The organism is Candidatus Poseidonia alphae, assembly GCF_943787815.1.
Taxonomy (GTDB): domain Archaea; phylum Thermoplasmatota; class Poseidoniia; order Poseidoniales; family Poseidoniaceae; genus Poseidonia; species Poseidonia alphae.
On record NZ_CALSNW010000001.1, the window covers coordinates 115,344 to 346,029 of the forward strand.

Genomic DNA, 230,686 nt, shown 5'->3' on the forward strand with positions numbered 1-230,686 from the left:
ACCCGTGTGAGCGAATTGGAAAACATTGACCGTTCCCGTACCTACACCAACAACATCATTGAAATCTACGAATACCTAGGCATTGAAGCTGCTCGACAAGCCATTGTTGACGAACTTCAACTGACCCTAGACGGTGCTCGATTGGAAGTTGACGTCCGTCACTTGTTGATGGTCGCTGACGTAATGACCTCTGAAGGTGAAGTCCGTGCAATCGGTCGTCACGGTGTATCGGGAACAAAGCACAGTATCCTTGCTCGTGCTGCTTTCGAAGTCACTGTGAACCACCTGTTGAAGGCTGGTATCATCGGAGAGAAAGATTACCTCACCGGTGTTGCAGAAAACATCATCGTCGGGCAACCGATTTCACTGGGTACTGGAAGTGTAGCATTGTACTACATCCCTGAGGAGTAACTTTCCCAACCATGAGAAACACATGTGGAGAATGGAGGAATAAAAATGGATCTAAGCCGACAATTGAAAAATGCAATCGCAACAGGAAACCTGTTGTTTGGACAACGCCAAGCAAACGACGCTTGCGCTAAAGGAGAGGCGAAATTGGTGCTTGTTGCTGCCAACTGCCCAGAAGAATATACTGACGCTTTGCGTGCAAATCACCCTGAAGTGACCATGTACCGTGCAGCAATGGTGAACCGAGAACTCGGAATCGCCTGTGGTAAGCCATTCTCAGTGTCCACCATCACCGTCCTCGACGCTGGTGACAGTGATTTGCTTGCTCTTGACTCCAACATGGAGTGAAGTTGTACCGTCAAGGAATCAAAGGCTTGATGGCCTTTGAGCCCTGCCCGTAAAGTATGCAGCGTGCTCGTAGCCATCACCTACCCTTGTTCTTGGTCACATTGTTTGTTCTGAGTTTACTCAGCCCACTTACCACCCATCAAGAAACAGTACCGACCGAATTGACTTCGCTTCAAAGCATTGACGAAGCCTCTGGTCGTGCTTCATCCCCTGAGGTCTTTCTCTCGTCTGGAGGCTCGGCTAATGGTGACGAATTTGACACCATGATTACCACTGGCCTTGATGGGTACTTCGTTGGTGGTGACTTTAATCGCTCATTGACCTTTGGTATCCATCAACTTCAACCAACATCTCCCTTTTCAAATGGAAACGAATTTTACATCGCAGGCATCGATTCTACCGGGTCTTGGACCTTCCTGACTGGGGCCGACCACAGCATGGGGGGCGTTTCATTCCTCACTGACATTTCAACGGTCAATGGCATGGCGGTAATATCCGGTTACATGTTTGGGCAAGTGAATTTCGGCCAGACCATCTTGACCACTCAGGTATTGGACGGTTTCGTTGCAGTTGCGGACCAAACGGGAAATTGGATGTGGGCTACCGCGTTCCAAACGCTCCCAAATACCACCACTGATGCCAGCATTCCTCAAGCAATATCCGTAGATAATGCGGGTGATATCGTCGTGGCTGGATATTTCTCTGGTGAAACCGATTTCGGTGGAACGGCCATTAACGTCTCAAACGATGAGGTGTTTATCGCCAAACTTGACGGTGCGAACGGGGCGCTAAAATGGGTCACAAATGGAGGGGGCATCGGACAACAGATCGTTACGGACGTCACAACTGACCTCAACGGTGACCATCATATTTCTTGTCTGACCCAAAACGATGTGCTTTTCGGTATGACGAGTTATTCAGTAGCGGGCACACAAGACTCCTTCATCGTCCAAATGACCAGTACAGGTTCTATCGCCGGAATTACAGGCTATGGCATTCCATCCCAGGTCGTATCCGTTCAACATCTGGATGTTGACTCGACAGGCGCTTTGTACCTTGGCGGAACCTTTGAAGGAACTCTTGCCCAAAGCGGTTGGTCCATTACAGCAAACAAAGGTGGAACGGATGTCTTTTTCATTAAGAAAGGGAGCGGAATTTCCAACAGCAATTGGGCAGTGATTGGTGGAACAAGCGACAATGACGTTCTCGAAGGAATGGAGATGACATCGAAAGACGAACTTATTTTCACAGGCTACCTCCAAGGCACCTTTACGGCTGGAAATAAGGCTGTTACGCCGGATGCCAATTACGATGGGGTCGTCGGTGGTGTCTCGAAAACGGGGTCATGGTCGTGGCTGGATGTTACCGATAGTCCTGATTTCGAAACAGGAAGGGGTATTGCAATCAACGGGACGGATATCGTCGCTGTTGTTGGCGCCTTTGCTGGTCAAGGCACATCGCCAAGCATCACAAAAGGGACATCGACCGTTACGAGCACCGGTGGCTGGGACGTCTATGTTTGGGCCTTTGATTCATCGATGAAACAAGATTCTGACAGCGATGGAGTTCCTGATTTCGAAGACAATTGCCCGACGGTCTCGAATCCTGGCCAAGGCAACACTGACTTCGACGAGAAGGGGGATGAATGTGACCCCGATGATGATAACGACGGACTCACCGACAATTCACCTGACATCTGTGCTCGTGGAGGCCAATACAACTGGACATCAACGCAAGATTTCAATGACCCTGCCAACTCAACGGATTGGGATCGTGATGGATGTAGAGACAATGTTGAGGATGACGATATTGACAACGACGGTGTCAACGATGATGTTGATGCATGCCCCCGAACATCATACAGCCCACCTCGTCCGACTTGGATTTCTGATTCCACGACGGACATTGATGGCGACGGATGCAGAGATGTCGACGAGGACAACGACGATGATGGGGATGGATTCAGCGATGGAAGCGATGATTGTTCCAGTATTCCAGGAACCTCTACACTTGGGGAAGTTGGATGTCTTGACACTGATGGCGATGAGTGGGCTGATTCCCGAGACGATTGTCCCACCGAATACGGAAACTCAACTGAGAATGGAAAGATAGCCTGCCCAGATACCGATGGAGATGGTTGGGCGAACAGTGACGATGCATTTGTCAATGAACCAACACAGTGGGCTGACAGCGACATGGACAGCTATGGGGATTCACCCGATGGACTAAACCCTGATGCATGCCCTAATTCAGCAGGAACTTCAACATTGGACCGTATGGGTTGTATTGATTCCGATGGGGATGGATATTCCAACCCCGATGCATTGTGGAATGTAGAGGATGGAGCAGACGCGTTTATCGATGACAGTACACAATGGTCGGATTTCGATGCTGACGGTTTTGGAGACAATTATGCCAACCAAAGTTGGGATGACCGAAATCCAAATTGGCCCGGAACCTACGTCGCCAATGCCTACAATCAAGATGCATGCCCTACACGAGAAGGTACTTCTTGGAAGGATGACACTGCAGGATGCCCAGATGCAGATGGTGACGGATGGTACAACCTCCAAGATGCATTCCCTGTTGACAATACACAATGGAGCGATGAAGATGGAGATGGATACGGTGACAACCAATCAGGAACAACACCGGACGCTTGCATTCAACGACCAGGTGGTTCTTACACCGACCGGTTTGGATGCGGAGATTACGATGAAGATGGAGTCTCCGACCCCGACCCAGCGTCCAATTACTTCGTATCCGATGGTGCAGATGCATTCTTTGACGAACCCACTCAATGGGCAGACAGTGACATCGACGGATACGGTGACAACCCTCTTGGCTTCCAACCCGACGCTTGTCCTCAACTTCGTGACTCTTCAACGGTTGACCGTTTTGGCTGTACGGACAGTGACGGTGATGGACTTTCTGACCCTGATGCCTCATGGACCATCACCAATGGAGCAGATGCTTGTCCAATGGTGTACGGAAACTCAAGTGCTGACCGCATCGGGTGTCTTGACCAAGACGGCGATAATTACTCCGATCCAACTGACGATTGGGGTCTCGCTGAAGGAGCCGATGCATATCCAAAAGACCCTACACGATGGATCAAGGAAGCAGATGATGAGGCTCAAAGCGCAAGCTCATTGACGACATACCTTGCCGGAGGAGTAGGTATACTCATTCTCGCAGGAATTGCCGTACTGGTCGTTGTTCGTAGAAAAGGCGAAGATGAAACAAAGGCTTGGGCGGATGCTACTGCTGGCCAAATTGCTATGCCAAACTTCCAAGCACAGCCCGCTGCACAAGTTGCTATGCCAAACTTCCAAGCACAACCTGTTGCACAAGTTGCGCCTCAACCGATGGCAATGCCCGACCCTGCTCGTGATTACTACAACGGTCTGCTCGCCCAAGGCTACCCCCATGCTGAAGCGCTTTCCTACACACAGCAATACTTCCAAGAGTTCCGAGGATGAGTCGGAAAGGTCAACTGGTGCATGACATGAGTGAAGCATCTGATTCAACTTCTTGGATGGCTCAAGCAACGGACCATCCCCTCGTGAGAGGCTTCCTTATTTTTGCGGCTTTCCGAGCAGTCTATGGAATGGGAATCTTGGTTGTCACCTACTTTCTGGTGACCAGTGAAGAAGCACCGTGGTGGACTTCCATCGTCTTCCTCGGTTTCTCAATGGTGTTTTCTCGGCTTCTCTTTCGAGCACTCAAGCAACGCTGGCCGCATGTGTTCAACAAAGAACCCAGGTCCAGTCACGAATGAAGTAAAGAATCAAACAATTCCTTGAGCCATCATTGCTTCGGCAACCTTGAGGAAACCAGCAACGTTCGCACCGAATACATAATCGCCTTCCCGTCCGTATTCCTTGGCCGTTTCGAAGGCGTTCTTGTGGATGTTGATCATGATGTTCTCAAGACGCTCATCAACTTCTTCACGACTCCAACCAAGGCGGAGTGAGTTCTGTGACATTTCGAGTCCAGAGGTAGCAACACCACCGGCATTGCTTGCTTTTCCAGGTGCGAAAAGAATTCCAGATTCATGGAACACTTCTACTGCTTCTGGTGTGCAGGGCATGTTTGCACCCTCACCAACAGCGATAACGCTGTTTGCGACAAGCATCTTTGCTTCTTCACCATTGATTTCATTTTGAGTAGCACAGGGTAGAGCCACATCCACATTTACGCCCCAAAGTCCGTTAAGGGAGGGTTCAGGCTCGCTCGCTGTGAAGGTTGCTGAAGGGAACTGCTTGGGGTATTCAGAGATACGCCCACGCCGGTTGTTCTTCAAGTCCATGATCCAAGCCAACTTTTCTCGGTCGATTCCATCAGCATCATGAATGAATCCAGAGGAGTCGGACATGGTGACCGGCTTTCCACCAAGGTCGAGGACTTTTTCGCATGCAAATTGAGCGACGTTGCCCGACCCCGAAATGGATACAGATGCACCCTCAAAGGACTTGCCTTTGGTAGCGAGCATCTCACGAGCAAAGTATACCAGGCCGTATCCGGTGGCTTCGGGACGGACCAGTGAACCACCGTAGGAAAGCCCTTTTCCAGTCAAGACGCCACCTTGGAATTCGTTCTGCAAGCGCTTGTACATACCGAACATGTAACCGATTTCTCGCCCACCAACACCAATGTCTCCAGCGGGGACATCGCAATCTTGGCCGATGTGGCGCCAAAGTTCCATCATGAAGGACTGACAGAACCGCATGACTTCACCATCGGACTTCCCCTTTGGGTTGAAATCTGCGCCACCTTTTCCGCCACCCATTGGGAGTCCGGTAAGGGAGTTCTTGAAAATTTGCTCAAATGCAAGGAACTTCAAGATTGATGCATTAACACTTGGATGGAAACGCAGCCCGCCCTTGTAGGGTCCAATTGCACCGTTGAATTGGATTCGAAACCCACGGTTCACTTGGGTTTCTCCAGCATCGTCGACCCAAGGAACTCGGAAGTGAATCAAACGTTCAGGCTCTACAACTCGCTCAACAACGGACACATATTCCGGATGGGCTTCCAGTACAGGCTCAAGGGATTCAAGAACTTCTTTCACCGCTTGGTGAAACTCTGGTTGGTCTGGGTCACGGGCTACAACTTTTGCATAAATGGCGTCACTAGGGCTCATCTTTCTTCCTTCTAACACATTAGTGTTGAGGCGCCCTAGCATAGGCCCTTTCTAATGGTTGTCCCTAGTTTACCTCAACAAAGCCTGAACACAGGACCAATTGGATTCAACGATAGGGGCAAACGGTGATGAACCGTTCAAGCCGTTCGATACGCCTTCGCCCTTTAGCGTCAATCTCACCCATTGCACGGATTGCTTCTTCAATGAGTGCATGCTGATCTTCCTGAACGCCAATCGTCTGGCGCAAATGATCAAGCATCGCCCATTCGTCTTCTGAAATAACATCATCATCCAGAGCGGCGATGAGAGCTGATTGGTAGGTGGTGACGTCACCAATATGGTGTCCGCCGAAAGCGTCATCCTCCTCAAACGGCGAGGGAACTTCCCCTAGGATGACCGATCGGCATTCCGCAGTATCTGCAGGCGCAACCCCCAGGCATCGCGAGAGGACATGAAGGATTTGGGCTTCATCTTCTGTAACGATGGCGTCCTCAAAAGCGATTTTAAGAATTTCAAGGTATAGGTAGAGGCCACGGCTTGGGACGAGAGGCATGAACCGTGGTTTCGCTCCCTTCTCTTTCAAACTTCGGTCGTGTTTTAATGAACTCGTCGATGAGGTGCTGAATACAAGTGTATTACAAATTATGACAAATCGTAATTATATGGTTACATTTATATGATGACCGCATCTGTCTACAGATAACGGAGGAACCAAGATGAGCCAACCAACCAGTGCAGTATCACTCAGAATCACTGAGGAGGATCTTGCATTGCTTGATGCTCAAGTCGGGCTCAAGGGCTCCAGGAATCGTTCGGATGTCGTAAGAATGGCCATCCAAGAATACCTCCACAACCGCCCACTCCTACAGGATATGGAAACCATTCGAATCCCGTTGGGCCGCCACGACCAACAACAACTTGGGAAACTCTACGAGTTGCTTGGAGTCACTCCCGAACTCGCCGCCCAAGAAGGAATCAAACTCTACATCGCCAAGGCTACAGCTTCCTTGGCGCCGATCAATAACACACTCGATGCAGTTCTGGAGGCGTCCAGAGCAGCAACGATACGACGCAGTGAATACCAAGAATAATGGTGAGAGAGCGGAGGGGATGGGATGATTTGGCAAAACTCTGGATACAACCTAAGTGGAGCCACCCCAACGGCCAAGCAAGTTCGGTCAAACTTGCATGGCTTTGCCTCATTGTGTCAGCGTGCCCGTCATGCACGCCTTGGCCCTGGTTACCCCAACCAAAACCCCACAACCCCCCCCTTGGATGACGGCCAGGGGGACTCCGATTCCACTCCAGCTTGCTGAGTTGGTGGTTCCCGTGCCCAGCCCCCACATATCTGGGCACATCGATTTGGAACCAGCGTAAGCCATCCCGCTCAATCCCAATCCTTTAGGAGGGTCGTCTTCGCATGAGCGATATGAACGACGGGAATGAGGTGATTCAACCACCGCATTTCCCGTTCCTTGCCCACACACAACCTCGGCCTGGTCAACTTGAGATGATTCAAGATTCCATCAAGGCGCTCGAACAAGGGGGTTACCACCTCGCTGCAGCCCCGACGGGAATCGGGAAGACTGCTGCATCTCTAGCCGCAGCCCTTCAAGTCGCAAGCCAGCAGCCCCAAAGGAAAACGATCTTCTTCCTCACCTCCCGTCAAACACAGCATCGCATCGTTGTCGATACGGTTCGTAAAATCAACCAACAACGAGTGGGCATGGCCCCAATAAGACTTGTAGACATGGTCGGACAAGCAGGAATGTGCGTCCAAGAATTCGCCAAGGAATCGTCCGTTGTGTTTTCCCTCATGTGCAGTCAAGCCCGAAAATCAAGGTCATGCAGGCCTTGGATTACCAGCGCACCTGGACTCAAGGAACGAATTCTAGAATCACCTCTTCACGTTGATGAACTCGTATCCCTTACCCGAACCCATACCGTTAACGGTGAAGTGACCCAAGCATGTCCTTGGAAAGTGGCCCGTGAAGCCGTGAATGGAGCAGATGTTTTCGTTGGAGATTACAACCACCTCTTTGACGAAGGCGTTCGTGATTCAAGTTTGAAAGCCATGGACCTGTCCCTTGAGGACATCATTGTTGTTGTTGATGAAGCACACAATCTACCCGACCGAATCCGGCTTACGCTTGAGAAACGACTCACGCAGACCATGATCCGGAACACGTTTGCTGAATTGGAAGAGTATGTCGGCACGCTTCAACAATCCATGAACATGCCTGGGGGAGAAATGCTGGCAGCAACCCATGATTTAGCCTACTGGGCTTTCGAGGTTATTCGAACCTCAAGGAAGAGTTTTGCAGACTTTTTCAGTCGTCTTCGCTCATCCTTAACCGGTGACAAGGAAGAGTGTGAAGTTCAAGTTGAAACCCTCCTCCAAGTGTTCCACCGTGCCTGTGATGAAGTTGACGGGATTGTCGGTCAAAAGAATTTGAATTCCCCACCTGTCCAACAACGTAAGCATGGCATTGACCCAGCCGTCAGAATTCATCAATTGCGAGACATTCTTTCAACCGTGGATGTTGATATGGACGCTGGAGACGATGGAAATCCAATGGAGCCAAACGCTCATCGTGTCGCCCAAATTTTAGATTGTCTCATTCGCTTCGGCTCCACAACTGCAATGACGATGGTGTACGATACAAAAGGAAAGGATGGTCGAATCACAACCCACCTGCTCGACCCAGGATTGGTCTCGAAACCTGTCCTCACCGGCTCAGCCGGTGCCGTACTGATGTCTGGAACGCTGTATCCACCCACCATGTACGCCAATATCTTGGCGCTACCGACAGCCAAGACCACCGCTGTAGCCTATGCATCTCCTTTTGCCGCTATGCGACGGCCGGTGCTGGTGGCCTCGGATGTAACGACGAAATATACCGAACGAACCCCTCAAAACACCGATTTAATGCGCCAGCACATTCAATCCCTCATTGACACGACGCCAGGAAACGTTGCTGTCTTTGCCCCATCCTATGCACTCCTCAATTCCACTGTCGCAGAAGCTCATTTCTCTGGTGTTCGGATGATGGTTGAGGACCGTAATTGGACCAAACAAGATTTAGATCAAGTGGTAGAAACGCTCCTCGAAGAAAAGAAAGCTGGCCGGCGTATTTTACTCGCCGGCGTATTCAATGCTCGTCTTTCCGAGGGAGTTGACTATCACAGCGGTGCACTGGATGCGGTTGCGTGTATTGGCATTCCAAATTCACCGCCTTCCGTATTATCATCTGCGCTCAAAACACACGCTGAAGAACGCTTTGGAAGGAATCTTGCATGGAGGTATACCGTTTCTCAACCAGCGATCAATTCCATTTTGCAAGCGATGGGGCGTCCTATTCGCTCGATTGGAGATAGGGCTCTCATCGTGTTGTTGGACCGGAGGGTTACAGAACGAACCTACGCCTCTTGTTTCCCTGACGACCTGAGAATGAACGAATCGAGCGGGCCCGAATCAACTGGACATTTTGCTCGGAGGTTTTTCTCCAAAATCCAACCCGACTCCACGCTGGAGTGAAGGAAGAGTCGTCCGAAGGTTCATGTGGGCTCGTCGTATCCAAACCTCATGGACGAATGGTCACCTCTCGCAATTGAGCAATCACTAAGCACGAAGAACGAACATTCTGACGCACCCAGTTTGGACGGTTTTTCACCCGATGCATCGATGCTCCAAGCCAATTTTGAAACCGAGTCAACACACCTCTCAGAAGTTCGCCAACTGCACACAGAAGTTCTGGTCACTGCCGGTATGCTGCCAGAAACATCACTTGCAGAAGTAGAACCTGAACGGGCTCTTTCTTGGATTGTTGAATCCATCAATGGAAGAATGAACCCCGACGGCTTGACCATCCCGTTGTTGGGAACAACATACGACAACCTCCACCTGCGGTTCAAAACCATCAACGACCAAACCGTTGTTCAACTTCAAGTCAATGATGGAGACCTGCCCCCTTTGGTCAAGGAAATCCCACTTCCAAAGGAAGCTTCATCAAACCTAACTGCCGAATTCAGCAACGGTCGTCTTCATCTTCGCTGGTGAGCAACTTCAGCGCTGAGGGAATTTCTGAATCTGTTCGATTTCAGTACCCATTCGCGTCAGTGATTGCACGGCCACTTCTTGATGCTGACTTCCCATTTCTTCTCGGCTGTAACGAGCCATTTCAAAGGTATTGTCCAAGGCTGTGAGGGCGTCATCTGAGACTCCATGCAACGCCTGACGGATGGCAAATTCAAACTCACGGACCGTTTCGAAATCTCTTCTCAAGAATCCTCGTTGTTGGAGGAGACCACAGAGGTCCTGGTAACACGTGAAGATTGATTCACGGACGGCATCACCAGCGGCGAGCAATTCAGCGGTGTAGGCAAACACTTCAGCAGCGTCTTTCAAGAGGTCATCAGAAGCAACCTTGCGGCGGTAGAGGACGACTCCTCCAGCGATCAAAGCTCCCAGCAACAGAACCATCACATAGGCCCATGGGGACACCGTTGATTCTTCAGCAGCGTAGGAATATTTCAATTCAAATCCTTCGCTGCGCAGGGCTTCGAAGTCTTGTGTACTTTGGCTGGAGATACGTGGGTCGTTGATGACAATATCCATGGTGACTTCGCCCCAGAAGGAATAGTCGCCATACGGTGGGTCAGCAGGGAAGTCAAACTGCACCACACCAGAATTGTCAGTTTGGCGTTGCTGAGAGGCAATTTGACTGTTGTTTTCATCATAAAGATAAACCACAACGTCAATGCCTGGAATTCCATTCTTGGTATCTTTAGCGGTGATGAGGACTTCAATATCAATCTCTTCTTGAACCCCTTCAACTATGGCTCCAATCGTGGGTACGATGTTTGCATCGACCTGTACAAAGACTGCCTTGCTCACGGTTCCTGCATTCAGATGGTTTGAATCGTTACGAGCAGAGTCGACTGCAAAGTACTGTGAACCTACATCAAGCCAATAAGGTGCGGTTGCTGTCATTGAAAAGTTTCCATTGGCCCATGTAATGAGGACGGTTGGGAAACATTGAGCACCTTCACGGCCATTTGCACATTCTGAACCGTTGCCGATGGTCAAAACGAGGTCTTCAAAGACTTCTCCTTCGCCACCTACTTCCTGTACTGAACCGGTATAAACGATTGGTGCAAACACGTCATCAGAACGCGTTACAATCGACGTCGAGGTTGGGTCAAGCGTAATGATCACGTCCGACCAAACCATTAGGTTGCTGTTGGTTGAAGCAGCGAGATGAGCCGTTGTACCTTCGAAACTAACGGACAGTGTGTGCTCTCCACGAGCAAGGTCCATTGTCGCAGGGATGCTTGCGGACCATAATCCGTCGGCACCGGTCACGGTCGAGAACAATGGAACTCCATCCATCGAGATGTCAACCATCATTCCAACCAAACCCTCTCGTTCGACCGTATCATAATCATACAGGCGGCCGTTAACCTCCCATGAATCACCACGGGTGGCCTCGATGCCGTCTTCAAACAGAAGCGTAACCCAAGAGCGATGCGAGAGGAAGAAGGTCACATTTCCTGTACCTGAGCGGTAGTATCCTTGTGAAGCCACATCCGCTTCAAGCGTGTGGTTACCGAATGCGAAGATGTCGGGAACAAACCAATCATAAGAAAATGCCCCGTTTTCATCGGTAGTGATTGAAGTGATGACAATTCCTTCTACAACCAACTGAACTTCATGCCCAGCGATTCCAAGCAGTTGATTATCAACTACAGTCCCGCTTACAGTAACCGTTTCATTGACGGCAACTGGAGAGGTCATATCAACGGTCACGAGGATCGGGCTAAAGATCTCCCAAACACCTGTTGCATTGCTCGGCAGGTAGGCCACTGTCCCAGTGAAACGAATCTCAACAGAGAGCGGACCAAGTTGTGCGTCAGCAGGAACCGGGTGGACGGCGATGAAGTATCCGTTTTCATCGGTCGTGGTATTGGTCAACCATTCTCCATCAAGCCAGATTCCAATCGTCAAATTCGGCAGGCTGTTGTCAACAAGGTCAACCAGTTGACCTTCAAGGGTCATGGTTGATTCACGGTCTGCCTGGCCAGTTGGGGTCAAGAAGATAATTTCAGTAGGGACACTGACGTTGAAACCAACGGTTTCTGAACTCGGCAAGTAGTATTCCGGATTGACGATATCTCCGTAGCCGACTGGGTCAACCCAGTCGCGACCACCGCGGAATTCGACCCCAATCACGTGAGGCCCAGCTGCTGTGTCTTCAGGTAACGTGTATCCAAGGGTGTAGGAACCGTCGGTTGCATTGGTCTCAATGCTGGCCACTGGAACACCATCAATCGTGAGATGAACAACTGCAGTCGCAGGTGCGCCTGCTTCCACAAGCGGCATTCCAAGGTCGTCAAGCAACGTCCCACTGACCGTTAATGAATCTCCAGCAGTGAGGACGGTTGGAGCATCTGCAATGGTAAGGTTGGTTGCGGCCAACACAACAAAGAGCGTTGTACCGTTTGAACCAATGATTCCAGTTGTACCAGAGATTCCAACGAAGGATGCCCGAATGTCTGCGGGGCCGACTGATGAGTCATACGGTACGAGAAGCGTACCAAAGGCGCTACCGTTAGGTGCAGTTACAAAGACGCCGCTTACGTTGGTTCCTGGAAGGGATACGGTCAGCGATTGATTGCCCATTGCCTCACCTTGGTTGTCACGCAATAGAACTTGGAAGGACACGTTGGTTCCGCGGTCTGTACGATCGTTCAACGAAGGTTGCCCAAGTCCGTCGAGGCTTGGTAGGATAAAGTCAAGTGTGGAGAAGCCTCTGGAATCAAAGGTTGTGTTGTTTTCAGACCCCACGTAATAGTTGACATTGGGGAGGTACGTTGCTTCCAGAACATGAGTTCCGGCGCCGAAGGTTTCAGTGAGGCGCAGGCTTGCGTTCCAGAATCCACCGGTACCAATTGCTCCACCTGTTACCGTAAACCCGGTTGGAACTCCATCGATGGAGAAGAGCACATTGGCGTTGGGCAACGTAATGTTATCGCGTTGAGTTAATCCTGAACCGTTGTCAGAAGTGACGCGCCCTGAAATGTTGAATTCATCACCGGCGACTGGATTGTCCGTAATGCTATCCACCACCATGAACGTCAATGACCTCACGGTGATTGAAGTCAAGTTTGCAGAGGTTGAAAGGAGGTCGGATGATCCGTTGTAGACCATTTGGACCACGATAAGACCCAGCGGGTGGTCGTAAGGAACCGTGTATGAGAAATTCGCAAAGCCTTCGCCGTCGGTAGTGGCGGATGTCAACCAAGTTTCGTGGAATTCAAGACCAACATCGTAGCCTGCAAGAGGTGCAAAGAGGTCCGATGCCTCGACAAGTTTAGCCGACATGTTGACTGTGTTTCCTCGGTTGATGACCACGGCATTGAGTGGAACCAGATTTTCTAGCCGAGAGACGCCCATGACCTGAATGGGCGTTTGAGCCGTTGCAGTAAGATAGAACGGTGATGATTCGTTGACAACCGAGATGACAAGCGTATGTGGGCCTCTTTGAGTCCCATTATTTGCGGTGTCTGTTGGAACGCTCATGTTGAAACTGCCGTTGTTGGTAGTGGAGAATCCGTTGAGAAGGAGTTCGTCAGGGTATTCAAGCCAAAAGACATTGAGTCGCACAGCTGAAATTAACGGCCGTGAACTGTTTTCTGCGTCTAGAACTTGCCCAACTACATTGAACGGAGTTCCTGCTGTAATGGTGGTTGGGACATTGTTGAATTGGATGTCACTCGTCACTTGAATGGTGATGTTCAGCAAGGTTGAGTTGCCGAGGTACCTCGTATTTCCTGCAGTTAATGATGAACTGATATCGTCCTGAATGATGACCATGAGGTCGTAGTATCCAGGGGCGATACTGGATGGCGTGAAGCTGAAGGTTGCGTTACCGTCTGCATCGGAGGAGACGGTGCCCAAGGAGGTATTGCTAACTCCGTAGTCCCAGATGTACTCAACCGATGCTCCACTGACGTTCGAACCGTCGGCAAGATCAGTGATCTTAGCGATCAAATCAACGGTATTGTTCATTTCAATGATGTAGTTCGGTCGTTCAGCCGTCACGACGACTTCAGATTCAATACCTCCGAGAACAGAGACCAACGTTGGAGGGCTTGGAGGTAAACTCGTGTCGAGGTAGGAGTAGTAAGCCCCACCGAGAGGCGCCTGGGATTCAAAGTCAAATTCGACCACGAAATCGTAGACTCCTGAACCGATTGTAGTCGGCATGGTGATTGGTATGTTGAAGGCCCCTGTGGAGTTGTTCAGCGAAGACTGAGCAATGTCAACCGGCCCGTCCTCGAGGTTAATGGTAACACGAATCTGAGTGTTGTTGTTCAGAACAGGTGTGTTGTAAAATGCATCAAAAATGTCACCGGACAAGAAAGTGGAGTTACCGATGTGGGTCCAATCCTGCCCAATGGAGAGGTTGTACCCAATCTCTGCCTGGACTCGGATGCTTCCATTACCGATTGAGGGTTGGTAATAATCTGAGCCGTTGAAAGAGATATCGATTGGATAGTCGTTTGCGACGAGATCTGCCGCAAGTGGCCAAGAAAACTCAACCACGTCGCCGGTTGGGTCCGTAGTCGTGTTGTACCATGTTCCGTCGAAGGAGAAGTCGTAATCTCCCAAAAGAACGAGGTCTTGAACAAATCCACGGTGGTCTGTGATCGACACTTCAACGGTTCCGTCAAAACCTCGCATTTGAGCAGACTCACCCACCTGGAACCCGAGGAAACCTCGCAAGAAGTACGGCACGCTCGTGCTCATGTTAGCGTCATCTGTCGCAGGGAGTGAGGCTGGGAAGAAACGCAGACGCACTTCAAGTTCGCCTGAACCGACCATCGTGGAGGATGGAAGGAAATGTTGGATTGAAAACGTCCCTGTGACGCTTGTGTTGAACACTTCAAACCAAACATCTCCGCTGTTGTTGCCTCGAATGGAAAATTGCAGCGTTCCGGTCAAAGGAACTGGAGCAGCTCCAACAGATACAGCCGAGCCGTTCACCCATATGTTGTCATCAAGAAGGAGGATGCTCTTGTTGGTCAGTGGTCCTTCAATGATCGCTGTCAGATTTGGCGCATCGGTTACGTTAAGGACGATTGATGTGGTTGTTGGGTTGAGATGGAAGGCTTCGATGGGGATGCCTGTAACCGATGTGTCCTGCCATCCGGAATACCCAAGCGTTGCAGAAAGATTTCCTTTGGTTTCAAATTCACTGAGATTCAAGGTGAATGTGAACGCTCCAGCGCTGTCAACAAGACCGGTGAGGTTCTGAGCACCGTCAACAGAAGAGGTATAGGTCAACCAAACGGTCTGATCCGGAAGTTGGAAGAACACGTCGAGAGGTTGATTTTCAAATTCGAGCAATCCTTCAATGACGGTAGTTGCACCTGCACCCGCAACGGGGGCATTGATCACGGCAGGTGCCGTGTGGAACAAGGTTGAATTCTCAGTCATGTTAACGTAGCTATCGTAAATTGCCCCTCCGTTTGGAACGTATCCAAACTGACGGTATTCAACGACGATGTTATGCATTCCTGGCGCAGTTGGTGCATCGGGAACGCCTGTGAAATTGAACGTTCCATTTGCGTCGGTTCGTCCCTCACTGATCAAGCGCTCCATAGGACCGCCCGGGCCCGGTACGAGATTAGCCTCAGAGACCGGGACGAGATAAGCAAAGACTGGGACTTCGGACGCAGGTGTTCCGTTTTCTGCATATCGGAGTTGACCTGTGACGTTGATATCTTGGGTACTGTCACGAGACCAGGTCAAGGTGGAAATGGTCTGGTTAACGACTTCCATTTCTTCCGCTGGCGGGCAGGGGTCGAAGGCAATCCATCCGAGGTCAGTATTTCCGTTAGCATTGTTTTGTTGCAGGCGGACTTCTGACCAAGTCGTTGCATCCGCTGCATATACGGCGTAGCCTTCACCGGTCCAAGAACCTCCCGAGTAGCCGGTCACTTGGCGTGCAGGTAGACCTGCAAGGCGAGCCATGGTCACGAACAGAGTGTTGAATTCTCGGCAAGAACCTTCTTTTCTTGTTTCAAGAATGTTAAGGGTTGTATCAAGAATGGACGGGGTGCCTGAGCCGTTGTAATTACGCTTGAATTCCGTAGAACTGTTTCCGTTGGTGAGGAACTCCTCAAGGGCTAGGGCAACGCTGTAAGCATCCGTTGCACCGGAATCGGTCACGACACCGTTGGTGACGTTGAATACATAGGAATGAACGTCGCTCGTGTTGATAAAGATCTCATCCGTGAGGAGCTCATACGGGAAGCCTTGCCCGGGAACAGTAGTGGATGCAAGCGTTGCCCAATCGAAGTAATATTCGGGTTCTTGGAACCAAAGTTCGTTGATGGGGCCTTGGTCAACCGTCACGGTATGCGTATCATTGTTTCTGGAGAACGTGGCTATCGCTTCAAACACATACGAGATGTTCGAATAAAACGATGGAACAGGAACCTGCCCTACATTGATTGGATTGTTGTAGTTAATGGTCCATTCAATGGTATCGTTGGCGAACGAGAGTGGAGCAAGATGCGTGAGGTTGCTGTAAGGAATGGACACTGCTTCTTTAGGATGGACGCTGTCAAGTTGTGCATAGGTAGAACCTGTGTAAAAATCATTGGTATTCACTCGCCAACGATGAACACTGTTGACGTCAACAACGCCTGAGGAGTTGTTGGCCCAGAAAAGTACATCGTTGTTGAGGATGTCATCAGTAGGGTCAAACGGGTCAAACGGTGAACCTGCGCAGTTAGCAACCCAATAAAGGTCAGGGCACTCAATTCCATCGAGTAATCCACCGCCGTCCGTATCTGGATTGGTCCAATCCGTTCCGGTCTGATTTTCAATCGCATCAGGGACTCCGTCGCCGTCAAAGTCGTCCGGTTGGACGTCATCACTCGGGTCGTTTTGAGGGTTGGTTCCGTCGTAGTATTCCGTTCGGTCGTTAACGCCACCCTGGTCCGTATCAAATGATGCATAATCCGTGACCCATATGTCTTGTGAGCCGTTGGTGATTCCAATGAAGTTCAGATCGCAACCTGTATTGTTTTCGAAATAATTGTTGAGGCCGTCGCCATCCGTGTCCAACAGATTCGCACAAGGTTCGTTTGGATCGGTATTGTCCGAAACCTCACCAAAGTCGTCTACGCCATCAGCGTCTGAATCAGCAATGTTTGGATTGGAGAACCATCCAAATGTGCCCAACAACTCCTGCCAGTCAGCAAGACCATCTTGGTCACTGTCTGTGTAATCGTCGTCACAATATTGTTGGGTGGAGCCGATGGTTCCTGCAGCGACCGCATCGGTGTGGCAGAACGAGCCATTTCGATTAGCAACTTGGCTGGGCGTAGCGCTTGGCCCGTTTGATACGCCTTGAAGCACGGTGTTCACTATCGTTGCATAAGCGAAGGACTCCCAAGACCCCGAAACGTTGTACCATCCTACGCCCCCGCCGGGATTAAATCCGCTACCGCTTCCGAGGGTGACTTGGTTTGAAGAGGAATCGTAACTTACGAATGTCGTTTCAAAGTTCACGAGTGAATCACAAGGATCGGTTCCGTGACTGATGTTTCGTTCGTCCCCATCACTCACGCCACCAAAGTCCGTATCCGCTACGTTCCAAAGCGTACAAGAGAGGTTTTCTTCCCAGTTCTGAATCCCGTCATTGTCTTCATCGCCGGCATCTTCTCTGCGAGTTGGGTCGGTTTCGCCTTCGTCCACCAGTCCGTTGAAATTTGTGTCTTCTTCACCATCGTCGAAGGCGTCGTCATCGGTATTGTTGTCACGAGGGTCGCTTGCTTGAGCAGGATTACCGTAGGCTCCGTTAACTTCGACACCGTCACGGATACCGTCACCATCGGTATCTGCAGCAGTAGGGTCGGTAAGAAGCGTAAGAGCTTCATATGAATCGTTGAGGCCGTCACCATCGGTGTCGGCAATCTGAGGATTGGTCGAAGTGATTCCGTCCACCTCGGCCGTGTAGGTTGCACAAGCACCGGGGCCAACGCCTTGAACAGGGTCGCAAGGAGATGTGGTTTCAGTGACTGCACCATCTGGGCCGTTTCTGAAACACGGGGATGACCCACACATTGTGGTCCAAGTCGGGTTAACGTATTCCATGAGGTTGGTCAACCCGTCGCCGTCAGGGTCACCATTTGGACCGTCTGCATTGGACGGAGAAGTTGCGTTGAGGTTGTTGGCTGCCTCCCATCCATCGTTCATTCCGTCTCCATCGGTATCCCATCCCGCTGGGTCTTCGTCAATGAGTCCGTCCCCGTCGTCATCGTCGCTCAAACAATCTGCATCTCCGTCGTTGTCTGGGTCTGCAGCATCAACAAAGCCGTCTTTGTCGTCGTCAAACCCGTTTGTACAGATGTTCCCCACAGGGTCTTCGTCGCACAAAATGATGCTGCCAGTTCCGTCTGAACCAGCTGCGCCGCAAGCAGGTTGATTGTACTGCATCGAGTTTTCTTCATTCCAATCGTTGACAGGAATGGTGCCGTTCCACCAAACGCCGTTGTCGAGAACAGAGCCCGTACTGGGGTTGTCCCAGCCATTGGGCATGAGGTAAGTGTATTCTTGCAGATTTGACATTCCGTCGCCATCAGGGTCGGCAACTGCACCGTCTGCTCCACTTGATGAAAGCGGGTCAAGTCCATACTTCCACTCCCAACCGTCAGGAAGACCGTCATTGTCGGAATCAGGGTCGTTAGGTTGTGTGTTCATCAGGTATTCCAAACCGTAAGTAAGCCCGTCCCCGTCTTGATCGGAGGCTGCTTGCACATCAATGGCTAAATATTCGATGGATGCAAGCGATGAGAGCACCATCAAAAGGGTCAAAAACACTGATTTTACAGCATTTTTACGCTCTGACAGGCGCAATTGAGGAGTCGCGGCAGTAAGGTTCGAGCCTGTCAGCATGGTTCTCACAATGGACGGTGGGTTTTATGCCTCATAAGGGAAATGGTACGATGTTCATACAACCCTAAGAAAAAGAGGTTGTTTTTGACTCAAATATCGTCAAGTTCTTCGAGCAATTCAAGGTCGTCGTCGTCGGCTTGGGCAACCACCGGTTCAGGAATTGACTCATCCAGTTCAGCCAACTCCTCTTGGAACAAACTCTCAGTTTCTTTATCCGGCACAATTGCTTCAAAGTGTTGTGCTGGCTGTTGCTTGCCACGCCGAGCAGCATAGAGCAAGAGAACGCCCAGAATCACATAGAACACCATGGTCTGAGGTTCAGGGTTGGTCAATTCACCAAACAAGCAAGAGGCTCCGCTGCATTCTGTGACGTACTGGAAGGCAAAGGTTTGTTCAAACTCTTCCGCATAGGGAGTTTCGTTATTCATCGGAGTCACTTTGAATTCAAAAGCCACTGATGCACTGTCCTTGAGTGATTCTGGGGCAGTCATCTTGAGACTGAAGTCCTTGCTTTCGTAAGCTGAGAGTTTCAGGATGAGGAAATCACTTCCAAGTTGATTGGACGTTGCACGGATTGCACCATCCCACCCGAGAGGTTCATCCAACAAAATAACCACGTCAAGCTCAACGTTGTTTTGATTGGTGATCTTGAATTCCAAGTTCTTCTCTTCCCCTGAGGAGAAACGAGAGGCTTCGGTCTTTGCGGTGATTTCTATCCTACCGGCTACGACGTCTTCCTTGATGATGACCTTAACCGGGAGGTCAAAATACCTCGGTTCATTCTCCTCCTCAACACCTTCTTCAATGATTCGAGTGTAAACGATGTGTTCTCCCGCTTCCACCTGTCCGTTCAGTTGCACACCGAGACGAATGTCAATGTATTCATCAGCAGGGAGGGACACTACCACGATGTTATCGTTGGTGTCGTTGGAAATGGAGTATTCCCACGCCGTATATTTAGGATTGTTATCTGCATTCCTCGACAAGTCCCTTGGGTTGATGATCCGCCAGGTTGTTTCGTTTCTACTTGTGCTCGAGGAGTCCGAGATACGTACGTTGTACCATACATCTTGATTTGGACTAACTGGGCCCACTTGGCCGAGCAAATTTTCATCACCCACTCCGTCACTATCGGCGATGACCTCTGCGAGAATGCCAAAGGTTCGGTGGACAGTAAACGCCACATCTGTTCTTAGTTCTGAATCTTCTGTACTTGAGAAGGCAAGTGAGAAGAGACCAATATCAAGGCTTTCTCGGTCCTCTGGCGGAAACACTTGCATGCGCACCGTCAACAATTGAGTGGACCCAATATCGCTGGTCAGGTGATAGATGCCATCCTCAGTAAGTTCTGCTCCAGTTTGATTGGAATAAAAGCGGTACTGCCAGTCATCGGGTTGCTCAAGGATTTTGATTTTGAACGAGTCCGTATCGAATCCGGAATTGAACACATCGATGTAGAAGTTTTCACTGCCGTTGAACGCATCGACATAATGCGATAGGCCTTCGTCGTAAGCCTCGGGTCGAGTGGAATCTGCTATTTGCTTTTGATGCTCTTGATCTTCGTAGACGGAGATACGAGGTGGAGCAAACACGTCGATCTTTTCAAAGTCTATTCTTAGGCTCTTGATAGCAACCTCTTCACTTTGGCCTTGATCGTTTGTTGCGTAAACCCTTGCCTCGATTTGAAGATAGTCAGGAGCATCGGACAAATCTCCTTCAGGGACGTCAATTAGCAACTCAGGGATAGCGGAATCGCCACCACCGGTAAGGGTGTAAGAGCCGCTGGCCTGACTCCACAAAGGTTCAGCCCATTCCATGGGGAGATTATCAGCGATGTCAAAGACGACGTCCAAACTTGATGATGCCGACCCCGTATGCTCAATGAGGAAATTGACTTTGCTGGTTTGACCTGGAGCATAGAGAACAACGTCCGGTTGGTTTTGGGGAACGGTAAGGTAAACATCATGTTCCAAAAATTCCAATCCGGGGTGTTCGAAAAGAAGCGAATGCCCTTGTACATCATTGATTTCCAAACGTACGGGGTACTCGCCAGAGGCCAAACCCGAAGCGGTGTAATTGTAAATCCCCACCAACCCATTGTTGTCAAGTTTTAAATCGTCGTCATCAAATTCCACCTCAAAAACTGAGGTGGCTTCGTTGGGTGTGCTCATGATAAGCGTAACGTCTTCAATATCTTCGCGGCCAAAAGCATCTTGGATTTCAACCGAAAAACGCATTTCACGGAATTCCAAACGGTGGTTGGGAGCCCATTCAAGTTTTTCTTCGTCGTTCCAATTGCAACCAAAGTCACCGTAGCAACTGTGGACACGTACCGATGAACCGGAAAGCGCATTGGTCATGATTTGCAATCGGGAATAGCTGTCTGCACTCCCGACCTTTCCAAATGCAAACTCAACATCGCAGCCGTTGGCTGATGGGAGGCCACCTTGACCGTCCGCACACTGGGCATCAGCATCAATTCGAATCTTGAGTTGTTTCCCCTGAGGGACTGTGAAGCCGTTACTGCCGAGCACGAATTCAACTTCGATGATGGCCCAAGTACAAGCATTTTGAGAGAGCGGGTTGGTTGAGCACGGGTCTGACAATTCCTTGCTCTCTGAAACAATTTGTGAATCTCCAGATTTGAGAGCAAATGTCGCGGTGGCAGTAGACCCGGTCGGTCCACTGAATTGATAGTAAATGGACAAGCGAGCAATGTTAGAGGCGCCCGTGCCGTTAACGTACAAGTCGCTGATCAATTCTGCACTCCTGAATTCAAGTCCATCCACTGCGCTTTTTTCTTCTTGACCATCGTTTGGGGGGAGCGTCGTAATCGTTCCTTGACCACCCACGGTTTCGTTTTGTTTGTCGAGATAGAGGTCGTAGGTTTGTTGGGTGTTTGTGTTTCTAAAGACGACCGGAGCGTCCTCCAATATCGCCTCTTGATTGTTGTCATTGGAAGCGAGAAGAACGGCGCTTGTTGAAAGAACCATCAATGCAGCCAAGAACACAGCGACTGAGTGCGAATGAGTTGCAGATTTGCTGTACAGCATCTTGTTCACCATGCCTCCGTGGTGCAGGGGGTGTTAAACGGTTTTGCATGGGATGCATCAACTTAACCGATTATGAACGATATAGCAGCGAAGCCGAACAGTGTGATGCAGGGGGTGGGATACGAACCCACGAACCCATACGGGACCGGATCTTAAGCCCGGCGCCTTTGACCACCTCAGCCACCCCTGCATTCTGAGCGGTGGCGCCTTCCTTCTTCAATGAAACTCAGGCGTCTTCAATAGACCAGCCACCGTCAACATGGAGCACCTGGCCTGAAAGATGGGATGCTTCGAGCAGATGAAGAACTGCCGAGGCAATATCTGAGGCTTGGCCCGAACGACCCATCGGGACTTTCTCGAGAACTTTGGTGAAATGTTCGGTTTCCCAATCCGCAGCCATAATCGCACCTGGCGCAACGCAATTAACATTCACATCCGGGCTTAATTCACCCGCCAGATTCAACATGAGTTGGCGCAACCCTGCTTTGCTAGAAGTATAATGAGACAGGCCTTCCCAAGCCTTGCCCCACGACGTGTCAACAATCCCAACTACAGAGCCTCGAGAACTTCGCAGTTCTGGAAGCAATTGCTGGGTCAAATAATAGGGCGCCTCCATGTGCAAACGGTTCAGGTTTCTGAAGGTTTCAAACGATGTCTCCTCAAATGTAGATTGGCTATAGAACGAAGCGTTGTGAACCAGTCCAGAAAGCCCATTCTCCTTGACGAGGGCGTGGTTCTTGACTTCATCAACCAGGTGTTTTAGTTGATCATCAACGGTCAAATCTGCCTGAAGAATCGCCCCGCATTTGCGGTTGTTTTGAGCCTCCGCTTGTTCGAGCAGTTCTTGTGCTGCTTGGCGGGAGGAACGGACATGGATCAACACAAACCATCCCGCATTCATGAGCCTGTTCGCAGTGGCTGCACCCAGCCGGTGGCCAGCCCCTGTAATCAGCGCAACTTTGGTGCTCATGGTACGAATGGCGAGGACTCAATTCATGAAACCTCGTATGAATTCACGATTCACACAACACCTTGACCAGCATGGCCTTGAATCACACACCTTTTTGATGGCCTCCTGCTGCCCCTTACTGAGGAGGGAGTAGCGTAGAAGGAAAACCCCTCCCAATGGCCACCCCCAAAGGTGACTCCGAAGCATCCTCAAAACGGCAAGGACGGCTCCCCAAGTGGTTCAAAACCCGACTGCCAAGCGGAGAACAACAAGCCATCTTCAACGCCACGAAAACTGCTGTTAAGGACAACAAACTCAACACAGTATGCGAAGAGGCGCGCTGCCCGAACATTCACGATTGCTGGGCTTCAGGCGATGCAACATTCATGATCGCTGGCCAGGAATGCACCAGAGGATGCCGTTTTTGTGCCGTTGGTACCATCAAGAGACCCCCTGCGCTTGACCCGGAGGAGCCTGCGCACCTCGCTCAGGCCGTATCTTCGATGAATTTGCGTCATGCCGTCATCACGGTGGTCAACAGAGACGACCTGCCCGATAGCGGAGCTGACCATTACAAACAATGCATTGATGCCGTTCACGCACATGCACCAGAGGTCACACTCGAACTCCTTTGTTCCGACCTTGCGGGAGATCACGTGGCGCTCAAACACTTATTGAACAACAGCCCGCTCGCAGTATTTGCACATAACGTAGAGTGCGTCCCCCGGCTTGATGCAACGGTCAGAGACGCACGTGCATCGTTCAACCAGTCTCTGGAAATCCTCAGGCAGGCCAAAGTGTTGCGTCCGGATATCCTCACCAAGTCATCCCTGATGGTCGGCGTTGGTGAAACCGATGAAGAAATTCTTGAAGCGTTGGAGTTGCTTAGAGAAGCGGGTGTTGACCTCATCACCATAGGTCAATATCTCGCTCCTTCTGCAAACCACCTTAGCGTTGACCGATTCCCTGAACCTGAAATGTACGATCTTTGGGCCATTCATGCCATCGACATCGGATTCTCTGGCATTGCAAGCGGCCCACTGGTCCGTTCATCCTTCAAAGCAGGCCTCTTGTACAGGAAAACAAAGGATGCAGCCAACACAGAAACAATGCCGGGTGCATACGTCCGTGTTGCTAACCACCAAACCAACTCACCGACACCCCTTAAGGTGGACCGGTCCTGAGGTGAAACGATGACGGAGAGAAGTACGGCTACAACCTCGCCCTACACGATTGGGGTTGCGCCATTCCGTCCCGGAGACACACCGTCGTTTGGCGACAGATTTGTTGAACAACCGGGTGATTTGAACCGTCCCGACCCGGCGACATGCTCTGCAGAAGACACCGCGCCTCATGCATCAGGTTTGGTCCGTGTACTCACCGATGATGGAGTCGCTGTTGGCGAATGGGACCCTGGCCTCGACGCTGCATCCCTTATTCAGGGTCTTGAATACATGATGCGACTTCGAATCTTTGACGATCGGATGATCAAAATGCAACGCACTGGAAAACTCTCCTTTTACATGCGATCGCTTGGTGAAGAAGCCGTGGCTATTGCTCAAACAATGGCGCTTGAAGACAACGATTGGATATTTCCATCGTACCGGCAACCCGGTGCGCAATTCGTACGAGGAAGGGACATGGTCAGTATGATCTGTCACTGCATCGGAAATACAGAAGATAACGTTCGTGGGCGACAAATGCCGGTTCACTACACGTGGAAAGAAGGACGGTTCATCTCCATCTCTTCCCCAGTAGGCACTCAGTTTTCACAAGCGGTTGGCGTAGCGATGGCCAGTGCTTACAAAGGCCTCGATGAAGCTTGTATCACGTGGCTTGGAGACGGTACCTCAGCCCAGGGAGATTACCATTATGCACTCAACTTTGCATCAACATTCAAACCCCCAGTCATCCTCAATGTGGTCAACAACCAATGGGCCATCTCCACACATGTTTCACTGGCCACCGGTGGACGAACATTTGCCGAGCGTGGACTCGCCTACGACATTCCCTCATTCCGTGTAGATGGAAACGACTTCCTCGCACTCTACAGCGTCACAAAGTGGGCTCGTGAACGGGTCTCTGCAGGACTCGGACCAACCCACATAGAAGTCTACACCTACAGGTCTGGCGCCCATTCCTCTTCGGATGACCCGTCAGCCTACCGGCCTCATAATGAAGCAGAATCTTGGCCAGGTGGCGACCCTGTAGAACGACTGCGAGCCCACCTCGTTAAAATTGGCGAATGGGATGATGAAAAGAACGCTGCACTGGCGGACAAAATTGATGCTGAAGTCATGACGGCTTACAAAGAAGCATGCGAATTCGGGGACCTTGCTACCGGACCTTACCCTCCTGCATCAACCATTTTTACAGAAGTTTACGAGACGGTCCCCTGGCACATTCAAGAACAACGAGAGGAACTGGGAAAGTGAGGTGTTAGCATGGCAAAAATGAACATGATTGCAGCCCTAAATTCTGCCCTGAAGCACCAGCTGCAGAGCAACCCCAACGTCGTCATCTTTGGTGAAGATGTTGGCTACTTTGGAGGCGTGTTCAGAGTTACTGCCGGACTCCAAGAAGAATTTGGCCATCACCGAGTCTTTGATTCACCTCTTGCAGAAGGTGGTATTGCCGCCATCGCAATGGGAATGGGTTTGAACGGACTACGACCGGTTGCTGAAATCCAATTCGCAGACTACATTTTCCCTGCCTATGACCAAATTGTCAACGAAATCGCCAAACTGAGGCACCGTTCTGGCGGAGAATTCACCAGCCCTGTGACGTTTCGAACACCAGCTGGTGGAGGAATCAAAGGAGGACACCATCATTCACAGTCCCCCGAAGCACAATTCACGCATACACCTGGCCTCAAAGTCGTGTACTGCTCTAATCCAAGAAATGCAAAAGGGCTGTTAACAAGTGCTATCGAATGCAACGACCCGGTTATTTTCTTCGAACCAAAGCGATGCTACCGTGGCCCGTTCTACGGAGACCCGCACAATGTCCCAACTTGGAACGACCATCCTGAGGGCGAAGTTCCCGAAGAGTACTACTCCATTCCACTTGAACAAGCTAATATCGTCCGAGAGGGCACCGCTTGCACCGTGATCGCATGGGGCGCAATGGTCCATGTGAGCGAACAGGCCATCAAGAATTCCGGTATTGATTGTGAACTCATTGACTTGCAAACCTTGGTCCCTTGGGACCGTGATACCGTGGTCAATTCAGTGAAGAAGACCGGGCGCTGTGTCATCGTCCATGAAGCGCCGAAGACCAGCGGTTTCGGGGCGGAAATGAGCGCTTCAATTCAAGAACGATGCTTCTACCACCTTGAAGCACCAATTCAACGAGTGACTGGCTGGGACACACCGTTCCCGCACACCACCGAGTGGGATTATCTTCCAAGTCCGTCAAGGATTGCAGAAGCCATACAGAAAACACAGGAGGAATAAACATGGGAACATTTGAATTTAAGCTACCGGATATTGGAGAAGGCGTTGTTGAAGGAGAAGTCGTAGAATGGCTGGTCGCCGTTGGTGACAGCATCAAAGAAGACGACCCTATTCTCTCCGTGATGACCGATAAAGCAACCGTTGAGATTCCCGCCCCTTGCGAAGGAACCGTCAAGAGCATCGTTGGCGAAGCAGGAGATATTCTCCCAGTAGGTGCTGTATGCATCGTTTTCGAAGTGGATGGAGACGGTAATGCCGGCGAAGAAAAAACCGAGATACCTGCCCCAGCCAAAGAAGAAAAGCCAGCAAAGAAAGCTGAAGCCGCTACCCCAGCAGCACCAACGCTTCCTCCCGTCGAAGCCGCTCCTGCCGCAGCACCCGTTTCTCGTGCAGCAGGTACGAAAGCACTCGCTTCACCTGCAGTCCGCCAACGAGCTCGCTCTGCAAACGTAGACTTGCAACATGTTGCGGGCTCTGGCCCTGCAGGACGCATCAGTCATGCCGACCTGGACCGACACATTGCAGGCGGCGCATCTGGAGCCTCATCTGCACGCCCAATGGGTGGCTCGGCGAAAGTAGAACGAAACGGCACTGAGGAAATCAAGGTCATCGGACTTCGTCGAAAGATCGCTGACGGCATGATGTCATCCTACAGCACCATTCCTCACTTCTCTTACTTTGAAGAAGTGGACGTCACGGCCCTGGAAGAACTGCGCCAACATCTCAACGCAACACGTCCAGAGGGTGCTCCAAAACTCACCTACCTGCCCTTTATCATGCAAGCATTGGTAAAGGCACTGGAACAGCGGCCAGAATGCAATGCATTGTACGATGACGATGCTAACATCGTCACTCGCCATGAAGCCATCAACCTTGGAATTGCAACTCAAACCGACCGAGGACTCTACGTTCCCGTGGTCAAGCATGTTGAAGCCATGGATATTTGGAGCGCTGCAACAGAAATGGTGCGTGTTACCTCCGCAACTCGAGATGGAAAAGCAGGTGTTGAGGACCTCAGCGGTTCAACCTTTACCATCACCAGCCTAGGACGCCTTGGTGGGCTTGGAGCAACGCCGATCATCAACAAACCCGAAGTTGGAATTCTTGGAGTCCATAATGCAAAGGATCGTGCTGTTGTTCGTAACGGCCACGTTGTTGTTCGCCGGATGATGAACCTCTCTTCTTCATGGGACCACCGTGTTGTCGATGGACATGATGGGGCCACACTCGTACAGTTGGTTAAAACTTACTTAGAGAATCCCGCTACAATTTTCATGTGAGGTGATGGTGTGAAAACAAAACAATGTCAAGTGCTCGTCATCGGAGCTGGCCCCGGAGGCTACGTTTCTGCCATCCGTTCGGCTCAACTCGGAATGAAAACCATCATCGTTGAGGGAGAACGTGCTGGAGGCACCTGCCTCATTCGCGGATGCATACCATCAAAGGCACTCATTCATGCCGCACACACCTTCCACAACCTTGCAAAGCACGCAAAAAAGGACGGCCACATGGGAATTTCAATTCCAAGCCCAGCTGAACTCAACATGGCCAACCTGGTCGGTTGGAAAGAAGGCATCGTAGACCGCCTCAACAAAGGGGTCGAGGCTCTTTTGAAGAATGCAGGAGCAGAACTGATCACTGGATGGGCTACCTTTGAAGACGCAAAGACTGTGAAAATCGGAGAAGGAAAAGATGCGACTTTGATTCAAGCCGAACACGTCATCATGGCGCAAGGCTCAGTACCAATTGAACTCCCATTCATGCCCTACGACGATCACGTGCTGTCCTCAAGAGAAGCACTCTCTCTCGAGAAGCTCCCAGACCACGTTGTCGTGGTCGGTGGCGGCTACATCGGTCTCGAACTCGGCATCACCTTCCGTATGCTCGGATCAGAAGTGACCGTGGTTGAAGCCATGGACTCGGTCTTGCCCTTGTTCGACAAAGAATTGCGCCGACCTCTCGAACTCTTTCTCAAGAAAAATAAGATCAAGGTTCACACAGGTGTCTTTGCCAAAGGTGCTGAAAAGCAAAAAGGCGGTAAAGTCAAACTCAACTTCATCGATAAAAACGAGAAGGTTGAGAAGAAGATGCAGCACGTCGTAGCCGACAAAGTATTGGTGACCGTGGGTCGGAAACCCGCTTCATCAGGACTTGAAAGCACTGGCGTTGCACTCGACGACCGTGGCTTCGTCAAAGTCAACGAGCGTTGTGAAACCAATATGAAAGGCGTTTACGCCATTGGAGACCTTTGTGACTTGGGCGAGATGCTGGCACACGTTGCTTCCTTCCAAGGTGAAATGGTAGCGGAACTCATCGCTGGCCACCGCAGAGCCTACGACCCAGTCGCAGTCCCTGCCATCGTATTCACAGAACCAGAAATCGTCTCCGTTGGTCTCTCTCCCGAACAAGCCAAGGAACAAGGCCATCCCGTGATTATTGGAAAATTCCCAATGGCCGCAAACGGACGCTCACTCACACAAGAAGCTGAAAAGACCGGTGGATTCGTCCGCGTCGTCGCTCGAGAAGACGATCATCGCATCCTGGGCATCCAAGGTGTTGGAACCCATATCAGCGAACTGGTTGGAGAATGGACACTTGCACTTGAGATGGGAGCTGTCCTCGAAGACATTGCACATACCATCCACGCTCACCCGACCATGACGGAAATGACCCATGAAGGAGTACTGGACACTCTAGGTCATGCGATTCACAAGATGTGATTTGGGTCGGCGGCGAAACAAAGCAACATGATGAGGACGTTGACTTCAAAGAGAAGCGAAAGAACGAGAGGGATGCAAATTTGGACACCCATAAGGCAGTGGATGTAAGCTTCTTTCAATCCCGAGGTCTTCTCAATCTCTGTATTTCGATGACACCACCAGTCAAGCATTCCGGCAATTCCCCAGAGCGGTAGAAGGACGTACAAAATAACATTGAGTACCAAAGTTGCTTCATCCAGTGTTATGCCTCAACCGTCCTATGAAGATTCCACAGTTAAAGGAATCTCCGGCGCGAGGCACCTCAACCAAGGATTTAATCAAACATCAAGAGCCACACATCAAGCAGTCATCTGGAGTGTCGAGACTGCATGCAATTGCTTCAAGGCTGTCAACATCTTCTGCACGCTCAGCAAGTCCACCGACGGTTTGGTCGTCTTTGGACTTGGATTCAAGGGTGAACTGAATGGCGTCGGCAGCTGCCTTTGTTCGCAGATAGTACATTCCGGTCTTCAGACCTTGCTTCCATCCGTAGAAGTGCATTGAGGTGACCTTTGCAGGATTAGCATCAACCATGTGGATGTTCAACGATTGGCTTTGGTCAATGTATGCGCCGCGGTCGGCAGCCATGTCCAAGACGTGGCGTTGACTGATTTCCCACGTGGTTTTGTAGAGGTTACGGATCTTTTCAGGGATGTTTGCAATCGCTTGTATGGATCCCTTATGTCGCAAAATTTCATTCTTCATCTCAATACTCCAAAGGTCTTCCTTGATGAGGTCTCGAACCAAATGTCGGTTGAGGACAACGAACTCTCCGGAAAGAGTGCGACGGACGTAAAGGTTGGAGGTGAATGCCTCAAAGCATTCGTTGTTCCCGAGGATTTGTGAGGTTGACGCTGTGGGCATAGGAGCAACCAGCAGAGAATTACGCATTCCATGTTCCACGATTTCTTCCTTGAGTGAACTCCAATCCCAGCGGCCGCTGTGTTCGTTCATGCCCCACAAGTCAAATTGCAGGACACCTTTGCTGGCGGGTGAGCCTTTGAAGGTTGAATAAGGGCCTTCTGCGATTGCTGCATCTTTCGAAGCGGTGCAAGCAGCGTAGTAAATTGTTTCAAAAATTTCTTTGTTCAAGGAGCGAGCTTCCGCCCCATCAAAGTTCATTTCTAGCATAGCGAAGGTGTCTGCAAGTCCTTGGACGCCCAGTCCAATCGGACGGTGACGCATGTTAGAATTACGTGCTTCTTCCACCGGATAGTAGTTGACATCAATGACACGGTTCAGATTGCCCGTAGCGTGATACGTAACATCGAAGAGTTTCTGGTGGTCAAACTCTCCAGTGCTCATGTTCACGAACTTGGGCAGTGCAATCGATGCGAGGTTGCAGACAGCAACTTCGTCCTTTGCGGTGTATTCCATGATTTCAGTGCACAGGTTTGAGGAGCGGATGGTTCCCAAGTTCTTTTGATTCGACTTGTTGTTTGCCGCATCCTTGTAAAGCATGTAAGGCGTACCGGTTTCAATTTGGGATTCAACGATTTTGTCCCAAATGGTTCGTGCAGGAACCGTTTCACGGGCGAGACCTCTTCGCTCAAAGTCTTCAAACATTGTCTTGAATTCATCACCATAGACATCTTGCAAACCGGGGCATTCATTCGGGCAGAAGAATGACCAGTCGGCGTTCTGCTCAACACGTTCCATGAACAAGTCTGGAGTCCACATTGCGTAGAACAGGTCACGTGCTCGGAGTTCTTCCTTTCCGTGGTTCTTCTTGAGGTCCAAGAATTGAAGAATATCTGGGTGCCATGGTTCAAGGTAAACTGCGATTGAACCCTTACGCTTACCGCCGCCTTGGTCGACGTAGCGGGCCGTATCGTTGAAGACTCGCAGCATTGGTACGATTCCGTTGGAGGTTCCGTTTGTGCCCTTGATGTACGAACCTTTTGAACGCACATGATGGATGGACAACCCAATTCCTCCAGCAGACTTGGAGATCAAAGCGCACTGCTTGAGAGTGTCATAGATTCCGTCCAATGAATCGTCTTGCATGGTGAGCAAAAAGCAAGAGGACATTTGAGGCATCGGTGTTCCGGAATTGAACAACGTTGGTGTTGCGTGAGTGAAGTAGCCTTGACTCATGAGGTCGTATGTTTCGAGGGCCCTTGGGATGTTGTTGTAGTGGATTCCAACAGAAACCCGCATCAACATGTGTTGAGGGCGTTCTGCAATTTCACCGTTTAAGCGAAGGAGGTAGGAGCGTTCCAGGGTCTTGAAACCAAAGTAGTCGTAATTGTTGTCTCGAGAATAGTCTATGTGGTTGTTCAATACGTCTGCATGTTCCATAATTACATCAAACACTTCTTCTGAGATCAACGGTGCGTGCTTTCCGGATTCTGGGTCGATGTACTCGCGCAGGTCAGTAATTACATCGGTGAAACTGTCCTTTGTTGCACGGTGCAAATCATCCACACAAATACGGGCTGCTAGGCGACTGTATTCAGGGTGTTGAGAAGCCAATGATGCGGCTGTTTCAGCTGCAAGTTGGTCGAGTTCACGGGTGGTCACGCCATCGTACAGGCCTTCGATGGTGAGCTTGGTAACATGTCCTGGGTCAACCCATTTTGAGTTCAATCCTTCAGAGAGTGTTGTTAATTTCTCAAGGATAGCATCAAAGCGCACATCCTCTCTTTCGCCTTTCCTATTTACTACTTGCATGGCCATGTATATTTCCTCCAGATTCGGTGAGTGTGATTGCGTGGTAAGTTCCTTTGTTCGCGTACGGTTCAAAAGTCTTCGTCAACAGAGAACCGCTGTTGAACGCTTCCAAGAGACGAGCCATCCATAACACCAGCCTTCTGGTATTCTGCAACTCTCTTCTCGAAGAAATTGGTTTTTCCTTGCATGGAAATCATTTCCATCCACGGGAACGGGTTTGATGTTTCGTAGATCTTGGAACAGTTCAGCGAAACAAGCAGACGGTCTGCGACAAATTTGACGTATTGTTCCATCAAGTCAGCATTCATGCCGATGAGGTTTACCGGCAATGCCTTGGTGATGAATTCGATTTCGATTTCAACCGCTTCAGCAATGATGCGACGAATGACGTTTTCACCAGCACCGCGCAACAACTTGTTGTGAAGCAGGCAAGCGAAGTCACAGTGAAGGCCTTCATCGCGAGAAATCAATTCGTTAGAAAAGGTAAGCCCGGGCATAAGTCCTCGCTTCTTGAGCCAGAAAATTGCACAGAATGAACCTGAAAAGAAAATACCCTCAACTGCAGCAAACGCAACCAAACGCTCAGCAAAGGAGCCTCGCTTTCGAGAAAGCCAGCGCATGGCCCATTCCCCTTTCTTTTGAACGGAGGGGACGGTCTCCAGTGCCTTGAACAAGTGGTTCTTTTCTTGGTCATCGTTGATGTAGGTGTCAATGAGAAGCGAATAGGTTTCAGCATGGATGTTTTCCATCATGATCTGGAAACCGTAGAAGGCTCGAGCTTCGGGCCAGCATACTTCATTGGAGAAGTTCATCACCAAGTTTTCGTTAACGATGCCATCACTTGCAGCAAAGAACGCAAGAATATGCTTGAGGAAGTGTTGTTCGCCTTCGTTGAGATTCTTCCAATCTTTGAGGTCTTCAGCAAGGTCGATTTCCTCCGCAGTCCAAAACGATGCTTGTTCCATTTTGTACATTTCCCAAATATCGTCATGTTGAATGGGGAACAGCACGAAGCGGTCCAGGTTTTCTTGGAGCATGGGCTCAATATGTTCTTTCGTGAAATCGACGTCAACTCCGTCGTCTTTGTTGTGTTCTATGACCATGACATATTCCCCCCGCCTATTTGCGTCGCGCTGGATTTTGTTTGCCCTCCTATAACGCCTATAATGATACCCCCCGCGAAGGCATAGAGCACATGCGTTTCGCGACCCTTTACCCCCCCCTCGTACAATTGAGCAGTGTACCGTTTGGCGTATTTAGCCGCGAATGATATAAAACGCATAAAAGAATGTAAAATTATCATGGAATCACCTCTATTTCCACTGCAGGCGCATGTGGGTAGAATCTTACATCATCCCAACAGTCAAAAAGCGATGTATTCTCACCGTGTCTATGGAGCAGATTTCCCTGACCGTACAATTCGCCCGACTCGATGAAGGCGCCATCTTGCCGACCCAAGGCTCAGCCTTGGCCGCAGGATGGGACATGTATGCGCTGGAAGACACTGTCGTCCCCAAAGGTTCGTCAGTCCTCATCCGTACTGGCTGGGCTGCGGCAATCCCCGAGGGATGGGAAGGGCAATTGCGCTGCCGCTCGTCATTGGGTAAGAAAGGAATGATTATGCCCAATGGAATCGGTACCATAGACGCTGACTACCGTGGTGAATTGATGGTCCTCGCCACATGGATTGGCCAAGGCGAATCATTCTCAATTGCAGCGGGAGAACGTGTTGCTCAGATGCTTTTTGCTCAAGTCCCAAAGGTCACGTTGGTTGAAACAACCATGGACCATTTAACGGATACCGAACGAGGAGAGGGCGGTTTTGGCTCTTCGGGTCAGTTCTAAGACAGTCGATCAGAGGCGGCGTGCATGGTAGTCATTCAGGAACTCGGTGTTGTCCCGTACGAGGACGGACTGAAACTGATGAAATCGTTACAAGCACAACGTATCAACGACGAAATCCCAGATACATTGCTCATCCTTGAGCATCAAGAAGTTGTCACTGTAGGTCCACGCGCCCGCAACGACGGCATTCGACCACCTGAGGACTACCCCACCCAAGCCGTAGACCGTGGCGGTGGCCTAACATGGCACGGGCCAGGACAGATCGTCTGCTATCCCGTATTCAAATGGGGCCTTCGCAAGGAAGAAGCATCGGTCGCTGAAATCATCACCAAGATTGAGCAGTGGGTTATCGACGCCCTTAGGTTGCTGAACATCAACGGCGTGCGTGACCAGCGGATGCAGGGAGTATGGGTGGATGGACACAAGATTTGCAGCATTGGACTGTCATTCCTACGCTGGGTCAGCCGACATGGATTTACCGTCAATGTCAACACACCTCCGGGAAGGGTGGAATCTGTGGCTGGATGTGGCCTTACCAAAGACACAACAACTTCCCTAGCGAATCTCGGATACGAAGTCGATGGTCAAGCCGTGAAACAAGCCTTGCTCGATGCAATGCAATTTGGGCCCGTCATTGGTTCTTGAGGTAATCCTCACCGTACCACGCCCATTGGTCAAGCGTCCAACCGGCTGGCAATCCTTCAGCAGGCACGGGTGGGCCGGCAGGAGCCACCGTTGGGACAACTGGGGCTGCAAGTGGAACAACTGGTTCCATCATCATGGATTGAGGGGTGTGAGGTTGTAAGTTGATGGACGGTTGGTCTTGGTTGCGTCGCTGAACCGCATAGCCAAGAACAACTACAGCCATGACACAAAGGATTCCTACGACGAGGAACAACTGATTGTTTGAAGAGGAATCTTCAGCAGATGCAAACCGAGATGCATCTTTAGGATAAGAATCTCCAGAATCGGACCAGCCGTCTCCATCACCATCGACGCAGCCAACACGGTCTTCTGTAGATGTCCCTGGAACCTCCGGACAATCGTCGGAAAGGTTCGTACCTTCTTGGTCGGGGAATCCATCGCCATCGGCGTCCGACCAGAAGCGTTGGTCATCGGGGAAAGCGTCAAGGAATCCAGCCCATCCGTCACCGTCTGGGTCAGGGCAGCCGAAACGTTCCATGTCAGAAGTACCGTAAATTTCAGGACAGCTGTCCGGAGTTGTACCTGTTGCCGAGTCGCCAAAACCATCTCCATCTGCATCGGAATGTTGTGTTGCATCTTCAGGGAGGGCATCGTTGGCATCCGACCATCCGTCGCCATCCGAATCAAGACAACCCAATCGGTCTTCTGTAGATGTTCCAGCGTTCAAGGGACAAGCGTCGCTTTGGAATCCATCCGAAGCATCACCGTAGCCGTCTCCGTCTTGGTCAGAATGTTGCGTTGAGTCACCAAGGAAGGCATCTGCCCCATCTGCTACCGTCCACCCTTCATCTGGATCTGACCACCCATCTCCGTCTGAATCAATGCATCCGTTGCGGTCTTGATTGGAGGTACCCTGAACCAAAACGCATTGATCGCCTTGCTCGGCGTTGGAGTTGTCTCCGAAACCATCGGCGTCGCTGTCAAGCCACTGGGCTCCATCGACCGGGAAGACGTCCACAGTATCACCGTAGCCGTCACCATCGTAATCGGAACAGCCAATGCTTGCTCCAAGTGAACTCGAACCTGCTTCGTTAGGACAGTCATCAACGTCGTCTGAAAAACCATCGTTATCGTCGTCGGTATCTTCACCTGCATCTTCACATCCATCACGGTCAACGTCATTTCCTACAAAGGAAATGAACGATGGTGAACTTTGAGGGCAGAGGTCGGTTCCAGCGGATGAAAGAGAACAAACCCAATCGCTGCTTGAATTATCTGCATCACAGATTCGGTCATTATCATCGTCCAAATCTTCCCCTGCATCTCTGCAGCCATCTCCGTCGTAATCTGTCGCGGTCAATGAATTCCAGTCGAGGTCACCTGTCGGACAAAAGTCCGAAGAGTCGTAAATCCCGTCGTTATCATCATCGGAATCTTCTGTCAAATCTGCACAACCATCAGAATCGTGATCCGTCAAGGCTGAGGAAACCCATGACACATTGCCAAGGGCGCATTGGTCATCAACGTCCAGAAGTCCATCACCATCATCATCGTCATCGCATGCATCCCCGAGCAGATCCCCATCGTGGTTGGCTTGGTTGGCATTCGGAATCATTGGACAATTGTCAACCTGGTCGCCCACGCCGTCTCCATCTTCGTCCATGTAAGGGTCGATGCGAACAACTTCATTTTGTCCGAAGTCAACGTAATACAAGTGGCCGTTTGGACCGATCTCGAGACCCATAATGGATGTGGCTGAAGTTTGGATGGAGTCGGTCTCTGTGGCCGACTTACCATTTGAACTCAAATCGTATGCGACAATTTGACCGTTGCCGTATTCAGAGACAAAGAGTTGGTCGTCGTCAAGAACAATCCCCGACGGCATGTTGAGACCCGTTGCGAGAACGCCCCATTCCATGCCGGTAATGGACGAGTACTCCTGCAGAGGCTCCATACGAGAGGAATCGCTCATGATGTTTTGAGTATTGGTTGAAGAATCATCGGTGTTCACCCACAAAACCCTGTTTGCCCCAGGGTCTGCAATGTAAAGGAGTCCTGAATCGTCATCAAGAATCATGTGGCCGGGAACGCCCATGATGTGCGTGAGTTGTATCTCGGAGTACCGACGTACAATAGCATCGGAGTGGTCGTCACGACCGGTGTCGTGGTCGTCTTGGAAATCATAGTACACCAATTCACCGTAGTAGCCGTCGTTGTACCAATAGGCATTATCAGAATCGTGAGCAATTCCAACGCCATAGGGTGATTCATGATTCATGTCAATGTGACTGCCGAGAAGGCCGTTTCCGTTGTTTTGGTTTTCAACTGCAAAGTGGCTCAGTGAGGACGGCCACAGGGTCGGGCCCATGAAATTGTTTGGAGAGGCCTGGCCGCAGAATGTATTGGCGGTTTCTTGGGCGGAGCCCCACTGCCAGTCAAATTCTGGGTGATAAGCGCCAAATGCAATGGCGCTGACTTCTTCCAAGAAGTGATTTCGATTGGAATCTTGGCGATTCTGAGAGGTTTGGTTGTCAAGCCCTGTATTTTCCACGATGGTGATGCTGTCTGTGTACTGATTTGCAATCCACAATTCATTGGCTCGACCAGGATGAAATTCAAGATCTCTTGGATTAGAAAGCGCATCCGAGGAATCGGCAATCACGGTTTCGTCAAAGCCCATTCCGAATTGTTCCACCATCACAGCGTCTTTAGCCGCCGTAGCGAATGAAGGAATTGAAAACAAGAGAATACCGAGCATGAAAAGCGCTACTTGCTTCTTGGCCATACAACACCCAAATGGAATGAGCATTTCATACCTTGTTACTACCGCGTGTTATTTGCGCAGACTGCAACATAACAAAAGAGCACATCCATGATGGAATACCGAACAGGTTCAAGGGATGATAATGACAGAAAAATCAGAGAAAACGGCCCGAGACCCAGTGTTCAGGGACGTAATGTTTCGTTTTTTTCCAATGCATGACTGACCCATTCAAAGGCCAATTGATCTTTCTCCTTCTCTTCTTCGCTCCGACGTTTGAGGTTGTTCATTGCCATCTTCATTCGGTAATTTCCTTCAAAAGCAGGGGCATGACGAGCGAGGTATGCCCAATAGAGCCGTGTCATTGGGCAGGTTTTCTTAGGATGGAAATCACAGGATTTGCAATGGTCGCTCATCCTGTTGATGTAAGCGGAACCGGCCACATAGGGTTTCGTCATCATGGCGTCCCCAAGTGCAAACGTACCCATTCCGAGCACATTCGGTTCAACGACCCAATCATAGGCGTCAACGAAGGCAGCGTGAAACCAATCGGTTAACTCACGGGGATTGACGTCCAATAAGTTCCCGATATTGCTCAGCACCATCAACCGAGGTATATGGTGGGTCCATCCCTCTTCCATCACGGACTGAACCGAAGAGTCCAGACATTGCATCCCACTGTCGCCGTTCCAATAGACTTCTGGAAGTGCCCGCATTTGATTGAGATGGTTCGGATGTTCCTCCTCATCGGGTATGGCTTCAGCCATCCATGAAAAGGTTCGATTTGATGACGTTCGTTGAACGTTGAGCGTACGGAAACCATCGGTGACTTCGTGAATATGATGAACGTATTCCCTCCATATCAACTGCCGCAAGAATCCTTCTTTACTGTTCAATGGAGCCTCGGTTTCTAACACTGCTTGGACCAATTCACTCGGCATCATCCTGTGAAGGTTCAGGAGGCCTGCAAGGCGTGAGTGGAAGAGTCCACGGCTTTTATCCGTCATAGCATCTTCATAGCGTCCGAACCAAGGCATGCATTTCATTGCAAAAGCGAGTGCAGTGGCGACATCAGCCTCGGATGTCGGCAACTGTGTCATGTCTAAAACACCAGGGTGTGAGGAAAACTCAGCATTGACAAGTTGTTCTACTTCAAGGTCGATTTCATCGGGTTCATACCGTGGAGGCTCTGGAGGAAGGGGGTCTCCCTTCCATGGAAACCGATTTTCAGAATCAAAGCTGTATTTCCCCCCTACTGGTTTTCCCATTTCCATTAACCAACCTGTTTCATGACGTACTTTGCGATAGAAACGATCCATGCGAAACGGGGGCTTGGAACCCACACTTTGTTCAAACCATGATGGCTCGGTCAACCACCCACCGTGCTGATGAATCACAACGCTCTTACTTTGAACCATTAACTGTAGTTCCTTCCGCATTTCCAACTCTGCATGCGCGACGGCATGTACGGGGCCGTAACGGTCAATGTGTTCGTTCAACGCGTCCTCATAGGTGCCGTTTGTTGTGAGGTATCGAACGGGCCTTCCAGTCGCTTGAACCTCGATGGCGAAGTGGCGTTGCGATGAAAGCAGCAGAGCCAGTTTTTGCTTGTGATAGGGGCGCTTGTTTCCTTTTGCAGCAGACTCGATCAAGAGGATACCGTAGCGCGACGCATCGGGTTCAACATCGTTCACGAAACTGAGGTTGAGTTGGTCATAGGAAAGCCACAGCCAACCGTCAACTGGAGACTCCTCGTAAGCAACGAGAGAGGACGCAAAGGTACCGGTTCCAAAGCCGAGGGCAGAAACATCGGCTTCGCCCATGACCAAAACGACTCTTTTGGGGTGATAAAGCAGTGCTTTTGACCAGTCAATAATGGACGGTGAGTTTTCTTGGTTCTAACGTTTCTTCAATTCGAGCCCGCATAGCAGCAGCCTCCATTGTTGCTCCTCGCATGGTCGTCACAAACGGGATGTTCAATTCGACCGCAAGACGGCGCATCATGTTGCCATCACGAACTGCCCCCCCAGAGATGGTAGGGACGTTAACAATAAAGGAAACTTTGCCTTGACGCATCAAATCAAGGGCATCAGGGTGCTTTCCTTCTGCGATTCTATAGACTGTTTCGACAGGGATGTCGTGGCGGCGCAGGGCGTCAGAAGTACCCCCTGTAGCATACAATGTGAACCCTAAATCCACCAACTCACGAGCAACCGGAACAAGGCTCTCTTTGTCTTCGTCTCGAACGGTGAGGTACGCACCTCCTGATGTTGCGACTGGAATTTCGGTGGCTAAGCGCGCTTTGAGGTAAGCCAAATCAGCACGCTCATCCGAACCGTAGACTTCTCCGGTGGATTTCATCTCTGGCCCTGGCGCAGGGTCCAATCCACGAAGCTTGATGAACGGGAACACCGGTGCTTTTACACAAACTTGACCCGTTGTTCTGCGAGGGATGGTTTGGGACGAAAGCGGTTGTCCAATGGTGACGCGTGCTGCGATACGGGCAAGAGGTAAACCGGACGATTTTGCAACAAATGGAACCGTTCGTGATGACCGTGGATTGACTTCCAAAACATAGAGGTCATCTCCTTGAATTGCAAATTGAATGTTAAAGCAGCCCTTGATGTTCAAGCCCAAACCGATGATCTTAGTTTGTTCAGCGACTCGCTTGAGCATGTCATCTGAGATGTTTTGAGTCGGAATAAAGCAGGTCGAGTCGCCCGAATGGATACCGGCCTCCTCCAAATGCTCCATAATGGCTCCAACCAAAACCTCCTCACCATCTGCTGCTGCGTCAACATCCAATTCAGTGGCGTGACCTAAGTATTCATCAACAAGCAGTGGCTTGTCAGGAGCAAGGTATGCGTCCCTGAGGTATCCGTCCAATTGCTGTTGGTTGGATAAAATCTCCATACCGCGCCCTCCGAGAACATAGGAGGGGCGAATCAAGACGGGATACCCGATTTCTTTAACCGCCGCCCGTAGATCATCAGCCGATGTACCCGTTGCCCCGCGAGGCATTTTTAGGCCGCTACGTGAAGCAAATGCTTCGAAACGTTCTCGGTCGCTTGCTTCGTCAATAGCGTCACAAGAAGTTCCCATGATTCGGAGGTCCAGCCCCTTGAGGCGGAGGTCGGGCAAACGTTGCTCCAACGGCAAAGCGAGATTGATGGCAGTCTGCCCACCAAACTGAAGAAGAATACCGTGGGCTCGTTCACGCAGAAGGATTTCACTCACATATTCCAAGGTCAACGGGTCAAAATAAAGTCGGTCGGAGGTATCAAAGTCAGTAGAAACCGTTTCGGGATTGTTGTTGATGATGATGGCATCTTTACCTGCTTCACGGATACCCTTTACGGCGTGGACACACCCGTAGTCAAATTCGATGCCTTGTCCAATGCGAATTGGACCGCTTCCGATGGTCACCAATCGGTCTTTTGTTCGTTCTTCTAGATTCGGCAAGAGGTCGATCCCAGGGGAGCCAAACGGCTCGTAAGTGGAATAATAGTACGGCGTTTTCGCAGCAAATTCGGCAGCGCACGAATCCACCATACGGTAAATTGGGTGAAGGCTCAGTTCATGCCGACGTTGCATTACTGCACGCTCGCCTTGACCTGATGCCAGCGACTTCAGTCCTTCAGCGGGGAATCCTGCAAGAGCATCTGCAATGTGGGCATCACTGAATCCGTGGCTCTTCCAGCGACGCAGTTCCTTCTCTGTCAATTCGGTTGGAGATACGCCCCGGGCGGTAATCTCGGCTTCCATCTGAGCCAATCGCTCAAACCCGTAAAGGAACCAACGTGTGATGCGTGTAATCTCGTGAACGCGTTCAACGCCCCACCCTCTACGAAGCGCTTCAATAACAGCACCCATTCGCCGGTCCGTTGCAATTTTGCACCAATCCACAAGGGTGCTATCAGGGAGGGCTTCATGGGCACGCTCTGACATTCCTTCCCCTTCGGATTCGTCTGCTCTTGTTAGCGGACGGGGATGCGCACATCCTTGTTCAAGGGAAGCCCAAGCCTTGAGGAAAGCCTCTTCGAAGTTCCGACCGATGGCCATGACTTCACCAGTTGATTTCATGGAGGTACCGAGCGTACGGTCTGCGGTTCTGAATTTGTCAAAGGGCCACCTTGGGATTTTCACAACACAATAATCCAATGTCGGTTCAAAGGCCGCAGTGGTGCCGTCACCTGTAATCGGATTTGGAAGTTCATCCAAAGTGTATCCTACAGCGATCTTGGCCGCCATTCGAGCAATTGGATATCCAGTGGCTTTTGAGGCCAATGCCGAGGAACGTGAAACGCGAGGGTTGACTTCAATGACTCGGATTTCTCCAGTAAATTGATTGAAGGCGAATTGAACGTTACACCCTCCTTTGATGTTCAAGGCCCGAATCAAGGCCAACGCTTGGTTTCGCAAACGTTGATGGTCAGCATCGCTGAAGGATTGCAGCGGAGCCACGACGGTTGATTCCCCGGTATGCACGCCCATTGGGTCAATGTTTTCCATGGTGCAAACAATGGTTGCATTGTCTGCTTCATCTCGCATAACTTCGTATTCAAGTTCCTGCCATCCCAAAATTGATTCTTCGATGAGAACCTGGGATATGCGTGAATTCCTCAATCCGAGTTGTGAGATTTCTACCAACTCGCCCAAGTCTCGTGCAGTGCCTCCACCAAGACCTCCTAAGGTAAATGCCGGGCGGACTAAAATGGGCCAACTTCCGATCAAATCTGCTGCAGCAATGACTTCATCAATGGTATTGCAAGCCACTGCTTGACTGATTGGCAGTTGAATGGACTCGCAGACTTGGTTGAACAATTCCCGGTCTTCTGCTTTATCGATGGCTTCCAAATCAGAACCGATGAGTTCGATATTCAGGCGCTCAAGGGTTCCGTTGTGGGACAGTTCACTCGCGATGTTGAGGGCTGTTTGACCGCCCATTCCCGCCAGTAGAGCACAAGGTCGTTCAAGTTCCATAATTCGTGCAATCGTGTCAGGGAGAAGCGGTTCAATGTAAACCACATCGGCCATTTCAGGGTCGTTTTGAATCGTAGCGGGATTGGAATTTACCAAAATAACACGGTATCCGTCTTCCCTAAGAGCTTGAACCGCTTGGGAACCCGAAAAGTCAAACTCGGCAGCTTGGCCGATTTTAATCGGTCCGCTACCCAAGACTAATATCGTCTCCAAATCATCACGGCGAGGCATCACTGTTCACCCCCAAGGTGAGCGTCGACAACGGCTCTGAAACGCAGGAAGAGATGGGTCGCGTCGTGTGGTCCAGGGCATGCTTCAGGATGGAATTGGACGGTGAAACATGGTTTACCGATGACATCAAGCCCTTCTACGGTTCCATCATTAGCATTGACATAGCGAACCTCAACCTCAGCACCGTGTTGGTTCGGTGAAGGCGAGGACGAAGCCCCTGTGGGATGGGCTGCGAGCATACCGTCTTGGGGATGAGCAACTGCAAAGCCATGATTCTGGCTGGTAATGGCTACAGTTCCTTCCTTGAGGTCCACCACCGGTTGGTTCGCTCCACGATGACCGTATCGCATTTTGTAAGTTTGCAAGCCCGATGCAAGACCCATCAACTGATGTCCAAGACAAATCCCCATCACTGGAAGACCGTCTTTAACCGCTTCAGCAAGGGTGTTTCGGGCAGATGTCGCCATTCCTGGATGGGCGGGGTCACCTGGCCCGTTTGAACAAAAGAGAGCATCGATGTTGTAGGTGTTCTTCAAAACGCCGTATGGCGTATGAGGAGGACACCAAACCACATCAAAATACATGCAGAGATGGCGTAAAATATTGTATTTCACACCGCAATCAAGGACACCCAATCGCGGTTTTCTAACCCCTAAATCGTCCGTAACCCCGGGATTTAATTCGACCGGTTCGTCAATAGAAACTTCATCCACGAGGTCTTCCAATTCCGGGGAAGAAAGCGATTCCAACTTAGCTTTCAACTTGTCTTCTTGACCGATGGGGCCAAAGACACAGAGGACTGTCCCCAGTTCACGGACACGGCGGGTAATCGCCCGCGTGTCAATCTTCTGAATACCAGGAACGCCATGAAGTCTCAGCAATTCATCAACCGTTCCGATTGAATTGCGGTGATCGGGTTGGTGCATGGCATGACGTACAACCACGCCTCGAGGCCAAACACGTTTGGATTCAGAGGTCCCATGGTGTATTCCGTAGTTCCCGATCAAGGGGTAAGTGAAGGTCAACACCTGTCCTGCAAAGGAAGGGTCGGTCAGAGATTCTTGATAGCCCATCATACCGGTGGTGAAGACCAGTTCTCCTGCACCCGCTTGTTTGGCTCCAAACAGTTCACCCTCGTACCGTCCACCATCCGCAGTCAAAAGAACACCAGGGCCCGATGCACCCTCTGGAATCTGGACCCCTTCAGCAAGTCCGTCGGCGGCATCACCGATGTCCAAAGATGACGGGTTGTAGAGCCGATGAGTAGCGGGAAGTGAACGCCCATTTTGGAGTTCGCTTCCTAACATCGTATTTGGTCGTCAACGGACACCCATAATGATTGGGTGTGAGTTTGATTGGATGAAGGAACTCAAAATAGGGTCAAAAATAGATTCAATACGATTCTTAGTGATGCGAACAAATAACAACTTACTTCTCATTTTCCCGCTCTTTATCATGAACTGACTTCCCACGAGCGGAGGGCTCAATCACAAGCCGTGCATCTGGGAAGTGGCGCTCGGTTCCACCGTCCCCAAACCACGCCTCCATGAACAGTGCTAAAGCGGCGACTTCCGAGTGCGGTTGATTGCCTACAGCCACGTTGTATTGCGAATGTTTGAACACATCACCAGGCACCTTAGCCCCTCCAACAATAAGAACCACTGGACGGTCACGGCGAATTTGAGGAATCACCTCTCGGTAAGGCTGACCGTACATGGTAAGGTGAATCGCAACACCGGGTTCACCGTCCCCTGCATCATCCTCAACGAAGCGCTTCAGCCACCCCATTGAGCCCTTGATGTGTTCACAAGACATCGCTCCTCCGAAGCGTTCGTTAACCGAAGCCACATTTTCAAAGAGGTCGTCATCTTCATCCCCAGCTAAAAGAAAGCGAGTACCACCGAGTGCTCTCGAAACTAAGGCCAGGTGCGTGGTAATTCGTGGGTCACGGCCCTTGCGGTACCCCAAACGAAGCACATTGAACGGCGTGTCGGCCATGTGCAGACGACTGGCCTCGCCCACATGAGCGTAGCGGCTCATTCGGTCTTATCGATGATCGCCTCGGATGATGGTGAAGCATCTGGCATACCCGTAAACTCGTAATCGTTTGAATCAATAAACCGAATCAGCCAATTCAACAACATGGCGTTGACAAGGAGATTGGACCCCATCGACATCCCACCCCAGAGGGCTCCGAGTCGTACGGTTCTCCAAAGACCGTCTGCCGTGGAAAGGTCGCCGGTTGCAACAAAGGAGCCAATTAACGGCTCTACAACGTAGAGACCTGCAAGAATGAGCATCCCACCTGCGGCGGTTGAAGGGAATATTTTTCCCATATCTCTACTGAATTCAGTGAGGATGGCGGAGAGCAACGAGAGGATCATCACGGCAAAGGCGACCTGGCCGAAATTAAGTCCAAAAAATACCGAGATGCCTTGGCTCATGTTATCGTCTTGTGAATAAATACCCAACCACCAGACGGCCACCATGAGGGTAATGAGCATCCCGCCTAAGCGTGATGTGCTGGCTGCTTTATCGAAAACCTCTTGCAAATTTCTTGGTTTGAGGCGGCGAATGATGCGCTCAGCAAATTCAGAATCACTGACCGATGCACCATTGACCGAATCCGACCCTGCAGCAACAGGAATCGTGCTCATCGATGATGGTTCGGCCTCGGACATACGAGTACCTTCTTCGTCACATCTTATGAAACCTGTCGCTTTGGAGGTGTTAATGGTGACCGACTCGGGAGTGTCTCATCCGCGCCGAAAGCGGATTATTGAAGGTCTGAAACAGAACCAGGGTTTTCCTCAAATCATGGGAATCATCAACGTCACCTCGGATTCCTTCTTTGAAGGAAGTCGTGCTCTTTCACCAGAAGATGCCGTAGAGCGGGCTTTGGCCATGTGGGCATCTGGAGCAACATGGGTCGACATTGGAGGTGAATCGACCCGCCCAGGAGCAGAACCGGTTGATGAAGAAGAGGAGATACTACGCGTCGTCCCCGTCATAAGAGCCTTGAAGATGGCCAGCCCCGATGGATTGATCTCAATTGATACGCGCCATGCTTCGGTTGCACATGAAGCCCTGAAGGCAGGCGCAGACATGGTCAACGACGTGTCGGGACTTGGCGATAAGGCGATGATTGAAACGGTGCTTGAATGGAAGGCTGCGATATGTATCATGCACATGCAGGGTGAACCAGGGACGATGCAATCAAAGCCCCATTACGAGAATTGCGTTGAAGAAGTGCGCACCTACCTGGCCAATCAATGCAACTTGCTGACGGAGCAGGGCCACCCAAAGGAACTCATATGCATTGACCCTGGAATTGGATTTGGTAAGGACCACGGTCACAATATTTCTTTACTCAAAGCGGGAAGGGCCATCGGTGAAGACCCTTCGATGAGCGTTCTTTGGGGTGTTTCTCGTAAACGAATCGTTGGCCACCTTACTGGACACGAGCATGCAGATAACCGTCTAGCAGGCACATTGGGCATTGCTGCTGTTGCAGCCTCCCTGGGGATCAACATTCTGAGAGTACATGATGTTCAAGAACACGTGGACCTCTTTTCAACAATGATGCCGTTTGATTGAGGATTAGACGCCACCCAACAAGATGATGGGTGCAACCCAAGCTCCAGCCATGGACCCTAAATTGGTAAGAGCGGTAACCAACAGAACCTTGCCGGCGGGATTGGACCAAAATGCAGAAAAATCATCCAACTTCAAAAATTTCTGTAAATCATCTGCCGTTGGCTCTGCAACTTTGAGTTGAACGTAACCAGCAAACCAACCTGCAGCCAACGCCGGGTTCAGTGAAGTGATTGGAGACGCTGCTGCGGCGGTGAGAATCGCCCAAGGGTGGCCACGGGCAATAATGCATCCAACAGCTGCAAAGACAGCGTTTGCAATCGCCCATACTGTGAAGAACTCTAACCAGTCCACACCTTCCCCTTTTGAAACGAAAACGGCGATGGCTGAGATGAGAATAAGAGGCATGGCCCAAGGAAGCATTCGTGCTATTCGGGATCGTTCGGGGAGCGTGGAAAATTCTTCAAGTTCATGAGCAGGTGCGGGCTCAACCATCTTCTTGGCCACGCCTTTCAAATGACCTGCACCAAGAACTGCTAGAACTTTCTTATTCGGGTCAAGTTCTGCTAATTTCCCTGAAATGTAAGCATCTCGTTCATCGATGAGAACTGTTCCTGCCCCTGGCGAGAATTCTTTCAACTCCTCCATCATTGAAGAGAGCATGTCGGAATCCCGAAGCAACTCGTTCACATCGACCTCATCATCGTCTTCCTCCTCATCCTCAAGAAGTGACCTTAGAAGACGCCACTTTTCTCGGAATTTCATTTTACGCCAAGCACGGCGCAAAGTGACCTGAATGTCACGGTCAACCAGAGCAATCTCACAGCCTGCTTCTTTTCCAATGTTGACCGCTGCAAGCAATTCTGCACCGGGTTGTTGACCTTCATCCAGTCCGAGTTTGCGCTGTTCTGCAGAAAGCATGGATTGCAACAAGACCATGGGTGCTTTTCCTTCTTTCACGACTTTGAGCAGTCCTTCTTTGTCCAAACGGCGATCACTGATGAGCGTCTCATAGCGTCCTTGACACAGCTCTACCGCCACAATATCAGGCTGATAAACAGCGATTTGCTCCATCACTGCTTCAACCGATGCGGTCGCAATGTGGGCAGTGCCCAACAGACGAAGTCGGTCGTTAACATCAATCAGCGGAGTTTCTTCACTCACGCTTTCACCTCAATTTCAGTCATCCAATGGAATAGCCCAGCGGGCAAGAGTCAATCCTCAGAAGGTAATTTCTACGTTCTCTCGGACGTGAGCTGCAACGGTCCAAAGTTCTCGGCGCACGCATCCCTTGAAGTTGGCAACGATGCTGGCAGGGATCATCTGAATCGCCTTGTTGAAGTTGGTGGATGCAGCGTTGTAGAATTCACGGCGGTCTGCAATTTGGTTCTCCAAAGAAACCAGTTTGTTTTGAAGGTCCATGAAGTTCGCATTCGCTTTCAGATCCGGGTATTGTTCTGCAACCATGTTGATACGAGGCATCATTCCAGAGAGCAAACCTTCAGCAGCAGCGACTCCTGCTACGTCACCACGGGCCAATGCACCAGCAGCTGCTTGGCGAGCCTTTGCAAATTCTTGGAAAATACCAGCCTCATGCTCGGCGTAGCGCCCAACAATCTTGACAAGGTTCGGAATCATATCATACCGCTGATTCAGCAATACATCAATGTCCGACCACGATTTGTTAGCGTTCTCTTCAAGTCGAATGAATCGGTTCCAGGTTGAGAAGAACCAAACGATAAGAATCAAAATTACAATTGCTGCAATTGCCGCAGCGACATACGTCATGTTTACCATGTTCATCCCTCGTTTCAATTCGTACTTGAAACCTTCTCTTCAATACTGAATCCAATGAGCAAGATGATGAACATTAACATGGTGGCCGGAGCAAGGGTCCCTTGATTCAACCTTTATGAGTCAGAAATCAACCGCTCGAGATGAATACAATGTTTGACACAGCCCTCATCTTCTTTGGAGTCTTCTGCATCGCTTTTGCCTTCGCTCCGGTAGGACTTGGCGGGGGGTTGCTTTTCGTTCCCCTTTTGCATTACGGGGCTGACCTTCCAATCGACGGAACCCTACTTGCCGTATCCTTGACCCTCACAGCCGTTGTAAGTTATGGCAGTGGTCTTGCACACCGGAAGAAAGGTCACCACGATGACGAGGCCATCAAATCTGCACTTTTCGGTGCGATTCCAGGGGCTTTGGTAGGGGTTGGAATTGTCGTGCTTCTTGGTGACCATCTTGACACCGTATTCAAGACGGTCAGTATTGTAATCTTGATCTGGGCCCTCATTAAAACGAGGAGAAAAATCGCCTCAACCGGTTCTAGCGAAACCCATGAACGTTCTGAACCAAGAGAAATACATCATCGAAACCTTAGACTTGGAGCGGCAACAGGAGGCACGCTATCTTCCGTCCTCGCCATCGGCGCAGGCGTCATTTATGTCCCCGTCCTCCAACAGTATACTGGATTGAGCACCAGAAAATCCATTGGTTCCAGCCTTCACTTGATGATGGTTGTCGTACCTATTGCTGTCGTGACTCATTTGGCGTTCATTTCTTCCACAGAACGAGAGGCCCTTGTCGAACAAGTGGGCGTTCTGTTTGCACTACCGTTTTTGACCTTCATAGGTGCACGTCTGGGAGCACAATTTGGAATGAGGTACATTTCTTCTCAAAACATCATGAAAATCTTCATGACCCTTACAGCGATTGTTTTGATCCGTTACCTTTGGGATCTTGGCGGCCTCATTGTTTGATGGATTCGATGACCATTGCAATGCCCTGCCCGCCACCGATGCAAGCGGTAGCAACGCCGTAGCGCCCACCGCTGCGTTGCAATTCGTAAGCGAGGGTGAGAACCAGACGGGTCCCAGTGGCGGCTAGTGGATGGCCGATACCGACCGCTCCTCCGTTGACATTGACCTTCTCAACATCGATTTCCAAGTCTTTGATGCATGCTACAGCTTGACCCGCAAAAGCTTCGTTGATTTCCCAGCGGTCGATATCGTCCACTGTAAGACCGGCTTTTTCAAGGGCTTTCCGAGAGGAGGGGACGGGACCGTATGACATGATGGCAGGTTCCAGGCCAACGATACCCCAAGAAACAATTCGTGCAAGGGGTTGGTCACCGTCTTCTTTTGCCTTGGAAGCAGATTTGATAACGACTGCAGCGGCACCGTCAACAACGCCTGATGCATTACCTGCTGTAACAAAGGATTCTGGGCCAAACGCAGTGGGAAGGCGAGCCAAACTTTCCTCAGTAGTACCACGAACGACATGGTCCTCATCCTTGTGAGTAAGGACCGTATCGCCACGGCGGGACGTGATCGTGACAGGAACGATTTCTTGTTCAAAGACATCGTTGTCAATTGAGGCGGCAACACGGGAATGGGAAAGGGCTGCAAAGGCATCAATTTCTTCCCGAGTCACACTCTTCCGCTTGCAAAGTTCATCAGCAGTCTGTGCCATGAAGAGCCCACAGGTCATGTCTTGGAGGTTGGTCATCATGTAATCTTCAACTTTCGGTGAGCGACCGAGTTTCCATCCTTCACGACCTCCACGCATCACGTGCGGTGCTTGAGAGAGGTTCTCCATACCACCAGAAACAACGGTCTTTGCCTCATCGAGCATGATCATCTGTGCTCCACTGACGATGGATTGGATTCCAGAACCGCAAATACGAGAAAGTGTAAGCATGGGTACTTCTTGAGGCACACCGCCTTGCAAACCTGCATGGCGTGCTCCATAAATCGACTGGGCGCATGTTTGGAGCGCATATCCCATCACGACGTGGTCTACGGATTCAGGAGCCGTTCCTGTTCGCTCGAGGGCTGCTTTAATGGCGATTCCACCAAGGTTTTGTGCGCTAAGTGTCTTGAGGGCACCGCCGGTTTTGCCGTCACCACGCTTTCCGCCAACCCATTCACAAAACGGTGTTCGAGCACCGCCAATAATCACAACATCTTCGCTCATGTTCCATCCCAAAAGGGGGAGGGTCATGAATCTCACTGTTTCTCAATTCAACCGAAAAGAGAACTCTTGTCCAAACCGTTGTTGCTCACCATCAGCGGTATCGCAGCGATAAGGGCACACATGCCTCCGCAGAGGGCTACAAAGAACATGCCAATTCCTGCGACAAGCCCTGAGCTGGCACTAATCACATCATATTCTTCTTGAGTGAGGTCGCCGTCATCCAACATTTGGTCGTAAATCTCATCCATCATCGTAAGTTCAAGCCCACTCAAAACAGACCCAACGAGAATGGCGCCAAAGAGGAGTTGAACTCCTCGGCGCTGATAGGAAACCAGCATCACGCCTCCTGCGACGGTTGCTATGCCTACAGCAAGGCCTCCAAAGTAAACAGCGAAGAGAAGCGGTTGAGACGTTTGATTACCAACGACGCCTAAGAGGTTCAGACCGGATGACCCGAAGCCGAAGACTCCCCACAACACACAGAGGATACCGACGACTTTTGGGGCACTGGATGGGGGGCCAAGAAAGATCATTTGCCCTGGGGGCATTTCTGCCATCCCCGAAAGCATAGCACCGTTTTGCATGGTTGAAAATCCAGCAGAGATTGGTATTGTCTCCGGTGCTTCATCCATCAAAGGAGAATCCTTCATTTCGCTCTCAGGAGTAATATCATCCCATGGTGAGTCAGACTGCATGGGCGATGGTCGGGGTGGACCCTTATGGTTCTTTTTTTACACGCACAAAGGGTTGTGTTCTTGAAGCATGAACTCCTGCAAACATCAAGGGGGGCTGAAATGAACATACTCGTTGTCTACAAGAAAAATTTTGAATCGGTCCACGACACAGGCTTAATGGAAGTCAAGGAGGCCCTTTCACGCACCAGTTCGCCGACAGACCGAGTGGACTTCAAACCCCGAGAACATGTTCGCAGAGCTGATTTCATTGCTCGTGACCTCGTGATTGTATTTGGTGGAGATGGGACTCTTACCTCACTTTCACACAACATTGATGCTTCTACCCCAGTGATGGGGGTCAATTCCCACCCCAGAAGTGAAGATCCATCGGGAAGTTTTGGATTTTACATGGATTCATCAATCGGCACCTTTGAGGCTGATGTGAGGACTGTCATAGCCGGAAAGGCGATTGTCAATGAACTTCCAAGATTGCAGGCCATCATTGACTCAACATCAGGGAATCGTTTCACAACTGACCCAGCGATGAACGACCTTTTGATTGCGAATACACATCAATATGCCCCAAGCAAGTATCATCTGCGTCGAGGAGATCAACAATGCCTACAGCAAAGCAGTGGACTGTTGTTTTCGACATGGTTCGGGCAAGGAGCCTGGCTTCGCAATGCAATGAGTGATGATGAATTCAATACACTGCGTTCAACAGTCAAGGAAGGTGATGTCGATTCCCATTATTTCGTACTCGCACGAGACATTCCCCCTTCAGAACGAAAGCATCAGTCATGGTCTTGGGCAGATTGGACGGGCGCATCAACGACCATTACGTCTGATATGCACCGAGGATACGTTGTCCCTGATGGTTGGGACGAAGTTCACTTCAACAGAGGCGCCACCATCACTGTAAACGCTGAGGCTCCACCTTTGCGATTGCTGACGTTTCGCACGACGTTAATGGAAAAGCTACGCGAGTTAGAAGCGAGTGAGTGAATAAAAAAAATCGCTGAATTGCATTCTTTGCAGCGCACCAGACATTCGGTGTAAAAAGTAAACTTGGCGATCGATAAAAAAAGGGTAGGAGACTGGGATTCTTACGAATCCCAGCCTCCAGTTTCTTAGGAGGTGATCCATCTGCAGGTTCCCCTACAGATACCTTGTTACGACTTAACCCTCCTTGTCGAAGGCAGGCTCGAATACGCCATAAAGCGCAGCCTCACCCACCCCCAACTAAGATGGTTTGACGGGCGGTGTGTGCAAGGAGCAGGGGCATATTCACCGTGCTATATTGAAACACGATTACTACGGAATCCAGCTTCATGAGGGCGAGTTACAGCCCTCAATCCGAACTATGAACGGGTTTCGGGTTAGCGTGGCCTCTCGGCCTAGCTTCCCATTGTCCCGTCCTTTGTAGCGCGCGTGTAGCCCAGGACATTCGGGGCATACTGACCTGTCGTTGCCCTCGCCTTCCTCTGGTTTCACACCAGCGGTCTCTCTATAGTGCGCCGCCTCCGGAGAGACAGGTTGCAAATAGAGATGAGGGTCTCGTTCGTTATCTGACTTAACAGAACGCTTTACAGTACGAACTGACGACGGCCATGCACCACCTCTCTGAAAATCCGACAAGCTCATTACGCTGGTCTTCATATAACAGTCGGCCCTGGTGAGTTTTCCGGCGTTGAATCCAATTAAACCGCACGCTCCTCCCGTTGCAGTGCTCCCCCGCCAATTCCTTTAAGTTTCAGCCTTGCGACCGTACTCCCCAGGCAGTGAACTTAACATCTTCACTCCGGCACCGGGGACCCCTTGCGGACCCCCGACACCAAGTTCACAGCGTTTACACCTAGGACTACCCGGGTATCTAATCCGGTTCGTGCCCCTAGGCTTCGTCCCTGACCGTCGGATCCGTTCCAGTGTGGCGCCTTCGCAACTGGTGGTCCTCGAAGGATGACAGGATTTTACCCCTACCCCTCGAGTACCCCACACCTCTCCCGGTCCCTAGTCTGGCAGTCTCTGCAGAATTCAACCAGTTAAGCTGGTTGATTTACCCACAGATTTACCAAACAGGCTACGGACGTTTTAGGCCCAATAAAAGCGACGACCACTTGAGCTGCCGGTATTACCGCGGCGGCTGGCACCGGTCTTTCCCAGCCCTTATTCCTGAACCGATTAAGAGTTCAGAAAAGTGTACATAAAATGCACACACTTGGAGTTCCCTCATCACAGTTTCCTGCAGTGTGAAGTTTTCGCGCCTGCTGCACCCCGTAGGGTCTGGATTCGTGTCTCAGAATCCATCTCCGGGCTATGTCTCCCAACACCCGTACGCGTCGATGGCTAGGGGGTCCGTTACACCCCCTACAACCTGATACGCCGCAGACCCATCCTACCTTTATCCACAAACCGTTCCAGGCATTGTGAACTATCCGGCCTTATTCTCAGTTTCCCGAGGTTATTCCAGACGATAGGGCAGGTTATCCACGTGTTACTGAGCAGTATGCCGAGTCCCTAAGACTCTCGACTCGCATGGCTTAATCGAACTCCAAAAGCGGTCGCCTCTGGCAGGATCAACCAGATTTCTCTTGTTATGATCCTTTGGTTACTTGTCGCTATTCGCAATGAATTTGCTGACCTAAATGAAATTGGCGAGAAAATAATGCACTTGAGCTTCTTGCACAAAATACGTCATAATCTCGATCACCTACCTGACCCCGAAATCCGTGAGGATCTGCTCGGAATCGCAATCGCTTCGGCATTGCATCAGGGAGGATGGCGACGGTCATTGTCCGAAGACTCTGCCGCCAACGCCGTTCCCTATTGACGCAAGCAAGGTGTCCCACTGACCTCCCCTATATCAAGATACCCTTGAGCGAACCCACTAAAAAACGATGACTGCGGCGCAGAAGAGCCGTATAAAGAGGCCTTCAGCCATCATGACTCATTCCAGAACGCATTCGAGGCCTGTGGGGGAGTATCGCCGTCGTGTTCAGCCGTGGTTTGACCGGACTCTATTTCATCGTATTCTGGAAGCGCATTATCTCCAACATCGCTCGATTCGCCCCTAAGAAGTTCAACGAGGTGGTCCAATAAATTCTGAGCATCTTCTGTAGAATTCAGACCTTGCATCCCCGTAGCCTCTAGTGCCTCACTGAGAGAGTAATTGTCCGACCTTGCCGATTCATTATTGAACCAACTCACCAAAACTTTGGCATCGTTATTGCTGTCCCATTCACGCACGGGAAAATCCTTCAATCGAATGTTTTCATGAGATGTTCTAGACACTGCACTTGGCTCGATCTGCCGAATCATTTCCGGCAGTTCAACACCCAAAGAATCACAGAGATTCTTGATGGTTGAATCGTATATAGAAAATTGGTCGCCGTGTTCTAAGAAGAGGATTTCAATAGGCTTCCGCCCATCGAAAAGAGTCACTTCAATTCCTTTGTGGTAGGTCGTCCAATGGTGGACTGGGCCGTTATCTCCACCCCCACTACTGTGTTCAACAGACTTCGTGTACTGCCTGAGTTTAAGGGTTGAAAAATCTATGCCGCTCCATGTCCATCCACTGAGTCGAGTTCCGCCAAATACTTTGCGAGTTCTGATGGTTTTGCTCGAACCGTCTAACATGAGAAACGTACCCCTGGAATCGCCGACACTGAGGAAGATTCCACCGAAAATTAATCCGAATATGAAGGGGAATAGAAGTTCGATAACACCTGAATCATACGGTGCATAAATGTTGATGTATTCCAATGAATTCTCAGTGTACTTTTCGGCATTAATGTCTTGATACTGGCCGTCAACGAGGTACAACACTTCTCCTTCAAACAAGGGCCCTACGGCTGGTGAATAACTGAGGTTGGCCGTAGAAGTAGCACCGTCGTGGCACCAACCTGGCATGGCATACCAATAATCACCTGAGACCATGAGTTCTTCCACGGTCCAATTTTGGCTAAGAGATGATTCCATCTTGTAAAGGCTGCATTCGTAAGAGGTCTCTCCATCGTAGTCGTTCAACAAACCAATTGCAAGCATCTCATTATCCATCGACCATCTAAACTCTTGATCTTCAGAATACCCGTCGTCCCAATACATCGTATATTTGAAATGTTGATCGGCAACTTCCACAGAGCGAATGGGAGTGATTTGATCCCACTGCTTATCCTCACAGTAGATATCACCTCCACCCACTTCAAACTCCTCAAAGTAACGAGTATCGCATACAGAATCATTCGTCACCTGACTGTACACTTCGTAAACAGTGTAGATGAACGATGCACTGATCACAGCGATTCCAATAAGCAGGAAGGGAATTGAAACAAGTAAACTTCCAAAGGACCCTTTTGAGTTCTTAAGATGCAGCGTTCCGTCTCGTGTTTCAACTTCTAAATCTTCAGGATTGTTAATCCAAAGAAGGGGGCCGCGAGGCGAACGAAAACGAACCATGGTTCAAAACCGATTGACATCCTTTAAGAGGGTATCAGTCTGCTCCGAAGAATTGACGAATCATCGGGTGCATTTCCATGGCCTGTTCCTTCTGGATTTGCTCATAGGTTCTCAGAATGATACCTACGGCAAGCAGCAACCCCGTTCCCGTCGCATTACCCACGGTACCGAGCAAGTCGGCACCGGCAGCAAGGAGACCTACAAAGGCTCCAGAAAAGTATGTGACCGGCGGGATATAGTTCTCAAGAATCTTTTCGAGAACCTTAGGGTTCTTTCGGAATCCTGGTATTTGCATGCCCGTTCGTTCAATTTGCTTAGCGACGTCTTTCGTCCCCATGTTGGTTGTATCAATCCAAAACTTAGCGAACACCATCGAACCAACGGTCATGAGAGCGACGTAAAAGACAACGTGGACCAGCATTTGTGTCAATGAGTGTCCAAAGACGTCTCCTTGTTGATTCAGCAATGGAATCAACCAATCGTTGACACCATTGACCATGCTTGCATACCATGCGAAACCACCCGATGCAGTGGTTTGACCAGGGTCGTATGTACCGATATAAGCAGAGGCTGACGCCCAACCGTTCTGACCTAAAATCGGAGTCTTACTGAGTGTCGGGTGGCTCCAGAAAAGAAGGGTAAACATGTTGATGTTTGCGAGTAGAGCGGCCATCAAAATCACCGGAATGTTGGAAGCGTAGACCAAGCGAATTGGATATTTTCCTCGGTGACCGCGTACTTTACCGTGCGTCAACGGCAATTCAAGCTTGCTCGATTCAGCATAGGCTACGACAAGGAACACGATGATCGATGACACAAGAGCAGCAACTGGATTGACGTGCGTTAGTAACATGACCTCAAACCCGTTCGCCTGTATCATCTCATAATTAGAAGATTCACGGAACATGTAGAAAATCATTGGAAGGGTACCAGAAGGTGGGTTTTGAATGGAGTAGGGGACGCCAGAGGTGGTTGCAAGAGGGGAGAGTGTACCAACAAAGGTGGATTGTGCGACACCCGCTGCAATGAAGAGCGAAATACCGGATCCAATACCCCATTTGCTCACCAATTCATCGAGAAGGAACACAAGATAAGAACCTGCAAAGAGTTGGGCGACAATGACAAAGTTTGCCCACCCAAGCCCGTATGCATCAATCAGCCACTCACTCGGATCAAGGAAACCGTAAGTTTGTGGAATCGATTCAATTGGAATCATAATAAGAACGAGCAACTTTTGCACACCTTGGTACATGGCTTTGTCATCCGAATTGCTGAGATCCAAGCGGATGATTTTCGCACCTGCAAACAGTTGCATGATAATTGAACCCGTAACAATCGGTCCAATACCCAAGTGCATGATGGTACCGGATGCTCCGGCCATGATGGAACGGAATCCACTGAACAGGTCAAGCGCTTGTCCTGAAAGTCCGAAGAGCATGACGTTGGTCATAGCGAAGTAAATGATGAGAACGAATGTTGTGGTCCACATCTTTTCATTAAAGCGAACGTGCCGTTCTGGCTTGGTGATGGTTGGGTAAACGTCAACGAATCGTCGAAGTGCGTAGAGGCGACTGCTGTCGTCTCCTTCCCACATGAAACACGTGAGGATTGCTGCTGCACCGAATCCAAGAAGAATGATACCAACCAGGAAGAAACCTACGCCTTCATCGTAACCGCCCCATGCATCAGGGCGTACATAGTAAACTGCGATGGCAGCAAAGGTTAACCATCCTGTGAGTTTACCAAAACGACCAATGAATGGCATTTCCTTGAATGAACTCGGAAGATCTCGCTGGAAACATAGCATGCAGTAAGCAAGGTAAACAACAGAGAACAGCAATCCGAAAACTGCTGCGTTGTACGGGTCAGAGCCGCTGGCCATCTGAAGTTCATCGGACTGCCAGTATACGAGCAGACCGTAATACAATACACCCGTTAGAAGGATGGCCCATGGTATTGGCTTGTGCTTCATGTTCGTTCCCTACCTGTGTTGTTTTTCTTATGTTGCGGTGCGATTGAATGACAAAAGGTCATTCTTCTTCAAATTCGCCCCAGTCGTCGCCTTGTTCAATGGACCCGCCTGCGGCTTCAATCTTCTCAATAGCCCTGGCGCTTGCTTCACCCACAATGACCGTGAGTTTGGAGCGGATTTGGCCGCTACCGAGAAGTTTGTCAATTCCTAATGAAGTCAGGTCAATGCTCTTTTCGCCATTGGCCATCTCATCAAGTTGCCCAACGTTGACCGTCACGTGGACGGTTCGGAGGGTTGGATGTCGGTTGAATCCGTGCATGCCCCAATGGTTGGGCATGTACTTGATTCGAGTCATGACACGATGCTTGTTCATACCAGCGTTTCCACGGCCACCACGCTTACCTGCGCCACGACCAGCTTTCTTTCCTCGACCGTGGTAACGGTTTCGTCCACGATGCTTGTTTGCTTTTGTACCCATCATCAATCACCTCAAATCATTCGCTCTACGAGCGCACCAATTTCTTCTCCGCGGGAGCCTAGAGCGCCTCCAACAACGAAGCTTCGCTTGAGTCCGCCCCAGCCTTTTGTCCCTCGAGGAGGGTGAAGGCGGAAGACTCGCTTCAAGTTTGGAATATCTTTGACCTGTGCATCACCAGCAACGATTGCTTTTGCGAATTCGCCGATGTTCTTGTAATCGGTGTGTTCTGCAACAATCTCGTCTGTCAATGGAATGTTACCAGCCATTCGACCACGCTCAGCGAGCATGCGCTCAACCAGTTCAACATCTGCTTCGCCCCAGGTAATGTAGTCCTTGGCCTTTTGCAGCATACCACGGTATTGTGGGTTGTCTGCGATGATAACAGCGTGGTTAACTCGGGTCAAGTTCATGTGGTGCATGGTTTCACGAATGGATCGTTCAACCTTGACATCGCTTCGTGCTCGTACAACAATAAACGTCATTCAAATTTCCTCCCAGTATGGATGTGTAGTTTCTCACGCTGACCATCAAGAACACGGGTTGTGTTGATGTTTTGCAGAGCGTTGAACGTTGCAGCAGCGTAGTTGATGGTGGTTCGTGTCTGTCCCTTGGTTCGGGAGAGAACGTCCTTGACACCTGCGAGTTCGAGAACACGCTTACCGGTTTCACCGATAACGAGTCCCTTACCCTTAGCAGCAGGCATGAGTGTCACACGGGTGGAAGCAGCACGACCGTTCACCTTGAACGGGACGGTACTGCCTGGACCTGGCGACGATTCCCAAGAGCCGTTTCCACGTTGGACGGGAATCAGGTTGAGTTTTGCAGCCGTGATGGCCTTGCTGATTGCAGTTGCTACTTCCTTGGCCTTGGCCATACCGAGACCGACGTATCCGTCACGGTTTCCGACGCAAGCCATAACGTTGAATCGCACACGACGACCGCTGTCAGTCATGCGTTGAACCATGTTCACGGAGATGACTTCATCCTCGAGATCAGGGATCAATGCGTCAACGATTTGGACTTCACGGATTGGTAGGCCTGAAGCCAATGCGGCTTCGTAGGAAATGATCTTTCCAGCCATGACTGCAGCGCCGAGGCGAGTACGTGGCTCCCACTTTCGCAAAGCTGCGATTGGGTCGTACTGGTTCTTTCGTCGGCGGCGATCAGGTGTTTCTTCTGGTGCTTCGTCGGTGTACGCTTGCATCAAACCTGGCGCCATGGTAGGAATTGTTTGTTCTTCTTCAGTCATCAGTATGCCCCCTCAATGGATTTCTTTGTGTCTTCGATTGCTTTGGTCATCTTGTCGTTGATGTGAGCGCCGGTAAGGCGGTCCTCATCAGGGAAGACTCCATCGCTGTGTGGAATGTCAAGACCTGCGTCAACCATTCCCTTGAGTGCTGCGTAAACACGGCCTCCACGGGTACTGGCTGCTAGTCCGATGTCAAGAACTGCTTCTGAGGATCCTGAAGCCATAGCGGCTTTGCCCATTGCGAAGCCGACCAGGTAGGATGCTGGAACGGATTTCAACGAGTGGTCGTTAGGCCATCCATGTTTCTTGACGAGGTCTGAACCTGTCATGGAAATTGACACGAGGTCACCATCGGCTGCCCAAGTAACGAGCTGGCAGGTAGTACGGGTGTTGGACACACGAACAACTGCACGAGGCTTTTGTCCACGGAGCAACTTCAATCGGCGTCGGTAGTCGGTAAGACCGGCCTTACGTCGGCGGAAGATAGAGCGGCGGTTGTTTCCTGCCATCACTCGTCACCTCCAGGGAAGCTAACACCTTCAAGCGTCATTTGAGAACGCATGTGAGCAATGGAACGGTATGAACCGCCCTTAGCTTTGAGGTAGTACCGTCGGTACTGGGATGGAGCAATGGTTTCATCATCACGCAATTCCTTGAGTGTTCGGCGTTGGCTGCGAATTGTGCGCATCCATCGGTTCTTACGAGGGTTACGGGCATTGGCTGAACCTGCTCGAGTACCTTGTCCCTTGCGTCGACCCTTTCGCTTTTGAGCGAGTCTGGCGCGAGCACGTACACGAGAAGTTCCCTTCATTGGCTTGGCCTTAATCCAGCCTTCTTCAATGAATTCACGGATGTCGTCGGTCTGAACCGCAGAAGCCACCTGGTCCACAAAGGACGGGTGGATCCAAACACGGTTAACTCCGCATCCGAGCAATCGAGCAGCGAGGCGCTTTTGGTTGGTGATTTGCATCAGACATCCCTCCTTCGGTTCAACACACGAATCCCAAGTTCATCGGCTCGTGAGTAAATGTGTTCTCGCTTGCGTCCACCGACAGTGCTGCCAACTCGGGCTGCTTGGGTTTCAGGGTCGACCGTTTCAAGGTCGGCGATATTGTGAACCATGATTTCACGGAATCCAGACGGGTGAAGGAAGCGAGCTTCGGCTACTTTTCCGTGACCGATGCGAACAAGGGAACCACGGTACTTGTAGTTGCGGCGTTGCTTGTTGTCCATTCCGTGAGGAGCTCGCCATCCAGAGCGAGACAATCGCTTGTAGCGGAACCATTCAGTGCGGCGGAACGAAGGAGTCTTCTTCTTTTGTGCTGCACGAAGTGCGAGAGCGGCTTTCATGGTTTCATCCAAAACAGGCTTTTGCTTGACAACATAGACTTCCTCAGTCTCGTCATCCCAGTCTTCATCGTCCCATCCGTCTTCGGAAGGTGCTTCTGCTGGTGCATCTGCTGTTGTTTCATCTGCAGCGTCTGCTCCACCGTTGGCATCCACCAAACGGGCAATCAGTTCGCTTTTCTTACCCGAAATCGGAAGGCCTTGCTCTTTGAGCACTTCCTTCAACTGGGCAACGGTCATTGATTCATAATCTTCTGCCATCTCAATCACTCCTTGTTTAGTAGGTAAATACCATCTTGGAAGACACGTCGGTCTCGGTTCTTGATGGTCGTGCATCGTTCAATGTTGGCTGCTGTTTGACCAACTGCTTCTTTATCGATGCCCGACACTGTAATCTCTGTTTTATTGGATACCTTAACGTTCACGCCGCTAAGGATTTTTGCTGCCCGTGGGACACGCTCACCGAAGTAATTGTTGACATTGAAGATGTCTCCATTGACGGCCAGTGTCATGGGAAAGTGGGAGTAGAAGGCTTTCAAATTGTAAGTGAATCCGTCTGATACTCCCTTGACCATGTTGGAAAGATGAGCATTCCAAGTTCCTGCAAGTGCACGTTGTTTGCGGCGTGGAACATCCACACGCACAGTAATTCCTGAACCGTCCTGGAACATTTCAATGAATGTGCTCACGAAGGTTCGAGAAAGGCTTCCTTTTGGACCGTTAACGGTCACGACGCCATCTTCACTGATTTCGGCACTAACGCCTTCAGGGATGGTTACGATGTGTTCGATTCTGTCGATTTTTACCATATTTCTTCACCTCAGTATACATAGGCCAGCAATTTGCCGCCTATTCGGGCATCCTTAGCATCGTAGTGATGCATCACGCCGGAGTTGGTCGTCATGATGAGGAGACCGAAGTCTCGAGCAGGAAGGTATCGAGTCTCCCACTTCTCATATTCTTGGCGACGGACACTGTGGCGGGGCTTTACCGTACCACAGCGGTTGATCGTTCCACGTAGTTCAACAACAAAGGCGTCGCCTCGGCCGTTTTCAACACGGGTAATGTCACCAACATAGCCTTTGGATTGCATGATGGTCAGCACGTTTCCAAGAAGTTTGGAAGCGGGCGAGAGTTCGACATCGAACTTTCCAGCTTGTTCAGCGTTGTAAATCTTGACAAGAGCGTCATTTAATGGGTCAAATTGCATACTTTTCCACTCCTCAATTCATCTTTTTAAAACCGATTTCCGGTGCTACGTCTCTGAAGCATTGGCGGCACAGTCGTAGACCGTGTCGACGGATCATACCACGCTTGCGGTTGCAGCGTCGGCATCCTTGGGTTCTTCCAATTCTAATTCCATGATCTCGTGCCATTCTTACTCCTCCAGGATACTGATATTGTATTGTTCTACGAACCACTCTCGTGATTCGTCAGGTGTGACTCTGTGATGATCTCCGACCTTGCTCTTGGCTCGGCGTCGGCGACTGACTCGGTGGCCAGGGCGTTCAACAACAACGGTGATGTCCATGCCGTAAATGCCGATTTCAGGGTCGTATTTCTGTCCAGGGAAGTCCGTATAATCACGGACACCAAAGGAAAGGTTTCCTTGTTTGTCGAAGTTCCAAGATGGAATGGTGTTATCACGGCAATTGAAAGCGTCGGTTAGGAATTTGTTGATGACTTCCTTGTTACGCATGGTTGCCTTGCACCCAATAGGCATGCCCAAACGAACCTTGAGGTCTCGGTTTTGGATACGCCCTAGTGTGCGCTGGGGTTTGACACCAGTCACCAATTGCAAAACATTTTCAGCATTGAGAAGGCGTTCTCCACCCTCGCCAACACCGATGTTGACACAGACCTTTGACACACGTAGTTGCGCCATGGGGTTCACGGTCTCACTCATTCAGCCACCTCCGTGAGGGGCATCTTTGCGTCACCGATGGCGAACACGTTACGAGTAACAGTACCAAAGGAATCAAACTGAACCTCATTGGGCATGCTGGATCGCTTGACGATGTATTCCTTGACATCAGCAGTGGAACCAACGTGGCCTCCACCGATGAGGTAGCATCGTGTGCCTTCTCCGAATCGGATGTGGTCAACGATGGATTGTTCTGGAAGACCGAGTTTGAGCGAGTCACCGGTGTTGTATTGACTTGGGTCATCAACAATGATGTTTCGTCCGTCGTGAAGGTTGAGTTGTGTCTGCCCACCCTTGATGGTCGTTTTACCTTCAATTCGGCAAATCTTCCAAGCGGCTTCATCAGCGGAAATGGTTCGGTAACGCAGGCGACCGTTGTGGTCCAAGACGCATCGGTAATGCTCTTCTCCGAGGGACAGTACGTCCATCAAACCAACGCCACGGCGAGTGTCTTTCACAACACGACCGTCAATCTTGGCGAGTTCATTGTGAAGAATGAATCGAACTTCACGGCTGGTCTTAGCAAGTCCAAGTACGTCACGGATGACTAGGGAAACAGGCATGCAGTGCTCAAGCGAGTGTGCGCCTGGCGTAGGTCGGGTCACCCAAATGGATGTTTTACGGGGCAAAGGCCAGCTACGGGGCATGGCCAAGCGCTTCAAATGGTGGCTGCTCATCTTGTTCAACTCCTGTTACCAGTCAATTTTGCTATTCGCATGCGATCGGATTCATCAAGTTGAATCACAACCACGTTCGAGGCGTGAACTGGTACCGCCTCTTCTTTGTTATCGGCCTTACTGGCCTTGACTCCTTCAATGTACAAGCGGCCTTTCTCCGAATCAATGCGAAGAACGGCTCCGGTGAGAGGCTCGTTGTTGCGCTTTCCACCGTGACGCTTCCCACCGTGGGCGTGGTCGCCTCGGGTGGTTTGGACAAGATCCCCAACACGAACGGTTACGGTGCGAACACCGGCGAACCGTGCATCTGGCTTAGCAAGTTGCAGACGAGCCGCAACTCGCTTGCGCTTTTCGTGCATTGGCGCGTTGAAGTGCGCCTTTCGTTGTTTTCCTGGTTTCATACTTTTGACCATGTTCATCCCTCAAACAATCTGTTTTGCATTTGCAGCAATACGAGGCCACCGCTCTGCGGCTTCTCGTGATACTGGTCCTTTGATATCGGACCCTTGAACGTCTCCTTTTTCGTTGACAATGACACATGCATTGTCCTCGAACTGCACCCATGTACCGTCAACACGACGGAACGGTCGGCGTTGGCGGATGATGATGGCGTTGAACATTTGTCGGCGGGTGTCGGGGGTTCCTTTCTTGACGGACACCTTTGCCATGTCACCCACACCTGCGGCGGGGTAACGACGCATGGTTCCACCGAGCTTGAGAACGTTCAAGATTTGAACGACCTTAGCACCGGTGTTATCAGCGACGTGGAGGCGTGCTGCGGTCGGTAGACCACGGGTTTGCTTACCTGCAATTCCTCGCATCAGACAACACCTCCTGAGTTTTCAATAACACAGAATGAAACCGTCTTTGAAAGAGGGCGGCATTCCATGACCTTGACCGTATCACCGATGTTAACTTCGCCGATGCATGTGGGCAAGTGAGCGGAAACGACGCTGGTTCGCTTCTCAAATCGCTCGTACTTCTTCATGTAACGCACGTTGTTTCGTTCGATGGTGATTGTACTTTGCATCCCAGTGCTGGAAACTGTACCTTCCAAAACTTGTCCACGCAGACGTAGTGTCCCGTAAAACGGACAGTTTTCATCCCCATCCCACTCACCGGTGGGGTTCTTTACATCAATGCCAATATCTCGCATAGTATCACGCCTTCCTATATGTTCGGTGGATCCTGTCTTCGGGGCGGTGACCCACCATTGCCCCTTCGATGACGACCGGATGGTCGCCAACAGTGAATGTGATGCTGGCTTTGTTCAGGGTGACCGTTCGGTCTCCTTCACGAATAGCCAGAGTGTTGCGGGTTTCATCAACCACGCATCCTTGTCGATTGACAAGGGATGAATCTGTTGAGGTGAGTACGGTCAATTCACGACCGATCCATGTTTGATTGTAAATGTCCATCTTATCTCACCTCCACGTTAAATCCATTGTTTTTGAGTACTTCAGCAGCTTTCTTTTTGTGGTCTCCTTGAAGTTCAATCAATCGTCCCTTAACTGTTCCACCTGCTGCACATTTGTTTTTGAGTAGTTTTGCGAGTTGATTGATGTCGATTGCCGAATCTTCAATTCCCTCCACTTTAGTTACGATTTTCCCATAGCGTCTTCGGTCGGTGGATAAGATGGCTTTTTGTTGCTCTTTTGCAATTTCTTGACAGATGCACAACTCATCAGGGAGTCCGCATACGTTACAAATAGCAGCCATCGTTAATTTTCACCTCTCCTCAATTCAGTTTTGACTACTCATGTGTGTCTTTAGACGTGCAATACTTCGGCGAGTAGCCTTGTATGCACCCATGTTGGAAGGAGTACCACCAAGAGCCTTCTCAGCCCGAAGTTGCAACAACTCCTCTTGGAGTTCCAGAAGACGAGCCTCTCGGGCCTCAGCACTCATCGAAGCGATTTCACGGTTGGACACGAAACTCATTGTGCGTCCGCTCCTTCGATTTCTGCTTGTGCTGCTTGGACCTTCAATTCCTCTTCGGAAAAGATGGTGATTTCGTGAGGTAGTTTGGTGCCTGGGCGCATGATTTGCACGGTGACTCCAATGGTTCCTAGTTTCTTGACGGCGACGGAGTAACCTTTGTCCATGTGCTGGAGTGCGGTTTCACCACAGTACTTGACGTGTCCACGAATGTACTTTTCAGTTCGGTTTCGGGAACCGGTGAGTTTTCCGGCAACGGTTACGATAACTCCACGAGCCCCTGCGTCCATGATGTTCTGGGCTGCACTGTGACAGGCTCGGCGGTGGTACCATCCACGCTCTAGGGATGCTGCAATTTTCTCAGCCATGACTTGAGCATTGAGGACGGGTTTCTTGACTTCCTCAACCTTGAGTTTAGGGTTGTAAAGTTCGAACTCTTGACTCAAGCGGCTTTGTAGATCGTTGATGATCTTTCCTTTGCGGCCGATGACCATACCTGGGCGTTCTGCGTGAACAGTAACGTCGGTACCTGCAGGAGTTCGACGGATTTCCAATCCTCCGAATCCGGACTTCTTGGTGTTCTTCATCAGGAACTCACGTACGAGCTGACGCTCTACGTTACGATTGATGATGGTTTGTACAATACTTTTCTTACTCATGATGGTCACCTCAGAATTCGTCCTCCAACTCGTCGACAGTGGTGTTCATGTCTTCGAGGAAGACCTCCAAGTTCACTTGGTAGTGGTTGCTTGGAGTTGCACGGCCACGGGCTCGCGGAATCCATCCTTTGCGGATGCGACCACGATGAGCGGCAATGTGCGTAATGAGCATTTCTTCAGCATCAATATCTTCGTATTGATAGCGTGCGTTTTCCATTGCGCTCTCGATCACTTTAATGATTTCACGAGAAGCCTTCACTGGGAAACGTCCAGGTCCGATTCCACCTTTTCGGTGTCCGACCATGGAAGGTCCTGAGCGACGCTTGCGCTTGTTTCCACTTCCGAGACGGAAGGGGACAGCCGCTGCCTTGCGGCGAACATCTGCACGGTTGGAATCAATCTTGAGAACTTGGTTAAGGAAGGCAATTGCTTCGCCAGCAGTCTTGTTCTTGATGGCACGGCATACTTCGAAGCAGTGCTTCACGTGCATGTCAACTTGCACTGAGCGAGCAGTAGCGAGGCGGCTGCCTTGCAACAACTGAGTGTATCCAGATTGAGGGAGTTGTTTACGTCGGGTTCGACGGTCCATTTGGTTTCGTTTTGACATATCTTTTCACCTCACTTCAATGGAACGTGCTTTGACGATTTGGTTGCACCGACACCGGGTCCACTGTGCGCTACGCCACGGCGTGTCACAGCAAATTCACCGAGATAATGTCCAATCATCTCTGGTTTGACTTCGACCTCAACGAAATGCTGTCCGTTGTAAATGGCGATACGTCGACCGACGAATTGTGGAAGAATCGGCATGTCTCGGCGGTGCGTACGCATGGTACGGCTACCCGATCGGTTCATGCGAGCAAGGAAATGCTCGTTTTCCACAGACATTCCACGGCCCATGCTGCGACGGGCTCGGGAAGGCAGAAGACCAACAATGTAGTCTTCGCTGCTCTCGTCAGGCCATAGGGGCATGGCTTCGAGTTGCTCAAGAGTGAATCCGCGGTATGTGAATTCTTTCTTGACTCGTGCTGACGTGGTTGATAGGCGCTTACGTGCCTTACGTCGGCTTGCTTTGGGGGTCATAAAGGACTTCTTCTTACGTGCCATACATCATCACCTCAAATTTTCTTACCTCGTCCTCGGCCAGTACGGCTCGGTGCGATCAAACCAACCTTAGCACCCGGTGGCGTACCACGAGCGACGGAGTTCGGTCCGTGAACAGCTTGGTGGTTTCCACCACCGTGCGGGTGGTCCACTGGATTCATTGCGACACCAGAAACGTGCGGGTAAAGCTTACCACGGGCCTTCGCCTTGTAGTATGCTGCACCAGCAGTTCGGAGAGGCATCTCCTCACGACCGTGGCCAGCGAGCACACCAATGGTGGCTCGGCACTTGGTCGACAGTTCCTTGAGGGAACCAGAAGGCAGACGAATGCGCACCATATCTCCAACACGTGCCTCAACCATACAGGAATTGCCTGCAGATCGAGCAACCTTTCCACCGTCGCCGGGGCGTAGTTCAAGATTGTTGATGGCGGTTCCTTCAGGAATGTTACCGATTTCGGTAATGTTCCCAGGACGAAGGGCAACATTGTCACCGATTGCGATTTTGCTGCCGATGGAAATCCCTTCGGTAGCTGCAACCAGTGTTGTGTCACCATCCGGTGTCTTCATACGTGCGAGGGGGGCGCTGTGAACAGGACTGTGAACCAGTTCTGTAATTTCACAAACCACGTCTTTGTCACGAGGCATGCGGTTCTTTCCAGGGAATCGGTGGCTCGCCACGCGGTAGCGTGGTGAGGAACCTTTTCGTTGTGCTCGAATTCTCTTACCCATGATAAATCACCTCAGAATGCTCCTAGACGCATAGCAGCGTCTTCTGCGTCATAGCCTTCAGCAAGCTTGACTGATGCATGCTTGCCGTGCTTTGAGTTACGTACGTTGACCTTAGCGACTTCAACATCGAAGATGGTTTCAACAGCACGTGCGATTTGGGACTTTGTTGCACTTCGGCGAACAATGAATTCAAGGCGTTGCTCGGTCGTTCGAGCTTCCATGGACTTCTCAGTGAGCCATGGTTGAATGATTATGTCGTATGCGTTCATGATATCACCTCAGTTCATTGCCTCCAAAGCAGATTTCGTAAAGACGGTCAGCCGACCAAGGGCGCCACCAGGAGCAAGGTCCTCTGCACAGAGATCCTTAGCTGCGACGACGTCAACACCGGGTAGGTTGCGCACGGCCTTTGCGAGTCCAGCCTTTTCCTTGACAACCAAGAGAACCGACTTAGGAGTTTTGTGGACACGTCCACGCATGGTAGCCTTACCGGCACGAATCTTTCGGCCGCTTCGGGCACGGTCAAGGTCTGGGCCCAATCCGAGTTGTTCAAAGATGGCCGCAGCCTTTCGGGTTGCTGAGCCATGGTTGAAGGATTCAATGTCGTATTCAGTGGTCTTGCCATCAACGACTTCGGAGTAGTTTCCAAGAATGATTGGAAGGTGCTCTACATCTTCGTCAAATCGGTGACCCCGAGCAGATACGGTTTCCATAGATACCGTTGCTGCAAGAGCTGAGTCACGAGCGGCTTGGCGTTCTTTTTGGTTGAGTTTGCGGGACCAATCTTTCTCGACCTTAGGTCCGTGAGCTCGGCGACCACCCAATGTGTGCGGGTTTTGAGCACCACGGCGCTGTCCTGTGCGTCGCAAGATACGAGACACACCACGGCCCTTGCCCCACCATTCGACGGAGTGCTTCATACCGGACATGGGCTTTCGCTTACCGATATGAGGACGGGAACCGTAGGGTTGTCGGCGATTCGCACGACTGGATGCAACTGCAAGTTTAACCAAGTCCTCTCGGATTTCGGTGCTGAACGCTTCAGGAAGGGTCATCTTGGAACCTTCTGAAACTTCAACATCAAAGAGCACAGTAAGTTTTCCTGCATCCAACTCGTCTTGAGTAATGGTATTCACGATATCCTTTACAGCGACCTTCATCTTCAGGCCCCCTGCTTTGATGCCGTGCTGACATAGGTGATTTCGTAATCATGAAGTGTGCGGTCTGAACCACGGGTTGCGTCTCGGAATCGAATAAGACGCTTTGCAGGCCCAGGGACACTTCCCTTAACGAGGATGTAATCGGACTTGACTTCGCCGTAGTGGAGGAAACCACCGGACGGTGTAATCGAATGATCTTCAGGGTTGGCAACTCGCAAGATGCGCTTGTTGTACTCTGTTCGCTGGTGGTATCCAGTTTGACCACCTTGACGGATGGTCTTTCGAACATACCCGTCACCGAAGGCACCCATGTTTCCGTGCTGTCGGCGTTTCTTTGAGTTCTTGTGTGATTGAAGTTTTCCACCAAATCGCTTGATAACACCTTGCCATCCGTATCCTTTAGTAACCGCAACAATGTCGGTAAGGATACCTTCTTCAAATGCATCAGCAAAGGAGTATTCTTCGCCCATGTGTTCGCTGGCCCAGTTGAGTTGGTCTTCAAAGGAACCTCCGTCCAATCCCATCTCCATAACGTCGGGGACCTTGGTAGAAACACTTGCAAGTGCTCCTGGTTGAGTGGATACGATCAGGCGAATTTCGCAAAGGTCTGCATTGACCAGGTTTTCCATATGTTTGGTTGCGTCGTGCACCTTTCGTGTTGGAACTCTCTTGAAGAGTTCGGGGAATGCTTCAGTAATCTTCTCTGCGTCGGCCCAAACTTCGCCTGCAGCTTGCTTGCCGTAGGGGGTCATCTGGTAGCCACGGACGCCGAGAATGCGCATCTTTGGGCATTCAACGACAGTCACAGGAACGCGAACTTCTTGTCCTGCAGAGGTACTTCGGGGGTTTAAATCACGAGCCAAAATGTGGGTCATGCCGGCTTTCCAGCCAGCAAATCCTTGCACTCGGACTTCGCTTGCATCGGTTGTGGGCCACGACTTGACGTGTCCGAATGTGCGGCTCGCTCGCTTGCGCGGGCTGAACGCCATCGATCCACGGCGTGGGTGGTTTCGTTTTGCCATCTTGGATTCCTCCATTATTTTCTACAACGAATTGGCCCCACCGAAGGGGCGTACGAGGGCACATACAGTGTCGAAGCCGTGACACGGAGTCCCGTTCCCACGAGTGGGGAAAAGGCCAGTTGGGATCCTCGGGGGATGGCCCAGTGTGTCTGGCTACTCACCTTTGAGCAACCCTCCGACTTACCTCCCGTATATATGCGGTTCGGTCCGGCACACGAGGGGAATGCGTGTGACGCCATTGGAATTGAAGGTCTTCAAACCTTTTGATTTGAAATATCAGGAAGCCGACACTTTCAGTTACCATCTTCTCTCCACATCATCCTTTTGAACCCTTGACGGGAAGTAGGGGCAATGCCTACCGTCCAACATCCGTTCCTACACGACGGTGTTGAGGCAAGGGCATACCAAATCCGCTCCCTTGAACGGTGCCTCTCCGCATCAACCTTGATGGTGATGCCCACGGGATTTGGTAAAACTGCCGTAGAGTGGATGGTAATGGCCGAATACCTGCGCAAGGGGGCTGAAAAGATCATTCTCATCGCCCCAACAACCGGTTTGGTTGACCAGCAAAGGAGTATGGCCCAGCAATACCTCAATCTACCAAACGAGCAAATTATCGCCTATACAGGCGAGACGGCCCCTGCTAAACGGAAAACGTTGTGGGAGCAGGCGAGAATCCTGATGGCAACTCCACAGGTCATCCGAAACGATGCTCAAAGCGGCACCATCGACCTCATGGAAGTCGGGCTCCTCATTGTTGATGAAGCACATCATGCTACGGGAAATCATGCATATGCACAAGTTGGAAAACTGTTCCGAAGAGCCCGAAGCGATGGTCGCGTCTTAGCCGCAACAGCAAGCCCTGGCTCGAATTCACAACACATTGAGGACGTCCAGAGAAACCTTGGTGTCAATCAACTTGATGTTTCAAAACGAGATGAGCCCCTCGTCAAACCCTTTGACGTGGACATGAACATCCATGAAGAATTCATTGACCTCCCCCCTGCACTCAGTGTCCTCATCACTCCCCTGGAAGCTCATTTTTCATCCGAAGTGAAGCATTTGCAACAACTCGGCTTCCTTGCCCCCAAAGAACATGTTTCGTCCGGTGATATCGAAAAAGCACAGTTGCGGGCAAGTCGCGCCATACAGCAACGAGACGTTCGTGGATACGATGCTGCGCGAAGGGTGGCTGATTTGCGCCGGATGCACATGCTTGTCAATCTTCTCAAAACACAAGGCACGGATGTAGCTCGCTCGTTCTTAGAGCGTGCCGAAATAGAGGGGCGTGAAGGAAGGAAAACCAATCGCTTGCTCGCTCTTCCTGTGATTCATGAACTGCGCAAATCACTGGCGGACATTGAAGAATTACATCCCAAAACCTCGGTTGTAGAACGCCTTGTGATCGATGAAATCGGACGAAAGCCGGATGGAAAAATTCTCGTTTTCACCGAATTTAGAGACACGGTAAGCAATCTCGTCACCCGATTAAGTTCAATTGAAGGGCTCAAACCCGACCAATTCATTGGCCAATCCTCGCGCGGGGCACAAAAAGGAATGACTCAAAAACAACAGTTGGCCCAATTAAAGCGTTTTAGAGATGGAGAGATCAATGTTCTTGTCGCCACCTCAGTTGGAGAAGAAGGATTGGATGTTCCGGCAGCTGACCTCGTCATTCTTTACGAACCGGTCCCGAGTGCCATACGTGCGATTCAACGACGAGGAAGAACTGCACGTCAGCGTGCAGGTTCCGTTCATGTATTGATCACAAAAGAAACCCGTGATGTCTACATCCATTCTGCCTCCAAGCATCAAGAGAAGAACATGTACCGATTGGTTGACAAGTTGGTTCGTCAGAAAAAACTCTTGAACGAATATGGAGATTTATCAGGCCTATTGGATTTCTTTCAAGTCGTTGACGGCGAGGAGACGCTGCCTGCGGTATTGTTTCTTAACCGAGAAACTGAACTCCACAAACCGGAAGAAAACGACCAACTCCAACGATCAAATTTGGTGGCTAAGGGAGGGCGGAAGCACATACCGAGAACTGCGCCACCTCTGACTCCAAAGCAACGGCGCCCAAAGGAGCAAATGGGATTGGATTCATTTCTCAAAACCCCTGAATCCGATTCGGAGGTGCCAAGAATCAGCGAACAAACGATTTCCGTCGTACTAAATGCAGCAGATGAAGAAATTTATTCACTCAGTTCCGTTGATGGACACGGTCATGAAATTCTCATTGACCACCGAGAAATGAATTCCACTTTACCTTCGTATTTGGCGAGCCTTGGGTTCAAGACACGGCTCACACACCTCCCTCACGGAGACCTTCGTATCTCCGAGCGGATTCTTATAGAACGAAAGACTGCGAGGGATTTATTGGCTTCAATTAAGGACGGCAGACTCCTTAGCCAATGTCGAAGCCTACGAGCAAGCGCTTCTCGACCAATGCTATTGATTGAGACCGGAGGCGACACCGGCTATGCCCTTCATCCAAATGCCGTCCTTGGAGCATTGGCGCACATCACTCTCGACATGGGTATTCCAGTGATGATGACAAAAGATGCAATGGAAACCGCTCATTTCGTTTCTATTGCAACCCAAAGAGAACAGGATTTGCTGGAGGAATTTCATAAGATGGCCAATTCTGAAATCCTATCGGGAAAAGAGTTGAAAACGATTATGGACGAAGCAGCACATGAAATCGATCAACTCTTGGTTGAATCCGAAGCGCCTCACCCATGGCTCGAAAGCGCACAACAACAACTTCACCGGTGTTACGAGCACGCCCTGTCCCAACTTGGTGGGGTCGGCGAAGAGGAACGGCAAACCATGAATGCATTTTCACCGCACATAGGAGCGTTATTCACGGCAACAGAAGATGTGCTCATCAAACAGAGTGGATGCACCGAAGAGGTTGCCCAGCGAGTTCTTGAACTCTTGAAGGAAAACAACCACATCAAGAGCCAATAAGACGTACACGAGTTCGCAATTGAGCGAAGCGGTCCGGATAGAAACCTAAAGCGAATGCGACAATTTCTGAAAGGTGACATACCGGGACAATGGTGTTCTTCCCCGTAACACGACCTGCTTTGGATTGATATGAATCCAAATTGACGTGTGAGATGGTGCATGCACTCACGACGAGTTCTGCCCCAGAATCAATAGCGTCAGAGAGTACTGCTGCCGTCATTGAGAGTGATGTATCTTCTAAACTAAGAACCGATGTTGACCCAACACTCTGGCATTTTGAATCGTAGTCAACCGCATGACCGCCGAGTGCTTCGAACAGTTGTTCCATGTAAGTAGGCATGAACGGGTCATCGTTTCCGCAAGCACCTTCACGTTGCATGTCTGGGCCGTAGTAAGCAGCAACGTTCATCTTCAATGGGTTCTTTACCGCATTTCGAATCTTCTCAAGCCCAATCTCTTCTACAAGATAGTGAAGAAGATGCCATGATTTGGATTCTCCTGTGTATTCAATGTTGGACGTTCGAACAACGAGATTGTTGATCTGACTGGCGTAAACCGGGTCTCGAGCCATGTCTTGTGCAGTGTTGCACATGATTGCGTGGCTGCTAGCACAAGTGGTCAAAACATCAAGTCCTTTGTTTTCTGCAAGGGCGAGATTGCGGGCCACCAATGCGTCTTGCAGTTTTGGAGTTGCCTGTTTGATGATGTTTCCACCATCGCTGCTTGAACGAGGAAGTTCAACGAGTTGAATGTTCAAGGCTCTGCAGAGCGGTTGAATCATGTCCTCAACCTCCGAAGCCCCAGCACGAGCAACATTTCCGGGATAGTATGTGATTTTCGCCATCATCTCACCTCAGAATCTTTGGTCAATCTCATTGAAGAGCGAGACGACTTCATGGTAATCGTGAACCTTTGAATTGATCATATTGGGAATACGTCCCAGGCCCGCAGGTGGAAGCAGAAGGGATTGCAAGCTGCGAATGGGCGGAGAACCGTTTCGCGTGAATGCGAGGGCCATACGAGCCGATACTCCACTGAAGACGTTGCCCACAAGTCCGAGAGGACCGAGAACTTGCCGGTAAAGCGTCGTTTCGTTGACCTTACCGGTCCATTTGACGCTGCGTCCATACCACTTGACCAGTCGACCATGCTTTCCAGCGTACTTGGTTTGGTTGAGCAACTGCATACGGGCTTCATTCAGACTGTGTGCTGCAAGACGACCGTCTTCGCCAAAGCGCATCAAACTGGCATGGTCTGCTTCGGACCATACACCGTCCCTTTGCAAGAGTGAATTCATGATGCTCCGACGTTGTTCTTGACCGGTACGAGGGTCCTTTGCACGCAACCATTGTTGGAAGTGAACACCAGGTCCCTCGTAGTGGGAATCGTGAGCCAATGTGTCCGACATTGCTTGAATGAGTTGGAAGGACTGGACGTCGCCTGCGAGGTGGAGAGCTGTTGCAAGCGCAGGTTCCATGGTCCCAAGTGCAGCACCTGATGGAAGACGTTCGCCTTCACGAGGGTCTGTTCTCATCCATGGTTCGGCTCGGCTTCGATGGTTTTCGTAGCGGGAAGTATCAACGATGAGGTCTCGAACGACTGGGTGGCCGGGTAGAGGTTCAACACGAACTCGCCCGCCATCGGAAGTTAGGTCAGCGATCATCGTTGAGTCGGAAAGTGCGACACGTCCGTTAACACGAATACCAGTGGTTGGAGTTCCAGCACCGCTTCCTCTACGGAATGCAAGACTTCCATCAACATCTTGTTGCATGGAGATGAGAAGGTCTTGGACGGTTGCGTGGCCAGGGACACTGCAAGTGAGTGTGTCCCAACCGGATTCTGCTGCTTCTGGGCAGTACCTGAACAATTCAAGCGTGATGGTCAATTCTTCACGAACAATCTTGCCTGGTGTGAAATCGCCTTCAACTGCATCGTCGTCATCACCTGACCCGTAGGCTTTCATCTCTTCAAGGAGTTCAACTTGCAAAGTTCCAGACGAATCAACGCAGGCAAGGAGGGGGAGGGCTTCATTGACCCAAAGTTGCCATGGAGCGTCAAAATCAACGTCACATTCTTGCAATGGGTGGGCTTCTTTCCCGCCCAATGCAGCGAGTTTTCCGTTCCAGTCATGACCGGCCTTGCAGAATTCGTCATAGGATGAATCTCCGATTGCACATATCGAGAAGTGGGTACTTCCGAGACCTGGTCCGTTCGCGTTGATTGCATTCCAGGCAGATTCGGCGTTGTCGGGCATTTCACCCTCGCCCCACGTGGAGGTGATGATCATTACACGCTTCATCGAAGCCAAACTGGCTGGATCGAGTCCATCCATATCCACTACTTTTGCTTCTAATCCGTAATTACCAGCCATCTTTGCTGTTTTTTCGGCAAGACCTGCTGCATTCCCTGTCTGAGAGCCAAACAGGATGTTGATTGTGCGGTCGCCTGCAAAGACTGCGTTCAGTTCGTCCGAGGCACCAGCCGCTGGAGCAACTGCGGCCACAGCCGCAGGAGCGATATCTGCTGGCGCTTCTGCTGCAACCTCTGTTACCGCAGCACCATCGCCAACGAGTTCAAACTTAATCACTTCAACTGGGCAAGCTTCCGCAGCCTCAAGAATAATGTCTCCGAGTTCTGCGCCAAGTGTACCTGTAAGCAGCGAACCGCCTTCGTTTCGGTCAAATAGCCCGTCGGTCCGAACAGCTGCTAAAATCATCGATGAGTCGTCCGTGACCTCGAATACTTCAGGGCAAATATCCTGACATGCATCACAGGTGATGCAATCCTCGTCAATCCATACTTTTGCGACAACTGCCATCGGAAGACCCCTTGCTCACACTCTGTGAGCAATCTTCCCACCCTTGAGTGGCCTTTGAAGGTTATTATCTCCCCGTGACAAAATAAGGCTTCTGTAGTTCATTTTTCTCAGCGAAAAATTGCAGTGACTAAGGGCCACATCACATGTTGAAATCGCCCATGCCACCCATGCCGCCTTCCATGGGGACGCCCTTGGATGAAATTACGTCATCAATACGCAAAATCATGATCGCTGTTTCCGTTGCAGACTGAATCGCTTGTTCAACAACGCGGAGAGGTTCGACGACATTGGCCTCGTTCATGTCCACTACGCCACCTTCATAGACGTTAATTCCTGCAAAGGATTGGCCGTCAGCATGGGCTTTGCGCAATTCAATGAGCGTTGTTACCGGGTCAAGACCGGCGTTTTCCGCCAAGGTACGAGGAATGATTTCCAAAGCAGAGGCAAAGGCTTCAATGGCCATTTGCTCACGCCCACCCACGGTTTCAGCGAAGGTCCGCAAGTCTCGTGAGAGCGCTGCAAGAACGCTACCGCCTCCAGTTAGGACTGCTCCATCTTCCCATGCGACGGATACAACTCCGACTGCATCGTCAAAAGCACGGCGAATTTCATCAACAACGTGCTCGGTTCCACCGCGGAGAAGAACGGAAACAGATTTGGCTTCAGGACATCCTGTCACGAAGGTCATGTTCGACTCGCCGATTTTCTTTTCTTCAACACGGGCTGCAAGACCCAAGTCCGACTCGTTCATGTCCTCGAGGTTGGTGATGATGGTCCCGCCAGTTGCTTTTGAAAGCGCTTCCATATCGGATTTCTTGGCTCGACGAATAGCGAAAATTCCCTTCTTGGAGAGATAATGTTGCGCTAACTCATCAATTCCTTTTTGACATACCAACACGTTAGCCCCAGCGGATTCAATCGTATTGACCAAATTGCGAATGTAGTTCTCTTCTTCTTCGAGGAACAGAGCGAGTTGGTTCGGGTCGGTGATCTGAATTTTTGCATCGACTTCGGTCTTCTTGACTTCAATCGCCGAGTTGACCAAGGCTATTTTTGCATTGCTCATGACTCGAGGCATTCCTGCGTGAACACGCTCTTTATCCAAGAGAATGCCATCGATCAATGTTGAATCTTTGATGGAGCCGCCTTGACGCTTCTCTACCTTAATGTCGGACAAGTCAACCAATCGTTCTCCATCTTCTGTAAGCCCAACCGCATTTACTGCCCGGACACAAATATCAGCCATAAACGACTTCACTGCACCTGCAGACTTTCCAGTAAGTGCAGTTTTTGCGACTTCCAATAGCACTTTATCATCGTTTTCAGTGGATATGCCGTGATTTTCAAGAAGTCCAATGGCCCGTTCTGCAGCAAGACGGAATCCTTCACAGATGACTGTTGGATGAACGTTTTGTTCAATCAAATCCTCACTGCGCTTGAGAAGCTCTCCTGAAAGAATCACAGCGGAGGTTGTACCATCATAGCAATGTTGTTCCTGAGTTTTTGCGACCTCAATGATCATTTTAGCCGCTGGGTGTTCGATGTCCATTTCTTTCAGAATGGTTGCACCGTCGTTTGTAATGACGACGTCGCCCATTGAATCAACAAGCATCTTGTCCATACCTTTTGGGCCTAGCGTTGAGCGAACGGCATCAGCGACGGCTTTAGCCGCAGCAATGTTATTCGATTGAGCAGTTCGTCCACGAGTTCGTTGTGTTCCATCCTTGAGGATGAAGATAGGGGCTTGTCCATTTCCGTACATGATAGTGCCTCCGGCAAACCCTGCGAGGCTGACTGTGCCTTGAACCCTACGCTTGGGTCATCGTGGGGTTTCGGCTTCAAGCTTGTCCGTTCTGCTCAAGCCATTGTTGGCCGTAATGCTTCCACTGTTCCGTCGTCCAACCGTTTGGTAGACCTCCTGCAGGCAGTGGAGGCATCCCATCGTCAACCGTTGCCGAAGCAGGTTCAGGAGCGGGTGCGGGTGCTGCCGGAGGAGCCCCTGTAGGAATCGGTTCTGGCGAAGGTGCCCCTGCAACGGGAACGGTTGGGGCTGAAGCGACTGCGCCGTAGTTTGCTGACAGACTGTCTTCATATCCATCTTCGCCCCAGTTTTTGTATTCATCTTCTTCTTCCTCACTGCGCATGATGGTCAAAAGGACAAGAACACCACCAACGAGAATCAACAGGAACACACCCCAAAGAGCAATCTCCTCCAGTGGGAATCCTGAACCAGCGTCGTCAGCAGCATCTACTGCATCAGAACCTTGCTTGAGGAGGGTGACTTCAAGGAGGCCATTAGCAGCATCACTGACCGTTTCGGAGCGTGCCCAAATGGTCAAATTTGAAACGAAGACTTCAGAATTAAGGTTCTTCAAGGTGGTTTCAGTCACTTCGATCGTTAATGTGACTTCTCGCTCTTCGTTCAATCCCAAGGAGAAATCTCGGTCCATTCGGCCGATTTTTGTTTGGAACCACGACTTGGTTTCTGAATCGTCCAATTCCATAACAACAACTTGCGGGGTAGTGTACTGATTCTTCACCCTAACCGTGACCTCGTATTCCCCTTCTTCGTTGATGGATAGAGGTTGGATGGTGTAAATCTTCAACCAGTTTTGCGACCCAACGAGGTAGGTTGCCTGGCCGGTTGCACTGACCGTGTCATCTGACGAACTTGTTGCGATGACTCCAAGTGTCAAATCGCCTTCTGCACCTGCGAGGAATGAAAACTCAACCGTGACGTTAAAGCTTGCACCAACATCAATCTCTGGGGTTTGGCCGTTGACTAGATTGGTGAATGCAGCTTGCATACCCAGAGGGTTATTGAGTGTCATATCAAAGCGGTCAGCACTGTTACCATCGTTACGAACTTCAAAGGCCATGGTTTGGGCGGGATCGCCTGGAATGTAAGATTGGCCCGTTTGTTCGTCAGAGACGAATACTGCTGCCGTGTCAAGAATGTCAACTGAGATGTCAATCGAGGTTGATACAGTTGGGTCTGCGACGTTGGTTGCAATCACCTTGACCGTGTAAAGGGCTGGAGTAAGGCCAACAGGCATAGCAAGTCGGAGGACAAAGGCACCCTCGCCATCCCACGCATCAAGTACCGGAGACTCTGTGGCTGGAAGTGAAGCTTGGAGTCTCCAGTTGCTCTGGAGGATGCTCAAATCATATTGTTCATCATCATTTCCTAGATTAAAGATGTTCACAATGATGGAACGTCCGTTTCCATTAGCCGAGCCGGTCAACGTGTATTCTTCGGTTTCCAATTGAACGTCTCTCAAAACGGGGACTTCGATGTTACGGACAAGTTGGTCCGTACCGAAGAGAGGTGTTGAGCATGAAGGGCAACTGGCCCGCAGGTTGAACGAAACTGGCCCCGGCGGTGCGAGGTCGGGAGCGGTGATGTTGAGCGTCAAGTCAATTCGCTCTCCCTTTGCAAGCACAATTGGGTTGGGGAGTACAACTCCTGTTTCATTGAGTACGGTAGCAGACCACCCTCCAGGAGTTGTGGTGTCTGAAAATGAGGTGATAAGGTTGAATGCAGCGTCCTTGTTTCCAGTGTTTTGAAGACCAAAGTCGATAGTATCGTACATGCCAGGTCCAATCGTAGCTGCGAGCAAACCAACGGTTGAGGTCAGGGCAACACCAAACTGCTCGCTCACCGCAAGGTCCATTTCAAGACGGGCCTTTTCACCGAGTTGTGCACTGCTTGCGTCGCTGAGCCAGAGGTTCCATGTTTGTTGCTGAACATCTGCACCTGCTGGAACGGTCAGGTTAGCCCAGAAATCAACGGTCTCACCGGCACCCAATACCGGCATGATGACGTTTGTTCCGTGGTTGCTGCTTCCGTCAATGTCCATGCGGATGATCGGGAACGGAACCATCCATGAAGCGTTGCTCACGTTGGTCTCAACACGAATGGTTGCTGGAGAGTAACCGTTGTTGGTCAATGAGCATTGGAGGATGGCCATTTGGTTGGGTGCAATGGTATAACTTCCACTGCTTGGATTGTCACACTGCAGGTCCACCGTGTAGTCGCTCACCTTACTGACTCCGAATTGAATCAAGTCGTCAACGTGGAATCCTTCACTTGCTGAACTTGAATCTGATGTGAAGAGCAAACCAAATGAGTAAGAGTTGCCACCAAGGAAGACATCAGGGTTGGCCAAGTTTGGGATCTGGACCCATGATTCTTGCGGGTCCCATGAAATGTTGCTCCATTGACCCGGTGCCGCACTTGGGTTCCCTTGAGAAATGTCCCAAGAAATGGATTCGTAATCATCGTCAAGGTTACCGGATCCTCGCCATAATTCAAGAGAAACCGAGTCTCCTGTGGACATGCTGCCCCACGCTTGAATGTGATACTGGCTGGAGACGTATTCGTTGGAGTAGAACAACGACCTGCAAATGTAATTCAGGTAGAGATTACTGATTTCGCCGTCAAGAGTCGAGTCTGCCCCGCAGGTTTGCCCGGTCATCAGATGGCCGTTGAACAAACGGGTTGCTTCTGCGTTGGAAGGATAGTTGCTTCCCTCATCGGAATGACGCCAATGCTTTGATCCAACGGCACTTGCGCCGTTGTCCGTAGTCCATGAACCGGTAGCAACCGCTCCGCCACCGCTTGCAGGGTATTTTCCTGAGAAGTAGGTTGAGGCTCCCGTCGTGGTACCGTCAAAAGGGTCAGATGCGACGGCAACCGGCACGGTTTCATCTTTGACATCGTTTTCGTTTCGCGAATCGTCACCAAAGGCGACTGTCGCACGAAGAATGAGGCCGCCTGTCAAGTCGTTGGATGATGTGTTGAGAATTGAATGGGCTGCGGTAGGAGTCCATGCCATGGAGTAAACATCCTGTTGACCTCCGGTGAGAGGAGCAGTATTCCAAGTATACGTTTCCATAACGAATCCAATCGGATGAACCACTTCGAGCATGACTGGGGCGGATTCACCAATGGCACCCGTTCCAAACCGTTGGACTGTAATCTTGATTTCTATGGATTGATCAATGAAGATGTAATCCAACACAGTTCCATCAGATTGAATCCATTGAGAGGCCATGGCACTGGAATTTCCGAGAGAAATGGTCTTGACGGTGTAGTCGTCGTTTGTTCCGCCACGACCAGATGCTGCTTCCACCGGGGGAGCAATCATCAAAGCAAAGGACTGGAGGAGCATCAAGATGACAAGAGTAAAGGGAGTCATTCGGCGCATATTCATCAACAGAGTGAGCCAACATGATTGAGCATAAGAATGTGGCCTTTTCTTGGTCGGGACGCTGAATTTAAATTTCGAGGTCACTTTGATTCTTTGTGTGCATCAAATCCACGAATAACGGCATCGTTATGAGACGGTGTTGTTCGAGATTTCCCTTCGTCCAAAAATGGGTCGGATTCGGGCTCAAAGAGGTCAAGGTCAAGGCCGTCCAGTGGGGACAAAGGTTCCTGAATCATACTCGGCGATGGCCCTTCAGCCTGATGGACCAACTCGTGTGGTACCGCCACCGGCACAATCACTTGTTGAACAACCGCTGGTGTATGGGGGGGCGTTGATGCATCGTTTGCCGCAGCAAGACGGTCGACCAGTGAACCGGTAACAGCTGTTTGTTCCGAGTCCTCCTCTTCATCAAGATGAAGGGCTCGCATCCACTCAGGTGGAGAACCCGAACCCCCACCCAAAACAGCCAGTGTAGTAAAGGCAGCCATAGGCATCACCGCCAAGGCCGTGAGTAAGTTGAGAAACGAGGTTTCAGGAATCGGGCCAGCCGAAATCAACGATTCAAACAATTCCTTTTCAAATTGTATGTTTAATGAAAGGTCTTTTCCCATCCAACGGTGTACAATCCAAGTAGAAAACTGACCCATTGACCAAAGCAGGAACACGGGGAAGATCCAGGTTATTTTCATGGTTGCGCCGAGGAACTTACGGGCCAAGGAGGCCAAGGAGATGTATTTACGTGCGAAATATGGGAATACACGGATCGCACAGAAAAGGCACATTGCATACAACATAAGGGCGAGTTCAAGTTGACGGTTTTGATGGATTAAATCCCGTGGAAAGAGCAGGACCAATGCAAGTGGGATGGTTGCAAGCAAGACCTGAAACGGCACAGCAAGCAAGACCAATGAACCCCGAATTGCCCACAAAGTATGCCCTTCTTGATAGCGGTCATGAACCAAAAGCGAGAGTTTCCCATGAGAAGAGGACATGTACTTTTTCCGAGTCAAATAACGGTTGGTTGAATTGCGAACATTTCGAGAGAGACCCATTGCATGCCTCCAACCACCATGTTCAATGACGGTATTCGGCAAGAATCCACCCATCCCAAGCGCAAGTATGAGCGCGAGCATACCGTAGAGCAGAGAGGCAATGCCAATCCATGGAATCATGTTAACGTCAACATTAATTGACATTTGCCCACCTCCAATGTTGAACATCAAAAGATACGTCAAAGCAAACGCCACCAAAGGTGTGAGGAAAATTTGAGCCACCAGTTGCATGGTGAGAACAAGTCGAGCGGCGAGAGGACCGCTGGTGGTTTGCCTCGCCATAAGTTAGAACCCTGACCTCTTCATCTCAAAGGTTCCCCTTCGCCAAAGAAAAAAAGGCCTATTCTTCAGAAGTTGTATCCAATGCCGGAGCGGCTGCGAGAGGATATCCATCGGAGATCAGCATGCGAAGTGAACCCATCAATTTTCCATCTTTCCGAGGCCGTCCTAAATCCGGTCGTGGACGAGGGTCAAGCACGGTACCGCATGCTGAGCAGGCTATTTCACCCGGCATCCAAACAGGTTCTGCCTCGTCGCAGCAGGCGTCACTGGAAGCAGAACGGTCCATGATTGTTTGAAGGCCAAATGCCATCTCACGGGTCCATGGAGCACCACTGCCCCCAACTGCGTTTTGAAGTCGAGAGAGCACCATCCAACTGGTAGCCACCCACAAGCCAAACCCAAAAGATGCTGAACCCCATTTCAAACTAACCGCACCAAAAAAGAGCGTAACGATTGCGATGATCATGCTCGACCAGTAAAAAGAACGCATGTGGAGGACACGTTGGGTCAGGTACGGAGACAGTGGGACGGGATGCGGGTGGGGCGGAAAGCGCACATTGAACCCCTTAGCGCGAGTCATGTAGAGAGTGGGAAGGCGTGGACCAATGTGTCCAATGAGACCACCGATGGAGAACATCACGATAGAACCAATCATTGACATTGCTACCACCATCACGCATTTTGGAGCCGAAGGAGCGTCGTTTCAACCTTATCCATTCCTCGTGAAATATCTTCCTGGCTAATGGTGTAAGCAAAACGAAGATGACCTTCCCCTGAAGGTCCAAAGGCACTTCCAGGTGAACAAAGAACGCCATCTTTCAACAATTCCATGGCTATTTCTTGGGAATTCATTCCATCAACGGTTACCTTTGGAAAGACGTAGATTGCTCCTTTGGGTTTCTGGCATTCGACTCCAGGCATGGCATTGAGCCGGTCAACGATGAGGTCGCAGCGTTGTTTAAATTCTTCAGCCATCATTGAAGGATAATCGTTGGCCTTCTCCATCGCCTCCAAAACCGCATGTTGCATGGCATCGTTTGAGCAGGCTGAGATGTAGTATTGAATTTTAATGACCTCCTTCATCGCTTCTAGGTTCGGCGAGATAATGTAACCAATTCTCCAGCCCGTCATCGCAAAGGTCTTCGAAAAAGAATTGACAACCATCAGTTTGTCGTAATCGGTTCCCATGAACGAAACATGCGCTCCTTCGAATACAATCCGATCATAGACTTCATCTGAAATAATCCATAGGTCATGCTTTTTGGCGAAAGCCAGCAAATCATCCCGTTGGCTCTCGTTGAGTGTGCCTCCGGTGGGATTGCTCGGGAAATTGTAGAGAATAGCAACCGTTTTTTCGTCAACGAGGGTTTCGAGGTCTTCCACCCTTGGGACAAATTCATTCTCAAAGAGGCACGGATAGTATTTGCTTTCCCCGCCCACAAGAGTAGCATCTGGACCGTAAAGGGGGAAATACGGCTCTGGAAGGAGAATGTTTTCACCGGGATTGACCAAGGTCATGAACAAATTGAGAAGTGCGTTTGTTCCAGACATGGTCATGCAGACGTTTTCTTCCGTCATCCCAGCTTGATAAGAGGTCCATGAGTCGGCAATTTTCTGACGAAGAGCAGGCATTCCAGCAGTGGTTGTATATTTGTTATGGCCGTCCAGCATGGCCTGATAAAAGGCATCAATAGCAACCCGAGGCGGTTGGAAATCGGGCTCCCCCAAACCAAACGAGATGACATCGTCTCCTGCGAGGTCAAACATTTTGCGAACCCCAGTGGGTTGGATGGCCAAAGCCCTGTCGCTGTAGGTCCGCATGGTAACCCGACTCCTGTATCGCATTTGAATGCAATCGCTATGACGAGTCCTCAGCCTCTAGAGAGGAGGGTTCGTCAAGAACCAGTTCAGCGTCAAGAACTTGAGATGGCTCGTCTGTCTTTTCGAATCCATAGAGAAGAAGAGGTTCTTCAGCTCGTGCTTTGAAAACCAAACCAACGAGGATGAGAAGGCATAGAATTGTAGTGATGCTCATGAAGGTACCAAACGAGAACCCGCCAAAGTTCTCCGTTCCGCTACCGGCCCCTTCCATCGTGGTGAATACAGGCAAGGAAGAGATTCCTTCGCTGTTCAGACCTCGAACCTCAAGTGTTTGTTCGCCCTTAGCAACAGCGCTGGGGTGAAAGGCCATGACCCATTCAAACCGCTGCAAGGCGCCGAGACCGCCTTCGACAACCTCGTAGGTTGCTTGCATCCATTCACCCTGGCCGAAACGCCCTTCTACAGCAGAAATTGAACCTTCTTGGCCCCAAGCGATTCCCCGGACTTCGTGCAACCCGGAGGTTGGGTTGAAGGATGAATTGAGGATGTGAACCTGAGAAGTCACGTCAACTTGTCCGGTGAGGTTGTTGTCTTTCATGAAAAAGGAAAGTTCAACTGCTGCAAGGGCGTCAACCATCCCCCAACCAAAATCTCGATTCCAGAACGGGTCAACATCTGGGAGAGTTGGTTCCCCTCGACGCTCTGAGGTCAATTTCAGAATTTCTTTCATCTCCGCTGGGGACAAGTCCGGGTTAGCTTCGATCATGAGGGCAAGAATTCCAGAAACGGCTGGTGTAGCATACGATGTTCCAGAGCCACGACCGGTGTAGCCGTTGTCTTCTGCTGACCCGCCTAAGAGATTGATGCATGTGCCTGATGTAACGCAACCCTCGGCTTGTATAATGTTCGTCCCAGGAGCAGATACTTCGGGCTTGAGTTCGTTGAGGGGGTTGCTGTCGCCATTGTCACGGCGAGGACCACGGGATGAATACGAAGCCACCGTATCGTCTTCTCGGTCAATGGTGTTGATATCGTCGGTAGCTCCTACGGTAATTGCGAGGTTTGACGAGCCCATCCCTGACAAACCATCGTTGTCTGGGCCATCGTTTCCTGCAGCAACACTCACGACAATTCCTGCTTCCATCGCCTGGTTCAAAATACGGCTATGCATGTCTTCGCCATCCGAGCCGCCTCCTTCATGCGAGGTAATGCCCCAAGAGAGAGAGAGAATGTCAATACCATAATTTTCCTCGTCAGCACCCTGCCATGCCGTGTCTTTGTTATCGATGATCCATTGGATTCCATTCATGGCCGACTCGTAAAATTCCTGTTCAAGGATATAATTTTCAAACGGCCCTGCGCCAGCATCGGTCCCGATACGGACATCGATGAGGTCTGCATCAGGGGCTGAACCGTAGAAATCAGTTTGAGTTCCACTTGCATCAATTCCGGAAGCAGCAGCCATGCCCATACATGCAGTACCGTGTTGATTACCATCGTCCGGGTCGTAGGTCCCATCGGTTTCTCGGGCACCGCCCGCAGTGCATGATGGGTCAGTGTGAAGGTAGCATACAGCGTCGTACCCTGCGATGAATTTTTGATTTAGCCCCGGGTGTTCGTTGTCCACTCCTGTATCAACCATGGCGATGTTGACATCTGCTCCAGTGACGCCAAGGTCCCAAGCCCCAACTGGATAAGCGGTTGAATTTCGGGCTTTGACTGCTGGTGTTTGGATGTCGCCGTACAGAACGACGTTCCCGTACCGTTCCACCATGACGACATCGTCCATCTCTGCAAGTTGAAAGGCAAGGTTAGAATCCACTTGGCCAACAAGTACTGCATTGACAGATTCAATAACATCCACGACGGTAAGGTTGAGGCTGGTCAGTGCAAAGAGATGGGATGAGGTTACTTCTACTCCGTAGGAAAGACCGATTCCTGTGGTCCCATTGTAGGATTCCAAAGAATCGTGAATGGCGTTTCGATTGAGATCAAGGGTGGTTCGAGCCCACCATGGAGTATCATCACCGACCCAAACCGGAAGTTCCTGAATGGGCACGTCTTCACTGTAGCCATCCGGCATCCACATGATCCCGTCTTCTGCGACTGGCGTCCATTTCACAGTGTCGATGGTGACCAATGAACCCGTGACAGGGCCCATTAATACGGCAAGCATAACCATGGCGAGTATTCGACGCATTTTGTGACCTCAGGTGATGCAAGAGCCCCTCTAAAAAAAAGGTAACTCTTGATTGTGAAAAGGTGGGAGCAGAGGGATTTGAACCCCCCCCAGCGGATTTCTTCTGAAACTGCGCATCAGATGGGCAGTTTTCAGGATTGCAACGGGTCGGCGCTCCAGTTGGTCATCAACCTTCAGCAAACCCACTCGTCGTCATTCCCGTGCAACTGGAGCCCGCGATACTACCAAGCTATACTATACTCCCATGTATTCATTCATCACGAGCATCAGGCCTTAGCTTGTCGGCGTGCACGCTTTCGGCGACGCAGTTTCTTCTTGCGCCACTTCCAACGTTGATTGCCGGTTTTTTTCCAAGCACGTGAACCTCGCTTCATGGTGAACAGGCTTCCGACTTGCCTTCCCTATATGAGAGCATCGTCTCAACAGTGATTGAAGGATTTACAGAAAACGAGGATTCGATGTCAATATCCCTGCTCCAAAAACCAGGGATGAATGGGTAGCCCAAGCGTTCGACGAATCGCAATTGCTTCTCCATTTAGCCGTCGTTGTTCCTCAAAATCTCCTCGCAGTGAAGCGACGGCTGCGAGATTGATCATCGACGTCGCCTCTCCAGCCTTGTGGCCGCATTCCGCGAAAATTTGATGGGCATGACGAATCAAACGCTCCCCTTCTTCCACGTACCCTTTACGGACAGCAATGACGCCAAGGCTCCCCATCGTGGCCGCCGTGCTGTCCTTATCCTCAATATCCTGCAGAAGTGCGAGGCTCTTTCGGAACCATTCCTCGGCCTTCTCGTAATCGTTTAAACTCAAAGCCACCAATCCGAGATTATGCTCGCTACGGGCCTGCCCGGAGGGGTCTTGAAGGGAGATATGGATGGCGAGACATTCAGTGTGCATTCGCTGAGCTTCCTCGGCATTCCCACGTTTACTTGCAACATGTGCTCGATTAGCAAGGGCCTTGGCCTCGCCGTAACGGTCACCGGTCTGCCGGTGAAGGCTCCAACTCTCCTCAAACAAACGGTCTGCTTTGTCAACATCGCCACGAACAAGAGGAATATGGCCTAAGTGATTCAAGGCATTGGCCTGACCCACACGGTCCCCAACCTGTCGGTAAAGCGACAAACTGTCCTGATACATTGCAGTCGCTTCCACAAATGCACCTTGTTGGCTGAGGAGATGGCCAAGCCCAGTTAGTGCGTCTGCTTGGGTGTCCTTATCCTTTGCAACCCGAGCGAGTGAAAGACTTTCGCGTTCGTAGCGTTCAGCGCGTTTGTAGTCGCCGCGTCGCTCCTCCAATAGACCAAGACCGTGATAGGAGCGGGCTTCTCCCTTCCGATCACCTGAGGATTTGAAACGTTTCATCGCCCGTTCATAATGAACGCGAGCAGCATCGTTCCAACCTGCAAGTTCTGCAGCGTCACCAAGACGCAATTCAACGTAAGGGTCCATTTCGATATTTTGTTCATTCAACGAATCTGAGAGGTCAAGCACCTGCCGAACTTGACCGCATTGGTTTCGTGTAAGTCGGCCGGGGGCAAAACGATTTGACAATCCAAAGGAATCCAAGGCATCCATCACTCCTGAAACGATATCGTCTGCATTGGATTGATGAATGGTGATGTTGCCGGTCATGGCTGAATCTTTAAGCAAAACTTGGGGGACTGCCGACCTTTTCGCAGAAGGAACTACCGCGTCCGCCGTACGTACCCGGTTGGTGACCTCAATGCTGTCAAGGCCGCCTTGGTCGAGCGATGGAGGGGCTGCAAGCCATGCTGAACCGGACCAAATCCATTCGCCATCAGGGCTACGAATCGGTTCGGTCATGAATTCCTGTTGGGCTTCGTGCTTACAGTACTTCGCCTCATTACCCGCCCTCTATCGCTGTGACGGTTGACATTGCGGACAATGGTCCAATCGACGACCAGCGTAGCGTAAACGCAGTACTAATTCGCCACATACAAGGCACGGGCGTTCATTCCTACAAAACGCATAATGCCTCCACATGCGCCTTGGCTCTCCTCGTTCTTTACTGGCCTTAGCCACAGTTTTTGGGACAGTTACCCCGCCTTCTCGGTAGGCCCTCATCGTGATTGTTTTGATGCACTGAGCCCATCGGCTGAGGGCGTCATCTCCCAAATCACAAGGTCGGTCATCGGGGTGAACCCTTGCTGCAAAAAGAATCTCTGAGCGCAGGTAATTGCCCAAACCTGCAAACGACCTTTGGTCAAGCATCAGCGTTGCAGCCTTCTTTCTATAGCATGATTTTGAGCGCAGTTTTTCTTCCAGCACCTCAACGGTGGTGCCGTCATCGAGGACGTCAGGACCAAGTCGTTCAAGGAAGGAATGGCCGCGCTCCTCAACGGTTAACATCAATTCAATATCAGTAGCAGACCACAATCGCACTGCGTGTTTTTCGGTAATGAACTCAGCCCGAAGACTGCGTCTTGAATCGTAGTTAGTGGTGTTAAGATGAACCGTCCAGCGACCGTACAATTGATTGTGGCTGTACATCGTCCAGCCGTTTTCAAAACGGATCAACATCGCTTTACCCCTGCTGGTCACGTCAACGACATGCTGGCCTTCGATGAGATGGGTACGATCAACCAAGGAAGCATAGGGCCAATTGCCTCCAACAATTTCTTTTCCGATGAGGGCCTTCCCAATTCGGTCGGCAGCGCGACGAATCTCGGGACCTTCAGGCATGTCGGCAAGTTGGGAAACTTTGTTTTGAACTTGTGTCTCAAATCAGAGATAATCCAGAGAAGCATATAAATGGGAATTAACATCTAATTGGAGTGAGGGCCGATGTATGGATTCATCACAGTTTGAACTTCTGTTTGATTTTTTCCTTGGCCCACAGGCCGCTGCTGGCTTGATTGGACTCATTGGGCTCGTTGCCTATTTCTTGACAGAAAAGAAACTGAAAAACTTATTGGAAGAAGATGATTTTATTTTGGCTTCTTCAGGCAGTATCGGGGACAGCGTATTTGCGGCGTTTCTCATCATTCAGGCCGGTTATGGTCTTATCACAACAATTTTTGTTGTCATATTCGCTTGGGGTTACAGTGAAGAAATGCTCTTCTTTTACACGTGGATTAGCTTTGACGATACCGCCACTTGGAATGCTAAAGTATCACTCGTGGGCTTATTTTTTGGAGGGCTGCTTTACTCCTTTGGCTTCGTGCTCAGTGCTATGAACTATCTGAATATAGCGAAACTCAAAAATGAGTCGCGTTTGAAATTAATCACTGGTGTGTTGACCGCTCAGCATGAACCCTCACCATCCCAAACCGATGAAGACCTGCCTCTTCTGCGAGTTCTTCAGGCTTTTCTTGCTGCCGGGCTCCTCTTAGGGGGGGGGGACTTTTTTGTACGAGTGATTCTCTTTGCCGGTTTCCTCAAGGTCTCTTTGCGAATTTGGCGTTTTGAACCTCCACAAGTTACAGAAGATGATCCTCTAGAAGCAAGCGATGACACAGACCAAACAGAACCCGATGAAGAGCGAACTGAACCTGTCACATTTGCTGAAATCCTTGAGGCTCTTGATTCTCAACTCAAAGAAGCGATTGAAGAGGCTCATGATTTGAGAGAAGAACTTGAGGAAACAAAAACGAAGGTCATCATCTTGGAAGAAGAAGTCCAAGAGAAGGACGTGTTGATTGGAGAAATTGAAGCCAGTAAAACCACGTTGTCCAAAGAAATTGACCGAGAAGAAAAAGAGGAACGGGAAGGCAAGAAACTCTCGTTAACCGATTCGGTTATGGTGGGGGATTCAATTATGGGAGGCATGAAAGTCGGTAGTCAAATCAACAATGACCCCGATGCCATCGCTCGAGCCGTTATTGCTGCGTACAGAGCTGGACGTGAAGACAAGGAATGATGTTCAGGCAGTGAGGACCTTTTCAATCTTGAAGGTCTTTTCATGGTGGCCCCACATGCAGAGACCAGGTTCTTTGAACATGAAATACTTGGTTTGGAACTCCTTTCCAAAGTCAGGATGTTCTTCCTCCAACAAGATCCGAAGACGGGTACTGTAGCCTCCCAAACTGCCAACTGCAGCGGTCCCCTTGATCCCATCAACAAGGACTGTGTGGAAATCGGAAAGCGAAGGCTTCGATTCATCAAAGGGATGAACGTCTTGGTCCAAATAGAGGTCTTTTTCAGTAGCAGGGATGGTTTTTGTTCGTTCTTCCATGAGTGTACAAACCCGTCACGGGATATAAACAATTCAAGGCAATTCGTTTTGGAACGGGGTCGTCCTCGGTTCAGTCCCAGCGGCTTCTGCCTTAGCGGCAATACGTCGTAAGGAACGCATTGCATCACCAATGGTCTCAACCTGTTCGCTGAATTGGGTAGGAGGCCATCCACAATCAATGACGTCAGGCTCAATCGAGCTTTCCTCAATCCATGCCCCGCAGGCCGAACCGTAACAATTGGCTTTGAAACGCTGAGCATCCAACCAAAATGTTGTTCGGTGGCAGACAGGGCAGACTCTACACTCAAACTCCGACAATACGGAGACTGCATCATCTCCAACAACATCGACTTCCCAAGCAGCGATGCTGGCTCGTTCAAGTACGACCTGATGAGATTTCTTGAGGAAGGAGCGAAGGACGTTCATGGCTGTTTCTTGACTGCTAAAACAACCCATAGCCACCACGGCCCCACCCTCTTCAATGGCACTGGGAACATAGACGCGCCCTGTCGTGACCATGAAACCCCGTTGGCAGGGCGGCGTTTAAGCATCGCTCACGTTCGCTGCCACAAAACCTCAATCACGGGCAGTCCACCCGGATGGGGGAGGGGGGCTTTGGGTTTCTCGATTCGTACAGAGAGCGATTTGACGGCTGCATGCTCGCTCAATATTGCGATGACTTGCTGGGCCATTTCTTCCATCAGCCGTATCGGTTGGTCGGTTTCATGAATGACTTTGTCAATGGTAATTTGGATGTCTGCGTAATTCAATGTTTGATTCAACTCCGAAACATCGTCTCGATCTTCTAAGGTCGCCCATACGGTAAAGCAAAACGGCTGAGGAGCATGATGTTCAAATTCATAAAAACCGTGTGCAGCACGAACTTCGTACCCTTCAAGTCCAACACGCCATTGCATGGTATCCCCTCATTCCTCGTCCCGCTCATGGACCCAAATTAAATGGTAGCCAAATTGGGTTTTTACCGGAGTCGAAACCGTATTCACTGGAGTTGCCCAAACGGCTTCTTCAAACTCTGCAACCATGCGCCCCCTCCGAAACCAGCCGAGATCACCGCCCTTCTGGCTTGATGGGCATGTGCTCTTTTTCCGAGCCAACTTCTGGAAATCCTTGAGTTTCCCGACCTTATCTTTGATCTGAACGGCCTCACTCTTGGATTTGACCAGAATGTGAGATGCCCAAGCACTTGGTGCGACCATACAACAGCGAGACGTCGCCTTGCTTTGAATCCCTCGCTCAGTAATCCGAGTAGGCAAGGAAGCGCATGTAGGTCCCGTAAATGGTCACGGATACTCCAAGAGACTCTTCGTTGAACCGATCCATAGTGTCCAGATAAGTATGATATTCCCAGCTGCCACTACCGTAGCAAACGACGGCACGGCCTCGAATGTCATCTCCCAAATCGTAGACAAACGGCCCGTGGTCGGAATTGTATGGCATTCCGTCAGGTTCGCCTTGAGCACCCCTGTAGAGCGCAAGTTGAATGTCGTAGCGGTCCGCAACATCGCTTCGCTTATCCTTGTAGAGGTCGGTAATGCGCTCAATGTGCTCCATATCCTCCGGCGTATTTCCAAAGAGTCGGAGGCTGTTGCCTCGGGCCGAGAAATCTGCGTCGACGTGATTCATATCGAGATTGATGTACAACCGGAGATTATCCTTCAAACTGTTCTGGAATGCAGACACGTAAGCCCGGCTTCCGTAGAGGCCCTCTTCTTCTCCACCCCAAGTGCAAAACCTTAGAGTGCGTTCAGGCGTACCGGTTTCATTGACGACATCGCTCAGTTGTCGCGCCATTTCAAGGACGCTCGCCGTTCCAGAAGTATCGTCAATAGCACCCTCTCCATGGTAAACGGTATCGTGGTGCCCACCTACAATGACCAATTCAGAGGATTTACCTTTGATTTCACCGCATGGGACGTAAATGGTTCGCTCTTGATCGTTCGTGACATCCATGATCATTTCAAGCACTCCTGTTGCTCCGGTGGCGTTGAAAATTGCCGCTTCTAGGATTTCACCAGCATCTTTGGACATGGCGATGAATGGAATGTCACTTGGAATGCTACCACCGTTGGCTTCCTTAACGGCGTCAATACCTGTACCTTTGAAGATAGGAACGCAGTCATTGCCCTCAATTTTACCACAGTTGTAGTCCTTGTTAACACGAATCAATCCTGCGAGGTTGTTTTCTGCTGCAGTTGAGAAAAATTCAGTGTTACCGGTTTTTGTTCCGCTGTTGATGACGTACCCGATGGTTCCAGTTGCCGACTGCCACAGGCTTTCATCGCTTCCATTACCAAGATATGTCAACTGAACATCCTGCTGGAAAGTGTATTCAGATTGACCAGAGAAGCCTTGAATGACATAATCAACACGGTGCTGAAATTCCGTGATGGTCGAGAGAAAACTACCTGGACCCACGCAAGGGCTGTTTCCACCAATGCCTTGAACACAAATTCGGAGGCTCGGTTCAGAATTGACATGATGCATCGGAACTTGATAGGAATGAAGCGTCGTATCCATGCCCATGGCATCAAATTGAGAAATAATGTACTCGGAGGTATTGGCTTCTTGAACCGTACCGCTCATTCTTCCCTCCCATTCGGGATGGCCATAGGAAACTAGTGTTTCTGCGTAATTCTTCGCCTGTGCTGCATCATAGGAAATCAATTCATATTCGTAATCCGGTTCAAATCCAAGCCATGTTGGTTGAATGACAAATATGGCGGTGACCATCAGGACCGCGACGCCGATTGCGATGAGTGCAGGAGGAGTAAGGAGTTCCGTACCTCTGTACCAAGGCACAGATTCTTCCCCTTCCATTTCTGCCCCATCTGAAAGAGCCTTACCCGAATCCAAACTGATGGTATTCGCCCCGGGAAGGTTGGCCTGCAAACGCTCAATCAGTTGGGCTTTGGTCCCGCTGACTGGCAGTTCAGCCTCACGGAGCATTTCTTTGAGTTCGTTAACGGTCAGCCCTTCGAAACTTAGTACGGTCATGGTTCTGCCCCAGCCATGCCTCGCATTCCTTGTTCAAGAATGCGGCGGTAGGGTGTGAATTCAGATTTCGTCGCCGGTCCAACGCTTACCGACATCGTGCTCAATGCCGATTTGGTCGAGAATACGTGCGATGATGAAGTCAACCAAATCATCAATACTTTTTGGATGATTGTAGAACCCAGGGGAGGCTGGAATGATGACTGTATCCCATGCTGAGAGTTTAGCCATGTTTTCAAGGTGTACCGTGGCGTAGGGTGCTTCTCGAGGAACAATGATGAGTTTACGACGTTCTTTCATAGCGACGATTGCAGAGCGAGTCACGAGGTTGTCTGAAATGCCAGCTGCCAGTTTGCCTATGGTCGTTCCTGAGCACGGACAAATCACCACGGCATCGATTTTTGCAGAGCCGGATGCAGATTTAGCACCGACATTTTTGGCGTCTTCAAGCAGGGAACCCGTGGCCTCTGCTAGTGCCTCTGGAGTCGTATTGCATTCGTGTTTCAGCGTCAAACGACCGGAGTCGGTCACGATGAGGCGAACCGATTTGCCCATCTCGGTCAAAATTTCAACGAGTCGCTTCCCATATACGGCACCTGATGCCCCAGAAATGCAGACAACAACTTCTCCCATGGTTGCCCACTCAGTGACTTCACATTTAGCCTCTTGTTCTCAAGCGAACGTGAAAAAGAACAACGATGCCGTCGTTTAGTCTTCGTTGGAATCAGAGGCCACGCGCAGGTAAGTGTAGGATAAGATGCCGACAATTCCAAGCACAGCAAGAAGACTGACGACGATGGTGGCCGTACTTTGCGCCCCCATCACCGAGGATTCCGAGGTGTCCTCATTGTCCGGAGCAGCGGCATTGTAGTCCCACCACGCCATGGTCGCTACGATGTCCAGTCCGGTTTGCAAGCCTGCCTCGACGTTTGCTCTCCCGCCAGCCATTGTGTTGATCGTGGTCACTGAATCGCTTTGCGCATGTTTCGGCGTCTGTTCACAGGCGTCACCCTCATCGAGTACATACTGATGTTGACCACGAAGCCAAGTTGCAGTGTGGTTGTTCATAATGAAATTGTAATGGTCTGAATTCCCTTTGGTATCATCGATGACCCTCACCCATTCATCGGGGTGTGAGAGGTTTGAATTGATGGCTTTCAAATGGCCTTGAAACCACTCAGCGAAGGTTTGCATTTCATCGGTCACAACAAGACCACGTTCTTCATAATACGACCAATCGTCCACGGGGGAAGTAAACATGTAAAGCGTCCAGTAATCTTCATCGCAACCGGCCAGTTGACTTGCAAACGGCGTCGGTACAGGCCAGTTGAGGGCAAACATATCGAGGTTAACATACGTCACATTGATTTCATTAGGAATTTGCTCCTCAACAAAATGAAGGCTTCCCATTCCACCTCCCTCTGGACTTCCACTGCCTTGCCATTCCTCGTAATCCCACCAGGCAAGTTTCCAAGTGTGGAGCGGTTGTTGTTCCCACTTTGAAAACGTCCGAGCTAATTCCAACAATGCACCTGAACCGGTACCATCATCGTAGGCACCACTGCTTTCACATGTTGCATAGGTGACCCCAATCAACGGCGGAGGAGAATAACAAATCGCATCATGATGAGCCCCAATCACGCGCCATTCGTCCTCAAGCGTACCGTTAATGGTGACCACGATGTTCTCGCAATTGGTGCATAATTCGGTTGTAAAAGGTTGGCGTTCAACCTCGTACCCCATGGATTCAAGTTCGCTGGCAATCCAATTACGGGCGTTTTCATTTGCCGAGGTGTCAATCTTTCTATAGCCGAAGTTGGTCATCTCCACCATGTTGTCATATGCAGCACTCCCTTCTGGCCAAGCATTGGGTTCAACCTGAGGCGTCTGCATTTGTGAGAGGGACCCGGTCAGCAATACTGAGGACAGCAACACCTGGACAAGGGCGAGTGTGCGCCAGCGGTGACCCATGACTCCTGAACAGGGGCCGTTGTCTTGAGGTTTCGCTTCGACTAGTCTTCTTCAGTTGACCATGATTTACGCAATACCAAACCTGTGGCTTCACCGGCCTCAAGCGGGTCGTAATCATGCACGGTGATGAAATGCATAACCAATTGATGTTGAACGATGGATGCGTTGCATTCAGGGCATTCATGATAATTGGGTTCCTTGAACCCTTGAAACGCTGCCCTGCCTCGAGGCGTAGCCAAGCCCGCAACGGTTCGCAACAAGGTTGAGATGAAGACCAAAGCGAACAGAATCAAGCAACATCCGGCGCCACCACCAAATCCGGGCATGGGAGGCTCTTGGGACAATTGCAAGTCTTGAATCATCCGACTGTCAGTGGACATCTTGTAAACATCGATGTCAATAATGTGGCTAAATTGTTCACCTCGGAGCGTGAGAAGAATCTCGGTACCGTTGTCTTCATCTGCTGCGTCAATCACAAGCGTAAACGAGCCCTGGGCATCGGTCATTGCCTCTGAGCCCTGGTAGCGATAACATTCCGAGTCACCTCGCTGGCATGTGACGGTGAGGTCGTGAAAACTTACGGGAGTGTTGTCCGAGTAGGTTGCCTCTCCAGATACACGGTAGGTCTCTGCGGACGCAGTGCTACTCAGCACAACAAGAGTCATGAGCATGAGGATGACCTTGTTCATGAATCAACGAGCGATATGGAGTTTATCAACACTTGATTTTACTCGTGCAGCATTTGCCGGATGAAACTTTATGACTTGAAATGAGTTCTATTGAATATGGAAACGAAGCATGCACTTCTATCTCAGCGAGCCCGAATCGTTGCTGAAAGCGGCATCAAAGACGGGCTTGTTCTTGTCAATCCAATGCACATAACGGCTTCATGTTACGTGAACGACTTGGAATACGGCCTTCATCATGACATCATGAAATGGTTGGAAAAGGTCGCTCCGTTCCATGGCATTGAAGGTCGTTCGGGTGAAGAATACCACCATCACAAAACGGGTGAAGACAACGGCGACGCCCATCTCAAACGCCAATTGCTCGGCCAACAGGTGACGATGCCTGTACGAGATGGAGGATTGCATTTGGGCACTTGGGAGCAAATTCACTATGCAGAATTTGATGGACAACGAAACAAGCGAATCTTGGTTAAAGTCGTCGGTGTGATTTGATCATCGATGTGAAACCAATCCCAGTCGAATCTCGGTCACCTGATAGTGTCCAATTCAGGGGCTGCAGGCACACCTGCGAAGGCTTGAACGGGTTCCACGGAGATTTGTTCGATTTCCGGTGGTCGGCGTCGCTGAAGAACCAAAACCAACAGGAGAATGATTACGATTACGCCAAGTCCGATGGCCACAGAGTAGGCTTCAATCAGCGTTGTTGCACCCGTATCTTCCGGTAGCCACACTTGATAGTAAACCGTCCAAGTGACATTGACACTTCCGTACTGGTCTGAAACGGTGGCCGTGTATTGATATCCCTGAGTTTGCCCTTCAGACCGGCAAATTTCCTTCTCAAAGGTTGAGTTGGGGCTGTTGCAGTCCAAAGAAGATTGCAGGAGGGTTGGACCCGTCCCCAATGCCGTTTCATTTCGTGACCATCGGACGTTCAATTCCAATCCATCAAGGTCCTCCTCAGCCAAATCAAGGTCAACAAACAATTCCAATGGAACCCCTGTAGCGTTGATGAACAAGGTCCTGTTGCCGGGGGTTTGCAGAACATGGGCCAAACGGTCGACACCGTTGTCAACGAATCCATCGCAATCATCATCACGACCGTTCCATTGCTCAAACTGGTCGGGGGCAACGCTTGCACGGGTGTCATCACAGTCCAAGAACCAGCGATAACCATCGCTATCATTATCTAAATCAGGAACCAACGGATCGGTGAGGGTTTCCAAGACTTCTTCACCATCAAGCAAGCCATCACTGTCGCTGTCAGGATTAAACGGGTCCGTACTGCGATTGGTAAATTCGTCGTAATCAAGGAGCAAGTCATTGTCCGCGTCCGTTTCAAAGAAGGTCTCATCAACGACTCCGTTGCAATTGTTATCGATTCCATCAAGGTCTTCTTGGGCATCTGGGTTCAGATTGGCATCGGTATCATTGCAGTCCTCAAACCAATAAAAAGAATCGCCGTCACTATCATTGTCGACCGTTAACGGGTCGGTAAAGTAAACAAACAATTCCTCATCGTCCCTCAAGAGGTCGCCGTCGGTATCTGCGAGGTTGAACATCGTACCATGAACATGGTATTCATCAAAATCCGAAAGTGTATCTTGGTCTGCATCAGTGCTGTTGAAGCCTTCATCCCACTGACCGTCACAACCATCGTCCAGTCCGTTCAATCGCTCTGGGGCACCTGGATATATTTCTGCGTCATTATCGTTGCAATCAGCAAACCAATAGAAATCATCTTCATCGGCATTGGGGTCGTAGGTCAAAGGGTCAGAAAAGTACTGCAGCACTTCATCTCCATCAGTCAACAAATCGCCGTCGGTATCCTGACTGAGTGGGTTGGTGAAGTTGACTGAAACTTCGGTGCCATCATCCAATCCATCTCCATCCGTATCGCGTTCTAAGGGGTCGGTGAGCTGAATCAATACTTCTGTTCCATCATCCAAACCGTCCCCATCAGTGTCGCTGAGCAAAGGATTGGTTCCATTGATGAGAACTTCGGTACCATCATCCAACCCATCACCGTCGGTGTCAGCACTGTTGGGATTTGTTGAAGTGTTAAACACCTCATCTCCATCAGAAAGTTGATCATCATCGCTGTCCGCATCAAACGGGTCGGTGAAGTAAACATTCGTTTCATTTGCGTCGGTGAGCATATCGCCATCGCTGTCAATATCTCGCTCGGTCCCGTAAAGAACCAAACCCCATTCGTTCAGGGTGCCTGCGTCACCATTTCCCTTATCCTCAATGGAGAGGATCCACTCCCCACGGCTGTCCTCGCCCCAGTGTTGAACGGTTGAGAAACGCCAATCAGCGTAATTGTTGTTGGCATCTTCATGCTTTGTTGAAAGAATACTCTGCATCCCAGAAGGTGCAGTGAGAATCATTTCAAGGTCGCCACGAAACGTATGATCGATGTCGACGTAAATGTCCACGCTCTCCAGATGCAAGGCGTCGGTCACATTAAACGAGACATTCAGAGGTGTTCCCGAATTATCAGGTATATCGAGGTCAACCGTCGACATACCTGAGGAGGCGTTGATTTCTAGTCCCTTAGAATCCCACTGCTCCGCCAGCGTAACTGCAGCAGAGGCGTCGACGACGCCGAATCCATACTTGTGGCTGACAAGGTGTCCGTCACCATTGGTCGTCCAAGAGGGGTCACTAGCGTCGTTTTTCCGAGAGGTTTCAACCAAAATATGTTGAACATCTCGCCATGTAAGGTTGCTGTTGGCTTCAAGCATGAGGGCGATCACACCAGAAACCAAAGGGGTGGCTGAAGATGTACCGCCAAAAGTGTCAGTATAATCCGTTGACGTGTATCCACCCGAGCCTTCAATGTCCGTCGTAGTAATGGATTCACCGTCGCCGTTTGAGGGTGCAGCAACCAAGATATTAGCGCCAGGTTCTGCATAATAGGATTGCTCCCCCTTGTAGGTTACAGCGGTCACTGCGATGGTATAACGAAGATTTGCATAACCGTCTTTATTCGCGTTATCGTCATCGTCCAATCCGTTTCCTGCAGCCCAAGTAACAATGCTCCCGAGGCCGCCTCTGCCCTGCTGGGCACCGCCTTCAAGAGCGGCCAACATCAAAGGACCTGGGCCAGACAAGGTCATGCCGTTATCGCTTGGACCCCATGAATTGGAGTAGATGTCTATGCTTTGCCGTTCATGTGAAAGTGCTCCCCCTTCGCGTACATCGGTGGTGCTGCAAGAGATGAGCTGTAAGCCAGCAAGGCCAGCCATGGGAGCTGCTCCAGAAACACCAAGACTGTTGTTACCAACTGCTGCTGCTACACCTCCGGCTGCAGTGCCATGGGCCTTGTTCGAGGCGGGTGTTGGGTCGCCGTCATCACCACAATAGTCGTAATCTAAGGTGGGTTCGTAGTGGTCATCAAGGTCAGGGTGGTTCCAATCAAAGCCATCGTCTACGATTCCAATGACAACACCGTTTCCTCGGTAGGTGTTCCATGCGCCCGTGATGTTCACGTCCTCTCCAATCGCCCCACCGGATTGACCTGTGTTGACCAAGTGCCATTGGTCTGAAAATTTAGGATCATTGGGAATCCACCTTGGTTCATGTGTTTGTTCCACCAAAGGATAGAAACTTTCGACTAACCCTTGCTCTTTCATGCTAAGCATTCGCTCAAGTCCTGACCCGGCGCTCAAAGTAACCAGCCAAGCACCGTTGAGGTGAGCAAGTGATTCGCCGACTGGAGTTGGCCCAATGGCGACCCATGAAACCGTTTCATCTAAAACACTGGAACTGTACTGTGAGATATCACTTACTCGGGCTAATGCAGACCTAACTGCTTGCGAGTAGGTGGAAACAACCGTTGGTTGTTCTGTGGATTCATTGGATTCTAAATTCGTGACCAACACGTTCTGAGAAGATGCGATACCAGTGACGAGGGAGGCCGAGGAGAGGAGAAGAAGCAAGGATAAAATGAGGGCCTGCGACTTCACAGGCCCCCCTCAACGGCCTACCACATAGGACTAACGGTCCTCAGGTCAGGAATTGTATTCGGGAAAATACTCTTAGGTTCACCCCAGTACAAGATGTGTTCAGTTGGCCAAACCAGTGCCTGTTAGCGAGAGATTCAAACAAATCGAATAATGACATTCAACCGTCAAATGGGTTAACGATGATAAGCGAAGTCCTTGACCGGCTTCCATGCAGGAGGGGAACGCGCAAACTCATCGGGCGCGAATCCCCGAAAGAGCACCCGTGATGGCTTGGCTGATATCGTGCCTCATCCTCACTGTTTGGAACCTTAGTCGTGGGCTGAATCTTTGGGCGGGGTACAATTTCGGAGGAGTGATTATGGCGCTTTTGGCCATGTTCATTCTCTGGAATGGCCGCGTACAAATGCCCGCCTTACCATTATGGATTGGTTATTCAGCAACAATGTTGCACTTCATTGGCGGGTCATTAGGTGCTGCTGACAGTGGTCCGGGGCCATTCTGTTTTGACGGAATGCAACCCGGTCAATGGTTGTGTGCAGATGGAGTGAACGGAATGTACCATGTCCATCCTTGGTGGGATAAGCTTGTCCACGGCATGAACAGCACAGCCATTGCAATTGCATGGTCGCTTGGATGGAGGAGAATGTCAGAGCACAACGGTTGGCAGCTCTCACCTGGAATTGTTGCATTTACTGCTTTTTCACTCAGCGTAGCCATTGGAGTGGCGTATGAAGTGTACGAGTTCTTCGGCAAGACCATCTTCCAGACAATCGACCAAGGCGGATACGTGAACACTGCAACCGATTTGGTAAGCGACATGTTGGGTGCAGGATTGGGAGTGTTGTTTTCTCACTTCTACGATCCCATGAACAAAACTTCAATCACCGACGGAAAGATTGCAACACCGACTCAACTAACGCTCACCATCAACGGTTCGTTCCCCCTTATGGTGACGGGTGCATTGCTTTCGTTGGACTTTCTGTTGTTCAACGGTGGGGTTGTCGGCCGCGACTACGACTTCATCGGACAACTGATGCTTGGTTCAATCATCGTCTCAGCAGTGCTGATCACACGTCGTCTCATCCAACGGTCGCATCTGAACAAGAACGAGGCATTGGATACATCTGGAGCATCATCTTGACCCACTTGGACCCAACCCCCACGGTGGCCAAGTTCCAGTTATGAATCCCTCGTAATCGTATGCTAGAATTGCTTTTCAACAGACGCCTCTGTTCCGCCAACCCCACCCAACATCACCTTTGGAAAGACCGAATCGGTAAACGACCATATTGCGCCCATCTCGGCTTGGTTCCACTCTATTTTACAATGCAAGTGAATCTCTAACATGCAAGGGGGGCTCATTACAAGGACGCTGTGCCCCTCATCACTCAACATGACGAAAACGATGCTATCGTTCAAAATCGACTGCGCAGCAAAACCAGAGCCATCAAAATCGAATTGACGCCGAGGACCAACACCGGTAAATCATCAAGATTCTGAGTCACAGCAAGTGCAAAAATAAGCAAGGATTGCATCCCGAAGCCAAGGAACGATGAAACCGTCAACTCAAAGCCTAAACCTTTCGAACCCTTTCCAGCAACCCATGAGATCATTCTATCCTGCCAACTAAAAAACAAAAGATACACTGAATGGAAGATATTGACGTTGCGTTGTTGCTCCCACGGGTGAGCTACTGGGCGTACTCGTTCGTCAATTCTACTGGTAGCATCACCCGAACCTAACGCTCTCATTGAAACTGAATAGTGATTAAAGAGCGAGTATTGGAATAACGTTGCTAAAATCATGAGACTGGTGAACCAAAGAGTCCAACCAAATACAGTTCCAAAGGCCCCCATGACGGCAATCAAACCGACCGTGTCTGCGACGGTATCCCAATATCTTCCGACGTGCGACGGTCGCTCACGGATTCGAGCCAACTCCCCATCCACTGCATCGATGACCCCCTTAACGATCAGCAAAAAACATGCAAGAACCGGATAACCATCAAGAATCAACCAAGCACAGTACAGCGTAAGAAGGAGATGAAGGGTGGTGACCTGAATGACGGTTACCGGTTTTTCCTTGAGATAACGAGCCATGACTCGGGCAAATGGCCTACCCCATTCCGACAAATCGATGACATTTCTGTCTCCGTATTTCCTCATCGCCATAAATGCGCCCATTGGGCTCTAAAGCCCCCCGCTCATAATCTTGAGCATCCAATCAGGCCTCCGAGAATGAATTCGGGCCAATGGTTATACCATCGGATTCAGTAGAACGCGCATGGACGAAGGGTCACAAATAAAGCAAGGATTGTTGACCACAAAAGCATTCTTGGCCAATACCATAATCTTGTTTGTAAGTTATTCTTTATTCACCTTCGACATCGGGATAATACCCTCCAGTTTATCAGATATTCCACTGCACATATTCATCGTATCGTTTATCCTTGAAGTGATTCTTTTGATAATGCTAACACGACTGAGTAAAACCGAATCAATATGTGAAGTTCAAGATTGCGAAAACAAGACGCTCATCAATAAAAAAGTATGTCCAAAACATGACCAGGAAGTCGTTAAAGCCTTGAGAAACAATCGGATTGCTGCCGTTGTAGGGCTAACTGCAGTAGCCGTGTATTTTTTCATTCTAAAGTAGAACCTGCATTCCATAAAAAACCGAGATGATTCAATATAAATCTCCGGGACAAAGCATGAGTTCATAACTTATTGGACGGTCCTTAACCTATGGAACGAATGATCGTTGGTGGCGGATGCTTCTGGTGTGTTGAAGGGGCCTACAAAGACATACATGGGGTTGAATCAGCTCTACCCGCCTACGCCGGTGGCCCAGACCCAAATCCCACATACAAGGGCGTTTGCTCCGGCAGAACAGGCCATGCAGAGGTTGTTGAGGTCGTTTTTGATGCAAGTACGGTCACCTATGAGACCCTTCTTGAAGTATTCTTCACGGTTCACGACCCCACCCAGTTGAACCGCCAGGGAAACGACATTGGAACGCAATACCGCAGTTGCATCATGCCGTTAAGCGAAGGTCAACGAGCCGTTGCTCAAGCCACAACGGCATCCATGCAAGACTATTATGACGACCCTATTGTGACTACGATTGAACCCCCGTTGAATTTCGTCATAGCCGAAAAAGAACATCATGACTACTACGCCAGAAATCCCTATCAAGGATACTGCGCCGCCGTAGTTGGTCCTAAAATCGCCAAAGTTAGAGCAAAACACGCTCATCTTTACCGATGAGTTATCTGATTTAACCAACTTGTAACGCCGTGATGTTCAAGAGGCGTCTGTAACGACGGGACATCATGGTCAACAGCGTACCCATGCCACCTGCCCCAGTGAACGAACCCATCCTTGGCTATCTTCCCGGTAGCCAAGAGCGACTTGAACTTGAGGTTGAACTCAAGCGGCAATCCTCAGAAGTTCTTGAAATTCCATGCGTGATTAACGGTGAAGAAATCTTCACCGGCAACGTCGTTGAGCAGGTCATGCCCCACGACCACGGCCACGTTATTGCACGAGTCCATATGGCCGGAGAAGCGGAAGTAAAGGCGGCCATCGAAACCGCTCTTGACGCACATAAGATGTGGTCGACCATGCCCTGGCAGGCCCGAGCTGCAATCTTCCTCAAGGCAAGTGAACTGCTCGCTGGTCCTCGCCGTGCAGAGATTAATGCATCAACCATGATCAATCAATCCAAGACATGCCACCAAGCCGAAATTGATTCAGCCTGTGAACTCATTGACTTTTGGAGATTTAATGCGGACTATTGCCGCCAAATTTACGAAGACTTGCAACCACCCGTCTCTCCTTCATCGATGTGGAACTCAAGCGAAGTGCGCCCGTTAGAAGGATTCGTGTTCTCCGTCACTCCGTTCAATTTCTCGAGTATTGCCGCAAACCTCCCCTCCAGTGCTGCGCTGATGGGTAACGTTGGAGTTTGGAAACCCTCCCGTAATTCATACGTCTCAAATTATCGCTTGATGCGCTTGATGATGGATGCTGGCTTGCCGGCAGGAGTCATCAATTTCGTACCCGGCAAGGCGAGTATGGTTGGCGACATGTGTTTGGGTCATCCTGCACTCGCTGGTATTCACTTCACCGGCTCAACCCGCGTCTTCCGTCAGATGTGGCGTGATGTTGCAAACAACCTGGAGACCTTGAACTCATACCCACGTATCGTTGGAGAAACTGGCGGTAAAGACTTCATTGTCGCACATCCTGATTGCGACCGTCGCGCCCTTCTGGTCGCCATGTTGCGTGGAAGTTTCGAGTTCCAAGGCCAAAAGTGCAGTGCAGCAAGCCGTGCCTACGTTCCGAAGTCCGTTTGGTCAGCCATCAAGGATGACTACGTTGCAGAGGTCGCCAAAATTACCGTGGGCGACCCACGTACCTTCACCAACTTCCTTGGAGCAGTGATCGACAAGAAGTCATTCGACAACATTGCAGGTTACATTGACCGAGCAACAGCAAACCCTGATTGTGATATCGTCACTGGTGGCTCGTATGATGACAGTGTTGGTTACTTCGTCCAACCAACAACCATTGTATGCAAGGACCCTAGAAGTGAGAGCATGGTTGAGGAAATTTTCGGACCCGTCCTCTCAGTCCATGTCTATGATGATGCAGAATTTGATGCCGTCCTTGAGTTGTGCGATACTACCTCTGAATACGCTCTCACCGGTTCTATATTTGCTACTGACCGAACCCACATTGAAACTGCACTTAATGCCCTTCGCTACTCCGCTGGAAACTTCTACATCAACGACAAGCCAACAGGTGCCGTGGTTGGGCAACAGCCCTTTGGAGGTGCCCGTGGAAGCGGTACCAACGACAAGGCTGGAAGTCCACTGAATTTGCTTCGCTGGGTGAGTCCTCGATCGATCAAGGAAACCTTTGCCCCACCACACGATTGGACCTATGGATTCCATCAGTGAGTTTGCTGGTTCTTACGTGCAAGTCGGTTGAGGTAGGCTTGCTCAGCCTTTCCGATCAGGTATTTTGGCTCATAGCGATTGGAGACCATCCCGATCAAGTACCAACCAACTGAAAGAACCGGTGTTACGATGAAAGTTGTAAGACACAACCATACGACAAGGTTCCCTTCCGTCACACCCCAGGACCAGTAAGCGACGCTCAACAGACACATCGGCAACCACAGACGGGCGGCATTGCTTGGCGTGGACATGCCTTTGTGGTCACGACGTGGGGCGAACAATCCTTCGAGGACCATATCTACCGCCGCCTTTGTTCGCTTATGAATCACCGTTTTCTCGCACCCATCCATTCCTTGATGAGGGGGAACCCCTTGGTTCCACATCCTGCAATGATGAATGCTTCTGCCGAATGCTGTTTTTCAGTGACGAGTGATGGGCGAACTGAGCGGGACTCACAATCATGAGGTGTTGCTATTCAACCAGGATTTCAACCCAGAATGCAAGTTCAGGCCATACCCCTGACTCCAATTCCATCCGACCTCACCGTTTGGAAGGCTTCAACACCCTGGCAGACCGTTCGTTCCATGCTCGGGCTCGTACTGGTCTGTTTTTTCATCGCACAAATATCGGTGCTCATCGTAGCTGGTTTCATTGACGGTGATATCAACGGAACTCTTGGGCCATTTGAACCGTTGTACACCTTTATTGGCGGCATATGCCTTTCTCCATTCCTGATGCTTTTTTTCTACCTGCGCCGGCCAAGGTTGACTCACAGCATCACTGCTGAACCTCATCCGCAGGGTGTTCATCAACACATTCTCGTAGGTGGGAGCGTGATCCAATCCCCAGTTCCAACTCTTGTGCGCCATCATCTGTTTCGTTCAACTGCGCCTCTCGAGATGCCTCGACCGGTTCATCTTTGGGCTCTGTTTTTCGGCGGAGTCATTCTTTCCTCGGTATGTCTGCTTCCATTGATGCTTTTTGGACCAAATGCATTGAGCGTCCTGCTTGCTCTGGTCATCGTCCTACCTGCTTGGCTGATCGGTTTTGCAGCACCTGTTTTTGCATGGTGGTCCATCAGCAGCCGCCACCTTGGAATCAATATCTCCAGAAGAAACGCCGAGTGGATCTTAGCAGCAGGCATGCTTTCCACCATTCCGGCAATCATCATCAACTCCCTCATCTCTCCTTTGATACTGAACTTCGTTGGACTTGATGCGATGGAACCGGGTTCCTGGGGTGAAGGGTTTGTCCTCTTCTTGTCCGCGCCCATTGGAGAGGAGTTGAGCAAAGCGTTGGCTGTCCTCGCATTGAGCCATCTCATTATTTCACCAAAACACGGTTTTTATGTTGGCTCAACTGTGGGGCTTGGATTCGCTCTGCTTGAGAATGCACAATACATTTCAATGGCTCTGGTTGGCGACTACAGCAGTATTTCCTACTTCTTCACCGCCATGCTGCGAGGAATTAGTTCCATCCCAGGCCATGCATTATGGACGGGTCTATCTGGCTACGCCATTGGCTGCTGGATTGGCCGAGGAAATCACCTCCCGCTGATGAGTGATCGCTCCTCTTATGTCACGGCTAAAAGCAATGCAAAATGGGTTTTGTACAATAAAAACGGCACACCCGAAACCACAACGGGATGGGCCAACATGCCTTCAGATCGAATGATGAAGTTCGTGAGTCGTTTGGAAAAGCATTCCTGGAACCTACCAAAAACGGTCCCTGCAGGAATTGCTGCTGCGATTTTAGGCCATGGACTTTGGAATGGAACTTCATGGGGCGTAAGTAAACTCCTTGCTGACGTCGATACTCTTTTCTCAGTATTCCTGCAACTTTCTTGGTTGGGAATCATGGTCGCCACCTTGTGGCTGTTTATTCTAAGGTGGCTCCCAAGTATTGTATTGGATGCCCAAGATGGCCCATTTTGATGAATCCCTGGGTCATTAATTCAAAAGGGATGCGGATGTCCCAAGAGTACTGATTGGTCGTTCTCACCGTATCCAACAAGGAGAGGAAAACATGAATATCTTTGAGAGTGGACTCAACGCTGGTAACTTGATTGTTACTTCCATTCTCGTAATGGGTCTCCTTTATGTTTCATCAAAAGCGAGAATGCTTGACAAGAAAGGTGCAAATGCAGCTGCGGTATTGGGAATTATTGTCGGTGGATTAGGGCATTGGACTTGGTTGTTAATTCTTCTCGGATTCCTTGTCTGCTCTCACAAAGCCACCAAATGGAGGTTTGAGGAAAAATCAGAACTTGGAATGTGCGAATCCAATGATGGACACCGTGGATGGACCAACGTCGTGGCCAATGGAGCAATCCCTGGCCTGATGTGTGTTTTTGCTTACCTAAGTGGAGATTACGAAGCCTGGATTTGGATGTTCGGAGCCGCCGTGGCCGTTGCTGCATCGGACACCTTTGCAAGCGAAATTGGGTGCATGGACACAAGAGTGCGCATGATCACGACCTTCAAACCATGCCGGCAAGGCGAAAACGGAGGTTTTTCTCCAAATGGACAACTTGCGGCCATCGTTGGCTCATTGGTCGTAGCTGTACTAACACTCGCCGCATGGGCGCTAACCGCTGGAGACGTAGTTCTCAACGAGGGATTACGACTTGGTGGAATTCTTGCGGTGATTGGGTGGCTCGGGTGTCAGATCGACAGTTATCTCGGAGCATTGCTTGAAAACCGAGGATATTTGACCAAGGGTTCTGTCAACGCACTCGCCATCACCGGCGGAGTGCTGATGATGTGGGTTTACAGCGGCATGCCCCTTTGAGGCAATTCCATAGGGCCACTGGATTCTTGAACCGAGACGCTTTGGTCTTACCATGGGGCGAAGGCTATGGGTTCTTGCAGCCGTAGCCCTGATGTTTTCAATATCGATGGTAAATTCTGTTCTCGCTGAGAACGATGAGGTCTTCGATGCAGGTTTTGTTGAATGGAAAATCAACAATCATGAGCGTTTGTACCTTGAGGGTTCAAGCCCTGAAACGGCCGTCCTCCAGCGAGGGCAGACGGATTCTGCCGTCGGAGGATTCACCACAGGAGTCACTCCCAATCCCGTTCCAGTGTTTTCCATTCAAAGCCCCCCTGTGGTTGAACCTGTTGAAGCAGATGTCATGATGGGGGTTTACTTCTCTGTGATCCTTGATGGCGGAGCCGGCCCACAATCGTGTACTCGACAAGCCCCTGCGCCGGGGGAAGTCACGACAACGCTGTTTTACTCCGTGTTTGTGGGAGGCTCTGAAGTCTATACGGATGAAGTCTCTCAAATCGTGGACAGAGTCGCTGAAAATGATGCTATGAATTTCTCTGGGGAGATGAAGAACGTATCATTGAACCTTTCACCGGGAGACACCATCGGCCTCAGTCTGGACATCCATCACCAATGCCTTGGAACGCAAGCTCGGGTCCAATGGGGCGGCTTTCAATACAACAGTGGTGGCATCATCATGGAAGGTGTATTTTACGAGCCAGAAGCCAGTATTATTGTCGACGAGTCACGTTTAGCCCACGTAGAACTGAGACATAATCTGCCCTGGGGTCTTGATGACCTTCGTGATGAGAAGTGGGAGATTTGGGGGCCACTTGACAACCGAGAAAAGTCCACTCGGGATGGAGAATTGCTCGTTGAAACGAGTGCTGGACGAATCCGAATGGTTCGGGACCTTGGAGAAAATGAATCGGTTTACACCTGGTCGGGAGCAAAAAAACTGCCCGTTGGAAATTTGAACCTTCAGTTCTGCTTGCGAACCATCGCTGGAGATTTGAACAGTGACTGCCATGCAGAAGGTATTCTGCGTTTTGAGGTAGGTGAAGGCGATGCTGGATTCGCAAGTGCGGGCCTCTTCCTGACCATCACAACATTCCTCGCACTTGCTGGCTACATCATCAATGCCTTTCGAAGTGGATTATTGCTACCCGCACCAATTCTTGCGGCATTATTGGCGCTGGCCTTGTTGATGTTACCCACAATCTTTGACATTCCGAATTTAGGTGCAGACGCTGTCATTCAACCGACGACAAGGGTCATTGATTCGCCTTTGGTCAACCTGGCTGGTGATGAGATCGGGTTGAGTGAATTGCTTGACGGACACGAAGCTGTTCTGATCGGTGTGGTCCTCCCCGGTTCCGAAAATGGATTAACGCAATCCACTCAACTGAACAAAAGCATCGACCAGCTTGGAGAACGAGTAGCGGTGATTCAACTCGTTACTGGAGAAGATGCGCGAATGAGTGATGTATCATCCCTTAAATCACAATTGAATTCTTCTTGGGACATTTATCTTGACAAAGACGGTCAATTCGCCAAGAGCCTCCCCACTGGGCGTTCTGACGCCATTGTCATCGTAGACCCGGCCATGCACGTAACCTTCTCTCAGCCATCGTCGGCAGCTATGCTGGATATTGTTGAGGCCGTGGACGCCATAGGCTCCGGAGGATCTAAGTCGGCAGCATCTTACTTTGGTCTCATCATTGGACCTGGTATGTTCTTGTTGTTCCTTGCACTTCCACGGGAAGAGTGGACAGTTCCCGAAGAACCGCTTCCCCCTGGACTCCTATGGGCTTCGATTATCGTCTCTTCAGGAGCAGGAATATTGCTCGTCAATCTGCCTGCGCTCATCCTGACGTTGTTGCCCGTAGCCGTGACTGCAAGATTCATTCTTGACATCCTGATGATGGTTTGGATGCTCGAAATGTGTTTCTTCACCGCAAAGCGGGGCTCACCTTATGAGGCTGACGCACTCGGTAAATTGATGCATTCTCTTTTCCCCAAAGCATTCCAGAATTGGCGAGACCCTGTTGACCTCAACAGAGATGTATTGCTCGGTGTTTGGCTCGGGTGGTTTGGTTGGCTCAGTTTCCCCTCACTTTTCCCACAAGGAATTGGAGCAACAGCTCTTCTTGGATTCGGTGGAGCATTCATGGCCTTCGCACTCATGATGCTCTTTGTTTTGACCGGTGGTTTTGTAGTTCTCATGCTTCGTATTGTTTCCTCCTGGGGCGGACCATTCTCTCGCCTCTTTGGAAAGTTTGGCGGAGAAGTATTTGCTCAATTCGTAGGATGGGTGTTGCTCCCTGTGGCCCTTTGGGTGGGAGTTAACACCGCCATCAATGCTTTCGAGCTTGGAATCTTCTGATGAACAGGTGTTATGACCGTTGATGGCGGTCGTCGCCATATGTCAACAAACATTGACCATTGGAGTAAAACCAGTTTTGATTTATTTTGTAAATGCCCTCGAGCGTGGGCTGTGGCCTATGGCAACAAGAAATCCTCCTCAACATCAACAGCGAGTAGAGGAAGACCAACCCACCGACTCTCAGACCTCGCCATCAGGGCCGCTCGCAAAACACTATTGGAAGAATTGAGCGACCTTTACAACAACAAAAGGTGGACTGAACCTTACACATTGCGCCGGATTAAGGCCCATATGGATGAACAGGTGTGGACGCATCGAATTCGCACAGATTCTTTGATTTTAGAAGGTCTCACCGCCCAAATTTCCCACCGACTGAAACGTCTGAGGCAAACTGATCTACTCAAGCCCATATGGGCAAAAGAACCTCGGAGATGGGCCTTCTTTGAGCGAATCAACAGCATTCAAATCGGTGGTTTGAACCTTTACGCAACTCCCGACATCGTCGTTTATCATCAGCATAAGTGGACCCTCTTTCGGCTCAGATTTCAATCAGGCCATACGCTACCAAGCCGAGATCTAGAAGACGCGTTGATGGTACACTGGGCCATGCATCAACGCGGCCTACCCGACAGAGTGGAAGATTTCAGAATTCGAACCCTCACTTGGGTTGGAGGTGAATGGATTCAAGGAGATGTGCAGGCCAACTCCAACAGTGTCCGAGATGCATGGATGATGCTTCAACATGATTTGTTGGAGATGAATTGGATGAAACGGTGGATCTCTGCTGACCCAACGATGGAGAGCCTCCCTCTTGCAAGGCGTGAAAGCGATTGTACCGGGTGCAGGTATCGCCCGACCTGCCCAGCATCCAAAGGTTTGAAGAAGGCCAAAAAGGAACAAGAACTCCGCCAAATCAAGGGTTCAAAGGTAGGCGATTAGGTCGTTCAGAACGGCGTCGACATCGCTCGCTTTCGTCACTCCGCTGGCGAGTAAAACGCCCTCTGCTCCGAGTTCAAGCGCTGTTGCAACATCCGTTCCGTTCTTAACGCCTGCACCACAAAGAACCCTTACAGCAGGGTTGACGGCTTTCACAGCAGCAACCGTGTCGCTAACAATTGCAGGGTCAGCACTTGTGACTGAGATGTCTCCCCCGATAAGTTCCGGAGGTTCTACGGCGATGTACGTTGGCCCTAATTTCGCAAGTGCCTTGGCCTCTTCAACATCGGCTGCGCAAGCACAAACTGGAAAACCTTCTGGCAGCATCTCCAGAAGATTTGCTACATGTTCAAGCGATACCTTGTGCTCTGCATGATTGATGAGAGTGCCTTGTGCGCCCCGAGAACGTGCGGTTTGTGGTTCAAGCCATCCAGTGAAGCCACCGAGTCCCACTGGGTCAAGATGCTGCGACCAGACTTCAACTGAGGATGAAGCGGCTGACAGCGCATTCAAATCAAATGCAGATACGGCTGCAACAAGGGTAGCTGGGCCCTCACTAAATCGTTCCATTGCTTGAAAAAGGTGTTCGGCAGCCTCGCCTGAAGCACTTGAATAGGTCTTGAAATTCACAACAACCAACGGTTTGGACATAATCATCCGTGAACAATGGAGGATTTGAGGTTTGATACTTAAATCTACGAAACCAAGCGATTCATTGGTTTTCACTGCGAGGCCATTGGCCGCCATCCAAGACGGTCCCTGATGGAATGACTGAACCATGGTCGACAACAACACCTCTCAACGTACAGTTGGCACCTATGCGGGTGTCTTTTCCAATGAGACAGGCATCAAGGGTACAATCATCGCCAAGGTGGACGCCTGACAAAAGACTGCTCTGGTGAATGCGCCCCGTCCCTAAGTGGCATGATTTTGAAATCATTGAATCCGTAACTGCGGCTGATGAAGGTGCATCCCCTTGTTCGTACCAACTGGATGAACGAACCGTGCCGTGATTAAACCGTTCATGTTCAATGCATGCTTTAGCACCTTGATTCCAAGCAGTAGGAGTTCCTGCATCGATGAAATATCCATCAAAATCTTGCCCGCTAAGCAAGCCCTCTTCGGCCAGTTTTGGAAAGACATCGCGTTCAATAGAATGCTTTCCTTCAGGCATCCAATCAAAGATATCGTCATTGAAAATGTAAGAGCCAGCATTGATGAGATTTGAAAAGACTTCATCGGGTTGAGGCTTTTCCTTAAACCGTGTGATACGGTTATTATCGTCAATACCGACGATTCCAAAACGAGTTGGGTCTTCAACTTCCCAAAGGCCGAGTGTACCGACTGACTCGTTCTTTTTGTGGAGGTCAAGAAGTTCTGATGCGTCCAATGAAGAGATGATGTCCCCGTTAAAGCAGGCAAAGGTACCGCTGACAACGTCGCGACAGTTGCCAAGTGCACCACCCGTCCCCAACGGCTTGTTCTCGGGTACGATACGAACATCAAATGGAACTTCATGTTCGTCAAAATAGGCTTCGATCATATCGACCTTGTAGCCTCCTGCGACAACGACTTCATCCACCAAATCCGAGGGTAGTGAACTCACCACGTGTTCGAGGAGGGTGCGGTCAAGCATGGGCAAAAGTGGCTTCGGGACACTGTTGGTCCATGGACGGAGTCTGGAACCAACACCTCCGGCGAGAACCACGACCTGCATGGCTCGCCGTCCATCCACTATGCTATGAAGGCCGCGGCCCTTATTCCCTCATCGAAAGAGAAAATCGTCGCTTCTTGAATCATCAATGCAGCCCGTCCTCTCCTCAACCGGCTGACGATTCCATCAAAGTATTGAAAGACGGCCTTCCATTGGTTGAGTTTGGAGAGCATTATGAACATTCACGAATATCAAGGAAAAGCCCTACTCAAAGCACATGGCGTACCTGTGCTTGAAGGCGTGCACTGCACCTCTTTGGAAGAGGCGTTGAATGCTTACGACACCCTCGGAAGTAAAGTCGTAGCAGTAAAATCTCAAATCCATGCAGGTGGAAGAGGAAAAGGTACCCTCTACAACCCAGAAAACCGTGAACATGTGATGGACGGAGGCGTGAAAATCGCCTTTTCAAAAGATGAAGTTCAAACCTATGCAAGCAACATCCTTGGAAATATCTTGGTCACCATCCAAACGGGAGATGAAGGAAAGGTCGTCAACAACCTCTATGTTGAGGCTGGATGCGACATTGCCCACGAATATTACCTTGCTATTTTGGTAGACCGTGAAAACAAAGCTGTTCTCATTATGGCCTCTACCGAAGGAGGAATGGATATTGAACACGTCGCTGAAACCACTCCTGAAAAAATACACAAAATATCTGTGGACCCAAACGCGGGCCTCCTCGGCTATCAGAAGCGTGACCTTGGTCTGGACCTCGGACTCCAAGGGGCTGCCTTGAAATCCTTCATGAAATCCTTGACATCAATGTACAACATGTTCGTCAGCAACGATTGCGCCATGGTTGAGATCAACCCCCTAGTGAAAACTGGAAACGACCAAATTGTTGCGTTGGACGCAAAGATTTCCTTCGATGAAAACGCCGAATTCCGTCACAAAGCATGGGACGAACTTCGTGACCTATCCGAAGAAGAAGATGTTGAGATTCGGGCCAAGGAAACTGGACTCTCCTACGTCAAACTCGACGGAAACATAGGATGTCTTGTCAACGGTGCTGGTTTGGCCATGGCTACAATGGACGTCATCAAACTCTACGGAGGAGAACCTGCTAATTTCCTCGACGTAGGTGGCGGCGCAAATGAAGAACAAGTCAAGACAGCCTTCTCAATCATTCTAGAGGACCCTAATGTCAAGGGAATCCTTGTCAACATCTTTGGTGGAATCATGCGTTGCGACATCATCGCAAGAGGCGTGATAGCAGCAACTGAAGCTCTGTCTTTGGACGTACCGTTGGTGGTCCGACTCGCAGGTACAAACGTTGACGAAGGAAAAGCAATCTTAGCCGCATCGGAACTCAACATTCATCCCGCAGATGACCTCGCAGAGGGTGCTCAGCGAATTGTGGAATTGATTGGAGGTGTTGCTTAATGGCTATATGGATTGAAGAGGATGCAAAGGTACTGGTGCAAGGAATCACTGGAAAGCAAGGAATGTTCCATGCTGACAAAATGGTCGAATACGGAACCAACATTGTCGGTGGATGCACCCCTGGGAAAGGTGGGCAAACGGTTGATTTGCAAGGCAAACCCTATCCGGTTTGGAACTCAATGTTCGAAGCGATTGAAGCGACCGATGCAAATGCAACGGTCATTTACGTACCGCCACCGTTTGCTGCAGAAGCCATCATGGAAGCAGCAGATGCTTTTGATACCGTCAAGGGCGAAGGTGTGGTCGTTTGTATCACAGAAGGAATTCCGACACTTGACATGGTCAAAGCCGTTGCTTATGTTGAAAACCGACCTGGTGTTCGCTTAATCGGACCAAACTGCCCCGGAATCATCACCCCTGGTGAAAGTGGCGGTGCCAAAATTGGAATCATGCCGGGCCACATTCACGCTAAAGGACGAATCGGAATCGTATCGAAATCTGGAACGTTAACCTACGAAGCGGTCGCTCAAACCATGAGCATCGATGAAGGCCAGTCCACATGTGTCGGAATCGGCGGAGACCCCATCAATGGAACTGGATTCATCGAATGCCTCGCTGCATTTCAAGCGGACCCACAGACAGCAGCGATCGTTATGATTGGCGAAATCGGAGGGAATGCCGAGCAAGAAGCAGCAGCATGGGCAGCTGAAAACGTCACGAAACCCATCGTTGGATTTGTCGCAGGTGCAACGGCCCCTCCGGGCAAGAGAATGGGCCATGCCGGGGCGATTATCTCGGGTGGAAAAGGAACCGCAGAAGAGAAATTTGAAGCCTTTGAAGCAGCAGGAATCGCTTGTGCAAAGGACCCATCCGAACTTGGAGCAGTCCTTCTAGAATCCCTAAAGGCAGCAGGATTACGCTGAGTCAGAGATAAACATCTTTCAGATGAAGGGAATGATGAGAGACGAGGTCTCCATCTCTTGCTTGCTGAAGCAATTGCTTCCCTTCATCACTGTGAACATAAACAGCATGCCCAGGACTTACATGTGCGTTCCATTGCGCCTCAAACCACTTTGCATGTTGTTTCTTTCCTGCGAGGCATGAGGGCACTCTGTGATACATGACGAGTTCATTGCGCCCCTTTCGGAGGTACTTGGCCAACATTTCGGGAAGGAGTTTTGACAGGAACGTCTCATCAAAGAATACTGAACTGCGACCAATGATGTATCGTGCATCTTCCAATCCTCCAAAGACCTCACTCAGGGCCTGAGCGAACATATCGGATTCCTCCTGTGTACATCCTTCAATGAAGTAGCGATACCAGCCTCCGCCCCGTTCACCTCCGCCGAGTTTACTTCCACGAGGGAGCAGTCCTGCGTCCCACATAGCATTGGCTACGGCGGTGATAATGGAACGGTTCAATGAAGCGTCAGTCCACGGGTCAGCATGCTTTCCGAATTGGAACCCAAGTCCACCGCCATCTCCTGATGAGCCCGGCTTGAATTCCAACGACTTCCGGGATTCTGCTGAAAAGGGCTCACCTATGCCCCACATCGTTCGAGTCTCTGGGCGTCGGCGTGAGCGTTCAAGCATTTCCTGATTCAGAACTGCCATTCCTTCGTTGATTCCTTCGGGTTGGAGTTCAGTAAAAGCGGCATGGACATGACCCACGCCTTTCTCTATAGAACCATCGTCGCAAACACCAAAGAGATTGGTGTGCTTCTTACGGAACCGGTCATAATCATCAAATCCCTTGATGAATTCTTCAGCCAAACAAATGACATCCCAATTGTTGGCCACTTTGTTTGGCCATGTCTTGTCAAGGCGCATCGAACGGCCTCGGAGTTGATTGATACTCATGCTCGTCGTTACCGTTGTAAGGTCGATGAGGACATTGATTCGGGATGCATCCCAACCTTCGCCCAACAAGCCACGGGTTCCAATCAAACACTTTGTGAAACCCTCTTGGAAGAATTCCGTAACCATTGTAGAATAATATCGGGGCGCCCAGTCTGCCCCTGAACCGTGAATGTGATGGAATCGCCCCAAGGGTTCATCCCTGAATTCAATGCTGAGTTCGCGTTCAGCGACCCATTGACGGGCTTTGATGAGAAATCGCTCACTTACGTCGTCGTCGATCAAGAGGGTACTGCCCGTCATCAAAACAGGGTCAAGTTGGTCTCCAACTTCGCACTCTACAAGCGCCTTGAATACGCCAATGGCACCACCGGCCTCATCATCATGAATTCCTTCAATGAGGGCAGTAGAAGATGTCTTCTCAAAATCTGTTACGACCACACAACGTAAAGCCGATCCCATTGATTCAAATTCAACCTTCAAAATCTCAGAAAGTGCAGATGTTTTTTCCGCAGCATAAGCGAGAATCCGACTGACAGGTGATGCGCATGGCCGAGCTCCACTTTCAGTGATCTGATATCCAAGCAAGCGAAGCCGGTCAGTCACGTCTTCAGCCAGTTGATGGTCTGCTTCATGTTCGGAACGACGTAGTCCAAACCGTACGTATCGGTCCAACAATGGTCGCAAAAGTACGATCTCCGGCGAGGCTTCGTTAAAGTCGTTAACTCCCACCGCAACCCTCGGAACACCTTTGGGTAAATTGCGTCCGATGCGAGGAAGGTAAGCACGGGCAGCTTGAGAAAAATCGGGAAGGGTTTTGTCAAATTCTCTCCAAGAGAGTTCACCTCGTCCGGGAATCGTTTTTGATTCAAGATTTGAAAACAGCCAATCCGGGAACGGTAAGGCTCGAGAAGTATCTTCACGAACTTGGGAGATCTCATCGACAACTGATAAAAATGAACCATCGGCCTCGCTTATGTAAGCCAATTCCTTGGCTGAAGGTCGCACAAAGTAGCACAAATCTTGGTATGGGGCTAAGTTGGAATCACGGACCAATGCCGGTGTTGGGACCTCATAGTCCACATCACCAAGAAGGTCCGAGTAGTGTTGAGCATCTTGTACAGCCTCAGGGTTTGGAGGAGTTGCTGTCAAGCCAAGAATAACAGGATCGTCAAAGGCATCTTTGAGTTCAACCAGGACCTTCCCCCAATGCTCGGTAAGATGGTGGCATTCGTCGAGAATAATGAGGCCGATGTTCGCTTCTTTCAGCCGTTCGATGGCTTTGAGTGAATTCGCATTGAGCCAGGACATGCTACCGCTGACTTCCGACATCGCATCTCTTGCTTTCTTCCGAAACCCTTTCATTTGCTTTTCATAATATGATGTGTTTTTGGCGCTCAAATCCTCAATCCATGCTTGTCCAGAAGCTCTATCGATGGCTTCGCCCATTTCCATTAACTTCTCGATCCACAGTTCCGTTGCTGCCGCTTCCAAGTCGTCACCCTTTGTGCGAACCATTGTCAGCGATTGATAGGTAAGGGATGTAAGCAGTCCAGGTACTTGAGAGGACAAAACAACTTCTTCCTCCCTCCCATCCAAATCAAAAAGAGATGTACGGGCCACCCATTGTGCTTGAATTGCAGAATTCGGAGAAAGAACAAGGGTGGGGAGACGGACGAGGTCAGCCCAGACATAGAGGCCGAGTATCGTTTTTCCTGAACCGGGAGGAGCCACAATGTGAAGTTGCTTTTCACCAGCATCAAGTTGCTTTTTGATGATCTCTGACGCAGCAATTTGTGATGGTCGGAGCTTCCCTGAAAATCCGATGTTACCAAATTCTGAGTTTGCCATTTAGGCTCACCCTATCAGCGAGGCGGACCGCGCTTTGGACCACCAGGAGGGCCGCCGCTCTTCTTTGGACCACCAGGAGGCCCGCCGCTCTTCTTTGGACCGCCAGGAGGACCGCCGCTCTTCTTTGGACCGGATGGACCGCCGCCCTTCTTTGGACCGCCAGGAGGACCGCCGCTCTTCTTTCGGACCGCCAGGTGGACCGCCGCTCTTCTTCGGACCGGGTGGACCGCCGCTCTTCTTCGGACCGGGTGGACCGCCGCTCTTCTTCGGACCGGGTGGGCCGCCGCTCTTCTTCGGACCGGGTGGACCGCCGCTCTTCTTCGGACCGGGTGGACCGCCGCTCTTCTTCGGACCGGGTGGACCGCCGCTCTTCTTCGGACCGGGTGGACCGCCGCTCTTCTTCGGACCGGGTGGACCGCTGCGGGTCGGGGATGCTTGTGTTTCTGGTTCTTCTTCCTCTTCTTCGAATACTGCGCCGCAATGTGGACATGTTGGATCGCTGTCCTTCACGAGGCCATCGCAAATCTCGCAGGCGAACATATCTTCTTCAGGTTCAGCCCCAATCTTCTCTGTTTTGCCGTCTTTAGAACGGAACATGGACACTGCACACGTCAAATCATACCCTTTGAGTGCAAGTTCGGTTTGAATTGCATGTTCAAAGGCTTGAGTCAAATCCTCAGGGGTATCAAGGACTCTTCCGTCGTCAACATAGGTCACATTTACTTCAAAGAGACCATCATTCAATTTGGTTTGAGGTGCTTCAACTGCAACGCCTCGCTTTCGAGCAACCCGTCGAATGGCCACTTCAGATATGCGACGTAAAAGGGCGTCGTTTGGAGCATCGGCTGATGTTTGACCGATTCCCGCAGCCATGATTTCTGCTGCAGGGTTATTGGCCTCATTCCCACCACGAAGATGAGATGGAAGCTCTCCACCTCCAAGGTTAGCGAGAACACTGGAGGCGGGAGATTGATTCATCGAAAGCCATTGACTTCTGCGTTCATCCTTGACGGCTCGCTCTGCTTCTGCAAGGCGGTTAACCATAGCGTCGGTAGGCGATGCTGCAGGGTTTTGAGCAATTGTTGTCCCTCCGGGATTCATTGGAGACACGTTTCCGTTATTGACTGGAGCTGCCCCACTGGCAATTGATGGCCCACGGGGTAGTGTAGGCATGTCGGAGACGGGCGCCACATTGGAACGTTGTTGTGGTTGCTGTTGTTGAGGAGGGAACTGCGTTGGAGGGAAATTACCTTGCATCGGTTGGTTGGGATATACACCAGGGGGAAGGTTCTGGTTTTGTTGGATTCCTTGAGCCATTCCTTGCAACTTGTCTTGGGGAATATGCCCCATTTGATTCAAGTTGTTTTGTTGTTGCATTCGTTGCTCCTGCCCTGAAACTGGGTCAAAGGAACGCTGCGGTGGAAACGGCGGTAGGTTTTGAGAGGGCGGTGGATTGAATCCACCAGCCATGGAATTGTCTTGACGAGAGCCGCATTCAGGGCAAAACATACTGTCATCGGGGATGACCACTGCACATGAGCCGCAATTCACACGTTCCCCTCCTAGGCCAACGCTTGGGCGACCCTTCCTAAAGGATTCCGACAAATCCCCCTTCTTTGCGTCGTTCCTTCGGCATCTCCGGTCGATGCACATTCACTTTCAAACACATACGTTCATTCGCAAGAGCGGGGTGCATCGGAAAGAGGGGAGCACATGTCAGTCTTGATCAATCCAAAAATCAACAATTTGCTCGAGACAACCTCCCGTTCTTTTTATCCAACATTGAAATACCTGCCCAAGAAGATTCGTGGACAAATTGGTTTGTTGTACCTTCTCGCACGGGTTGCAGATACCATTGCCGACTCCAAACACGGCGAAACTGAGGTGCTATTGGACCTCCTCGGAAAGTACAATGACGTAGCCCAAGGTCGTTCCATGACACTTCCCGATTTCACAGAACTTGCAAGCATACAGGCCAACGAGCATGAGGCAAAACTCCTCCTGAGCGTTGACGATGTTATTGAAGGACTCAAGGACCATGGCGAAGCAGACCAACAACGAATCCTGTCCTGCTTGGACATCATCATTGGAGGGCAAGTGTTGGACCTACAGCGGTTCGGAATTGCGAACGAAGGCGGCACGATATCTTCGCTAACGAATGACGCCGAGTTGGACGATTACGCATTCCGAGTTGCCGGGTGTGTCGGCGTATTTTGGACTGAAATGTCACTAGATCACCTCATGAAACTACCTCCAAAAGAGGAGAAGGTTTTTCGTGAAAAAGGAGTGCGTTTCGGAAAGGCATTGCAGATGATTAATATCCTGAGAGACATACCAGAAGACCTTCGTTTTGGGAGGTGCTACATCCCGTCTGAAACACTGTCAAGGCACGATCTCAAACCAGAGGACCTAATGGATGAAAAAAACTTGGAATCATTCCGCCCCGTCTATGACGCCTATCTGGATTTGACCAACGAGCATCTTGAGGCAGCAATTGATTACATACGAATGATTCCTGAAACACAATTTCGTCTCAAGGCATCAACAATGCTACCGGTATTGATTGGCCAGCGAACGGTCACACTCCTCAGAACGGGCAACATCCTCAATTCAGACGAACGGATCAAAGTGACTCGAGATGAAATGAAAACCTACGCCAAGAAGTTGCTCCGAGCACTTTTCATACCCGGGGGCGTTCGCCGGCTCCTCGAGAAAAACAAAGATAACTAATACTCTATAGAAAATAACTCGCTAAGTGACTAATTACTCACATTTGATTTTTTGAGCCTTATTATTTGCACCTCAAAGAGGAGGTCTCATAAACAAGCGGCGCGAGGGGGCAACGGTTAGGATGCTAGAACGACGGAAACCGCTCGACCTCCTCTTCCCCCTCAAGGGAAACGCTTCAACCCGAAGCGGTGAGGAAGAAGTCCAGCATCCGGGAACCCTTGAGCGATTGCGCGCCGGTGTCACACTGGCCCGTGATGCTGTGAAAGCAGTAAGCCTAACAGCAATGGAAGCCCTGCGGGAAGGAGCATCATACATCGGAATTGTCGGAGAAAAGAACGAACTCGTTGACCCGTTTGAACACCTTGACGCTCCGATTTGGTCAGAACGACCCCCTGCAGAACTCCTCAAACTCGCATACGGCTACTGCGAAGAGTTGACCATGAGGGAGGCTGGAAACTTCTACCATTCGTTCAAGTACCTCCCAGACGAACAACGAATGTCAATGTGTGCCATCTATGCATTCTGCCGCCGTGCAGATGACATTGCAGATGGCGACTGGGCAGACCGGTTCCCTGGAAGCCAAGGCGAAATGGATCCCGAAGCAGTATCCTACCGTAGCGAACTTGAGGCGTTGCAAAATCAGGGAACCATTCTCGATCAAGACGCATACCTCAACAAAATCACACAATTGTTTTTCTTCCGAAAGAAACTCTCCACCTGCTACAATGAGGTCTATTCCACCGACCCAGTATTCCTTGCGCTAAAGGACACCGTTGGCCGATACAGCATTCAACGAGATGTGTTCGATGATTTAATTTCGGGAATGGAGGACGACCTTTACAACAACCGATACAGGAGTTTTGATGAACTCTACATCTATTGTTACAGAGTTGCTTCCGTTGTCGGACTCATGTGCATAGAAATCTACGGATATGAAGACCCACGGGCAAGGAAATTTGCAGAATCGTGGGGTATTTTCATGCAACTCACCAACGTTCTGCGTGATGTTGGCGAAGACATTCAACGAGACCGAGTCTACCTGCCTTTGAATGAGTTGGAACGCAATGGCATGACAGAGGCCGAACTTGATGGTAAGATCGTCCTCAACAAACATTGGGAGCCTTACGTCCGCAGCTATGCAGCACGAGCCAGAACTTACTTGGAAGAGGCAAGACAACTGCTGCCTCTTCTCCCACGAAGGTCGCGATATTCACCCGCCGCTATGATTGCGTTTTACGACAAGATTCTCCGACAAATTGAGAAGCAACAAGGAGACGTATTCACCAAGCGAGTAAAACTCAACAAGGTGCAGAAAATATCACTTGCCGCTGCTGTATATCTTCGCCACCGATTCCTCCCTTCCTTCTTGGACCCGGTGTGGGGCGCTCTAGCCCGTGTCGGGATCTTGCCTTCAGTTTGAACTACTGAAGAGCACCGACGAACCACACGTTCAAAACACGGGCCATCTTGCTAGGAGCATGGCCACGTTTGAATCACTGCAGTGGCTAAGCCGATTTCTAAAAGAGACTCCAGGCGACTCTGAAGTTGGGGGGAAGTCTCGTCAAGTCCCCAATGCATGTTGGTCACGAGTCCATCCATCCCCTCCTCCATCGCCTCAACTCCAGATGTGGTCGGAAGAGATGGGGTTCAAATTGGGACTTGCGCGACCGGATGGGCGTGTTTTGGGAGGCGAAATAACGACGCCAGGAATGGACCCCTACGCTCAACGTTACGGAGGACATCAATTCGGCTCTTGGGCGAACCAACTTGGCGATGGTAGGGCCATTACATTGGGAGAAATCCAGTTGGCCGATGAGGTCGTAGAATTGCAACTCAAAGGAGCAGGCCACACACCTTACTCGCGTTTTGCTGATGGTAAAGCTGTCCTTCGCTCGTCACTTCGCGAGTTCCTTTGCAGCGAAGCAATGCATCACCTTGGCGTACCAACCACCCGAGCACTCTCTTTGGTTACCACAGGAGAACAAGTGGTTCGTGACGTCCTTTACAACGGCAACCCAGCCCCTGAGGCCGGAGCGGTCGTATGCCGAGTAGCCCCCAGCTTTCTTCGGTTTGGAAGTTACCAAATCCATACGGCGAACGGTGACCTTGAGACACTGAAAGAACTCGTCCGTCATACCCTGAAGAACCACTTTCCAAATCATTCTGGAGACGATGATGCGGGTCTGATTGCCTGGCTAACACATGTTGCTGAGCAAACAGCGGAAATGATTTCGCATTGGATGCGGGTTGGATTTGTCCACGGGGTCATGAACACGGACAACATGTCCATTCACGGATTGACCATCGATTACGGCCCCTATGGCTGGTTGGAAGATTACAACCCTGGGTGGACACCCAATACAACCGACGCAGGAAGAAGTAGATATTGCTACGGCCAACAGCCCCAAATCGGAGCATGGAATGTTGCTCGACTTCTTGAAGCGATGGTCCCAATGATGGATGAACCGGAACGCCTCCACGAAGTGTTGGAAACGTATACCTCTAAATTTGAACAACTCCACAACACCATGTGGGCTAACAAACTCGGCCTTGACCTATGGAACGATGGGGATGAAGCATTAATTCGTGACTTGAATGCTTTACTGCAAAGAGTTGAAACGGACATGACGATCTTCTTCCGCCTCCTCTGTTTCATTGAACGGCCATCAGTTGAACTTCTGGAGGAGGCATTCTACGAACCTTCGACAATTCCAAGAGATGATTGGGATGAATGGCTTCTGCGCTGGTGGGAGCGGGCAAACAACACCCCAGATCGAACCACAATGCTTCAGAACAATCCAAAATACGTATTGAGAAATTGGATGGCACAACTTGCGATTGATGCTGCAGACAATGGAGACTTCTCCATTGCAGAGGAACTCTTTTTAGTACTCAAAAAACCATACTCCGAGCAACCTCAGTACGAATCCAAGTGGTTCCAAAAGCGCCCAGAGTGGGCTCGACATCGCGTTGGTTGTTCGATGCTCTCGTGCTCAAGTTGAAACACGTCCGCTCAGGAGGTGGAAGCCGAAATCAAACGGTACGGGTGAAGGCTTGGATCCCTGTGATGTAACGGCCAAGTATGAGATTGTGGATGTCATGGGTCCCTTCGTAGGTTTTAACCGACTCAAGGTTGGCCATGTGTCGCATGATTGGATATTCGTCAAGGATTCCGTTTGCCCCATGAATATCACGAGACACGCGCGCTATTTCCAATGCGATGTCAACGTTGTTCATTTTCGCCAATGAGATTTGTTCAGGGAACCAAGTTCCATCGTCTTTCTTCTTACCGAGATGATAAGCAAGAAGTTGCCCTTTCGTGATTTCCCTCAGCATCCATGCAAGTTTGTTTTGAATCAGTTGATACGATGCAATGGGGTGGTCGAATTGAATCCGAGTGAGAGCATAGGTTTTCGAACTGTGGAAGCAAGCCATGGCCGAGCCAAGAGCGCCCCAAGAGATTCCGTATCGAGCGTTGTTCAAGCAAGAGAACGGCCCACGAAGACCTTTGACATCCGGTAGCATTCGGTCCTTTGGAATTTTACAATCCTGGAATACGAGTTCGCTGGTGACGCTTGCTTTCAAAGAGTGCTTCCCTTTCATTTCAGGAGCGGTGAATCCTTCGTCACCCTTTTCGACAATAAAGCCACGAATGACTCCGTCAAGTTTCGCCCAAACCACAGCGACGTCTGCAATGGTTCCGTTGGTGATCCACATCTTGGCCCCGTTGAGAAGGTAATGGTCGCCTTTGTCCTCAGCCTTGGTAATCATGTCACCAGGGTTTGAACCATAGTCGGGTTCCGTGAGTCCGAAGCACCCAACCCATTCGCCTGATGCCATCTTTGGGAGGTAATACTCTTTCTGCTCTTCACTTCCGAAATCCCAGATAGGATACATGGCAAGAGACCCCTGAACGGAGGCAAAGGAACGCAGTCCACTGTCTCCCCGTTCTAGTTCTTGACAGATGAGCCCGTATGCAACATAGGAAAGACCAGGGCATCCATAGCCTTTGAGTGGGGCGCCGAGAACACCCATTTCACCAAGGGCTACCCGCCATTCGTCTAGAAACACACCGTCTTCGCAGGCTTGCTCGATTTTTGGAATGACCTCTTCGTCCACCCACTCGCGAACTAAATCCCGAATCATGATTTCTTCTTCGGTCAGCAGGCTTTCTATATCGTAGAAATCTAGTCCTTCAAACGGCTCCATGGCTGTCTCCCTCAACCTCATGGCTACGCGCGTGCTTCATCAACATAACCCTTGAGCCGTGAAGGATTACTTGCTTTTATTCTTGGGAAAACGCCATGCTTTGTATTTGCGTTGGAGCCAAGGGCTGTTCATGTAAACAAGACCAAGGATGACACCCGGAACCGAAACCGCCACCGCCCCGAGCACGAGGACTGTCATGATGTTTCCATCCACTTCTTCCAGGAGCGGAGAAAAGGCAATGATGTTGCCAAATTCAGTCACCATGAAACCTTCGTGCATGCCGTTTTCCCAAACCACACTCATCGTCCTACCAGCAATTACAGAATCCCACTCAGCGGCATCTTCCGCCATGAGGACCGTGAACGCTTCGCTGGTTTGTGGCTCATGCCGAATCAGCGAAAATGGAGCCATGTGGACAAGACTGGTTCCACCGTGCCCCACAGTTACATCGGTTTGTTCGCCAGAGGATAAATCAAACATCAATGTTGGTTCCCCGTAAGATTGACTGGCATCAATTGTATTGATGCGGAGAGCTTTGCTACGGAGTCCACTTGCAAAGGCAACGCATTCATTCAATGCAGAATCTGAACATTCAACGCCGACCCAAGTTTCGGTTGTCGTTCCTGACATCCAGGTCAACTTGTGATCTCTGTCGATGACTGCAATACCGTCTTCAAGGCTAGAAGCAAAGCATACGTTGTAATTGGGATTCGGGTGACAGGAAATATCTGTGATTCGGCTGGTGCTGGTGGAATTAAGAGATTGGAATCCGATATGCTCGGCAAACTTCCAGAGCATTCCATCCTCAGAACCAACGTAAGCATAGTCCCCTCCGGAACGCCAATCAACTGCTGACAGGTCGTAACCCATCACTGAAAAGGAATCGTTGACGAACGTGATTCCATGGTCGTATGTATCGTAACGAAGAGCAAGGCCTTCATCTCCCATCATCAGTGCTGTGTTTCCACGAGGATGCCATGCAACATCCTGCACCGTGGACGTTCGCCCTGTTAACAATTCAATGTCCTTTGAGCGGTCATCAGCACCGGTTGCAGAAAGAAGTCGCGCATAACCCTGGGCACCTGCAATAAGAACTGAAGCCCCGTCAGGAGAAACTTCGCCTACTTTGATTCCCAAATCTGTTTCGCCCAAGACGCCAGCATCGCTCAGCTTAATTCGCGTAACCGCTTCTGCTGAAACCGTAGGGATGAGAAACAAAAAAAGAACGAAAAGTGCAAACTTGCGTACGCCCATACCTCCACCCACTGGCCCATCTATGAAAATCTCTCCGACGAGGTAGGCACCCTCACTACCGCCTGATTTCAGCAACTTGGACGGTGATGCTTATGTCAAAAGGGTGCTTCGCCAAACCATGGAGCGATTTGCTGTTAAGAGAGGCGTGCAAAAGACGATGGGCGGAAATGCAGGGTTAGCGAAACTCGCAACCCAATATTTTGAAGACATCAATGTAGACGCAGATGGCGTATTTACTGGCTCATACGGGCTTTTGGTCATGGTCCAAGGCTCCTTTGACTCAACCGGCAAACTTGCCGTTGATGTTGAACAACTCAAAGGAAGCGCTCTTGGCGAATTCTTAGAAGGAGAAAACGGTCGTGAGATGGCCATGGAATCCCGCCGAAGGTGGTCTGGATTTTTGGACGACGCCACAGGATATTCTGCAAAACAACGTGGAGACAAGGCTAAGGAGGAAGCAAAGAAGTTCTCAAAGGCTAAATCCGCTATCAAAATGGCTCACAAGGCCATGGAATTGATGGATGTCTCCCCGGAAACTCAGACCAAGGCCCACGAACTCATCGAAAAGTTGCAAGGCTTGATCGATGCAGAGACTCCTCCGTCAGAAGGACAAGTCAAGAAACTGAACGACCTCTTCTGAGGGTGATTCCATGACGGCTGAGAATCCATTGGATGCTTTTAGCGAACGGATTCCTGCCATCGATGAATTGTCTCCGGACAAGAAAGACCGACTGGGGTTGATGGTCGGTCATGTTGACGAAGTTGTGGGACTGGAACACCTTGTGAAATGTTTGACCGAGGGAACTTCGAGGTCAGGAGATGACGTAGTACAATGCTACGTTGGTTTTGAGCCAAGTGGAAAGGCTCACATCGGTTGGAAAGTTCTGTCCTTGCAGTTGCGTAGAATGCTTGACGCTGATACAAATGTGTTGATCTTCCTCGCCGACTGGCACGCATGGGTGAACGATAAATTCGGGGGCGACATGGAGGCGATCCAAACCACAGCCAGCTACATGGAAGATACATTCAGAGCCCTTCTTGGTAATCCACCCGAAGGAACAGGCCCTGGACAACTCCAATTCAAGTGGGCTAGCGAAGTGATGGAATCCAGTGAATACTGGGCCCGAGTATTGCGCTGTTCTAAGGGAGCCACACTTGCGATGGTCCGCAAGACGTTTACCATCATGGGCAGAGATGAAGCATCCTCTGACCACGACCTTTCCAAATTCTACTATCCCGCCATGCAGGCTGCAGATATTTTTGAGATGAACATCGACATTGCGATTGGAGGGATGGACCAACGAAAAGCCCACATGTTCATGAGAGATGTCGCCTCAAAATACGGGTGGGAAAAAGCGACCTGCTTGCACACACCCATCATTTCCTCACTCAAAGCCTCGGGCAGTCGAATGGAATCGTTTGATCATAAAATGTCAAAATCCGACCCATCAGGCTCATTGCTCCTTCACGACACCCACGAACGGATCCGTAAGAAAATGCGAAAGGCTTACTTGGACCCAGAAGACCAACAATCGCCCGTTTACGAACTCGCAGAATACATTGTATTACCTGAATTTGGTGAAATCGTAGTGACCCCTGACCCTCGGTTTGGAGAACCAAGCACCTGGACCACCCTTGAAGCGTTCAAAGAAGCCGTCACCAACGGCACCTTGCATCCCCTGGATGCGAAATTTGGAGTTGCGGACGGACTTGCTAAAGGGTTGGAATCAGTTGAAGCCTACTTCGAGGGGAACCCCGAAACCCTTGATGCCGTCACTGCCCTCATGCAAGGATAAACTTACTTACCCTCTACAATCGGCAACGGTTCAACACTGATGACGTCGATTGAAAGCAAACGACGCGTGTCTTTCGCAAAGTTCCGGGTTGGAATAGGTTGTACTCTGAGAATGCCGTTAATACGCATGAAGGATGAACTCTCGATGTCTCCAACCAAGTCATCAGCCAGCGTGCCGATGAGTTCGAATTTTGTTGAGCACTGAAGGAGATGGTATTCTTTATTGTAACTGATCTGCCTCATCGAAATATCCTGGACGTCCTCATAATAGCACTCGTCGGTCAACATGCGGAAATTGGGCCGCGGATAAAAATGAGTCAATGGGATGCCTTTTGTCTCAATTCCTTCAATCGATTTTTGAAGACAGATGCGGCATACATTTGGACTCTCACGTTCTCGTGCTCTGCGTTGCTCAACGATTGTTGAGGTCCCACAATCCTTGCACTTGTAGATGGCAGACTTTAGCCAACCGTATGGATGGGACACGTGGGCTATTTTCACATCAACTGAGAGAAGTTTGTCCCGGTCGCGCATCCGTAGTTCGTCCATGGTTCGATGGTAATTCGTACTCAAATTTACAACTCGGACAATCGGCCGGGTCAGGACTCCATTTTGGTCAAATTGTTCTTTCAGTACTTTATCCCCCATTGAGAGCGTTCTGGCTGGATTCAAATGGAATTCCGTTTTGAGAACATTGTCCTTTGACATGACATCGTGTTGAACTTCAAATCCAAACACGTTCATCTCAAGGCCTTCCAAGTTCTTAATTTCAGGCAAATACTCCTCCTCAAACAATGTTCGCCATGCTGCGAGGACTTGCTGGTCTTTCTCACCGAGGTCAATGGGGTCGTCTGCTGACATGGAATTTTACCCCTATGTTGAGGGTTCATAATCTTGGCGGGTTAACCCGTAACTTCGTGGGCTTAAATCAGCCACCTTCATCTCATATGCAGTGGTGACAAGGTTCATGAATTGGATGCCGGTGGTTCATCCATCCGTACACGGAGGAGTGACCCATATGCCAAACATTGTTGTCCTTGTAAAGCAAGTCCCAGATACCAACGCCAAGATAGCCATCAACGGCCAAACCGTTGATTTATCAGCCGTGAAAATGGTCATGAGCCCGTACGATGAATTCGCCCTCGAGACTGCCTTACTCCACAAGGAAGCCGCCGGTGGAGAGGTAACAGCCCTCACGGTAGGTGGACCCTCTGCGGAGAAAATTCTCAAGGATGCAAAAGCCATGGGCGTAGACAACATTGTTCGAATTGAATCATCCGATTCAATGGACACCAATGCTCTACAAACCGTACTTAAGGAAGCCATTTCAGGCCTTGGTGCAGAAGTGGTTTACTGCGGTAAATCCGCAGCCGACACAGGCGCTGGCTCAACCGGACCCGGTGTTGCAGAACGCCTCGGATGGTCCTCTGCCTCGAACGTAATCTCTGCAAGTTTCGATGGCGGTCTTTCGGTCACATCTCCCGGCAAAGGCGGCAACGTCCGCCTCAGCGTCCCTCTACCCGCAGTTGTATCGTGTGACAAGGGAAGTTTCAAAGTTCGAAAGGCCAACATTAAGGGCATCATGCAAGCCAAGAAGGCTGCTGTTGATGTTCGTGCAATTGAAGCCCCTCCTTCTACCGCTACCGTGGTGAACCAATCCCTTCCTCCCGCTAAACCTGCAGGAAAGTCCTACCAGGGCGGCGAGGCTGCCGCTGAAGTAGCACAACTGCTCCGGGACGAGGCCAACGTACTGTGAAGTGATACCATGAGTGAAACGATTGTAATTGCAGAAATGAACAACAACACCATCCACCCGAGCACTGCTGAACTTGTCGCAGCTGCTTGTGCACTTGGAGCAGAACCAACCCTCGTCGTGCCGTGCACCGACGCTGGAGCAGCAGATAGCGCCGCTTCTTGGACCGGAATATCGAGCTTGATTGCGGCCAAATCCACAGCCTTCGAAAATTATGATGCTGCTGGATGGGCATCCGCATTGGATGCAGTCATGCCTCAAGGAACCATCGTGACCGGAGCATCGCCTCAATCCAAAGATCTCGCAGCCCGCATCGCGGCTCGCCGAAACCTTCCGGTCGTACAAGACGTGGTGAAGATTGATGGAAATCAGGTAACCTCTCCAGTCTACTCTGGAAAAGCCATGCAAACCGTAGCACTCGGCAGTGCAAGCGTAGTTTCTGTTCGCTTCAATGTGTTCGCCCCCGTCCAAGAAGGAGGACAAAACAGCGTTTCTGTTGTTGACACAACTGGAGATGTTGCAACCTCCGTCCAAGAATTCATGGCTCGTGCATCTGAACGCCTCGACGTATCCGAAGCAAATATTGTCATCTCAGGCGGACGAGGTATGGGTTCACCTGACAACTTCAGTCACCTTGAAGCCGTTGCAGACACCATTGGGGCTGCAGTCGGAGCATCACGTGCTGCAGTCGATACATGGGAAGCGATCCCCCACTCAATGCAGGTCGGTCAGACAGGAAAAACAGTCAACCCTAACCTCTACATCGCAGTCGGCATCTCTGGAGCCATCCAACACCTCGCTGGAATGCGTTCCTCCCGTTACATTGTCGCCATCAACAAAGATGCTGACGCACCAATTTTCAAGCACGCTGATTACGGAATTGTTGCGACCTGGGAGGAGGCACTTCCAGTTTTACAAGCTCAGTTCCAGTCAATGATGGGCTGATCAGGCGTACTTGCCAAAGCCGTACACGCCACTTCCAGCCTGGTCGCCAACGAACGGGTTCGATGCGCGTTCTTGACCAATTGTCGTCAAAGGCCCGTGTCCTGGATGGACGACTGTATCCAAATCTAACGGCCACAATTGCGTGTGGATTGAGGATGCGAGCAGGTCAAAATCTCCCCCTGAATGGGGAATGTCCGTTCTGCCTACCGAACCAGCAAACAGCGTATCTCCAACAAAAACATGATTCGCCTCATCGTTCACTTCGATAAGCAAGCAACAGCCACCAAGTGTATGCCCGGGTGTATGGAGTACCTGAAGAGCAATTGAGCCAAAAGAGTGCCATTGTGATGCAACTAAGGCGTGGTCCGCTTCGGCTGGCTCCGGCAATTGGAGTCCATAACGCATCCCCGATTTTTTCGCCAATGTTTGCAGCATTGTATCGTCAGGATGTAGAAACCAATCAACGCCATAATGGGCCTTGAGGACTGGAATGAAACCGCTGTGGTCAAAGTGCGCATGTGTGTTGACCAAAGCAACGACTTTTCGCTTTGGTATTCCTGCATCAGAGGCTTCTTCCAACGTGCTCGGGCCGGTTGACCAATCAGGGCCGTTTCCCGAAAAAGACTCGATCCAATCGATCAGACGTTGGGGTTCATCACCACCGTCGATAATGATGGTATCACCTGTTTTTGAATCAGTAACCACCGAACAACGCATTTGAAGCGGCCCAACAAAGAAATTCTCGATCCAAGGATTCGTAAGGGCCATAGCCTATCGGAGAAGGAGGTCCTTCATGAGGTTGAGCCTTCCAGAACAGTAACTGTAAGACGGTCGGAGGTCCATCCACCCTGCTGGTCGACCACACGAAGCTCAAAGGAATGAACGCCGAGCGACACTTTCAACCGAACTTGAGAAGTTGTAGCAATTTCTCTTCCTGAGCCTTCAATCCACGACCATGATTTAACTTGTTGATGAGGGTCGAACGTTCCGTTACCGTTCAACAAAACGATGCAGGTTCCATCATCATCTGCCGTTAGACGTTGATCGTCGCCAGCGGAAGCTTGTGGCTTGAGGATTTCATCATGGTGAGATGAGAGCGCCTCGAACAATTCGTCTTCATCTTCTTGCATCAACATTGATTCCGTAGGATTGTTGAGCGCATCGAGCAAATCGGCATCATCCGTCAATGCTGAAGGACGGGCACCCTTGGGAGATGTTCGTTCGTCGCCCATTGCGTTGAGGAGGAGGTCAAGTTCCTCCGTGTCCGCCATTTGATCGTTCATTGAATCCCGTTCGGAATCGGTAAGAAGGGCAAGGACATCATCATCATTTCCACTGTAAAGTTCTTCTGCATTCAATTCAACATGACCGGGTGTTATCGTAAACCAAAGTGACAATTCCGTAGGGTCCATCTCAGTGGGTTCTTCCTTAAGGTCAATGCATCCGATGGGTTCTGCGTCGGTGTAATCGTTTTGGTCATCTCCTGCAAAGTACAGACGTTGCCGTTCACGATCTGCATGAAGCCATTGAGCCATTCCCTGGTGCTCAACTTTCCAAACAGGGCCGTCAAGTTCTTTTCCATGAATGAAGAACCAAGAACTCGCTGCAACCGTTCCCCTCGAGTATACCAATGAAAATATGGGGTGCTGAGTTTCTAAAACGAGCTCCATGGAACCGTCTTCTTGGAGGTGATGGACTTCTCCATTATCAAACCCTAAATAAGAGCCTGCCTCTCCTATGCAGGATGTAAGTAAACGCATACGTAACTCCTGACGGTGAATAAGTTGGCCTTCTGACCACAATTCAAGCTCTATGGCCTCTTCATCTCCTGCAACCAGAGCGTGCCCCTCACGGGTCAAGAAAAAATTACCTTTTTTGGTCAAACCCATTCCAGTGATTCGTTCTCCTATGCTCCCGCGCATGGGCCGAGACCACACAACAGCATCCTCATTCAGGCAATGGACCGAACCGTTTTGCTGAGCGATGTAAATATGGTCATCCGACACCTCCATCTTGATGATGTCTTCAAATCCGAATTTGGAGGACAGTGAGGCTGCAGAAGGTTCGCTTTTCATAGAAAGGAGTTGCCCAAGACCGTCCAAAATCACCAGCGATTGGCCCCAAGGGGTGCACTGCACAACCCCTGCGTCAACGCTTTTTTCCTGCGAGACACTTCCGTCGAGGTCATGAAATACAAGCCCGTCGATTTCGTCACCCACAATCCATTGATTGCGGAAAAACTGGAGGGAGGAAACATCGTTTAAATGCTCAAACGTTGAGGTCACCCGGCATTGTCCATCCTCATCAAGCACGGCGAGATGCACTCGTCTTTTACCCTCAACCCATGCAAGATGCGAGGTCGCTTCATCGAACATGAGATGGCTTACCTTCCCCTCGGATTCAACCAACCGGTAAGCATCATGTGTGAACACCATGGAAGTCGCTGAACTGCACTGTAAAAAAGGCCTCGCCCGTATTGAGCATTCGCACGGTGTCAGATTTCTTCGTCGTTGTGAAGATCAATGACGGCATCGTCATCATGCGATTGATTCTTGGCTGAATCGTTTCGCGCAACATCGAGTCGGTCAAGATACGCTTCATCGATGTCTCCGGTGACGTAATTACCGTCAAAACAACTTGAGTCGAAACGGTCAATTCCTGCCTTGTCATTCCAAGTTACATCGACCAAGTCCTCCAATGTCTGGTAAAACAAGCGGTCGGCACCGATCACTTCACCAATCTCTGAAACCGTTTTCCCATTTGCAATGAATTCGTTCACTGCTGGCATGTCAATTCCGTAGACGTTTGGATGGCGTACCGGTGGGGCTGCTGATGCAAAGTAGACTTTGGCGGCACCAACTTCACGAGCCATTTCGATGATTTGGGCACTTGTGGTTCCACGAACGATTGAATCATCGACGAGAAGAACATTTTTCCCCTTAAATTCGTGCTCAATAGCGTTCAATTTGCGACGTACTGATTTCTCACGCAATGCTTGACCAGGCATGATAAATGTCCGCCCAACGTAACGGTTCTTGACAAATCCTTCACGGTAAGGAAGGTCCAGAGCATTAGCCATTTGCAAGGCTGCAATTCTCCCAGAGTCGGGAATTGGAATGACGGCATCGATGTCATGGTCTGGCCACTCTTCAAGAAGACGTTCTGCAAGTCGTTGGCCTTGATTGAGTCGGGCCTGATACACTGAAATTCCGTCGATGACAGAGTCTGGTCGTGCGAAGTAAACGAATTCAAAGATACAGGGCGAATAGGAGCGCTTTGGAGCGCATTGACGGGTGAAAAGATGACCCGATGAACTGATGAAAACCGCTTCTCCAGGGGCAACATCCCGAATCACTTCAAAACCAAGAGCCGTCAAAGCAACCGATTCACTCGCAACCATGTACTCTTCTTCTCCCTCAACTTCACGCTTTCCGTAGACGAGGGGACGAATACCGTTTGGGTCGCGAAAAGCCAAGATCCCGTAACCCGAGATGACGGAGATGCAGGCATAGCCACCTCTTACGTGTTCGTGAAGAGCAGAAACTGCTCCAAAAATGGTCTCGATGTTGATGTGAGGGTTGCCCTCAATTTTGAGTGCACGGGAGCGATGCCCAATTTCAACAGCCAGCATGTTCAGCAACAATTCAGAATCGCTTGTGGTGTTGATATGCCGCATGTACTCATCACGGAGCATGACAGCCAGTTCGTCGGCATTGGTCAAGTTCCCGTTGTGTGCAAGAGCGATACCGTAAGGTGAATTGACATAGAATGGCTGGGCTTCGGCTCGAGACGATGAACCCGCTGTTGGATACCTTACGTGGCCAATTCCAACGTTGCCTTGAAGCCTCATCATGTGGCGTTTGAAAAAGATGTCCGAAACCAATCCGTTGGATTTTCGAAGGCGGAAGTTGCTTTCGTAATCCGTAACAATTCCAGCGGCATCTTGCCCGCGGTGTTGCAATACGGTTAGACCGTCATAGAGCAATTGATTGACATGGAATCCTTGCCGACCAACTAGACCGATTATGCCGCACATGGTGTCGCCTCATCGCTACTAAGCCTTGCCTGCTTCTTATCGTTGCGATTGATTCGCAAGAGTCAAGCCTTAGGGCGGTGGGACTTCTTGGACCAGTTGAACTTGCGAATTCGTGCAGTTTCGCCGTATCCACACGACGAACACACCTTCTTTTGCTTGTGATATGCGTTGCGGCCACAGCGGCGGCAACGCAGGTGAGTGGTCTTCTGACGCTTTCCCATTGACGGTGTACCCTTCGACATTTAACCACCCTGTGGAGCAGTCCACCGACCTCTTCCTTATGAAATCAACGGCAGACCATCTGGAGGAAGAATCACTCTTCTTCTCTAAAGATATGCTGCCTAGCGGGGCTGTTCATGAGAGAGGCAAAGGAGATACCCCCCACGATGAGGGTGCTGATGGAGACGGCAATGAGCGTGGTCGAGAAGCGAATGATGTTCGACAGTACCTGTGCTCGAATGGAACCGTTAGCTTCCATGAGCAAATCACCTTGAGAAAGGAACATGAAGGAAACCATGACGCCAACAAGGGCTGCTCCAAGCATACCCAGCAAAGGTGCGACTGGACGCTTACGCTTATCACCGTAAACAAAGAGGGAAAAGAGCAGAACAAAGGAGGCCAAGGTGTAGGATGTGAGAAGCGAGTTACCAAAACGGACAAAGGCACCGTTCGTCACGTGACCGTAGAGCACAAGCGCAATCCCGCAAAGAACCAACGGGAAGAACAAGAAACTAGCACCCAATACCACGAGGCTGGCCCGAGGTTTTTGTTCATTCATCCGAGGAACCTCCCTCTGTATGAGTTGCTATAATTCCTGCTGCATGAATGAGTTCATCGTCGGTGGGTGCCGGCAATCGGGAGGGCTCTGGAAGTTGAGATTCGTAGAAAGCAATGACAAAGGCAAACACCAAGATGGCCAAACTGAACCCTACCAGCATACCGAATACATCGGCGCCCGCAAGCCAAAATTCATGAGCAAATCGTTCAGCATCAACACGGAGTCCATCGAATGCAAAGCCCATGATGACCAAGCTTACCATCATCACCAAAACTACGGTGAGCAGACGCTGCTCTTGGATGCGATTTACACCCACCTGACGGGTCAACATTATCGCTCCAGCGGCCAGTCCGGTTGAGACAAGGAGCGTCGTACTCCAGAAAATGAACCAATAGCCGTTGACATCGCTTGGATAGGTTGGAGTCAAAACCCACCAGTGCATCCCCTCAAACCAAAGAACGCCGAGCATGATCATGACAATTCCACTTCGACGCTCGGATGAGGAAAGGCGACCGACTGGAACGTTGCCCGAAAAAGAGAGATTGTAGATGCCAACTGCAAGAAGCGCCGTAGGCCCGACTATACTTCCAATGAAGTGCCCAAAACTGCTCGACGGGGAGAACGGGATGGTCCAAGGCGTGAGCAATATTGAGAGAAGGCCAACTCCAGCAAGAATTTGTCCGGCGCGCTTGACCGTCCTTGCCTTCGCAAAGAGGAACATCAACGCCCCCATGACAATGACGGCCCCCGGCGCCCAGAAGAAAAAGAAGGCCTGTACCGTCTCTTCCATGCCATACCCAGTGCGAAAAACCTTATGAAGAATCCCTTGAGCATTTACGCAGTGAGCCGATTATTCACAGAAACGATGTCGGCAGCCATAAATACCCGACCTCTGTGGGCTGACTGCTTAGGTGTTACATATGGTAAAGCGACCCCGACAAGTCAAGCGCTACAGTCCTTCTGCTGGTAAGCATACCATGCACACCGTTGAGCGCGTCAAGAAGCGACGTGCCTCCGAACTTCGCTGGGGTCAGCGCCGTTTCCGCCGCGTCATGGCTGGATACCGTGGTTTCCCACGTCCAAAACCTGACGGTCGTGAAAAGCCAACCAAGCGAGTCAATATTCTCTACCGATGCACCGAGACAGGCAAAGCCCACTATGCTCCCTGCAAGCGTGCTAAGAAATTCGAATTGGTTGACAAGTGAGGTGTAAAAGATGACAGACAGTTTCCTAAAAGTTAGTTGCCGAGATTGCGGTAACGAGTCAACGATCTTTTCCCGAGCCACCACCGCTATTGCATGCGATGTGTGCAGTGCAACCTTGACCAAACCCTCTGGCGGAAAGGCAGAGTTGGTCGGATGTACCGTTGTTGAAGCGCTTGAATGAGGAGGCTGAGCCTCCCATGAGTACCAATCCCGTCGCACCTCCAGACGAAGGTGAACTTGTTGTTGCCACGGTCAAGAATGTGAAACAAAACGGGGCCTACGTTGACCTTGATGAATTCCCCGGAATTGAAGGGTTTATTTTCATTGGGGAAATCGCCAGCGGTTGGGTCAAAAACATACGAGGATTTGTTCGTGAAGGTCAACGGTTGATTTGCAAGGTAATGCGAACTCGAAAGGACGGCAGTTCTCTCGAACTTTCTCTCAAATCTGTTTCAGAAGAACGACGACGTGCTCGCCTCCAAGAATGGAAAAACGAGCAAAGAGCTCATCAACTTCTCAAAGTTCTTGGCGAAAAGGTATCTTGGAGTCCTGAACAAACCCAAGAACAAGGTCATGAACTCATTGATGCGTTTGGTACACTTTACGCAGCCTTTGAAGAAGCAGCGATGCAAGAAGGTGGACTTACGAACGCTGGATTTGAAGGTGACTGGATCGCTCCATTCATTGAAATCGCGATTGAAAACATCATCCCTCCCTTTGTTGAACTCCGGGGTATTTTGACCCTAAGCATCAACAATACACAAGGCGTTACCGTCATCCGAGAAGCACTTCTTTCTGCTGAATCATTGTCCAATGCTGAAGAAGAAACTGAAGTCAAGTGTTACTATGACGGAGCCCCTTCCTATCGCCTTGAACTCAAAGCACCAGATTTCAAAATTGCTGAATCCCTTTGGGACCAAGCAACACGTTTGGTCATCGACCATATGGTGGCCGCGGGTGGAGAAGCAAACGCACAACGAGAGTGAATACCATGGTCCGACAAATCCTACAACAGTGCCTAACATGCCAAGCCTTTGGTCTCAGTACGACTTGCCCTCAATGTGGAGAGCGAGCTCAAGCCGCTGCCCCACTCAAGTGGTCCCCTGAAGACCACAGAGCCTCCCTGCGCCGCAAGATGAACGGTGTAGAAGAATCCACATGGAGTGAATCCCTTCCAACACTACCACCGTTGAAGGCCATGATCAACACCGCTGAAGAGGAGTGATACGGCGACGGGGCCCAGGCCCCAAACCCCTTCGGGAGCCGTCATCCTTTACTCAAACATTATAACGCGTATTGGCTCGTTCGCGAGTTCATGACCTTGAGAATTGAATGGAGAAACGGCTCATCCTCTATCGGCACTGATGAAGTGATGTTGCTTGCCTTCCCAGGAGTAGGCAACATCGGGAAGGTCGCCATTGAGAGTTTGTGGAAACTAAACCCAACCAATGTTATTGCTCGACTCCATCCCTCTGGACTTCCACCTCTCGCAAAATTGGATGAGGATGGATTGCTTTCTCCACCTCACCTCACCCTTTCACGAGTACAAACTGAAAGCGGGTCAAGCTTGCTAACGCTTACCGGCCCTTCACAGCCAAATGACTCGAGTGCCCAAAGCCAAATGGCGGAAGAGTTGATGTTGTTTTTCCAAGAACAGGGCGTCAGCAATGTGATTGTCCTTGCCGGAATGGCGGACTCCCCAGAACGAAAAGATACATTCATGATCGCAAGTTCTGCGAACCATAGGATCGAAATGGAATCATTGGGCGTAGATGTCCGCAGAGATGAACCAAAAGCAGGAGCCATCGGCGTTGCTGCCTTGATCGCATCGATGGGACCGCTGTTTGGATTAAACACGAGTTGCGCCATTTCCACCACAGTAGGTGCAAGCGGCGACATACTTGCATCTCAGAGAATGATTGAACACCTTGACCGTTGGTTCTCGCTTGGATTGAATCTCCCTCAAGAAGGAAATGAATGGCTCAAGCGACGCTTAGAAGAAATGGCTCCGAAGAAGAAAATGGACCTCGTAGCCGAGATGTCATCATCCCATGATGCGTTCTATATGTAATCAAACTTCAATCCAAACATCAATTGTTGCGGACAAGAGCGCCGAGAGAGGGATTTGAACCCCCGCGTCCAAGGGACAGTGGATTTCGAATCCACCGCAATACCGGGCTATGCGACCTCGGCTCTATCACAGGCCTTTAGCGCGACCGTCATAAGCATGATGATGCCTCGGTGTTCCATGGAAGTACGGTTTCATGGAAGGGACGTCGAAATTTCAAGTTCGTTTGCAACAGGGACGACGGTTCGTGAAGCATTGTTAGCATCAAAGATTCTCCCCTCAATGGTCATTGTGAGTTATGAGGGGACTGTTTTGCCCCATTCTACTCGGTTAAACCAAGATATTGAATTGCTTGTCACAACCATTTCTTCAGGAGGTTGAACGCTCAACCCGTTCAATGATTTGAAGACGTGATTGCTTCGAATAATCCCCACGAACCTCAGTGGCCCAGGCATCAAGACCAAGATTCGCAAGAACGACGATGTCACCGACTTCAACCATTCCGAATTGGTTGTTCCAATCGTCAAACCAACCTTCAACCTTCATGGCCCCAGTATGGTCCATCAACATCAAACCTCGGCGGCGCCAAGTCTTGCCGTTCCGACCCACTCCACTCTTTTCGTAGGTGTAGACAATTCGCCCCCCCACGTTCCTTCGTGCGTTGTAAGCCATAAGGTCATGAGATTCTTCTGCCGGAGAATCATCCAGAACAACACGAGCAAATGGGTCGATCTTCAGAACGATTTCTCCTTTCCAATTTGTTGAAAAGATTGCATCCTCGACGAGAACTTCATCTCCCTTCTTGAGACCTTCAGGCCACGTGTTCCCACCATCACGATGCTCGTGAGAAATGATGTTGACGTTTGCAAAATAGTGCCCTTGCTGAATGACGATTTTAGGTGGTTTCCCTCCAGTGGGAACGCTCACACTAAACAGCTCTCCACGAATGCTAGCACGAGGGTTTAACGAGCCTATTTCATCGATCCGAGTCATTCCCGAGAATCCAGGCAATTGAAGGGTTTCAGGTAGCGGTGCTTCGTCAGAACCCCCACCGGCAGGACATACTTCTTGCCAATCGCAACGGTCACAACGAACCATGCGTGGTGGGTCTTTGGGCTCCCCCCCAGGCGCAAAACCTCGCATTGGTGCAGGCTCGGGTGGGCAATCCTCGCGAATTGGCTGTTCTTGTTTTAGTTCAACCCACATGTCTTGGAGCTCTTCTTCCATCTGTTTCAATTCCTCAAGAGAAGGAACATCGATGTGCTTGATTGACGGGTGGCCCAAATACCAGATTTGCAAAGAGCCAACGGTTTCAGAGCGCCCATGAGTGATGTACCAAAGCATTGCATACATACGAAGTTGACGAACATAATCTCCGGAGCGATCGTTCGCTCCAAGACTGGCTTTCAAATCCACAATGGTCACTGCACCATCCCAACTGTAGACAAGGTCGTATTCTCCTTGGAACCAGTGGTCAGGGTGAATGGCGTTCATGGAAAACTTAGCAGCGTCTGGGTCAACAAACCAGGGGCGAGAGCGTTCCCATGATTCCAACCAACTCGGGTCCCCTGAAGCAGCGAATGGGTGTCCGCTGGAAAATGAAGCGAAAGAGAAGCCGTCCGGAGCCGGCCATTGAGGGCGTTCTCCGTCCCGCCAAGACTGCAGGCCAGGGCCACCTTTTTCGTTAAAGCAACGTTCCACTTCATCAATGTGGAAGCGAAGCCCCGCTTTGGTCATCTCAAGACATCGGTTCGTGTCAACGCTTTTCCAGTCACCTGCTCTACGATCATCCCCTTGCCATTCAAGCCTCACCCGCTCTAAAGCAACCGGAAGATGTTGTTCACATCGGGCCATAGCCCATTCGAGTAGCGCTTCTTTGGATTGAGGAACATCACCTTCAGGTAACGGCATGAGCATCTGAGAAGGCCAACCACCGGATGTTTCACGGTCAGGGAGGCCGTCCTCGTCAAGTGGTGATGGGTCATGCGCATCTGCAGGAGCAGAGGCATGAATCAGTACAGGAGATTCTCTTAACACACGGCAGACGGCTTCTTCTACGGCACGACCGACAAAGAGAACTGGAATCTGGGGCATTCTAAAACGCAAGACTTTCTCATAATACCATAAGCGAGGGCAGGCTTTGTAGGTGTTGACTTGACTTGCAGAGAGTCGGGAATACGGCCCAACTGTGTCAGTGGTTGCATCTGCGAGTTGGACGGGCATAGAGGTTAACCTGTGCCTACCCCTTTTCAATTCTCATGCAAGGCTCCCTGCCTCTTCATCGTAGGAAAGTTGGCTCCATTCGAGTTTTCCTGGAGTCAATTCTCAACTGAAGTAACCCAGACCGCCAGCCGATTTCTACACCGGTCATGGCGACCAACGAACCGGGTTTCAAATTCAAAATTCGCTGATTGATGCTGTTCCCAAAGGCTACAACTTCTGCAACATGAGAGCCATCCCATAGCATGAACGCCACCATGCTCCAAGGTTTCCCATCAATTCTACGGCCACTCCGCTTTCGAATGGACAAAACATACCCCTTGACATTGGCCCTTGTTCGTAAGAGACCAAGGCGAGTGACTTCTATTGAATCGGGTTTTTTCAATTCATCAACAGCGATAATTTCAGTGCCTTTGTCGACGTAAAGCCTCGGTTGGTCTCGCCAAACTCCGGGCAAGGCATTGTGAACAAGAACGTTGTTTTGTTCAATTTCATGAAGGTTTGGAAACGAACCGGGCTCGCTTTCCTCGAGGGCGATGTGCTGAGTTCCTCCGACCAAAACTGCACCGAGAACCGGTTCAGAGAAGTGATTGGGCAAGGGCCCCCATGCACCAGAAAGCGTTCCCTTGACAGACACTCTCCCCTGAATACTCGCCAGAGGAGCATAAGGCGAAGAAATGGATGGGAGAGAGAGTTCTGAGATCCAATGAAGGGATTCGTGAAGGTTCCATTCGGAAGATTCGTTTCGAGAAACCTGGCACCAAAAGCAACCCGCCGCCTCTCCTGAGCAAGCGGATTCCGGTGAACTGGGAAAGGCTACAACACCTTCGCCTAGACCTTGCATGGCCCGATGTTGCTCTTGATAAAAATCGGTAAGGGATTCAATCTCATCTTCGCTAGGCGGAGCATACTGAACCCGCTCGGGACCGGAAAGGTACCACCCCTCCATACCGTCCACTCGTTGCCCATCGTGGGTTTGAGACCAAAGCCAGGAATAAAACCGCAGTTGATGCTCAAGAGATGAAGCAAACGAAGATTCTGATGACCCTGATTTGATGTCGATAATTCGAATTGTGCCGTCCCAACGCAGTACAAGGTCCAATTCACCGGATGCCCAACCGTCGGGACTGTAGAGGCGCTGCGGTTGATGCACTCGGGGGTCTTTGACCCATGGCCGTGCACATTCCCATGCCTCATTCCAGGTCACGGGCTCACCTTGGCCGGCCCATGTCGCAGATTGTTTAATGTCCCACTGCCTCAATTCCACATCAGGTACTTTTTCTGAACGAGGAAAGATTGGAACGGTTCCCCACGATGGCTCAGGTACGGAAAAGGGCTGATTTCCACTTCTTCGTGTTTCCAGATAGGGACCTCCGTCCGCTTCGAAACATCGGCCCACTTCTTCCAAAAACAACAGAAAGCCGCCCCGAATCCGGTCAACAAAGGTTTCAACGGCTACATCATCCCACGAAGCGCCGTCCTCCGTCCACAAACTTTCATTCCAATCGCTCTGCCCTTCATCATGGGCTTTCTTTGCCTGAGATACGATATGGGGCTCAGCCCAGGCGAGCAGTTCTTCCTTGGAATTAAGGAGCGGTGGGTGCATCATAAACAATTCACACAACGCATCTTCAAGCACAATTCCAGCCACCTGTGAAGGTCGAAGCGGTCCGTGTAAACCGACTTGATAAGCCAAAAACCACTGTTTTTGACAACGCAGGTACGTGGTCAGAGCACTCGCTGAAAGGCGATTTCTTGAGCGTCCAAGAGGTCCACCGAGTGGAGGCTGACCTACCGGCATGAGAACACCTCGGGCAACATGCCCATCAACAGTATGTTTCCCTCATGCATCGTAAGAATAGTAATCACCAACGTTACGTTGTTCACGATCCTTCCTGCTCTCGCCTTTGTTAATTCGAGGTCGTCGCGAATCGTGGTCTCTTCGGAAGGTCACATTCACGCTTGACAAAAAGCGATTCATGCCTTCACGGAGGTCATAGGGTCCAGTTGCCGTTCCATGGACACCTCCTTCACCTTCAAAGACCAAGAGCGAATCTGAAACAATGTCAATGAAATATACATCGTGGTCGATGACGAAGGCTGACTTTTCATTGGCTTCCATGGTTCTTCGAATGGCTTTAGCGGCCTCCATCCTTGCATTTGCGTCCAAATGTGCCGAGGGCTCATCCAAGAGATAGAGGTCTGCATCCCTTCCCAAACATATGGCGATAGAAACAGCTTGGCGTTCCCCACCGGATAGTTTCTTGACGCGCTTTGGCAGTAATTGGTCGACACCCAAAGCCCGAATGACGTTGACATTGAATTCACCACTGCGCCATCTTGGACCGAGTTCGCTGTCGAGCCAGAGTTGAACAGAGCCGTCAATATCAACATCGATGTGCTGAGGTTTGTATGAAATTTTGGCATCAGCCGTCACCCAACCTCCATCGTATTCGTGTTCTCCTGCGAGAAGTTTGATCATTGTCGATTTACCCGTACCGTTGGGGCCAACAACGCCGACCACTTCTGAACGATGGACTGCACCATCTCCTGAAGTAAGTTTAAACTCACCAAGTGTTTTCTCAAGGCCACCCCAACTTACGACCGGAGTTCCAATTTCAGCACTTCGATCTCGATGACGAAGGAACTTGATGGGTTTATCTCGAATCCGTACGTTCTCTTCTGGAAGGAAACCATCGAGATAAGAATTGATGGCTTGACGGGTTGAGCGAGCAGGAGTAAAGATTCCAAAAGCTCCCTTTTTCCCGTAAACAATGTGAACAAGGTCTGCAAGAACATCAAGAACTGCTAAATCGTGCTCAATTACGATGACACGCTTTGCTTCGGAAAGTTTTTGGATGATCCGAACGATTCGCATTCTCTCGTGGATATCCAAGTAAGATGACGGTTCATCAAAGAAATATACGTCGACATCACGAAGTATGGTTGCACAGATAGCCATGCGCTGCAATTCACCTCCTGACAGTTGCTGTATGGTCCGGTCAAGAAGATGGTCAATCCCCAAATCCTCAGTGGTTTCTCTCATGATGTTGCGTTCATCAACTTTCATTAACAGGTCGCGAACAGTTCCTTTGACTCGTTTTGGGAGACGGTCAACGTTCTGTGGTTTGACTGCAACCCGAATCTTATCAGCTTGGACGGCGATGAAGAAATCTCGCAATTCCCCTCTTGGAAGCGATTCAATCACGGAATCCCACTGCGGCTCAGTATCCATCCAATCCCCTAAGTTTGGGATGGTTCGTCCGGAAAGTGCGTTTATTGCAGTAGATTTGCCCATCCCGTTTGGCCCGAGGATTCCAACAACGCTTTCTTTTGAGGGCGTAGGCAAGCGAAACAAGCGAAATCCATTCATTGAGAATCGGTGAATCATATCGGATTCCAATTCACTCGGTAGATTCTCTATGATCAGCGCATCGTGAGGGCATTTGTTAATGCAAATACCACAGCCGATACAAAGGCTCTCAGAAATATGAGGCTTTCCGGTTTTGTCGTCGAGGATGATGCACTCTTGTCCATTACGAACAGGAGGGCAGAAATCGTGGCACTCATCGTTGCACTTCTTCGGTTGACAATTGTCTTCCTTCAAAACTGCGACTCGCACATCATCCCTCCTATGCTTTGCTTCTTGGCTAACGTATTTTGAATGACCGTTGAAAAAGCGGCCATGCCGCTCGCTTTCAGCGATTGGTTACGGCTTCAAATGAGACCCTTCAGGTGCTCATGTCCACGGATAAGGCGGACGGTACAGGGCGTAGGGAACTTCATGCTCGCCTTTCGAAGTGCATCTCGTGCAGCGAGATAATGCTCAGGGTGAACTTGAATCGAGATCACACGTTGTCCACGCTTAACACGAGCTGCTGTTCCGACATTCTTTCCGAAAGCGCAACGCATTCCTTGGGACACACGGTCAGCACCTGCACCAGTAGCCTGCTTGTTTTCACGCAGGATGTGGTGAGGGAAGGTGTGGATTCGCAGAGAGTACCCTTGAGTTCCTGCTTCCTTACGGATGGTGGAGTTGGATACAACACGGGCCGCTTCTAGAGCAGTGTGACGGATTTGGACGTCGTTATCAGAGCGCAATTCGATAACGACTGGGAACTGCCCAGTTTCAGCAGCAACACGGTTTCCAACGTGATATTGGTGAATACGGTTGTTTGGGACACCGCCAATGTACTTACGACGGGTGTAAGCGGGACCTTTCAATCGGCGATACATTACTGCTGGTTTCCGTGCCATACATATGCCTCCAAGCATTCCTGCGACCGATGCTCCCCTTATGATATCTCCGCATTGGATGTTCTGACGCCCGTTGACGACATTCTGTCCCATCTGGTGAATAAAAGCCTTCATGGACTGATGGCCCTACCGACATGCATGGCGAGCAAGTTGAAGGCACTCTTGGAAGAAGAGTCCGAACACCAATGGCTTGCAATTGGAGTCTTCTTCGTATTCATTCTGGTTGGCGCTTTTGCCATCGGAGGTACTGAACACTTTGTCGGTGACCAACTCACGCCGATTACAGCCCAACACGCTGGAGCAATGGTGATGGACATTGAATACTCCCCTACCAACGACTCTTACACGGCCCTTGTTTATGCGCCCAGTGTTGGATACCAGATGTTCACCGAACACCCTAGCGACAATTCAGCGACTGCAATCTATGACGCCGATGCTGTTGACGAGGGGCGTAATGTATCGTTCCTCAAATCAATGCAAGATGGGCATGTCATGCTTTCGATCGAAAACAACGAACTGATCGAACTTAACTCAAGGACCAAAACCACCTATGTGTATTCTGACCAAAACGGTTCATTTGCGATTTATGATGCAGCAGAGGATGACAGTGGAAACCTCCTTCTCCTCACCAAAGAAGGTCAAGGAACCTCATTTAGAGGAACGGCTGGACTCTACCCTACTGCTCCGATGTCGATGACATCAGGAATTCGATGGAATCATGTTGAAGCACACTCTCCAGGCCTTTGGATCGGAATTGGAACACACACCACGACATCTGGGGCAGATGGTTCAAGCCCCGCCAGCCCTGACCCAACCCCAGCAATTGGGTGGATCACGTGGGATGGTGGCAATCAAACACCCGTTATGGACCGAGTCAAAACCTTCCCCAATGGCCTCTTCCACTCCATTCAATCGGCATCCGATGGAATCATTATCGGCGGAACCCATTCCAGTATTCACGTGAACGCAGGAGGCGATTACCAAGAAATCGATGCTCCATGCGCCATTGCTGTGGCCGACCAAGAGGGTTCGGTTTGGTTCATCGGCGAAGCAGGAAGCACAACCATAAGCCAATGGACCGGTGGAGAATTGAGCGTCCACCTCTTGAGCAAACCCGTTCCGATTTCAGTCAGCGTTGGTGGCTCACAAGGAGACTTTGTCCACTTCCATGGCATGAACGCAATCGGTGAGCCGTCTCAGTGGTCGATTGATATCCAGGCAAACGGTTCTATAGAGAACGGGCGAGGTTTCCTAAACCTGCTCTTCATCATGGCAGGAACCTTCCTTCTGGCCTCAATGGCTTGGTCAGCGTTCAACAAAATGCGAGAATTTTGATCGGCCCAATTTCGCATCACTGAAGTTGCTAAAATACACCGCATTCTCAAAGCAAAGCGAGAACCTTCATGTGCCCTCGTCAACTTCCTCCGCATCTAGCGTAAGCAATGGAGGTGGGTGGCATGGCGAAAAGAGGGATGATGGACCAGTTCTTTGACATCAAAGAAGAGCATCCCGATACCATTCTGTTCTTTCGAATGGGTGATTTTTATGAATTGTTTCATGAAGACGCCGTCGTAGCGGCGGAGGTCTTGGGCCTTGCATTAACTTCCCGCGACAAGAACTCGGAGAACCCAATCCCCATGGCTGGATTCCCCTGGCATGGACTAGAAGATCATCTTCGAACCATGCTGCGAGCTGGACACAAGGTGACCGTTGCTGAACAAGAAGACACATTGCGAGAAGGTGCAAAACTCCTCGAACGTGTTGTTACACGTGTCTTTACGCCAGGAAGTTTGTATGAAGAAGGGCTCCTTGAGAGCGAAGAGCGATCCCTCCTTGCGGCAACCGTGCTTGACAACAATACCGTTGGCCTCTGTATCCTTGATGCATCTACCGGCCAAGCATGGGCCAGCAGTCATGAAGGAGCAGATCGGTTTGTTCGCTTGATGGACGAACTGCAACGATGGAATCCAACGGAGTGGGTGCTCCCTCCGAAAGATGCTGATCACCCCGAATTGGGCCGGATTTTCCTTAACCTTCAAGGCGTCATGATAAGCCAGCACAAGAGTTCCAAACAGCGAAGCAAAGAACGCTTGACTAAGATGCTCAATGTTGCAGACCTCGGCCATGTGGATATGGACCACGCCCCCATGGCGCTTTCCGCAACAGGACTTGCCGCTGACTATCTCGCCACGGTTCATATCCAAGACGAGGTCCCGATTCGAGACGTTGAAATCGTAGAAGAAAAGGGGCATCTGCTGCTTGACCAAACCACCCTAAGGAATCTGGAACTCACTTCGACACTTGCTGGCGAATATGATGGAAGTTTGCTATCAACCCTTAACCGATGCAGAACCGCAATGGGGCGAAGATTGCTGAAAACTTGGATCCTCCATCCTCTAGCGTCATTAAGCGCCATTGACGCTCGTCATCAATCCGTTGCATCCTTGTCCCGTTCAGCTCGTAGGCTTGATGGATTGAGGCAGTCTTTGAACGGCATGCGAGACATGGAACGACTTTCCACGCAATTGTCCTACAGCCGCAGCAATGCTCGAGATGTCCTCGCTACTGCGCTTGCCCTGGAGCGAATGCCTGCAGTGATGCAATGGTGTCAAGACGCTGATGACCCTCTGCTCAAACACCTCAGTTCGGAATTGGACCAATTGTCGGAAATGGCGGTACTGATTCGTGGCACACTCAAGGATGAATTGCCTCTTGGATTGAGAGATGGTTCCCTTTTGAGGGAAGGAGTCGATCAAGAAATTGACCGATTGAGAGAAGTCACATCGCAAGGGAAAGCATGGTTCACCCAACTAGAAGCAGATTTGAGAGTCCAACTGGAAATTCCATCCCTCAAAGTTCGAATGAATCGCCAAATTGGATGGTTCATAGAAGTCACCAAATCACACGAAGAAAAGATACCAACTGACTGGCGCCGTAAGCAACAGATGACCAACGGGTCGCGGTACACGACCGAAGAGCTCATCGGACGGGATGACCTTCTCTTAGGGGCAGATTCAAAACTTAAAGAACTGGAGTATCGGAAATTCCTGGAATTGCGCTCATATTGCATTCAACACGCCCCTGCACTAGCAGAAATCGCACGTAAAGTGGCTTCGGTTGATGTATTGCAATGCTTCGCTTCAGTGAGTCGAGAGCGAGGTTGGACCCGCCCGGAAATGGTTGAGCAAACCTCGCTGAAACTTGAAGGTGCTCGGCATCCCGTTCTTGAAACGCAATCTGGTTTCGTACCAAATGACTTCAAAATGGATTCAAAGCGAAAGTTCTTGTTGATCACCGGGCCCAATATGGGCGGGAAATCAACCTACCTCCGTACTGCTGCACTTACCACCATCCTCGCGCAATCAGGGTGTTTTGTCCCCGCAAAGAAAGCGAAAATCGGACTGGTTGACAGAGTGTTCACCCGTGTTGGGGCCAGTGACGACCTCAAAAGAGGCCGTTCAACCTTCATGATGGAAATGATTGAAGTGGCTCACATCCTCAAACGTGCAACAGAAAAATCCTTGATACTTCTCGATGAAATTGGCCGAGGCACCTCAACATTTGATGGACTCTCAATCGCTTGGTCCGTTACAGAAGACCTCTGTGAGCGAGTGGGGTCAAGAACTCTTTTCGCCACCCATTACCATCAGTTGATCGGACTTGAAGGGCAGGTAAAGGGGCTCAACAATGTCCATGTGCAAGTTGCCAGCACAGAAAGTGGACTCAAATTCCTCCACACCGTTGCCGACGGGCCTTGTGACGAATCGTATGGGGTTCAGGTTGCCGCGCTCGCAGGGTTACCCAGGAATGTAGTTGAACGGGCCACAGACCTTCTTGCGTTTTTGGAACAACAAGCCCAAGGGGCAAAGGCTGGTGAACAAGGTACGCCTCAATCGAGGGACCACGGTCAAGCAAGTTTGATGGGATATTTCGCCGCAGCAGCCATGTCGACCTCAGAGCCTGCTGGGGAACAACCACTTCCTGAATACATTGAAACCATCCTGAACATGTTGAATTCAACCAACATCGATGAATTATCACCGAGGCAAGCACTCGAAGCACTTTACAGCCTGAAATCAACGATGGAGGACGCCTCATGAAACCGAATCGCATTGTTCAACTCGATGACACCACCATCGGCCATATTGCTGCGGGTGAAGTCGTTGAACGGCCTGCCCAAGTGGTCAAAGAATTGATTGAAAACAGTCTTGATGCCCAGGCCACAGAGATTACAATTACCGTTGAACGAGGTGGCTTTGACAGACTCATTGTAGAAGATAACGGTTCTGGAATTCATCCCGATGACCTTCCAAAGGCCCTTGATCGACATGCGACTTCAAAGTTACGATCAAAGAAGGATTTGGCTGAGATCAATTCGCTTGGATTTAGAGGCGAGGCTCTTGCCAGTATCGGCATGGTAGCCCGATTAGAAATTTCAAGTAAGCCTCCGGCCATGGAAGGCGCTACCATCGTCATGGAGGATGGAATCAAATCTAAACTCGAGCCGGTTGGAATGGCCGTTGGTACGAGAATAAGCGTTGAACATTTGTTCCAAAACACTCCAGCAAGGCTTGCATTCCAACGAAGGGCTGAGACGGAAACATCACGGATTGTTGACGTTGTCGTCAGCCATGCCCTGGCCCACCCTGAGGCAGCGTTTCACCTCAAGAGCGAGAGTAGAAGTCTACTCAATGTCCCGTCTACAGAAGACATGATGGACCGTTTGTATGACATTCTTGGAAGTCAAGCTAACGAAATGCTACCACTGGAAGAACCCATAGAAGATCATGGTGCCCCCGGTGATGAACGCTGGTCTGGGTGGATCAGTACACCTGACATTACCCGCGGAAAAGGCGATGACATCCATGTCCTCATCAACGGTAGACCCGTTGCAGCGGGGCCGTTCTTACAAGCAGTTCGCCGCGGATACAAAACTCGACTTATGCAGGGAAGGCACCCTTTGGCGGTACTCAACCTCACATGCCCACCGGGGGAAGTTGATGTGAACGTCCATCCAACCAAACGTGAAGTTCGACTTCGTCATTCTTGGCGCGTTCTCGAGCGGCTTGAACGGTGCATCGCTCATTCTTTAGAATCGATTCCAACTCAACCCGATGCCACCGGGGGCATCCCCGAATTAAGGGGTCTTTCCGGCGGGAAAAATGTCAAGTCGGTTGAAACTTACTTGAGGCCAAGGGAGGAAGAGGCTACACCTGACGCAGCCATACAACAAGCGGCTGGAATCGCTGAACTTACTCCAGCTCCATCGCCAGCATTACGAAGTGCTCCACCGGCATGGGCGATTGCAGCAGGGCAACAACTGGCTTTGACCGGAGAGAAGGCTGAAGAAGCACCGGCTAAGGAGAAACAGCGCCCAGTGTCGCAATCTCCACTCGGGCAAACGCTGCTTCCCACCAACGAAGGAAAACCAATTGCGCCTGCGCTTTCCCCAGCAGAACGGACGTTGCATCGCCATGCAGGAAAGGGAACACAGCAATCTCCGAGCGAAGAGGCTCCCCTTGAGGGTGTACTGAATGACCTTCCCGCCATGGAGCCTCTTGCACAGTTCGCCAACTCGTATATTTTGGTTCAAGCCGAAGAAGAACTTCTGCTGATCGACCAGCATGCACTCCACGAGCGTATTCGATTCGAACGTTTACGCAACTCCGGTCAATCTTGGGAACCCCAATCACGTCTTGAGGCTTTGAATTTGAACCTTGATGCCAGACAATCTGCCGTCGTTGATGCAAATAAAACGCGCCTTCATGAATTGGGTTTTCACCTTGAACGGACCGACGATTCATGGTATCTTACCGCATCCCCCCAATTAATTGCGGGTGAAGAAATCCGCCCCTTTTTCCTGGATGTATTGCAAGACATCTCTGGTGACGAGGGGCCGTTAGCCACGATCGAAGCCAAAAAAGACCACATCGCTTTCATGAACGCTTGCCGAGGTGCGGTCAAAGCCAACCAATCACTCACGCTTCCAGAAATGAGGCGCCTATTGGAAGACATGCGAAGGATTCCAAATCCATGGGCTTGCGTTCATGGCCGACCGACATCACTACGAATTCCTATCGACTCGTTGGACCATCACTTTGGCCGGCATGGCTAATCATTCCGGCTGGTACAGGAAGGACTCTATGGCTACGCCAGCATCCCTCCACCGAGACACTGCTTGTGGGTCTGCAACACCATGAAGGCCATCGCCTTCTATCGTAACCTGGCCCTCACAACCCAATGCCAGAACAAGTGCAGTCATCTGCAGCCTGTGATCTTCATGAGTTAATACAAGAGATTCAGGCGTGGAGATTCGTTGTCCTCCCGGCACCTCAAGTCCATCTTCTTGTGTCGTACAGGTCAACCCAAACTGTTCAAGGAGTTCTCTGGTTTTTGTGATCCTATTGCTCTCTTTGTAAGCCGCATGTGCGGCACCGACAATTCGACCACCTTCTCCGAGAGCCATCATTGCGGCAACTGGGGTGATCAAATCGTTGCTATCGCGAAGGTCAAGGTTCTCATGACGACCTTCCGAGTTCGGTTGAACCGTATTCCCATCGACAACAAAGCCAAGCAGGTCCGCATGTTCAAGAAGAATTTCGTGACCCAAACCATCCTCTAGCGAAGGCATTTCGTCAAAGGTTACTGGAATGTTGAGTACTTTGGCGGCAAGGAAGCCGAATGAGGAGAGGGACATGTCCTTAGGAACCGTAATTTCATCATGTTGTGACCGAGGAATCCAAGGTTCAAACTGGTCAGGTAAAGCGTCTCCAAAAGGAGCACCAAATTCCCTGCACAAACGAAGGGTAAGTTCGGCATGGCGTTTGGAAACAGGGCTGCCTTTGTACACCACATTCACCGGTGCGGGAGAAGCAGGAGAAGCAAGCATCCACGAGGTTGCTGGTTGACTTGAGGTACTGACATCGATGGTCATGGATTTGGTTTGAGTCCATGGACCCTCCGCCAGTAATGGGAGGCCTTCTTCAAGGTGGCCAAACGAGCAAGAAACTCCCAATTCAGTCATAGTTTGGGTCATTGAGCCGTGTGGGCGTGCCCTCAAGGAAGCATCACCGTCCAACATCACAGGGCGGTTAAATCGGGATGAGAGCGCCATCAAAATACGAAGTGCTGTCCCAGAGTTTCCGGCGTGAAGGACGCTTACTGGATGCTTGAAACCTTTGGGCCCGACGCCGTGAACTCGCCAGGCCACCGTTGCTTCATGGGGGAGGAAGTCCGCATTCGGCGGGTGGGTTAGGACGGCCCCCTCAGCATCTAAATCCTCAAACGCCACTCCCATTTGAGTCAAGCACCTTCGCATTGAGATCGCATCTGCGCCAGCGTTCTCCATACCGAGCAACGTGACCGTTTGTTCTGCTTGAGCAGAAAGAGCCATCAAGCGAATAGCATGGCTCTTTGAAGGCGGTAAAGTCCATTTGAGGTTGCTCACAGATTGGGGTGGATGGACTTTCAGCGCCCCGATAAGACTGCGTGCATGGCCGGCCCCATCGGGAGACCACCGCTTCACCCAGGCCCCGCCCATGAAAACTTGTCCACCTTTCCCGCCATGAACCCTTGCAATACAGATTCAAGAACCTCGTGCATGGTGGGCAACCTATGTCGCTGAAGGATGAACGGGGCCGACCCCTTCGCGACCTTCGCATATCGGTAACCGACCGCTGCAACTTCAGGTGCACCTACTGCATGCCACGTGAGCACTTCAACGGAGAACACTCCTTCTTACCGCGTAAGGAACTGCTGTCCTATGAAGAAATTGCAGATGTCGTAGGAAGTATCCTTCCCATGGGGCTACGAAAGCTTCGATTGACGGGCGGAGAACCCTTGCTGCGCAGGAACCTCGTTGGATTGATCACCCAACTGCGTGATTTGAGCGATACCATCGACATTGCTCTGACCACAAACGGTGCCCTACTAAAACAAAACGCGAGTTCGCTTTACGAAGCTGGCTTGAACCGTGTGACCGTGAGCATTGACGCCCTTGACCCTGATGTGTTTCAAGCCATGGCTGACAGCACGCAATGGTCTCCAGACGATGTTCTTGATGGAATTATCGAAGCCCAACGGGTTGGTTTGGGCGTAAAAGTGAACACAGTCGTCAAGAAGAACCTCAATGAAGACCAAATTCTCCCTCTCCTCAACCGTTTCCATGAACTCGATATCCCGTTGCGGTTCATTGAATTTATGGATGTTGGAAATACCAATGCATGGAATTTAGACGACGTGGTAAGCGGTCAAGACATTCGAACGAAAATTGAATCTCAACACGGTAAACTCACACCTGTTGCTCCAGCAAATCGCGGAGAGGTGGCCAAGCGGTTTACGCTTCCAGACGGATACGAAATTGGATGCATTGAATCGGTTACGGCTCCGTTTTGTGGAGACTGCACTCGGGCACGATTGTCCGCAAATGGTTCCCTTTACACTTGCCTTTTCGCATCCGTTGGAAACGATCTAAAATCCATGCTGAGAATGAATGCTACATCGGATGAACTGTCAAATGCAATACAAAGCATATGGGAGAAAAGATCCGACCGATATTCAGAAGAGCGAAGTGAGCATACCGAATCAACAAAAAAGGTCGAAATGTCCTTTATTGGAGGCTAATCAAGCCATTGCAGGAAGTCGCACATCAATGATGACTGCGCCCGCTGCTTCTTCAATGAGTCGGAACGACCATGTTCCATCAGTGGAACCAATAGATTGGGAGTCGATAACAAAATAATCACCCTGAGTTACAGAGTATCCTGCATCCCTGTCATGGAAGGACACATCAGAACCTACAACTCCGTAAACATCTGCATCATTGACTTGACCTCGAACCGGAGAATCTTGTGTTAGGTTTGCAGGAAGGAGATCGTACTGGAGGCGGGCTGGGTCAACCGATTGGTCAAGGCTTGTAATTCGGATGACATGGAACCCGTTATCCAATGCACGCACACTTACTGTTGCTTGTGGTGCGCTCTTTTCCACAGTGGTAAGAGCCCCCTGCATCAAGACGAATACCATGCTGGACAGCATGACGGTTATGGCGAGCAGAAGAACCGTTGCAATCACGGGGCTCACGGCCTCGTCATCACGCTGAATGCTTGCTCGCATACACAGACGAGGAGTCCAAATCACTTGAACCAACCGATTGCAAGAAGGCGGCAAACAGGGTTTCTGGGAACTTAGAATACCCAAAGAGGCTTCTCACATTCCATTGCCCTTCGAATTCCCCCAATTGGGCCGAGACAACGTAAAATGACCTCGGTCGCAAAATCACCACGCATGAAGGCATACCCCATGTTCTTGCTTCGAAGTGAATTCTTCAGAGCTTTACCCATTGAGCCGCGAACACGCTGTTCGTAATCTTCCAAAGGCGTCCCATCCTCAAGATGACTCACAATCGTTTCCGCAGCAAAGCATCCTGAAATGATGGCTTGGGAAATTCCTCCTCCATTGCTCGGCATTACCAAACCCGCCGCATCACCAATTGCGAGTGTTGTCCCTTCTACCATTCGCCGAACTGGCCCACCCATGGGAATCCATCCACCGCCGATGGAGAGGATTTCAAGCCCCAAATCATCGCAGAAAGTTCGAAGGTGATCTTTGAGTGAACCCTTCAATTTGCCCGCCCGGACCCCAAGCCCGACGTTAGCAAAGTTCGGACCCTTGGGGATGATCCAAGCATAACCGGATGGAGCAACAGAACCCAAGAAGACATCGAACGTTTCAGGGACATTACCTCGAACCTGTGCATAAACTGTTGGAACTTGGTCATCGGGCCGAACAGCCTTATCTTGGCCGTGTCGCAATCTTCCGACATGGGCAAGACTTCCAGAGGCGTCAATAAGGAAGTCGCAGGAAAACCGCCCTTGGTCGGTCACCAAAACATCTCGGTTCGCCTTTCGCTGGTGTTGGATGTTTTTCAGCGCAGTTGAGATTCGCACCTCTGCACCCGCCGCTACGGCTTTATCAGCAAGGTAGCCATCGAACTGTAAACGATGCCCTGCGAATGCATCCAGTTTGAAGTTGTATGATTTCCCAGATGGGAGAAAAACTCTCATGTTGTCAAGTCGATGAAGGCGAAGGCGTTCGGGAAAATCGAAATAATCCTTCAACCATTGATGATTGTCCAAGTTTTTGAAGGTTCCAATGACTTCACCCCAGTTCGGGATGCACTCACCGCATTGTGCCGGATTGCCTACAATTGAACGCCGTTCTAAAATTAAAACGTCGAGGCCTTTTTCTGCAAGTCGCTGGGCGCAAGCAGCACCCGCTGGACCGGCTCCAATGATGATCACTTGACGATGCTCGATGTCTTTGACGCCCATTGAATCCCTCATGCATGCCGTTCCATAACAAGTTGTGTAATGAGTAGCATCATCTCCTTCGCCTCGCTTGGTGGAAAACGGTCGAGTTCGGATTGCGCACGCTCGAGATGCGTTCGGACCAAGATTTCGGCGTATTCCAAACTGCTTGAACGGTCAAGCAGTCGCATTAACTCCTCAAAGTTTGAATCCTCGAACGATTCGATCATTTCAGCGAGGCGTTCACGATGCCTACCGTGTGAAAGCGTGAGGGCGTGAATCAGCGGAAGGGTCATTTTCCCTTCGTATACATCGGCTCCACGCGGTTTACCCATGCGCTCATCGCCACGCAAATCCAAGAGGTCATCAACAAGTTGGAAAGCGATGCCAAGTTGCATGCCAAACCGCTCAAGGGCTTGTGCATCTTCATTAGATAGCCCCGCCACAAGGCCTGCTGCTTGACAACCTGATGCGAAAGGGCCTGCTGTTTTTCCTCGGACAATACTGAGATAATCCTCCGGTGTTGTTGCAAGATTGAGCACGTGGTCAAGTTGATGGAATTCGGAGACTGCGATGTTTGCGCAACATCGGGCCATGAGGGTGACAATCGACTCATTGTACCTGCCCCCAAGTCCGAATCCCTGTACAAAAAGCCAGTCACCGGCGATAACGGCCTTGGCTTGACCTGCTCTGGCGTGAATGGTTGGCTTGCCTCTTCGTTCATTTGCCTCATCGTTGATATCGTCATGGACGAGTGTCGCAGTGTGTATCAGTTCAAAGGCAAGTGCTAGGGGCATGACTTCACTGTCATCAACACCACCTGCAAGACGATGAGCAAGGAGAATTAACAGAGGCCGAAGACGCTTTCCCCCCGCTAGCAAAACCTGCCCTGCTTCTTGGGCGACTTCTCCCGCACCTGTTTTGATCTCGCTTTGAATCAAATTCGACAATCCTGCATCGACCTCCCGCCGCATGTCTTCAAGCGAATCCGCCAGACCCGCTACATCAGTTCGCACATTTGTTCCACACCGGTGGGCTTCTTAACCAATCGTCCCCGCCCATGACCTGCGAGGACCTGTCCTCACCGAGGTAATTGAATGGAAAAAAGTGAGCGTCTCGTTGTCCTCACCACCCCATCAAAGTATGATGGCGTGCGGCAACATGTCGAACGAGCCGTTGAAACCCACGGAAAGAAGCAGGACCTCATCATGAAACAACTTCCGCATATGGAAGTCGCCATCGATTGCCTGAAAGATGGAACCGGCGACATTCTAGGAATGAGCGCTTTCGATTGGGAAAAGCATGACACTGAAGGACTTACCATTGTAGGTCTTCTTTCTCGGAAGGAGCCGACATGGGTATTGGTGTCTGACGACAAACCAGAGTACCTACCAAGCCGTTCAATATTGGTATGCGACTCTGAACTCCTTCATCGTCAAATGCTAAGGCTTCGGTATGATTTGACTATATTCACCTCCAACGACATGGCGGAACATTTGGGAATGGCCGAAGAATATGCTCAGCTCGACGAGGATGATAAGTGGCCTTGGTTCGAACAACTCAGAACTGAAGATAAAATCCAGGGTTTTATTGTTCCACGTAGCATTCATTCAGGCTATCGGTTCAAGTCCCGACGGCATACACTCGGCCTGCAGAGAAACGATAGCGATCAAAACCGAGAGCGATTCATACCCCCTCCGCTCCATGGTTTCACCCTCCTCGTAGCACGGCAGGGATTTTCTGGAGCCAACATATCGGCCATGCTTGACCCCAGTGCTTTCCTCGCATATCGCCTTGAAAATGCAATCATGGAGAGTCTTGACCCCGTCCTCCATGAGCGAGTTGGCGTGCATGTTGAACAACGAAAAATCTCCACCATCTTGAGAGAAGCAACCCGGATTGGTGATGAATCCACTCAAGAATCGATGTTGACCCCCGAGGGGAAGGCAATGAAAGGCGGGCCTCGCGTAGAATTGATGATTGAAACACTCAATCCTTCAGGAAGCATAACTGCCGCTTGTGAGCGAGTGGTTCTTCCCGAAAACAGCCACATCGGGATGGTCAACCTCTTGCGTGAATTTTTGAACCTCCTTACCATGATGAGTACCGATCATGAAGAGTTGAAACGTTTGATACCAGGGATGCCTCCTGAGTTTTCTGAACCAAGCCTTAGGCTGATGGATTACGACGAATCTTGAGGCTTACGGCCATTTGGATTTGCCTTCAGAATCACCTTGCATGCCTGCGCTTTACAGAGAAGACATATATGCTTTCAATGCGGCAAAAGCCGATGTAGGTGAGAGCGCAATGGACAAGTCAGAACTTCTCGGCGGACTTTACCAAGCCCGTTTGGACGATTTGAAGGCGCTTGCACACGAGCACAATTTGTCAAAAGCAGGCTCAGTTGAAGCCTTGCGTTCACGGTTAATTCAAAACGTAGTTCTCGGCGACTGGGACCTCTCAAAAGACGGGATCAAAGAAATTCCAAACTCAGAACTCGGAGAACTCTTGGGCGTATTTGGCATCAAGAAATCCGGCTCGATTAAAGCACGACGGCAGCGGATGTACCTCCACCTCTATCACGACCCAAAGCAACTCACGACCGACAATCTTGACTCGATGGGCCGTGATGAACTGCATGCACTGTGCAAAGAACTCAACCTGAAGCTCTCTGGGAACAAGCAATCCTTACTCGTACGTGTTGCAGGCGTATTGGCCTCCCAAGAGAATGCATGGGGCAAAGTCAAGAAAAGTCTACGAAGGCCAAGAGACAAAATCAACATTCCAGAAATACCGTTTGAAGAGCCCGACGTGGACAACTCAAAACCTGTTGATGTTTCGGAAACTGTAGAGCAATTTGTTGAAGACCATGGGGCAGGCTGGTCTTTTGAGGAAGAAACCGCTTTGCGTGAAGAACTTTCAACGATGGGGCACACAAGTTCACAATCTACCGTCTCGGCAACCATTGATGAGGCACTGAGAACGGTGGAAACTGCTGTTGAACCATCAACTCCACCAATGATACAAGATACGCATCAAAGTGAAACCCACAGCCTTGAGGTGGAAACTGCACTGATTGAACTTCAAGGCCGTATGGCTGAAATCCATGCACTTGCCCGTGACTTCCTCATGGTCAGTTCAACCACCAACCAAGAGGACTTGAGTGCATTTATCGACGCACTTTTGGACCATGGATTTGCAACAGACCTAGCCCCCATACACCAATCTATAGCAAATACAATCATGGAACTCGATTACCAGATGCAACAGGAATCAAATGCAATCAACGCAATGCCTCAATCGTGGAGTGAACGAGAAGCTCTACGCCGATTCGAACAATCACGTAGCACCCTGCGCGACCACCTCGAGAACATGCTGGCCATGCATCAAGGTGACGCAGTCAAAGCACGAATGGCATTTGAAAGTGAAGCCAGAACCATGGGCCTTGACCTTCGCATCCCGAGCGTATCGGGACGTTTGCATGCACTGTTTGACCTCCACATTGAGATCGCTGAAACACAAGCGCTTCACGATCCTGTAGTGATGCGTCGTCAGCGAATGATGCGAATCCTCCACCATGGCGCCGTCCACCTCTTGGACAGTGAACGCTCAACCATTGCACGGCTTGAACGAAACATCATCTCGTTTGAAGAACTCGTCCAAACGGTGCTTGAATCCAGTGAAGATGGATTTGAAGAGCCTCAACAAGCCCTCGTCATTCGGTTTTTAGAATCAAAGGGATACGAAGTGAATACGGTTGACCTTCGCCCGAGGATTCTTGCATGTGCTGGCATCATTGGAGCAGAACTAGGCTACCTCTCACCATCGGATATCCCTCGAATCGCACCAGGCGTATTGGTCAGTGAAACAGAAGTTGATGCCATCGTAACAGAACTTAAAGCACTCGCTCAAAGTTTCAAGACTACTGACGACCGCAATGTGGATGAGGATGAAGAAGTGGCTGAATCGGTTATTGATGCTTCAGAAAGCATCACCCGTGTTCGTGGAAAAATTGACCGAGTCGACGAACTTCTTGAGCGCCTTCGTGGATGAACTCAGTGCTGCGAAGCATAGAAGTTCTGAACCACGGACGTCACGGTTTGAATATCTGAAATACCGCGCTCGACGAGGTCTTCAATAATGGCTTGACGTTGACTAACGTGCCTTTCAAAGACATCAGGCGTCACACCTGCTGCGTTACAAATGGTCTCCCTTAATTTCGAAGGGATTCCTGTTTCTTCAATTTGGTCCGTTGCTGCATTGTACTTCCAGATAGCGTTCAAGCGGGGTTTGTCTCCTTCCATACCGGCTACTTCTGCTACTTCAGTGATTTTTCTCGCCGTTCGTCCATTGACGTGCAGACGTGCTTGGATGATGATGAGGTCAAGACCGCTGAGCATGATCGGTGGAACATTCATCGGCGGGTTGATCATACGAGTCACCGTTTCTTGAGCTGTGTTGGCGTGCAGAGAACCGAAGGAACCGTCGTGACCTGTATTCATTGCCGTCAGCAAGGTTGCACATTCGGGCCCACGTACTTCTCCAACGATAATCCGGTCAGGGCGCATACGAAGACTGGATTTGAGGCAGTCGTTCATATCCACTTCTTGGGTACCGTCAGGGCGCTCCCTTCGAGTCTCCATGCGCAACCAGTGGTCGTGGTACACTTGCAATTCAGCCGTATCTTCAACCGTCAAAAGGCGGCGTGACCAAGGAATGTACATTCCAAGGCAGTTGAGCGTCGTGGTCTTACCTGAGCCAGTACCGCCTGCGATAACGAAGTTCGCTGGTCGGCTGTCCAATCCTTCGATCCAAACCCACATCATTGCAGCTAGGCGTGAATTAACCGTTCCAAAGTTGACTAAATCAATCATCGTCAACGGGTCTTCTTTGAATTTACGAATGGTCAATGTCGGACCGTCGGGTGAGACTGGAGGGATGGTACCGTTGACACGGGACCCATCGGGTAGGCGACCATCAAAGATAGGGACGAGGCCAGGGCCGTCACCAAGTGGGACGTTCGTGTAAGATGCGATGTTCTTTGAAATTTGAATTCCCGAATCATCGTCGATCCAAATGTTTGTCCGACACATTCCATGTTCACGGTGTGCAACTTTGACGCATTGTGTCCCACCGTTGTACATTACTTCTTCAAGCGAATCGTCTTCAAACAAGGCTGCTAGGTCACCATAGGGATTGGCCTGAATGTCTCCATCAACATGGTAAATCGGAGAAGGGTGATTGGGTTCAGTGTAAATGGTGACTCGTCCGTATTGTTCCAAAATTTGTTCTGACATGCTTCAACCTCCGACTGCTTTTACTGCCCCTAAGTAGAGGCCCATGGAAATGGTCATCCAAAGAGGAAGCCACCAAAGTGTATCTTTGAGGCGACCCATCATACGTCCCGAAACACCTACGCCAATCGCCGATGCTGCAGCGAAAAAGTAGCTGAAAGTCTGGTTGAAACCAGAGATTTGGAATCCCTTACTTGCCGGAGCAAACAATCCCACGATGAAGGCGATGAGCACAGGTAAGCCAACGCTTACAAACAGAATGATGAGGATTCCTCTTCCCTGAAGTTCATTTTCTCTGTTGTTCATCAAATCGTTCAAGCGTTCATAATCACGGCTCAAGTCCGTGAGAATATCACGCAAAGAAGAGTCCTGTTGAATTGCAGTTTCGATCAAAACCATGACCCGTTGGACTTGGCTGGACCTCGTTTTTGCCGCAAAGGAGGAAAGACTTGCTTCAAAAGAGGATGCATGGCTTTCTTTCAGCGTCTCCGAAAGCAAACCAGCCAGAGGGCCTTCATTGCTGTTTGATTGCTCCATCATTGCTTCTTGGAGGCCACGACCAGCACCCACTGAATCAGAAAGGGCTTCAAGGAAGCCAGGTAATTCATTTTCGATCGCTCTGCGCCTACGGCGTTCGAGCATGGGTGGAACACCTCCACCGATACAGGCAATGGAAAACACACCGAGGTACAAGAGAAGGGGGGCATCGTTAAACGATTCTAGAAATCCAAACAACATCCGATTCACCTCACAATCCTGGGTCCTTAGTATGGGCTTTTAGTCCAATGAGAGACATCCCCACAAGCGTCATAATCAACCCGATGTTGACAACGACATTGATTGTAGACGCCGGAGGCAGTGACATGAACGCACCTAAATCGCCGGACATCAATTGAGGGACGAGCCCCACGATAGCAAGGATAATTGGTCCAATCATCCCGATGGACAGGAGCGTTTCAGGAACGCCCCCGAGTTCTTCGATGTATTTCTCAACCTCTTCAGTGCGCTCCTCTTCCATCCGAGCACCCTGCTTTTTCAGGGTTTCAACCAAGTCAGTATTTTGAGTAACGTTGGTGTAAAGCGTGTTTAAAAGTCGCTTGTATCCTTTGGATTCTGCCTTTTTCATCAAGGATTTGAGTTCCTTATCGATACCGCCACCGGTTCCCTTTTGCAATCGCTTCATCATCGCCGAAAAATCCTCGGAGATGATGCCGTATCCGCCTTTTCCAATCGTGTGGAGTGCGGCCTCAAGACCAACACCTGAAGACATCAACACGTCAAGAGTACGAATGACATAGAGAAGTTCACGTTTCTCCTCTAGCTTCCTCATTTGAAATCCCTCAGATGACATCTTCCAACAATTCAAACATAAAATGTTCATTCGAACTGTCGTATTCCATTGCTGCAAAAATGACCTTGACATCACGCTCTTCGAAAGGGTCGTGAATGTAGGGTTGTCCGGTCCGGAACATGCTGATCACTGATTTGTATTCATCAAGAGACAGTTCGCCACGAACAGTGTAAACTGTAGATTCAGAACCTTCGTCATGAAGATCATCGCCCTCTTGGCCACGAATGACCGTTCGAGTCAACCGACGTGTCATACGGACTTTGATGTCAGCGTTTGGTATCCGCAACCAATCCGAACTTGATGTACCTGTTGCGGGACGAATAAAGAAATCAATTCCTGGCATGCGGTGACCCCTAAACTTACCACATCACAAGAAGGACTTGAATGTGTTGGATTATTCTTCTTTGACGCCAAGAGCCCTGAACCAACCAAAACGAGGTTCGTCAACATCTCCAGTGTCCGCCAACTCGTCCAGCATAGCCTCGGCTTGCTCACGGACATACCCTCGTGCTGCCGCATTCTTGAGAATCGTGTTGAAATCTACTCCATCACCTTGGTCAAAGTGTTGAACTACATGAAGAATGAAACTACGGAGTTCACCGTCGCCAGTTTCTGCATCCGGTTCGTCTCCGTCAGGAAGGCGAACCATCGGCGGGGGTGTGGTTGCCGCAGCCATTTTCCCTTCGGCAATGTCCAAGGCTTGCATAAGGTTGAGATTAAACGGTTCAAGATCAACTTCATCGTAATGGTTTCTGGCAGCTAAAAGTCCCTGCTTCATTCCACTTGGGAGGTCACTTCGTTCGTAGGCCTCCAGGGTGGCCTCAAGTTCTAAAGAGGCGGTGTAAGCCTTCATGCGAGCCATTGTGCTCTCGCAGGCATCCAACAGCCAGTTTGCATAAACATCTCGAGTCACTTCACACGCCTCTTCAGGCCGTAGTGAAGTATAGACTGCACCTTCATCGGTCTGGTACCATCGCGTTTTTGCAGTCATCATAAGAAGGATAGGTTCCCCTTCTTCTGTACGTCCAGCCCACTGGCTGGACATTTCTCGCATTGTTTCAGAATTATAATCTCCTACTGAGAAATAATGCAAGCCGGTTGGATCTCTCAATTGCCCTTGATAGAGCGTTGCGCCATTGCTTGTTTCTCTGATCTCAAGTCGTTCCAGGAGGCCACAAACCACAACCCGGTTTGCTTTCGAACCCAATTTCGTAATCACAAAAGATGGGTCAAATTCTCCAGACCCTTTTTCATTCAGCGTTGCTGTGCCAAATTCCGAAGCGAGCATGAGGAATGCCGGCTGACGTACGATTCGTTGTCGCTGCATCAGGACCACCCCCACAAAGCACGCAACTCAGTTGCTCTGAGTTGAGAATCAGAGGCAGGAGCTTCCAAGCGGTCAGCAAGCAACATTGCGCCCTGTTCATCGACGATACTACGCCCTGCAACTACCACGGTTTTCCCGAGGAGAAGTTCCCTTACTGATTGAACAAATCCAGCCTCACCGTGGTCTTTGACCGACCCTTGAAGCGCCTCGTAAGTCATTCCTAAAGAAGCAAGAGTGGCTTCTTTGTTAACCAAAACCGCTGCCGTTGAACCATCGTGATCGACGACGAGGCGCAGACGGACATCTTCGTTTCCTTCGTTAGGGCCGTGGTCTGCACAGGCACCGTCCCTGAGGACACGGCGACATTCCGTACAGCGACGAATCAATCCGGAGTCATCTCGAACGCTGACGACAAGACCATGGGTCTCAATGCCAACTCGGCTTGGGCCATTGACCATCTCGGTGAGAGATATTTCGACCGAATGATTGCTGAGGTCAATGCTTTCATCCCATGGAGGACGTTCCAAGAATTCCACTTGGTCAGCGTTATCCACTGTCACATCAGGAATTCCCTGCCATGCCCTTATTCTCACGCCTTTGAGGCGAACCGTTACCGGCAAATCCCCTTCAGCAATAGGCAGTTCCTGCCATGCGCTCATTCTGCAACGCCCCGACGGGTCTGCAATTTGCCCCGACCAAAGGAATTTCTCTTCACCATCACGAGTGAAACTTCGCTTGTTCCATTCGGTGATTTGGACGATTGCATCTACATCTCTTGACCCATCCCGGAACTGTGAGATGGTAAGAGAAGTGCTGCTTGATAGCGTTTCCAAATCGGAGAAGTTAGCATCGTGAAAGACTTCGATACGGGTCGTTCGTCCAAAGTTCAATTCAGGAGTATCTCGGAAGCTTCGCACTTGTGCTCCATCAATCTTGAGCAATGAACCAACTTCGTGGTCAAAGGGTTCCCATGAAAGAAAACCAATCGTTCCGGTTTCGTCGGCAATTCGTCCCCGGACGACTTCAATCGAACCTGAGCCATCCTTTCGATGAATCTGGTCAGGACGGGAGGTTAGTACTCTTCCAACAACGCAGATGTACCCGTCTGAGGGGACACTGCTGATTTCAACGGGGTCGTTGGTTGAAACCGTGGTTGCAACTCCTTCTTTGAGAACAACAATGCCGGTGGACTGATTGATGTTGAGGGACATTTTACCGTTATACTCGTTGACACTCGCACCTTCAATCCGAACGATACTACCTGCTGCGAGGTTGGCGTGAGGCCCCCAATCTTTGTAATCCCAGCGAGTTTTTGTGCCACCTTCTTCCCAAGGATTGTCTTCAAGGAATCCAAAAGCGATTTGCTTCTCCTCTCCGCGAATAAGTTGATCACGGATGTTATGAGTCACAATGGCAACTTCAATCTCAATGTCTCGGTCATCGCCGCTCAATTCAGCGAGGGTAGCGACCTTTTTTGTTTCCCGTTCTTGACGGGTTGCCGTGCTGGTTGTTGCTGGACCTGTACCACTCTTGAAGCGACGAAGTACTGAACGCATAGCATCTTGAGGAGGAATGTAAAATTCATCTTCGTATTTGGCGAATGCTGTAGCAACTTCCGTTGGGTCGGCTTCAGGACATTCTTTGATGACCGCTTGGACATAGTCTGCATACTTTTCTTCAGACATCAAGCGACCCTCCGTAAGACATTGTTGTTCGACACCTGTACGGAGAACAGGCTGCGGGCTTTCGTGCGGTTTGGTTCAGATATAACACTCCCTTTACCTCCATGGTGCCGTACACGGACGACGACAGGCCATAAAGAATGGCTTTTGATTTTGTCCGATATTGCCTTATGCAGGGTTAACACGTAGCCCTTCCATCAACAAAACATCGGGCAGATGCATGCTCCCAGAGGAGTAAGAACCCTGCCTGCGGACATCATCTCCAAGGACAACATTGCCCGCCAAGGCCTTCGCAAGATTTCCAGAGAGACCTGCTTGTTTGAGCGGGCCGATGATTTCTCCGTCAACAACACGAAGAATACTGCTCGTGGTCACCGAAAAATCGCCGCTTGTGGGATTAGCGGTATGGGCGCCCATGACACCGTTTACAACGTACCCGTCACCCATCCGTTCAAGCATTTGGTCAAAGGTTTGGCTTCCTTTGGCGGAAGTCATCATGAGTTCAGAAGCACCGGTAGATGGTGGAGATTGATGCCCTCTGCTTACGGCTGAACCGGTTGATTGCGCAACATCAATACGCCCCTCTGCAACTTGCTGAGCAGCATCTCGTGTTGACCAAAGCATGTTCACCAAGCGACCGGATTCAACCAAACTTTGCTTTCGCTTTGGGACGCCTTCGCCGTCTCGCGAACCCGAGGAAAACCCACCCTCAAGGAGGCCATTATCAACGATTGAGAGGTCTTTGGACATGACCTTTTGATCCATCTTCCCGGTCCAAAAGGATTCTTTTCGAACCAACTTTTCACCCATCATAGCGGGAGGGACTACCATCGAAAACAAAGGAGAGAACCCTTCACTCGTCATCAAAACCGGAGCATCTGATGCCCCTTGTTCAACTTCGATTGGATTTTGAGTGCGGACAGCCCACTCGACTGCGAGTTCAACGCATTCAGGGACATCAACCATCTTTGTTCTTGATGAATCCCCTTGATAAGAGCTGGTCATCTTTCCATCGTTGTCAATGGTGACTTGGACGCCGAGGCCATGAGATGTTGTCAATCCGCTTTCTAGAATCCCCTCACTGTTCAAGAGACAGGAAGCAGTCGCAGAAACCCCTACCCCTCCACCCGTCACAATCGCACGCTCATCAGCACTTTTCACCGCACTTAGCAATGCGTCAGCTTGCTCCAGCAAGTCCTCAGGGCCAAGATTGAGGATGTTTGCATCACACATCCCTCCAACGTTTGTGGCTGCCTGCTCACTGGGGAGAACAAAATTTGCAATAGAGGGAGATTTACGAGCGATACTCAGTGCTTGCTGGACCGCACGCTCCGCACCCGATACATCGACCAAGTGAGCGAAACCAAACCGACCGTCTTCGACCACTCGGATTCCGAATCCACCTTCACCACCACCGCCAGCCATGGTGATTTTCCCAGCCTCAATGTCCAGTTCATGACCATAGGACTGGAATCCTACGAGGTCCCATTGTTGAACCCCGATTGAAGAACAAGCGTCAACGATGCGTTGAGCGTTGGCGAGCAATCTGTCTTGTGCACCATCCGGCAGCATAATCATCCCACCAAAGCCTCACGTATTCGCATCACTGGGCCGCCATCCCCAACAGGTACGGTCTGACCTTTCCCGCAGAATCCGGGAGTCGCTAGCGAGGCATCACGAGTAAGCCCATCCACGTTCTTGAGGATTTCAAGGGTCATTCCACTGACGCTGACGTCCTTGAGTGGACGAGTTAGTTCGCCGTTTTCGATAAGCCAAGCCTCTTGGGCTGCAAATTGGAACGAACCTCGACCGGTGTCAACTTGACCGCCACGGGTGCCGCAGGCATAGATGCCGTACTCAACATCCTCCATCAATTCGTCCAAATCTGCATGAGAGCCACCCTGAATCATCGTGTTTGACATGCGAACAAGCGGGTGATGGAGGCCGTCTTGAGCTCTTGCTCCGCCGTTGGGTTCCACGCCGAAATGATGTGCAGTTTCACGGTGATTCAGGTATTCTGTAAGTACGCCGTTCTTGATGAGGACTTTCTCTCGTGTGTTCACTCCTTCGTCATCGATAGGGTATGCCCCGTATCCACCCATGAGCGTTGGGTCATCAACCACGGTGACGATGTCGTTTCCGATTTTCTCCCCAAGTTTTCCTGCGAGGCATGAATCACCAGCAGCGACTAAATCCGCTTCACAAGGATGGCCAAGGGCTTCATGGATGTAAACACCTGTCAGGTCATTGTCTGCGATGAGCGGCATCTTTCCCGAGGGCGCTCGCTCGGCTTTAAGGAGACGAAGTGCTGCGGTTTGAGCTTGCTCGCCCAATGCCGTCAAATCAACGCCCTGAATGAGTTCCAGGCCGCCTTGACCTCCAGTTCTTGTTCGATACGAGACCACTTCTGCGTCATCTCGGGCAGTGACCATACCGTGGACCAATGAGCGTTGAAAAGACCAAGCCCTATCCATGCCTTCAGAGGTCATGAGTTCGGTGTGTATGTGCTCGTCGCTCCAACCAGTGGTGACCGAAACAACGTGCTTGTGTTGGCTCGCACCCTTGTAAAAATCATTCATTAAATCCATCTTTGTATCCAACTCAGTGTGACGTACGTCAAGTTTTGATTTCCAATGCTGTTCATCCTCGAATACAGGTATGTCTGCAAGACCAATCTGCTTTTCACCATCGGCTCTGCGAGATGCAACAGCCTTCGCTAAGCGAGTTGTAGATTCAATTTGTTCTGGAAGGGAGGCAATGTCGGTGGTCGAATGTACGCCCCACGCTCCGTCCGCTAGAATTCGAAGCGTAAGACCCAATTCTTGACCGGGGATCGCACGCTCGAGTATGCCATCCCGCATCGCTACAGATGATTGGGTGAAGGATACCAAGCGCACCTCAGCGTATGAAGCACCGTATGTTGTGGCTAAATCAAGGGCATTACGTACTTTTTCTTGGTCAAGATAGCGTCCTGTAGTAGGGACGTGGGGTTCGCCTTGGTTTGCAGCCATTACCATGAATCCCCATGAAAACAAGTAGCCTTTGAACCCTCCCCTTATCGGTGAGAAGCACTTTGGTCATCGGCCATGGAAATATGTGCGATAAGTCGCTCTTCGAGGTTATCAAATTCCACTGAGTGCGCATCCGCCCCCAACAGTTCAGCCCCCTCTATAGAAAGACTCATTGGGGAATCTTTAGTCTCCGCACCCAAGAGATGGAGCAGGGTGCTAATTTCTTCAGGAACCGTTACAACTTCCGGGATAAAGGGATGAATATGCCCCAATGAATTCCGGGATGATTCAGCCTGCGGAAGATGGAGAATCCACGCATCCCCGGACCCCTCTTGATAGCCGGCACGGGCAAAAGCTTCGGATACATGATGCGTACCCGCGAGATAGCGCATAAATTCAGCATCAATACTACGAGCCACGCAACTGCCTCTCAATTCATTTCGAGTGGTTTTCACCCAAGCAGTCCACAATTGCATATGTGTTTGAACCGCATGAGTCCCCAGCAATACCCAACGGGAAGAAGGTCGCTCTTTGAGGAATGCAGCGATAACGCCACCAGGATGTTCCGTCTCATCGAGATGGACGGGCACGCAAGGGAACGGAGGGAGTTCCATGCTACAGCGCAGAGGCTTCTTGGATTTCAACCATCCTCAGAGCGCTCGCCTTCAAGGGGCACATCATCATCCCTGGCCATGGGATGCTGCTCTACGGATTCAGTGGATGACTTTCGTAAAACGCGTTCAACCTCAAGAACTATTTTTTCGAGCAACATCGGACCCCAACCTCTCAAACTGAGAAGAGCATTTTTGGTTTTCAACGACATCGTTGCAACATCATTGGGTTGCCTCAATCCCAAAGAGGCCATCTCACGTGCCCGCTGACGGCCCACATGCCGAATGTTGACAAGTTGCAACAGGTCGGTTTTGCAACCGTGGCGAACCCGTTGTTGGAGAACACTGATCTGCTGAACTAATTCTGAGATAATATGCATGTGCTCCTCCGAAAAGACATCATCTGCCATCAAAACATGCTGAGCACCAGCAAGCAACCACCCCATGAGGTCAACGCGGTGATGGACGTCCCCTGGCGAGACATCAAGGCGGCTTTCAAGATCCCGAATTGTCGCTTCCTCGGTCCATTCTTCAACCATCCATGCACTCTTGACATTGCTCAACATAGCCTCAGCATAACCCGGGTCAACCAACAATTCATCTTCCGTGGAGTTGGCCTTCAACCATACCGGCGAGTTGGCCTCCATGTCGGCTGTCTTTGCCCAAAGTGAATTGAAGTCGGGAGTTGCTACTGCCAGGTGGAGCAATCCAAAATCCGTAACCGGTCGGTCGGCCCGAACCGAACGTCGAACGGCCCGACGCAGTCCTGTCCTCAAAATAGAGGCCGAAAGAGGGTCAAGGTACAGTTGAGTCACCCTTTCGCCCATTTGTGTTGCTTGATACTTCATATTGTGAGGTTCTTCAGCTGAAGGTTGGACCCATCCGCCGGTATTGCCCAAAGAGGTTGCAGGAGTGAAGCCAAGAGAGGGGCTAATGTGAGCAGACCGATGTGAAGTGGATTTGGGGGCAGCAATTGGGTTTGCGCTCCACTGCACCCCGACAGTTTCCTGAGCGGGAGTAGCCCATGCCGGAAGTGAGTCATCCCAAGCCTCATCTCCCTGTGAGTTAAGGTCCTTGTTCAACCAGTGAGCAGTGAAATGCTCGTCGACTCCAACTTTTCTAACGAAGCGTTCCTCAACCAGCCAGTCCAGCATGGTATTGAGTCGTTCTCGGAGTTGAGAAGGTGCCATGGTTGAACCCAAAAATGTCGAGGAAAAGAAATGCTCAATCGAACCTTTGTGGAGGAGGCCACCGGTTGCGATGCTAGCAAGCAAATGCATCCGCATCGCAGGCTCATTTGCAAGTTTTGAGGTGATGTCTTCTATTGGCCCGAAGAAATAGCGGTCTGAAACCGAATCCGCCACTTCCCAACCATCGGTGCCTTTGCAATACACCCAAGCCTCACCCCGAGTGTCGTATTTTGGGCGCCCTGCTCTTCCGAGCATCTGGCGAACTTCCATGACCGGAAGCGGGCGACTCATGCCGTCATCCCACCTTTTGAGGTCACGAACGAGCACGCGCCGAGCGGGTAGGTTAACTCCAGCTGCAAGCGTGGGGGTTGCTGTCAAGGCAACAAGAAGTCCTGATTTGAAGGCTTTTTCAACCTCCTTACGCTGACCAGATGTCAATCCTGCATGATGAAAACCAACCCCACCAGACATTGAATGGACCAATTGTTCAGCAAGGCTGGATTGGCTTCTACCTTCCAAACGTTCGGCCACCTCTTGGAGTCGTTCAAGCCGCTCAGGGTCCTCCTTCAGCAATCGTTTCCGGACTCTTTTAGCGAGGTTCTTGGCTTCGGATTGGGCGCTTCTTCGGGTCCCAACGAACATAAGAACCTGACTTTTCGTATCCAAACCATCACTGACAACACTCCATACGGGGTGACTTTTCAGCCCCTCAAGCGTTCGTGGAGGGCTTAACGCAGACGGATCGTGGTTGGTGTTTGAAGATTGAATCTTTCTTGGCTCCACATGAAAATCATGGAACGTAGCATATTCAAGGGCAACAGGTCGCCAGTCTGATTGGACCAAATCTGCATCCAGCCAATCAGCAAGGGCCTGGCAGTTTCCAACAGTGGCGGATAATGCGATGAGTTGGGCATCTGGGCGTATGTGGCGGAGGCGCGTTAAATTGATTTCCAACGTAGGTCCGCGAGTCGAATCGTTCATCAGATGAAATTCGTCGGCGACGACGCATGTGAGGTTGGTGACCAGTTCGGCTTTATGTCTCAAGAGTGAATCCAATTTTTCAGAAGTACAAACGAGAATGTTGCAATCATCAATGTTTTTGGCTTCAGCCGTAGCATCTCCAATACCGAGTCCAATCTTCAAATCCATCGCCTTTGCAATTTGTGAAAGGTCCTCGTATTTTTCCATCGCCAACGCCTTCAACGGGACAATATAAATCGCTTTAGATTGTTTGTGCCCTTCAGTTAAACGCTGAATCATGGCCATGTAAGCAAGTAACGACTTCCCCGATGCAGTTGGAATCGCCACAAGGGTATTTCTACCGGACAAGATGCTGGAGGCTGCTTCCGCTTGAGGGGGGTGGAGATTGGTAATTCCCCATTCCTTTTTTAGAAAATCAGAGAAATCTTGCGGCATTCCAAGGGCGTTTACATCGGTAATCGGGCCCTCCATACTACCCTACCAACGCCAACAGTCCAAAAGGACAACGGCTTCGGAGAACTTCCGACATGCCTAAGTCCCACCTGTGGGTGTCCCCCCACATGAGCGACGACATGGAGACCATGGTAGAAGAGCGATTGTCCATCTTTGATGATGAACCGGACCTCAACGATTGGGTGGAAGTGATGTGCGGTGCTGCAATGGCAGTGCTCGGAATTTTCCATTTGGTTCAACCCGGTGATTTGGTCAATGCTGACGTGATGCGATGGTTCGCCGCAGCAGTTACAGCAGCAGGTGCAGTTTGGGCAGGACACGGCCTCAAAGATATGGCTGTAAAGGAAGTCCGTCGTTCCATCGCTTTGCTCGAAATGGCAAATTCAGACACTGGTGTCGATACCGGACTTATTCGAGATGTACTTCTCAATCAAGAAGCGTACCGAGAATTCTTGGTTCACGCCTACGATTCTGCATGGGAAGACGGTGTGATCTCAGAGGCTGAAATGAAGGAATTGAAATCGTTCCAAGAAGCATTGGGTATCACTGATGAAGAAGCAGCAGAGATGAGCGTCAAGGCTGCGATTAAATCTGCGGCTTCCGACGGTGAAATCACCGATAAGGAAGCAAAGTCGATTGACAAGGCTGCCCAAGCCGCAAAAATGAATCCTGATGAAGTGACAGAGGCCGTTTCAAAAGAACTGAAAAAGGCAGATAAGAAGTGATTCAAGTCCACTGGTTTTCTCTGACTGGATGGAACGACTGCGCCATCCTTTGGGCTTTTTGATAACGTCTTAATTCAGCCGTAGACGCCACAATACCGAGCAACATTCCGAGCCACATCAAGGCTGAACCGTACGGTAAAATCCCATCAGCGTTTTGCAAACCCCAATTCTCTTGAGGGATGTCATTCAAATCAAATCCTCGCGATGGTTGGAAACTCACATCAAGGAGGTCCAAGTCACAATCACAAAGACTGATGGTGATTTGTTGTGGAAACAAGTTCCCTTGGATTCCAATCCAAGACTTTTCAGAAATGCCTACTGGACGGGTGGACCAAACTGGCGTGTTAAACGAACCCGCAGATCTGGTTTCCACCATTACCGTATCGATATGAAACACCGAAGACGAAGGGAGTTCATCGACCACCAACAAAGCTTCGAGCATTAGGAAGTCAAGAACGAGGGAACGACCTGCAAGCAGAACAAAACGTACCGAATGGTCATCTTGCACCCCTTGAATTCCCAATTGCTGGCTTCCTTCAGCCACTTGTGAAAAGATCAGTTCATCGAGTCGTAATTCCTCAAATTCAGGGACAATCAACTGCCATCGGTTATCCTGAAGTGGGACAGCACGTTCTATCGAAAGGCGAAGTTGAAGACGCTCTCCAGCCAACATGCCCCACGTTGCTCCGGTGTGTTCAACGAGAGTTTGGTCTGGAACCCCATCTGCAGAAACATCCCAAAGTTGTTGGAGGCGCATGTCTATGAGGTCATCGATGGTGATTTCATCTTCGTATTGCACTTCGTCAGCGATGGACCATAAGGGATGGATGATGCCTCCTATAAAGAGACAAATTACGCCAGGCAGGAACACTCCAAACCTCAACGGATACGACGTTGTCGGCCTGAAAGCAACGAGGAGGAACACTCCAAACATAACGATTGAAAGAAGCAATACGGACACACCCTGTTCGTTCAAAGCATAGGAATCCGATTCATCACCAAGGAGGACCGTCCCCGATGGATAAAATGATTCAGAAGAAAAATCATCTGATACGACAGGGCCAGAACTTTCGTATCCAAATAATCCTGCCCAAGAATAGGATTGGAACCGATCAGGGGCGCCCCTGAAGCACAAATTGTAATCATTGACAGGTAGATTTCGCCAACGATAGATGATTCTCAAGTCATCATCAACAAGTTCAGTTACAACTTCGGGCTGAGGCGATAAACGGCCCGAATCGGTCACTAAGTTTGGAACTTCATGAGGTTGTTCAAGTTCTATGGGGACCGCCACCCAATCCACAATGAGGGTCATCACTTCATGTTCTTCGACGGGGAATGACCAGCAATCCCAGTCATCACTAACCAAAGCCCCTTGGTGGCCGGTGTCAAAACTTGAAGCGATGGGTTGAGTGGTGGACGAAGGTTCATCGACATCTGCTGCTTCTGCGTCAATGGACCAAGGAAGTTCCATTTCAATTTTAGAAGGGCCTCGTAAATTCAATTCCCAAGTGCCAGGGCGGTCAAGGGTAACGACCATGATCAAACGGATTTGAGCATCTTTCCAGAGAACTCTTGTCGCCCCCAGGTCCAGCAATTCATCTTCAAGCGTGTAGGGCTCGTATTCGGATGAGGTCGGTACAAATTCGCTTTCAAAAGACCATTCTGTCACGCTCTGTCCGAGAATGAGGCGAAAGTCAACGGCTGGACGAAGAAGTCCACCAGTTTCCGTTTGATGCCTAAAATCAACGATCAGCGATTCTATTTGTTCCGGGAGGATGGCGAGGTGTTGCTGGACTGGGGCGGCATCAAACTCAAAGGAGAGCGTTTCAGGTTGAAGGGTTGAGCCAAAACTTTGCCCGGAGAACTTCCCTTCCCCCATTGAAACAGGTGTGAGGGAGCAGTCATTTTCTGATTGACATGAGAGAAACATTGTCCCGCCACCCTCGAGAGAGGTAATTCCAGCCTGGGCCGGAGCAGTAAATATTGGGATCATGAGCGAAAGAAAGAACAAGCTCGAAAGGAGGAAAGCCTTGCGAGTCACCATAACCATCCCATAACTTCCAGATTTGCCATTGTTTATCATTTGATGTCCTTTATGGGGCGGTCAATGAGGCGACTTCGGCATGTTCGGCATTGATACTTACCACCACTTGGACGCTGACGAGGATATTCCATTTCACATTGAACACAGACCCAGAGCCATGATGCACGCTCAAGCCGCATCTTATGGGTGAAGTCAAGACCCTGTTTTGACGCGTCTACGTCCGGCCATAGCGATTCTATTGCACGAAAGTCCCGGTCGTGTGACCTGTTCCCAATAGCGTGAAGGAGTTCGTGATACATTACAAATGCAGCATATCTCGACCAATGTTGCTCAAGTAAAACCGGATGCAAGTCAACTGTTTCTAATACGAGGCCGCCCTGTTTTCGTGTCCAACGAGTGACTCCATGACGTTGTGTAGAACTTTTACGTAGCAGACCCAATTTGACGGTTGAGGCAGTGTTGAGGCTCTCAAGTGAAAAAACTTTGAGCCCTTTCATCTCTGCAACCACGTCGTCCCTAAGCAACTCAAGGCGTACGGATTGGGAGGGGTCGGGGCGCACCATGATACAAACCTCAAGACCAGCGATGATAAGCAGGATGACCCTCTTTTACAGCCACAAAGAGGCCTTTTCCCGTTGCACAAACCTTACCATTGGCTTCAAGTTTTAGAGTGATTTCAGCACGGTCTTGCAGTAAAGTCTCAACTTGGCTTGTCACTACCAATTCAGTGTTCAATGGAGTGGGGCGTCGCAATTGGACGCTGTAGGATGCCGTGACGGTGCATGGTGGCTCGTCAACTTCTTGAGCGTCCATAAGAGCAACTGCTGCGGTCCAGTTCCCATGGCAATCCAATAAGGTTCCAATGATTCCTCCGTTGATCATTCCAGGAAAGGCTTGGTGATGTTCTTCGGGGGTGAACCGAAGAATAAGACCGTTTTCAATCCGGTGGGAATCAATTTGCAGGCCCTGTTCATTTGCTGGCCCGCAACCAAAACAAATTGAACTCGGTGCATACTCTCGCTGTACCCCTGGAGTCATACCCACGTGTCAGGCGTGACACTTTTTGGTTGTTGGCTTTGGCTGAGAAAATAGCGTATGGTTCATGATGGGGGGGGCTGTGGCCAATGCATGGCGGGGCGTAAGAAAACCAAGGTCCGGAAAGTTCGAGTCGCCCATGAACTACCAAAACGCCGTAAAATCGCAATTGAAGAAGCCATGAAGGCCCATCAAACCGAAGACCGCCCCGATTGGGACCGAAGTTCGGAATGGGGGGATATTCGCTTCTTCAGAAAGCGCATCAAGCCAGGAACCTTGAGAACCGTACCCCTCCCTCTTCTCGATGTCAGCTTAGGCGATCCGTGGCCAGTTCCTGTAACGGTGATTCATGGATCTCGGCCAGGCCCCTGCATCACGGTATTGGGGGGCATTCATGGGGATGAATTGACAGGCCCATCTGCTTGCACACACTTGTTGAGCAACCCGTTTACTGACGAAGGGCGCCCCCTTGACCCAAAATCCATGGCTGGGACGTTACGTATTGTCCCCGTTCTCAACCTTCCCGGTTACAGAGCAAAATCAAGATATTTCCCTGACGGTCGTGACCTCAATCGACAATTCCCCGGTGACCCAGGAAGTTCTACGACCAAACGCGTGGCTCACCAGATTTGGAAGCACCTCATCGAGGATTCGGATGGAATTATCGACCTCCATAGCGCAGCCAAAGGACGCGACAATATGCCTCAAATTCGTGTTGACCTCACGCATTCAAGTTCTTACTTACTCGCCAAGGCGTTTGGAATTGAACTCATCCTCGACTCAACACCGCCAAAAGGTTCCCTTCGACGTACAGCTAACGCTGCTGAGATTCCGGTCATCACCTACGAAGGTGGTGGGGCAGACTATCTTGGGCATGAATCGGTCAAGGTTGCAGTCCATGGCGTCATGAACATCTTGCGTTCTCTGCGAATGATCCCCGGAAACCCACATCGTCCTCGTTTCCGCATCATGGCGAGTGGCTCACGCTGGCTTCGTGCTGGAGAGGGAGGCCTCCTGGACATGTTCGTTAGTGCTGGAAGTGTCATGCGAGAAGGTGAGGTTCTAGCGACTATTTCAGACCCAGGAACACCAGGAATGACCGTAGATATTGTCGCTCCTGAAGACGGGCTCATCATCGGAGCAGCGACAAACCCGTTCACTGCAGCGGGAATGCCTGTGGGGCACTTTTTGCCCATTTCAAAGCATTTCTCACTTCTCGAGGAACAGATTGATGATGATGGGAAATTCATCATTAATGGAAGTCAAGAAGACCCAGTGTGGCGTGAAGAACATGAAATTAGCGAGATTTCGTTGGACGGTGAATGGAGCGGCGGAAGCGTAGACTCCGAATGGATCGGCTCAAAAATCACCAACGAGTCAAAAGAGTTTGAAGAAGAATCGTGAACATTTCTCTCCGTCACAGGGAAAATATTCATTTGGGAGTGATTGAACCAACAAAGGATTTTAAAATGCCAATCGATTTGATTTCAGCAGAATTAGCAGAAAATACCTTCGTTGCCGTAGGAGACAAACTTGATGAGAAATTTGGTAAAAAGTCCTGGGTTAAACCACTCTATTGGATGACTGTGATTGGCCTTTTTTCAGCAATAGCAGTGTACTACTTTTGGTGATGGAAAGAACCTTACTGACTTGAAAAAGCAGTGACTGCGGCATGAATTTCTTCATCCAGCATGTTTCGCTTTTGACTCTTAGCAATCTCAAAGAGGTAAGCAACCAAGTCGTCTGAAACTTCGATTTCATTTTGTTCAAGCCACCAGACAATGTTTGACCGGCCCGACATGTGGCCAATTCGTATGACTTGCTTCAAGCCAAAATCACCAGCAGGAACTCCGGAGTAGACTCGGTCAGCAAGCCAGTGATCGCCCTTCTTCATGGCCTTAATGACAGCGGATGCATGAACACCAGTACCTGTTTCAAAGGCATCTTCGCCGAAGACTGGATAGTTTCGGGGCAAAGGAACTTCAATGTATTCGTTCGCCTTTTGCATGTAAGCATCCAAGAGTGTCAAATCGTTCTCAATAACACCCATGAGTTTCAGATTCACGAGGGTTTGGTCAAGCGGCGCATTCCCTGCCCGCTCACCAACACCTAGGGCGGTTCCATGAATCACGTCTGCTCCAGCCTCAACCGCTGCAATGTTGTTCGCTACCCCAAGGCCACGGTCTTGGTGGCCATGCCAGTTGACTTCGATGTCTCGGCGCTGATAGCCGGCATCCTTGATCACTTCTTCGTCAATGAATGAAAGGAGTTTCCTAACGCCATTTGGGGTGACGTGCCCGCAGGTATCACAAACGCAGAGGCGGCGAACGCCGAGTTCCATCGCACGCTGATAGATCATTTTCACATCTTCAGGGTTGGAGCGTGTCGTATCTTCGGTGACGAACATGACCTGTACGTCGTTTTCAACTGCATAAGACACCGCACCTTCCATCGTTGTGACGAGTTTCTCCATGGTCCACCCTTCCGTAAATTGTCGAATGGGACTGGTCCCAAGGAAAGCAGATGCCTGAATTTCCATTTCATGCTTTGCTTGCATCTCCACAAGAGGTTCAATGTCGCCCATGAGGGTACGAACGGCAGCTCCGGGTCGGATTGAGTAATCGTTTTCCTTGATATGGCTGAGCATGGCATCGATGTGGTTGCGGTGAAACGGACCTGCCCCCGGGAGCCCGAGGTCTACTTTTTGCAAGCCAAGTTGTTCCATGAAACTGAGCAATTCAATTTTTTGCTCAATGGTAGGGTTACGTGCACTTGGACTTTGCAAACCGTCTCGAAGGGTTTCATCATCAAACCAAACACCATGTGGGTGATTTGAAGGGTTTCTGCTGAATTCATATTCTACAGTATTCCAGTCGTAAATGAGTGAACTCTCTTTCATAGCTATCACCTTTGCATGAGCCGAGTTGGCCCCGCAATCCCCTACGGGTCGCCTTCATGTTTGAATGCGTCGCTTCGCTAAGATGAAGCTTAGGCTCACTCTTCTTCGCTGCTTTCGGATTCTTCATCGGACTCTTCTGAACTCATGTCAAGCAAAGAAGCAGGGATTCTTGATGAGAAAATCAACTCATCGGTGAATCCGCCCTTGGACTTGTTTCTGAACTCCATAACCCGTGTACCTCGGCTCGCCTTGCCCTTGGTTTCTTTCGTTTGGTTAACGAGAATCCGGATCATCATTCCTTTCATCGTGAGCAAAAACAGGTGGTCCTCCAAATCAGGAACGGTACGAACACTGATGATTTGGTCATCGTTTTCATCGTCAAGTTTCATGGTTCGAACACCCTTAGCACCTGGTTTCGTCGAACGGTAACCATCGGTGGTCATCTTCTCATCTCCGTTTTCGTCAACTTTGATGTTACCAGCAGCGTCCGTATCGGGAATACGGTCTGCAGTGCCTAAGCGACTTCGCTTCGCCATTCCATACTTCGAAATGGTGAGGATCTGTTCCTCAGCGTCAAGCATGGCGACCATTCCTGCGACAGAACCGCCTCCTGAGCCTTTTCTGTCGCCGACCCTAATTCCGTAAACTCCGCCAGAAACACGGCCGGATGCTCGGATTGCTAAACACTTGAAACGCGATGCATAACCTGTTGTGGAGATCATCACGATGTCATGCTCGTTCGTTGCGGAACGGACATTGACAAGAGCGTCACCTTCGTGCTTGAATCGCAGTGCATACTTTCCGTTCTTGTTGATACGAACGTACTCGTTCAGATCGGTCTTTTTGATGAGGCCACCCTTTGTCGCAAAGACCAAGAAATGTCCAGATGGTGGCGTCTTACCGCAGTTTTCACATTTGCTTGTGGGCCCTACGTTTTGAGGCTGTTCACACTTTGGATTGATGCATTCCCAGTTTTCTTGAGGACTGAAGCATTTCTCATTGACTTCTTCGATCAATTCACGAGAGATCGGAAGGATGGTAACGATGTTCTCATCATCGCGAATGCTTTCTAAGAGATTCCTAATATGACTTCCACGCGATTGCCGGCTTCCAAGAGGTGTTTCCCAGGCTTTGAGCCCGTAAACACGACCCTTATCCGTAAAAATAAGCAATCGGTCTTTGCTGAAGCATGTCACGATGAGTTGAGGGGTGTCCTCGTTCTTTGTCGTAACGCCTTTGAGCCCTTTCCCACCTCTGTTTTGAGTTCTGAACATTTCAACAGGTGTGTGGCGAATGTAATTCTCAGTGCTGAGGGTAATGACGATGGCTCGCTCCTCAATGAGGTCTTCTCGGTTCATGGAAAGTGGCATTGGGTCAATGTAAGAACGGCGTTCGTCACCGTGGCGTTCCACGACTTCATTGAGTTCCGTTTTGAGAATATCAAGTCGACGGGGGCGTGAACCGATGATGTCCTCAAGGTCTGCGATTCGGACTTTCAGTTCTTCATGCTCAGCCTGTACGTTTGCAACGTCCATTCTGCTCAACTGATACAACCGGCGTTCTGCAATGGCTTTTGCCTGTGCCTCAGAGAAATCAAAGGGCGCAATGCCCGACATGATTTCGTCTCCTCGGAGACAAGACTCAAATTGTTCACGGCTGGAACTTGCCTTACCAACGGCAACCACATCGTCAATACGGTCCTGCGCCTTGACCAGGCCTTCAAGAATGTGGGCCCTTGCATTGGCTTTGTTGAGGTCAAATTGGGCTCGTCGCTCAATGACTGTTTCTCGGTGAGCCACATAGGTGTGAATCATGACTGGGAGGGTAAGCAATACCGGGCGCCCGTCCAAAATCCCCATCATGTTAGCTGAATAGGATTCTTGCAAACGGCTGGATTTGAACAATTGGTTGAGAACTGCGTGAGGGTCAGCATTGTTCTTGACCTCGATCACAACACGGATTCCTTCCTTGGAAGATTCGTCCCGTATGTCTCGTATTCCAATCACAATTTCTTTGTTGACCAAATCAGCAATATGAATGAGCATGTCTGCCTTTTTCACCTGATAGGGAATTTCGTGGATGACAATGCGCTTTCCGTCACTGTCATCATGAACGTCACATTTTGAACGTACGTGGAATCGGCCCTTACCGCCGGTATACATATCGATGATTCCATCGATTCCGTGGATGCTTGCACCTGTTGGGAAATCCGGGCCTTTGACATGCTTCATGTACTCTTCTATAGAGACGGAAGGCATGCCTTCAGAGCCTTCTTCAAGGATACGATCGACGTGAAGGTTGACGGCACCTGCAACTTCAGTGAGGTTGTGCGGAGGAATGCGCGTTGCCATACCTACTGCAATTCCGTCGCTCCCATTGAGCAAAAGATTGGGGAGGCGGGAAGGCAGAACGGTTGGTTCTTGTTCAGAGTCGTCAAAGTTCGGTTGGAAATCTACTGTTTTCTTGTTAATGTCTTCGAGCATGTGTTTTGAGATGCGGTCAAGACGGCTTTCGGTGTATCGCATTGCAGCAGGCGGGTCCCCGTCAATCGAACCGAAGTTACCCTGTCCGTCCACAAGAGGATAGCGGAGGGAAAATTCTTGAGCCATACGAACCATGGTATCGTAGATGGATTGGTCTCCGTGAGGGTGATATTTACCCATGACTTCTCCAACTGAACGTGCAGATTTACTGAATTTTTTATCGGACGTGTGCCCACCCTCGTACATTCCGTAAAGAACACGGCGGTGAACGGGCTTCAACCCGTCTCTTGCATCGGGCAATGCACGGCCAATGATGACCGACATGGCATAATTGATGTATGAATTTTTCATCTCAGTATTCAATGGATGGTTGAGGACATTGCCACCAGGTGCAATGGTTTCGTCGTCTTGTTCTTCTGTGGTTTCATCTTCAGATGTCAAGGTTGGTCACCTCCTTTGCGTAGCGCTCAATGAACGCTCTACGCTCAGGGACATCTTCGCCCATGAGCGTTTCAAACATACGGTCTGTTTCCTCTGCTTCTTTTACGGTAACACGCAGCATTGTACGCGTTTCGGGATCCATGGTCGTCTCCCACAACTGCTCAGGGTTCATTTCACCAAGACCTTTGTACCGTTGAACGCCAATCTTGGCATTCGGGTTATCGCCCTTCAAGTCTTCAATAAAATCGTCTCGTTCTTCATCGCTAAAGGCGTATCGAGACATCTTGCCTTTTGACACCTGATAGAGTGGCGGTTGGGCGATGAACACGTGCCCTTCGGTGATTGCTGGGCGCATAAAGCGCCAAAGGAAGGTCAGCATCAAGGTCCGGATGTGAGCGCCATCAACGTCTGCGTCGGTCATGATGATGAGGCGATGATAACGGAGCTTCGATGTGTCAAAGGAGCCTTCATCTTCGGAATTGTTTCCAACCCCTGCCCCAAATGCACGGATCATGGTTTGGATTTCGTTGTTCTGGAATACTTTAGCAATGTTATGCATTTGCCGCTCAACGTTCAAAATTTTACCCCGCAAAGGCAAAATCGCCTGAGTGCGTCGGTCTCTTCCGGTCTTGGCTGAACCACCTGCGGAGTCACCTTCTACAAGGTAAATTTCACACTCCTTAGGGTCTTTCGATTGGCAGTCTGCGAGTTTTCCGGGAAGGCCACCGCCCTCCAGTACGCCCTTTCGACGGGTCAAATCTCTCGCTTTTCGGGCGGCTTCCCGAGCCTTTGAGGCCAAAAGTGCCTTGTTGACGATCATCTTAGCCACGGAGGGGTTTTCTTCGAAAAATTCATTCAGTTTTTCATAGACAACCGTTTGGACGATACCCATAACTTCGCTGCTGACGAGTTTGTCTTTTGTCTGGGATGAGAATGAAGGATCAGGATGCTTGATGCTCACTACCGCTGCGAGACCTTCCCGAACGTCATCGCCTGAGAGCGGGTCGCCTTTGAGCAACTTGTTTTTCTTAGCATAGCCGTTGACGCAACTCGTGAGTGCGCCTCGCAAACCGGACATGTGTGTGCCCCCGTCTTTGTTCCGAATGATGTTGGTGTAGCAGAGAATGCTCTCGCTGAACGCATCCGACCACTGGAGTGCGAGTTCGACGGTCACGGGCCCCTTTTCAATTTCCTTTTCGCCTTGGATGATGATGACATCCTCGTGCATCGGAACACGCCGGCTGTTGATTTGCCGTACAAATTCTGCAAGGCCGCCCTCGTAATGATGTTCGCTGACATGTTGGTCTTCGCCTCGGTCGTCCGAGATGATGATTTTCAGCCCTGCGTTCAGGAATGATGTTTCCTTAAGCCGGGTATCAATTTGATCAAAGTCGAATTCAGTAATGTTGGTGAAAATCGAGGTATCAGGCTTGAATGAAATGGTCGTTCCTGTATCATCGCAGGTGCCAATGGTTTCCAATTCAGTCACACGTAATCCGGCCTCAAACCGTTGGCGGTAGATGGTTCCATCACGGTGGATGGTGACCTCCATCCATTCCGAAACAGCATTGACAGCAGAAACCCCTACGCCGTGGAGTCCGCCACTGACCTTGTACGAACTGTTGTCGAATTTTCCACCGGCGTGGAGTTTAGTCATGATGACTTCTGCAGCAGAAATGCCGAATTCTTCGTGCAGATCAACGGGGATGCCTCGGCCATAATCTCGTACCGAAAGGGAGCCGCCAGGATTGAGAGAGACTTCAACGACATTGTTGTGGCCGGCCAAGTGCTCGTCAACGGAGTTGTCCACGACTTCCCAGATGCAATGGTGGAGTGCAGAGCCGTCATGAGGGTCTCCAAGGTACATACCGGGTCGTTTTCTTACCGCTTCGAGGCCCTCAAGGACCTGAATGCTTGCTGCATCATATGAGTCATCCATTGTCATCACCGGTTGGGAAAGAGTTTGCAGGTTATTGTGCAGTTATCAAGGGTAAAATAATCATTGGAAAAAAGTGGGCTGCGGCCCGATATCGACATGATTTTTTTCACTCCCTCCCATTCAATTTCTACTTCCCTCCACGGTGTTTAAACATACCCCTATCAATACCGCCGAAACACGCCATTGAATCAGTAAAACCGCTGCCGGAAGGGCCCTAATTGTTGAGGCATTTTACCCTTCAAAAAGATACGCACGCATTTTAAATCTACGCTGAAAATTCCGATTCCACTGGGAATGCGAGCGGCGTGAGCGTTAAGAAGAGGACACAAGTGGGCAGGTCATGACTGGCCCTAACATCTGTGTGTCCCTTGAAGGAACAACCGTCAAAGAAATGGCTGATGAAGCCGCACGAGCCAACATTGCTGGCGCCGATATGGTCGAGGTGCGCTTTGACCGCCTTTACCTCAAGAAACCCCCTCATGAGCCTGTAGAGGACGAGAACGGTGAAATCCGACACGTACTACCACCCGAAGACCAATGGCACGTCCTTGAGGCTGGAGAGGTAAATGCTGATGAATCAATTACATCCCTTAAGGAAAGCATCCCGCTTCCTGTGATCTTCACCGTCCGCCCCCTCAATGAAGGCGGACATTTCCCTGGGACCGAAGATGAACGACTTGAGATCATGAAGAAGGCCATTGCATCTGGCGTCACCACCATCGACGTTGAGTTGTCTGTAGAAGATGAACAGCGTAAAGAAATCCTGGACATGGCCTCCTCCGCCAAAGTCGGCATCGTATCGTCCATGCACAACACTGAATCAACCCCCAGTGCATCCGAACTCATTGAACTGGTAGAAACGCATTCAACCGAAGGCGAGATCTTCAAATTTTGCGGGACCGTTAACGACCATCAAGATGCGCTTCAGATCGTCGAGGCATGTCACGAACTTCGTGGCTCAAAGCACAATTTTTCGATGATGGCTCTTGGCAACGGAGGAGACTGGTCTCGCCTTCACGCCCCTGTTCTCGGACAAGCTTTGGTCTACGCCACACTTCGTAGTGAATTCAAACTCTCGAACAAGGGCCTTGTCAACATCAAGGACCTCAAGAGTGCTTGGACTCTAATGGAATACTGAGTCCTACTCTGATGGCGGCATCATGCCGTCAGCTGACTTCTGCTCAAGAAGGGGAACGGTTTCCATTGTTGCATCATGGCCTGCACCATCATTTCCTGCATTCATGTAACGGCTGTTGAGGATGAACGGGACCACTAAAACCGTAGCCATGACCATGAAGAAAACCAAAGGCACGGTCCAAGGCGGGAGGACAAATGTTCGTTCTTCTGTGATCACGGTTACATCAGCCACAACGACTTCATTCTGTGGCTGAGCGTCCCTGTCGTGAGAGTTATCCCACGTGTCAATCACCAAATAGAAGTCTTGGTAGGTATCGGAATCGAAAAGAGAATTGTATACCTCTGGACCGTCCAAGGAGAGTGAAAAGGTTACTTCAGCCGTATTTTCGTACTGGTGCACGTCACGATAGGTGTTCCAGCCAGCAGGGTTGAAACTTCTCCATTCAGGTGATAAATCACTCAAAACCTGTTCAAAGTCACCCATCCACGTATAGAAATGATTGCTGTTGTAGGATTCCCGGTACATCTCATACTGTGATGTTGTCAGAAGATATACGTCTGCTTCAGCAGGGGCCGACGTGTTGTCAACAACGGTTTGAAGCGTGAGGCAAAAGGTCGTTCGATGCTGACTTGAAAGGTTGAAACGAAGCACGCCAGCACTGTCGTTTCCAACAAGAAGCGTTGTATAATGGTCGGTTGACAAAGGCTCCAAAACCGGTAGTGGCCACATTGGGTTGAACATCCAGCTTTCTTCAGGGTGTAAGGCTGGGTCTAATTCTGAGGCGAATTCGGGTCCCTCTGCAGCAAGAGGCTTATCGTCGCCACGATCCATTTCATCAAATCCCCAACCCCCATAATCTGAAAAGGGAACCAGTGCTTGACGCTCAACCGTTTCGTTCCAAACGATTGGCTGAATATCACCCGTACAGCCGGTTGCCGCTTGTGCCTCAATTTGAACGGGGGAGCCATTGGAAATCAAGGGCAAGAGAAGTAAAAGCGAAACAAGAAACGTGCTAATTCGCATTGCTCCACCGTTCTCTCTTGTACCTCGGAGGCTTTAGGTCATGTCGGCTCAACGGCGACGAAGTGGGCGGATGTAACCGCTGTCATCACTTCGACGCTCATCCTTGGAGAGGATTTTCGGCGCCGGTGGAGGCAAGTGATGATCCATACCAAGGAGTCCACCTTGGGATTCGACCATCTCAACATCCGAATAAGTCTCTGCGGCATCCTTGGCCTCTTCTTCAAGAGAACTTGGTTCTCGCATAACCAACCAACCAAGAATTAAGGCGACTGCAATCAGACCGATGAATGTGGCCAATTCTGACCCAGCATCGGCAATCCATGATTTCCATTCATCTGCGGTAAAGTCCGAAAGTGATGGTGGGCCATCAGGTTCAGGAACAACCTCTACCTCTTCGGCCATGGACTCACACTGGCCAAGCCCGTCGCACACCTCGACCTTGAGCTCATAATATCCAGTGAATTCCCACGCATGACTGGCACGAACATCGTAACCAGCAGTCGGTTCGATCCAATCGTCACCAGCATTTCCATTCTCGTTTTCATCCTGTGAGAGGTCAAAGTCCCAACGAACGGTCAACTCTGTGAGAATGCGCTCATCTCGCTCGTAAATTGAGCCGTCTTCAACATCCAGGTCTCGATAGATTTCAAGCTCCACATCATCTTGCATGTCAGACACGTTTGCATTGAAACTGTAAGAGTCCCCAACAATGATTTCCTCAGGGATGAAAATTTCATAAATTTCCGGAGGTGAGTTCACGACCACGGTAAAGGTCATTCGAGTCACGTCCCCGGTCCCAAAAGCATCCCGTACAGTGAGCGTTACATCGTAGGTGCCAGGCAAAACATAGGCGTGCCAAGGACTTGCATCGTGCTCGAGAGGAGTTGCATCTCCAAAGTCCCAGGTGTATTGCACCAGACCGTTCCAGTCGGGCGAGGATACCTCGAAGGGGATGTAGCGCCCTTCAAAGCGACGATCGCCGTCTCGGGTCCCAGAGGAGTCAAAATACAGCATGTCGCCGGGAGCAGTAACAACATGGTTCTCTTCGTTGAAGGTATGAGACCATCCATCGGGGACGCTTCCTTCGGGGAACGAGGTTGAAGAAGTGATTTTTTGGTCGTCAAGCCAACCGTCCAAAATTCGGACTTGAATGATGGGGAGAGGATTGATGATTCGCACCGTCATGGTTCGTGGGAAACTGCTTTCTCCACGCTCATCGGTAACAACAAGTGTCACAGAGTGGATACCGGGTTCGGAAAAGGCGTGAGTCACTTGAGGACGTTCTCCGAAGGTTCCATCCGAGAAGGTCCAATTGTAAATCAGGTCCGTTGAGTCTCCAACCGTCCCGTCAGGGTCGGTACTGTCTCTGCCGTCAAAGGTATAGGGCTCGTCTACCTCTCCATCTTGCTCTCTAAAATCAATGGATTGAGAGCCAACAGTAGACGATGAAATCACATCAAATGAGGCAAAAGGCAGTTGGTTTAAAACAACGACATTGAGCATGGTCGTCATTTCACTTCCATCATCATCGGTCACCGTGAGCATCAAGGTCTTGTTCCCAGGAACATCCCATGACACAATTGGGTTTGAGAGGCTGCTGGAGACGGTTGAGTAATCATCACCTCGTTGAGGCATACCAGGAGCAATCCTTACTCCATCGGTGAAGGTCCAATCGTAGGCATCTATGGTTCCATCGTCATCGATAAAGACATCGGGCATCACCAAATTCGTGTAGGTCATGGTCGTCATCGTCTCTGCGTAAATTTGCACAGGTAGGCGATTGTTGATGTTCACCTTGATGGTTTTCGTCCCGTTGTTGTTACCGTCAAAAACTGTCAGAATGAGGTCGTAGGTGATGTTTTCTCCATCAATATCGCCCCATTCGTGTTGCTGAGAGTAAACTCCAAGTCCAGAGTCACTGGTACCGTCACCCCAATCCCAATGGAAGTCAAGATAGTCAAGAGGGACGTTATCGGTCGTACGTCCAGCAGAGAACAAGATTCGTTGATTGGTCAAGAGTGAAATCTCTTCTTCAACAACAATATTGTTGACGGTTATGACGGGAAAGGGATCCGTTGAATCAGACACGTTTACCGGATGGATTTCGGTTTCAGACCAACTGCCACCCTGGTCCATGACTCGTAACGTAGCATTGAACGAACCTACCGCCGCATAGGAACGTAACGGTGATTTCAAATTCGATGTTACGTTGTCTCCAAAGCTCCATGCATATGCGGTGGGAGCGTCGAGGTACGGCAAGGTATTGTTGTCCAAAGAGAGTCCCCATGCATCGAAGCCACCGCCCAAGAATTGGAGGTTCTCCCAAGTTTGAACGTCCGTGAGTGAAAGGGTTCCGTTAGCAACTGGTTGCATGTTGTTGAGCGTTTGTGGCGATGTCTGCAGGGTATCAACCACGGACCCAAGCATGTCTTTCATGACCATTGAAAAAGAGTACATGTCGTTGAGAGGGGCAGTAAAGTAAACGCTGCTGTCAACGATTGAACCGCCACCCGCAGCAATGCGGTCGGTCACGAAATCTACAACCGTTCCTGAACTGTCAGTCACAGTAACTTCAACATCCAAGTCTTCAAAGAAAGCGTTTGACAATACGCCGTAATCAATCTGAACGGTATCATCACTGCCGTCTCCATCACGGTCTCCAAGCGTGGTCGTGTTCAAGGAAAGCGTAGCTGGTGAAGTGATTCGAGCCGCTTCAACATCAACAGTGCCTGTTGGATAAGAAGGCCCACATGAGGTGTAATCGCAGTCCGCAATCGTACTTCCATACCATGTAATCACCCATACCTCATCGGTAAGGTTACCAAATCCAGGAACAAGGCCAGTGGCCACTTTGTTTTTGAAATTAAGATCAGAGACGCTCCAGAGTCCATCGGAAGTGGCCTTCGAAACGACGACACCATCAAATTGCGATACGTCTGCAGTTAGGCGTAAGGTCAACGGAGCAGGTGAGGCTCCGCCAGGAGTGAACTTGAACGATCGAATGCCCCATCCTTCGAGAGTGTTACCGGTAGAAGACCACGGTGAGCTCCAATCGCTGTTTATTTCGGTTGGCTGAGCGCGGCAAAACAGACCGCCTGAGCAAACGGGGTTCAAATCCAAGTTTGGATACCCATAGATTCCTTGGTCCGAATCAAGGGTTGCGGCGATGCTGAAATTGGCGAATATTTCGCTCATCGTCGTGCCGACTGCGCCCACTGGACCGGATTGAGGGGAAAGAGCCAGATTCTCGACGCCTTGGCCCCCTGTTGCCGAGTCTTGGACGAGTTGACGGACCGCCGGGCCGCCTCCGAGGTGTTCTGCAAGATACATGGTGAACATGTACCCTGCACCGTAATCGGCAATTCGTTGATTCCACCAACGTACGGATTGTTCGGGATTTGCAGTCCAGGCGTTCACGTGGCCCGTGAGGGTTGAATCCGCTCCGAAGCAGAGGTAGATCGCTACGTCAGCGTTTCCTTCGTCAATCCACAAATTTTCATAGGGGTCCAAAGCGTTGTGCAGCAAGTGTTCCAATTCGTGGGCCAGAATTGATTTGCCCCAAGAGAGTGTGATGTCCGCATAGTCTACGTACACGGATTCGCTGGAACTGGAGAACGATGGAGCGAAGTATCCGCCCGTGTTGTAAGCACCGTCGATATCGTAGACGATGATTTGCACCTGGCAGTTGTTGTCAACATCGGGAGGCGCGAGTCCTCGGCCGTCTTGGTAATCTTTACCGTAATACGTGGTCATGGTTGGATAAATGGTTGTGTCCCATGTGCTCGCGAGGTTGTTGAGAACGGTGGATGACAGTGTCCTTCCGCTTTGCACGATGAAGGCAACGCTGTTTGTGGTTTTCGCCACATAGGCATCGATTTGACCGCCCGAAATAGCAACCGTAAGTGTGTCACCTACAACTCGTGGCGTGCATGCGCGCCCTGCTGCGCGCCCGTTTGTGGTATCAACGACCATGTCGTCAACACCTGGCCGCCCTGCGTCAACCCACGCTTGCCGCATGAATTGTGTAGCGGATACAACCGGCTGTTCTTCATGAATAAACAAGTACTCACTTCCATCACTGGGGTTGAAATCTTCAAGGTCGCCGATGATTTCGCCATCCGTCTGTACGGATGGTGAGGATGCTTGCTCTTCGGTCGAATCAGCGGTTGCAGTCAATGCGAATGGGCCCATGCTCATCAAAAGCAAAAGAGCAACGAATACGAGGGCGGGAGTGGAGCGTCGTTCCGACATAATAATCACCTTTAGGAATCGTAGGACCGATTCCCAATTTAGCCACTTGAAAGGAGGTATTTAAGAGTCCGTGGTAAAGGCGTCAATATGTCGAGTAGAACCTCGCCGAGAGTGACGGCAACATGGCTGTGCTTAATCATCGCAATGATGACGCTCAGCACATCGGTTTCATCCCAAAATGAGAGCCAATGGAACGTGGAGGATGAACATTCATCCCTCTGCGGCATCTCCGAAAACCTCACCTTCAGCGGTACAAACGCCAACACTTCAGTCGGCTGGCAGGTTTCCCTCGGCCCACGCATACCAGAATCAGAACCTTCCGCACTCTTCCGTTCAGCGGTTGAAGAAAACGTAACTGCGTGGGGCTGGGAAGTCTATACCCAACAGCATGAGCGGCATGGCATGAACCTCACCAACCTCTTTGCAACACTCAACGGAACCGGAGATGAAGAGCGAGGAAGAATTGTCATTTCAGCCCATTATGATAGCCGTAACATTGCGGATAAGGATTTGAATGTCTCAAATCAAACTTTGCCCGTACCCGGAGCAAATGATGCCGCCAGCGGAGCTGCAATTCTGATTGAACTGGCTCGGATCATTCCTGCAATGAACCTTTCACAAGACATCACCCTGTTTTGGAACGATGCTGAAGACCAAAATGACAATTATACCGTAGGAGCAGAAGCTTGGGCTGATAATTTGTCTCAAGTTGAAATCGACAATATGGAGTCGTTTGTCTTATTGGACATGGTCGGTGACCGTGACCTACAACTCCAAAAAATCTACATCGGAAATTCAACATTGAAATCACGAGCGCAAGCCCTAGGGGGCGCCCTAGGAATGGTGAACGGCACCGTATCGTGCGCTGGAATTGATGGTGACGGGACCATGCAATACAACATCACTGCATACGTTGGCGACGACCATCAACATCCTGACGAATTGGGCATCCCTACGCTCAGTTTCATGGACCCGCAGTACGGTGAAAAGGTCCCTGGGACCTTCGGCGAATACTGGCACACAATGGAAGATACGCCCGACAAAGTCAGTGCAGAATCCTTAGGTGCCGTTGGACGATTGGTTGAACTTGGATTGAAAAGCGAGGCTTTCGTCATCGTTGTTGAAGAGCAAGGGCAGCCAGCCCAAGACAATTCCACAGGCGATGGTGATGTTGAACCCCTTGAACCATCAAAGCCTAAATCCCGCGTAATTACCGGACTTGTCATCCTTGCCGGGGCCTCATTGTTTCTGATTGTAGGATTAATCGTTTTCGCTGAGTGGAAACTGAAGCACTGAACGACTTGTGCGCGGACCACGAAGGGAAGGGGTATTATCCGCGCACACTGTGGCTTCACCAAGGGGGCATGGAGTTGGGGGATGACCGAGAAACCCGAATGAAAGCCCTTCGAGAGCGCGTTCAAGCAAAGAAAAACGCTGGAACGCTCATCGAGCCTGAAGCACCTCTCGTCATTACACAGGATGAATATCAAGAAGTTGTCACCGTTGAAGAGCCTCAACAAGATGACTGGTATGAGATGTTGGACCGAGATGCTGACCGGTGGAGGAATCTGGCTGCATCGCTTGTCCTCATCGGAAGCATCCTTGGAATCATCAGTGGAGCCTTAATCCTCCAAGGCAATCCTTCAGAAGCCTTTGTTTCAGCATGGAACTCCGACCAACAAACGGCAGACATCTCCGGAGAAATTCTCCTCGACATTGAGGGCACTGGCGTTGAAAATGTAACCGTTGAACTTCTTGAAAAGGATTCGAGAGCCCAACTCCAAACAACATCAACGAACGAATACGGCTACTACAGCATGGAAAACGTTGCTAAGAAAGTCCACATCATTATTTTTTCAAAGGATGGGTTTCAAACCGTTGAACGCACCTTTAGCCCTGATGACGCTGGATTAATGCCGGTGACGATGAAAAGCGGCAATGACACGCGTTATGAGGACAATTCGGAGACGATCGGGGGCCCAAGTCTTGACTTCGCAGTCGCTCTTGCTAGTGGAATCGGAATTGTCACCGTTCTTGCGTCGTTCGTAGGCGTCCAAGCAGCCGTGGAAATGCGCCGCGGGCGGCATTATCGAAGAAGTCAGTATTTCGCCGGCTTTGCCTTATTTGGTAGAGGCTTTATTATCATTGGACCGACCCTTATTCTTGCTGGAATGATTCTCAACATCTTTGCTAAATTTGACTTTGAAGACCAGCGAGAGGACTGAAACATGTACTTGATTTCAGTAGAAGGCGGTGACGGGTCTGGCAAAGGTGAAGCCGCAAGAATTCTTGCTGAATTGCTCAGTGAATTTCCTTTTCCCGAGGTGATCTCAACACATGAGCCGCGCCGTCACAGCGAACTTGGCAAACTCGCCCTTTCTTCTGTTAAGTTGGGAGATAAAACCCCCCTTGAAGAGGCAGGCTTGTTCGCAGCCGACCGCTTGGATCACTCCCATACATACATCCGCCCATTACTGGCGAAGGGGTGCGTAGTTATCTCGGACAGGAACATTCATTCTTCGCTGATTTATCAGGGGGTTGTAGGGGAATTGGGTCTTGAACAAGTTGCAAAAATGAACGCTGCAGCAATGATTCCGGACTTGGTGTTGTGGATTGACTGCGACCCTAAAAAAGCCATGAAGCGTATCAAAACCGGCACATTACGGATGACCAGTGACAAGCAGGAATACTTTGAGACAAAGGAAATTCAGACAACCATTCGCAAAGGGTTTCATGACCTCTTAGCCGGGGGGGTAAAGGCACCAGCACCCTTCAACCAATGTCATGTGGTTGGACCCATCCTCAACGAGGGCGGATTGGATGAACTCAAACGCTCACTCCGGAGCGAACTGCGGCGATTCTTCAACCGTAAGCCATCTCCACTGAATGTGGACGGGGATGAAGTGGACCGGAATTTGTTGAATCAACTGGTTCACGATGTGAAAAAACAGACGCGATTGCCTGGGGCACCTCAAGAACGAACGGCGATTCATGTCGGTTGGCTATCTGGAAAATCACCATCGGATTGGATGCAAGAGGCAGAAGACAACTGGCCTACAGAGACTGCTCAGGAACATGATGTTCCAGCCACGCCCTACGCTCACTCGTGCTGGTCGATCCTCGGAACACTTTCACTCATGGTTGGGTCCAGCGAAGTACCGCGCCTTCATGCATCATTAGGACCCATCAGAATGGTTACTCAACGGCATACACAACGCCTGGTGAAATGGCTTCTAGCAGAACATTGGATCTTCAAACAACAATCTCACGTTCCGTTTTCAGACGCCCAGTTGTTCAAATTAAGAGACGAACGACTTGGATTCGCCCGCCTCACGCTAGCCATGTGGCCTTTGAGAGGGTCTCTGGCGTCTTGGCGCAGGTCAAATCCGAATAAAGAATGGTCCAAAGCGCTTGAAGACATATTCCATACCGATGATGGAAAAGAACTCACCTCGGGATTAAAGAAGTCGATTTCAGACATCCACCAGCGCCTTGTTATTCTGACAAGCGGTCATGAAGGTTGCCCCCTTCCATCCAATGCATCGGAATTATTGGTGTGGTGGTCCAATGCCCCGCCCGTTCATTCGGATTCGTCTTGAGGAGCAGATGAGGCCAGGGTAAATCTTGAGTTGCCAGGCAAAACGACAGCCCCCGCACCCGAAAATGCATCAGCTCGTGATGCAAACATACTGCACATGAGGACCCCAAGACCAAAGCCAAATGGAATCCCTGTCATCACCCGTTTATTGTTGGTCGATTCATAGTTCGTCAACAATTGGTAAAATCCATCAAACAACATTGGAGAGCAGAGCAGAACTCCAACTCCAAGCCAAGCAAACAACCTCCAGTTTCGAGCATAAACTGGAACCAACCAAGCGGCGGGGAGAAGGGAGAGGCAGGTGTCTTTTACCGTCCATCGGTTCCATCCTCGCTGAGTAAACAGCAGCCCACCGATAAACAATCCGAAAAAGATGCCGAGGTCCCTCGTACAAACCGGCATTTGATTTCCATTGATTTCGAGCGAACGCTCATGCTTTTGATGGCAGTTTAGGTCTCCGAAGGCATAGATCACTGCTGCATATGGATTCATTTCGCTCCAGACATAGCCTTGATGTTCATGGAAACCATCCTCATGCGAGTGATTGTATTTGACCAGATTCCCATACGAACCTGACCCGTCTTTTGAGTAAAAATCGATCACGTTTGCACGCCCTTCAACGTTCTCCACGGTCCCGGGGTCGAGGGTGAGTGGTGCGAGGAAAAAAGAGACGAACAGGAAACCGGATACACCGAGGACCCATCTGCCTATTTTGACTTCTTTTCTCCGGTCGTTGAGACCGTTGCGCTCCATGGCCTCCTTAGGTTGCTCATCTATTCAATTATTACCGCTTGAAGGCAAGCCTTCATTTCAAATGCCCCTCATCAATGGGTATGGCCGAGGAACTTCCACCCCGAATCGGCCTTATGACTGGATTGCAGGCTGGAGCCTTTATCGGACTTTTTCTCGGATTCTCACTTGCAGTCGTTTCGGCGCTTACGGACCCTGACGCCTTGGTGCGCCTCTTGGAATTGATGTGCTTAACACCGTTAATATGCGCCGTCCTCCTTGGCCCTTTCCTTGGATGGAGGCGAGCCCCACACTACAGTAAAGAAGACCCATTGGATGAAGCACGAGATTGCTTGGACCGGTTCAACGAAGGTCAAGGGAAGTGGAGGGTTTTGAGCCATGTTCGTGGCGACGGAAGGGCTGTTCGAATCGATTTGCACAATTCAACTCATCCACTCGCCATTGTTCAGGCAACACTTCCAATGACTGAGAAGCACACCTTGCGTTACATCGTTGGCCGAGGCGAACAACGCAGTCGCAATCCCGAGTTGCGCAACCAAGTGTTGAGTTATGTTGAACAGCACATCCCTCTGAACCGAAGAAGAAGAACTTCGTCATCCATTGAGGTTCTTCCACCTTCGGTAATTGAGCACATGGAATCAACCCACATCATGCACCGAAGGCTGTTTTACGTTCTACCGATCATCCTCATATTCGCATGGCTTGAGATGCGATGAAACGATGCGTTTTCAAAAGAACAGCCCTATGAGGGAGCGCAGATTGGGAGCATCATGGCAGGGGAACTTGACAGGGCCATGGGCCGCCTCAAGCACCGTGACATACGTACCCGAAGGCGAGCCGTCCGAACCTTGGTTGAATTGGAAGACCCTGAATCACTCAAGGCCTTCAAGTCGCTCTTGAACGATGAAGATTCATGGTTTGTGTCCAAAGCCTTGGACGCTTACCGACGCTGGGCACCAACCGTTGGGCTGGATGCGGTTCAAGATTTAACGGCTCACTCATCTCTCAATGTGCGCCGTTGCGGAGCCAATCTTCTGGACGCATTGGGCGAGAACGGGACCTCCATTGCAAAGGTCATGCTTGATGATGAAGATTCAGTCGTCCGTAGGAAAGCTGCTGATGCTTTACTCACACACGGAGATAACAAGGCCATTGAAGCCATGCATCAGAACGCCAATGATGCGATTCGAAGCCTCGCCATGAGGCACCGTTCCTGCAGCAAAGAACAACTTCTAAACGGCCTCAAAGATGCTTCGGCTTCGGTTCAAATCGAGGCATTGCGGGCCTTGTTGAACCGAGATGAAGCCGTTGAATTGTCGGCAATTCAGCCATTTTTTGGCTTGCAATCTGAAACGGTAAAGTTGTTCCTTTGGATGGCTAAGCATCATCCAAACAACCTTTCAGCACTGGCTGAAAAACTCGGCCCTCAACACTTTCACGACATCACAAAACATCTCAGAGGGAATGTGGATGATTCAAGTGACGTCCTCATTCAAACCCTCATTGAAACGAACATGCATTCCATCATCGCACGTTGGCTCATGGGTAAAGGAGCTCAGGAAGATGAATTGCGCTGGGATATGATCGGAAATCAAGACGTAGACATCATTGAACGAAGCAAATTACTCGAGCGTTTATTGGGTCGTGCAAATGAACCCGATGTGATCGACAACCTCAAGAAATTCATGGCAACGAATCCACCGGAGCTTCTCAAGGTGGCGTGCGAGAACCTATCAACCGCCGCAAATGAACTCACATCATGAGCACCAAGAACTCAGGCCTCACATTCACAGCCGATGCCACAGATGGAGAACATCACCACTTGCATGTTGGCGTTTCAATCACCGGCCCATTTTTGGGCCGAAAACTCGTCTTACGATTCCCTAGATGGGTTCCCGGTTCGTATTTTATGCGTGAACCCATGCAGCACCTCTTCAATTTCTCAGCCGTTTCGTCTGCGGGGAAAGAACTGCGTTGGAAACGAGTTGGCGTGGATGGGATTGAAGTTTCAATCCCCCAAAACACTGAATCGATAAAGACGAACTACACCATTCTCGCTGCTGAACTAAGCGTCCGTTCAACTCACCTTGACAGTACACACCTTCACCTCATGCCTCCGTTTACTTGGATGATGCCGGAGAAAGGAATCTCACAAGAGCGATTAAACATGCAACACGAGATTGTACTCACTGCCCCGTCACAATGGACTCCAGCAACCCAATTTGAATCTTCAGGAGCCCCGGTAAAAAAAGCCGGTACTGCGACCTGGAGTTTTTCTGCCCCAAATAGGGACCATCTCTTGGATGGAATCATTGAAATCAATGAAAACGAGTCCTTCACCCATGTTGTTGATGGAAGAACACACCACCTAAAAATTTGGGACAGCGGTGGGCACCAGCCAAATCAAGAACGCCTCGATTGCTTTATTGTTGACATGGAGCGAATCATCAAGGAACACCACGCCCTCTTCGGCTTGCCGAAATGGGGCACATATACCACCGTCCTTCACTTGACGGATACGGGGCGCGGCGGATTGGAGCACCTCAACTCACAGACTTCAATGATGCCTCGCAAGTGCCTGTATCCTGGCCACGATGATGAATACCGAGACCTTGTAAGTCTGTTTTCTCACGAATACTTGCATCAATGGAACGTCAAACGATTGCGACCAAAGAATTTCCTAAATTATGACTTGCAGAAGGAAGTCCATACGGATTTGCTTTGGTGGTTTGAAGGAGGGACTTCTTGGCTTGGCGACATGCTTTGTGTTCGCTCGGGAGCTTGGAGTGAAGACGATTGGAGAAAGGATTTCCAACGGAAGATGAAGCGCCATACGGGTAAAAATGGGATGCATCGAGAATCCCTCTCTGAATCCAGCCATGATGCGTGGATACACCTCTATAGAAGCGGACCCTATACGAGAGAGAGTCAAATCTCATACTACTTGGAAGGTGAATTAGCCATCATGTGTTTGGATGTCGAATTACAGAAGAGAAGCAAAGGAACTTATGGTGCATGTGAATTCATGGCTGAGTTGTGCAATCGCTTTGCTCTAGATTACGAAAGCAGCAATGAGCAGGGTGTCGATTACAAGAGCCTACGGAAGACCCTGAAAGAAGTTCCTGGCGGTAAAAGCCTTGGCCCATATTTGGACCGACTTGTTCATGAAAGAACGGCACCAGACATCAAGAAAGCGATGAAGTTCTTTCGGCTTGACATCGTACCGGAAAAATCGGAAGAAGACCCAACAGCATGGCTTGGCGTTGGACTTCGGGATCAAAAGGGAAAGGTCATCATCACGACGTACCACTCCGGCTCCCCTCTTCGAACAAAAACTCAGGTCGGAGACGAATTGATCGCACTCGATCAACTGCGTATTCAATCATTAAGCCATCTTACCTCGGTTCTAAAAGGGCGACAAAACACGTCGGCATGGCTGGATTTCAGTCACGAAGGAATGCTGAAAAGGGTTGAAATCAAATTGCCGGGGCCACCACAGCATGAGGTCAAACTTTCTGGGAAAGGAAACGCAGCATGGCGAGCGTACATCATGACGCGTCAGGACCGTGCTTGAGTGGTTCAAGAAGGACTTCAAGAGGAATAAAAATCGGTGGCGTATCGTCAGCCATCGTATGCCTGCTGGTTTTGGGTGGGAATACATCATCGGAGAGGCTCATGGAGATCACATCTTCTTTCGAGAGGCTTTCACGACCGCATGCCGGCCATACGTCAACGCTTATCGCATCGTTACCAAGATAGTCCACGCAAAGAACCGGGACGCGAATTAAACCCAAATCAAGGGCGATGGCGTGGCGATGATGTCCGTCGAGGATTGCACCAGTGTTGGAATCTACGATAAGCGGTTTTGTGTATCCACCCCAACGACGGGTCATATCGAGCAACTTCCTTTGGTTACGAGGCTTGACGGCCTCATGGGCCTTTAACCAACTCAAAGGCACAAGTTCCACATCATCTTCCGACCATTCCATGACGGGGGGAACACCCTTTGAGGCATAATGCTTTTTCAACCGTGGGCCCGCCATGTTCAATTGAGCACCCATGAACATGAAGCGGGAACTGGATTTTGGAAGAGAGGCCGCCCTTGCGGGCGTCTCCTGCCCAGAGCCGCTCAATCGTTGGATTGAGATGCTCCCGGATGACCTCGTTGACATCCTCAATCAAATTACTGAAGCCGGCCACGGGGCATGGGCGGTAGGTGGCTGTGTAAGAGATGCTCTGCTCGGCGTACCTAGTGGAGATATTGATCTGTGTTCAACCTGCACTCCGGAGGAGGCCATGAAGCTCTTTGGAGAACAGGCGATCCCCACCGGTATTGATTTTGGAACGGTGACAGTCAAGGGTGCAGGCCAACATTATGAATTGACAACCTTGAGAAGTGAGGGCATGTACAGAGACGGCCGCAGACCTGACCAAGTCACTTGGGGAACATCACTCAAAGAAGACCTAAGCCGGCGTGATTTCACGTTTAACGCAATGGCTGTGGACGTGGCCAGAAGAATACTCTACGACCCTTTCAACGGCATGAAGGACATGAGGGGACACCTTGTTCGTGCAGTTGGCGACCCTATGCAACGTTGTGATGAAGACGGGCTTCGTATTTTTCGAGCATACCGATTTCTTGACCGAGGGCAATTGGGACTCTGGCACCTCGAAGCGACGCTTCATCAAGCCATGCAATCGAAGCAACCAATTCTCGCCAAAGTAGCCATTGAACGCAAATGGACGGAGTTTCGGAAAATCTTGAACGGTAGGCATGCCGCAGAAGTCCTCAATCTGATGATTCATGATGGAACAATACAACACATCCTTCCGCCTCTCTGTTTTGTGCGGCCGAGCCTGTTGGATCTTTTCGGGGAACACCTCAACGAATCATGGTTGCTAAAGCATCGTTTGGGGTTCCTCCTGTCAGAATTTGATCCATCTGAGGTAAAAAAGTCGCTCGGCACTCTTAATCTTCCAAAATCACTTCTCAATGAAACGGTTCAATTCCATCGAAACCTTGGAACCATCCCAGAACCACGAACATCTTCACTGCGAGTCTTCCGCTACTGCCTGGGCGAAGATGCGAACATTCACCTTCGATTGCAACACCTTTTGCTGGAGATCTCAGCCTCGGTTCACGGCCGTGAACCGTTGGAAGGAAGCATGACCGAAGTAGCAGTGAAATGGTCCTCACTTGGGTCGCAGAAAGCCCCCAGTGAATCTCTTGTTGATGGCCATTGGATCATGAAGCGTACTGGAGTTGAGCAGGGAGTCCGCTTGGGCCGACTGAAGCGCTGGCTTCACCGAATTCAAATTGAGCACGATATCACCGAAGTGAACGCAATTGAACTCCACCTTTCTCGCATTGCATGGCAGCATAGTGAGCCATTGGATTGGCCTCAACTTCAATTCCCTTGAACCCGACGCGGCATCACATTGATGGTAGAGATGCTTCTGCATCCATAACATGGCAGAGAAAATATTGCTTCCGCCCCGCCCAACATTTGATGGTCAAGTCGTGGCGCTAAAGCAACGAATAGAGAGCATCAGCGGACAAAATAGGATGGCGCGCTTGCTCAATCAAAACTTCAATACGTGGCTCAATGGGTCCTCCATGTCTGCTCTCAGCCTCACTCAAGAACTTGACAAAGACCAAAACGGCATCATTTCCGGTGATGAATTTTCAGATATACTGTCAAAAATGACTGGAGAACGCCCACCTGAATGGGTTGTAGAACTGATGTTCTCATTCGTTGATGCAGACCCGTCCACAGGAATACCCGTTGCCGATTGGATGGCATTCCTTGCGGCAAATGGACTTGAGATTCCTGATTCCATGTTTGAGTTGGACATCCCACTTGCTGGAACGCTGACCAGCGAACGAACGATTTATCTGGTCGAACAACCCATTAATTTCACTGCAAAATTCACAGCTGAAGTTGAATCGTATACCATCACCATTCTGCAAGATGGAGTAACGACTCCTGAAACATTCACTACCACTTCAAAAGAAATGGACCATCCCAATTTGGACCATTTTATTCTGGAGCCTGATGAAGCGAGTGTTTACAAGGTCAGTCTTTCGGTTCTTGGAAAACACCTTGACACCATCGAGGTCACAGTAGAAGCACCTTTGGAAGAGGAATGGCCCGAAGATGATGACGTCGTCGAAGAATCTCAACCGCTTGCAGAAGAGACCCCAGTGGTAACGGCATCAGGGCAGTTGTCCGACCTTATTTCTACGGTTGAGCAAACCCGATTAAGAAGCGATGCAATGAAAATTCTTGAAACCGCACCGGCCTACACGCTTAGCGGGATGGTGACTAAAGTCAGCAGAACCTTACTTGGCGAAGGTGAGTGCCGAGGAGGAGATACTGCTCGTTGTATCTCAACTGATGGAACAACGGTTCAAGTGATGATGAAGCGGAGAGAGGAACCATCGTTCGAAGAGGGCCAATACCTCGCACTAACCGTTCAACCCGTCATGTGGTCCGTAGCCGTTCGTGAACTGATTTGCAAGGAAGTTTGATTCACTTCAATGCTCGTGAAATCACGATGCGTTGGACTTCCTGAGTCCCCTCATAGATTTGAGTAATCTTTGCATCGCGGAAGAAACGCTCCACTGGGAATTCTTTGGTATAACCGTAGCCGCCGAGCACTTGAATCGCGCGTTCCGAAACCCACATTGCTGTATCGCCTGCAAATAATTTCGCCATGCTAGCTTCCTTGGAATGGCGTGGGCCGTTTGCATGATAGTGTTGTTCTTTGGTCCATGCTGCTTTGTACACCATCAAGCGAGCGGCATCGATTTGAGTTGCCATGTCTGCAAGGTAAGCCATGATCATTTGGTGATGAGCGATTGGCTTCCCAAAGGCTTCACGTTCGTGGGCGTATTTGAGAGCGGCTTCATAGGCGCCTTGAGCGATGCCCAGAGCCTGAGCAGCGATACCAATTCGACTGTTATCAAGCGCGTTCATGGCGATAGGGAAACCGTTTCCTACGCCTTTCAATACGTTTTCCACCGGTACTTTACAATCGTTGAGAACCAGCGTGCAAGTATCCGACGAGCGGATGCCCAGTTTGTCTTCCTTCTTACCGACCGAGTATCCTTCGAAACTTGATTCCATGATGAAGGCCGTTGTACCCCCGTGCTTCTTCACGCCGTAATCAGGGTGGTCAACATCCTTGGCGAAGAGAACGATGATTTTCGCTTGAGCCCCGTTTGTGACCCACATTTTTTCGCCGTTGAGAACATAATGAGTTCCATCTTCGGAGAGTTTTGCTTTGCACACCATGGCCGCCGCATCCGTTCCAGCACCTGATTCAGAGAGCGAGTAAGCCCCCACTTCACCGGCAGCAAGCCTTGGAAGGTACGCTTTCTTTTGAGATTCATCACCATGAAGGGCGATGGTCATTGAGCACAGGCCGACATGAACACAGTACATCACAGCAAATGAGGGGTCAACGCGGGCGAGTTCTTCGATGATGATGGCTTCAGAGACGTCATCAACGGGAGAGCCGCCGTATTCTTCGGGGATCGTGATGCTTTGGAGGCCGAATTCCACAAACGATTCCCAGGCCTCGGAGGGGGGGATCTGATGCTTATCTCGGTGCTCTACCGTGGGAGCAAGCACTGTTTCGGCGAAGTCACGGACCATTTCACGAATCATCTGTTGCTCGTCGGTTTCTTGAAAGTTCATTGGGCCACCAACCTAAGCCAAGATGCCGAGTTTCTTAACCCGTTTGTTTTATTTTTATCGCCACAATCCCCCTCACCCTTCATATACCACCCGCGTGAGCCGAGGCGTAGAGGGAAAACCATGGATGAAGAAATCGTGGAATTTGCTATTGCACACAACCGGAAATATTCGTTGGACCATCTGTGGTACCAACAAAAAGACCAGAAGCTGATGATTGGAGTCAGTGAGTACATGAAAGTCGAAATCGGCGATGTACTCCGAGTGATTCTACCTCAGGCTGAAACAGAGATTGACGAAGGCGGAAGCATGTTCTCGCTATGGACTGCTGACGAGAAAATTTCGCTCACTTCGCCTTTTGCAGGAATCATCTCCGATGTTAACGGTGAAGTTGAGATCAGCCCTGATTTGGTCAACGACTCCGCTTACGACCACGGATGGGTCATTCTACTCGAACCCCACGAACTCAAAATGAATCCAGATGATAAGCAAGTTCTGGAAAACCTGTTGGAACCCGACGAGTACGTCGAGTACCTCGCCGAACTTTGAGCATCAGCCTGGAACATTACCTTCCAGCGCCGATTCGCCGCTGAAGGATGATAAACAGACAACACTTCGTGCTGTCATGGACGAGCCAATGCAACGCTTGCGAGAGAGTTTAGCCAAAGCCCCCATCATTTGGAAAGGGGATTATCCTTACTTCATTCATCCGATTACTGACGGAGTCCCACGCATGTCCCCGGACATCCTACAGGCAATTACAGACCTTTCACGAGAACGCATTGATTGGAGCAATGTTGATCTTCTTTTGGGAATTGAAGCAATGGGCCTCCCCCTTACCGCTCCCCTAAGCATGTCAACGGGAATTCCGCTTGTCATCGCAAGAAAACGCACCTATGGTTTGGAAGGAGAGGTTAAGATCGACCAATCCACTGGTTATTCCAAGGGCGCCATGTTCCTTAACGACATCAAGAAGGGCGAACGCATCGCCATCATTGATGATGTTCTCTCTACGGGTGGAACATTGGAAGCTGTCATTGAAGGCGTACTTAGGGCAGGAGCAAAGGTAACTCATATTGTCGCTGTTGTGGAGAAAGGCGACGGTTTAAACCGCCTACGGGGCCTTTATCCTGATATTTCGATTCAATCTTTGGTCCGTCTTCGTATGGATGGAGAAACCATCGTTCTCTTGGACGAAGAAGTTTGATTTTGATGGGTGCATTGATGAGGGAGCGGCATCGCCGCTAGGTTAGGGAGCCACATGGACCTAGACCGCCACGACTTTGAATTGGATGAACTCATGGAGCGCATCCGCACCAATGACAATCGCTTAATTGCACTCCAAGTACCGGAAGGACTCAAGATGCAAGCCCTCGAAATGATGGATACCATTGAAACCGAAACCAGCGCTCAAGTCGTACTCGCAGCAGATCCTTGCTACGGCGCCTGTGACCTCGTCCACGACAAGATGCAACTGATGGGAGTTGAATTGGTTGCGCACATGGGGCATTCTCAGATGAACATCGACTCGGGAATGCCAACACAGTTCATCAACGTCACCTACGACGGCGACCCCGAACTGTCTCCAGTCCTCCCGTGGCTCAATCAACATCGCGCCATGGCCCAAGAACGCATGACTCAGCAATCCAACACGGAAGGCCTTAGCGAAGAAGAAGCACAAGAGCGCTTCATGGATGCAGTCGGACGCATGGCGCCCCTAACCGGTACCAAACTGGGCCTTGTTGGGTCCATCCAACACCTTCACCTCTTACCGGAATACCACGACCGCCTCGAAAAGGCTGGTTTTGACGTCACCATTCCCATCGGTGGCGCCCGTCTTTCGTTCCCCGGCCAAGTCCTCGGTTGCAATTATTCCGGTGATGACCCGAGCATCGGCCATTATTTGTTTCTCGGAAGCGGAGATTTCCACCCGATTGGACTCGTTCTTCACACCGGCAAGCCCCTTGCTATGCTTGACCCGTACACCGGTGATGCAGAAGAGATGTCACTCCAACGCATCGAACGAATTCTTCGCCAACGCTTCGGCCTAATCATGAGCGTGCAAGAAGCACAAACTTTCGGAATTCTCATTGGAGAAAAACCAGGTCAAATGCGACGCACACTCGCACTACGCATGAAGCGAATGCTTGCAAAGCACGGAAAGAAAGGATACCTGCTCGCCTTGGAACATGTTGGCCCGGAATTGATTGATTTCTACCCGGTCGATGCATTTGTGAATACAGCGTGCCCACGAATCGCCATTGATGATGCTGTGAAGTACCGTAAACCATTGATCACGCCTTTTGAGATGGAAGTTGCTCTTGGAGAAAAGAAATGGGAGCTCGGCTACCAATTCGATGAAATCCCTTGATACGAAGCGGATAAAACCTTCTGAATTCCCTCGCTCAGAGGCTGAACAGAACCACATCTTTTAGAACGGTTGACAAGAGCATTCCCATGTTATGAGCGGCTATCTTGACCGAATCGGGGCGGGGTCGATTCTCGCAAGCCCCAGCGTATTGGATTACGACCATTTGCCTGAAGAGCTGGTAGGCCGGGACGATATCAAACAAGAACTCGCCTCGAAATTCACCGCAATCGCATCCCCAGAAGGCGCATCAAGAGCAGTTATTACCGGCCCAGTCGGTTCTGGAAAAACGGTCCTAGCGAAAACATTCTGTCGTGATTTAGTCCGCCATCTAGCAGGAAAAAGAAACATCCAAATTGCTCATGTCAACTGTCGCAATGCTTCAACGAGCATGCGAGTTGCACAACGCATCCTCCACCAGTTGGACCCAGGTCACCCGGACCGTGGCCTCTCGATGGGTGAACTTTTGCTGAGTTTGAGAAAGATGCTGCGTCATTCATCCACCCACCTCGTGGTTGTTCTTGACGAGGTAGATCACATGCTACGCCGCTCAGGAGATGAATTGCTGTACCAACTGCTCAGAATTGACGAGGACCAACAAGGGACAGGAACCCTCTCGCTCATATTGATCAGCCAAGAGCAGGTATTGGACGTTCTAGAGACTGCAGTCCTCTCCAAATTTGGTATTACCAACCATGTTCGAATACCCCCGTATACCCTGGACGGGCTCAAGGCCATTGTCCGGCAACGTGCGGAAGCGGCGTTGGTACCGGGGACATGGAGTGATGCAATCATGACCTTATTGGCTGAAAAAGCAGCACCGAGCGGCGATGCCCGAATGGTAATCGAGCTCCTTAGCAATGCTGTGGAACGATGTGAATACCGTCAAGATGAACACTCTGGGCGTAAAATCAGCATTGAAGACGTCCATGCATTCAACAACAATCTAGCGCTGGACACCTCCGCTCATCTTGAGCAGGTGGACGAACTACCTCCCTCAGTCATGCTTGCGCTCTTGGCCATGTGCAGACGATTGAAGACGCAAGAGACCATGACCATGGGTGATGTTGAGGGGCTCTACGCCGTGGTCTGTGAAGAGTACGAACAAAAGGCAAAGAGTCACACCACGCTGTGGAAATATGTCAAGACCATCGAAGGTGTTGGACTCATTGAATCCCGCGTTGCAACCGTGCCCGGTGGTCGGGGACGTACCACGCATCTGAGCATGCCTCACTACCTCCCTGCTGACCTCGCAAGCCGGCTTGAATTGCTCCTTCCCAAGCGTTTACGATGAAATCGAAGCCAATGCACCATACGATGGGGCTAAATACGGGTCGTTAGTCGGAACATCTCGTAGAGGTGCTCGTATGTCCGGCAAAAACCAATCCGAATTCGTCGCAGTAGTCAATGATACAAACCCCGACAACGGTGGAAAATCGTACTCATTGAAGATTACAGGCAACAACCACGCACAAATTCTAGGAAAGCGAATCGGCGATGTTGTCGACGGAATCTTCGTTGGAGAAGGCGAACAAACACTCTCCGGCTACAAACTCGAGATCACCGGCGGCTCCGACAAAACTGGAACACCCCTTCGTAAGGATTTGGAAGGCGGGTCCCGTCAATCGATCCTCGTCACCCAATCCACCGGTTACAAGGGACAAGTTATCGTTCACAAGAAGAAGGGCGGCGACAAGAAGCGATTCCGTTACAAGCCTGATGGACTACGCCGACGTCGCACCTTCCGCGGGAATACCATTACCCAAGACACCCGTCAAATCAACCTAAAGGTTGTAGAAACCGGCAAGAAGTCGCTCAGCGCAATTCTTTCCACCGAAGCAGAGGAAGCATCGGAGTGAACCCCGAGAGGGACGTCGTAACAACTGGGTGAGGAAGCATGGCAAGAGAGCTTCCCGCACAACCTGAAGTCAACATCGGTCTTGTCGGCCACGTTGACCACGGCAAAACTACCCTAACACAAGCCCTTTCTGGGATTTGGACCGATACACACTCCGAAGAACGAAAGCGCGGTATTTCGATTAAACTCGGCTACGCTGATACTGCGTTTTACAAAGACGACAACGGTCAATATTACGCCACTGGAAAGCGTCCCGATGGTTCGAAAGACGTTGCAGATGAATTGGAACGTGTCGTTTCCTTTGTTGACGCACCTGGTCACGAGACGTTGATGGCCATCATGATTACGGGTGCTTCCATTATGGACGGCGCCATGCTCATGGTCGCAGCCAACGAAACCTGCCCACAACCTCAGACTCGAGAACACCTGATGGCTCTTGAAATCGCTGGAATCGAAAACATCGTGATTGTCCAGAATAAAATTGATCTCGTATCACGGGAACGTGCTCTTGAATCACATCAAGAGATCATGACCTTCCTGAAAGGTACCATCGCCGAATCCGCACCTGTGATTCCCGTATCTGCTCACCACGATGTCAATCTTGACATTCTTATCGACGCAATCGAAGCCACCATCCCAACCCCTGACCGTTCAAGTGACAAGCGCTCAATTATGCATGTAGCGCGCTCTTTTGACATCAATCGCCCTGGAACACGCCCCGGCAAATTGCGTGGCGGCGTCATCGGAGGAAGTATCGTTGAAGGCGAGTTTAAGGAAGGGGACGAAGTGATTATCGGACCTGGACGGAAAATTGAGAACGGTAACAAATCAACATGGGAACCCATTGAAGCAGTTGTGAGCACCATGCAAGGTGGTGGAAAGTCACTTGAATCCATGCATGCAGGTGGGCTGTGTGGAATGGCAACACTTCTCGACCCGTCCATCACCACAGCAGACAACCTCTCCGGTCAAGTTGTTGCCCGAAAGGGAGACCTCCCTGAGGTTCACACTTCGGTAAGCATCAGTGTCAATTTGATGTCCCACATGGTTGCGGGCGATGGGGAAACACCTGAAAAAATTCAACCGTTGCGTAACAACGAGATGCTGATGCTCAACGTTGCTACCGCAACATCGGTCGGTGTGACTCGGAATGCCGAGAAACTTCGAACAAACCTGGACCTAAGACTTCCAATTTGTGCCGATAAGGGACAGCGTATTTCGCTATCACGACGCATTGGCTCACGATGGCGTTTGATTGGCTACGGCACCATAGAATGAGGTCACTGAAATGCAGCAGGTGCTCATTGACGCCTGCGGGTGGGTCGCTTGTGTTGATGCTAAACTCAACATTGAGCGTGAAATGGAACGGCTCATCGGACCATGTCAATGGATCCTCATTCCCGAGGTTCTCACCGAACTAAACGCCCTGGAAGCTGAACGTTCACCTGCAAAACGTCTTCTTCTTTCATTATTAGAGGCAAAATCAGTCTTACAAATCAACGAGAACGAAGAATTACGCCATACCGACGACATACTGTTTCAGATGGCTTGTGAACTTCAATGTGCAACCCTCACGGTCGACACTGGATTAAAACGACGCCTTTATGAAAAGAACTTGACGGTACTCGAGGTCCGCAAGGGCACCAGAATGCACGTCCTTGAATCGCTATAGAGCGAATCACGGGAGGGTGAAAAGTACGTCGTCTCCGTGTCCGTCAAGCCAGCATAATTTAACACCTGCATCGATCCAAGCATGTGCATAATTGATGGCCCCAAAAGCACGAATGAGATCTCCGATTTCAAGGAAATGGCGGGCATCTGATGCATAATCGTCGGCCATTCGCAGCATCGTATTGAGTTTCTGACCTTCAACAGAAGAGGGTTCAACCAAAGGCGTAGCCTTAGCCCTGGCACGTTTGGTAATGTCAAGGTATTTTTCTACCCGGCCCACGGTGATGGTGTCTGGCGATTCCTTCACTCGCCTCCCTCCTTTTGGCGACCCAGCAAACGACGGGCATCTTCAGTCCTACCAAGCGACTCGTAGAGTTCGATAGCCAGTGAGAGTTTACCCAAATCTTCCGCCTCTTGTGCACGCAGGAACAGTTGACGTCGCTCGTCCCAATTCCTTGCAAGGGCGGCTTCAGCTGCCGCCTTATACCGCCCTTGGCGCTCTGCCTCTGACAGGTGTGGAGCCGACCATCTGCGCACAAGACCGTTTCGAGTTGCCGTCGCCATGGCATCCGGCGTACACAAAACCAGCAGATCACCCAGGTCCATATGAAGCCCAAGAGGTTCAGACTCCTGCCCAGAGCCTTCTGAAGGCAAACTGAGAGCGTGTAGATTGCCCTCGATGCTCAGGACCCACCATCCATCTCCACTGCGAACTGCCTCCATAGGCTCAATGGATTCATGCTCAAGGCGTTCAAGTTGATCCCATCCAAATGGATGGGGGACGCCTTCCCAGATGCCCCCGTCCCCACTTTGAAGCAACAGACGACCTTCAACAAGGCGAGAGCACCAACTCCAGGCACGATCTTCCAATTTCCGCTTTCTGTCCTCACCCGTTAACCGGCCGCACCAAAGCGTCCCGCTTGGGTCCTGCCAGAGAAGATGCTCACGGTCAAGCCACCCAACCAGTCTACGAATTGGCCCTGTTTCGACGCGGCGAATTCCTCGTCCTTCTTGGGAAAAGAGATGCAATTGCCCTTGGCGTCCTGCCAGAACCCATCCCCCTCCGGGTCGGTGAGCAAGGTCACTGAAGCCACCAGGTGTGCTACGGCCTTCGTTGACCATGCCCCCTGTAGTGGTATCCATGAGATAGAAACCATGAGCAGCCAACAAACCCAGCATTCCTTGCGACCCTTGTGCTGCATGTACTTTGAACGGAACTTCTACGCTCCACCGTTCTTCGCCGCCCGCCTCCAACATTGTAAGTTGAAGGCCGGCACTCACCAATAAACCACCTTCAAGAGGGGCCATTGCTGCGATTCTTCCTTCGGACTGCCACGACCATGCGATATTCCAACTCATAGTGATGCACTCCTTTGGAAACTTCCCCATGCTTCTAACTGAGCCCTAGCAGATTGAGTAAGGGCATACTTACGATGCCGCCCTTCCTTCCTCGCCTGCAAAATACCACCTCTCAGCAATCGGTTGCAGATTTGAGATAATCGGGCACGCTTAATCGATAAGAAGGTCAACATTTCTTCATCAGAAGGCGAAACATTACGATCGTTTGCTTGTCCAACCACATAGGCCTCTGAACGTGAGAGAGATGAAAGCAAATGTTTGTCCAGTGGATGACTTTCTTTAGGGCCAACAATGTCCCTTCGTTTTGATTCGAAAAAAGCCATGATGCTATCGCTTGAAGTGGAGTTCGTTTGCTTTGGGGACTGGATGGACTCCAGAAGTCTCGCTAAGAGGTTCATGACATCCTGTTCTCCCAGCGCAGATGGTGGGTTTGATTCATTCAACTCAAGTTCAGTTTGGACCTCATCCACCTCAACATTCATTTCTCCGTCACCCACTAAGGCTTCGTCGACAAAACCGACTTCATCATGGATGAGCGCTGCGGATTCGTCCTCGTTGAATTCCTCTGCTAGCTTCACTGGGGGGCTTTCATCTGCAATCCAGTATTCATTTCCCTCATTGGTTTCCACTTTGTGTTGTTGAACGGAATGTGCTTGTTCATGAGCAGATTCTTCCTTGCCTGCAGAAAGACCTCCCTTATTTCTGCGTATAAGGCCGCCGAAATTCCCTGCTGGAGGAGGGAGGTAAGGTGTTTCTTGTGACGCTGATGCATCAATAATCGGCGTATCAAACGGCGTCACATGAAGAGGTTCATCAAGCTCTTGTGCTTCATCAAGAGCACCAATATCCAAATCAAAAAGGCTACCAAATGCGGATTCGTCATCTTCTTCAACCGCTGTGCGCTCATCCCAAGGTATGGATGCATCAATAATCTCAGCGTTCTCCTCCAACGACTGGACTTCAACGGGTTCCTCAACCGTCGGAAGTGATGGTTCAAAGAGAGGCCCCTCTCCATCATGTGGCGTCATCAGTTGATCAAGTGTAGAAGGACCGTCCCTTACCTCTAATCGGGCTGAAGTATCAAACGATTGCTCGGCAACGCCCATATCTCTGCCCATCCTGATCACGTCCACTGCATTCCTCAACTCCTTGATGACTAAGGCTGGATAGCCATCCGTCTGTTCGAGGATGCGAGTTGCATCCTGCATGGTAAAATCAGAATCCATACAACCAACCGATGCAAGGCGCTTTTTGACCAAGGACAAGACATCAGATGGTGTAAAAGGCGAGAGGCGGTGTTCTTCAAACGCCATAGAGAGTTCCTGTGGGAGTTGTTGACGCTGTCGTTGGTCGCACACCAGGATGACGAGAGCATTGAGGCGTTCAAGGACCGTTAGCGTATCTCGCAGGGCAACATTCAGGACAGACATATCGCTTGCAGGGACATCGATAACGATGAGCGGTAATTTTTCACCAAAACCATACATGCCATCAACCAGGCCTTTGACGACCTCATCGCGACGAGATGGAGCCTGAATGCCCATAATTCCTTGATACATCATCTCTAGGAGGCTTTTTGCTGGTGCATTTGCTGAAAGATGGCCAATGTAGGCTGATTCTCCCGAGTAGGGGGTGAGGCACCTTAGAAGTGACGTCCTGCCCGAGCCCAAGGGCCCTACGAGCAAGATTCGCCTTGAAGAGCGAAGGGTCACGTAATTCTTCAGCATGGTGAAGAGCGTATCTCGCCCGACCAATTTTCCGAGCTCCCCCGCCTCCAGCGGGCGCGTTGAAAACGGGTTCTCAGATAACAGAGGCAAGCCGTAAAGATTGCTTTCCTTGACCATGCCTTGGCAACGAACCTCAAGTATATCATCTTTGACGGCAAGAGGGTGCACTACAAGCCCGTTAGGATATGTTAGTTCGCTGACGGAAAAGCATTTGACGCCCCTAATAACGCTCAATTAACGGGCAATTAACGCGTTAGGCTATGCGTTAAAAGCGTTAAAAAAGAACTGGACTGGCACATGCTTCCAACGATTCATTCAAGGAAGAGCGCCCTTAGGAGCAATTGAGGGAAAGGCCATGCCAGTGGAAAACAGTCGGTTCAAAGGGTTCTTTCGCAAGTCTGTAGAAGAGCGTCGCTTAGCGGTAGCAGAAGCAGCCGATCTCGATCCAAAACATGTTGAATCCCTAGCGAATTACGGCGAGTTGAATGAAGAGGCTGCAAACCGCATGATTGAGAATGTTATCGGGACAATGTCCCTTCCAGTGGGAGTGGCTACGAACTTTGTCATCGATGGAGCGCATTACATCATTCCATTTTGCCTAGAAGAGTCGAGTGTCGTTGCCGCAGCATCCAACATGGCCAAACGGTGCCTTGTCAAGGGAGGGTTCCACACCAACAGCGACAAACCGGTCATGATTGGGCAACTTCAAGTTCTCGAAGTAACCGATTTGGAAGGCGCTGAACAGGCGATTGCTGAGGCGAAAAACGACTTGATGGCTTTTTGCAATGACATACCGTCGAGAATGATTGCACTTGGAGGCGGTTGCAAGGACATAGAAACAAGGCAACTTCAAACCCCAATGGGAACCATGCTCATCATCCACCTTTTGGTGGATTGCAGAGACGCCATGGGGGCAAATGCTGTAAACACGATGGCTGAGCGCATTTCTCCTCAAATTGAAGCCCTCACCGGAGGAAGAGTGCACCTGCGAATCCTATCCAATCTGGCAGCACACCGCCTGGCCAGGGTTGAAGCCACATTCACGCCCGAAGAATTGTCAAATGACGGAACAAGAGAAGATGGACTCGACATCATTGAAGGCATCCTAGAAGCGCATGTCTTCGCAGAAGAAGACCCGTTCAGAGCCGCTACGCACAACAAGGGCATCATGAATGCCATAAGCAGTGTTGCTGTTGCCTGTGGGCAAGATTGGAGAGCCATTGAAGCCGGAAGCCACGCTTGGACATCCCTTGAACATGGACGATACACATCAATGTCCACATGGTCCAAAGACGACGAAGGGAATCTGGTAGGGGCAATGGAACTCCCTATGGCCGTCGGTATTGTAGGAGGTGCTTCGAAAGTTCACCCCGTTGCTCAAGCCAATCTTTCAATTCTCGGCGTCGAGAGTGCTCAAGAATTAGCAGGAATCATGGTTTGTGCCGGACTTGCACAGAATTTAGGCGCTTTACGTGCACTTTCAACCAATGGAATTCAAGCAGGTCACATGAAACTCCATTCAAAGAACATGGCTGTTAGCGCTGGAGCGATAGGAGAGGAGATTGAACTCCTCTCTCAACGGATTCAGCAACATGAAGGTGCTCGCACTCAAACCATGGCGGAAGAATGGCTCAACGAACTGCGCCAAGGATGAACTCATTCACTTTCAGACACCGGTAATGATGATTGCACCGTGCCTTCTTCCTCGGTGGTTTCTTTCAAAATTTCCTTGTTTTCCGCGAGTTCATCCAGAAGACCAGAAGACTGGACTTGCTCCCTAAACCAAGCCTTGACCTTCTTGCGATCGGTATGTGGGCACCCAAATGCTTCTGAAAAACGGCGCGTTGTAGAAAGCCTCCTCGTGTTGCCGTCCTTCCTGCGATCAACCATTCCGAGTTGAGCCAATTCCCGAACGTAATCGTAGGCTTTCTGCCCAAGCAATTCCACAAGTCTCGACTGTGGCATGGGTTGATGATAAGCAATAAGGGCGGCTGCCTTCAAGAGTTTTGGAGGCATATCGGTTTTGGTTTCCTTAGGAAGATGTGATGCAATCGATGGCTTGACCTCGAGAGCCCAACGTATACCCACCTCGGCCAATTGAAGGGAAGTCCCTCTCCTTCGCCGCAAGGTAGCTTGGAGCGAATACAAACAATCCAACATCTCGTCTTCATCGTATCCAAGAACCGCTGAAAGTTCGGCCACAGACATCGATTTACCTGAACTGAAAAGTGTTGCTTCAATAAGGGTCTCAATCGGCAATTCTGTCATGTAAGCACCCCCCTACTCAACCAACCAGTCGTGTTCCCCAAGGAAATCATCCTCAACCTTCGGATGGGCTTTTTCCGCTTTAGATTCCAATCTTGCCTGACGCCGAGCAGCTTTCTCTTCTGCAACCCTAGCCCGCTCAGCTATGGCGTTCATTCGATTCTCCGAACCAGTTGATTCCTCTTCAAGGCCGTCTGAATCTTCTTGCATGACCCTCTCAATTTGCTCTAAGACTTCATCAAAAGAGTTCAAATTTGGCCACATATCTTCAACCATGATCATGTTAAGTTCTTCACCTTCTTGTGAGATGCTTGCAATTCTCCTGTGAGTCAAAAACAAACCAGCGATAAAGGATGCAACAAATGCTTCAGAATCGGCGTCCCCAAGCTGCTCCCCGAATGTGGTTTGGAGAATGGGCTTGAGGTGGTGGATGACATCGAGCAAGGGCACCGTGTGCGAGTTTGCCTCTGCACATGCTTTTCTCATAGCCATCCAGCAACGTTCAATGTCGCCCTCAAGGTCCTCGTTGTGCATGCGACCCCCAACATCAGCCAGATACTCCTCAAGTTCCCTCTGATGTTCCAATCGATTGACCTCTCGTACCTTCAAAGCTTCAGCATCATCCGCAGCATCCTTGAACGCTGAAAGCAATTCACCCAATGTGACCGGCCGACCTTCGTCACGACGAACGCGGCCATCGAACAGAGAAGGCAATACCTCGTCAGCATTGCCTTCAAGGACGGATTGTGTGAAGAAATAAGCCTCATCGTCGTACTCAGCCTCCCATCCAAAGGACAGGTCATCGTCCCAATCCTCTTCAACATCCTGGGCCTGAATACGCTCAAACAATGTTGCAGATTGGTGATGAAGTACTTCCCACGAAAGTCGGATCAACCGCCCACAGGCTGGAAGGTCGAGGTCGTCATCTTCCTTGACTCGCTGAGTAAAAACCTTCAGGAAGGCGGACAAATCCACATCCCACGGGTTGAATTCTTCTTCGCGAACCAAGGACATGACCAAGGCCACAGAACGGTCAAACGGGTCATGAAGACTCTGATGTTCGGCTTCTTCAGTTTCAGCAATCAACATAATGCGTTGACTGAACTGTTCTGCATCATCTCGGTCTTCACCCGAAGCAAGCAACTGGTCAATGATGTCCTGCTGGAGGAACCATCGGTCAAGGATTGCTTGTTGCTCCGCCATGACATCACCTCAAACTTCGTCTTCAACTTGAGCAGATACTTCGCCCTGCTCTTCTGCTTCTTCCGCATCCTCTGCAAGAATTTTATGAGCGACTTCCGAACGCTCTGCGATATCTTCAGTCAACTCGGCCGCACGTTCAGCAAGTCCACTCATGGTCGGCTCAACGGCTGGAGCGGGCGCTGCCGCCATGTGTGGGACCAAACCACCAAGACTCTGAGGAACTTCTGGCTCACCTGGAACGAGAGGCATGCCCTCAACCGCCGCTTTTGCATTGAGAAGTCTGGTTTCATTCTTCTTGGCTGCTTTTTGGGCTTCTTTCAAGGCTGCATCGCCCAAAGCCATGGCTCGTTCCCTATCAAAGTCCAAAATACGACGGCTGCATCCATCTCCGCCGTGAGTAATTCCGATGTGGTGGTCAGCAAGTTTCAATGAGACCTTGCGCAGTGTAACCATGATGAATTGTGCCCGTTGACTTCGCTCTCGGCACATCTTTGCGATCCGTTCCGCATTGTACGCATCAAGGTTTTGATCGACTTCATCAAAGTAGTAAAACGGACTTGGATCATAGTCTTGAATTGCGAAAATCAAAGCCAGTGCCGCCATGGATTGTTCACCACCGGAGAGTTGCTGGCGGTTGACCTTAGAGGACTTTCCACGAGGTTGGGCCCACAATTCCAAGCCGCCCTTGAACGGTTCATCCGGATTTTCGAGGAACAATTCGCCGCGTCCACCATCCGACAATGCATGATAGGATTTTTGGAAATTCAAATTGACCTTTTCAAGGACATCCACTAATCGTTCCTTACGTTGAGATTCAAGTTGTTCTGTCACCTCAATCAATTCCTTCCGATGCTTTTGGAGCATTGAAAATTCGTCTTTCATCAAATTTAATCGCTCTTGACAGGCATCATATTGTTCAATGGCCATCATGTTGACGTTTCCAAAGCCTTCAAGGCGGCGTTGGAGGACACGGAGTTTACGCTCCAAGTCCCCAACATTGGCAAGGTCTTGAGGGAGTTCGTTTGGTGAGAGGCCCGCCTCAATGAGTTCTTGCGCCATCAATTGGACTTCATGCTCCCGTTCAGCGATGGTCCGAAGTAATTCTTCAGCCAAACGACGGTGGTTTTGAGCCTTTGTTAGGCGTTCTTCATTCCGAACCCGTAGCGTTGCTCGCTCATCTGTTAATTCTTGACGCTCCTGTTCAAGACCGAGGTTTTCTTCAAGGAAGACCGCTTGTTCGTCCTTCTTTTCCTTGAGTGTAATCAGGTCACTGGCGCGTTCAGCAGAGAGTGTATCGATTCGTTCACTCCGAGAGATTCGGTTTGATTCGAGGCGGTTAATCCTTCCTTTTGACTCGGCAACACGGCGTTGAAGGAGAGTTAGACTGGCTGAACCGCTTGCAAGAGAACCTTCTGCTCGCTCTTTCACACCTGTCGCTTCAACACGCTTGAGTTTTGCAGCGTTCATTCGTTCGCGCAAATGCTCTGGGCTTGCCGCCTCCAGAGCCGCTTGAGCAAGTTGCCCCTCATCCTCCGCAGCAGCATGCTGACGTTGTGCTTCATCCAAAGATTTCAAGGAACCTTGAGCTCTTGTTTGCAGCGAGGCAAGTTTCTCTTCAAGCCCCTTCACAACACCCAATCCTTTGGAGTAAGTAGCCTGCAGTTGCTTTCGCTCTGCCTTCAATTCACGAACTGAGGTTGCGTGACTGTCATCAACAAGGGCATTAATCTGGGTTCTCAGTTCTTGTTGCTTTATTCGAGCTTCGCGCAGAGCCGCTGAGACGGTTTCTGACATCAAACGGTATTTATCGACCTCTGCGATGCATTTTTCCACTTCGCTGGCTCCTTGAATCCGGCCCCCAAAGGTGATGCTGAGTTTTCGTCGTGAACCTCCCACCATGGCGCCACCTGCTTCAGTGAGGTTCCCGCCCAGAGTCACCAAGCGAATTCCACCCATATGGCGCCGTGCGGTGGCCATTGAATCCACCAGAAGCGTATTCCTCAGTACAAATCGAACGGCGATATCGATCCGGGGGTCATAATCCAGCATTTCATGAGCAAAACCAATGACGCCTTCTTTTCGAGCAACCATGACTGATTTTCCAGCGGGTCTTGAATTGGCCAGTTTGTTGAGAGGAAGGAATGTTGCTCGTCCAGAGCGATTTTCGGACAGCCAACGGATGGCGCGTGCTGCATCTTCATCCGTATCGACCACAACCGAGGCCATTCCTGCTCCGATTGCTGTTGCCAAGGCCGTTTCATGAGCATTGTCTTTTGGAGCACACAATTCAGCAATGGTGCCGATGATTCCGGTGAGTTCTCCACGGTCACGCGCTGCGATGACGGCGCTTGCACCTCCAGCAAGACCCTTGGCTCCAGATTTCTCTTCCATTTCGGCCTTGGCTCTCGAAAGACGTCGTTCAGCATCTCTGAATTTGTTTTCGATACGCCCTGTGTCTTCTGTCAACTGTTGCTCGGTACGTTGAGATTGATTCAAAGCTGCTGCGAGTGCTTCCCGGTCATATTCAGGCGCTTCATCTTTGAGTTCTTCCTTTCGGAGGTCACACTCGCCAAGAGCGAGGCGCATTTCTTCTGCTTCATCCTGCGCAGTTGCAAGTTGTTCTCCGATAAGTTGGGCTTCAAGCGCAAGCCTGTCCACATCCGACTGGGCACTGTCCAATGCGGCTTTCTTAGCCCCCGTGTTTTCATTGGCTTTGGACAAGGCTCGTGAAAGGTCAAGGTTCTTTTCTCCTGCGGATTCCAATGCGAGTTTGATAGCATCTTCTTCTTTCTCAGCATCTGCGAGGTCACCCAAGGCAGCAGCCAGGTCCTCATTTGCCGTTTTGAGTTCAGTTTGGAAAGACGATAGTTCGTCCTTCGCCTCGCCCCATTGAGCGTTCATTGCTTCAAATTCAACGGCCTCTTCTGTCTCTTCCCGTTCCGCTTCCGAAATACGGTCGTTGTTCAATTCAATACTGACTTGAAGGTCACGAATAGCACGGCCAAGTTCGGAGGTATCTCCACCGGTCAATGCATTGATTTCTTTTTGTAATTCGGCAATCCTATCATCGAGTTGAAGCAATGTCTTTTCGTTTTCCTTGTGCTCGTCCATGAGCGTTTGGCTTGCAGCAAGCGATTGGTCACGTTGACCGGTATGGAATTCCAATTCGTTTCTCATGCTCGCGTAACGTGATTGCAACAGCAATTCATTTGAACGCTGAATCTCTTCAGTTACTTCCCTTGCTTTTTCCGCTAGAGCCTTCTCTTTTTCCAATGTGGCCAGACGATCGAGTTGTTCTTTTTCCAGGAGACCAATCCGTTCAATGTAACCTTCAACCTTTTCTTGTTGCTTGGTAGCTTTGCGTATCTCATCATCGTACGAGGTCACGCCTGCGACATTATCGAGAACTTTACGACGCTCATTAGCCGTCATTTTTGCCAGACTCGTGACGTCTCCTTGAAGGACGATATTGTATCCATCCGGTCGAGCGTTTGCTGCCCCGAGTAAGCGGTGAAAGGCTTTCTGTGTGCTGTCTTCCCCGTTCAGCAAATAGGACGTTGAAACGTTGTTGGAAGCGGTCAGTCGAACTTTCCGTGACATCCGAATTTCTTCTTTATCGAGGGGGAGGCGACGGCGTCCGTTCCCCATTAGAGGGTTGGCAAACACCAGAGTAACGGCGCATTCTCGGGCTGGTTTGGAATTTTTACCGCCGTTGAAAATGAGGTCTGTAGAGTTTTGAGCACGTATGACCCGGTTCGATTTTGGGCCCAACACAAATTGAATTGCGTCCCCACAATTTGACTTGCCCGAACCGTTTGGCCCGGTGATTGCGGTGAACCCGCGGTCAAGTGGGATGGTTACCTCGCCCTTGAACGATTTGAAATTGGACACTTCAAGTGACTTTAGATACATCCCTATCCCTCTTGGTAAGAAAACAAATCCCTACCTTATTTCTCACACCCGTTGCTTACAGGTTTTAAAGAATACTAAGAAACGAGGCTCAGTGATACGGTTTTCAGGAGGCAAAAAGAATCGCCGAGAGGGTGTCAAAATACGCCCAATTCTTTGCATTTCTTACATCCGCCGCCCTGACAGTAAGGGCAGGTCGCCATCACGAGAAGATTGCTTCTTCTTCGAGACATTGAGAGGTTTTTGTCGTTGCTCAAGAGACGGCTTCGGTCATGACGATCGTGTGTCTTCTGGTCGTGCTTTTCTTTATTTTGGAAGGACCCGCGGAATTTTCCGGCTTTTTCCCTTCGGTTTTCGAGCTTTTCACGCGTCTGAGCCACGGCCTCAGCCTCCCAATACTTCGGCCCTCGCATCAACAATGTACCGGCTACAGCAAATCCGATCTGCACCATCCAGGGCGACACATCCAGAGGGAATAAATCCGCCAATCCTTGTGAATTCGCAGAACTGGGCAGCCATTCAAGACGGTCGAGTATGGCTAAACTGAAGAGCGTACATCCAGTGATGAAGCCCACTTTTCTAACGCGCCGAGCCCAGGCTTTGTTTTGTGGCAGTTCCAAGCGACCGGCGAGGATGATGATGATTCCCTCAACAAGCATGAGAATGTCTGCACCGGACCATTGCCCTTTTTCTCCAAGACAATATGAAGTGCCCATGGCTTCGATTTCCGCCTCTATGGCATCAAAGCCACAACTGGGGTCTGAAAGCATAAAGACGTCCAATTTGGCTTCATCCACTCCGTTGACGGCGAGAGGAGCTACCGCTCCGAATTGGACATTTGCAATTACAAACACCACAATTGCTCCACCAACAATCGTTCCAAGCATCCGGCGCATGAGTCTCCCCTTTACAAAGGAGGCAAGCCCACTTCATAGTGATATCGTGAAGGGAGGGACCGTACGGGCTCCATCACCATCAAGAAGGAGAAGGCTCAGCAACCATCATCACGAGGGCATATCATGGCTCATATCGTCATTGTAGGAAGCGGAATTGCAGGCTTATTTGCTGCCGCAAAACTTGCCGATGCAAATCACAACGTTACGGTGATTACCAAACAAAGGACAAAGGATTCATCCACCAATTGGGCGCAGGGGGGAATCGCTGCAATCCTTGACAAGACCAACCACGATGGAATGGAGGCTCACGTTCAAGATACGCTTCGTTCTGGCGATGGATTGTGCAATGAAGCAGTGGTAAGGTCGATCATCCAAGAAGCGGGGGAACGAATCAGTGACCTCATCGACATAGGAGTACATTTTGAACAACGAAACGACGGAAGTTTTTCACTCGCCAAGGAAGGAGGGCATTCAGAAAGCCGAATCCTGCATGCAAAAGACGCTACGGGGAAGGAGATTGAACGAGCGCTTACCCAATACGCAGAAGGTCATGCGAACATCACTCTCCTGCCCAACACGCTCGCTATTGACCTAATTCAACGCCGACATGGGGTAGATGAACATGGAATTGCAGGCGTATGGTGTTTGGACCAAATTAGCAATGAAGTCCTTACGGTAGAAGCCGACGCAATTATGCTCGCAACCGGAGGAGTAGGGCGCCTATGGAAGGCTACCACAAATCCAACCGTAGCCACAGGCGATGGTCTCGCAATGGCCTATAGAGCAGGTGCATGCGTACAAGACCTCGCCTTCATCCAGTTTCACCCAACCTCTCTTTTCGCCAAATCAAACCGCCCCTTTCTGATGTCGGAGGCACTGCGTGGCGAGGGTGCTGTCCTCCTCGACCATGAAGGATATGAGCAATGGAAGGCTGCATGTGAACGGGCGGAAAAAAGTTCAATCGAGGCTCCAAAACCAAATTCTTACTCGTTCACCCTCAAGCATTCACCGGAGGGGTCAATGGCGACACGTGACATCGTAGCAAGGGCTATTGACCAATGCTTGAAAACGACTGGAAAATCTCATGTTTTTTTAGTCACATCACACCTTGACTCAAAGGCACTGCAGCAACACTTCCCAAACATACAACGCCGATTAACTCAGGAAGGGATCACACTTGGAATGGATCCAATCCCTGTGGTACCCGCTGCTCACTACATGGTTGGCGGGATCAAAGTTGACAACATAGGGCGTGCCTTTGTTCGTGACAGTTTAGAGATCATGCCTCATTTGTACGCTATCGGGGAAGTTGCCTGCACGGGGATGCATGGGGCGAACCGGTTGGCCTCAAACAGTCTTCTTGAAGCGGTAGTTTATGCGCATCGGGCATCTGACCACCTCATCAATAACCCCCCTCCAAAATATCAAGGAAGCCATCCTCAATGGCGAGCAGAAGGATTGGCGAGCCTACGAGAACACGCTCCAATCATGCACGACCGAAACAGTCTGCTGACGACAATGGACCAGGAAGTCGGAATTGTTCGCACCAATCAGCGTTTAGAACGGGCAAGTCGTAGACTGGAATTGTTTCATGACGAGATCGACCTTTTGTGGAGAGAATGCCTCCCATCGCGAGAACTAATTGAATTACGTAATCTCTCCTTGATTGGAACTCTGGTTGTTGAAGATGCATTGTTGCAAACCTCAAACACAGGTTTGCACTTTAATCTGGACCTCAAAAAGGATGACAGGCCTCAATAAGTGATGAGAGCACCTCGTTAAGGGGTACGCTCAACCCGTGTTGCTCTGCCCTGTTGGCTATTTCACGATTAAGGGAAGAAATCTCTGTGACCCTTCCAGCCTTGATGTCTTCAAGCATACTGCATGAATTGCCAGCTGTTGCTTGAAGAACTGTACGTAACAGTTGTTCAAATTCTGCTTCATCCAGAAGATTGACGCGTTCCATTTCTGCAACTTGCTTCGCTTCCCGATACAGCATGAGACAACCATCAAGCACGTTGGACTCCAACAATTCTCCATTTTTCAATCCTGCAAGAGCTGCGAGTGGATTGATGGTGATGTTCAAGAGAACCTTTTCCCAAATCATCTGCATCGCATCGGGGCACAAAACAGGGTCAAGTCCACTTAATTCAAACAATCGCACCAATTCACCCATGGCTTCAGAGGCTGGACCAAGTGGAATGCTTGCTAGACTCACGACTCCTTTTCCAACCCATGTAACTGCTCCACTTTCGTCCCGGTACGCTCCATGCGTTGTCGTAGCAGCGACGGTTCGCTTGGGCCCAATGCATCGACTGAGCGTCTCAACGTGGCCCAATCCATTGGAAAGGGCTAGGACCAATCCGCCTTCCGTTACAAGACGGGAGGCCAAGGTGGCGAGGTGTGCGACTTCATGCGCCTTACAAGCTAGTATGACGAGGTCTGAGCCAAACTCAAACAATTCAGGGAGTTCAAGTTCTTCCGCTGTGAAATGAAAACGGTTTGCTGGAACGATTGCGTTCAAATGTCCCCTTACCTCCAGCCCTTGAAGCATGAGGGACGCCCCTCGTTCCCCACGAACATGGAGATGGATTTCATGGGAAGTTTGGGCCAAACTTGCCGCCATTAGAGCCCCGATTGAACCGACACCCAGTATGGAAATCCTCATGAAAATCACTACTGGTAACTGGCGAGGTGGAGGACAACCGTTCCTGCATCATGTGTAATCCACATCGTCGAGTAAGGTTCTGCGGGTGGAATCAAAGTCAAGTTTGTCTCGCCTGGACCGAGGTGTTGCCCATCCCAATTGTGGTTCCAATCCTCACCAATTCCCCCTTCTCGAGCAATACGGAAGGGCACCGATTCATTGCTCGGATTGTTAAAAGAAAGGTTGCCCATGTTTTCATTCACCATCGTTCCATTCAATGCATAAGCAAATGGAGTCGTCCAAAACCTTGTACTGGTATTCATCCAATCAACCAAAAGTTCTGGTCCTGTTTGAACATTGAATTCAAGTCGCGGATATGGGTTGAAGGGCTCACTGTTGCTGCAAACCGTAACATTCGTTCCGTCGGCCATCAAGAGATTTAGATTTTGACCGCTTTCTACATCCGGTAACGAACCCGATTTGAATACTGAAGAGTCCCAGACCCAAGGACCTTCAAGCGGTCGAGAAGGCGTGCTGATCGTGGGATTGATGGGACAGAACTTCTCGCCTGTTTGGAGTACTCCCCCTTCAATGAGTAATGCGCCCCACCCAGGTTGATCATCAGCCGCCGTTCCAATATCCCAACCCTGTTCAGGGACGATACCTTCCAAGGAACGGCGGTCTCTTGGGAGGAGGGGGTCAAAGGTATCGTTATTCAAGGTCAATTCTGTCATCGAAGGAAGGAACACCAGGGGGTCCAATCCTCTCAAACAGACGGAAGAAGGTACGGAATCATGGCTTGCATTCATTCCCGCTTCTCCTTCAAGTTGAACCAAGGTAGTTTGAAGGGAGGCAACCGTTGAATCCATCACTGAAACATTCAGTTCAGATGATTCTTCAAGAGTTCCATGAAGGTCAACACAGCGTTTGACATGATCTCCAGAAGCCATGTCATACCAATGGTCAGAAGGTGCAACCTCAAGTCCTGGGCGGAGCACGTGGTGCTCCATTGAATAGGCATCGTTGATTCCAACCACATAGGTTAGGTTTGAGACCAAGGGTTGTTCTTGTGAAGACCAGGAATAATTAATCCAAAAAGTAGCAATACGGCCAGGAAGAAGGTCCGATCCGCATCCATTACCGTTGAGTGACAAAGTGTCTTGGTCATCGCAAACCCACTCAGCATTCCAATCGTGGCCGGTCTGTTCAAAGAATACATCGATGGAATAGGGTTTTTGAAGCGAAGAAGGGTTGGTGATCTTTACCGTGTTATAGGAGTACCAAGTTCCGTCATCACCGAGAATTGCAACATTTGGCTCCCCGATTTCAAAGGTGAGTTCATCGTCCCATGCATCGTTTCTCATCACGGGCTGCTGTGCAGGTAAAATGAGGAGAAATGAAATCAACAATAGTGTTCCCATTCGACGGTGATCAGGTTCGCTCAACCCTTCATTCTCGTTCAAAATAAACGGTATCCGAATGTCGTTGCCGAAGAAGAAAAGAAGGGGCAAAAGGAGCCCAAGGACCAAGAACCAAAGTGAGAAGCCTTCAAACACTCCGAAAAGATAAGCAAACATGAGTACCGTCACCAAAAGAAGACTTTGGGTTCCTGAACTCCGTGCATCTATCATTCCCATTCTAGCAATAAGAATCCTTCCTCCGGGGAACGTTGGAATCGGTAGAATCGAGATCCAGGCAAACAATACCAGCATTCCACCAGCGTGCACCCATGGGTGAGCCCAAGCCATACGAACCATGGCATCATCATGAATGAATTGTGTAGCGATGAGGCCGAGGAAACTCGGTGCTGAGGTCAACATTGGCATGGATGACAACTCAAGGTATTGCGGAGTCAAAGCAATGCCCGCAAACAACAGAGCAATCCCTGAAAGCATCAGTACGATCGGAACGGAAAGAGCGGTATGACCCAATGAGGCTCGATTTGGCCATGGCCTTGCGTCCATACGTGGCATTGTAGGAATCAGCAAAATTCCGAACGGCCAAAAAAGCCAACTTGAAGGGAAAATCCCCAGTGCATACAAGGCGATGGTCAAGTCCGGAACCGGCATGATGTGGCCAGAACGCACACCAAATCGGCGCGCTACGCGGCGTTGCACAAGGGTAGCCACAAGGAGGACAGACATGATGGGAAGGGCGTACCCTATCACCGAGTCAACAAAGGAGGATGAGTGGAACCAACCGCCCTCGGGTCGCACGGAATCCATCCAGACATCACCAGCCAAACTGAGCGTGAGGAATGAGAGACACCAGAAGAGCAGCACGCTGTTGATACGGGGGAATTGGCGCTCTGGAAGGGGAAATACAGTGACATTCCAGCCATCATCCGATGTAAGCTTCCCCATCCAGCCAAGCCGTTCAAGATGGGAGTTGGCATCAAGAAGACATTGGTGTATTGAGGTTTCATCAGAGGCGGCAACCTTCCATGAGGGCCATCGACCGCCAGAGTGTCGAAGAATCACAAAATACGAACTCAAGGCGGAGGCCAACAACTCATGCTGGTCCCACGATTTTTTGTGATGCCCCAAGGGATTGGGAGATTCGGGCGACGATTCTTGCTCGTTCATCCTATTCCACCCAACACTCGGTAATGCCCATCCCACATGAATCCCTCGTTGGAGGAACACCGGTTAGAACGGCTCACTTGTTCTTGAATCTCTTCAATCGGAAGGTCTCTTCACGTTCCATTTCTTCGAGACGCAGTTGAATGAATACCTTGGCTTCTTCAAGTTCAGGAATGACCTTGAACTCAAGAGCGTTGACACGGCGCTTTGTTGCTTCAATTTCGGCAAGAAGACGCTTCAGTGTTGCTTCCATTTCGGCAGCGGTCACAATCTTTTCAATCAATTCACTAAAGGAATCGCTGGCTTCATCAATGTAGGGTGAAGAGCCAATGAAACCAATGCCACGTTCCTTGAAGGTGGACTTCAGATTGGTTCCACTAACACTTGGAACGACAACACCCATGATGTTTCGGCGTTCAACCTCAACTTCTGGATGTGCTGAATTAGCGATAGCAGCGGCTCGAACAGCCAAACCACCTTCGATAGCATTAGCAAGATCAATTCGGGTTTTTGCAAGGCGATATGCATTGGTCAAGTCTTTCTTTGCCTCAATCATGACGGAAAGCAGTTGTCTGAACTCGTGGAACAGTCCGTCCCTCTTCATTTTCAACAACTTGTAACCGTTCTTGGTCTGCTTGATTCGAGCCTTCAATTTGATGAGTTCGCTTCGGGTTGGTTTGATGTCCAGTGCCATAGCATTCCCCTCGTGTATCAGTTCTCGCTAGTATTCAAGCCCGGTTGTCAGGATGGTACTTGTCAATCCACTTTTGGTCAAGACGGACGAGGTACTTTGTATCGATTGCAGACATGAGGTCCCAACACAAATCGAGTGTTTCCTCAATTGAACGGTCTTCGTCACGGGTTTGGCGAAGGAACTTGTCCTCAAAGACACCAGAGAATTCAAGCAATTGCTTGTCTCGCTCGTTGAGGGCGTCTTCACCGACAATGGCGACGAGCCCACGAAGTTCACGGCCTTGTGCATATGCAGCGTACATTTGGTCAGATACGGACTTGTGGTCTTCACGGGTTGTCTTCTCACCAATACACGAACCCATCAGTCGGGAGAGAGATGGAAGAACGTTGATCGGCGGATAGATACCCTGTTGGTGCAATTCACGTGAAATAACGATTTGTCCTTCAGTAATGTAACCTGATAGGTCAGGAATCGGGTGAGTGATATCGTCACCAGGCATGGTTAGAATCGGGAATTGGGTGATTGAACCCTTCTTGTTCTTGATAATTCCTGCACGTTCGTAGAGCATAGCCAAGTCGGTGTACATGTAACCCGGATAACCACGGCGTCCTGGAACTTCTTCACGAGCAGCACCAATTTGACGAAGAGCGTCACAGTAGTTGGTCATGTCTGTGTAGATGACCAGAACGTGGTAGTCTTTCTCAAACGCAAGGTATTCTGCAGCAGTCAAAGCAAGTCGAGGGGTAATGATACGCTCAACAGCTGGGTCGTCTGCAAGGTTAACGAACAACACAGCGTTTTCGAGGGCACCCGTTCGCTCCAAGTCAGAACGGAAGAAATTGTATTCTTCAGCGGTGATTCCCATAGCACAGAACACAACAATAAATTCTTCATCGGAGTCCTTGAGTTTTGCTTGACGAGCAATTTGCAGGGCGATGTCATTGTGTGGAAGACCTGATGCCGAGAAAATTGGAAGCTTCTGTCCACGGACAAGGCTGGTACAAAGGTCGATTGCAGAGACACCGGTTTGAATGAAATCGTTTGGGCTCTGTCGGCTGTATGGGTTGATAGCAGCACCGATAATGTCTGCCTTCTCTTCAGCGACAATTTCTGGACCGCCGTCACGAGGTCGTCCAGCCCCATCCAAAATACGCCCAACAAGGTCAGTACTCACTGGGAGTTTGAAGACATCGCCCATGAAGGTGACACCGGATTCACGGTCAATCTTTGCAGTTCCTTCAAACACTTGGACAATCACAAGGTCGTCAGAAGTGTCGAGAACTTGTCCGTTCTTGATGGTACCATTAGAGAGTCGTAGGGTAACGATTTCACCAAAGGCAACAGGTTCAGTTTTGTTCAAAAAGACCAGAGGCCCTTTCACGTCAGTAATGGTTCGGTATTCTTTTCCAGTCATGATATTCCTCTCCTCAGTTTTCCTCCACCGTATCGGCGATTTCGTCGGTCATTTTCTTGACCATGTCAGCAATGACGTCAATGTAACCTTTCTCAAATCGACCTCGCATGAGGTCAGAGCGAGCTGGGACGTTCACAACATCGTTGAGAACTGCTCCACCGGCCATTGCAGACTTTGCTGCATCTTGGAAGGATAGAATGGCTTTAGCCATCTGGTACTGCAGGTGAATGTCACAGTATGCATCAACATCGTGGAATCCATTCTGTTGAAGGAAGTATTCACGAATCATTCGAGCGACTTCAAGGGTTAATTGTTGGTCGGTTGGTAGAGCATCGGATCCAACCAGTTGAACAATTTCCTGCAATTCGGATTCAATTTGCAGCAAACCACTGATCTGAGTTCGGACTTCTGGGAAGTCTTGTGAGATGTTATCACGGAACCATTGGTCAAGGCTTTGCGGGTAGAGAGAGTACGAGTTGAGCCAGTTAATTGCGGGGAAGTGCCGTTGTCGGGCAAGACCTGCATCAAGACCCCAGAACACCTTAACGATACGAAGGGTACCTTGGGATACCGGCTCGGAAATATCTCCACCAGGTGGGGAAACCGCACCAATTACGGTGACAGACCCGTCATCGCCGTTGAGTGTTTCAACACGGCCAGCTCGTTCGTAGAATTCTGCAATTCGGGATGAGAGGTAAGCAGGATATCCTTCTTCTCCGGGCATCTCTTCAAGACGAGAGGAAATCTCACGCATTGCTTCAGCCCATCGTGAGGTAGAATCCGCCATCAAAGCGACGTCGTAGCCCATGTCACGGAAGTATTCAGCAATGGTAATTCCAGTGTAAACAGATGCTTCTCGAGCAGCAACCGGCATGTTCGAGGTGTTTGCGATCATGACGGTTCGCTCCATGAGGGGCTTACCGGTGTTTGGATCAATCAAGTGAGGGAACTCGTCCAACACTTCAGTCATCTCGTTTCCACGCTCACCGCATCCGATGTAGACAACAAGTTGTGCATCGGAATACTTTGCAAGGGATTGCTGAGTCACGGTCTTTCCAGAACCAAACGGTCCGGGGATTCCTGCCGCTCCACCCTTGGCGAGTGGGAACAAGAAGTCCAGAATTCGCATGCCTGTAATCAGCGGAGTTTCTGGTGCGTACTTCTGCTGGAAAGGTCGAGGAGTTCGGACAGGCCACTTTTGCATCATCTGCATTTCAGTGCCGTTGTCAAGTACACAGATGGTTTGTGTAACATTGAAGTCTCCGGATTCAATCGATTTCACAACACCACTAACTGAAGGCGGGACCATGATTTTGTGAACGATGGTTTCAGTTTCTTGGACGTGTCCAATCACTTGCCCTGCAACCACTTCATCGCCAACAGCGACTTGAGGTTCAAAGGTCCAAATCTTTTCGAGGTCAAATGCATCAGCATCAACACCACGGGTGATGAAAACACCCATTTCTTCTTCCAGTGTTGGAAGAGGTCGTTGAATTCCATCGTAAATTTGTGTCAACAAACCTGGTCCAAGAGAGACCGAGAGTGTTTCTTGTGTGTTCAACACAGGTTCTCCAGGACGGATACCGGATGTGTCTTCGTAAACTTGAATCACCGCTTTTTCGCCGTGCAATTCAATCACTTCGCCCATTAGTCCTTCATGCCCGACACGTACAACGTCATACATTGCAGCGTTCATGCCGGTAGCGGTCACGACAGGCCCAGATATTCTGTAAATTACTCCTTCATTGTTCATTTTTTATTCCTCCAGATTTTATTTGGAACTTCACTTCCAAAGATCGACTCCTATAGCCTTGCGAATGGTATCACGCAAGGTGGTGTCTTCCTCCGTACCGATACCAAGAACGGTTGGGGAGACGGACGCCGAAAGCTGGTCACGCAGACGATCGGGCAATGTCGGTAGCATGGTGGAGTCGACGACCATGAGACCAACAGATTTGTTGTTGAGTAAAGAACGAAGGATGGAATGCAAATCTTCCTCTCCTTCGGGATTGTATAGGTTTGACACGCCTGCGAGCTGGAAGCCCAGGGTGAATTCTGGTGAACCGACAACTGCAATCTCCATCATATCACCTCACAAAACGTGTGCTTCAAGCACTTCGGCGCTAAGGCCAGCCAGTCGTCCACGGACGATAAGGCGTAAATCATTGACTTCTTGCACCTTCATTGCAACATAATGAATGATCGGGAGCGCAGATACTGGATGGAGGTAGCTCATCCGTTGCATCATAGCATATTCCCGTGCTTTCATCCAAGTGATGACAGGGTCAAGACTTCGAGTTGATTCCGATTCATTGAGAACAACTTCAAAGGCAGACATATCAAAACGGTCTCCTGCTCGGAGCAAATCCAACATAGCGCCTCTCCCACCGCTAGCGATGGTCGAGAATGAACGCTTTGGAAGCAGGCGCCCGCCAGGAATAAGCAGCGAAACCAATTGGTCGCTGGGAATTCCAACAGCACTTGCTTCAAGGATGTTGACGATGTTTCGATGGTCGATCTCACTGGCAAACAGACGGCTTAGGAAACGAGCAGGTGCGCCTTTGGCCGTTCGCATGGCCTTAACGGCAGTATCGAAGTAATGGCGGTCAAGTGCATCCTCATACGCAGACAGCGACCCATCTTCAGGGACACGGGCTAGGGCAGAGCCGAATGATTTGCGGCGCATCAAGAGCGCTGCTGATTTCAAGTCATCAGAACTTTCGACGACCTTAAGCCATGGCGTGTTGATATCGTTTACTTCAGGGAGGATGCTGTTTCCAACTTCTTCAATTGAGATCTCGTTGTGAACTGCCCTCAATACGGCCTTAGCGTTTTGATACTCAAAGCGAAGGGTATAGATTTCAATCAGCGGGCGAATGGCTCGGTTGCTCATGTCCACAATTTCCTGAAGTTCAACCTCAAGATTGTGAGTTAGGGCGGCTTCTACCAAATCTCCGCCGGTTAGTTTTCCAGCGTAGAGGTCAATTTCCGTACGGTAGCCGAGATCTCCGACCGCAACGGTCAGTTGGTCTACGGATTGATTGATCAATTGTCGTAGACGAGCTCGGTCGGCCAACTTTTGCCGTCGCGACTTAGCACGAGCGGCAATGTAAGGGGTGTTTCCGAGCATCATATGTTCACCTTCATTCAATTGAAAAGAGTCTTGTTCACTGCAGAGAGTTGGTCCGACCAAGCATTGTGGAGCAGTACGTCAAAGCGCATGTCAAACGATACAGAACCATCCTCAGCCTCGAGGATAAATCCGCCGAGGCCGTCCACGCTTTCGCCAACCTTTCGGTCGCCGGCTGCTTTGGTGATGGCGGCACGGTCAAGTTCAACGGGGCGAATGACGAATTTGCCTTTCGCGAGTTTCTTTGAATTGGCCAACAACGACTTCAATACTGCATCTCGGCCCTTCATCCCAGCATTTGAGATGTGGTCTCGGGCGGCGTCAAGCGTCGTGTCAAGGGCTTTTCGTCGTGCGATCAGAATGTCCTTCTGGTTCGATTGACGTGCGCTTGCAACCAATTCGCTTGCGATCTGGCCTGCTTCTTTTTCGGCACGCTGCTTGGCTTGTTCGCGGATTTCATTTGACCGGGTTTCTGCCTCGGCCAAAATGGCCTTGGCTTCAGATTTGGCTTCCTTAATCAGCGCTTTAGCTTCGCTATCTGCAGATGCAGCGATGTCTTTTGCTAGTGTATCTAATGTCATTGTATCATCTCTGTGTGAGTGTTCCAGTTGGGTCAAGCCCAATGGAACCGCTTCAGTTTCCGCCAAGGAACAATGGAAGAGCTCCAAGAATCACGATGGATTCTGGAAGAGCGGTAAAGATCAGTGCAACACCGAACTTGCTTCCGTCTTCTGCAAGCATACCGACAGCAGCGCTACCGATAGCGGCTTGGGAAAATCCAGCACCAATGGCTGCAAGGCCAAGGGCTAGACCAACACCGACGTCGCCGGTCATTCCATCAGTTGCACCCGAATCTTCTGTAACAGGGTCTTCTGCTGCAACACCTTGGGCGACCAAGGCGAGGGTTAGCAGGACAATCAGTGTGCGTAGGCTCGTTTTTAGGGTATTCTTGTTCATTTTTCTACCTCCTATTTTATGTCCAGGGGACTATGATTGCCCCTCCGTATGGAGGGCGCGGCCACCAAGCGGGGTAAATACCCGGCCCGAGCCATCGTAAAATTTGCCCATCCACTCTACAAAGTGTAGGCGGGCAGCGTGAATACTGGGTGAAAGAAGGCCAAGGGCGAGAGCAAAGGCCTGGATGAAAAGGAAGAGAATTGCGCCTAGGAAGATTTCCACCACTCCGGCGCCGGATGCCGTCATCATTTCCCAACCCATGGTGATGGAAACTTCTGCGATTTTAACTCCTGCAACACCGACGCCCATTACACGAAGGTAGGAGAGGGTGTTGGCAAGTAGGCCAAAGGTTTCGATTGGGCCCATGATGAGTCCGCCGGCCCAACCAAACTTCTCGAAGATTGCAAGGCCGATGATGAGGCATACGACGCCAACAAGTACTGCGAATCCTGGGGTGGTTGCAGCGAAGACTTCGTGTTCGCCAGTAAGGAATCCGTAGATGTGGAAGAATCCGCCGGTGAGGATGATCATCCAGCTGCCCTTTTCAAAGAAGGCTGGTACGATTCCGTGTGCTCGGGCCACGTTCACAAATCCGATGATGAAGCCAAGCATAATGTGGACAACGCCGAGGTATACAGAGAGCAGAACATAATCTTGAAGGGCGCCGGTTGCACGATGGAATGGAATGTGCGTATTTGCCATGTTAAGCGTCTCAGCAACAAAGGCGGGGAAGTGAATGTTGTCGTACGTCCAAACGTAAAGACCGTCCAATGGCGACCAAGCCTCATCCCATACGAATCCGAATCCTTCGGCAAAGAGAAGCCCCCAGATAATACACCAGACCCCCATCCACTTCAGAATGGTAATGCCGTTCTTAGCGACCGGGTCGGCTGCAAAGGGCTTGGTTCCAAGCCACATTCCCAGCAAGAGAATGATGAGTCCGTATCCGAAGTCTCCAAGGATAAGCCCGTAAATCATGGGGAAGGTGATCATCATCAACATTGTTGGGTCAAAAGTACCGTAGGTGGGGCGGCCAACAAGGTCAACCATCAATTCAAACGGCTTGGACACCGCTCCGTTTTCGAGTGCAACTGGTGGCGTAGGCTCGTGGTGGCCGTCATCGTGACCGTGATGGTCATCGACAAAGGCTTCGACTTCCACGTGTGATGCAATGCCTTTGAGTGCATCTTTGATTTGACTCTCTTTGTCCGTAGGAACCCACGCATCAAGCGCAAACGCTTGGTTCGTAACTGCGATTTGAGTTGGTGCGGTGA

General features: G+C 50.3%; 194 protein-coding genes, 3 tRNA genes and 1 rRNA gene (2 of these 198 only partly in view). 70 read left to right on the forward strand and 128 right to left on the reverse strand.

The window, feature by feature from the left end; all coding sequences use genetic code 11:
- The 4 genes in view from rpoA2 to AAA857_RS00595 are tightly spaced (at most 56 nt apart) and all read left to right on the forward strand, a layout consistent with a single transcriptional unit that may run on beyond the window.
- Positions 1-411, forward strand: the end of a protein-coding gene (gene rpoA2, locus AAA857_RS00580) for a DNA-directed RNA polymerase subunit A'' (protein ID WP_338172015.1). The gene continues 1,149 nt to the left of window position 1, outside the view; 411 of the gene's 1,560 nt are visible here — the last part of the coding sequence; its start codon lies off the left edge, out of view; its stop codon occupies positions 409-411.
- Between the two features lie 45 nt (positions 412-456).
- On the forward strand, positions 457-756 hold the full coding sequence (locus AAA857_RS00585; protein WP_338172017.1) for a 50S ribosomal protein L30e: 300 nt from the start codon (positions 457-459) through the stop codon (positions 754-756).
- Between the two features lie 56 nt (positions 757-812).
- Positions 813-4,238 (forward strand): hypothetical protein, encoded by a 3,426-nt coding sequence (locus AAA857_RS00590; protein WP_338172019.1) that lies wholly within the window; start codon positions 813-815, stop codon positions 4,236-4,238.
- A 26-nt stretch (positions 4,239-4,264) separates the two neighbouring features.
- Complete coding sequence (locus AAA857_RS00595; RefSeq protein ID WP_338172021.1) at positions 4,265-4,537, forward strand: hypothetical protein; 273 nt, start codon at positions 4,265-4,267, stop codon at positions 4,535-4,537.
- Between the two features lie 9 nt (positions 4,538-4,546).
- On the opposite strand, the gene gdhA is transcribed toward AAA857_RS00595, so the two are convergent.
- On the reverse strand, positions 4,547-5,902 hold the full coding sequence (gdhA, locus tag AAA857_RS00600; protein ID WP_338172023.1) for an NADP-specific glutamate dehydrogenase: 1,356 nt from the start codon (positions 5,900-5,902) through the stop codon (positions 4,547-4,549).
- A gap of 106 nt (positions 5,903-6,008) precedes the next feature.
- Positions 6,009-6,455: a hypothetical protein gene (locus tag AAA857_RS00605; RefSeq protein WP_338172025.1), complete on the reverse strand. Its 447-nt coding sequence runs from the start codon at positions 6,453-6,455 to the stop codon at positions 6,009-6,011.
- 163 nt (positions 6,456-6,618) lie between these two features.
- Here AAA857_RS00605 and AAA857_RS00610 point away from each other — a divergent pair, with 163 nt between their 5' ends.
- From AAA857_RS00610 to AAA857_RS00625, 4 genes are all read left to right on the forward strand, one after another.
- The gene (locus AAA857_RS00610) at positions 6,619-6,993 is read left to right on the forward strand and encodes a ribbon-helix-helix domain-containing protein (RefSeq protein ID WP_338172029.1); all 375 of its coding nucleotides are present in this window, start codon (positions 6,619-6,621) and stop codon (positions 6,991-6,993) included.
- Positions 6,994-7,017: 24 nt separating this feature from the next.
- Positions 7,018-7,218: a hypothetical protein gene (locus AAA857_RS00615; RefSeq protein ID WP_338172031.1), complete on the forward strand. Its 201-nt coding sequence runs from the start codon at positions 7,018-7,020 to the stop codon at positions 7,216-7,218.
- A gap of 104 nt (positions 7,219-7,322) precedes the next feature.
- Complete coding sequence (locus AAA857_RS00620; protein WP_338172033.1) at positions 7,323-9,440, forward strand: ATP-dependent DNA helicase; 2,118 nt, start codon at positions 7,323-7,325, stop codon at positions 9,438-9,440.
- A gap of 48 nt (positions 9,441-9,488) precedes the next feature.
- On the forward strand, positions 9,489-9,962 hold the full coding sequence (locus tag AAA857_RS00625; RefSeq protein WP_338172035.1) for a hypothetical protein: 474 nt from the start codon (positions 9,489-9,491) through the stop codon (positions 9,960-9,962).
- A gap of 6 nt (positions 9,963-9,968) precedes the next feature.
- Here AAA857_RS00625 and AAA857_RS00630 read toward each other — a convergent pair whose 3' ends face one another.
- From AAA857_RS00630 to AAA857_RS00645, 4 genes are all read right to left on the reverse strand, one after another.
- The gene (locus tag AAA857_RS00630) at positions 9,969-18,875 is read right to left on the reverse strand and encodes a transglutaminase domain-containing protein (protein WP_338172037.1); all 8,907 of its coding nucleotides are present in this window, start codon (positions 18,873-18,875) and stop codon (positions 9,969-9,971) included.
- Between the two features lie 89 nt (positions 18,876-18,964).
- The gene (locus AAA857_RS00635) at positions 18,965-21,940 is read right to left on the reverse strand and encodes a hypothetical protein (RefSeq protein WP_338172039.1); all 2,976 of its coding nucleotides are present in this window, start codon (positions 21,938-21,940) and stop codon (positions 18,965-18,967) included.
- Between the two features lie 94 nt (positions 21,941-22,034).
- Positions 22,035-22,118, reverse strand: a tRNA-Leu gene (locus AAA857_RS00640).
- 36 nt (positions 22,119-22,154) lie between these two features.
- Positions 22,155-22,898 carry an SDR family oxidoreductase gene (locus tag AAA857_RS00645; RefSeq protein WP_338172041.1) on the reverse strand — a complete coding sequence of 248 codons (744 nt, stop codon included), beginning with the start codon at positions 22,896-22,898 and terminating at the stop codon, positions 22,155-22,157.
- 155 nt (positions 22,899-23,053) lie between these two features.
- On the opposite strand from AAA857_RS00645, the gene lipA reads away from it, so the two are divergent.
- Genes lipA through lpdA form a run of 5 tightly spaced genes read left to right on the forward strand, consistent with a single transcriptional unit; the run spans position 23,054 to position 29,052 of the window.
- Entirely contained in the window at positions 23,054-24,061 is a 1,008-nt protein-coding gene (lipA, locus tag AAA857_RS00650; protein WP_338172043.1) for a lipoyl synthase, read from the forward strand.
- A 9-nt stretch (positions 24,062-24,070) separates the two neighbouring features.
- On the forward strand, positions 24,071-25,312 hold the full coding sequence (locus AAA857_RS00655) for a thiamine pyrophosphate-dependent dehydrogenase E1 component subunit alpha (RefSeq protein ID WP_338172045.1): 1,242 nt from the start codon (positions 24,071-24,073) through the stop codon (positions 25,310-25,312).
- Positions 25,313-25,321: 9 nt separating this feature from the next.
- A complete protein-coding gene (locus tag AAA857_RS00660) occupies positions 25,322-26,332 on the forward strand; it encodes an alpha-ketoacid dehydrogenase subunit beta (protein WP_338172047.1) in 1,011 nt (336 codons plus the stop codon).
- A 2-nt stretch (positions 26,333-26,334) separates the two neighbouring features.
- On the forward strand, positions 26,335-27,612 hold the full coding sequence (locus AAA857_RS00665) for a dihydrolipoamide acetyltransferase family protein (protein WP_338172049.1): 1,278 nt from the start codon (positions 26,335-26,337) through the stop codon (positions 27,610-27,612).
- Between the two features lie 9 nt (positions 27,613-27,621).
- Positions 27,622-29,052 carry a dihydrolipoyl dehydrogenase gene (gene lpdA, locus AAA857_RS00670; RefSeq protein ID WP_338172052.1) on the forward strand — a complete coding sequence of 477 codons (1,431 nt, stop codon included), beginning with the start codon at positions 27,622-27,624 and terminating at the stop codon, positions 29,050-29,052.
- On the opposite strand, the gene AAA857_RS00675 is transcribed toward lpdA, so the two are convergent.
- From AAA857_RS00675 to AAA857_RS00685, 3 genes are all read right to left on the reverse strand, one after another.
- Entirely contained in the window at positions 29,040-29,222 is a 183-nt protein-coding gene (locus AAA857_RS00675; protein WP_338172054.1) for a hypothetical protein, read from the reverse strand. The genes lpdA and AAA857_RS00675 overlap by 13 nt on opposite strands.
- Before the next feature lie 154 nt (positions 29,223-29,376).
- Positions 29,377-31,770 (reverse strand): ribonucleoside-diphosphate reductase subunit alpha, encoded by a 2,394-nt coding sequence (locus AAA857_RS00680; protein ID WP_338172056.1) that lies wholly within the window; start codon positions 31,768-31,770, stop codon positions 29,377-29,379.
- 62 nt (positions 31,771-31,832) lie between these two features.
- Positions 31,833-32,867: a ribonucleotide-diphosphate reductase subunit beta gene (locus AAA857_RS00685; RefSeq protein ID WP_338172058.1), complete on the reverse strand. Its 1,035-nt coding sequence runs from the start codon at positions 32,865-32,867 to the stop codon at positions 31,833-31,835.
- A gap of 289 nt (positions 32,868-33,156) precedes the next feature.
- On the opposite strand from AAA857_RS00685, the gene dut reads away from it, so the two are divergent.
- Positions 33,157-33,609: a dUTP diphosphatase gene (gene dut, locus AAA857_RS00690; RefSeq protein WP_338172059.1), complete on the forward strand. Its 453-nt coding sequence runs from the start codon at positions 33,157-33,159 to the stop codon at positions 33,607-33,609.
- A gap of 24 nt (positions 33,610-33,633) precedes the next feature.
- Entirely contained in the window at positions 33,634-34,254 is a 621-nt protein-coding gene (lipB, locus tag AAA857_RS00695) for a lipoyl(octanoyl) transferase LipB (protein WP_338172061.1), read from the forward strand.
- Here lipB and AAA857_RS00700 read toward each other — a convergent pair.
- From AAA857_RS00700 to AAA857_RS00725, 6 genes are all read right to left on the reverse strand, one after another.
- Positions 34,241-37,039: a hypothetical protein gene (locus tag AAA857_RS00700; RefSeq protein WP_338172062.1), complete on the reverse strand. Its 2,799-nt coding sequence runs from the start codon at positions 37,037-37,039 to the stop codon at positions 34,241-34,243. The genes lipB and AAA857_RS00700 overlap by 14 nt on opposite strands.
- Before the next feature lie 161 nt (positions 37,040-37,200).
- Entirely contained in the window at positions 37,201-38,838 is a 1,638-nt protein-coding gene (locus tag AAA857_RS00705) for a cryptochrome/photolyase family protein (RefSeq protein WP_338172064.1), read from the reverse strand.
- Between the two features lie 46 nt (positions 38,839-38,884).
- On the reverse strand, positions 38,885-42,229 hold the full coding sequence (carB, locus tag AAA857_RS00710) for a carbamoyl-phosphate synthase large subunit (protein ID WP_338172066.1): 3,345 nt from the start codon (positions 42,227-42,229) through the stop codon (positions 38,885-38,887).
- Positions 42,229-43,536 (reverse strand): glutamine-hydrolyzing carbamoyl-phosphate synthase small subunit, encoded by a 1,308-nt coding sequence (gene carA / locus AAA857_RS00715; protein ID WP_338172068.1) that lies wholly within the window; start codon positions 43,534-43,536, stop codon positions 42,229-42,231. Before carA ends, carB begins: the two co-directional genes overlap by 1 nt.
- 121 nt (positions 43,537-43,657) lie before the next feature.
- Positions 43,658-44,227 carry a hypothetical protein gene (locus AAA857_RS00720; protein WP_338172070.1) on the reverse strand — a complete coding sequence of 190 codons (570 nt, stop codon included), beginning with the start codon at positions 44,225-44,227 and terminating at the stop codon, positions 43,658-43,660.
- A 38-nt stretch (positions 44,228-44,265) separates the two neighbouring features.
- Positions 44,266-44,910, reverse strand: coding sequence for a hypothetical protein (locus AAA857_RS00725; protein ID WP_338172072.1), 645 nt, complete (start codon positions 44,908-44,910; stop codon positions 44,266-44,268).
- 136 nt (positions 44,911-45,046) lie between these two features.
- Here AAA857_RS00725 and folP point away from each other — a divergent pair, with 136 nt between their 5' ends.
- Positions 45,047-45,826, forward strand: coding sequence for a dihydropteroate synthase (folP, locus tag AAA857_RS00730; RefSeq protein ID WP_338172074.1), 780 nt, complete (start codon positions 45,047-45,049; stop codon positions 45,824-45,826).
- A 3-nt stretch (positions 45,827-45,829) separates the two neighbouring features.
- Here the strand turns inward: folP and AAA857_RS00735 are convergent, their stop codons facing one another.
- Positions 45,830-46,987, reverse strand: coding sequence for a TraB/GumN family protein (locus tag AAA857_RS00735; RefSeq protein WP_338172076.1), 1,158 nt, complete (start codon positions 46,985-46,987; stop codon positions 45,830-45,832).
- 57 nt (positions 46,988-47,044) lie between these two features.
- Positions 47,045-47,620 carry a LemA family protein gene (locus AAA857_RS00740; RefSeq protein ID WP_338172078.1) on the reverse strand — a complete coding sequence of 192 codons (576 nt, stop codon included), beginning with the start codon at positions 47,618-47,620 and terminating at the stop codon, positions 47,045-47,047.
- A 149-nt stretch (positions 47,621-47,769) separates the two neighbouring features.
- Here AAA857_RS00740 and AAA857_RS00745 point away from each other — a divergent pair, with 149 nt between their 5' ends.
- Positions 47,770-48,585, forward strand: coding sequence for a sulfite exporter TauE/SafE family protein (locus tag AAA857_RS00745; protein ID WP_338172080.1), 816 nt, complete (start codon positions 47,770-47,772; stop codon positions 48,583-48,585).
- Here AAA857_RS00745 and AAA857_RS00750 read toward each other — a convergent pair.
- Both AAA857_RS00750 and AAA857_RS00755 read right to left on the reverse strand, forming a co-directional pair.
- Positions 48,575-49,801, reverse strand: coding sequence for an acetyl-CoA C-acyltransferase (locus AAA857_RS00750; protein WP_338172082.1), 1,227 nt, complete (start codon positions 49,799-49,801; stop codon positions 48,575-48,577). The genes AAA857_RS00745 and AAA857_RS00750 overlap by 11 nt on opposite strands.
- Positions 49,802-49,848: 47 nt before the next feature.
- Positions 49,849-50,496, reverse strand: coding sequence for a hypothetical protein (locus AAA857_RS00755; protein WP_338172084.1), 648 nt, complete (start codon positions 50,494-50,496; stop codon positions 49,849-49,851).
- Between the two features lie 99 nt (positions 50,497-50,595).
- Between AAA857_RS00755 and AAA857_RS00760 the strand changes: the two genes are divergently transcribed.
- Positions 50,596-51,480 carry a hypothetical protein gene (locus tag AAA857_RS00760; protein WP_338172086.1) on the forward strand — a complete coding sequence of 295 codons (885 nt, stop codon included), beginning with the start codon at positions 50,596-50,598 and terminating at the stop codon, positions 51,478-51,480.
- A gap of 127 nt (positions 51,481-51,607) precedes the next feature.
- On the opposite strand, the gene AAA857_RS00765 is transcribed toward AAA857_RS00760, so the two are convergent.
- From AAA857_RS00765 to AAA857_RS00895, 27 genes are all read right to left on the reverse strand, one after another.
- Positions 51,608-53,062: ribosomal RNA gene (locus tag AAA857_RS00765) — 16S ribosomal RNA — on the reverse strand.
- Positions 53,063-53,415: 353 nt separating this feature from the next.
- Positions 53,416-54,930, reverse strand: a complete 1,515-nt coding sequence (locus tag AAA857_RS00770; RefSeq protein WP_338172088.1) for a hypothetical protein — start codon at positions 54,928-54,930, stop codon at positions 53,416-53,418.
- 34 nt (positions 54,931-54,964) lie between these two features.
- The gene (secY, locus tag AAA857_RS00775; protein WP_338172090.1) at positions 54,965-56,902 is read right to left on the reverse strand and encodes a preprotein translocase subunit SecY; all 1,938 of its coding nucleotides are present in this window, start codon (positions 56,900-56,902) and stop codon (positions 54,965-54,967) included.
- A 58-nt stretch (positions 56,903-56,960) separates the two neighbouring features.
- On the reverse strand, positions 56,961-57,380 hold the full coding sequence (locus tag AAA857_RS00780) for an uL15m family ribosomal protein (protein WP_338172092.1): 420 nt from the start codon (positions 57,378-57,380) through the stop codon (positions 56,961-56,963).
- A gap of 11 nt (positions 57,381-57,391) precedes the next feature.
- The gene (locus tag AAA857_RS00785) at positions 57,392-57,862 is read right to left on the reverse strand and encodes a 50S ribosomal protein L30 (protein ID WP_338172094.1); all 471 of its coding nucleotides are present in this window, start codon (positions 57,860-57,862) and stop codon (positions 57,392-57,394) included.
- Entirely contained in the window at positions 57,859-58,629 is a 771-nt protein-coding gene (locus tag AAA857_RS00790) for a 30S ribosomal protein S5 (protein WP_338170962.1), read from the reverse strand. Before AAA857_RS00790 ends, AAA857_RS00785 begins: the two co-directional genes overlap by 4 nt.
- Positions 58,629-59,138 (reverse strand): 50S ribosomal protein L18, encoded by a 510-nt coding sequence (locus AAA857_RS00795; RefSeq protein ID WP_338172095.1) that lies wholly within the window; start codon positions 59,136-59,138, stop codon positions 58,629-58,631. The genes AAA857_RS00790 and AAA857_RS00795 overlap by 1 nt, the downstream gene beginning before the upstream one ends.
- Positions 59,138-59,599 carry a 50S ribosomal protein L19e gene (locus AAA857_RS00800; RefSeq protein WP_338172097.1) on the reverse strand — a complete coding sequence of 154 codons (462 nt, stop codon included), beginning with the start codon at positions 59,597-59,599 and terminating at the stop codon, positions 59,138-59,140. The genes AAA857_RS00795 and AAA857_RS00800 overlap by 1 nt, the downstream gene beginning before the upstream one ends.
- Positions 59,599-60,237 carry a 50S ribosomal protein L32e gene (locus AAA857_RS00805; RefSeq protein ID WP_338172099.1) on the reverse strand — a complete coding sequence of 213 codons (639 nt, stop codon included), beginning with the start codon at positions 60,235-60,237 and terminating at the stop codon, positions 59,599-59,601. Before AAA857_RS00805 ends, AAA857_RS00800 begins: the two co-directional genes overlap by 1 nt.
- A gap of 5 nt (positions 60,238-60,242) precedes the next feature.
- Positions 60,243-60,785, reverse strand: a complete 543-nt coding sequence (locus AAA857_RS00810) for a 50S ribosomal protein L6 (RefSeq protein WP_338172101.1) — start codon at positions 60,783-60,785, stop codon at positions 60,243-60,245.
- 11 nt (positions 60,786-60,796) lie between these two features.
- Positions 60,797-61,186, reverse strand: coding sequence for a 30S ribosomal protein S8 (locus AAA857_RS00815; RefSeq protein WP_338172103.1), 390 nt, complete (start codon positions 61,184-61,186; stop codon positions 60,797-60,799).
- Between the two features lie 13 nt (positions 61,187-61,199).
- Positions 61,200-61,352: a 30S ribosomal protein S14 gene (locus AAA857_RS00820; protein ID WP_338172069.1), complete on the reverse strand. Its 153-nt coding sequence runs from the start codon at positions 61,350-61,352 to the stop codon at positions 61,200-61,202.
- A gap of 2 nt (positions 61,353-61,354) precedes the next feature.
- Positions 61,355-61,882, reverse strand: coding sequence for a 50S ribosomal protein L5 (locus AAA857_RS00825; RefSeq protein ID WP_338172105.1), 528 nt, complete (start codon positions 61,880-61,882; stop codon positions 61,355-61,357).
- The gene (locus tag AAA857_RS00830; protein WP_338172107.1) at positions 61,879-62,577 is read right to left on the reverse strand and encodes a 30S ribosomal protein S4e; all 699 of its coding nucleotides are present in this window, start codon (positions 62,575-62,577) and stop codon (positions 61,879-61,881) included. Before AAA857_RS00830 ends, AAA857_RS00825 begins: the two co-directional genes overlap by 4 nt.
- Positions 62,578-62,582: 5 nt before the next feature.
- Positions 62,583-62,990: a 50S ribosomal protein L24 gene (gene rplX, locus AAA857_RS00835; RefSeq protein ID WP_338172109.1), complete on the reverse strand. Its 408-nt coding sequence runs from the start codon at positions 62,988-62,990 to the stop codon at positions 62,583-62,585.
- Positions 62,991-62,999: 9 nt separating this feature from the next.
- Positions 63,000-63,398: a 50S ribosomal protein L14 gene (locus tag AAA857_RS00840; RefSeq protein ID WP_338172112.1), complete on the reverse strand. Its 399-nt coding sequence runs from the start codon at positions 63,396-63,398 to the stop codon at positions 63,000-63,002.
- The gene (locus tag AAA857_RS00845) at positions 63,398-63,733 is read right to left on the reverse strand and encodes a 30S ribosomal protein S17 (protein ID WP_338172114.1); all 336 of its coding nucleotides are present in this window, start codon (positions 63,731-63,733) and stop codon (positions 63,398-63,400) included. Before AAA857_RS00845 ends, AAA857_RS00840 begins: the two co-directional genes overlap by 1 nt.
- A gap of 4 nt (positions 63,734-63,737) precedes the next feature.
- Entirely contained in the window at positions 63,738-63,995 is a 258-nt protein-coding gene (locus AAA857_RS00850; RefSeq protein ID WP_338172055.1) for a ribonuclease P protein subunit, read from the reverse strand.
- 1 nt (position 63,996) lies between these two features.
- On the reverse strand, positions 63,997-64,296 hold the full coding sequence (gene yciH / locus AAA857_RS00855; RefSeq protein WP_338172053.1) for a stress response translation initiation inhibitor YciH: 300 nt from the start codon (positions 64,294-64,296) through the stop codon (positions 63,997-63,999).
- A 24-nt stretch (positions 64,297-64,320) separates the two neighbouring features.
- Positions 64,321-64,509, reverse strand: coding sequence for a 50S ribosomal protein L29 (rpmC, locus tag AAA857_RS00860; protein ID WP_338172117.1), 189 nt, complete (start codon positions 64,507-64,509; stop codon positions 64,321-64,323).
- 5 nt (positions 64,510-64,514) lie between these two features.
- Positions 64,515-65,174, reverse strand: coding sequence for a 30S ribosomal protein S3 (locus AAA857_RS00865; RefSeq protein WP_338172119.1), 660 nt, complete (start codon positions 65,172-65,174; stop codon positions 64,515-64,517).
- Between the two features lie 10 nt (positions 65,175-65,184).
- Positions 65,185-65,781, reverse strand: coding sequence for a 50S ribosomal protein L22 (gene rplV, locus AAA857_RS00870; RefSeq protein ID WP_338172121.1), 597 nt, complete (start codon positions 65,779-65,781; stop codon positions 65,185-65,187).
- A gap of 11 nt (positions 65,782-65,792) precedes the next feature.
- The gene (locus tag AAA857_RS00875; RefSeq protein WP_338172123.1) at positions 65,793-66,281 is read right to left on the reverse strand and encodes a 30S ribosomal protein S19; all 489 of its coding nucleotides are present in this window, start codon (positions 66,279-66,281) and stop codon (positions 65,793-65,795) included.
- Positions 66,282-66,292: 11 nt separating this feature from the next.
- Positions 66,293-67,009 carry a 50S ribosomal protein L2 gene (locus AAA857_RS00880; protein WP_338172044.1) on the reverse strand — a complete coding sequence of 239 codons (717 nt, stop codon included), beginning with the start codon at positions 67,007-67,009 and terminating at the stop codon, positions 66,293-66,295.
- Positions 67,010-67,020: 11 nt separating this feature from the next.
- Positions 67,021-67,278 carry a 50S ribosomal protein L23 gene (locus tag AAA857_RS00885; RefSeq protein WP_338172125.1) on the reverse strand — a complete coding sequence of 86 codons (258 nt, stop codon included), beginning with the start codon at positions 67,276-67,278 and terminating at the stop codon, positions 67,021-67,023.
- A 9-nt stretch (positions 67,279-67,287) separates the two neighbouring features.
- Positions 67,288-68,169, reverse strand: coding sequence for a 50S ribosomal protein L4 (gene rplD, locus AAA857_RS00890; RefSeq protein WP_338172127.1), 882 nt, complete (start codon positions 68,167-68,169; stop codon positions 67,288-67,290).
- 2 nt (positions 68,170-68,171) lie between these two features.
- On the reverse strand, positions 68,172-69,191 hold the full coding sequence (locus AAA857_RS00895; protein ID WP_338172129.1) for a 50S ribosomal protein L3: 1,020 nt from the start codon (positions 69,189-69,191) through the stop codon (positions 68,172-68,174).
- Between the two features lie 351 nt (positions 69,192-69,542).
- Between AAA857_RS00895 and AAA857_RS00900 the strand changes: the two genes are divergently transcribed.
- Entirely contained in the window at positions 69,543-72,164 is a 2,622-nt protein-coding gene (locus AAA857_RS00900; protein ID WP_338172131.1) for an ERCC4 domain-containing protein, read from the forward strand.
- Here AAA857_RS00900 and AAA857_RS00905 read toward each other — a convergent pair.
- The 11 genes from AAA857_RS00905 to nei form a co-directional block, all read right to left on the reverse strand.
- Entirely contained in the window at positions 72,151-73,008 is an 858-nt protein-coding gene (locus tag AAA857_RS00905) for a heterodisulfide reductase-related iron-sulfur binding cluster (protein WP_338172133.1), read from the reverse strand. The two genes, AAA857_RS00900 and AAA857_RS00905, sit on opposite strands and share 14 nt — an antisense overlap.
- A 9-nt stretch (positions 73,009-73,017) precedes the next feature.
- Positions 73,018-74,982, reverse strand: coding sequence for a flavodoxin domain-containing protein (locus AAA857_RS00910; RefSeq protein WP_338172135.1), 1,965 nt, complete (start codon positions 74,980-74,982; stop codon positions 73,018-73,020).
- Between the two features lie 139 nt (positions 74,983-75,121).
- Positions 75,122-76,744 (reverse strand): thermosome subunit alpha, encoded by a 1,623-nt coding sequence (thsA, locus tag AAA857_RS00915; protein ID WP_338172137.1) that lies wholly within the window; start codon positions 76,742-76,744, stop codon positions 75,122-75,124.
- 76 nt (positions 76,745-76,820) lie between these two features.
- Positions 76,821-80,192: a hypothetical protein gene (locus AAA857_RS00920; RefSeq protein WP_338172139.1), complete on the reverse strand. Its 3,372-nt coding sequence runs from the start codon at positions 80,190-80,192 to the stop codon at positions 76,821-76,823.
- Between the two features lie 83 nt (positions 80,193-80,275).
- Complete coding sequence (locus AAA857_RS00925; protein ID WP_338172141.1) at positions 80,276-81,529, reverse strand: hypothetical protein; 1,254 nt, start codon at positions 81,527-81,529, stop codon at positions 80,276-80,278.
- 58 nt (positions 81,530-81,587) lie between these two features.
- Positions 81,588-82,202, reverse strand: coding sequence for a hypothetical protein (locus tag AAA857_RS00930; protein ID WP_338172143.1), 615 nt, complete (start codon positions 82,200-82,202; stop codon positions 81,588-81,590).
- A complete protein-coding gene (locus tag AAA857_RS00935; protein WP_338172144.1) occupies positions 82,202-83,350 on the reverse strand; it encodes an aminotransferase class I/II-fold pyridoxal phosphate-dependent enzyme in 1,149 nt (382 codons plus the stop codon). Before AAA857_RS00935 ends, AAA857_RS00930 begins: the two co-directional genes overlap by 1 nt.
- Before the next feature lie 37 nt (positions 83,351-83,387).
- Positions 83,388-85,550, reverse strand: coding sequence for a S8 family serine peptidase (locus AAA857_RS00940; protein ID WP_338172146.1), 2,163 nt, complete (start codon positions 85,548-85,550; stop codon positions 83,388-83,390).
- A 63-nt stretch (positions 85,551-85,613) separates the two neighbouring features.
- Positions 85,614-85,794: transfer RNA gene (locus AAA857_RS00945), tRNA-Trp, on the reverse strand.
- A 217-nt stretch (positions 85,795-86,011) separates the two neighbouring features.
- On the reverse strand, positions 86,012-87,376 hold the full coding sequence (locus AAA857_RS00950; RefSeq protein ID WP_338172148.1) for a tetratricopeptide repeat protein: 1,365 nt from the start codon (positions 87,374-87,376) through the stop codon (positions 86,012-86,014).
- A 51-nt stretch (positions 87,377-87,427) separates the two neighbouring features.
- On the reverse strand, positions 87,428-88,255 hold the full coding sequence (nei, locus tag AAA857_RS00955) for an endonuclease VIII (protein ID WP_338172150.1): 828 nt from the start codon (positions 88,253-88,255) through the stop codon (positions 87,428-87,430).
- 106 nt (positions 88,256-88,361) lie between these two features.
- Between nei and AAA857_RS00960 the strand changes: the two genes are divergently transcribed.
- A complete protein-coding gene (locus tag AAA857_RS00960) occupies positions 88,362-89,432 on the forward strand; it encodes a hypothetical protein (RefSeq protein WP_338172152.1) in 1,071 nt (356 codons plus the stop codon).
- Positions 89,433-89,435: 3 nt separating this feature from the next.
- Here the strand turns inward: AAA857_RS00960 and AAA857_RS00965 are convergent, their stop codons facing one another.
- The 8 genes from AAA857_RS00965 to AAA857_RS01000 form a co-directional block, all read right to left on the reverse strand.
- Entirely contained in the window at positions 89,436-89,747 is a 312-nt protein-coding gene (locus AAA857_RS00965) for a hypothetical protein (protein WP_338172154.1), read from the reverse strand.
- A 33-nt stretch (positions 89,748-89,780) separates the two neighbouring features.
- The gene (locus tag AAA857_RS00970; RefSeq protein WP_338172156.1) at positions 89,781-90,266 is read right to left on the reverse strand and encodes a hypothetical protein; all 486 of its coding nucleotides are present in this window, start codon (positions 90,264-90,266) and stop codon (positions 89,781-89,783) included.
- A 35-nt stretch (positions 90,267-90,301) separates the two neighbouring features.
- Complete coding sequence (locus AAA857_RS00975) at positions 90,302-90,664, reverse strand: dihydroneopterin aldolase (RefSeq protein ID WP_338172158.1); 363 nt, start codon at positions 90,662-90,664, stop codon at positions 90,302-90,304.
- 9 nt (positions 90,665-90,673) lie between these two features.
- Complete coding sequence (locus AAA857_RS00980) at positions 90,674-90,964, reverse strand: peptidylprolyl isomerase (protein WP_338172160.1); 291 nt, start codon at positions 90,962-90,964, stop codon at positions 90,674-90,676.
- A gap of 37 nt (positions 90,965-91,001) precedes the next feature.
- Complete coding sequence (locus AAA857_RS00985) at positions 91,002-92,762, reverse strand: M28 family peptidase (protein ID WP_338172162.1); 1,761 nt, start codon at positions 92,760-92,762, stop codon at positions 91,002-91,004.
- 60 nt (positions 92,763-92,822) lie between these two features.
- A complete protein-coding gene (locus tag AAA857_RS00990; protein WP_338172164.1) occupies positions 92,823-93,392 on the reverse strand; it encodes a UbiX family flavin prenyltransferase in 570 nt (189 codons plus the stop codon).
- A 75-nt stretch (positions 93,393-93,467) separates the two neighbouring features.
- On the reverse strand, positions 93,468-94,730 hold the full coding sequence (locus AAA857_RS00995; RefSeq protein ID WP_338172166.1) for a M28 family peptidase: 1,263 nt from the start codon (positions 94,728-94,730) through the stop codon (positions 93,468-93,470).
- Between the two features lie 41 nt (positions 94,731-94,771).
- Positions 94,772-95,419: a hypothetical protein gene (locus AAA857_RS01000; protein ID WP_338172167.1), complete on the reverse strand. Its 648-nt coding sequence runs from the start codon at positions 95,417-95,419 to the stop codon at positions 94,772-94,774.
- 96 nt (positions 95,420-95,515) lie between these two features.
- On the opposite strand from AAA857_RS01000, the gene AAA857_RS01005 reads away from it, so the two are divergent.
- Complete coding sequence (locus tag AAA857_RS01005) at positions 95,516-95,911, forward strand: secondary thiamine-phosphate synthase enzyme YjbQ (RefSeq protein WP_338172169.1); 396 nt, start codon at positions 95,516-95,518, stop codon at positions 95,909-95,911.
- Between the two features lie 35 nt (positions 95,912-95,946).
- Here AAA857_RS01005 and AAA857_RS01010 read toward each other — a convergent pair whose 3' ends face one another.
- Positions 95,947-99,387, reverse strand: a complete 3,441-nt coding sequence (locus tag AAA857_RS01010) for a S8 family serine peptidase (RefSeq protein ID WP_338172171.1) — start codon at positions 99,385-99,387, stop codon at positions 95,947-95,949.
- A gap of 358 nt (positions 99,388-99,745) precedes the next feature.
- Between AAA857_RS01010 and AAA857_RS01015 the strand changes: the two genes are divergently transcribed.
- Positions 99,746-100,528 (forward strand): hypothetical protein, encoded by a 783-nt coding sequence (locus tag AAA857_RS01015; RefSeq protein ID WP_338172173.1) that lies wholly within the window; start codon positions 99,746-99,748, stop codon positions 100,526-100,528.
- 274 nt (positions 100,529-100,802) lie between these two features.
- Here AAA857_RS01015 and AAA857_RS01020 read toward each other — a convergent pair whose 3' ends face one another.
- The gene (locus AAA857_RS01020) at positions 100,803-101,570 is read right to left on the reverse strand and encodes a CDP-alcohol phosphatidyltransferase family protein (RefSeq protein ID WP_338172175.1); all 768 of its coding nucleotides are present in this window, start codon (positions 101,568-101,570) and stop codon (positions 100,803-100,805) included.
- A 561-nt stretch (positions 101,571-102,131) separates the two neighbouring features.
- On the opposite strand from AAA857_RS01020, the gene msrA reads away from it, so the two are divergent.
- Both msrA and pruA read left to right on the forward strand, forming a co-directional pair.
- Entirely contained in the window at positions 102,132-102,653 is a 522-nt protein-coding gene (msrA, locus tag AAA857_RS01025; RefSeq protein WP_338172177.1) for a peptide-methionine (S)-S-oxide reductase MsrA, read from the forward strand.
- 65 nt (positions 102,654-102,718) lie between these two features.
- Positions 102,719-104,350 (forward strand): L-glutamate gamma-semialdehyde dehydrogenase, encoded by a 1,632-nt coding sequence (gene pruA / locus AAA857_RS01030; RefSeq protein WP_338172178.1) that lies wholly within the window; start codon positions 102,719-102,721, stop codon positions 104,348-104,350.
- Here pruA and AAA857_RS01035 read toward each other — a convergent pair.
- On the reverse strand, positions 104,344-104,646 hold the full coding sequence (locus AAA857_RS01035; RefSeq protein ID WP_338172180.1) for a hypothetical protein: 303 nt from the start codon (positions 104,644-104,646) through the stop codon (positions 104,344-104,346). The genes pruA and AAA857_RS01035 overlap by 7 nt on opposite strands.
- A 201-nt stretch (positions 104,647-104,847) precedes the next feature.
- On the opposite strand from AAA857_RS01035, the gene AAA857_RS01040 reads away from it, so the two are divergent.
- The 4 genes from AAA857_RS01040 (at position 104,848) to AAA857_RS01055 (ending at position 110,444) form a co-directional block, all read left to right on the forward strand.
- Positions 104,848-106,284 carry a PrsW family glutamic-type intramembrane protease gene (locus AAA857_RS01040; protein WP_338172182.1) on the forward strand — a complete coding sequence of 479 codons (1,437 nt, stop codon included), beginning with the start codon at positions 104,848-104,850 and terminating at the stop codon, positions 106,282-106,284.
- A gap of 91 nt (positions 106,285-106,375) precedes the next feature.
- Entirely contained in the window at positions 106,376-107,140 is a 765-nt protein-coding gene (locus tag AAA857_RS01045; protein WP_338172184.1) for a DUF92 domain-containing protein, read from the forward strand.
- Positions 107,141-107,192: 52 nt separating this feature from the next.
- On the forward strand, positions 107,193-109,505 hold the full coding sequence (locus AAA857_RS01050; protein ID WP_338172186.1) for a hypothetical protein: 2,313 nt from the start codon (positions 107,193-107,195) through the stop codon (positions 109,503-109,505).
- 12 nt (positions 109,506-109,517) lie between these two features.
- Positions 109,518-110,444, forward strand: a complete 927-nt coding sequence (locus AAA857_RS01055; protein ID WP_338172188.1) for a hypothetical protein — start codon at positions 109,518-109,520, stop codon at positions 110,442-110,444.
- Here AAA857_RS01055 and AAA857_RS01060 read toward each other — a convergent pair.
- A complete protein-coding gene (locus tag AAA857_RS01060) occupies positions 110,427-111,092 on the reverse strand; it encodes a triose-phosphate isomerase (RefSeq protein ID WP_338172190.1) in 666 nt (221 codons plus the stop codon). The genes AAA857_RS01055 and AAA857_RS01060 overlap by 18 nt on opposite strands.
- 61 nt (positions 111,093-111,153) lie before the next feature.
- Positions 111,154-112,158 (reverse strand): sugar phosphate nucleotidyltransferase, encoded by a 1,005-nt coding sequence (locus AAA857_RS01065; protein ID WP_338172192.1) that lies wholly within the window; start codon positions 112,156-112,158, stop codon positions 111,154-111,156.
- 171 nt (positions 112,159-112,329) lie between these two features.
- Between AAA857_RS01065 and sucC the strand changes: the two genes are divergently transcribed.
- Both sucC and sucD read left to right on the forward strand, forming a co-directional pair.
- Complete coding sequence (sucC, locus tag AAA857_RS01070) at positions 112,330-113,538, forward strand: ADP-forming succinate--CoA ligase subunit beta (protein ID WP_338172194.1); 1,209 nt, start codon at positions 112,330-112,332, stop codon at positions 113,536-113,538.
- Positions 113,538-114,461 carry a succinate--CoA ligase subunit alpha gene (sucD, locus tag AAA857_RS01075; protein ID WP_338172196.1) on the forward strand — a complete coding sequence of 308 codons (924 nt, stop codon included), beginning with the start codon at positions 113,538-113,540 and terminating at the stop codon, positions 114,459-114,461. Before sucC ends, sucD begins: the two co-directional genes overlap by 1 nt.
- A gap of 1 nt (position 114,462) precedes the next feature.
- Here sucD and AAA857_RS01080 read toward each other — a convergent pair whose 3' ends face one another.
- Both AAA857_RS01080 and AAA857_RS01085 read right to left on the reverse strand, forming a co-directional pair.
- Positions 114,463-117,246: a DEAD/DEAH box helicase family protein gene (locus tag AAA857_RS01080; RefSeq protein WP_338172198.1), complete on the reverse strand. Its 2,784-nt coding sequence runs from the start codon at positions 117,244-117,246 to the stop codon at positions 114,463-114,465.
- Positions 117,247-117,252: 6 nt separating this feature from the next.
- Entirely contained in the window at positions 117,253-118,797 is a 1,545-nt protein-coding gene (locus AAA857_RS01085; protein ID WP_338172200.1) for a hypothetical protein, read from the reverse strand.
- A gap of 162 nt (positions 118,798-118,959) precedes the next feature.
- On the opposite strand from AAA857_RS01085, the gene AAA857_RS01090 reads away from it, so the two are divergent.
- The 3 genes from AAA857_RS01090 (at position 118,960) to AAA857_RS01100 (ending at position 122,978) form a co-directional block, all read left to right on the forward strand.
- Positions 118,960-119,976 (forward strand): phytoene/squalene synthase family protein, encoded by a 1,017-nt coding sequence (locus tag AAA857_RS01090; RefSeq protein ID WP_338172202.1) that lies wholly within the window; start codon positions 118,960-118,962, stop codon positions 119,974-119,976.
- A 121-nt stretch (positions 119,977-120,097) separates the two neighbouring features.
- The gene (locus tag AAA857_RS01095) at positions 120,098-121,396 is read left to right on the forward strand and encodes a phytoene/squalene synthase family protein (protein ID WP_338172203.1); all 1,299 of its coding nucleotides are present in this window, start codon (positions 120,098-120,100) and stop codon (positions 121,394-121,396) included.
- A 58-nt stretch (positions 121,397-121,454) separates the two neighbouring features.
- Positions 121,455-122,978, forward strand: a complete 1,524-nt coding sequence (locus tag AAA857_RS01100; protein ID WP_338172205.1) for a YdiU family protein — start codon at positions 121,455-121,457, stop codon at positions 122,976-122,978.
- A gap of 31 nt (positions 122,979-123,009) precedes the next feature.
- Here the strand turns inward: AAA857_RS01100 and AAA857_RS01105 are convergent, their stop codons facing one another.
- The gene (locus tag AAA857_RS01105) at positions 123,010-124,185 is read right to left on the reverse strand and encodes an acyl-CoA dehydrogenase family protein (protein ID WP_338172207.1); all 1,176 of its coding nucleotides are present in this window, start codon (positions 124,183-124,185) and stop codon (positions 123,010-123,012) included.
- Between the two features lie 66 nt (positions 124,186-124,251).
- Positions 124,252-125,439: a WD40 repeat domain-containing protein gene (locus AAA857_RS01110; RefSeq protein ID WP_338172209.1), complete on the reverse strand. Its 1,188-nt coding sequence runs from the start codon at positions 125,437-125,439 to the stop codon at positions 124,252-124,254.
- 118 nt (positions 125,440-125,557) lie between these two features.
- On the opposite strand from AAA857_RS01110, the gene AAA857_RS01115 reads away from it, so the two are divergent.
- Both AAA857_RS01115 and AAA857_RS01120 read left to right on the forward strand, forming a co-directional pair.
- Positions 125,558-126,079, forward strand: coding sequence for a DUF5611 family protein (locus tag AAA857_RS01115; RefSeq protein ID WP_338172211.1), 522 nt, complete (start codon positions 125,558-125,560; stop codon positions 126,077-126,079).
- 10 nt (positions 126,080-126,089) lie between these two features.
- Entirely contained in the window at positions 126,090-127,235 is a 1,146-nt protein-coding gene (locus AAA857_RS01120) for a tyrosine--tRNA ligase (protein ID WP_338172213.1), read from the forward strand.
- A 2-nt stretch (positions 127,236-127,237) separates the two neighbouring features.
- Here the strand turns inward: AAA857_RS01120 and AAA857_RS01125 are convergent, their stop codons facing one another.
- Positions 127,238-128,095 (reverse strand): hypothetical protein, encoded by an 858-nt coding sequence (locus tag AAA857_RS01125; protein WP_338172215.1) that lies wholly within the window; start codon positions 128,093-128,095, stop codon positions 127,238-127,240.
- A gap of 106 nt (positions 128,096-128,201) precedes the next feature.
- Between AAA857_RS01125 and AAA857_RS01130 the strand changes: the two genes are divergently transcribed.
- Complete coding sequence (locus AAA857_RS01130; RefSeq protein WP_338172217.1) at positions 128,202-128,990, forward strand: electron transfer flavoprotein subunit beta/FixA family protein; 789 nt, start codon at positions 128,202-128,204, stop codon at positions 128,988-128,990.
- Between the two features lie 9 nt (positions 128,991-128,999).
- A complete protein-coding gene (locus AAA857_RS01135; RefSeq protein ID WP_338172219.1) occupies positions 129,000-129,932 on the forward strand; it encodes an electron transfer flavoprotein subunit alpha/FixB family protein in 933 nt (310 codons plus the stop codon).
- On the opposite strand, the gene AAA857_RS01140 is transcribed toward AAA857_RS01135, so the two are convergent.
- From AAA857_RS01140 to AAA857_RS01165, 6 genes are all read right to left on the reverse strand, one after another.
- Positions 129,933-130,700, reverse strand: a complete 768-nt coding sequence (locus AAA857_RS01140; protein ID WP_338172221.1) for an MBL fold metallo-hydrolase — start codon at positions 130,698-130,700, stop codon at positions 129,933-129,935.
- Between the two features lie 23 nt (positions 130,701-130,723).
- Complete coding sequence (locus AAA857_RS01145) at positions 130,724-132,367, reverse strand: hypothetical protein (RefSeq protein WP_338172223.1); 1,644 nt, start codon at positions 132,365-132,367, stop codon at positions 130,724-130,726.
- 59 nt (positions 132,368-132,426) lie between these two features.
- Positions 132,427-133,968: an amidophosphoribosyltransferase gene (gene purF / locus AAA857_RS01150; protein ID WP_338172225.1), complete on the reverse strand. Its 1,542-nt coding sequence runs from the start codon at positions 133,966-133,968 to the stop codon at positions 132,427-132,429.
- Positions 133,969-134,030: 62 nt separating this feature from the next.
- Positions 134,031-134,210, reverse strand: coding sequence for a 50S ribosomal protein L37e (locus AAA857_RS01155; RefSeq protein ID WP_338171951.1), 180 nt, complete (start codon positions 134,208-134,210; stop codon positions 134,031-134,033).
- Between the two features lie 71 nt (positions 134,211-134,281).
- The gene (locus AAA857_RS01160) at positions 134,282-134,746 is read right to left on the reverse strand and encodes a hypothetical protein (RefSeq protein ID WP_338172227.1); all 465 of its coding nucleotides are present in this window, start codon (positions 134,744-134,746) and stop codon (positions 134,282-134,284) included.
- Positions 134,739-135,536, reverse strand: a complete 798-nt coding sequence (locus AAA857_RS01165) for a hypothetical protein (protein WP_338172229.1) — start codon at positions 135,534-135,536, stop codon at positions 134,739-134,741. Before AAA857_RS01165 ends, AAA857_RS01160 begins: the two co-directional genes overlap by 8 nt.
- A 130-nt stretch (positions 135,537-135,666) precedes the next feature.
- Here AAA857_RS01165 and AAA857_RS01170 point away from each other — a divergent pair, with 130 nt between their 5' ends.
- The 5 genes from AAA857_RS01170 (at position 135,667) to AAA857_RS01190 (ending at position 138,022) form a co-directional block, all read left to right on the forward strand.
- Entirely contained in the window at positions 135,667-135,951 is a 285-nt protein-coding gene (locus AAA857_RS01170) for a 50S ribosomal protein L44e (RefSeq protein WP_338171957.1), read from the forward strand.
- Positions 135,952-135,961: 10 nt separating this feature from the next.
- Positions 135,962-136,132 carry a hypothetical protein gene (locus AAA857_RS01175; RefSeq protein WP_338172231.1) on the forward strand — a complete coding sequence of 57 codons (171 nt, stop codon included), beginning with the start codon at positions 135,962-135,964 and terminating at the stop codon, positions 136,130-136,132.
- Positions 136,133-136,148: 16 nt separating this feature from the next.
- Complete coding sequence (locus AAA857_RS01180) at positions 136,149-136,937, forward strand: translation initiation factor IF-2 subunit alpha (protein ID WP_338172233.1); 789 nt, start codon at positions 136,149-136,151, stop codon at positions 136,935-136,937.
- A gap of 5 nt (positions 136,938-136,942) precedes the next feature.
- Positions 136,943-137,176, forward strand: a complete 234-nt coding sequence (locus AAA857_RS01185; protein ID WP_338172235.1) for a nucleolar RNA-binding Nop10p family protein — start codon at positions 136,943-136,945, stop codon at positions 137,174-137,176.
- A 90-nt stretch (positions 137,177-137,266) separates the two neighbouring features.
- Complete coding sequence (locus AAA857_RS01190) at positions 137,267-138,022, forward strand: PAC2 family protein (RefSeq protein ID WP_338172237.1); 756 nt, start codon at positions 137,267-137,269, stop codon at positions 138,020-138,022.
- Positions 138,023-138,061: 39 nt separating this feature from the next.
- Here the strand turns inward: AAA857_RS01190 and AAA857_RS01195 are convergent.
- Positions 138,062-138,144 (reverse strand) — tRNA-Ser (locus tag AAA857_RS01195).
- Positions 138,145-138,199: 55 nt separating this feature from the next.
- On the opposite strand from AAA857_RS01195, the gene AAA857_RS01200 reads away from it, so the two are divergent.
- Positions 138,200-138,400 carry a hypothetical protein gene (locus tag AAA857_RS01200; protein WP_338172239.1) on the forward strand — a complete coding sequence of 67 codons (201 nt, stop codon included), beginning with the start codon at positions 138,200-138,202 and terminating at the stop codon, positions 138,398-138,400.
- On the opposite strand, the gene AAA857_RS01205 is transcribed toward AAA857_RS01200, so the two are convergent.
- The 4 genes from AAA857_RS01205 to AAA857_RS01220 form a co-directional block, all read right to left on the reverse strand.
- Positions 138,389-140,242 carry a PD-(D/E)XK nuclease family protein gene (locus AAA857_RS01205; protein WP_338172241.1) on the reverse strand — a complete coding sequence of 618 codons (1,854 nt, stop codon included), beginning with the start codon at positions 140,240-140,242 and terminating at the stop codon, positions 138,389-138,391. The two genes, AAA857_RS01200 and AAA857_RS01205, sit on opposite strands and share 12 nt — an antisense overlap.
- Before the next feature lie 55 nt (positions 140,243-140,297).
- A complete protein-coding gene (locus tag AAA857_RS01210) occupies positions 140,298-142,040 on the reverse strand; it encodes a PD-(D/E)XK nuclease family protein (RefSeq protein ID WP_338172243.1) in 1,743 nt (580 codons plus the stop codon).
- Positions 142,041-142,082: 42 nt separating this feature from the next.
- Positions 142,083-143,861, reverse strand: a complete 1,779-nt coding sequence (locus AAA857_RS01215) for a ribosome biogenesis/translation initiation ATPase RLI (protein WP_338172245.1) — start codon at positions 143,859-143,861, stop codon at positions 142,083-142,085.
- Positions 143,862-143,956: 95 nt separating this feature from the next.
- On the reverse strand, positions 143,957-144,496 hold the full coding sequence (locus AAA857_RS01220) for a 50S ribosomal protein L16 (RefSeq protein WP_338172247.1): 540 nt from the start codon (positions 144,494-144,496) through the stop codon (positions 143,957-143,959).
- 138 nt (positions 144,497-144,634) lie between these two features.
- Here AAA857_RS01220 and AAA857_RS01225 point away from each other — a divergent pair, with 138 nt between their 5' ends.
- The 3 genes from AAA857_RS01225 to mutL all read left to right on the forward strand — a co-directional run bounded on the left by AAA857_RS01225 (position 144,635) and on the right by mutL (position 150,611).
- Positions 144,635-145,831 carry a hypothetical protein gene (locus tag AAA857_RS01225; protein WP_338172249.1) on the forward strand — a complete coding sequence of 399 codons (1,197 nt, stop codon included), beginning with the start codon at positions 144,635-144,637 and terminating at the stop codon, positions 145,829-145,831.
- A gap of 122 nt (positions 145,832-145,953) precedes the next feature.
- Entirely contained in the window at positions 145,954-148,596 is a 2,643-nt protein-coding gene (mutS, locus tag AAA857_RS01230; RefSeq protein WP_338172251.1) for a DNA mismatch repair protein MutS, read from the forward strand.
- Positions 148,593-150,611 carry a DNA mismatch repair endonuclease MutL gene (gene mutL, locus AAA857_RS01235; RefSeq protein WP_338172253.1) on the forward strand — a complete coding sequence of 673 codons (2,019 nt, stop codon included), beginning with the start codon at positions 148,593-148,595 and terminating at the stop codon, positions 150,609-150,611. The genes mutS and mutL overlap by 4 nt, the downstream gene beginning before the upstream one ends.
- Here the strand turns inward: mutL and AAA857_RS01240 are convergent, their stop codons facing one another.
- Positions 150,612-152,036, reverse strand: a complete 1,425-nt coding sequence (locus AAA857_RS01240; protein WP_338172255.1) for a hypothetical protein — start codon at positions 152,034-152,036, stop codon at positions 150,612-150,614.
- A 74-nt stretch (positions 152,037-152,110) separates the two neighbouring features.
- Between AAA857_RS01240 and moaA the strand changes: the two genes are divergently transcribed.
- Positions 152,111-153,118: a GTP 3',8-cyclase MoaA gene (moaA, locus tag AAA857_RS01245; protein ID WP_338172257.1), complete on the forward strand. Its 1,008-nt coding sequence runs from the start codon at positions 152,111-152,113 to the stop codon at positions 153,116-153,118.
- Here the strand turns inward: moaA and AAA857_RS01250 are convergent, their stop codons facing one another.
- From AAA857_RS01250 to AAA857_RS01260, 3 genes are all read right to left on the reverse strand, one after another.
- Complete coding sequence (locus AAA857_RS01250) at positions 153,119-153,610, reverse strand: type IV pilin N-terminal domain-containing protein (protein ID WP_338172259.1); 492 nt, start codon at positions 153,608-153,610, stop codon at positions 153,119-153,121.
- Positions 153,611-153,681: 71 nt separating this feature from the next.
- The gene (locus AAA857_RS01255) at positions 153,682-154,827 is read right to left on the reverse strand and encodes a geranylgeranyl reductase family protein (RefSeq protein ID WP_338172261.1); all 1,146 of its coding nucleotides are present in this window, start codon (positions 154,825-154,827) and stop codon (positions 153,682-153,684) included.
- 8 nt (positions 154,828-154,835) lie between these two features.
- A complete protein-coding gene (locus AAA857_RS01260) occupies positions 154,836-155,819 on the reverse strand; it encodes a polyprenyl synthetase family protein (RefSeq protein ID WP_338172263.1) in 984 nt (327 codons plus the stop codon).
- 81 nt (positions 155,820-155,900) lie between these two features.
- Between AAA857_RS01260 and AAA857_RS01265 the strand changes: the two genes are divergently transcribed.
- Positions 155,901-157,001: a hypothetical protein gene (locus tag AAA857_RS01265; RefSeq protein ID WP_338172265.1), complete on the forward strand. Its 1,101-nt coding sequence runs from the start codon at positions 155,901-155,903 to the stop codon at positions 156,999-157,001.
- A gap of 109 nt (positions 157,002-157,110) precedes the next feature.
- Entirely contained in the window at positions 157,111-158,856 is a 1,746-nt protein-coding gene (locus tag AAA857_RS01270) for a hypothetical protein (protein ID WP_338172267.1), read from the forward strand.
- A gap of 2 nt (positions 158,857-158,858) precedes the next feature.
- On the opposite strand, the gene AAA857_RS01275 is transcribed toward AAA857_RS01270, so the two are convergent.
- The 10 genes from AAA857_RS01275 to AAA857_RS01320 all read right to left on the reverse strand — a co-directional run bounded on the left by AAA857_RS01275 (position 158,859) and on the right by AAA857_RS01320 (position 170,721).
- A complete protein-coding gene (locus tag AAA857_RS01275; protein ID WP_338172269.1) occupies positions 158,859-160,100 on the reverse strand; it encodes an ATPase, T2SS/T4P/T4SS family in 1,242 nt (413 codons plus the stop codon).
- Between the two features lie 3 nt (positions 160,101-160,103).
- Complete coding sequence (locus AAA857_RS01280) at positions 160,104-160,835, reverse strand: type II secretion system F family protein (protein ID WP_338172271.1); 732 nt, start codon at positions 160,833-160,835, stop codon at positions 160,104-160,106.
- A 10-nt stretch (positions 160,836-160,845) separates the two neighbouring features.
- Positions 160,846-161,427: a type II secretion system F family protein gene (locus tag AAA857_RS01285; protein ID WP_338172273.1), complete on the reverse strand. Its 582-nt coding sequence runs from the start codon at positions 161,425-161,427 to the stop codon at positions 160,846-160,848.
- A gap of 10 nt (positions 161,428-161,437) precedes the next feature.
- Positions 161,438-161,791, reverse strand: a complete 354-nt coding sequence (locus tag AAA857_RS01290) for a hypothetical protein (RefSeq protein ID WP_338171813.1) — start codon at positions 161,789-161,791, stop codon at positions 161,438-161,440.
- 51 nt (positions 161,792-161,842) lie between these two features.
- Positions 161,843-162,775: a hypothetical protein gene (locus AAA857_RS01295; RefSeq protein ID WP_338172275.1), complete on the reverse strand. Its 933-nt coding sequence runs from the start codon at positions 162,773-162,775 to the stop codon at positions 161,843-161,845.
- A complete protein-coding gene (locus AAA857_RS01300) occupies positions 162,775-164,460 on the reverse strand; it encodes a hypothetical protein (RefSeq protein WP_338172277.1) in 1,686 nt (561 codons plus the stop codon). Before AAA857_RS01300 ends, AAA857_RS01295 begins: the two co-directional genes overlap by 1 nt.
- 165 nt (positions 164,461-164,625) lie before the next feature.
- On the reverse strand, positions 164,626-166,035 hold the full coding sequence (locus AAA857_RS01305) for a TldD/PmbA family protein (RefSeq protein ID WP_338172279.1): 1,410 nt from the start codon (positions 166,033-166,035) through the stop codon (positions 164,626-164,628).
- Positions 166,032-167,474, reverse strand: coding sequence for a TldD/PmbA family protein (locus tag AAA857_RS01310; RefSeq protein ID WP_338172281.1), 1,443 nt, complete (start codon positions 167,472-167,474; stop codon positions 166,032-166,034). Before AAA857_RS01310 ends, AAA857_RS01305 begins: the two co-directional genes overlap by 4 nt.
- A gap of 38 nt (positions 167,475-167,512) precedes the next feature.
- A complete protein-coding gene (locus AAA857_RS01315; protein ID WP_338172283.1) occupies positions 167,513-168,082 on the reverse strand; it encodes a hypothetical protein in 570 nt (189 codons plus the stop codon).
- A 26-nt stretch (positions 168,083-168,108) separates the two neighbouring features.
- Entirely contained in the window at positions 168,109-170,721 is a 2,613-nt protein-coding gene (locus AAA857_RS01320; RefSeq protein WP_338172285.1) for a DEAD/DEAH box helicase, read from the reverse strand.
- Positions 170,722-170,810: 89 nt separating this feature from the next.
- Between AAA857_RS01320 and AAA857_RS01325 the strand changes: the two genes are divergently transcribed.
- A complete protein-coding gene (locus AAA857_RS01325; protein ID WP_338172287.1) occupies positions 170,811-171,428 on the forward strand; it encodes a hypothetical protein in 618 nt (205 codons plus the stop codon).
- A gap of 1 nt (position 171,429) precedes the next feature.
- Here the strand turns inward: AAA857_RS01325 and AAA857_RS01330 are convergent, their stop codons facing one another.
- The 3 genes from AAA857_RS01330 to AAA857_RS01340 are packed head-to-tail and all read right to left on the reverse strand — an operon-like array spanning position 171,430 to position 174,513.
- On the reverse strand, positions 171,430-173,514 hold the full coding sequence (locus AAA857_RS01330) for a hypothetical protein (RefSeq protein ID WP_338172289.1): 2,085 nt from the start codon (positions 173,512-173,514) through the stop codon (positions 171,430-171,432).
- Positions 173,511-174,038, reverse strand: coding sequence for a hypothetical protein (locus AAA857_RS01335; protein ID WP_338172291.1), 528 nt, complete (start codon positions 174,036-174,038; stop codon positions 173,511-173,513). The genes AAA857_RS01330 and AAA857_RS01335 overlap by 4 nt, the downstream gene beginning before the upstream one ends.
- Before the next feature lie 10 nt (positions 174,039-174,048).
- On the reverse strand, positions 174,049-174,513 hold the full coding sequence (locus AAA857_RS01340) for a PaaI family thioesterase (RefSeq protein WP_338172293.1): 465 nt from the start codon (positions 174,511-174,513) through the stop codon (positions 174,049-174,051).
- A 90-nt stretch (positions 174,514-174,603) separates the two neighbouring features.
- Here AAA857_RS01340 and AAA857_RS01345 point away from each other — a divergent pair, with 90 nt between their 5' ends.
- On the forward strand, positions 174,604-175,914 hold the full coding sequence (locus AAA857_RS01345; protein ID WP_338172295.1) for a succinylglutamate desuccinylase/aspartoacylase family protein: 1,311 nt from the start codon (positions 174,604-174,606) through the stop codon (positions 175,912-175,914).
- Positions 175,911-176,141, forward strand: a complete 231-nt coding sequence (locus AAA857_RS01350; protein WP_338172297.1) for a hypothetical protein — start codon at positions 175,911-175,913, stop codon at positions 176,139-176,141. The genes AAA857_RS01345 and AAA857_RS01350 overlap by 4 nt, the downstream gene beginning before the upstream one ends.
- A gap of 11 nt (positions 176,142-176,152) precedes the next feature.
- Here AAA857_RS01350 and AAA857_RS01355 read toward each other — a convergent pair whose 3' ends face one another.
- The 3 genes from AAA857_RS01355 to gyrB all read right to left on the reverse strand — a co-directional run bounded on the left by AAA857_RS01355 (position 176,153) and on the right by gyrB (position 182,272).
- Entirely contained in the window at positions 176,153-177,409 is a 1,257-nt protein-coding gene (locus AAA857_RS01355; protein WP_338172299.1) for a LeuA family protein, read from the reverse strand.
- Positions 177,410-177,504: 95 nt separating this feature from the next.
- Entirely contained in the window at positions 177,505-180,333 is a 2,829-nt protein-coding gene (locus tag AAA857_RS01360; protein WP_338172301.1) for a DNA topoisomerase (ATP-hydrolyzing), read from the reverse strand.
- Positions 180,323-182,272, reverse strand: a complete 1,950-nt coding sequence (gene gyrB, locus AAA857_RS01365) for a DNA topoisomerase (ATP-hydrolyzing) subunit B (RefSeq protein ID WP_338172303.1) — start codon at positions 182,270-182,272, stop codon at positions 180,323-180,325. The genes AAA857_RS01360 and gyrB overlap by 11 nt, the downstream gene beginning before the upstream one ends.
- A 340-nt stretch (positions 182,273-182,612) precedes the next feature.
- Here gyrB and AAA857_RS01370 point away from each other — a divergent pair, with 340 nt between their 5' ends.
- Positions 182,613-183,410 (forward strand): type I 3-dehydroquinate dehydratase, encoded by a 798-nt coding sequence (locus tag AAA857_RS01370; RefSeq protein ID WP_338172305.1) that lies wholly within the window; start codon positions 182,613-182,615, stop codon positions 183,408-183,410.
- Positions 183,411-183,413: 3 nt separating this feature from the next.
- On the opposite strand, the gene AAA857_RS01375 is transcribed toward AAA857_RS01370, so the two are convergent.
- Both AAA857_RS01375 and AAA857_RS01380 read right to left on the reverse strand, forming a co-directional pair.
- Positions 183,414-184,433, reverse strand: a complete 1,020-nt coding sequence (locus AAA857_RS01375) for a hypothetical protein (protein WP_338172307.1) — start codon at positions 184,431-184,433, stop codon at positions 183,414-183,416.
- A gap of 48 nt (positions 184,434-184,481) precedes the next feature.
- Positions 184,482-188,684: a PKD domain-containing protein gene (locus tag AAA857_RS01380; RefSeq protein WP_338172309.1), complete on the reverse strand. Its 4,203-nt coding sequence runs from the start codon at positions 188,682-188,684 to the stop codon at positions 184,482-184,484.
- An 87-nt stretch (positions 188,685-188,771) separates the two neighbouring features.
- Here AAA857_RS01380 and AAA857_RS01385 point away from each other — a divergent pair, with 87 nt between their 5' ends.
- The 3 genes from AAA857_RS01385 to tmk all read left to right on the forward strand — a co-directional run bounded on the left by AAA857_RS01385 (position 188,772) and on the right by tmk (position 192,283).
- Positions 188,772-189,980 (forward strand): M28 family peptidase, encoded by a 1,209-nt coding sequence (locus AAA857_RS01385; RefSeq protein ID WP_338172311.1) that lies wholly within the window; start codon positions 188,772-188,774, stop codon positions 189,978-189,980.
- A 68-nt stretch (positions 189,981-190,048) separates the two neighbouring features.
- Positions 190,049-190,909, forward strand: a complete 861-nt coding sequence (locus AAA857_RS01390; RefSeq protein WP_338172313.1) for a carboxypeptidase regulatory-like domain-containing protein — start codon at positions 190,049-190,051, stop codon at positions 190,907-190,909.
- 3 nt (positions 190,910-190,912) lie between these two features.
- Positions 190,913-192,283, forward strand: a complete 1,371-nt coding sequence (gene tmk, locus AAA857_RS01395) for a dTMP kinase (RefSeq protein WP_338172314.1) — start codon at positions 190,913-190,915, stop codon at positions 192,281-192,283.
- Here tmk and AAA857_RS01400 read toward each other — a convergent pair.
- Entirely contained in the window at positions 192,265-193,035 is a 771-nt protein-coding gene (locus tag AAA857_RS01400) for a DUF2085 domain-containing protein (protein WP_338172316.1), read from the reverse strand. The two genes, tmk and AAA857_RS01400, sit on opposite strands and share 19 nt — an antisense overlap.
- A gap of 80 nt (positions 193,036-193,115) precedes the next feature.
- Here AAA857_RS01400 and AAA857_RS01405 point away from each other — a divergent pair, with 80 nt between their 5' ends.
- From AAA857_RS01405 to AAA857_RS01415, 3 genes are read left to right on the forward strand one after another with little or no spacing between them, the layout of a single operon-like run.
- Positions 193,116-193,748, forward strand: a complete 633-nt coding sequence (locus AAA857_RS01405) for a hypothetical protein (RefSeq protein ID WP_338172318.1) — start codon at positions 193,116-193,118, stop codon at positions 193,746-193,748.
- 54 nt (positions 193,749-193,802) lie between these two features.
- The gene (locus AAA857_RS01410; RefSeq protein ID WP_338172320.1) at positions 193,803-194,795 is read left to right on the forward strand and encodes a hypothetical protein; all 993 of its coding nucleotides are present in this window, start codon (positions 193,803-193,805) and stop codon (positions 194,793-194,795) included.
- Positions 194,792-196,606, forward strand: coding sequence for a PDZ domain-containing protein (locus AAA857_RS01415; RefSeq protein WP_338172322.1), 1,815 nt, complete (start codon positions 194,792-194,794; stop codon positions 196,604-196,606). Before AAA857_RS01410 ends, AAA857_RS01415 begins: the two co-directional genes overlap by 4 nt.
- Here AAA857_RS01415 and AAA857_RS01420 read toward each other — a convergent pair.
- On the reverse strand, positions 196,581-197,021 hold the full coding sequence (locus AAA857_RS01420) for a ParB N-terminal domain-containing protein (protein WP_338172324.1): 441 nt from the start codon (positions 197,019-197,021) through the stop codon (positions 196,581-196,583). The two genes, AAA857_RS01415 and AAA857_RS01420, sit on opposite strands and share 26 nt — an antisense overlap.
- A gap of 70 nt (positions 197,022-197,091) precedes the next feature.
- On the opposite strand from AAA857_RS01420, the gene AAA857_RS01425 reads away from it, so the two are divergent.
- Positions 197,092-198,453 carry a hypothetical protein gene (locus AAA857_RS01425; protein WP_338172326.1) on the forward strand — a complete coding sequence of 454 codons (1,362 nt, stop codon included), beginning with the start codon at positions 197,092-197,094 and terminating at the stop codon, positions 198,451-198,453.
- A 49-nt stretch (positions 198,454-198,502) separates the two neighbouring features.
- Positions 198,503-199,564, forward strand: coding sequence for a hypothetical protein (locus AAA857_RS01430; RefSeq protein ID WP_338172329.1), 1,062 nt, complete (start codon positions 198,503-198,505; stop codon positions 199,562-199,564).
- A gap of 1 nt (position 199,565) precedes the next feature.
- Here AAA857_RS01430 and AAA857_RS01435 read toward each other — a convergent pair whose 3' ends face one another.
- The gene (locus tag AAA857_RS01435) at positions 199,566-200,735 is read right to left on the reverse strand and encodes an acyl-CoA dehydrogenase family protein (RefSeq protein WP_338172331.1); all 1,170 of its coding nucleotides are present in this window, start codon (positions 200,733-200,735) and stop codon (positions 199,566-199,568) included.
- A gap of 120 nt (positions 200,736-200,855) precedes the next feature.
- Here AAA857_RS01435 and AAA857_RS01440 point away from each other — a divergent pair, with 120 nt between their 5' ends.
- From AAA857_RS01440 to AAA857_RS01470, 7 genes are all read left to right on the forward strand, one after another.
- A complete protein-coding gene (locus AAA857_RS01440) occupies positions 200,856-201,281 on the forward strand; it encodes a hypothetical protein (RefSeq protein ID WP_338171761.1) in 426 nt (141 codons plus the stop codon).
- Between the two features lie 76 nt (positions 201,282-201,357).
- A complete protein-coding gene (hpt, locus tag AAA857_RS01445) occupies positions 201,358-201,939 on the forward strand; it encodes a hypoxanthine/guanine phosphoribosyltransferase (RefSeq protein ID WP_338172333.1) in 582 nt (193 codons plus the stop codon).
- Positions 201,940-201,993: 54 nt separating this feature from the next.
- Positions 201,994-203,103 carry a diphthamide biosynthesis enzyme Dph2 gene (gene dph2, locus AAA857_RS01450; RefSeq protein ID WP_338172335.1) on the forward strand — a complete coding sequence of 370 codons (1,110 nt, stop codon included), beginning with the start codon at positions 201,994-201,996 and terminating at the stop codon, positions 203,101-203,103.
- Between the two features lie 91 nt (positions 203,104-203,194).
- Entirely contained in the window at positions 203,195-204,394 is a 1,200-nt protein-coding gene (locus AAA857_RS01455) for an AAA family ATPase (protein ID WP_338172338.1), read from the forward strand.
- A 73-nt stretch (positions 204,395-204,467) separates the two neighbouring features.
- Positions 204,468-204,959, forward strand: coding sequence for a S6e family ribosomal protein (locus tag AAA857_RS01460; RefSeq protein WP_338172340.1), 492 nt, complete (start codon positions 204,468-204,470; stop codon positions 204,957-204,959).
- A 38-nt stretch (positions 204,960-204,997) separates the two neighbouring features.
- Positions 204,998-206,236 carry a translation initiation factor IF-2 subunit gamma gene (locus AAA857_RS01465; RefSeq protein ID WP_338172342.1) on the forward strand — a complete coding sequence of 413 codons (1,239 nt, stop codon included), beginning with the start codon at positions 204,998-205,000 and terminating at the stop codon, positions 206,234-206,236.
- Between the two features lie 10 nt (positions 206,237-206,246).
- Entirely contained in the window at positions 206,247-206,630 is a 384-nt protein-coding gene (locus tag AAA857_RS01470) for a hypothetical protein (RefSeq protein WP_338172344.1), read from the forward strand.
- Positions 206,631-206,636: 6 nt separating this feature from the next.
- Here AAA857_RS01470 and AAA857_RS01475 read toward each other — a convergent pair whose 3' ends face one another.
- Genes AAA857_RS01475 through AAA857_RS01485 form a run of 3 tightly spaced genes read right to left on the reverse strand, consistent with a single transcriptional unit; the run spans position 206,637 to position 209,832 of the window.
- Positions 206,637-206,936, reverse strand: a complete 300-nt coding sequence (locus AAA857_RS01475) for a DUF357 domain-containing protein (RefSeq protein ID WP_338172346.1) — start codon at positions 206,934-206,936, stop codon at positions 206,637-206,639.
- A complete protein-coding gene (locus tag AAA857_RS01480) occupies positions 206,933-207,988 on the reverse strand; it encodes a hypothetical protein (protein WP_338172348.1) in 1,056 nt (351 codons plus the stop codon). Before AAA857_RS01480 ends, AAA857_RS01475 begins: the two co-directional genes overlap by 4 nt.
- Positions 207,985-209,832, reverse strand: coding sequence for a hypothetical protein (locus AAA857_RS01485; RefSeq protein ID WP_338172350.1), 1,848 nt, complete (start codon positions 209,830-209,832; stop codon positions 207,985-207,987). The genes AAA857_RS01480 and AAA857_RS01485 overlap by 4 nt, the downstream gene beginning before the upstream one ends.
- 238 nt (positions 209,833-210,070) lie before the next feature.
- Between AAA857_RS01485 and AAA857_RS01490 the strand changes: the two genes are divergently transcribed.
- Entirely contained in the window at positions 210,071-211,369 is a 1,299-nt protein-coding gene (locus AAA857_RS01490; RefSeq protein WP_338172352.1) for a hydroxymethylglutaryl-CoA reductase, degradative, read from the forward strand.
- A 2-nt stretch (positions 211,370-211,371) separates the two neighbouring features.
- Here AAA857_RS01490 and AAA857_RS01495 read toward each other — a convergent pair whose 3' ends face one another.
- From AAA857_RS01495 to AAA857_RS01510, 4 genes are all read right to left on the reverse strand, one after another.
- Positions 211,372-211,983 carry an SMC-Scp complex subunit ScpB gene (locus AAA857_RS01495; protein WP_338172354.1) on the reverse strand — a complete coding sequence of 204 codons (612 nt, stop codon included), beginning with the start codon at positions 211,981-211,983 and terminating at the stop codon, positions 211,372-211,374.
- 12 nt (positions 211,984-211,995) lie between these two features.
- Positions 211,996-213,183 carry a hypothetical protein gene (locus AAA857_RS01500; RefSeq protein WP_338172356.1) on the reverse strand — a complete coding sequence of 396 codons (1,188 nt, stop codon included), beginning with the start codon at positions 213,181-213,183 and terminating at the stop codon, positions 211,996-211,998.
- Positions 213,184-213,192: 9 nt separating this feature from the next.
- The gene (gene smc, locus AAA857_RS01505; protein ID WP_338172358.1) at positions 213,193-217,095 is read right to left on the reverse strand and encodes a chromosome segregation protein SMC; all 3,903 of its coding nucleotides are present in this window, start codon (positions 217,093-217,095) and stop codon (positions 213,193-213,195) included.
- A 134-nt stretch (positions 217,096-217,229) separates the two neighbouring features.
- Entirely contained in the window at positions 217,230-217,988 is a 759-nt protein-coding gene (locus AAA857_RS01510; RefSeq protein WP_338172360.1) for a hypothetical protein, read from the reverse strand.
- A gap of 123 nt (positions 217,989-218,111) precedes the next feature.
- Here AAA857_RS01510 and nadB point away from each other — a divergent pair, with 123 nt between their 5' ends.
- On the forward strand, positions 218,112-219,749 hold the full coding sequence (gene nadB / locus AAA857_RS01515) for an L-aspartate oxidase (RefSeq protein ID WP_338172362.1): 1,638 nt from the start codon (positions 218,112-218,114) through the stop codon (positions 219,747-219,749).
- Here nadB and AAA857_RS01520 read toward each other — a convergent pair.
- The 10 genes in view from AAA857_RS01520 to AAA857_RS01565 are tightly spaced (at most 52 nt apart) and all read right to left on the reverse strand, a layout consistent with a single transcriptional unit that may run on beyond the window.
- A complete protein-coding gene (locus AAA857_RS01520) occupies positions 219,724-220,656 on the reverse strand; it encodes a 2-dehydropantoate 2-reductase (protein ID WP_338172364.1) in 933 nt (310 codons plus the stop codon). The genes nadB and AAA857_RS01520 overlap by 26 nt on opposite strands.
- 8 nt (positions 220,657-220,664) lie before the next feature.
- Positions 220,665-223,256, reverse strand: a complete 2,592-nt coding sequence (locus AAA857_RS01525; protein WP_338172366.1) for a hypothetical protein — start codon at positions 223,254-223,256, stop codon at positions 220,665-220,667.
- 37 nt (positions 223,257-223,293) lie between these two features.
- On the reverse strand, positions 223,294-223,911 hold the full coding sequence (locus tag AAA857_RS01530; RefSeq protein ID WP_338171741.1) for a V-type ATP synthase subunit D: 618 nt from the start codon (positions 223,909-223,911) through the stop codon (positions 223,294-223,296).
- Positions 223,912-223,945: 34 nt separating this feature from the next.
- A complete protein-coding gene (locus AAA857_RS01535) occupies positions 223,946-225,325 on the reverse strand; it encodes a V-type ATP synthase subunit B (RefSeq protein ID WP_338171740.1) in 1,380 nt (459 codons plus the stop codon).
- Positions 225,326-225,338: 13 nt separating this feature from the next.
- The gene (locus AAA857_RS01540) at positions 225,339-227,078 is read right to left on the reverse strand and encodes a V-type ATP synthase subunit A (protein ID WP_338172368.1); all 1,740 of its coding nucleotides are present in this window, start codon (positions 227,076-227,078) and stop codon (positions 225,339-225,341) included.
- Positions 227,079-227,108: 30 nt separating this feature from the next.
- On the reverse strand, positions 227,109-227,408 hold the full coding sequence (locus tag AAA857_RS01545) for a V-type ATP synthase subunit F (RefSeq protein ID WP_338172370.1): 300 nt from the start codon (positions 227,406-227,408) through the stop codon (positions 227,109-227,111).
- Between the two features lie 9 nt (positions 227,409-227,417).
- Positions 227,418-228,458, reverse strand: coding sequence for a V-type ATPase subunit (locus tag AAA857_RS01550; RefSeq protein WP_338172372.1), 1,041 nt, complete (start codon positions 228,456-228,458; stop codon positions 227,418-227,420).
- A gap of 14 nt (positions 228,459-228,472) precedes the next feature.
- The gene (locus AAA857_RS01555) at positions 228,473-229,036 is read right to left on the reverse strand and encodes a V-type ATP synthase subunit E family protein (protein WP_338172374.1); all 564 of its coding nucleotides are present in this window, start codon (positions 229,034-229,036) and stop codon (positions 228,473-228,475) included.
- 52 nt (positions 229,037-229,088) lie between these two features.
- Positions 229,089-229,412 (reverse strand): hypothetical protein, encoded by a 324-nt coding sequence (locus tag AAA857_RS01560; protein WP_338172376.1) that lies wholly within the window; start codon positions 229,410-229,412, stop codon positions 229,089-229,091.
- 30 nt (positions 229,413-229,442) lie between these two features.
- A protein-coding gene (locus AAA857_RS01565) for a V-type ATP synthase subunit I (protein ID WP_338172378.1) crosses the window boundary here: on the reverse strand, positions 229,443-230,686 show its 3' portion. Its footprint extends 778 nt past the window's final position; the window shows 1,244 of its 2,022 coding nt (coding positions 779-2,022); its start codon lies off the right edge, out of view — the gene reads right to left on this strand; it ends in the stop codon at positions 229,443-229,445.

What these genes read in the sequence shown, in the direction of transcription:
- AAA857_RS00585 (WP_338172017.1), top strand. Translation starts at nt 457, where the DNA reads ATGGATCTAAGCCGACAATTGAAAAATGCAATCGCAACAGGAAACCTG.
- AAA857_RS00590 (WP_338172019.1), top strand. Translation starts at nt 813, where the DNA reads ATGCAGCGTGCTCGTAGCCATCACCTACCCTTGTTCTTGGTCACATTG.
- AAA857_RS00595 (WP_338172021.1), top strand. Translation starts at nt 4,265, where the DNA reads ATGAGTGAAGCATCTGATTCAACTTCTTGGATGGCTCAAGCAACGGAC.
- gdhA (WP_338172023.1), bottom strand. Translation starts at nt 5,902, where the DNA reads ATGAGCCCTAGTGACGCCATTTATGCAAAAGTTGTAGCCCGTGACCCA.
- AAA857_RS00605 (WP_338172025.1), bottom strand. Translation starts at nt 6,455, where the DNA reads ATGCCTCTCGTCCCAAGCCGTGGCCTCTACCTATACCTTGAAATTCTT.
- AAA857_RS00610 (WP_338172029.1), top strand. Translation starts at nt 6,619, where the DNA reads ATGAGCCAACCAACCAGTGCAGTATCACTCAGAATCACTGAGGAGGAT.
- AAA857_RS00615 (WP_338172031.1), top strand. Translation starts at nt 7,018, where the DNA reads ATGATTTGGCAAAACTCTGGATACAACCTAAGTGGAGCCACCCCAACG.
- AAA857_RS00620 (WP_338172033.1), top strand. Translation starts at nt 7,323, where the DNA reads ATGAGCGATATGAACGACGGGAATGAGGTGATTCAACCACCGCATTTC.
- AAA857_RS00625 (WP_338172035.1), top strand. Translation starts at nt 9,489, where the DNA reads ATGGACGAATGGTCACCTCTCGCAATTGAGCAATCACTAAGCACGAAG.
- AAA857_RS00630 (WP_338172037.1), bottom strand. Translation starts at nt 18,875, where the DNA reads ATGCTGACAGGCTCGAACCTTACTGCCGCGACTCCTCAATTGCGCCTG.
- AAA857_RS00635 (WP_338172039.1), bottom strand. Translation starts at nt 21,940, where the DNA reads ATGGTGAACAAGATGCTGTACAGCAAATCTGCAACTCATTCGCACTCA.
- AAA857_RS00645 (WP_338172041.1), bottom strand. Translation starts at nt 22,898, where the DNA reads ATGAGCACCAAAGTTGCGCTGATTACAGGGGCTGGCCACCGGCTGGGT.
- lipA (WP_338172043.1), top strand. Translation starts at nt 23,054, where the DNA reads ATGGCCACCCCCAAAGGTGACTCCGAAGCATCCTCAAAACGGCAAGGA.
- AAA857_RS00655 (WP_338172045.1), top strand. Translation starts at nt 24,071, where the DNA reads ATGACGGAGAGAAGTACGGCTACAACCTCGCCCTACACGATTGGGGTT.
- AAA857_RS00660 (WP_338172047.1), top strand. Translation starts at nt 25,322, where the DNA reads ATGGCAAAAATGAACATGATTGCAGCCCTAAATTCTGCCCTGAAGCAC.
- AAA857_RS00665 (WP_338172049.1), top strand. Translation starts at nt 26,335, where the DNA reads ATGGGAACATTTGAATTTAAGCTACCGGATATTGGAGAAGGCGTTGTT.
- AAA857_RS00675 (WP_338172054.1), bottom strand. Translation starts at nt 29,222, where the DNA reads ATGCTTGACTGGTGGTGTCATCGAAATACAGAGATTGAGAAGACCTCG.
- AAA857_RS00680 (WP_338172056.1), bottom strand. Translation starts at nt 31,770, where the DNA reads ATGGCCATGCAAGTAGTAAATAGGAAAGGCGAAAGAGAGGATGTGCGC.
- AAA857_RS00685 (WP_338172058.1), bottom strand. Translation starts at nt 32,867, where the DNA reads ATGGTCATAGAACACAACAAAGACGACGGAGTTGACGTCGATTTCACG.
- dut (WP_338172059.1), top strand. Translation starts at nt 33,157, where the DNA reads ATGGAGCAGATTTCCCTGACCGTACAATTCGCCCGACTCGATGAAGGC.
- lipB (WP_338172061.1), top strand. Translation starts at nt 33,634, where the DNA reads ATGGTAGTCATTCAGGAACTCGGTGTTGTCCCGTACGAGGACGGACTG.
- AAA857_RS00700 (WP_338172062.1), bottom strand. Translation starts at nt 37,039, where the DNA reads ATGGCCAAGAAGCAAGTAGCGCTTTTCATGCTCGGTATTCTCTTGTTT.
- AAA857_RS00705 (WP_338172064.1), bottom strand. Translation starts at nt 38,838, where the DNA reads ATGGGCGAAGCCGATGTTTCTGCCCTCGGCTTTGGAACCGGTACCTTT.
- carB (WP_338172066.1), bottom strand. Translation starts at nt 42,229, where the DNA reads ATGCCTCGCCGTGATGATTTGGAGACGATATTAGTCTTGGGTAGCGGA.
- carA (WP_338172068.1), bottom strand. Translation starts at nt 43,536, where the DNA reads ATGTTAGGAAGCGAACTCCAAAATGGGCGTTCACTTCCCGCTACTCAT.
- AAA857_RS00720 (WP_338172070.1), bottom strand. Translation starts at nt 44,227, where the DNA reads ATGGCCGACACGCCGTTCAATGTGCTTCGTTTGGGGTACCGCAAGGGC.
- AAA857_RS00725 (WP_338172072.1), bottom strand. Translation starts at nt 44,910, where the DNA reads ATGTCCGAGGCCGAACCATCATCGATGAGCACGATTCCTGTTGCTGCA.
- folP (WP_338172074.1), top strand. Translation starts at nt 45,047, where the DNA reads ATGGGAATCATCAACGTCACCTCGGATTCCTTCTTTGAAGGAAGTCGT.
- AAA857_RS00740 (WP_338172078.1), bottom strand. Translation starts at nt 47,620, where the DNA reads ATGGTAAACATGACGTATGTCGCTGCGGCAATTGCAGCAATTGTAATT.
- AAA857_RS00745 (WP_338172080.1), top strand. Translation starts at nt 47,770, where the DNA reads ATGTTTGACACAGCCCTCATCTTCTTTGGAGTCTTCTGCATCGCTTTT.
- AAA857_RS00750 (WP_338172082.1), bottom strand. Translation starts at nt 49,801, where the DNA reads ATGAGCGAAGATGTTGTGATTATTGGCGGTGCTCGAACACCGTTTTGT.
- AAA857_RS00755 (WP_338172084.1), bottom strand. Translation starts at nt 50,496, where the DNA reads ATGCAGTCTGACTCACCATGGGATGATATTACTCCTGAGAGCGAAATG.
- AAA857_RS00760 (WP_338172086.1), top strand. Translation starts at nt 50,596, where the DNA reads ATGAACATACTCGTTGTCTACAAGAAAAATTTTGAATCGGTCCACGAC.
- AAA857_RS00770 (WP_338172088.1), bottom strand. Translation starts at nt 54,930, where the DNA reads ATGGTTCGTTTTCGTTCGCCTCGCGGCCCCCTTCTTTGGATTAACAAT.
- secY (WP_338172090.1), bottom strand. Translation starts at nt 56,902, where the DNA reads ATGAAGCACAAGCCAATACCATGGGCCATCCTTCTAACGGGTGTATTG.
- AAA857_RS00780 (WP_338172092.1), bottom strand. Translation starts at nt 57,380, where the DNA reads ATGGGTACAAAAGCAAACAAGCATCGTGGACGAAACCGTTACCACGGT.
- AAA857_RS00785 (WP_338172094.1), bottom strand. Translation starts at nt 57,862, where the DNA reads ATGACGTTTATTGTTGTACGAGCACGAAGCGATGTCAAGGTTGAACGA.
- AAA857_RS00790 (WP_338170962.1), bottom strand. Translation starts at nt 58,629, where the DNA reads ATGACTGAAGAAGAACAAACAATTCCTACCATGGCGCCAGGTTTGATG.
- AAA857_RS00795 (WP_338172095.1), bottom strand. Translation starts at nt 59,138, where the DNA reads ATGGCAGGAAACAACCGCCGCTCTATCTTCCGCCGACGTAAGGCCGGT.
- AAA857_RS00800 (WP_338172097.1), bottom strand. Translation starts at nt 59,599, where the DNA reads ATGCAAATCACCAACCAAAAGCGCCTCGCTGCTCGATTGCTCGGATGC.
- AAA857_RS00805 (WP_338172099.1), bottom strand. Translation starts at nt 60,237, where the DNA reads ATGGCAGAAGATTATGAATCAATGACCGTTGCCCAGTTGAAGGAAGTG.
- AAA857_RS00810 (WP_338172101.1), bottom strand. Translation starts at nt 60,785, where the DNA reads ATGGTAAAAATCGACAGAATCGAACACATCGTAACCATCCCTGAAGGC.
- AAA857_RS00815 (WP_338172103.1), bottom strand. Translation starts at nt 61,186, where the DNA reads ATGCAATTTGACCCATTAAATGACGCTCTTGTCAAGATTTACAACGCT.
- AAA857_RS00820 (WP_338172069.1), bottom strand. Translation starts at nt 61,352, where the DNA reads ATGGCACGAGATCATGGAATTAGAATTGGAAGAACCCAAGGATGCCGA.
- AAA857_RS00825 (WP_338172105.1), bottom strand. Translation starts at nt 61,882, where the DNA reads ATGAGTGAGACCGTGAACCCCATGGCGCAACTACGTGTGTCAAAGGTC.
- AAA857_RS00830 (WP_338172107.1), bottom strand. Translation starts at nt 62,577, where the DNA reads ATGAGCAGCCACCATTTGAAGCGCTTGGCCATGCCCCGTAGCTGGCCT.
- rplX (WP_338172109.1), bottom strand. Translation starts at nt 62,990, where the DNA reads ATGGTCAAAAGTATGAAACCAGGAAAACAACGAAAGGCGCACTTCAAC.
- AAA857_RS00840 (WP_338172112.1), bottom strand. Translation starts at nt 63,398, where the DNA reads ATGCGAGGAATTGCAGGTAAGCAAACCCGTGGTCTACCGACCGCAGCA.
- AAA857_RS00845 (WP_338172114.1), bottom strand. Translation starts at nt 63,733, where the DNA reads ATGCGAGATATTGGCATTGATGTAAAGAACCCCACCGGTGAGTGGGAT.
- AAA857_RS00850 (WP_338172055.1), bottom strand. Translation starts at nt 63,995, where the DNA reads ATGGACATTTACAATCAAACATGGATCGGTCGTGAATTGACCGTACTC.
- yciH (WP_338172053.1), bottom strand. Translation starts at nt 64,296, where the DNA reads ATGGCTGCTATTTGTAACGTATGCGGACTCCCTGATGAGTTGTGCATC.
- AAA857_RS00865 (WP_338172119.1), bottom strand. Translation starts at nt 65,174, where the DNA reads ATGAGTAAGAAAAGTATTGTACAAACCATCATCAATCGTAACGTAGAG.
- rplV (WP_338172121.1), bottom strand. Translation starts at nt 65,781, where the DNA reads ATGTCAAAACGAAACCAAATGGACCGTCGAACCCGACGTAAACAACTC.
- AAA857_RS00875 (WP_338172123.1), bottom strand. Translation starts at nt 66,281, where the DNA reads ATGGCACGTAAGAAGAAGTCCTTTATGACCCCCAAAGCAAGCCGACGT.
- AAA857_RS00880 (WP_338172044.1), bottom strand. Translation starts at nt 67,009, where the DNA reads ATGGGTAAGAGAATTCGAGCACAACGAAAAGGTTCCTCACCACGCTAC.
- AAA857_RS00885 (WP_338172125.1), bottom strand. Translation starts at nt 67,278, where the DNA reads ATGAACGCATACGACATAATCATTCAACCATGGCTCACTGAGAAGTCC.
- rplD (WP_338172127.1), bottom strand. Translation starts at nt 68,169, where the DNA reads ATGAAGGTCGCTGTAAAGGATATCGTGAATACCATTACTCAAGACGAG.
- AAA857_RS00895 (WP_338172129.1), bottom strand. Translation starts at nt 69,191, where the DNA reads ATGGCAAAACGAAACCACCCACGCCGTGGATCGATGGCGTTCAGCCCG.
- AAA857_RS00900 (WP_338172131.1), top strand. Translation starts at nt 69,543, where the DNA reads ATGCCTACCGTCCAACATCCGTTCCTACACGACGGTGTTGAGGCAAGG.
- AAA857_RS00905 (WP_338172133.1), bottom strand. Translation starts at nt 73,008, where the DNA reads ATGGCGAAAATCACATACTATCCCGGAAATGTTGCTCGTGCTGGGGCT.
- AAA857_RS00910 (WP_338172135.1), bottom strand. Translation starts at nt 74,982, where the DNA reads ATGGCAGTTGTCGCAAAAGTATGGATTGACGAGGATTGCATCACCTGT.
- thsA (WP_338172137.1), bottom strand. Translation starts at nt 76,744, where the DNA reads ATGTACGGAAATGGACAAGCCCCTATCTTCATCCTCAAGGATGGAACA.
- AAA857_RS00920 (WP_338172139.1), bottom strand. Translation starts at nt 80,192, where the DNA reads ATGCGCCGAATGACTCCCTTTACTCTTGTCATCTTGATGCTCCTCCAG.
- AAA857_RS00925 (WP_338172141.1), bottom strand. Translation starts at nt 81,529, where the DNA reads ATGGCGAGGCAAACCACCAGCGGTCCTCTCGCCGCTCGACTTGTTCTC.
- AAA857_RS00930 (WP_338172143.1), bottom strand. Translation starts at nt 82,202, where the DNA reads ATGGTGGTAGCAATGTCAATGATTGGTTCTATCGTGATGTTCTCCATC.
- AAA857_RS00935 (WP_338172144.1), bottom strand. Translation starts at nt 83,350, where the DNA reads ATGCGGACCTACAGCGACAGGGCTTTGGCCATCCAACCCACTGGGGTT.
- AAA857_RS00940 (WP_338172146.1), bottom strand. Translation starts at nt 85,550, where the DNA reads ATGCGTCGAATACTCGCCATGGTTATGCTTGCCGTATTAATGGGCCCT.
- AAA857_RS00950 (WP_338172148.1), bottom strand. Translation starts at nt 87,376, where the DNA reads ATGACCGAACCGATTCGTAGCCCTGATGGCGAATGGATTTGGTCCGGT.
- nei (WP_338172150.1), bottom strand. Translation starts at nt 88,255, where the DNA reads ATGCCTGAAGGTCCCGAGATTCGTCGCGCTGCCGACCGAATTGGGAAG.
- AAA857_RS00960 (WP_338172152.1), top strand. Translation starts at nt 88,362, where the DNA reads ATGGATTCATCACAGTTTGAACTTCTGTTTGATTTTTTCCTTGGCCCA.
- AAA857_RS00965 (WP_338172154.1), bottom strand. Translation starts at nt 89,747, where the DNA reads ATGGAAGAACGAACAAAAACCATCCCTGCTACTGAAAAAGACCTCTAT.
- AAA857_RS00970 (WP_338172156.1), bottom strand. Translation starts at nt 90,266, where the DNA reads ATGGTCACGACAGGGCGCGTCTATGTTCCCAGTGCCATTGAAGAGGGT.
- AAA857_RS00975 (WP_338172158.1), bottom strand. Translation starts at nt 90,664, where the DNA reads ATGCAATGGCGTGTTGGACTTGAAGGGTACGAAGTTCGTGCTGCACAC.
- AAA857_RS00980 (WP_338172160.1), bottom strand. Translation starts at nt 90,964, where the DNA reads ATGGTCGCACCAAGTGCTTGGGCATCTCACATTCTGGTCAAATCCAAG.
- AAA857_RS00985 (WP_338172162.1), bottom strand. Translation starts at nt 92,762, where the DNA reads ATGACCGTACTAAGTTTCGAAGGGCTGACCGTTAACGAACTCAAAGAA.
- AAA857_RS00990 (WP_338172164.1), bottom strand. Translation starts at nt 93,392, where the DNA reads ATGGGAGAAGTTGTTGTCTGCATTTCTGGGGCATCAGGTGCCGTATAT.
- AAA857_RS00995 (WP_338172166.1), bottom strand. Translation starts at nt 94,730, where the DNA reads ATGGGTCACCGCTGGCGCACACTCGCCCTTGTCCAGGTGTTGCTGTCC.
- AAA857_RS01000 (WP_338172167.1), bottom strand. Translation starts at nt 95,419, where the DNA reads ATGAACAAGGTCATCCTCATGCTCATGACTCTTGTTGTGCTGAGTAGC.
- AAA857_RS01005 (WP_338172169.1), top strand. Translation starts at nt 95,516, where the DNA reads ATGGAAACGAAGCATGCACTTCTATCTCAGCGAGCCCGAATCGTTGCT.
- AAA857_RS01015 (WP_338172173.1), top strand. Translation starts at nt 99,746, where the DNA reads ATGGCGCTTTTGGCCATGTTCATTCTCTGGAATGGCCGCGTACAAATG.
- AAA857_RS01020 (WP_338172175.1), bottom strand. Translation starts at nt 101,570, where the DNA reads ATGGGCGCATTTATGGCGATGAGGAAATACGGAGACAGAAATGTCATC.
- msrA (WP_338172177.1), top strand. Translation starts at nt 102,132, where the DNA reads ATGGAACGAATGATCGTTGGTGGCGGATGCTTCTGGTGTGTTGAAGGG.
- pruA (WP_338172178.1), top strand. Translation starts at nt 102,719, where the DNA reads ATGGTCAACAGCGTACCCATGCCACCTGCCCCAGTGAACGAACCCATC.
- AAA857_RS01035 (WP_338172180.1), bottom strand. Translation starts at nt 104,646, where the DNA reads ATGGTCCTCGAAGGATTGTTCGCCCCACGTCGTGACCACAAAGGCATG.
- AAA857_RS01040 (WP_338172182.1), top strand. Translation starts at nt 104,848, where the DNA reads ATGCAAGTTCAGGCCATACCCCTGACTCCAATTCCATCCGACCTCACC.
- AAA857_RS01045 (WP_338172184.1), top strand. Translation starts at nt 106,376, where the DNA reads ATGAATATCTTTGAGAGTGGACTCAACGCTGGTAACTTGATTGTTACT.
- AAA857_RS01050 (WP_338172186.1), top strand. Translation starts at nt 107,193, where the DNA reads ATGGGGCGAAGGCTATGGGTTCTTGCAGCCGTAGCCCTGATGTTTTCA.
- AAA857_RS01055 (WP_338172188.1), top strand. Translation starts at nt 109,518, where the DNA reads ATGACCGTTGATGGCGGTCGTCGCCATATGTCAACAAACATTGACCAT.
- AAA857_RS01060 (WP_338172190.1), bottom strand. Translation starts at nt 111,092, where the DNA reads ATGTCCAAACCGTTGGTTGTTGTGAATTTCAAGACCTATTCAAGTGCT.
- AAA857_RS01065 (WP_338172192.1), bottom strand. Translation starts at nt 112,158, where the DNA reads ATGCAGGTCGTGGTTCTCGCCGGAGGTGTTGGTTCCAGACTCCGTCCA.
- sucC (WP_338172194.1), top strand. Translation starts at nt 112,330, where the DNA reads ATGAACATTCACGAATATCAAGGAAAAGCCCTACTCAAAGCACATGGC.
- sucD (WP_338172196.1), top strand. Translation starts at nt 113,538, where the DNA reads ATGGCTATATGGATTGAAGAGGATGCAAAGGTACTGGTGCAAGGAATC.
- AAA857_RS01080 (WP_338172198.1), bottom strand. Translation starts at nt 117,246, where the DNA reads ATGGCAAACTCAGAATTTGGTAACATCGGATTTTCAGGGAAGCTCCGA.
- AAA857_RS01090 (WP_338172202.1), top strand. Translation starts at nt 118,960, where the DNA reads ATGTCAGTCTTGATCAATCCAAAAATCAACAATTTGCTCGAGACAACC.
- AAA857_RS01095 (WP_338172203.1), top strand. Translation starts at nt 120,098, where the DNA reads ATGCTAGAACGACGGAAACCGCTCGACCTCCTCTTCCCCCTCAAGGGA.
- AAA857_RS01100 (WP_338172205.1), top strand. Translation starts at nt 121,455, where the DNA reads ATGGCCACGTTTGAATCACTGCAGTGGCTAAGCCGATTTCTAAAAGAG.
- AAA857_RS01105 (WP_338172207.1), bottom strand. Translation starts at nt 124,185, where the DNA reads ATGGAGCCGTTTGAAGGACTAGATTTCTACGATATAGAAAGCCTGCTG.
- AAA857_RS01110 (WP_338172209.1), bottom strand. Translation starts at nt 125,439, where the DNA reads ATGGGCGTACGCAAGTTTGCACTTTTCGTTCTTTTTTTGTTTCTCATC.
- AAA857_RS01115 (WP_338172211.1), top strand. Translation starts at nt 125,558, where the DNA reads ATGGAGCGATTTGCTGTTAAGAGAGGCGTGCAAAAGACGATGGGCGGA.
- AAA857_RS01120 (WP_338172213.1), top strand. Translation starts at nt 126,090, where the DNA reads ATGACGGCTGAGAATCCATTGGATGCTTTTAGCGAACGGATTCCTGCC.
- AAA857_RS01125 (WP_338172215.1), bottom strand. Translation starts at nt 128,095, where the DNA reads ATGTCAGCAGACGACCCCATTGACCTCGGTGAGAAAGACCAGCAAGTC.
- AAA857_RS01130 (WP_338172217.1), top strand. Translation starts at nt 128,202, where the DNA reads ATGAATTGGATGCCGGTGGTTCATCCATCCGTACACGGAGGAGTGACC.
- AAA857_RS01135 (WP_338172219.1), top strand. Translation starts at nt 129,000, where the DNA reads ATGAGTGAAACGATTGTAATTGCAGAAATGAACAACAACACCATCCAC.
- AAA857_RS01140 (WP_338172221.1), bottom strand. Translation starts at nt 130,700, where the DNA reads ATGGCCCTTACGAATCCTTGGATCGAGAATTTCTTTGTTGGGCCGCTT.
- AAA857_RS01145 (WP_338172223.1), bottom strand. Translation starts at nt 132,367, where the DNA reads ATGGTGTTCACACATGATGCTTACCGGTTGGTTGAATCCGAGGGGAAG.
- purF (WP_338172225.1), bottom strand. Translation starts at nt 133,968, where the DNA reads ATGTGCGGCATAATCGGTCTAGTTGGTCGGCAAGGATTCCATGTCAAT.
- AAA857_RS01155 (WP_338171951.1), bottom strand. Translation starts at nt 134,210, where the DNA reads ATGTCGAAGGGTACACCGTCAATGGGAAAGCGTCAGAAGACCACTCAC.
- AAA857_RS01160 (WP_338172227.1), bottom strand. Translation starts at nt 134,746, where the DNA reads ATGAATGAACAAAAACCTCGGGCCAGCCTCGTGGTATTGGGTGCTAGT.
- AAA857_RS01165 (WP_338172229.1), bottom strand. Translation starts at nt 135,536, where the DNA reads ATGGAAGAGACGGTACAGGCCTTCTTTTTCTTCTGGGCGCCGGGGGCC.
- AAA857_RS01170 (WP_338171957.1), top strand. Translation starts at nt 135,667, where the DNA reads ATGGTAAAGCGACCCCGACAAGTCAAGCGCTACAGTCCTTCTGCTGGT.
- AAA857_RS01175 (WP_338172231.1), top strand. Translation starts at nt 135,962, where the DNA reads ATGACAGACAGTTTCCTAAAAGTTAGTTGCCGAGATTGCGGTAACGAG.
- AAA857_RS01180 (WP_338172233.1), top strand. Translation starts at nt 136,149, where the DNA reads ATGAGTACCAATCCCGTCGCACCTCCAGACGAAGGTGAACTTGTTGTT.
- AAA857_RS01185 (WP_338172235.1), top strand. Translation starts at nt 136,943, where the DNA reads ATGGTCCGACAAATCCTACAACAGTGCCTAACATGCCAAGCCTTTGGT.
- AAA857_RS01190 (WP_338172237.1), top strand. Translation starts at nt 137,267, where the DNA reads ATGACCTTGAGAATTGAATGGAGAAACGGCTCATCCTCTATCGGCACT.
- AAA857_RS01200 (WP_338172239.1), top strand. Translation starts at nt 138,200, where the DNA reads ATGGAAGTACGGTTTCATGGAAGGGACGTCGAAATTTCAAGTTCGTTT.
- AAA857_RS01205 (WP_338172241.1), bottom strand. Translation starts at nt 140,242, where the DNA reads ATGCCCGTCCAACTCGCAGATGCAACCACTGACACAGTTGGGCCGTAT.
- AAA857_RS01210 (WP_338172243.1), bottom strand. Translation starts at nt 142,040, where the DNA reads ATGCCGGTAGGTCAGCCTCCACTCGGTGGACCTCTTGGACGCTCAAGA.
- AAA857_RS01220 (WP_338172247.1), bottom strand. Translation starts at nt 144,496, where the DNA reads ATGGCACGGAAACCAGCAGTAATGTATCGCCGATTGAAAGGTCCCGCT.
- AAA857_RS01225 (WP_338172249.1), top strand. Translation starts at nt 144,635, where the DNA reads ATGGCGAGCAAGTTGAAGGCACTCTTGGAAGAAGAGTCCGAACACCAA.
- mutS (WP_338172251.1), top strand. Translation starts at nt 145,954, where the DNA reads ATGGCGAAAAGAGGGATGATGGACCAGTTCTTTGACATCAAAGAAGAG.
- mutL (WP_338172253.1), top strand. Translation starts at nt 148,593, where the DNA reads ATGAAACCGAATCGCATTGTTCAACTCGATGACACCACCATCGGCCAT.
- AAA857_RS01240 (WP_338172255.1), bottom strand. Translation starts at nt 152,036, where the DNA reads ATGGGCGGGGCCTGGGTGAAGCGGTGGTCTCCCGATGGGGCCGGCCAT.
- moaA (WP_338172257.1), top strand. Translation starts at nt 152,111, where the DNA reads ATGTCGCTGAAGGATGAACGGGGCCGACCCCTTCGCGACCTTCGCATA.
- AAA857_RS01250 (WP_338172259.1), bottom strand. Translation starts at nt 153,610, where the DNA reads ATGCGAGCAAGCATTCAGCGTGATGACGAGGCCGTGAGCCCCGTGATT.
- AAA857_RS01255 (WP_338172261.1), bottom strand. Translation starts at nt 154,827, where the DNA reads ATGGGCGTCAAAGACATCGAGCATCGTCAAGTGATCATCATTGGAGCC.
- AAA857_RS01265 (WP_338172265.1), top strand. Translation starts at nt 155,901, where the DNA reads ATGGAAAAAAGTGAGCGTCTCGTTGTCCTCACCACCCCATCAAAGTAT.
- AAA857_RS01270 (WP_338172267.1), top strand. Translation starts at nt 157,111, where the DNA reads ATGGACAAGTCAGAACTTCTCGGCGGACTTTACCAAGCCCGTTTGGAC.
- AAA857_RS01275 (WP_338172269.1), bottom strand. Translation starts at nt 160,100, where the DNA reads ATGTCAGAACAAATTTTGGAACAATACGGACGAGTCACCATTTACACT.
- AAA857_RS01280 (WP_338172271.1), bottom strand. Translation starts at nt 160,835, where the DNA reads ATGTTGTTTGGATTTCTAGAATCGTTTAACGATGCCCCCCTTCTCTTG.
- AAA857_RS01285 (WP_338172273.1), bottom strand. Translation starts at nt 161,427, where the DNA reads ATGAGGAAGCTAGAGGAGAAACGTGAACTTCTCTATGTCATTCGTACT.
- AAA857_RS01290 (WP_338171813.1), bottom strand. Translation starts at nt 161,791, where the DNA reads ATGCCAGGAATTGATTTCTTTATTCGTCCCGCAACAGGTACATCAAGT.
- AAA857_RS01295 (WP_338172275.1), bottom strand. Translation starts at nt 162,775, where the DNA reads ATGCAGCGACAACGAATCGTACGTCAGCCGGCATTCCTCATGCTCGCT.
- AAA857_RS01300 (WP_338172277.1), bottom strand. Translation starts at nt 164,460, where the DNA reads ATGTCTGAAGAAAAGTATGCAGACTATGTCCAAGCGGTCATCAAAGAA.
- AAA857_RS01305 (WP_338172279.1), bottom strand. Translation starts at nt 166,035, where the DNA reads ATGATTATGCTGCCGGATGGTGCACAAGACAGATTGCTCGCCAACGCT.
- AAA857_RS01310 (WP_338172281.1), bottom strand. Translation starts at nt 167,474, where the DNA reads ATGGTAATGGCTGCAAACCAAGGCGAACCCCACGTCCCTACTACAGGA.
- AAA857_RS01315 (WP_338172283.1), bottom strand. Translation starts at nt 168,082, where the DNA reads ATGGAACTCCCTCCGTTCCCTTGCGTGCCCGTCCATCTCGATGAGACG.
- AAA857_RS01320 (WP_338172285.1), bottom strand. Translation starts at nt 170,721, where the DNA reads ATGGAGGGCCCGATTACCGATGTAAACGCCCTTGGAATGCCGCAAGAT.
- AAA857_RS01325 (WP_338172287.1), top strand. Translation starts at nt 170,811, where the DNA reads ATGAGCGACGACATGGAGACCATGGTAGAAGAGCGATTGTCCATCTTT.
- AAA857_RS01330 (WP_338172289.1), bottom strand. Translation starts at nt 173,514, where the DNA reads ATGATAAACAATGGCAAATCTGGAAGTTATGGGATGGTTATGGTGACT.
- AAA857_RS01335 (WP_338172291.1), bottom strand. Translation starts at nt 174,038, where the DNA reads ATGGTGCGCCCCGACCCCTCCCAATCCGTACGCCTTGAGTTGCTTAGG.
- AAA857_RS01340 (WP_338172293.1), bottom strand. Translation starts at nt 174,513, where the DNA reads ATGACTCCAGGGGTACAGCGAGAGTATGCACCGAGTTCAATTTGTTTT.
- AAA857_RS01345 (WP_338172295.1), top strand. Translation starts at nt 174,604, where the DNA reads ATGGCGGGGCGTAAGAAAACCAAGGTCCGGAAAGTTCGAGTCGCCCAT.
- AAA857_RS01355 (WP_338172299.1), bottom strand. Translation starts at nt 177,409, where the DNA reads ATGAAAGAGAGTTCACTCATTTACGACTGGAATACTGTAGAATATGAA.
- gyrB (WP_338172303.1), bottom strand. Translation starts at nt 182,272, where the DNA reads ATGGATGACTCATATGATGCAGCAAGCATTCAGGTCCTTGAGGGCCTC.
- AAA857_RS01370 (WP_338172305.1), top strand. Translation starts at nt 182,613, where the DNA reads ATGACTGGCCCTAACATCTGTGTGTCCCTTGAAGGAACAACCGTCAAA.
- AAA857_RS01375 (WP_338172307.1), bottom strand. Translation starts at nt 184,433, where the DNA reads ATGCGAATTAGCACGTTTCTTGTTTCGCTTTTACTTCTCTTGCCCTTG.
- AAA857_RS01380 (WP_338172309.1), bottom strand. Translation starts at nt 188,684, where the DNA reads ATGTCGGAACGACGCTCCACTCCCGCCCTCGTATTCGTTGCTCTTTTG.
- AAA857_RS01385 (WP_338172311.1), top strand. Translation starts at nt 188,772, where the DNA reads ATGTCGAGTAGAACCTCGCCGAGAGTGACGGCAACATGGCTGTGCTTA.
- AAA857_RS01390 (WP_338172313.1), top strand. Translation starts at nt 190,049, where the DNA reads ATGGAGTTGGGGGATGACCGAGAAACCCGAATGAAAGCCCTTCGAGAG.
- tmk (WP_338172314.1), top strand. Translation starts at nt 190,913, where the DNA reads ATGTACTTGATTTCAGTAGAAGGCGGTGACGGGTCTGGCAAAGGTGAA.
- AAA857_RS01400 (WP_338172316.1), bottom strand. Translation starts at nt 193,035, where the DNA reads ATGGAGCGCAACGGTCTCAACGACCGGAGAAAAGAAGTCAAAATAGGC.
- AAA857_RS01405 (WP_338172318.1), top strand. Translation starts at nt 193,116, where the DNA reads ATGGCCGAGGAACTTCCACCCCGAATCGGCCTTATGACTGGATTGCAG.
- AAA857_RS01410 (WP_338172320.1), top strand. Translation starts at nt 193,803, where the DNA reads ATGGCAGGGGAACTTGACAGGGCCATGGGCCGCCTCAAGCACCGTGAC.
- AAA857_RS01415 (WP_338172322.1), top strand. Translation starts at nt 194,792, where the DNA reads ATGAGCACCAAGAACTCAGGCCTCACATTCACAGCCGATGCCACAGAT.
- AAA857_RS01420 (WP_338172324.1), bottom strand. Translation starts at nt 197,021, where the DNA reads ATGGAATGGTCGGAAGATGATGTGGAACTTGTGCCTTTGAGTTGGTTA.
- AAA857_RS01425 (WP_338172326.1), top strand. Translation starts at nt 197,092, where the DNA reads ATGAACATGAAGCGGGAACTGGATTTTGGAAGAGAGGCCGCCCTTGCG.
- AAA857_RS01430 (WP_338172329.1), top strand. Translation starts at nt 198,503, where the DNA reads ATGGCAGAGAAAATATTGCTTCCGCCCCGCCCAACATTTGATGGTCAA.
- AAA857_RS01435 (WP_338172331.1), bottom strand. Translation starts at nt 200,735, where the DNA reads ATGAACTTTCAAGAAACCGACGAGCAACAGATGATTCGTGAAATGGTC.
- AAA857_RS01440 (WP_338171761.1), top strand. Translation starts at nt 200,856, where the DNA reads ATGGATGAAGAAATCGTGGAATTTGCTATTGCACACAACCGGAAATAT.
- hpt (WP_338172333.1), top strand. Translation starts at nt 201,358, where the DNA reads ATGGACGAGCCAATGCAACGCTTGCGAGAGAGTTTAGCCAAAGCCCCC.
- dph2 (WP_338172335.1), top strand. Translation starts at nt 201,994, where the DNA reads ATGGACCTAGACCGCCACGACTTTGAATTGGATGAACTCATGGAGCGC.
- AAA857_RS01455 (WP_338172338.1), top strand. Translation starts at nt 203,195, where the DNA reads ATGAGCGGCTATCTTGACCGAATCGGGGCGGGGTCGATTCTCGCAAGC.
- AAA857_RS01460 (WP_338172340.1), top strand. Translation starts at nt 204,468, where the DNA reads ATGTCCGGCAAAAACCAATCCGAATTCGTCGCAGTAGTCAATGATACA.
- AAA857_RS01465 (WP_338172342.1), top strand. Translation starts at nt 204,998, where the DNA reads ATGGCAAGAGAGCTTCCCGCACAACCTGAAGTCAACATCGGTCTTGTC.
- AAA857_RS01470 (WP_338172344.1), top strand. Translation starts at nt 206,247, where the DNA reads ATGCAGCAGGTGCTCATTGACGCCTGCGGGTGGGTCGCTTGTGTTGAT.
- AAA857_RS01480 (WP_338172348.1), bottom strand. Translation starts at nt 207,988, where the DNA reads ATGAGTTGGAATATCGCATGGTCGTGGCAGTCCGAAGGAAGAATCGCA.
- AAA857_RS01485 (WP_338172350.1), bottom strand. Translation starts at nt 209,832, where the DNA reads ATGGTCAAGGAAAGCAATCTTTACGGCTTGCCTCTGTTATCTGAGAAC.
- AAA857_RS01490 (WP_338172352.1), top strand. Translation starts at nt 210,071, where the DNA reads ATGCCAGTGGAAAACAGTCGGTTCAAAGGGTTCTTTCGCAAGTCTGTA.
- AAA857_RS01495 (WP_338172354.1), bottom strand. Translation starts at nt 211,983, where the DNA reads ATGACAGAATTGCCGATTGAGACCCTTATTGAAGCAACACTTTTCAGT.
- AAA857_RS01500 (WP_338172356.1), bottom strand. Translation starts at nt 213,183, where the DNA reads ATGGCGGAGCAACAAGCAATCCTTGACCGATGGTTCCTCCAGCAGGAC.
- smc (WP_338172358.1), bottom strand. Translation starts at nt 217,095, where the DNA reads ATGTATCTAAAGTCACTTGAAGTGTCCAATTTCAAATCGTTCAAGGGC.
- AAA857_RS01510 (WP_338172360.1), bottom strand. Translation starts at nt 217,988, where the DNA reads ATGCGCCGGATGCTTGGAACGATTGTTGGTGGAGCAATTGTGGTGTTT.
- nadB (WP_338172362.1), top strand. Translation starts at nt 218,112, where the DNA reads ATGGCTCATATCGTCATTGTAGGAAGCGGAATTGCAGGCTTATTTGCT.
- AAA857_RS01520 (WP_338172364.1), bottom strand. Translation starts at nt 220,656, where the DNA reads ATGAGGATTTCCATACTGGGTGTCGGTTCAATCGGGGCTCTAATGGCG.
- AAA857_RS01530 (WP_338171741.1), bottom strand. Translation starts at nt 223,911, where the DNA reads ATGGCACTGGACATCAAACCAACCCGAAGCGAACTCATCAAATTGAAG.
- AAA857_RS01535 (WP_338171740.1), bottom strand. Translation starts at nt 225,325, where the DNA reads ATGACTGGAAAAGAATACCGAACCATTACTGACGTGAAAGGGCCTCTG.
- AAA857_RS01540 (WP_338172368.1), bottom strand. Translation starts at nt 227,078, where the DNA reads ATGAACAATGAAGGAGTAATTTACAGAATATCTGGGCCTGTCGTGACC.
- AAA857_RS01545 (WP_338172370.1), bottom strand. Translation starts at nt 227,408, where the DNA reads ATGGAGATTGCAGTTGTCGGTTCACCAGAATTCACCCTGGGCTTCCAG.
- AAA857_RS01550 (WP_338172372.1), bottom strand. Translation starts at nt 228,458, where the DNA reads ATGATGCTCGGAAACACCCCTTACATTGCCGCTCGTGCTAAGTCGCGA.
- AAA857_RS01555 (WP_338172374.1), bottom strand. Translation starts at nt 229,036, where the DNA reads ATGACATTAGATACACTAGCAAAAGACATCGCTGCATCTGCAGATAGC.
- AAA857_RS01560 (WP_338172376.1), bottom strand. Translation starts at nt 229,412, where the DNA reads ATGAACAAGAATACCCTAAAAACGAGCCTACGCACACTGATTGTCCTG.